The sequence below is a fragment of the Stenotrophomonas sp. Steno-Z4 genome (assembly GCF_056393145.1).
This window is the reverse complement of sequence record NZ_JBWJPC010000001.1, coordinates 1,190,890-1,418,071: the sequence shown is the minus strand read 5'-3', so window position 1 is coordinate 1,418,071 and position 227,182 is coordinate 1,190,890. Positions and strand designations below refer to the sequence as shown.

At 67.2% G+C, this 227,182-nt stretch carries 200 protein-coding genes, 1 tRNA gene and 3 pseudogenes (2 of these 204 running past the window's edge); 123 read left to right on the top strand and 81 right to left on the bottom strand.

Translation table 11 applies throughout. From position 1 onward, the window contains the following. From AC06E7_RS06310 to xth, 4 genes are all read left to right on the top strand, one after another. Nucleotides 1–94 carry the 3' portion of a DcaP family trimeric outer membrane transporter gene (locus AC06E7_RS06310; protein ID WP_210131374.1) on the top strand. It extends 1,334 nt beyond the left edge of the window, so only the last 94 of its 1,428 coding nucleotides appear in the window; the start codon falls outside the window, past its left edge; its stop codon occupies nt 92–94. A 63-nt stretch (nt 95–157) separates the two neighbouring features. After that, complete coding sequence (locus AC06E7_RS06305) at nt 158–1,813, top strand: MFS transporter (RefSeq protein WP_184126043.1); 1,656 nt, start codon at nt 158–160, stop codon at nt 1,811–1,813. Between the two features lie 163 nt (nt 1,814–1,976). Continuing rightward, complete coding sequence (locus tag AC06E7_RS06300; RefSeq protein WP_478063555.1) at nt 1,977–3,392, top strand: coniferyl aldehyde dehydrogenase; 1,416 nt, start codon at nt 1,977–1,979, stop codon at nt 3,390–3,392. A gap of 134 nt (nt 3,393–3,526) precedes the next feature. Then, complete coding sequence (xth, locus tag AC06E7_RS06295) at nt 3,527–4,294, top strand: exodeoxyribonuclease III (protein WP_068847873.1); 768 nt, start codon at nt 3,527–3,529, stop codon at nt 4,292–4,294. Nucleotides 4,295–4,370: 76 nt separating this feature from the next. Here xth and AC06E7_RS06290 read toward each other — a convergent pair whose 3' ends face one another. Then, entirely contained in the window at nt 4,371–4,622 is a 252-nt protein-coding gene (locus AC06E7_RS06290) for a GlsB/YeaQ/YmgE family stress response membrane protein (protein WP_068854466.1), read from the bottom strand. A 95-nt stretch (nt 4,623–4,717) separates the two neighbouring features. Between AC06E7_RS06290 and AC06E7_RS06285 the strand changes: the two genes are divergently transcribed. The 14 genes from AC06E7_RS06285 (at nt 4,718) to AC06E7_RS06220 (ending at nt 20,018) form a co-directional block, all read left to right on the top strand. Beyond that, nucleotides 4,718–5,317 carry a 4'-phosphopantetheinyl transferase family protein gene (locus AC06E7_RS06285; protein ID WP_093532617.1) on the top strand — a complete coding sequence of 200 codons (600 nt, stop codon included), beginning with the start codon at nt 4,718–4,720 and terminating at the stop codon, nt 5,315–5,317. 51 nt (nt 5,318–5,368) lie between these two features. Then, on the top strand, nt 5,369–6,007 hold the full coding sequence (gene rsmG / locus AC06E7_RS06280) for a 16S rRNA (guanine(527)-N(7))-methyltransferase RsmG (protein WP_210131371.1): 639 nt from the start codon (nt 5,369–5,371) through the stop codon (nt 6,005–6,007). A 64-nt stretch (nt 6,008–6,071) separates the two neighbouring features. Beyond that, complete coding sequence (locus tag AC06E7_RS06275) at nt 6,072–6,869, top strand: ParA family protein (protein ID WP_217537486.1); 798 nt, start codon at nt 6,072–6,074, stop codon at nt 6,867–6,869. Then, nucleotides 6,869–7,792: a ParB/RepB/Spo0J family partition protein gene (locus AC06E7_RS06270; RefSeq protein ID WP_068847864.1), complete on the top strand. Its 924-nt coding sequence runs from the start codon at nt 6,869–6,871 to the stop codon at nt 7,790–7,792. Before AC06E7_RS06275 ends, AC06E7_RS06270 begins: the two co-directional genes overlap by 1 nt. 35 nt (nt 7,793–7,827) lie before the next feature. Further along, on the top strand, nt 7,828–8,133 hold the full coding sequence (locus AC06E7_RS06265; protein WP_068847862.1) for a helix-hairpin-helix domain-containing protein: 306 nt from the start codon (nt 7,828–7,830) through the stop codon (nt 8,131–8,133). Nucleotides 8,134–8,187: 54 nt separating this feature from the next. Further along, a complete protein-coding gene (locus AC06E7_RS06260; RefSeq protein WP_217537487.1) occupies nt 8,188–9,153 on the top strand; it encodes an NAD-dependent epimerase/dehydratase family protein in 966 nt (321 codons plus the stop codon). Between the two features lie 87 nt (nt 9,154–9,240). Next, nucleotides 9,241–9,963: a glycosyltransferase family 2 protein gene (locus tag AC06E7_RS06255; RefSeq protein WP_478063550.1), complete on the top strand. Its 723-nt coding sequence runs from the start codon at nt 9,241–9,243 to the stop codon at nt 9,961–9,963. Further along, nucleotides 9,963–10,304, top strand: a complete 342-nt coding sequence (locus tag AC06E7_RS06250) for a lipid-A-disaccharide synthase N-terminal domain-containing protein (protein ID WP_068847856.1) — start codon at nt 9,963–9,965, stop codon at nt 10,302–10,304. The genes AC06E7_RS06255 and AC06E7_RS06250 overlap by 1 nt, the downstream gene beginning before the upstream one ends. Before the next feature lie 510 nt (nt 10,305–10,814). Then, complete coding sequence (locus AC06E7_RS06245; RefSeq protein WP_478063548.1) at nt 10,815–12,596, top strand: DUF885 domain-containing protein; 1,782 nt, start codon at nt 10,815–10,817, stop codon at nt 12,594–12,596. Nucleotides 12,597–12,758: 162 nt separating this feature from the next. Further along, a complete protein-coding gene (locus AC06E7_RS06240; RefSeq protein WP_478063547.1) occupies nt 12,759–13,982 on the top strand; it encodes a membrane-targeted effector domain-containing toxin in 1,224 nt (407 codons plus the stop codon). 58 nt (nt 13,983–14,040) lie between these two features. Continuing rightward, nucleotides 14,041–14,445, top strand: a complete 405-nt coding sequence (locus tag AC06E7_RS06235; protein WP_478063545.1) for a DUF2946 family protein — start codon at nt 14,041–14,043, stop codon at nt 14,443–14,445. A 55-nt stretch (nt 14,446–14,500) separates the two neighbouring features. Then, nucleotides 14,501–15,844, top strand: a complete 1,344-nt coding sequence (locus AC06E7_RS06230) for a TolC family protein (RefSeq protein ID WP_478063544.1) — start codon at nt 14,501–14,503, stop codon at nt 15,842–15,844. Continuing rightward, nucleotides 15,841–16,821: an efflux RND transporter periplasmic adaptor subunit gene (locus tag AC06E7_RS06225; protein WP_478063542.1), complete on the top strand. Its 981-nt coding sequence runs from the start codon at nt 15,841–15,843 to the stop codon at nt 16,819–16,821. Before AC06E7_RS06230 ends, AC06E7_RS06225 begins: the two co-directional genes overlap by 4 nt. A 35-nt stretch (nt 16,822–16,856) precedes the next feature. Continuing rightward, on the top strand, nt 16,857–20,018 hold the full coding sequence (locus AC06E7_RS06220) for an efflux RND transporter permease subunit (protein WP_478063540.1): 3,162 nt from the start codon (nt 16,857–16,859) through the stop codon (nt 20,016–20,018). Nucleotides 20,019–20,020: 2 nt separating this feature from the next. Here AC06E7_RS06220 and AC06E7_RS06215 read toward each other — a convergent pair whose 3' ends face one another. After that, a complete protein-coding gene (locus AC06E7_RS06215) occupies nt 20,021–21,256 on the bottom strand; it encodes a glycosyltransferase (protein ID WP_478063630.1) in 1,236 nt (411 codons plus the stop codon). 163 nt (nt 21,257–21,419) lie between these two features. On the opposite strand from AC06E7_RS06215, the gene AC06E7_RS06210 reads away from it, so the two are divergent. The 11 genes from AC06E7_RS06210 to AC06E7_RS06160 all read left to right on the top strand — a co-directional run bounded on the left by AC06E7_RS06210 (nt 21,420) and on the right by AC06E7_RS06160 (nt 31,385). After that, nucleotides 21,420–21,914 carry a hypothetical protein gene (locus AC06E7_RS06210; protein ID WP_478063538.1) on the top strand — a complete coding sequence of 165 codons (495 nt, stop codon included), beginning with the start codon at nt 21,420–21,422 and terminating at the stop codon, nt 21,912–21,914. Between the two features lie 435 nt (nt 21,915–22,349). Next, nucleotides 22,350–22,586 (top strand): 50S ribosomal protein L28, encoded by a 237-nt coding sequence (gene rpmB / locus AC06E7_RS06205; RefSeq protein ID WP_005411638.1) that lies wholly within the window; start codon nt 22,350–22,352, stop codon nt 22,584–22,586. 10 nt (nt 22,587–22,596) lie between these two features. Then, on the top strand, nt 22,597–22,764 hold the full coding sequence (rpmG, locus tag AC06E7_RS06200) for a 50S ribosomal protein L33 (protein WP_170272460.1): 168 nt from the start codon (nt 22,597–22,599) through the stop codon (nt 22,762–22,764). Nucleotides 22,765–22,884: 120 nt separating this feature from the next. Beyond that, nucleotides 22,885–24,303, top strand: a complete 1,419-nt coding sequence (gene cls, locus AC06E7_RS06195) for a cardiolipin synthase (RefSeq protein ID WP_478063536.1) — start codon at nt 22,885–22,887, stop codon at nt 24,301–24,303. 21 nt (nt 24,304–24,324) lie between these two features. Then, nucleotides 24,325–25,740: an FAD/NAD(P)-binding protein gene (locus AC06E7_RS06190; RefSeq protein ID WP_478063535.1), complete on the top strand. Its 1,416-nt coding sequence runs from the start codon at nt 24,325–24,327 to the stop codon at nt 25,738–25,740. A 71-nt stretch (nt 25,741–25,811) separates the two neighbouring features. After that, nucleotides 25,812–28,004 (top strand): DNA helicase II, encoded by a 2,193-nt coding sequence (gene uvrD / locus AC06E7_RS06185; protein WP_095363268.1) that lies wholly within the window; start codon nt 25,812–25,814, stop codon nt 28,002–28,004. A gap of 15 nt (nt 28,005–28,019) precedes the next feature. Then, the gene (locus AC06E7_RS06180) at nt 28,020–28,343 is read left to right on the top strand and encodes a low molecular weight protein tyrosine phosphatase family protein (RefSeq protein ID WP_478063628.1); all 324 of its coding nucleotides are present in this window, start codon (nt 28,020–28,022) and stop codon (nt 28,341–28,343) included. A 51-nt stretch (nt 28,344–28,394) separates the two neighbouring features. Beyond that, nucleotides 28,395–28,949, top strand: a complete 555-nt coding sequence (locus AC06E7_RS06175; protein ID WP_478063532.1) for a hypothetical protein — start codon at nt 28,395–28,397, stop codon at nt 28,947–28,949. 225 nt (nt 28,950–29,174) lie between these two features. Further along, entirely contained in the window at nt 29,175–29,456 is a 282-nt protein-coding gene (locus AC06E7_RS06170) for a hypothetical protein (protein WP_217537498.1), read from the top strand. Nucleotides 29,457–29,532: 76 nt separating this feature from the next. Beyond that, a complete protein-coding gene (locus AC06E7_RS06165) occupies nt 29,533–30,867 on the top strand; it encodes a hypothetical protein (protein ID WP_478063530.1) in 1,335 nt (444 codons plus the stop codon). Between the two features lie 71 nt (nt 30,868–30,938). Beyond that, nucleotides 30,939–31,385, top strand: coding sequence for a universal stress protein (locus AC06E7_RS06160; RefSeq protein ID WP_068847830.1), 447 nt, complete (start codon nt 30,939–30,941; stop codon nt 31,383–31,385). 1 nt (nt 31,386) lies between these two features. Here AC06E7_RS06160 and AC06E7_RS06155 read toward each other — a convergent pair whose 3' ends face one another. Both AC06E7_RS06155 and AC06E7_RS06150 read right to left on the bottom strand, forming a co-directional pair. Beyond that, a complete protein-coding gene (locus AC06E7_RS06155) occupies nt 31,387–31,626 on the bottom strand; it encodes a hypothetical protein (protein WP_478063528.1) in 240 nt (79 codons plus the stop codon). Between the two features lie 19 nt (nt 31,627–31,645). Then, a complete protein-coding gene (locus tag AC06E7_RS06150; protein ID WP_068847828.1) occupies nt 31,646–31,933 on the bottom strand; it encodes a DUF2782 domain-containing protein in 288 nt (95 codons plus the stop codon). 97 nt (nt 31,934–32,030) lie between these two features. On the opposite strand from AC06E7_RS06150, the gene polA reads away from it, so the two are divergent. The 3 genes from polA to AC06E7_RS06135 all read left to right on the top strand — a co-directional run bounded on the left by polA (nt 32,031) and on the right by AC06E7_RS06135 (nt 36,372). After that, the gene (gene polA, locus AC06E7_RS06145; RefSeq protein ID WP_478063526.1) at nt 32,031–34,802 is read left to right on the top strand and encodes a DNA polymerase I; all 2,772 of its coding nucleotides are present in this window, start codon (nt 32,031–32,033) and stop codon (nt 34,800–34,802) included. 332 nt (nt 34,803–35,134) lie between these two features. Then, complete coding sequence (locus AC06E7_RS06140; RefSeq protein ID WP_217537501.1) at nt 35,135–35,611, top strand: DUF421 domain-containing protein; 477 nt, start codon at nt 35,135–35,137, stop codon at nt 35,609–35,611. A gap of 182 nt (nt 35,612–35,793) precedes the next feature. After that, entirely contained in the window at nt 35,794–36,372 is a 579-nt protein-coding gene (locus tag AC06E7_RS06135; protein WP_478063524.1) for a hypothetical protein, read from the top strand. Between the two features lie 42 nt (nt 36,373–36,414). Here AC06E7_RS06135 and hemF read toward each other — a convergent pair whose 3' ends face one another. The 4 genes from hemF to AC06E7_RS06115 are packed head-to-tail and all read right to left on the bottom strand — an operon-like array spanning nt 36,415 to nt 40,775. After that, the gene (gene hemF / locus AC06E7_RS06130) at nt 36,415–37,320 is read right to left on the bottom strand and encodes an oxygen-dependent coproporphyrinogen oxidase (RefSeq protein WP_478063522.1); all 906 of its coding nucleotides are present in this window, start codon (nt 37,318–37,320) and stop codon (nt 36,415–36,417) included. A gap of 39 nt (nt 37,321–37,359) precedes the next feature. Then, nucleotides 37,360–37,965 carry a tetraspanin family protein gene (locus AC06E7_RS06125; RefSeq protein ID WP_068847817.1) on the bottom strand — a complete coding sequence of 202 codons (606 nt, stop codon included), beginning with the start codon at nt 37,963–37,965 and terminating at the stop codon, nt 37,360–37,362. A 27-nt stretch (nt 37,966–37,992) separates the two neighbouring features. Beyond that, nucleotides 37,993–38,412 (bottom strand): NUDIX hydrolase, encoded by a 420-nt coding sequence (locus AC06E7_RS06120; RefSeq protein ID WP_307105582.1) that lies wholly within the window; start codon nt 38,410–38,412, stop codon nt 37,993–37,995. After that, entirely contained in the window at nt 38,409–40,775 is a 2,367-nt protein-coding gene (locus AC06E7_RS06115; RefSeq protein WP_478063519.1) for a S9 family peptidase, read from the bottom strand. The genes AC06E7_RS06120 and AC06E7_RS06115 overlap by 4 nt, the downstream gene beginning before the upstream one ends. Before the next feature lie 274 nt (nt 40,776–41,049). Here AC06E7_RS06115 and AC06E7_RS06110 point away from each other — a divergent pair, with 274 nt between their 5' ends. Beyond that, entirely contained in the window at nt 41,050–42,447 is a 1,398-nt protein-coding gene (locus AC06E7_RS06110; protein ID WP_320458058.1) for a cytochrome ubiquinol oxidase subunit I, read from the top strand. 1 nt (nt 42,448) lies between these two features. Then, nucleotides 42,449–43,462 (top strand): cytochrome d ubiquinol oxidase subunit II, encoded by a 1,014-nt coding sequence (gene cydB, locus AC06E7_RS06105; RefSeq protein WP_068854461.1) that lies wholly within the window; start codon nt 42,449–42,451, stop codon nt 43,460–43,462. A 153-nt stretch (nt 43,463–43,615) separates the two neighbouring features. Here cydB and AC06E7_RS06100 read toward each other — a convergent pair whose 3' ends face one another. Continuing rightward, complete coding sequence (locus tag AC06E7_RS06100) at nt 43,616–44,638, bottom strand: chorismate transformation FkbO/Hyg5 family protein (RefSeq protein ID WP_478063517.1); 1,023 nt, start codon at nt 44,636–44,638, stop codon at nt 43,616–43,618. Between the two features lie 178 nt (nt 44,639–44,816). On the opposite strand from AC06E7_RS06100, the gene AC06E7_RS06095 reads away from it, so the two are divergent. The 21 genes from AC06E7_RS06095 to AC06E7_RS05995 all read left to right on the top strand — a co-directional run bounded on the left by AC06E7_RS06095 (nt 44,817) and on the right by AC06E7_RS05995 (nt 65,504). Further along, complete coding sequence (locus tag AC06E7_RS06095) at nt 44,817–45,551, top strand: beta-ketoacyl synthase chain length factor (RefSeq protein WP_478063515.1); 735 nt, start codon at nt 44,817–44,819, stop codon at nt 45,549–45,551. Then, entirely contained in the window at nt 45,544–46,347 is an 804-nt protein-coding gene (locus AC06E7_RS06090) for a lysophospholipid acyltransferase family protein (protein WP_320457717.1), read from the top strand. Before AC06E7_RS06095 ends, AC06E7_RS06090 begins: the two co-directional genes overlap by 8 nt. After that, a complete protein-coding gene (locus tag AC06E7_RS06085; protein WP_068854459.1) occupies nt 46,334–46,594 on the top strand; it encodes a phosphopantetheine-binding protein in 261 nt (86 codons plus the stop codon). Before AC06E7_RS06090 ends, AC06E7_RS06085 begins: the two co-directional genes overlap by 14 nt. 19 nt (nt 46,595–46,613) lie before the next feature. Next, nucleotides 46,614–46,871 (top strand): acyl carrier protein, encoded by a 258-nt coding sequence (locus AC06E7_RS06080; protein ID WP_068854458.1) that lies wholly within the window; start codon nt 46,614–46,616, stop codon nt 46,869–46,871. A 22-nt stretch (nt 46,872–46,893) separates the two neighbouring features. Continuing rightward, the gene (locus tag AC06E7_RS06075) at nt 46,894–47,445 is read left to right on the top strand and encodes a COG4648 family protein (RefSeq protein ID WP_210131347.1); all 552 of its coding nucleotides are present in this window, start codon (nt 46,894–46,896) and stop codon (nt 47,443–47,445) included. Next, nucleotides 47,438–49,126 carry an ApeI family dehydratase gene (locus AC06E7_RS06070; RefSeq protein WP_478063512.1) on the top strand — a complete coding sequence of 563 codons (1,689 nt, stop codon included), beginning with the start codon at nt 47,438–47,440 and terminating at the stop codon, nt 49,124–49,126. The genes AC06E7_RS06075 and AC06E7_RS06070 overlap by 8 nt, the downstream gene beginning before the upstream one ends. Beyond that, nucleotides 49,119–49,871, top strand: coding sequence for a glycosyltransferase family 2 protein (locus AC06E7_RS06065; RefSeq protein WP_478063510.1), 753 nt, complete (start codon nt 49,119–49,121; stop codon nt 49,869–49,871). Before AC06E7_RS06070 ends, AC06E7_RS06065 begins: the two co-directional genes overlap by 8 nt. Then, complete coding sequence (locus AC06E7_RS06060) at nt 49,868–50,815, top strand: LpxL/LpxP family acyltransferase (protein ID WP_478063508.1); 948 nt, start codon at nt 49,868–49,870, stop codon at nt 50,813–50,815. The genes AC06E7_RS06065 and AC06E7_RS06060 overlap by 4 nt, the downstream gene beginning before the upstream one ends. Continuing rightward, nucleotides 50,805–52,367, top strand: coding sequence for an HAL/PAL/TAL family ammonia-lyase (locus AC06E7_RS06055; RefSeq protein WP_478063506.1), 1,563 nt, complete (start codon nt 50,805–50,807; stop codon nt 52,365–52,367). Before AC06E7_RS06060 ends, AC06E7_RS06055 begins: the two co-directional genes overlap by 11 nt. Further along, complete coding sequence (locus AC06E7_RS06050; protein WP_068854452.1) at nt 52,354–52,776, top strand: acyl-CoA thioesterase; 423 nt, start codon at nt 52,354–52,356, stop codon at nt 52,774–52,776. Before AC06E7_RS06055 ends, AC06E7_RS06050 begins: the two co-directional genes overlap by 14 nt. Continuing rightward, on the top strand, nt 52,773–53,399 hold the full coding sequence (locus AC06E7_RS06045; protein ID WP_320457722.1) for a LolA family protein: 627 nt from the start codon (nt 52,773–52,775) through the stop codon (nt 53,397–53,399). Before AC06E7_RS06050 ends, AC06E7_RS06045 begins: the two co-directional genes overlap by 4 nt. After that, nucleotides 53,320–55,752: an MMPL family transporter gene (locus AC06E7_RS06040; protein WP_478063504.1), complete on the top strand. Its 2,433-nt coding sequence runs from the start codon at nt 53,320–53,322 to the stop codon at nt 55,750–55,752. Before AC06E7_RS06045 ends, AC06E7_RS06040 begins: the two co-directional genes overlap by 80 nt. A gap of 45 nt (nt 55,753–55,797) precedes the next feature. After that, nucleotides 55,798–57,039 (top strand): NAD(P)/FAD-dependent oxidoreductase, encoded by a 1,242-nt coding sequence (locus AC06E7_RS06035; RefSeq protein WP_095363319.1) that lies wholly within the window; start codon nt 55,798–55,800, stop codon nt 57,037–57,039. Further along, on the top strand, nt 57,027–57,578 hold the full coding sequence (locus AC06E7_RS06030) for a DUF3261 domain-containing protein (RefSeq protein WP_093532651.1): 552 nt from the start codon (nt 57,027–57,029) through the stop codon (nt 57,576–57,578). The genes AC06E7_RS06035 and AC06E7_RS06030 overlap by 13 nt, the downstream gene beginning before the upstream one ends. Further along, nucleotides 57,575–58,762, top strand: a complete 1,188-nt coding sequence (locus AC06E7_RS06025) for a beta-ketoacyl-[acyl-carrier-protein] synthase family protein (protein WP_478063501.1) — start codon at nt 57,575–57,577, stop codon at nt 58,760–58,762. Before AC06E7_RS06030 ends, AC06E7_RS06025 begins: the two co-directional genes overlap by 4 nt. Before the next feature lie 2 nt (nt 58,763–58,764). Further along, nucleotides 58,765–59,220, top strand: coding sequence for a hotdog family protein (locus AC06E7_RS06020; protein WP_478063499.1), 456 nt, complete (start codon nt 58,765–58,767; stop codon nt 59,218–59,220). Then, a complete protein-coding gene (fabG, locus tag AC06E7_RS06015; protein ID WP_478063497.1) occupies nt 59,217–59,948 on the top strand; it encodes a 3-oxoacyl-ACP reductase FabG in 732 nt (243 codons plus the stop codon). Before AC06E7_RS06020 ends, fabG begins: the two co-directional genes overlap by 4 nt. After that, complete coding sequence (locus AC06E7_RS06010; RefSeq protein ID WP_068854444.1) at nt 59,948–61,189, top strand: beta-ketoacyl-ACP synthase; 1,242 nt, start codon at nt 59,948–59,950, stop codon at nt 61,187–61,189. The genes fabG and AC06E7_RS06010 overlap by 1 nt, the downstream gene beginning before the upstream one ends. A gap of 46 nt (nt 61,190–61,235) precedes the next feature. After that, the gene (locus tag AC06E7_RS06005) at nt 61,236–61,673 is read left to right on the top strand and encodes an excinuclease ATPase subunit (RefSeq protein ID WP_093532656.1); all 438 of its coding nucleotides are present in this window, start codon (nt 61,236–61,238) and stop codon (nt 61,671–61,673) included. A 230-nt stretch (nt 61,674–61,903) separates the two neighbouring features. Continuing rightward, nucleotides 61,904–62,170, top strand: coding sequence for a YcgL domain-containing protein (locus tag AC06E7_RS06000; RefSeq protein ID WP_184126006.1), 267 nt, complete (start codon nt 61,904–61,906; stop codon nt 62,168–62,170). Then, nucleotides 62,163–65,504, top strand: coding sequence for an ankyrin repeat domain-containing protein (locus tag AC06E7_RS05995; protein WP_478063494.1), 3,342 nt, complete (start codon nt 62,163–62,165; stop codon nt 65,502–65,504). The genes AC06E7_RS06000 and AC06E7_RS05995 overlap by 8 nt, the downstream gene beginning before the upstream one ends. Before the next feature lie 379 nt (nt 65,505–65,883). On the opposite strand, the gene AC06E7_RS05990 is transcribed toward AC06E7_RS05995, so the two are convergent. Continuing rightward, nucleotides 65,884–67,686 (bottom strand): monovalent cation:proton antiporter-2 (CPA2) family protein, encoded by a 1,803-nt coding sequence (locus tag AC06E7_RS05990; RefSeq protein ID WP_478063493.1) that lies wholly within the window; start codon nt 67,684–67,686, stop codon nt 65,884–65,886. A 307-nt stretch (nt 67,687–67,993) separates the two neighbouring features. Here AC06E7_RS05990 and mgtE point away from each other — a divergent pair, with 307 nt between their 5' ends. The 3 genes from mgtE (at nt 67,994) to AC06E7_RS05975 (ending at nt 72,975) form a co-directional block, all read left to right on the top strand. Beyond that, the gene (gene mgtE / locus AC06E7_RS05985; protein WP_478063492.1) at nt 67,994–69,364 is read left to right on the top strand and encodes a magnesium transporter; all 1,371 of its coding nucleotides are present in this window, start codon (nt 67,994–67,996) and stop codon (nt 69,362–69,364) included. Between the two features lie 128 nt (nt 69,365–69,492). Then, nucleotides 69,493–72,222 (top strand): bifunctional acetate--CoA ligase family protein/GNAT family N-acetyltransferase, encoded by a 2,730-nt coding sequence (locus AC06E7_RS05980; protein ID WP_426805244.1) that lies wholly within the window; start codon nt 69,493–69,495, stop codon nt 72,220–72,222. Nucleotides 72,223–72,276: 54 nt separating this feature from the next. Beyond that, complete coding sequence (locus AC06E7_RS05975; protein ID WP_320457729.1) at nt 72,277–72,975, top strand: alpha/beta fold hydrolase; 699 nt, start codon at nt 72,277–72,279, stop codon at nt 72,973–72,975. 1 nt (nt 72,976) lies between these two features. On the opposite strand, the gene AC06E7_RS05970 is transcribed toward AC06E7_RS05975, so the two are convergent. The 4 genes from AC06E7_RS05970 to AC06E7_RS05955 all read right to left on the bottom strand — a co-directional run bounded on the left by AC06E7_RS05970 (nt 72,977) and on the right by AC06E7_RS05955 (nt 76,761). Further along, entirely contained in the window at nt 72,977–74,209 is a 1,233-nt protein-coding gene (locus AC06E7_RS05970) for a type II toxin-antitoxin system HipA family toxin (protein WP_478063491.1), read from the bottom strand. Next, on the bottom strand, nt 74,199–74,513 hold the full coding sequence (locus AC06E7_RS05965) for a helix-turn-helix domain-containing protein (protein ID WP_320457731.1): 315 nt from the start codon (nt 74,511–74,513) through the stop codon (nt 74,199–74,201). The genes AC06E7_RS05970 and AC06E7_RS05965 overlap by 11 nt, the downstream gene beginning before the upstream one ends. Nucleotides 74,514–74,675: 162 nt before the next feature. After that, a complete protein-coding gene (dkgB, locus tag AC06E7_RS05960; RefSeq protein WP_217538940.1) occupies nt 74,676–75,479 on the bottom strand; it encodes a 2,5-didehydrogluconate reductase DkgB in 804 nt (267 codons plus the stop codon). Between the two features lie 67 nt (nt 75,480–75,546). Continuing rightward, the gene (locus AC06E7_RS05955) at nt 75,547–76,761 is read right to left on the bottom strand and encodes an MFS transporter (RefSeq protein WP_478063490.1); all 1,215 of its coding nucleotides are present in this window, start codon (nt 76,759–76,761) and stop codon (nt 75,547–75,549) included. 106 nt (nt 76,762–76,867) lie between these two features. Here AC06E7_RS05955 and AC06E7_RS05950 point away from each other — a divergent pair, with 106 nt between their 5' ends. The 3 genes from AC06E7_RS05950 to AC06E7_RS05940 all read left to right on the top strand — a co-directional run bounded on the left by AC06E7_RS05950 (nt 76,868) and on the right by AC06E7_RS05940 (nt 79,191). Beyond that, nucleotides 76,868–77,770 (top strand): LysR substrate-binding domain-containing protein, encoded by a 903-nt coding sequence (locus AC06E7_RS05950; RefSeq protein ID WP_478063488.1) that lies wholly within the window; start codon nt 76,868–76,870, stop codon nt 77,768–77,770. Between the two features lie 70 nt (nt 77,771–77,840). Then, on the top strand, nt 77,841–78,293 hold the full coding sequence (locus AC06E7_RS05945) for an Rrf2 family transcriptional regulator (protein WP_426805240.1): 453 nt from the start codon (nt 77,841–77,843) through the stop codon (nt 78,291–78,293). Beyond that, nucleotides 78,283–79,191, top strand: a complete 909-nt coding sequence (locus AC06E7_RS05940) for an NAD(P)/FAD-dependent oxidoreductase (protein WP_478063485.1) — start codon at nt 78,283–78,285, stop codon at nt 79,189–79,191. The genes AC06E7_RS05945 and AC06E7_RS05940 overlap by 11 nt, the downstream gene beginning before the upstream one ends. A gap of 58 nt (nt 79,192–79,249) precedes the next feature. Here the strand turns inward: AC06E7_RS05940 and AC06E7_RS05935 are convergent, their stop codons facing one another. After that, the gene (locus AC06E7_RS05935) at nt 79,250–80,203 is read right to left on the bottom strand and encodes an aldo/keto reductase (protein ID WP_478063483.1); all 954 of its coding nucleotides are present in this window, start codon (nt 80,201–80,203) and stop codon (nt 79,250–79,252) included. 172 nt (nt 80,204–80,375) lie between these two features. Here AC06E7_RS05935 and AC06E7_RS05930 point away from each other — a divergent pair, with 172 nt between their 5' ends. Beyond that, a complete protein-coding gene (locus tag AC06E7_RS05930) occupies nt 80,376–81,227 on the top strand; it encodes a class I SAM-dependent methyltransferase (RefSeq protein WP_068854429.1) in 852 nt (283 codons plus the stop codon). A gap of 147 nt (nt 81,228–81,374) precedes the next feature. Then, nucleotides 81,375–81,911: a pseudouridine synthase gene (locus AC06E7_RS05925; protein ID WP_320457738.1), complete on the top strand. Its 537-nt coding sequence runs from the start codon at nt 81,375–81,377 to the stop codon at nt 81,909–81,911. Between the two features lie 60 nt (nt 81,912–81,971). Here AC06E7_RS05925 and AC06E7_RS05920 read toward each other — a convergent pair whose 3' ends face one another. After that, the gene (locus tag AC06E7_RS05920; protein ID WP_068854427.1) at nt 81,972–82,361 is read right to left on the bottom strand and encodes a hypothetical protein; all 390 of its coding nucleotides are present in this window, start codon (nt 82,359–82,361) and stop codon (nt 81,972–81,974) included. 144 nt (nt 82,362–82,505) lie between these two features. Next, entirely contained in the window at nt 82,506–85,010 is a 2,505-nt protein-coding gene (gene hrpB, locus AC06E7_RS05915; protein WP_478063479.1) for an ATP-dependent helicase HrpB, read from the bottom strand. 81 nt (nt 85,011–85,091) lie between these two features. On the opposite strand from hrpB, the gene AC06E7_RS05910 reads away from it, so the two are divergent. After that, complete coding sequence (locus AC06E7_RS05910; RefSeq protein ID WP_093532671.1) at nt 85,092–85,907, top strand: TatD family hydrolase; 816 nt, start codon at nt 85,092–85,094, stop codon at nt 85,905–85,907. 166 nt (nt 85,908–86,073) lie between these two features. Here the strand turns inward: AC06E7_RS05910 and AC06E7_RS05905 are convergent. The 4 genes and pseudogenes from AC06E7_RS05905 to AC06E7_RS05890 form a co-directional block, all read right to left on the bottom strand. Continuing rightward, a pseudogene (locus AC06E7_RS05905) lies at nt 86,074–86,942 on the bottom strand (NAD-dependent epimerase/dehydratase family protein). 2 nt (nt 86,943–86,944) lie between these two features. Next, nucleotides 86,945–87,889 (bottom strand): 2-dehydropantoate 2-reductase, encoded by a 945-nt coding sequence (gene panE / locus AC06E7_RS05900; RefSeq protein WP_478063477.1) that lies wholly within the window; start codon nt 87,887–87,889, stop codon nt 86,945–86,947. Between the two features lie 54 nt (nt 87,890–87,943). Next, nucleotides 87,944–88,744, bottom strand: coding sequence for an ABC transporter permease (locus AC06E7_RS05895; protein ID WP_478063475.1), 801 nt, complete (start codon nt 88,742–88,744; stop codon nt 87,944–87,946). Beyond that, nucleotides 88,741–89,700 carry an ABC transporter ATP-binding protein gene (locus AC06E7_RS05890; RefSeq protein ID WP_093532674.1) on the bottom strand — a complete coding sequence of 320 codons (960 nt, stop codon included), beginning with the start codon at nt 89,698–89,700 and terminating at the stop codon, nt 88,741–88,743. The genes AC06E7_RS05895 and AC06E7_RS05890 overlap by 4 nt, the downstream gene beginning before the upstream one ends. 105 nt (nt 89,701–89,805) lie before the next feature. Here AC06E7_RS05890 and AC06E7_RS05885 point away from each other — a divergent pair, with 105 nt between their 5' ends. From AC06E7_RS05885 to AC06E7_RS05875, 3 genes are read left to right on the top strand one after another with little or no spacing between them, the layout of a single operon-like run. Next, complete coding sequence (locus AC06E7_RS05885) at nt 89,806–90,555, top strand: ferredoxin--NADP reductase (RefSeq protein ID WP_095363223.1); 750 nt, start codon at nt 89,806–89,808, stop codon at nt 90,553–90,555. 55 nt (nt 90,556–90,610) lie between these two features. Further along, the gene (locus AC06E7_RS05880; protein WP_095363222.1) at nt 90,611–90,808 is read left to right on the top strand and encodes a hypothetical protein; all 198 of its coding nucleotides are present in this window, start codon (nt 90,611–90,613) and stop codon (nt 90,806–90,808) included. Next, nucleotides 90,793–91,101 carry a type II toxin-antitoxin system RelE/ParE family toxin gene (locus tag AC06E7_RS05875; protein ID WP_478063472.1) on the top strand — a complete coding sequence of 103 codons (309 nt, stop codon included), beginning with the start codon at nt 90,793–90,795 and terminating at the stop codon, nt 91,099–91,101. The genes AC06E7_RS05880 and AC06E7_RS05875 overlap by 16 nt, the downstream gene beginning before the upstream one ends. 25 nt (nt 91,102–91,126) lie before the next feature. On the opposite strand, the gene AC06E7_RS05870 is transcribed toward AC06E7_RS05875, so the two are convergent. Continuing rightward, nucleotides 91,127–92,242 carry an ATP-binding protein gene (locus tag AC06E7_RS05870; RefSeq protein ID WP_478063470.1) on the bottom strand — a complete coding sequence of 372 codons (1,116 nt, stop codon included), beginning with the start codon at nt 92,240–92,242 and terminating at the stop codon, nt 91,127–91,129. Between the two features lie 587 nt (nt 92,243–92,829). Between AC06E7_RS05870 and AC06E7_RS05865 the strand changes: the two genes are divergently transcribed. The 5 genes from AC06E7_RS05865 (at nt 92,830) to AC06E7_RS05845 (ending at nt 97,076) form a co-directional block, all read left to right on the top strand. Beyond that, a complete protein-coding gene (locus tag AC06E7_RS05865; RefSeq protein WP_093532677.1) occupies nt 92,830–93,183 on the top strand; it encodes a SymE family type I addiction module toxin in 354 nt (117 codons plus the stop codon). Continuing rightward, nucleotides 93,180–93,410 carry a hypothetical protein gene (locus tag AC06E7_RS05860; protein ID WP_095363213.1) on the top strand — a complete coding sequence of 77 codons (231 nt, stop codon included), beginning with the start codon at nt 93,180–93,182 and terminating at the stop codon, nt 93,408–93,410. The genes AC06E7_RS05865 and AC06E7_RS05860 overlap by 4 nt, the downstream gene beginning before the upstream one ends. A gap of 230 nt (nt 93,411–93,640) precedes the next feature. Further along, a complete protein-coding gene (locus AC06E7_RS05855) occupies nt 93,641–95,152 on the top strand; it encodes an alpha/beta hydrolase (protein WP_478063467.1) in 1,512 nt (503 codons plus the stop codon). After that, nucleotides 95,149–95,895: an ABC transporter ATP-binding protein gene (locus AC06E7_RS05850; RefSeq protein WP_068854388.1), complete on the top strand. Its 747-nt coding sequence runs from the start codon at nt 95,149–95,151 to the stop codon at nt 95,893–95,895. Before AC06E7_RS05855 ends, AC06E7_RS05850 begins: the two co-directional genes overlap by 4 nt. Then, nucleotides 95,892–97,076 carry an ABC transporter permease gene (locus AC06E7_RS05845; protein ID WP_478063465.1) on the top strand — a complete coding sequence of 395 codons (1,185 nt, stop codon included), beginning with the start codon at nt 95,892–95,894 and terminating at the stop codon, nt 97,074–97,076. Before AC06E7_RS05850 ends, AC06E7_RS05845 begins: the two co-directional genes overlap by 4 nt. Nucleotides 97,077–97,215: 139 nt before the next feature. Here AC06E7_RS05845 and AC06E7_RS05840 read toward each other — a convergent pair whose 3' ends face one another. Then, nucleotides 97,216–98,232, bottom strand: coding sequence for an energy transducer TonB (locus tag AC06E7_RS05840; protein ID WP_068854386.1), 1,017 nt, complete (start codon nt 98,230–98,232; stop codon nt 97,216–97,218). 157 nt (nt 98,233–98,389) lie between these two features. Beyond that, a complete protein-coding gene (locus tag AC06E7_RS05835; protein WP_336442730.1) occupies nt 98,390–99,025 on the bottom strand; it encodes a TIGR00645 family protein in 636 nt (211 codons plus the stop codon). 107 nt (nt 99,026–99,132) lie between these two features. Between AC06E7_RS05835 and AC06E7_RS05830 the strand changes: the two genes are divergently transcribed. The 3 genes from AC06E7_RS05830 (at nt 99,133) to AC06E7_RS05820 (ending at nt 104,198) form a co-directional block, all read left to right on the top strand. Beyond that, nucleotides 99,133–99,822: a glutathione S-transferase N-terminal domain-containing protein gene (locus AC06E7_RS05830; RefSeq protein WP_093532681.1), complete on the top strand. Its 690-nt coding sequence runs from the start codon at nt 99,133–99,135 to the stop codon at nt 99,820–99,822. A 194-nt stretch (nt 99,823–100,016) separates the two neighbouring features. Further along, the gene (locus AC06E7_RS05825) at nt 100,017–102,245 is read left to right on the top strand and encodes a S9 family peptidase (protein ID WP_478063462.1); all 2,229 of its coding nucleotides are present in this window, start codon (nt 100,017–100,019) and stop codon (nt 102,243–102,245) included. 147 nt (nt 102,246–102,392) lie between these two features. Beyond that, nucleotides 102,393–104,198, top strand: a complete 1,806-nt coding sequence (locus tag AC06E7_RS05820; RefSeq protein WP_478063460.1) for a DUF885 domain-containing protein — start codon at nt 102,393–102,395, stop codon at nt 104,196–104,198. A gap of 130 nt (nt 104,199–104,328) precedes the next feature. Here the strand turns inward: AC06E7_RS05820 and AC06E7_RS05815 are convergent, their stop codons facing one another. Then, nucleotides 104,329–104,787 (bottom strand): hypothetical protein, encoded by a 459-nt coding sequence (locus AC06E7_RS05815; RefSeq protein ID WP_068854381.1) that lies wholly within the window; start codon nt 104,785–104,787, stop codon nt 104,329–104,331. Between the two features lie 200 nt (nt 104,788–104,987). Between AC06E7_RS05815 and AC06E7_RS05810 the strand changes: the two genes are divergently transcribed. Genes AC06E7_RS05810 through AC06E7_RS05795 form a run of 4 tightly spaced genes read left to right on the top strand, consistent with a single transcriptional unit; the run spans nt 104,988 to nt 107,531 of the window. Continuing rightward, a complete protein-coding gene (locus AC06E7_RS05810) occupies nt 104,988–105,236 on the top strand; it encodes a hypothetical protein (protein WP_184125975.1) in 249 nt (82 codons plus the stop codon). A 60-nt stretch (nt 105,237–105,296) separates the two neighbouring features. After that, a complete protein-coding gene (locus AC06E7_RS05805) occupies nt 105,297–106,214 on the top strand; it encodes a bestrophin family protein (RefSeq protein WP_478063457.1) in 918 nt (305 codons plus the stop codon). 23 nt (nt 106,215–106,237) lie between these two features. Then, nucleotides 106,238–107,227 carry a porphobilinogen synthase gene (hemB, locus tag AC06E7_RS05800; protein ID WP_068854378.1) on the top strand — a complete coding sequence of 330 codons (990 nt, stop codon included), beginning with the start codon at nt 106,238–106,240 and terminating at the stop codon, nt 107,225–107,227. Between the two features lie 31 nt (nt 107,228–107,258). Further along, nucleotides 107,259–107,531 (top strand): gas vesicle protein GvpG, encoded by a 273-nt coding sequence (locus AC06E7_RS05795; RefSeq protein WP_184125973.1) that lies wholly within the window; start codon nt 107,259–107,261, stop codon nt 107,529–107,531. 4 nt (nt 107,532–107,535) lie between these two features. Here the strand turns inward: AC06E7_RS05795 and AC06E7_RS05790 are convergent, their stop codons facing one another. Continuing rightward, complete coding sequence (locus AC06E7_RS05790; RefSeq protein ID WP_478063456.1) at nt 107,536–108,402, bottom strand: TolB family protein; 867 nt, start codon at nt 108,400–108,402, stop codon at nt 107,536–107,538. Nucleotides 108,403–108,456: 54 nt separating this feature from the next. On the opposite strand from AC06E7_RS05790, the gene aroE reads away from it, so the two are divergent. The 3 genes from aroE to dinG all read left to right on the top strand — a co-directional run bounded on the left by aroE (nt 108,457) and on the right by dinG (nt 111,862). Next, a complete protein-coding gene (gene aroE / locus AC06E7_RS05785) occupies nt 108,457–109,299 on the top strand; it encodes a shikimate dehydrogenase (protein WP_217538196.1) in 843 nt (280 codons plus the stop codon). An 8-nt stretch (nt 109,300–109,307) separates the two neighbouring features. Further along, complete coding sequence (locus AC06E7_RS05780; protein ID WP_478063454.1) at nt 109,308–109,652, top strand: hypothetical protein; 345 nt, start codon at nt 109,308–109,310, stop codon at nt 109,650–109,652. Between the two features lie 107 nt (nt 109,653–109,759). Continuing rightward, nucleotides 109,760–111,862 carry an ATP-dependent DNA helicase DinG gene (dinG, locus tag AC06E7_RS05775; protein ID WP_478063452.1) on the top strand — a complete coding sequence of 701 codons (2,103 nt, stop codon included), beginning with the start codon at nt 109,760–109,762 and terminating at the stop codon, nt 111,860–111,862. Nucleotides 111,863–112,051: 189 nt separating this feature from the next. Here the strand turns inward: dinG and AC06E7_RS05770 are convergent, their stop codons facing one another. After that, nucleotides 112,052–113,269, bottom strand: a complete 1,218-nt coding sequence (locus tag AC06E7_RS05770; protein ID WP_478063450.1) for a DUF418 domain-containing protein — start codon at nt 113,267–113,269, stop codon at nt 112,052–112,054. A 56-nt stretch (nt 113,270–113,325) separates the two neighbouring features. Beyond that, nucleotides 113,326–115,158 (bottom strand): dihydroxy-acid dehydratase, encoded by a 1,833-nt coding sequence (gene ilvD, locus AC06E7_RS05765; protein ID WP_449324382.1) that lies wholly within the window; start codon nt 115,156–115,158, stop codon nt 113,326–113,328. Nucleotides 115,159–115,348: 190 nt separating this feature from the next. On the opposite strand from ilvD, the gene AC06E7_RS05760 reads away from it, so the two are divergent. Then, nucleotides 115,349–115,915, top strand: coding sequence for a DUF1190 domain-containing protein (locus AC06E7_RS05760; protein WP_478063448.1), 567 nt, complete (start codon nt 115,349–115,351; stop codon nt 115,913–115,915). A 4-nt stretch (nt 115,916–115,919) separates the two neighbouring features. Next, nucleotides 115,920–117,098, top strand: a complete 1,179-nt coding sequence (locus AC06E7_RS05755) for a glutathionylspermidine synthase family protein (protein ID WP_478063447.1) — start codon at nt 115,920–115,922, stop codon at nt 117,096–117,098. Nucleotides 117,099–117,192: 94 nt separating this feature from the next. Here AC06E7_RS05755 and AC06E7_RS05750 read toward each other — a convergent pair whose 3' ends face one another. The 9 genes from AC06E7_RS05750 to AC06E7_RS05710 all read right to left on the bottom strand — a co-directional run bounded on the left by AC06E7_RS05750 (nt 117,193) and on the right by AC06E7_RS05710 (nt 127,517). After that, a complete protein-coding gene (locus tag AC06E7_RS05750; RefSeq protein WP_447787030.1) occupies nt 117,193–118,491 on the bottom strand; it encodes a DUF58 domain-containing protein in 1,299 nt (432 codons plus the stop codon). Then, nucleotides 118,488–119,489: an AAA family ATPase gene (locus tag AC06E7_RS05745; RefSeq protein ID WP_068854367.1), complete on the bottom strand. Its 1,002-nt coding sequence runs from the start codon at nt 119,487–119,489 to the stop codon at nt 118,488–118,490. Before AC06E7_RS05745 ends, AC06E7_RS05750 begins: the two co-directional genes overlap by 4 nt. After that, complete coding sequence (locus AC06E7_RS05740) at nt 119,486–120,661, bottom strand: DUF4350 domain-containing protein (protein WP_478063444.1); 1,176 nt, start codon at nt 120,659–120,661, stop codon at nt 119,486–119,488. Before AC06E7_RS05740 ends, AC06E7_RS05745 begins: the two co-directional genes overlap by 4 nt. Further along, the gene (locus AC06E7_RS05735) at nt 120,658–122,262 is read right to left on the bottom strand and encodes a DUF4129 domain-containing protein (RefSeq protein ID WP_478063443.1); all 1,605 of its coding nucleotides are present in this window, start codon (nt 122,260–122,262) and stop codon (nt 120,658–120,660) included. Before AC06E7_RS05735 ends, AC06E7_RS05740 begins: the two co-directional genes overlap by 4 nt. Then, a complete protein-coding gene (locus AC06E7_RS05730; protein ID WP_093532697.1) occupies nt 122,252–123,244 on the bottom strand; it encodes a stage II sporulation protein M in 993 nt (330 codons plus the stop codon). Before AC06E7_RS05730 ends, AC06E7_RS05735 begins: the two co-directional genes overlap by 11 nt. Next, on the bottom strand, nt 123,241–123,930 hold the full coding sequence (locus tag AC06E7_RS05725) for an RDD family protein (RefSeq protein ID WP_068854364.1): 690 nt from the start codon (nt 123,928–123,930) through the stop codon (nt 123,241–123,243). The genes AC06E7_RS05730 and AC06E7_RS05725 overlap by 4 nt, the downstream gene beginning before the upstream one ends. Nucleotides 123,931–124,016: 86 nt before the next feature. Then, on the bottom strand, nt 124,017–124,550 hold the full coding sequence (locus AC06E7_RS05720; RefSeq protein WP_068854363.1) for a gamma carbonic anhydrase family protein: 534 nt from the start codon (nt 124,548–124,550) through the stop codon (nt 124,017–124,019). 41 nt (nt 124,551–124,591) lie between these two features. Continuing rightward, nucleotides 124,592–126,481 (bottom strand): tRNA uridine-5-carboxymethylaminomethyl(34) synthesis enzyme MnmG, encoded by a 1,890-nt coding sequence (mnmG, locus tag AC06E7_RS05715; protein ID WP_478063441.1) that lies wholly within the window; start codon nt 126,479–126,481, stop codon nt 124,592–124,594. Between the two features lie 493 nt (nt 126,482–126,974). After that, nucleotides 126,975–127,517, bottom strand: coding sequence for a hypothetical protein (locus AC06E7_RS05710; protein WP_478063439.1), 543 nt, complete (start codon nt 127,515–127,517; stop codon nt 126,975–126,977). Nucleotides 127,518–127,628: 111 nt separating this feature from the next. Here AC06E7_RS05710 and AC06E7_RS05705 point away from each other — a divergent pair, with 111 nt between their 5' ends. Continuing rightward, nucleotides 127,629–128,588: a pyridoxal-phosphate dependent enzyme gene (locus AC06E7_RS05705; RefSeq protein WP_478063437.1), complete on the top strand. Its 960-nt coding sequence runs from the start codon at nt 127,629–127,631 to the stop codon at nt 128,586–128,588. After that, nucleotides 128,573–129,196 (top strand): YdcF family protein, encoded by a 624-nt coding sequence (locus tag AC06E7_RS05700; RefSeq protein WP_068854872.1) that lies wholly within the window; start codon nt 128,573–128,575, stop codon nt 129,194–129,196. Before AC06E7_RS05705 ends, AC06E7_RS05700 begins: the two co-directional genes overlap by 16 nt. A 17-nt stretch (nt 129,197–129,213) precedes the next feature. Here the strand turns inward: AC06E7_RS05700 and bioC are convergent, their stop codons facing one another. The 5 genes from bioC to bioB form a co-directional block, all read right to left on the bottom strand. Beyond that, nucleotides 129,214–130,098, bottom strand: coding sequence for a malonyl-ACP O-methyltransferase BioC (gene bioC, locus AC06E7_RS05695; protein ID WP_068854359.1), 885 nt, complete (start codon nt 130,096–130,098; stop codon nt 129,214–129,216). A gap of 50 nt (nt 130,099–130,148) precedes the next feature. Next, the gene (locus AC06E7_RS05690) at nt 130,149–130,931 is read right to left on the bottom strand and encodes an SDR family oxidoreductase (protein WP_068854358.1); all 783 of its coding nucleotides are present in this window, start codon (nt 130,929–130,931) and stop codon (nt 130,149–130,151) included. Between the two features lie 58 nt (nt 130,932–130,989). Next, the gene (gene bioH, locus AC06E7_RS05685) at nt 130,990–131,751 is read right to left on the bottom strand and encodes a pimeloyl-ACP methyl ester esterase BioH (RefSeq protein WP_210131449.1); all 762 of its coding nucleotides are present in this window, start codon (nt 131,749–131,751) and stop codon (nt 130,990–130,992) included. Nucleotides 131,752–131,773: 22 nt separating this feature from the next. Continuing rightward, nucleotides 131,774–132,985: an 8-amino-7-oxononanoate synthase gene (gene bioF / locus AC06E7_RS05680; protein WP_068854356.1), complete on the bottom strand. Its 1,212-nt coding sequence runs from the start codon at nt 132,983–132,985 to the stop codon at nt 131,774–131,776. Nucleotides 132,986–133,064: 79 nt separating this feature from the next. Then, nucleotides 133,065–134,099 carry a biotin synthase BioB gene (gene bioB / locus AC06E7_RS05675; RefSeq protein ID WP_478063434.1) on the bottom strand — a complete coding sequence of 345 codons (1,035 nt, stop codon included), beginning with the start codon at nt 134,097–134,099 and terminating at the stop codon, nt 133,065–133,067. Nucleotides 134,100–134,169: 70 nt separating this feature from the next. Between bioB and AC06E7_RS05670 the strand changes: the two genes are divergently transcribed. From AC06E7_RS05670 to AC06E7_RS05660, 3 genes are all read left to right on the top strand, one after another. Beyond that, nucleotides 134,170–134,871 (top strand): double zinc ribbon domain-containing protein, encoded by a 702-nt coding sequence (locus tag AC06E7_RS05670; RefSeq protein ID WP_478063432.1) that lies wholly within the window; start codon nt 134,170–134,172, stop codon nt 134,869–134,871. A 69-nt stretch (nt 134,872–134,940) separates the two neighbouring features. Further along, nucleotides 134,941–135,504, top strand: coding sequence for an HdeD family acid-resistance protein (locus AC06E7_RS05665; RefSeq protein WP_095363187.1), 564 nt, complete (start codon nt 134,941–134,943; stop codon nt 135,502–135,504). Nucleotides 135,505–135,550: 46 nt separating this feature from the next. Next, nucleotides 135,551–136,036: a SecDF P1 head subdomain-containing protein gene (locus AC06E7_RS05660; protein ID WP_184125955.1), complete on the top strand. Its 486-nt coding sequence runs from the start codon at nt 135,551–135,553 to the stop codon at nt 136,034–136,036. 6 nt (nt 136,037–136,042) lie between these two features. On the opposite strand, the gene AC06E7_RS05655 is transcribed toward AC06E7_RS05660, so the two are convergent. From AC06E7_RS05655 to AC06E7_RS05630, 6 genes are read right to left on the bottom strand one after another with little or no spacing between them, the layout of a single operon-like run. Beyond that, nucleotides 136,043–137,851 (bottom strand): MFS transporter, encoded by a 1,809-nt coding sequence (locus AC06E7_RS05655; protein WP_478063429.1) that lies wholly within the window; start codon nt 137,849–137,851, stop codon nt 136,043–136,045. 49 nt (nt 137,852–137,900) lie between these two features. Beyond that, nucleotides 137,901–139,016, bottom strand: coding sequence for an N-acetylglucosamine-6-phosphate deacetylase (gene nagA, locus AC06E7_RS05650; RefSeq protein ID WP_478063428.1), 1,116 nt, complete (start codon nt 139,014–139,016; stop codon nt 137,901–137,903). Further along, on the bottom strand, nt 139,013–139,789 hold the full coding sequence (locus tag AC06E7_RS05645) for a DeoR family transcriptional regulator (RefSeq protein ID WP_068854349.1): 777 nt from the start codon (nt 139,787–139,789) through the stop codon (nt 139,013–139,015). The genes nagA and AC06E7_RS05645 overlap by 4 nt, the downstream gene beginning before the upstream one ends. A 32-nt stretch (nt 139,790–139,821) precedes the next feature. After that, entirely contained in the window at nt 139,822–141,150 is a 1,329-nt protein-coding gene (locus tag AC06E7_RS05640; protein WP_478063426.1) for a D-tagatose-bisphosphate aldolase, class II, non-catalytic subunit, read from the bottom strand. Between the two features lie 38 nt (nt 141,151–141,188). Continuing rightward, a complete protein-coding gene (locus AC06E7_RS05635) occupies nt 141,189–142,130 on the bottom strand; it encodes an ROK family protein (RefSeq protein WP_478063425.1) in 942 nt (313 codons plus the stop codon). Further along, complete coding sequence (locus AC06E7_RS05630) at nt 142,123–143,280, bottom strand: SIS domain-containing protein (RefSeq protein WP_478063423.1); 1,158 nt, start codon at nt 143,278–143,280, stop codon at nt 142,123–142,125. Before AC06E7_RS05630 ends, AC06E7_RS05635 begins: the two co-directional genes overlap by 8 nt. A 323-nt stretch (nt 143,281–143,603) precedes the next feature. On the opposite strand from AC06E7_RS05630, the gene AC06E7_RS05625 reads away from it, so the two are divergent. From AC06E7_RS05625 to AC06E7_RS05615, 3 genes are all read left to right on the top strand, one after another. After that, nucleotides 143,604–146,957 (top strand): TIM-barrel domain-containing protein, encoded by a 3,354-nt coding sequence (locus AC06E7_RS05625; protein ID WP_478063421.1) that lies wholly within the window; start codon nt 143,604–143,606, stop codon nt 146,955–146,957. A gap of 133 nt (nt 146,958–147,090) precedes the next feature. Further along, complete coding sequence (locus AC06E7_RS05620; RefSeq protein WP_478063419.1) at nt 147,091–150,081, top strand: TonB-dependent receptor domain-containing protein; 2,991 nt, start codon at nt 147,091–147,093, stop codon at nt 150,079–150,081. 53 nt (nt 150,082–150,134) lie between these two features. Beyond that, a complete protein-coding gene (locus AC06E7_RS05615) occupies nt 150,135–151,490 on the top strand; it encodes a Gfo/Idh/MocA family protein (protein WP_478063417.1) in 1,356 nt (451 codons plus the stop codon). A gap of 103 nt (nt 151,491–151,593) precedes the next feature. On the opposite strand, the gene AC06E7_RS05610 is transcribed toward AC06E7_RS05615, so the two are convergent. Then, nucleotides 151,594–152,322 carry a DUF433 domain-containing protein gene (locus AC06E7_RS05610; RefSeq protein ID WP_478063416.1) on the bottom strand — a complete coding sequence of 243 codons (729 nt, stop codon included), beginning with the start codon at nt 152,320–152,322 and terminating at the stop codon, nt 151,594–151,596. A 1,274-nt stretch (nt 152,323–153,596) separates the two neighbouring features. On the opposite strand from AC06E7_RS05610, the gene AC06E7_RS05605 reads away from it, so the two are divergent. The 3 genes from AC06E7_RS05605 (at nt 153,597) to AC06E7_RS05595 (ending at nt 157,338) form a co-directional block, all read left to right on the top strand. Further along, complete coding sequence (locus AC06E7_RS05605) at nt 153,597–154,463, top strand: hypothetical protein (protein ID WP_478063414.1); 867 nt, start codon at nt 153,597–153,599, stop codon at nt 154,461–154,463. A gap of 75 nt (nt 154,464–154,538) precedes the next feature. Continuing rightward, the gene (locus tag AC06E7_RS05600; RefSeq protein WP_478063412.1) at nt 154,539–155,294 is read left to right on the top strand and encodes a hypothetical protein; all 756 of its coding nucleotides are present in this window, start codon (nt 154,539–154,541) and stop codon (nt 155,292–155,294) included. A gap of 568 nt (nt 155,295–155,862) precedes the next feature. Beyond that, on the top strand, nt 155,863–157,338 hold the full coding sequence (locus tag AC06E7_RS05595) for an ATP-binding protein (protein WP_478063411.1): 1,476 nt from the start codon (nt 155,863–155,865) through the stop codon (nt 157,336–157,338). Between the two features lie 239 nt (nt 157,339–157,577). On the opposite strand, the gene AC06E7_RS05590 is transcribed toward AC06E7_RS05595, so the two are convergent. The 4 genes and pseudogenes from AC06E7_RS05590 to AC06E7_RS05575 all read right to left on the bottom strand — a co-directional run bounded on the left by AC06E7_RS05590 (nt 157,578) and on the right by AC06E7_RS05575 (nt 159,963). After that, nucleotides 157,578–157,922 carry a hypothetical protein gene (locus tag AC06E7_RS05590; RefSeq protein WP_478063409.1) on the bottom strand — a complete coding sequence of 115 codons (345 nt, stop codon included), beginning with the start codon at nt 157,920–157,922 and terminating at the stop codon, nt 157,578–157,580. Further along, nucleotides 157,919–158,326, bottom strand: coding sequence for a hypothetical protein (locus AC06E7_RS05585; RefSeq protein ID WP_478063407.1), 408 nt, complete (start codon nt 158,324–158,326; stop codon nt 157,919–157,921). The genes AC06E7_RS05590 and AC06E7_RS05585 overlap by 4 nt, the downstream gene beginning before the upstream one ends. Before the next feature lie 208 nt (nt 158,327–158,534). Continuing rightward, nucleotides 158,535–159,723 (bottom strand): annotated as a pseudogene (locus AC06E7_RS05580) (tyrosine-type recombinase/integrase). Nucleotides 159,724–159,886: 163 nt separating this feature from the next. Then, nucleotides 159,887–159,963: transfer RNA gene (locus tag AC06E7_RS05575), tRNA-Arg, on the bottom strand. A 164-nt stretch (nt 159,964–160,127) separates the two neighbouring features. Between AC06E7_RS05575 and ubiA the strand changes: the two genes are divergently transcribed. Beyond that, a complete protein-coding gene (gene ubiA / locus AC06E7_RS05570; RefSeq protein WP_093532716.1) occupies nt 160,128–161,021 on the top strand; it encodes a 4-hydroxybenzoate octaprenyltransferase in 894 nt (297 codons plus the stop codon). A gap of 194 nt (nt 161,022–161,215) precedes the next feature. Next, nucleotides 161,216–162,646 (top strand): short-chain fatty acid transporter, encoded by a 1,431-nt coding sequence (locus tag AC06E7_RS05565; RefSeq protein ID WP_208856116.1) that lies wholly within the window; start codon nt 161,216–161,218, stop codon nt 162,644–162,646. On the opposite strand, the gene AC06E7_RS05560 is transcribed toward AC06E7_RS05565, so the two are convergent. The 3 genes from AC06E7_RS05560 to AC06E7_RS05550 all read right to left on the bottom strand — a co-directional run bounded on the left by AC06E7_RS05560 (nt 162,622) and on the right by AC06E7_RS05550 (nt 168,137). Continuing rightward, nucleotides 162,622–165,483, bottom strand: coding sequence for a type I restriction endonuclease (locus AC06E7_RS05560; RefSeq protein WP_320457786.1), 2,862 nt, complete (start codon nt 165,481–165,483; stop codon nt 162,622–162,624). The genes AC06E7_RS05565 and AC06E7_RS05560 overlap by 25 nt on opposite strands. Before the next feature lie 218 nt (nt 165,484–165,701). Then, on the bottom strand, nt 165,702–167,069 hold the full coding sequence (locus AC06E7_RS05555) for an N-6 DNA methylase (protein ID WP_478063404.1): 1,368 nt from the start codon (nt 167,067–167,069) through the stop codon (nt 165,702–165,704). A gap of 255 nt (nt 167,070–167,324) precedes the next feature. Then, nucleotides 167,325–168,137 (bottom strand): restriction endonuclease subunit S, encoded by an 813-nt coding sequence (locus tag AC06E7_RS05550; protein ID WP_478063402.1) that lies wholly within the window; start codon nt 168,135–168,137, stop codon nt 167,325–167,327. Between the two features lie 218 nt (nt 168,138–168,355). Here AC06E7_RS05550 and AC06E7_RS05545 point away from each other — a divergent pair, with 218 nt between their 5' ends. Further along, nucleotides 168,356–168,499: a hypothetical protein gene (locus AC06E7_RS05545; protein ID WP_167693310.1), complete on the top strand. Its 144-nt coding sequence runs from the start codon at nt 168,356–168,358 to the stop codon at nt 168,497–168,499. 50 nt (nt 168,500–168,549) lie between these two features. On the opposite strand, the gene AC06E7_RS05540 is transcribed toward AC06E7_RS05545, so the two are convergent. Together AC06E7_RS05540 and AC06E7_RS05535 are read right to left on the bottom strand one after the other, a co-directional pair. Continuing rightward, nucleotides 168,550–169,884, bottom strand: a complete 1,335-nt coding sequence (locus AC06E7_RS05540) for a flavohemoglobin expression-modulating QEGLA motif protein (protein WP_478063399.1) — start codon at nt 169,882–169,884, stop codon at nt 168,550–168,552. A gap of 114 nt (nt 169,885–169,998) precedes the next feature. Next, entirely contained in the window at nt 169,999–170,676 is a 678-nt protein-coding gene (locus AC06E7_RS05535; RefSeq protein WP_478063397.1) for a VOC family protein, read from the bottom strand. Nucleotides 170,677–170,931: 255 nt separating this feature from the next. Here AC06E7_RS05535 and AC06E7_RS05530 point away from each other — a divergent pair, with 255 nt between their 5' ends. The 5 genes from AC06E7_RS05530 to AC06E7_RS05510 all read left to right on the top strand — a co-directional run bounded on the left by AC06E7_RS05530 (nt 170,932) and on the right by AC06E7_RS05510 (nt 175,592). Further along, nucleotides 170,932–171,456, top strand: a complete 525-nt coding sequence (locus AC06E7_RS05530; protein WP_320457791.1) for a hypothetical protein — start codon at nt 170,932–170,934, stop codon at nt 171,454–171,456. A gap of 15 nt (nt 171,457–171,471) precedes the next feature. Next, entirely contained in the window at nt 171,472–172,032 is a 561-nt protein-coding gene (locus AC06E7_RS05525) for a hypothetical protein (protein WP_249833271.1), read from the top strand. 120 nt (nt 172,033–172,152) lie between these two features. After that, nucleotides 172,153–173,883, top strand: a complete 1,731-nt coding sequence (locus AC06E7_RS05520) for a peptidoglycan-binding protein (protein WP_478063394.1) — start codon at nt 172,153–172,155, stop codon at nt 173,881–173,883. Between the two features lie 147 nt (nt 173,884–174,030). Further along, on the top strand, nt 174,031–174,867 hold the full coding sequence (gene yidA / locus AC06E7_RS05515; RefSeq protein ID WP_478063393.1) for a sugar-phosphatase: 837 nt from the start codon (nt 174,031–174,033) through the stop codon (nt 174,865–174,867). A gap of 194 nt (nt 174,868–175,061) precedes the next feature. Further along, the gene (locus AC06E7_RS05510) at nt 175,062–175,592 is read left to right on the top strand and encodes a hypothetical protein (protein ID WP_478063392.1); all 531 of its coding nucleotides are present in this window, start codon (nt 175,062–175,064) and stop codon (nt 175,590–175,592) included. A 123-nt stretch (nt 175,593–175,715) separates the two neighbouring features. Here AC06E7_RS05510 and AC06E7_RS05505 read toward each other — a convergent pair whose 3' ends face one another. Then, a complete protein-coding gene (locus AC06E7_RS05505; RefSeq protein ID WP_184125939.1) occupies nt 175,716–176,426 on the bottom strand; it encodes a basic secretory protein-like protein in 711 nt (236 codons plus the stop codon). 236 nt (nt 176,427–176,662) lie between these two features. On the opposite strand from AC06E7_RS05505, the gene AC06E7_RS05500 reads away from it, so the two are divergent. Next, nucleotides 176,663–179,410 (top strand): TonB-dependent receptor plug domain-containing protein, encoded by a 2,748-nt coding sequence (locus AC06E7_RS05500; protein WP_176472609.1) that lies wholly within the window; start codon nt 176,663–176,665, stop codon nt 179,408–179,410. Nucleotides 179,411–179,554: 144 nt separating this feature from the next. Here the strand turns inward: AC06E7_RS05500 and AC06E7_RS05495 are convergent. Then, nucleotides 179,555–179,671: pseudogene (locus AC06E7_RS05495) on the bottom strand (magnesium chelatase subunit ChlI family protein); the annotation flags it as partial. A gap of 226 nt (nt 179,672–179,897) precedes the next feature. Between AC06E7_RS05495 and AC06E7_RS05490 the strand changes: the two are divergent. Beyond that, on the top strand, nt 179,898–180,887 hold the full coding sequence (locus tag AC06E7_RS05490; protein WP_478063389.1) for a hypothetical protein: 990 nt from the start codon (nt 179,898–179,900) through the stop codon (nt 180,885–180,887). Nucleotides 180,888–181,086: 199 nt separating this feature from the next. Here AC06E7_RS05490 and AC06E7_RS05485 read toward each other — a convergent pair whose 3' ends face one another. Next, complete coding sequence (locus tag AC06E7_RS05485; RefSeq protein ID WP_478063626.1) at nt 181,087–181,413, bottom strand: ATP-binding protein; 327 nt, start codon at nt 181,411–181,413, stop codon at nt 181,087–181,089. Nucleotides 181,414–181,668: 255 nt separating this feature from the next. Here AC06E7_RS05485 and AC06E7_RS05480 point away from each other — a divergent pair, with 255 nt between their 5' ends. The 3 genes from AC06E7_RS05480 (at nt 181,669) to AC06E7_RS05470 (ending at nt 184,827) form a co-directional block, all read left to right on the top strand. Continuing rightward, nucleotides 181,669–182,391: a hypothetical protein gene (locus tag AC06E7_RS05480; protein ID WP_478063387.1), complete on the top strand. Its 723-nt coding sequence runs from the start codon at nt 181,669–181,671 to the stop codon at nt 182,389–182,391. A gap of 37 nt (nt 182,392–182,428) precedes the next feature. Further along, a complete protein-coding gene (locus AC06E7_RS05475; RefSeq protein WP_478063385.1) occupies nt 182,429–182,695 on the top strand; it encodes a hypothetical protein in 267 nt (88 codons plus the stop codon). A 266-nt stretch (nt 182,696–182,961) separates the two neighbouring features. Next, on the top strand, nt 182,962–184,827 hold the full coding sequence (locus AC06E7_RS05470; protein ID WP_478063383.1) for an asparagine synthetase B family protein: 1,866 nt from the start codon (nt 182,962–182,964) through the stop codon (nt 184,825–184,827). A 150-nt stretch (nt 184,828–184,977) separates the two neighbouring features. On the opposite strand, the gene AC06E7_RS05465 is transcribed toward AC06E7_RS05470, so the two are convergent. Continuing rightward, nucleotides 184,978–186,480, bottom strand: coding sequence for a YifB family Mg chelatase-like AAA ATPase (locus AC06E7_RS05465; RefSeq protein ID WP_093532730.1), 1,503 nt, complete (start codon nt 186,478–186,480; stop codon nt 184,978–184,980). 11 nt (nt 186,481–186,491) lie between these two features. Beyond that, nucleotides 186,492–186,761 (bottom strand): ubiquinone biosynthesis accessory factor UbiK, encoded by a 270-nt coding sequence (gene ubiK, locus AC06E7_RS05460; protein WP_068854332.1) that lies wholly within the window; start codon nt 186,759–186,761, stop codon nt 186,492–186,494. 171 nt (nt 186,762–186,932) lie between these two features. Between ubiK and AC06E7_RS05455 the strand changes: the two genes are divergently transcribed. Further along, entirely contained in the window at nt 186,933–187,271 is a 339-nt protein-coding gene (locus tag AC06E7_RS05455; RefSeq protein WP_068854331.1) for a P-II family nitrogen regulator, read from the top strand. On the opposite strand, the gene AC06E7_RS05450 is transcribed toward AC06E7_RS05455, so the two are convergent. Then, nucleotides 187,268–187,915 (bottom strand): RIO1 family regulatory kinase/ATPase domain-containing protein, encoded by a 648-nt coding sequence (locus AC06E7_RS05450; protein WP_184125935.1) that lies wholly within the window; start codon nt 187,913–187,915, stop codon nt 187,268–187,270. The two genes, AC06E7_RS05455 and AC06E7_RS05450, sit on opposite strands and share 4 nt — an antisense overlap. Before the next feature lie 456 nt (nt 187,916–188,371). On the opposite strand from AC06E7_RS05450, the gene AC06E7_RS05445 reads away from it, so the two are divergent. Then, nucleotides 188,372–189,277 carry an aspartyl/asparaginyl beta-hydroxylase domain-containing protein gene (locus AC06E7_RS05445; protein WP_176472607.1) on the top strand — a complete coding sequence of 302 codons (906 nt, stop codon included), beginning with the start codon at nt 188,372–188,374 and terminating at the stop codon, nt 189,275–189,277. Nucleotides 189,278–189,363: 86 nt separating this feature from the next. Here the strand turns inward: AC06E7_RS05445 and speE are convergent, their stop codons facing one another. Beyond that, nucleotides 189,364–190,218, bottom strand: a complete 855-nt coding sequence (gene speE, locus AC06E7_RS05440; RefSeq protein WP_478063379.1) for a polyamine aminopropyltransferase — start codon at nt 190,216–190,218, stop codon at nt 189,364–189,366. A 149-nt stretch (nt 190,219–190,367) separates the two neighbouring features. Here speE and speA point away from each other — a divergent pair, with 149 nt between their 5' ends. Together speA and AC06E7_RS05430 are read left to right on the top strand one after the other, a co-directional pair. Next, nucleotides 190,368–192,257 (top strand): arginine decarboxylase, encoded by a 1,890-nt coding sequence (gene speA / locus AC06E7_RS05435; protein ID WP_478063377.1) that lies wholly within the window; start codon nt 190,368–190,370, stop codon nt 192,255–192,257. 40 nt (nt 192,258–192,297) lie between these two features. Beyond that, nucleotides 192,298–192,621, top strand: a complete 324-nt coding sequence (locus tag AC06E7_RS05430; protein WP_093532734.1) for a DUF6122 family protein — start codon at nt 192,298–192,300, stop codon at nt 192,619–192,621. 321 nt (nt 192,622–192,942) lie between these two features. Here the strand turns inward: AC06E7_RS05430 and AC06E7_RS05425 are convergent, their stop codons facing one another. The 3 genes from AC06E7_RS05425 to AC06E7_RS05415 are packed head-to-tail and all read right to left on the bottom strand — an operon-like array spanning nt 192,943 to nt 195,226. Next, on the bottom strand, nt 192,943–194,268 hold the full coding sequence (locus AC06E7_RS05425) for an ATP-binding protein (RefSeq protein ID WP_478063375.1): 1,326 nt from the start codon (nt 194,266–194,268) through the stop codon (nt 192,943–192,945). After that, on the bottom strand, nt 194,265–194,927 hold the full coding sequence (locus AC06E7_RS05420) for a response regulator transcription factor (protein WP_068854324.1): 663 nt from the start codon (nt 194,925–194,927) through the stop codon (nt 194,265–194,267). The genes AC06E7_RS05425 and AC06E7_RS05420 overlap by 4 nt, the downstream gene beginning before the upstream one ends. Further along, nucleotides 194,927–195,226 (bottom strand): PepSY domain-containing protein, encoded by a 300-nt coding sequence (locus AC06E7_RS05415; RefSeq protein WP_478063373.1) that lies wholly within the window; start codon nt 195,224–195,226, stop codon nt 194,927–194,929. Before AC06E7_RS05415 ends, AC06E7_RS05420 begins: the two co-directional genes overlap by 1 nt. Before the next feature lie 144 nt (nt 195,227–195,370). Here AC06E7_RS05415 and AC06E7_RS05410 point away from each other — a divergent pair, with 144 nt between their 5' ends. Next, nucleotides 195,371–195,805 carry a PepSY domain-containing protein gene (locus AC06E7_RS05410; RefSeq protein ID WP_478063371.1) on the top strand — a complete coding sequence of 145 codons (435 nt, stop codon included), beginning with the start codon at nt 195,371–195,373 and terminating at the stop codon, nt 195,803–195,805. Nucleotides 195,806–195,836: 31 nt separating this feature from the next. Here the strand turns inward: AC06E7_RS05410 and AC06E7_RS05405 are convergent, their stop codons facing one another. From AC06E7_RS05405 to AC06E7_RS05395, 3 genes are all read right to left on the bottom strand, one after another. Next, nucleotides 195,837–196,340: a hypothetical protein gene (locus tag AC06E7_RS05405; protein ID WP_478063370.1), complete on the bottom strand. Its 504-nt coding sequence runs from the start codon at nt 196,338–196,340 to the stop codon at nt 195,837–195,839. A 121-nt stretch (nt 196,341–196,461) separates the two neighbouring features. Continuing rightward, nucleotides 196,462–197,673, bottom strand: coding sequence for an NAD(P)/FAD-dependent oxidoreductase (locus tag AC06E7_RS05400; RefSeq protein WP_210131238.1), 1,212 nt, complete (start codon nt 197,671–197,673; stop codon nt 196,462–196,464). Between the two features lie 6 nt (nt 197,674–197,679). Further along, on the bottom strand, nt 197,680–198,174 hold the full coding sequence (locus AC06E7_RS05395) for a lipocalin family protein (protein WP_184125929.1): 495 nt from the start codon (nt 198,172–198,174) through the stop codon (nt 197,680–197,682). Between the two features lie 157 nt (nt 198,175–198,331). Here AC06E7_RS05395 and AC06E7_RS05390 point away from each other — a divergent pair, with 157 nt between their 5' ends. Both AC06E7_RS05390 and AC06E7_RS05385 read left to right on the top strand, forming a co-directional pair. After that, nucleotides 198,332–198,580, top strand: a complete 249-nt coding sequence (locus tag AC06E7_RS05390) for a hypothetical protein (RefSeq protein ID WP_068854856.1) — start codon at nt 198,332–198,334, stop codon at nt 198,578–198,580. Between the two features lie 141 nt (nt 198,581–198,721). Further along, entirely contained in the window at nt 198,722–201,094 is a 2,373-nt protein-coding gene (locus AC06E7_RS05385) for a DUF3772 domain-containing protein (RefSeq protein ID WP_320458064.1), read from the top strand. 19 nt (nt 201,095–201,113) lie between these two features. Here the strand turns inward: AC06E7_RS05385 and AC06E7_RS05380 are convergent, their stop codons facing one another. From AC06E7_RS05380 to AC06E7_RS05370, 3 genes are all read right to left on the bottom strand, one after another. After that, nucleotides 201,114–206,684, bottom strand: coding sequence for a hypothetical protein (locus tag AC06E7_RS05380; RefSeq protein ID WP_478063367.1), 5,571 nt, complete (start codon nt 206,682–206,684; stop codon nt 201,114–201,116). Between the two features lie 511 nt (nt 206,685–207,195). Then, entirely contained in the window at nt 207,196–209,298 is a 2,103-nt protein-coding gene (locus tag AC06E7_RS05375; RefSeq protein ID WP_478063365.1) for a phosphoglycerol transferase I, read from the bottom strand. 190 nt (nt 209,299–209,488) lie between these two features. Then, the gene (locus tag AC06E7_RS05370; protein WP_176472621.1) at nt 209,489–211,129 is read right to left on the bottom strand and encodes an ABC1 kinase family protein; all 1,641 of its coding nucleotides are present in this window, start codon (nt 211,127–211,129) and stop codon (nt 209,489–209,491) included. Between the two features lie 179 nt (nt 211,130–211,308). On the opposite strand from AC06E7_RS05370, the gene AC06E7_RS05365 reads away from it, so the two are divergent. Next, nucleotides 211,309–212,250 carry a DUF808 domain-containing protein gene (locus tag AC06E7_RS05365; RefSeq protein WP_478063363.1) on the top strand — a complete coding sequence of 314 codons (942 nt, stop codon included), beginning with the start codon at nt 211,309–211,311 and terminating at the stop codon, nt 212,248–212,250. 75 nt (nt 212,251–212,325) lie between these two features. On the opposite strand, the gene AC06E7_RS05360 is transcribed toward AC06E7_RS05365, so the two are convergent. Next, nucleotides 212,326–213,879, bottom strand: a complete 1,554-nt coding sequence (locus tag AC06E7_RS05360) for a GGDEF domain-containing protein (protein ID WP_478063361.1) — start codon at nt 213,877–213,879, stop codon at nt 212,326–212,328. A 135-nt stretch (nt 213,880–214,014) separates the two neighbouring features. Here AC06E7_RS05360 and AC06E7_RS05355 point away from each other — a divergent pair, with 135 nt between their 5' ends. Then, nucleotides 214,015–214,647 carry a Rossmann-fold NAD(P)-binding domain-containing protein gene (locus AC06E7_RS05355; protein ID WP_478063359.1) on the top strand — a complete coding sequence of 211 codons (633 nt, stop codon included), beginning with the start codon at nt 214,015–214,017 and terminating at the stop codon, nt 214,645–214,647. Nucleotides 214,648–214,721: 74 nt separating this feature from the next. On the opposite strand, the gene AC06E7_RS05350 is transcribed toward AC06E7_RS05355, so the two are convergent. From AC06E7_RS05350 to pdhA, 4 genes are read right to left on the bottom strand one after another with little or no spacing between them, the layout of a single operon-like run. Then, entirely contained in the window at nt 214,722–216,128 is a 1,407-nt protein-coding gene (locus AC06E7_RS05350) for a dihydrolipoamide acetyltransferase family protein (protein WP_478063357.1), read from the bottom strand. Continuing rightward, the gene (locus tag AC06E7_RS05345; protein ID WP_068854313.1) at nt 216,125–216,478 is read right to left on the bottom strand and encodes an SH3 domain-containing protein; all 354 of its coding nucleotides are present in this window, start codon (nt 216,476–216,478) and stop codon (nt 216,125–216,127) included. The genes AC06E7_RS05350 and AC06E7_RS05345 overlap by 4 nt, the downstream gene beginning before the upstream one ends. A gap of 1 nt (nt 216,479) precedes the next feature. Continuing rightward, nucleotides 216,480–217,547, bottom strand: coding sequence for an alpha-ketoacid dehydrogenase subunit beta (locus AC06E7_RS05340; RefSeq protein ID WP_068854312.1), 1,068 nt, complete (start codon nt 217,545–217,547; stop codon nt 216,480–216,482). Continuing rightward, a complete protein-coding gene (gene pdhA, locus AC06E7_RS05335) occupies nt 217,540–218,622 on the bottom strand; it encodes a pyruvate dehydrogenase (acetyl-transferring) E1 component subunit alpha (RefSeq protein ID WP_068854311.1) in 1,083 nt (360 codons plus the stop codon). Before pdhA ends, AC06E7_RS05340 begins: the two co-directional genes overlap by 8 nt. Nucleotides 218,623–218,958: 336 nt before the next feature. Here pdhA and AC06E7_RS05330 point away from each other — a divergent pair, with 336 nt between their 5' ends. The 4 genes from AC06E7_RS05330 (at nt 218,959) to AC06E7_RS05315 (ending at nt 223,469) form a co-directional block, all read left to right on the top strand. Then, nucleotides 218,959–219,837: a tryptophan 2,3-dioxygenase gene (locus AC06E7_RS05330; protein WP_093532748.1), complete on the top strand. Its 879-nt coding sequence runs from the start codon at nt 218,959–218,961 to the stop codon at nt 219,835–219,837. A 242-nt stretch (nt 219,838–220,079) separates the two neighbouring features. Then, complete coding sequence (locus AC06E7_RS05325) at nt 220,080–221,582, top strand: peptide MFS transporter (RefSeq protein WP_320457806.1); 1,503 nt, start codon at nt 220,080–220,082, stop codon at nt 221,580–221,582. 8 nt (nt 221,583–221,590) lie between these two features. Continuing rightward, complete coding sequence (locus tag AC06E7_RS05320; RefSeq protein WP_354276527.1) at nt 221,591–222,196, top strand: thioredoxin family protein; 606 nt, start codon at nt 221,591–221,593, stop codon at nt 222,194–222,196. 151 nt (nt 222,197–222,347) lie between these two features. Next, entirely contained in the window at nt 222,348–223,469 is a 1,122-nt protein-coding gene (locus AC06E7_RS05315) for a hypothetical protein (RefSeq protein ID WP_320457807.1), read from the top strand. 95 nt (nt 223,470–223,564) lie between these two features. Here the strand turns inward: AC06E7_RS05315 and AC06E7_RS05310 are convergent, their stop codons facing one another. Next, nucleotides 223,565–224,056, bottom strand: coding sequence for a MarR family winged helix-turn-helix transcriptional regulator (locus tag AC06E7_RS05310; protein WP_068854306.1), 492 nt, complete (start codon nt 224,054–224,056; stop codon nt 223,565–223,567). Between the two features lie 129 nt (nt 224,057–224,185). On the opposite strand from AC06E7_RS05310, the gene hppD reads away from it, so the two are divergent. Both hppD and hmgA read left to right on the top strand, forming a co-directional pair. Then, the gene (hppD, locus tag AC06E7_RS05305; protein WP_176472606.1) at nt 224,186–225,301 is read left to right on the top strand and encodes a 4-hydroxyphenylpyruvate dioxygenase; all 1,116 of its coding nucleotides are present in this window, start codon (nt 224,186–224,188) and stop codon (nt 225,299–225,301) included. 23 nt (nt 225,302–225,324) lie between these two features. After that, nucleotides 225,325–226,626 (top strand): homogentisate 1,2-dioxygenase, encoded by a 1,302-nt coding sequence (gene hmgA / locus AC06E7_RS05300; protein ID WP_478063354.1) that lies wholly within the window; start codon nt 225,325–225,327, stop codon nt 226,624–226,626. A gap of 21 nt (nt 226,627–226,647) precedes the next feature. Here hmgA and AC06E7_RS05295 read toward each other — a convergent pair whose 3' ends face one another. Next, nucleotides 226,648–227,182: the 3' portion of a hypothetical protein gene (locus AC06E7_RS05295; RefSeq protein ID WP_478063352.1), read on the bottom strand. Its footprint extends 8 nt past the window's final position; the window shows 535 of its 543 coding nt (coding positions 9–543); its start codon lies off the right edge, out of view; the stop codon is at nt 226,648–226,650.

Here is a 227,182-nt window from a genome sequence, read left to right as displayed (position 1 = left end):
CGGCGCGGAGTACATGTACGGCGTGCGCGAGATCGAAGATGGCCGCAAGGGCGACATCAACCGCGTGCAGTTCACCACGAAGTACAGTTTTTAAGCATGGGTGCCGACGCATTGTCGGCACCTGCCACCAATGATTGCTTCGGAGGGGAAGCTTCTTATGTCCACCACACCCGTACCTGCAAAAGCAGAACTTACCAAGGGCCACAAGAAGGTCATCTTCGCGTCCAGCCTTGGCACCGTGTTCGAATGGTATGACTTCTTCCTGTATGGCTCGCTGGCGGCGATCATCGCCAAGCAGTTCTTCAGCGGGGTCAATGAAACCACGGGCATGATCTTCGCCCTGCTGGCCTTCGCGGCCGGCTTCTTCGTGCGTCCGTTCGGCGCGGCCTTCTTCGGCAGCCTCGGCGACCGCATCGGCCGCAAGTACACCTTCCTGGTCACGATCCTGATCATGGGCATCTCGACCTTCCTGGTCGGCGTGCTGCCCAACTACGCGTCGATCGGCTTCGCGGCGCCGGTGATCCTGATCGTCCTGCGCCTGGCCCAGGGCCTGGCGATGGGTGGCGAGTACGGTGGCGCGGCGACCTACGTGGCCGAGCATGCACCGGCCGACAAGCGTGGCCTGTACACCAGCTTCATCCAGTGCACGGCCACGCTTGGCCTGTTCATGTCGCTGCTGATCATCCTGGCCTGCCGCTACTTCCTGGGCAACGAGGCATTTGAAGCCTGGGGCTGGCGCATTCCGTTCCTGGTCTCGATCATCCTGCTGGGCATCTCGGTGTGGATCCGCCTGCAGCTGAGCGAGTCGCCGCTGTTCCAGCAGATGAAGGCCGAAGGCAAGGGCTCCAAGACCCCGTTCCGTGACAGCCTCAAGGACGGCAACCTCAAGCTGATGCTGCTGGTCCTGCTCGGCGCCGCAGCCGGCCAGGCCGTGGTGTGGTATGGCGGCCAGTTCTACGCGCTGTTCTTCCTGAGCAGCATGCTCAAGGTCGATGCCACCACCTCCTACCTGCTGATCGCCGGCGCGCTGGCCCTCGGTACGCCGTTCTTCATCTTCTTCGGCTGGCTGTCCGATCGCATCGGCCGCAAGAAGATCATCCTGGCCGGCTGCCTGTTGGCCGCGGTGACCTACATCCCGGTGTTCAAGGGCCTGACCCACTTCGCCAACCCGGCCATCGAAGAAGCCCGCAGCAGCTCGCCGGCCTTGGTCATCGCCGATCCGAACACCTGCTCGTTCCAGTTCGATCCGGTCGGCCTGCGCAAATTCACCAGCTCCTGCGACGTGGCCACCGCCGCGCTGACCAAGGCCGGTGTGCCGTACGACGTGCAGCCTGCCGCTGCCGGTTCGCTGGCGTTGGTAAGTGTGGGCAATACCCAGGTAACCTCGTTCGAGGCCGCGGGCCTGACCAAGGATGAGCTCAAGGCCAAGGGCGATGCCTTCGGTGGCGAACTCAAGGCGGCGCTGACCGCAGCGGGTTACCCGGCCAAGGCCGACAACGCGCGCATCAACATCGCCGGCACCGTGCTCATGCTGTGGATCCTGGTGCTTTACGTGACCATGGTCTACGGCCCGATCGCGGCCTACCTGGTCGAGCTGTTCCCGACCCGCATCCGCTACACCTCGATGTCGCTGCCGTACCACATCGGCAACGGCTGGTTCGGTGGCTTCCTGCCGGCGATCTCGTTCGCGCTGGTGGCCGGCACCGGCAACCTGTACTACGGCCTGTGGTACCCGATCATCATCGCGCTGATGACGGTCGTGGTCGGCGGCCTGTTCCTGCATGAAACCAAGGGTGTGGACATCACCAAGTAACCCGGTGATGGCGTGAACCAGAAGGGCCGTGGCATTGCCACGGCCCTTCTTCGTTTGGGTCTGCGAGGACACGCATGACGTGTCGCTACAGTGCGTCCGATGTGTAGCGACACGCCATGCGTGTCCTCGCGGTGCCGGCCACAACCATTGCTATATTCCCGCCATGGACCACCCCAGCACCGACACTGCCGCCCTCCAGGCCATTCTGCATACCCTGCGCCGCGCCTGGCAGGCCAACCGCCCGTCGCTGGAACAGCGCCGCAGCGACCTGCAGCGCCTGCGCGCTGCGTTGAAGGCACGCCTGCCGCAGATGGCCGAGGCCATCGCAGCCGATTTCGGCCACCGCTCCACCCATGAGTCGCTGATCGCCGATGGCATGACCGTGCTCAATGAGATCGACCACCTGCTCCGTCACCTGCGCGGCTGGATGCGCCCGCGCTGGGTCGGGGTGGGCTGGCGGTTCTGGCCGGCGCGGGCGCAGACCCGGCCGGTACCGCTGGGCGTGGTCGGGGTGATCTCGCCGTGGAACTACCCGGTGAACCTGGCGCTGATTCCGCTGGCCACTGCCATCGCGGCAGGCAACCACGTCGTCCTGAAACCCTCCGAGCACACCCCGCGCACCTGCGCCTTCCTGCACGACCTGCTGGCCGAGGTGTTCCCCGCCGACCGGGTAGCGGTCGTGCAGGGCGACGCCGCACTGGCGTCGGCCTTGGCCGGCTCGCCGCTGGACCATCTGGTGTTCACCGGCTCCACGGCGGTGGGCCGCAAGGTCATGGCCGCCGCCGCGCAGCACCTGACCCCGCTCACCCTGGAACTGGGCGGCAAGTCACCGGCCATCGTGTGCAGCGACTACCCGTTGCACAAGGCCGCCGCGCGGCTGGCTACCGGCAAGTGGTTCAATGCCGGCCAGACCTGCATCGCGCCGGACTATGTGCTGGTCGACAGCCGCCGCCAGCGCGAGCTGGTGCAGCAGCTGCAGACCCAGGTGCGCGCGCGCTACGGTGACTTCAGCAATACTGACGATTACACCCGCATCATCAATGAAGGCCAGTACCAGCGCCTGCTCGGCTACCTGGCCCAGGCGCGCGAACGCGGCGTGCCGGTGATCGAACTGGCCAGCATCGATCCCGAGCGCGCGCGCCGCGAGCGGCTGATCGTGCCCACCATCGTGCTCGACCCGCCGGCCGACCTGGACCTGATGCAGGAGGAAATCTTCGGCCCGATCCTGCCCGTGTGCGCCTATCCCGACCTGGATGCCGCCCTGGAATCAGTGCAGGGCCGCGACCGGCCGCTGGCGCTGTACGTTTTCAGCGAACAGCGGCCGGTGGTGGAGCGCGTGCTCGGCCAGATCGTGGCCGGCGGCGTCACCGTCAACGACACCCTGCTGCATTTCGCCATCAACGGCCTGCCGTTCGGCGGCGTCGGCCCCAGCGGCATGGGCGCCTACCACGGGCGTGCCGGGTTCGATGCGATGAGCAAGCAGCTGCCGATCCTGTGGCAGTCGCGGTGGGCGGCGAGCGATATGCTCAAACCGCCGTATTCACGCATTGCCGGTCTGCTTAGGTTGATTCTGCGCTGAGGGGGGTACCGACCAACGGTCGGTACCTACCCGGGGCAGCACCGCTCCGCATGCGTCGCGGCCGAGGCTCGCGGTCGACCGGTAGGTACCGACCGTTGGTCGGTACGGAACCGCCGACCCGCTACAATGCGCCCATGAAAATAGCCTCCTGGAACGTCAATTCGCTCAACGTGCGCCTGCCGCACCTGGAACAGTGGCTCACCGCGTTCGCGCCGGACGTGGTCGGCATCCAGGAAACCAAGATGGAGGACCACAAGTTCCCCGACGCGGTGCTGGCCGGGCTGGGCTACCGCAGCGTGTTCGCCGGGCAGAAGACCTACAACGGCGTGGCGCTGCTGTCGCGCGAGCCGGCGCAGGACGTGCAGATCGGCATTCCAGGCTTCGAGGACGAGCAGAAGCGGGTGATCGCCGGCACCGTCAACGGCGTGCGCATCATCAACCTGTACGTGGTCAACGGCCAGGACGTGGACACCGACAAGTACGCCTACAAGCTGCGCTGGCTGGAAGCGGTGCACGCCTGGGTGGCCTCGGAACTGCAGAAATACCCGGAGCTGGTGGTGATGGGCGACTTCAACATCGCCCCGGACGCGCGCGATGTGCACGACCCGCTGGTCTGGAACGAGAACCACATCCTGACCTCCACCGCCGAACGCGGCGCGCTCAACAAGCTGCTGCAGCTGGGGCTGCACGATGCCTTCCGGCTGCACAGCGAAGAGGAAGGCGTGTTCAGCTGGTGGGATTACCGCGCCGCCGGGTTCCGCCGCAACCTGGGCCTGCGCATCGACCTGACCCTGGTGTCGGATGCCCTCAAGGCGCGTGCGCTGGCTTCGGGCATCGACCGCGAGCCGCGCACCTGGGACCGGCCGAGCGACCACGCCCCGGCGTGGGTGCAGCTGGGCTGAAACGCACAAGGCCCGGCGGGTGCCGGGCCTTGCTGGAAAGGCGTAACGACCAACGGTCGTTACCTACCCTGTGGGGTTATCGAACGCTGCGGCGGGTGAAGAGGTTCACGATCGCCAGCAGGATCACGGCCCCGATCAGCGAGAACAGGAACGTGCGGATGGTGATCGCTTCATTGATGCCGCCGCCGAACAGGAAGCCGGCGATCAGCGCGCCGACGATGCCGACCACGATGTTGAGGATGATGCCCTGCTGCGCGTCGCGGCGCATGATGATGCTGGCAAGCCAGCCCACGATGCCACCGACGATCAACCAGATGATGATGCCCATGTTGTCCACTCCAGAGTTTGTGTGCCGATGAGACGGAGCCAGTTGACGGCAGCCCCCGTGAAGTCGTCGTGCAGCCGCATTGGCGGGGTGTTCGCATGAGCCTGCCGGCGACCCTGGACGGGCCCTGGCGGTTCGGCCCGGTCACCGTCTGGCGCCTGCCGCATGTGCCCGGTACCCGTGGCGAGCCGCAGGCGCGGGTGTTGCTGGCTGACCAGTTGGGGGGCAGCCCCGAAGACCTGCCGCTGCAGCGCGATCCGCGCGGCCGCCCGGAGCTGCACGGCCCGCTGGCGCATATCGGCACCGGCTGGAGTCACAGCCATGGCCTGCTGCTGGTGGGGCTGGGCGAGGGCGTGCGGCTGGGCGTGGATCTGGAGCCGCTGCGCCCACGGCCGCGCATGGCCGAAATCATCGAGCGCTTCTTCCACCCGACCGAAGTGGCATGGCTGCTCGGGCTGGACGAAGACGCCCGCACCCATTGGTTCTTCCGGGTCTGGTGCGCCAAGGAGGCCATCCTCAAGGCGCAGGGGCAGGGCATCTCGTTCGGCCTGCACCGCCTGCAGCTGGCGCCCGCCGCCGACGGCGCCCTGCACCTGGCCTGGTGCGACCCGGAACTCGGCCCGGCCCAGCGCTGGCACCTGCACGAATGGCAGGCCGCGGACGATTTCCGCGCCGCACTGGCCTGGCACGCGCTCTGAGCGCACCGAATCCGCGCAGTCAGCAGGTCCCCAGCCTGCGATAATGGGCGCATGACCGAACACACACTCCCGGCCGGCGTGGCCGATGCGCTTGAGCGCGGCCTGGCTGCCATGGGCCTGGATGCCACCCTGGCGCCGCCCCTGTTGACCTACCTCGCCCTGCTGGACCGCTGGAACCGCACCTACAACCTCACCGCCATCCGCGACCCGATGGAGATGGTCACCCGCCACCTGCTCGATTCGCTGGCGATGCAGCCGTACCTGGAGCAGGGCACCCTGGCCGACCTGGGCACCGGCCCCGGGCTGCCCGGCATTCCGCTGGCCATCGCCCGCCCGCAGCTGCAGGTGACCCTGGTGGAAAGCAACGGCAAGAAGGCCCGCTTCATGCGCGAAGCGGTGCGCCAGCTGGGCCTGGCCAATGCCCGCGTGGCCGAATCCCGTGCCGAAGCGCTGGCAGAGCCGGGCGCCTATGACAACCTCACCGCCCGCGCCATGGACACCCTGGCCGGCATCATCGCCGTCGGCGGCCACCTGCTGCGCCCCGGCGGACGCCTGCTGGCCATGAAGGGCGTCCACCCGCATGACGAGATCGCCCAGCTGCCGGCCGGCTGGCGGGTTGAGCAGGTCCTGCCACTGCATGTTCCGGGCCTGACCGGCGAGCGCCATCTGGTGGTGGTGGCCGGTCCGTGAGACACGACACGCCCCATGCCCGCATAATGCCCAGTCCCACCCCCTGCCGATGAGGCTCACCCGCATGGCCCGCATCATCGCCATCGCCAACCAGAAAGGTGGCGTCGGCAAGACCACGACTGCCGTCAATCTGGCCGCCGCCCTGGCTGCTGCGCCCAAGCGCGTGCTGCTGGTCGACCTCGATTCCCAGGGCAATGCGACCATGGGCAGCGGCGTGGACAAGCGCGAAGTTGCCGCCTCCACCTGCGACCTGCTGCTGGGCGAAAGCACCGCGGCCGACGTCCGGGTGACCACCCCGGAAGGCTTCGACCTGCTGCCGGGCAACATCGACCTGACCGCCGCCGAGATCCAGCTGATGGACCAGGGCGAACGCGAACAGCGGCTCAAGCGCGCGCTGGCCCCGATCCAGGACGAGTACGACTTCATCCTGATCGACTGCCCGCCGGCGCTGTCGCTGCTGACCCTCAACGCGTTGGCCGCCGCCGATTCGGTGATCGTGCCGATGCAGTGCGAGTACTACGCGCTGGAAGGCCTGAGCGCGCTGGTGGAAACCATCGATGCGCTGCGCGCCAACCTCAATCCCAGCCTGGAGATCGAGGGCGTGCTGCGCACCATGTTCGATGTGCGCAACAACCTCGCCAATGCCGTGTCGGCCGAATTGACCGATCACTTCGGCGACCGCGTGTTCCGCACCATCGTGCCGCGCAACGTGCGCCTGGCCGAGGCGCCCAGCCACGGCCAGAGCATCGTCGGCTACGACCGCGCCTCGCGCGGCGGCGTCGCCTACCTCGGCCTGGCCGGCGAGATCATCCGCCGCCACCACCAACGCAACACGGCCGGCAAGGCCATGGAGACCGCCTGATGAGCACCAAGCCCGCCCCCGGCAAGAAACGCGGCCTCGGCCGTGGCCTCGATGCGCTGCTGGGGCCCAAGGGCGCGGTGACACAGGTGCAGGCCGCGGCCGTGATCGAGCCGCTGCCGGGTGAAGTGCTGCGCAAGCTGCCGGTCAAGCACCTGCAGCCGGGCAAGTACCAGCCGCGCCGCGACATGGACGAAACCAAGCTCGCCGAGCTGGCCGATTCCATCAAGGCGCAGGGCGTGATCCAGCCGATCCTGGTCCGCCAGCTGGGCCCGGACAGCTTCGAGATCGTGGCCGGCGAACGCCGCTGGCGCGCGTCGCAGCTGGCCGGCCTGGACGAAGTGCCGGTAGTGGTGCGCGAGCTGGAAGACCGCACCGTCATTGCGATGGCGCTGATCGAGAACATCCAGCGCGAAGACCTCAACCCGCTCGAAGAAGCCGAAGCGCTGCAGCGGCTCATCAGCGAGTTCGCCCTGACCCACGCCGAAGCCGCCCAGGCCGTCGGCCGCTCGCGCGCGGCGGTGTCCAACCTGCTGCGCCTGCTGGAGCTGCCGGTGGCGATCCGCCTGCTGCTGGAAACCCGCCGGCTGGAAATGGGCCATGCCCGCGCGCTGCTGACCCTGGCGCCGGAACTGGCCAGCAAGCTGGCCCAGGAAGCAGCCGACCAGGGCTGGTCGGTGCGTGAGGTCGAACACCGTGCGCAGCAGTTCGCTGCCGGCAAGGTGCCTGCCTCGCTGCGCCGCAAGCCGAGCGCGGCCGCCCCGCAGGCCGACATCGCGTCGCTGGAAACCGAGCTGTCCGAATCGCTGGGTGCCCGCGTGGCGATCAACCACGGTCGCGGCGGCAAGGGCAAGTTGATCATCCATTACACCGACCTGGACACGCTGGACGGCGTGCTCGAGAAGCTCCGCGTACGCAAGGGCTGAGTCCCCCGCCACGCAAGAGGGAACCCACTTACCTGATGAACCCCACCAAGGTCGATCGCAACCATCTGTTGCGCCTGACCGACCTGCCAAATGTCGGGCCGGCCTGTGAGAAGGATCTTCGTCTGATCGGGATCCGTGTCCCCGCGCACGTGCGCGGCCGCGATGCCTACGACATGTACGCGCAGCTGTGCATGCGCACCGGGGTGCTGCACGACCCGTGCGTGATCGATGTGTTCCTGTCCATCGTGCGCTTCATGCAGGGCGAAGCCCCGCGTCCCTGGTGGGATTTCAGCAAGGAACGCAAGGCCACGCTGGCGCGCGAAGCGCCGCTGAGCCTGTAGTGACGTACCGGTAACGGCGTTATTCTGTCGCCTGGATTTTCCGGGACGACTGCCATGACCCTTCTTGTGACCGGCGCTGCAGGCTTCATCGGCGCCAATACCGTGCGTGCCCTGCTCGATGCCGGGCACACGGTGGTCGGCCTGGACAACTACAACGACTACTACGACCCGCAGATCAAGCGCGATCGCGTGGCGGCACTGTGCCCGGACGCCGATATCCGCGCGCTGGACCTGACCGACCGCGATGGCCTGGCCGCGCTGTTCGACGAGGTGCAGCCGACCCGGGTGATCCACCTGGCCGCGCAGGCCGGTGTGCGCTATTCGCTGGAAAACCCGCACGCCTACGTGGACAGCAACCTGACCGGGTTCGTCAACATCCTGGAACTGTGCCGCCATCGCGGCGTGTCCCACCTGGTGTACGCCTCCAGCAGCTCGGTCTACGGTGATTCGGCCACCCCGCCGTTCTCCGAAGACCAGCGCATCGACAAGCCGCGCTCGCTGTACGCGGCGACCAAGGCGGCCAACGAGTTGATGGCCTATACCTACGCGCAGTTGTATGGCCTGCACGCCACCGGCCTGCGCTTCTTCACCGTGTACGGCCCGTGGGGCCGCCCCGACATGGCGCCGCTGCTGTTCTCGCGCGCGGTGCTGGCCGGGCGCCCCATCGACGTGTTCAACGACGGCAGGATGCAGCGCGACTTCACACATGTTTCCGACATCGTGGCCGGTATCCTCGGCGCGCTGGCGCATCCGTCCAGCGAGGACGTACCGCACCGTGTCTTCAACCTGGGCAACCACACCCCGATCGAGCTGGAACACTTCATCGGGGTCATCGAGGCCGCCGCTGGACGCCCGGCACAGAAGGTCTACAAGCCGATGCAGCCCGGCGACATGGTCCGCACCATGGCCGACACCCGTCGTGCCCATGACGCTTTCGGCTATGAACCGGTCACCCCGATCGAGCGCGGCCTGCCGCCGGTGGTGGCCTGGTGCCGCGACTATTTCGGTGATCGCGCCTGACTCACATCGCCGGGTTCATCTTCGGATAACCTTGATCTCGGAAAATGCGCGGTCTTTTTCATTCCTGGCCTTTCGCAGAGCCCGATCATGAGCCAACCCCAGTTGTCGGTCGTCGTCCCGGTATTCAATGAACGCGACAACGTACAGCCCCTGATCGAAGAGATCACCGCGGCGCTGCGCGGCCAGGTGGACTTCGAGATCGTCTACGTCGACGATCACTCGCGCGACGACACCCTGGCCGTGCTGGAGTCGTTGAAGCCGGCCAACCCCGAATTGCGGGTCCTGCACCATGTCAGCCAGAGCGGGCAGAGCACCGCGGTGAAGAACGGGGTCAAGCACGCCCGCGCACCGTGGATCGCCACGCTGGATGGCGACGGCCAGAACGACCCGGCAGACATTCCGAAGCTGCTGGCCGCGCGTGCGTCCGCCGAGCCGCAGGTGAAGCTGTTCGCTGGCTGGCGCGTCAACCGCCAGGACAGCGGCAGCAAGCGCTGGGCCAGCAGGTGGGCCAACGCGATCCGCGCCCGCATGCTGCATGACGACACCCCCGATACCGGCTGCGGCATCAAGCTGTTCGAGCGTGCCGCGTTCCTGGAGCTGCCGTACTTCGACCACATGCACCGGTACCTGCCCGCGCTGATGCAGCGGGCGGGCTGGAAGACGGTGAGCGTGCCGGTCAACCACCGCCACCGCACCGCCGGGGTGTCCAAGTACAACAACCTCGGCCGCGCGCTGGTCGGGATCCGCGACCTGCGCGGGGTGGCCTGGCTGATCACGCGCAGCAAGCGCACGGCCGTGGAAGAGCGCTGATGGAACTGCACTGGCTCGACCAACCGCTGAGCTGGCTGTTCTGGACCGGGCTGCACGTGACCGGCTGGAAGCTGATCGGCTATACCGGCGCACTGATGTTCGGCGGCCGCTGGCTGGTGCAGTTCGTCGCCTCGCGCCGGGCCGGCAAGCCGGTGATCCCGCGCCTGTTCTGGTACATGAGCGTGGTGGGCAGCCTGATGACGCTGAGCTACTTCCTGTTTTCGGCCAAGCAGGACTCGGTGGGGGTGCTGCAGAACCTGTTTCCGGCGTTTACCGCGCTTTACAGCTTGAAGCTGGATATCCAGCACCGTGGGTGGAAGCGGGATAAAGCCGAACACTGAGGGCTGCGAACCTCGCGGGTATCGGCCCGTACCCGGCGTACACCCGGCGCCCACCCGGTACGGCCCGTACCCGGCGGATAGCCGGTGCCCGCCCGGTACGCCCCGTACGTGGCGGATACCCGGTGCCCCCCGGTACGGCCCGTACCCGGCGGATACCCCGGTGCCCCCCGGTACGGCCTGTACCCGGCGGATACCCGGTGCCCCCCGGTACGGCCTGTACCCGGCGGATACCCGGTGCCCCCCCGGTAGCGCCGACTGTTAGTCGGCTGCTCTTCGGCGCCCGCCCGGTAGCGCCGACTGTTAGTCGGCTGCTCTTCGCCGGAATCAAGAACAACATCAAGATAAGAGCATCCGACTAACAGTCGGCGCTACCCGCGCCTTCGGCGCTCGGGTCTCGGCCTGCGGCCGATCCCCGGTCCTGCCCGCTTCGCGGGCAGGACCTTTGATCCATGCGCGCGCTGGATCGGGGTGCCATGATCGGGGTTTGCCGTCCCCCGGGAACCCCTGCTCGTGAAATCACCGCTCGTTGCTGCGTTGCTGTTCGCCCTGGCCCTTCCTGCCCATGCGGCACTGGCCGCACCCCCTGCGGCACCGGCGGTCGCGCCGGCCAGCCTGGCCACCGAATCGCCGGCCGACGCGGCGTTCCGCGCCATCTACGAGAAGGAATGGGCCTGGCGCCAGGCCGGTGGCGGCGAAGCCAGTGAAGACGGTGATGGCCCGGCCACGGCCACCCGCATGCCGGACGTGGGCGCGGCCGCGCAGCAGGCACGCCTTGCGGTGTGGGACGACGTGCTGGCCCAGCTCGGCAAGGTCGATATCAAGGCGCTCTCGCCCACCAACCAGGTCAACTACGCGATCTACCGCGACCAGGTGTTCAACCTGGCCGAAGAAGTGCGCCTGCGCGGCTACGAGATGCCGTTCAACTCGGATTCTTCGTTCTGGTCCAACCTTTCGTTCATGGCGCGTCGCGAGCTGAAGACCGCCGCCGACTACCGCAACTACATCGCCCGGCTCAACGACGTACCCCGCTACTTCGACCAGCAGACCGACAACATGCGCGCCGGCCTGAAGCGCGGCTTCAGCGTGCCGCGCGCGGTGCTCGATGGCCGTGAAGTCTCGATCGCCACCGTGGCCGAGCTGAAGGACCCGACCCAGTCGCCGCTGTATGCGCCGTTCAAGAAGCTGCCGACCAGCATCCCCGCCGCCGAACAGGCCGAGCTGCAGGCGCGGGCCCGCCAGGCCATCAGCGCCAGCGTGGTGCCGGCCTTCGTCAAGCTGCGCACCTTCTTCGTCGGTGAGTACGTGCCGCAGGCGCGCACCACCCTGGCCGCCGAAGCGCTGCCCGATGGCAAGGCGTACTACCAGCAGCAGATCCACGAATACACCACGCTGGACCTCACCCCGCAGCAGATCCACGAGATCGGCCTGAAGGAAGTGGCGCGCATCCAGAAGGAAATGAACGACGTCATCAAGGAGGTCAAGTTCAAGGGCAGCTTCGCCGACTTCCTGGCCTTCCTGCGCACCGACCCGCAGTTCTACGCCAAGACCCCAGACGAACTGCTGCACCGCGCCGCCTGGATCTCCAAGCGCGTGGACGGTGTGATCGGCAAGTACATGACCCTGCCGCGCGCACGCTTCACCATCGTGCCGGTGCCGCCGGATATCGCCCCGTTCTGGACTGCCGGCCGTGGCGGCATGGGCACCTATTGGGTCAACACCTACAACCTGCCGGCGCGCCCGCTGTACAACCTGCCCGCGCTGACCCTGCATGAGTCCGACCCGGGCCACGCCCTGCAGGGTGCGCTGGCGGCAGAGCAGGGCGAACAGCCCGAGTTCCGCCGCAACGCCTACATCTCCGCCTATGGCGAAGGCTGGGGCCTGTACAGCGAGAAGCTTGGCGTGGAAATGGGCATCTACGAAACCCCGTACGAGGATTTCGGCCGCCTGACCTATGAAATGTGGCGTGCCGCGCGCCTGGTGATCGATACCGGCGTGCACCACAAGGGCTGGACCCGCGAGCAGGCGCTGGCCTACCTGCGCGACCACACCGCGCTGAGCGAGCACGAAGTGACCACCGAAGTGGACCGCTACATCTCGTGGCCGGGCCAGGCACTCAGCTACAAGCTGGGTGAGATCGCGATCGTGCGCCTGCGCGGCGAGGCCGAAAAGGCGCTGGGCGACCGCTTCGACGTCAAGTCGTTCCACGACGCGGTACTCAGCCAGGGCTCGGTGCCGTTGCCGGTGCTGGATGCGCAGATCCGCGCGTACATCGACGCGCGCCGCGCGCCCTGATGTCGCAACTGGTCGGTGCCGATGTGCGCTCGCGCACGCATCGGCACACGGCCCGCGCCGCGATGACGAAACTGCATAGCGCGTCGCAGCGCTGCAGTGGCAGATGACTAGGCTGGTCAGGGCGCGCCCCCGGGCGCGCGTTTCCCCCCAAGGAGCCTGACCATGCTGGATGCCCTGTCCGCACTGCACCACCGCCTGTTCTGCCACACCACCGCCAACAAGGCAGCCCATCGCCACGCGGAACCGACCCTGCTGAGCCTGCGCAACCTGCCGGACGGCCAGCGTCCACCGACCACCCGCGCCTCGACGTCCATGGGTGCAGCCGGCCCCGATCCCCTGCAGCGTTTCACGCTCGCCCCCGAGCATGGCCAGGCCCTGGCCGCTTTGCTGCAGCGGCACCGCAGGCTGCTCGACCCCGACTACACCATGCCGTTTGCAGCCCCCGAGCGCGCGGCGCTCGACAGCTTCTTCGCCAAACGCGCGCAGCTGGTGGAGGCCGCCCTCGGCAGCCCGCCTCCGGTGTGTACCGGTCGGCATGACCCGCACGATCTCGCACCGGCACGCACGCAAGCGGACCTGCTGCGGCAGCTGCTCGGCAGCGCGAAAGGACTGGTGCTGGGCGAGGTGGCCTGCAGCCCGTCCAGCAGGCGCCTGTTGATCGATCACATGGCGTTGCTGCGCCATCTTGGGGTCGACACCCTGTACCTGGAGCACCTCCAGGGCGACCTCCACCAGGCCGACCTCGACCGCCTGCACCGCAGTGGCACGCTTTCCCCCGACCTGGCGCGCTTCCTGGCGGGGCAGGAGAGCGGCCACCCGACCCACGCGCCCTGCGGCGCGACCTTCCGCGATCTGGTCGACGCCGCCTTCAAGGTCGGCATGCGCGTCGTCGCGCTCGACCTGATGGCCAGCTACCACCTGCGGGGTGTCCACGACCACGCCGGAATCAGCGCGGCCGCCCTTCCGGACATCCGGGTCAAGCTCTTGAACCACGTCGCGGCTGCGCGGATCGCGCACGACCAGCGCAGGCAGGCCGGCAAGCCGGGACCGCAGCGCTGGGTGGCGCTGGTCGGCAACGCCCACGCCGGTACCTTCAACGACATTGTCGGCATCGCCGAGCGTCTGGGCGTGCCCAGCCTTCGCGTGGAAGAGACCAGCCCCGGTTGGAGCCAGCGGCTGCAGGCAGGCTGCGATCCTGGCCGGACCGTGCCGCCCGCCGTGCGCAGCAGCGGCGGCGAACTGCAGTGCGACTACCTGCTCAAGGTGCCGGCGGCTGACGGTCGCGCGCGGCCGGACACGTCCCCACCCTGCAGTGCGGCCGATGCGCTGCGGCTGCGCGCACTGCGCCAGGCGCACCACGCGCCACCGCCGGCCCGTACGGCATGAACGCGCGCCGCCGCTGCGATTGTGTAACGGGGGCGGCCGTCGTTACCCTGCGGCCATGATGTCCCGCCTGCGCCACCGCCTGTCGCTGCCTGTCCGCCTGCTGATGCTGGCGGTGGTGCTGTTCGGCACGGCCGGTGGCGCGCTCGCGTCGGCACTGGGCGACCTGCATGCGCTGTCGCACGCCGGGGCCGCCGGTCTGTCGCATGCGGTGTCGCATGCCGAACCGGGCGACGTGGCCGCGGCCGCTTCAGAGGCTGACCATGCGGACGAGGATGACGGCGCGCGCCTGCTGCACGCGCTGGTCCATTGCGGGCACTGCCATGGCCATGGCGGCGTGCTGCCGCTGGCGGCATCGGCCTGGTCGCTACCGGCCGCACCGGCGCACGCCGTGCCGGTCGGCCTGACCGCGCAGCTGCTTGCCCAGCCGCCCGAGAGCCTGCTGCGCCCCCCGATAGCGGTGTGATGCCACGCGGCGCCTTGCCGCGGCTTCACCTCTGAACCGCTTTCTGGAGATTCCCATGTGGATGCGTCTGGCAGCCGTTGCTGCCATTGCGCTCGTGCCGTGCGCGTATGCGCAGGGCACCGCGCCTGTTACCCGTTCCGCCCAAGCAGCATTGCCCGTTGCAGCGGCGGCGGCCCCCCCGTTGACCCTGGACGAGGCCATCGCCCGCGTCGCCCGCTACCACCCCGACCTTCGCCTGGCCGATGCCCAGCGCCCGGTCTGGGAAGCGCGCCGTGAGGCGGCCGCGTTCGGGCCGCCACTGACCGTCGGCGTTGAGCTGGAAAATGCGCTGGGCACCGGTGGCAGCCGTGGCTTCGACGCCGCCGAACTGACCGTCACCCTGGCCGGCGTGCTGGAGCGCGGCGGCAAGCTGGATGCCCGCCGGGTACTTGCCCAGGCCAATCTCGACGCGTTGGCACCGCAGCGCGAAACCGCGCGGCTGGACCTGATGGCCGCCGTGGCCCAGCGTTATCTCGCCATTGCCGAAGCCCGCGCGCAGCTCGCCATTGCCGACACCGATATCGACCAGCGTCGCCGCGCGGTCGCCGCCGCCCGGATGCGCCTGCAGGCCGGCGCGTCGCCCGAATCGGTGCTGATGACCGCGCAGGCGATGTTGGCGCAGGCCGAAGTGGACCGTGATCGCGCCATGCAGGCCGACCGCGCCGCGCGTCTCGCGCTGTCGGCGCTGTGGCGTGAGCGCGAGCCCGGCTTCGACGTGGTCAGCGGCGACCCGCTGCAGCTGCCCGCCCTGCAACCCTTCGATATCCTTGCCGACGAACTGCAGCGCACCCCGGAACTGGCCGTGCTGGCCGGCGAACGCCGCGTGCGCGAAGCCCAGCTGCAGTTGGCACGCACCCAGGCACGGCCGGATATCAGCTGGCAGGTCGGCGTGCGCAACAGCCGCGACAGCGGCGATACCGCGCTGGTCGGCGGCTTCAGCGTGCCACTGGGGAGCATGCGCCGCGCCGGTCCGGAGATCCGCGCAGCCGAAGCCGAGCTCGCCCTCAACGGGGTGGAACGCGATGCGCGCGCGCTGCAGCTGTACACCACCCTGGCCGAAGCGCACGGACGCTATGAAACGTCGCGGCTGGAAGTCACCCGCATGGCGAGCGATGTACTGCCGCACCTGCGGCGTGCCGAGAACGCCGCCGAAAAGGCCTGGCGTGCCGGTGCCATCAGCTACATGGAGTGGGCGCAGCTGCAGGCCATGCGCATCGAGGCGCGGCAACGCCAGCTCGATGCCGCCATCGCCGCACAGACCGCACTCATCGAACTGCAACGGCTGACCGGGCAGGGCCTGCTTGCCCACGCCAGCACCGCTCCCGCTACCGCGACCGTGTCCACGGAGGACCGCCGATGAACCTTTCGATCCCCCGCGCGGCGCGCATCGCCGCCCTCCTGTTGTGCCTGCTCGCACTGGCCGGCTGTGCCAAGGAAGCGCCCACGGCACCGGCCAGCCCGGACGCCGGCCACGGCGAACCCGGCCACACCGAAGCGGGCGAGGACCACGACGACGCATCGGACAGCACCACCATCCCTGCTGCGATGGCCGAGCAGTCCGGTATCAAGGTCACCCCGGTCGCCGCCGGCACCATCGCCGACGAACACGACGTGCAGGGCCTGCTGACCCCGGTCGACGGCCGCGTGGCCCAGGTGATGGCCCGCTTCCCCGGCCCGATCCGCTCGCTGCGCGCCAATGTCGGCGATCGCATCGCGGCCGGCCAGGTGCTGGCCAGCATCGAAAGCAACCTCAGCCTGACCACCTACACGGTCAGCGCTCCCATCAGCGGCGTGGTGCTGGCCCGCCAGGCGCAGGTCGGCGGGGTGGCGGGCGAGGGCACGCCGCTGTTCGAGATCGGCGACCTGTCCACGCTGTGGGTGGACCTGCACATCTTCGGCAACGACACCCAGCACATCACTGCCGGCGTACCGGTCACCGTGTCGCGGATGACCGACGGGGTCACCCAGGCCACCATGCTGGAACGCGTGCTGCCCGGCACCGCCACCGCCAGCCAGAGCACCGTGGCCCGCGCCACGCTGCGCAACGACGACGGCCTGTGGCGGCCGGGCGCGGCGGTGAAGGCGCGCATCGTGGTCGCGACACGGCCCGCCGCGCAGGTGGTGCCGCTCAGCGCGCTGCAGACGATGGAAGGCAAGGACGTGGTGTTCGTACGCACCGGCGAGACCTACACCGCCCGTCCAGTGCGCCTCGGCGCGCGCGACGCCAACCAGGCGGAAGTGCTGGAGGGCCTCACCCTCGGCGATGAAGTCGTCACCGGGCAGAGCTACGTGGTGAAGGCCGACATCGGCAAGGCGGGAGCGTCGCATGAGCATTGAGCACGCAACCATCCCCGGGCGTGGAGGGCATCGCCATGCTTGAGCGCATCATTGCCGCCTCCATCGCCCATCGCTGGCTGATGATGAGCCTGACCCTGGCGTTGATCGCCGTGGGCGCGTGGAGCTTCACCAAGCTGCCCATCGATGCCACCCCGGACATCACCAACGTCCAGGTGCAGATCAACACCGCCGCCCCGGGCTATTCGCCGCTTGAAGCCGAACAGCGCATCACCTACCCGGTGGAAACCGTGATGGCCGGCCTGCCACGGATGGAACAGGCACGCTCGCTGTCGCGCTATGGGCTGTCGCAGGTCACCGTCGTGTTCGAAGACGGCACCGACATCTACTTCGCGCGGCAACAGGTGGCCGAACGCCTTCAACAGGTGAAGTCGCAGATCCCGGCCGGGCTGGACCCGCAGCTGGGGCCGATCTCCACCGGTCTGGGCGAGATCTTCATGTACACCATCGACGCCGATCCGGCGGCGCGTAAACCCGATGGCAGCGCCTACACCGCCACCGACCTGCGCACGCTGCAGGACTGGGTGATCCGCCCACAGCTGCGCAACGTGCCGGGCGTGACCGAGGTCAATACCATCGGTGGCTTCCAGCGCCAGGTGCACATCACGCCCGATCCGGCCCGCCTGCGTGCGCTGGGTTTCACCCTGGAAGACGTGGTCCAGGCCGTGGAAAGCAACAACCAGAACGTCGGCGCCGGCTACATCGAACGCAACGGGCAGCAGTTCCTGGTGCGCATTCCCGGCCAGGTGGCCAACCTGGAGGAAATCGGCAACATCGTGCTGGCACGTCGCGAAGGCGTGCCGATCCACGTGCACGACGTCGCCGAGGTCGCCGAAGGCCCCGAGCTGCGCAGCGGCGCCGCCACCCAGAACGGCCATGAAGTGGTGATGGGCACGGTGGTGATGCTGATCGGTGCCAACAGCCGCGATGTGGCCCAGGCCGCGGCCGCGCGTCTGGAACAGGCGCAACGCAGCCTGCCTGCCGGCGTCACCGTCACCGCCAGCTACGACCGCACCACCCTGGTGGACCGCACCATCCAGACCGTGGCCAAGAACCTGGTGGAAGGCGCACTGCTGGTGATCGTGGTGCTGTTCCTGCTGCTCGGAAATTTCCGCGCCGCATTGATCACCGCCGCGGTGATCCCGCTGGCGATGCTGTTTACCCTCACCGGGATGGCGCGCGGGGGCGTATCAGCGAACCTGATGAGCCTGGGCGCGCTGGATTTCGGCCTGATCGTCGACGGCGCAGTGATCATCATCGAAAACTGCCTGCGCCGCTTCGGCGAGCGCCAGCACGCACTCGGCCGCGACATGACCCGCGAAGAGCGCTTTGCCGAAACCGCCAGCGCCACCGCCGAAGTGATCCGCCCCAGCCTGTTCGGGCTGGGCATCATCACTGCCGTATACCTGCCGATCTTCGCGTTGTCGGGCGTGGAAGGAAAAATGTTCCACCCCATGGCCATTACCGTGGTGCTCGCGTTGAGCGGCGCGATGGTGCTGGCGCTGACCTTCGTGCCGGCCGCCATCGCCTTGTTCCTGGGCGGCCACGTGCAGGAGAAGGAAAACCGGGTGATGGCCTGGGTGCGCCGGCGTTACGAACCCCTGCTGGCGTTCTCGCTGCGGCGCGGGCGCTGGATGGTGGGTGGCGCGCTGGTGCTGGTGGTGGGCTGCGGCCTGCTTGCCACCCGGCTGGGCAGCGAGTTCGTGCCCAACCTGGACGAAGGCGACGTGGCCATGCATGCCATGCGCATTCCCGGCACCAGCCTGACCCAGTCGGTCGAGATGCAGAAGCTGATCGAAAACCGGCTGGTGCGGTTCCCGGAGGTGAGCAAAGTATTTTCCAAGATCGGCACCCCGGAAGTGGCCTCCGATCCGATGCCGCCCTCGGTGGCCGACACCTTCATCATGATGAAACCGCGCAAGGACTGGCCGGACCCGCGCAAACCGCGCGCCACGCTGCTGGCTGAGCTGGAAGCAGCGGTCGAGCAGCTGCCCGGCAACAACTACGAGTTCACCCAGCCGATCCAGATGCGCACCAACGAGCTCATCTCCGGCGTGCGTGCCGACGTGGCGGTAATGCTGTTCGGCGATGACCTGGAGACGTTGCTGAAGGTGGGCAAGCGAATCGCCAGCGTGGCCGGCAGCGTGCCCGGCGCGGCCGATGTGCGCGTGGAAGAAACCAGCGGCCTGCCGCTGCTCACCGTCACTCCCAACCGTAGCGCGCTGGCCGGCTACGGGCTCAACCCGGGCCAGGTGCAGTCCACCGTGGCCACCGCCGTGGGTGGACAGGTGGCCGGCCAGCTGTTCGAAGGCGACCGCCGCTTCGACATCGTGGTGCGCCTGCCCGAGGCGCTGCGCCAGGACCCGGCCGCACTGGCCGACCTGCCGGTATCGCTGGCCCCGGCACTGGAAGGCGATGCCGACGAATCCAGCCAGGCCGGCGGCTGGACCAGCGGCACCGCGCGTACCGTGCCGCTGCGCGAGCTGGCCACGCTGGCCAACAGCGAGGGGCCGAACCAGATCAACCGCGAGAACGGCAAGCGCCGCATCGTGGTCACCGCCAACGTGCGCGATCGTGACCTGGGCAGCTTCGTCAGTGACCTGCAGCAGGCGGTCAACCGTGATGTACAGGTGCCCGATGGCTACTGGATCGAGTACGGCGGCAGCTTCGAGCAGCTGATCTCGGCCAGCCAGCGCCTGGCGGTCGTGGTGCCGGTCACCCTGATCCTGATCTTCGCGCTGTTGTTCTGGGCGTTCGGCTCGGTCAAGGATGCGGCCATCGTGTTCAGCGGTGTACCGCTGGCGCTCACCGGTGGCGTGCTTGCATTGGCCGCGCGTGGTATTCCGCTTTCCATCTCCGCGGGCGTCGGCTTCATCGCGCTTTCGGGCGTCGCGGTGCTCAACGGCCTGGTGATGATCAGCTTCGTGCGCAGCCTGCGCGAGGGCGGCATGCCCCTGGCCGATGCGGTACGCGAAGGCGCGCTGGGCCGGCTGCGTCCGGTGCTGATGACCGCGCTGGTGGCCTCGCTCGGCTTCGTGCCGATGGCCTTCAACGTCGGCGCCGGCGCCGAAGTCCAGCGCCCGCTGGCCACGGTGGTGATCGGCGGCATCGTCTCCTCCACGCTGCTCACCCTGCTGGTGCTGCCGGTGCTGTACCGCTGGCTGCACCGCAGGCAGTAGCGCTACGCGGGTAGCGCCCGACGGTTGGTCGGGCGTTGCCCCTGCTCGATAAGCCGAACGGCCTTCGCTACACCATCCTCCGTCGCCATGGCCCGTCCCAATGCAGCTGCACGTGCCCGCGTGTCCACATGCTCGGCAACGGCAATCGCCCGCCCCAATGTCCCGGCGTCCAGGCGTTTCGCCGAAAGCGGTTCGGCGGCTACGCCGATCTCCCGCAATCGCGCCGCCCAGAAAAACTGATCTGCCGCAAACGGCATCACCAATGAAGGCATCCCCGCACGGCAGGCCGAATGGGTGGTGCCGCTGCCGCCGTGGTGGATCACCAGCGAACAGCGCGGGAACAGCGCTTCGTGCGGTGCAGGGCCGATGACAAACACGTTCGCTGGCAGCGGACCGTCTGGAAGGCCTGCCCAGCCCGGGAACAGCAGCACGCGCCGCGGTGCCAGCGCCTGCAGCAGTGCCGGCAACACCGTGTTGCGATCAAATCCCGTCATGCTTCCAAAGCCGACGTATACGGGCGGCGGGTCTTCATCGAGAAAGGCCTGCAGTTCCGGCGTCGGCTGCCAAGGCGCATCGGGTGCACGCCATTGCCCGCACACATGGTGATTGGCCGGCCAGTCGGCAGGCGGCGGCATCAGGCTCGGCGAAATCCCGTACAGCATTGGAACGTCACGCCACAGGGTGCGCCGAGCCGGCATGCCCATCGCCCGCCGCGCTTCGTTGATGGGGCGACGGAAGGTGCGCCACACGGCATCGTTGACCAGCCCGTAGCTGAGCTTGTTGAGCACACCGGGGAGGCGCAGCCGTGGCAGGAAGGGCGAGGCGAATGCGCGCGTGGGCGTAAGTGGAATCATGCCGGTTCCGATCACCGGTATGCCGTGGTGCTCGGCCACCGTCATGCCCACGAAGGCGGCAAGCCCGCCCGTCAACACCGCGTCGCACCCGGCCGCGGCCGCGTCGGCCTGTCGCATCCATGCCGGCACGTGCCGCTGCGCCATCCGCGCCAGCCCGCGCGATGCCGCTGCCATGTCGTTGCCCCGCGACACCAGGGCCACCACCTCGTCGTGGATGTCGCCTTCGAGCGCAGCATGCGGCACGCCCAGCGCCTGCGCGCTGCCCAGCGTGCCACCCTCGGCCAGCACCATTACCTCATGTCCAGCCGCTTGCAGCCCATGGCACAACATCACCAGCGGCCGGGTGTCGCCTTCGGTTCCATAGGTCACAGCGAGAAGTCGCATGGACGCATCCGATGATCGAAAATTGAAGTATCTCCATGCGGTGTGCAGAACGGGTCTATCCCGCCGCTGCAATCCCCGAATCTGATAAGTACGTCAAACCTGGCGGCGATGACCCGCAGCTAGTCTCGAGCACTGGCTGGAATTGCGCTCAAGGCAGCAGACGTTGTCCTACGGTACTTTCGTTGCGGGTAATCTCCGATATGACCTGCGCCATCTGGATCCGTTCTCGGTGAAGGTGAGGGTGCACGGCGTCCTTGTCGATGTGGACGTGAGCTTCAGCTTCCATGTCTTCACCGACCAGAAGGGCAGGGGACCGTGCTTCCCGCATCATGCCGAGGAGCGCTATTTCTGCGTGAAGCGATACCAGCTCAGTCACACTGTCGCAGCCTTCATGCGTGGGCCCTTCTTCGACGCTTCGGTGCGGCGGCATGTCCGTAGCGTGGGTGGCGAGCCTCAGGAACAGTACTTCTGCACCGACCTGGGCCATGGCGACATCATCTGGACCCGGATATCGAGACGTGAGCGGCAGAACCGCGTGCGCGTCTGGGTGGTGAGCGCCTACGACCGCGACTGGCAGGGCATGGTGCTCCCGCGCGGTCAGGGGTTGTTCCGGGTCCAGAAAGTGTTGGCAAGCAAGCTGGGCATTCCGCGACCCTGAATAAAAAAGGCACCCCATCGCTGGGGTGCCTTGGAATTACGGTCTCGGTGAAAGTGAAACGCGTTGGCTTTCGCCTATCCCGCCGATGGCTGAGGAAAGAACGGACCAAGTCCGCCTTCGCAGCGCTACTATCCCGTCGCCGGGTCCCGATCAGCAGCACTTGGTGAAATCATGTCACGCGGGCGCGCCCCGGTACAGGGGCAAGAGCGCCACCGTTCAGGGTTTTGCTGTGGATAAGCCTTGCCTTGCAGGGGCTGCGCGTGCATAATGCGCGGCTCGCTGTGTCCGGATTTGTCCGGATTGGTGGCCGGGAACACGTCATCCGGTCTGCCCTCGTCAGCGTAACCCTTTGATTCTCATGACGTGTGGCGGGAAACCGTCGAGGCCGCCGTCGCCCGGGCTATGGGCTGACACATACTTTCATCGAGGTGCGCAATGTCCCGCGTATGCCAAGTTTCCGGCAAGCGAGTGCAGACGGGTAACAACGTCTCGCACGCCAACAACAAGACCCGTCGTCGTTTCCTGCCCAACCTGCACGAGCGCCGCTTCTGGGTCGCCAGCGAAAACCGCTGGGTCAAGCTTCGTGTTTCCGCGCATGCACTGCGCACCATCGACAAGAACGGCATCGATTCCGTTCTGGCTGAGCTGCGTGCGCGCGGCGAAAAGGTCTGAGGAGTAGACGATCATGGCAGGCAAGCGCGATAAGGTCCGTATGATTTCGACCGCCGGTACCGGTCACTTCTACACGACCGACAAGAACAAGAAGAACACCCCCGGGAAGATGGAATTCTCGAAGTACGATCCGGTCGTGCGCAAGCACGTCCCGTACAAGGAAGGCAAGATCAAGTAATCCCTCACGGGGTTGCTCGATGGCCAACGAAGAACCCGCCTCACGGCGGGTTTTTTCGTTTCCGGGGGCGTGCACGCCGGCCATGGCAGAATGCCGGCACACCCCCAAACGGGCGAACCGATGCTGTTCGAATGGCTGCTGGGTTCATGGTTGTTGATGCTGGACTGGCTGATCCGGCTGGCCGCGCTGTTCTGGATTCCCAGCCGCACCACGCCCGGCGCCGCGCGCAGCTGGCTGCTGCTGGTCGGCTTCGTGCCCCTGCTGGGCCTGCCGCTGTACCTGCTGTTCGGCCACCCCTGGCTGTCGCGCCAGCGCGTGCAGCGCCAGGCCGAGGCCTCCCAGGTGATCCGCGAGGAGCAGGCGCTGCAGCCGCCGCTGCGCTGGAACCCGGTGCCAGATACCGCCACCGCCGAAATGGTGCCGCTGATCGAGCGCCAGGGCGACTTCATGCCCGTGCACGGAAACGCGGTGGAGCTGCTGACCGACTACGACGCCTCGCTGCAGGCGCTGATCGACGATATCGACCAGGCCCGCGACCGCGTGCACCTGCTGTACTACCTGATGTTCGACGACGCGGTGGGCGAAGCGGTGGTGCAGGCGCTGCAGCGCGCCGCCGCACGCGGCGTGCACTGCCGCCTGCTGCTGGATGCGGTGGGTGCCAAGCGTGGCCTGCGCCGCTACCGCCACCGCCTGCAGGCGCTGGGCGTGGACGTGCGCGCCATGCTGCCCGGCGGGCTGCGCTGGCGCCGCAGCGGGCGGATGGACCTGCGCAACCACCGCAAGATCGCGGTGATCGACAACCGGGTCGGCTACATCGGTTCGCAGAACCTGGCCCAGCCCGGCTTCGTGCCCGGCTACCCCAACCGCGAACTGGTGGCGCGGGTGCGCGGCCCCGCAGTCGCCCACCTGGAGGCGGTGTTCGCCAGCGACTGGTACATGGAAACCGGCCAGCGCCTGGAGGTGATGATGGTCGAGCCGGTCTGCACCGATGACGTGCCCACCCAGCTGCTGCCCAGCGGCCCGGCCTACCCCTTCAGCAACGCGCGCGACGCGGTGAATGCGCTGATCCACCTGGCACGCCGCCGCATCGTGCTGGTCACCCCGTACTTCGTCCCCGACGAGGCCACGTTGAGTGCGCTGCGCATCGCCGCGCTGTCGGGGGTGCAGGTGCAGCTGATCCTGTCGGCCAGCAACAACCAGCACCTCACCGCCTGGGCGCAGGAGGCGTACTACGACGAACTGCTGCGTGCCGGCGTGCGCGTTGCGCTGTACGAACCGCATTTCCTGCATGCCAAGCACCTCACCGTGGACGAGGACATCGCGCTGGTCGGCTCGATCAACCTGGACATCCGCTCGTTCGCGCTCAACGCCGAGATCGGCATGCTCTGCTACGACCGGGGACTGGTACGACAGCTGATCGAGATCGAAGACGACTATCTGCGGCAGTCGCGCCAGCTCGACCTGAAGGCGTGGCGGCTGCGGCCTGCGTGGCGACGCAGCCGCGAAGGCATCGCGCGGCTGGCCGATGCGCTGATGTAGCGCACGGGGCGCTGCGGGCGCATGTCCTACAATGCGGCCATGACCGACTCCGAACCCATGCTCCAGGCCGACCTGGCCATCATCGGCGGCGGTGCGGCCGGTGCGCTGGTCGCGCTCAACGCGCTGCGCGGCGCCACCGCGCCCGTACAGGTGGTCCTGTTCGAGCCCGCGTCCACGCTGGCCCAAGGCATTGCCTACGCCACGCCGTGGCCGGAGCACCTGCTCAACGTGCCGGCCGGCAAGATGAGCGGCCTGCCCGAACAGCCGGGTGATTTCGTCGACTACCTGCTGCAGGCCGATGCACTGCCAGGCCTTCCGCGCGACGTACTGACCGAGACGTTCTTTCCGCGCCGCCACTACGCCGCGTACCTGCAGCATCGGCTTGCAGAAGCGCAGGCGCAGAGCCCGGCGACGCTGCACGTGGTGCACGAACCGGTCATCGCGCTGCAGCCGGGCACGCCACGGAACGTGTTGCGACTGGCCGATGGCCAGCAATGGCAGTCACGCCAGGTGGTGCTGGCCTGCGGCAACAGCATGCGCCCGTTGCCCGCGCCCGGTGCCGAGGCCCTGCCGCCCGGCCGCGTGGTGGATGCGTGGGATTACGACGGCGTGCGCCTGCTGGCCGGCGATGGCGACGTGGCCATCATCGGCTCGGGCCTGAGCATGGCCGACAGCGTGGTGGCATTAGCCACGGCGGGTCATCGCGGCCGCATCCACGTGCTGTCGCGGCACGCACTGCTGCCGCTGCCACATGCGCACGGGGGGATCGCCAAGTTCGATCCCCAGCCGCTGCTGGCGATGCCATTGCGCGCCCGCATGCGCGCGCTGCGCGGCCATGTGCGCGACGCAGCGGCGAAGGGTATTCCGTGGCAGGGCGTGATGGACCGCATCCGCCCACTGGGCCAGGCGCTGTGGCAGGGACTCAATGCAGCTGACCAGCGCCGTTTCCTGCGCCACGTGGTGCGGTACTGGGATGTGCACCGCCACCGCATTGCCGAAACGGTGCATGCGAAGCTGGCGGAACTGGAGGAATCGGGCCAACTGCAGCGCCACCGCGCGCGGCTGGATGCGCTGCTGGTGCTGGACAGCACCCTGCAGCTGCATGCACACGGCGCCGCGGGTGGCCTGCCGCCGTTGAATGTGGGTGCCGTAATCAACGCCACCGGCGTGGAAACCCGCGCGCTGGCCATGCGCAACCCGCTGTTGCAGCAGCTGCTGGCCGATGGGCATGCGCGCCCCGGCCCGCATGGGCTGGGGTTGGACAGTGACAGTGCGGGTTTCCTGCTGGACGGGCAGCGCAGGCCGCAGCCGGGCGTGCAGGTAGTCGGCAGCCTGCGTATCGGCACCTTGTGGGAAAGCCTGGCCATTCCGGAGCTTCGGACCCAGGCGCAACAGGCCGCGATGGCCGCGTTGATGCGTCACGACCAACGGTCGTGACCTACCGGGTGGCGGCTGAACCGGTTGGCTGACCTGCCCCTGCTTGGCGGCGGGCGGGGTAAAATGGGCGCATGGATGTCTCCCACCTGCTCGACGGGCTCAACCCCGCTCAGCGCGAAGCTGTGTCCGCCCCGCCCGGCCACCATCTGGTGCTTGCCGGTGCCGGTTCCGGCAAGACCCGCGTTCTGATCCACCGCATCGCCTGGCTCAACGAAGTCTGCGGCGTGCCCATGCACGGCATTTTCGCGGTGACCTTCACCAACAAGGCCGCCGGTGAAATGCGCCATCGCATCGACGTGCAGCTGCCGCAGGGCAGCCGTGGCGCGTGGATCGGCACCTTCCACGGCCTGGCCCATCGCCTGCTGCGCCTGCACTACCAGGAAGCCAAGCTGCCCGACAGCTTCCAGGTGCTGGATTCGGACGACCAGCTGCGGCTGGTCAAGCGCGTGGTGCAGCAGCTGGAAATCGACGACAGCAAGCATCCGCCCAAGCAGATAGCCTGGTGGATCAACGAACAGAAGGACGAAGGCCGCCGCCCGCAGCACATCCAGCCCGAGCCGAACGATGCCTGGCTGGAAACCATGCGCCAGGCCTACGCGGCCTACCAGGAACGCTGCGACCGCGCCGGCCTGGTCGACTTTGCCGAGCTGCTGCTGCGCGCGCACGAACTGCTGCGCGACAACCCGGCGCTGCTGGCCCACTACCGCTCGCGTTTCCGCGAGATCCTGGTGGACGAGTTCCAGGACACCAACGCCATCCAGTATGCCTTCGTGCGCGTGTTGGCCGGCGACAGCGGCCACGTGTTCGTGGTCGGCGACGACGACCAGGCCATCTACGGCTGGCGCGGCGCCAAGGTCGAGAACGTACAGCGCTTCCTGAAGGATTTCCCGGGCGCGCAGACCGTACGCCTGGAGCAGAACTACCGCTCCAGCGCCAACATCCTGGGCGCGGCCAATGCGGTGATCGCGCACAACCCGGACCGGATCGGCAAGGAGCTGTGGACCGACAGCGGCGATGGCGACCCCATCGACCTGTACGCGGCCTACAACGAAATGGACGAGGCGCGTTACGTGGTCGAGCGCGCACGCCAGTGGGTGCGCGACGGTGGCAGTTACGGCGACGCCGCCGTGCTCTACCGCAGCAACGCGCAGTCGCGGGCCTTTGAAGAAGCGCTGCTTTCCGAGCAGGTACCGTACCGTGTGTACGGCGGCATGCGCTTCTTCGAGCGCGCCGAAATCAAGGATGCGCTGGCGTACCTGCGGCTGATGACCAACCGTAACGATGACGCCGCCTTCGAGCGCGCGGTCAACACGCCCACGCGTGGCATCGGCGACCGCACCCTGGATGAAGTGCGCCGGTTGGCGCGCCACCAGGCGATCTCGCTGTGGGAAGCCACCATGCTGACCACCCAGGGCAACGAGCTGGCCGCCCGCGCGCGCAACGCGCTGGCTGGTTTCCTCAGCCTGGTGAACCAGCTGCACCATGAAGCCGGCGAGATGACGCTGGCCGAACGCATCGACCATGTGCTGATCCGTTCCGGCCTGCGCGAACACTGGTCGAAGGAAAGCCGCAACGCGCTGGATTCGGAATCGCGCGCGGACAACCTGGACGAACTGGTCTCGGTGGCCTCGCGCTTCACCCGGCGCGAGGACGACGTCGAGGAAGGCGCGGAAAACATGAGTGAGCTGGTCGCCTTCCTGTCCTACGCCTCGCTGGAAGCCGGCGAAGGCCAGGCCCAGGCGGGCGAAGAGGGGGTGCAGCTGATGACCCTGCATTCGGCCAAGGGCCTGGAATTCCCGCTGGTGTTCCTGGCCGGCATGGAAGACGGCCTGTTCCCCAGCGCGCGTTCGCTGGAAGAAAGCGGCCGGTTGGAAGAGGAGCGCCGCCTGGCGTACGTGGGCATCACCCGCGCGCGCCAGAAGCTGGTGCTCAGCTACGCCGAATCGCGCCGCATCCACGGCCAGGAAAACTACAACGTGCCTTCGCGCTTCCTGCGCGAGATCCCGCGTGAGCTGCTGAACGAAGTGCGCCCCAAGGTGCAGGTCTCGCGGGGTGCCTCGCTCGGCGCGAGCCGCCCGGCCGGCCACGCCGCAATGGAAGCGCCGCCGCTCAAGCTGGGCGCGATGGTCACCCATGCCCGCTTCGGCGAAGGCATGGTCACCGACTACGAAGGCAGCGGCGCGCACGCGCGCGTGCAGGTAGAGTTCGCCGAGGCCGGCAGCAAGTGGCTGGTGATGGCCTACGCCAACCTCACCGTGATCTGAGCGGGCGTGTCACGGATGACCCGCCATGTGCTCTTCCTCTGCAGCCAGAATCGCCTGCGCAGCCCCACGGCCGAGCAGGTGTTCGCCGACTGGCCGGGCGTGGAAACCGCCTCGGCCGGCGTGCTCGCCGATGCGGATGTGCCGCTCAGCCCCGAGCTGCTGCAGTGGGCGGATGTCATCTTCGTGATGGAGCCGGCGCACCGCACGCGGCTGGCCAGCCGGCACCGGCAGTGGTTGAACGGGAAACGGGTGATCTGCCTCGATATTCCCGATGACTACGACTTCATGCAGTCGGAGCTGGTGGAGCTGCTGAAAAAGAAGGTAGTTCCGCACCTGTAGGGCCACGCAGGGCGTGGCGCTACACTTTCCCGCCAGATTCCAGGTATCCCCATGTCCACCACCCCCGTCGCCATCAACGTCAAACTCAATGCCCGGCTCCAGCCCGAGCACCGCCTGCAGCTGTTCGAAGACCCGCTCGAGGCGATGCTTGAAGCAGCCGGCATCGGCGAAATCATGGGGGGGGGCACCGCGCTGAGCGAAGAGGGCGAGGTGGAATACGGCGACCTGGAAATCCAGCTGCATGACGCGGCCGCATTGCCGACCGTCATCGAACTGCTCGAACAGCTTGGCGCCCCCAAGGGTTCACTGATCCAGCGCGAAGGCGAGCCCGACGTTTCGTTCGGCATCACCGAAGGCCTGGGCCTGTACCTCAACGGCACCGACCTGCCCGACGAGGTCTACGAACAGTGCGATTCGAACTATGTGTTCGACCAGATCGTCGAGCGCATCGACGGCCACGGCGAAGTCTGCAGCTGGTGGCAGGGCCCGAGCGAAACCGCGCTGTACCTGTATGGCGCTTCGTTCGACACCATGGCCGAGCGCATCGCCGACCTGCTGGCCACCTACCCGCTGTGCCAGGGCGCACGGGTAATCAAGGTCGCCTGATCCCGGTAGCGCCGACCGTTGGTCGGCAACGCAGCAACGCAGCAACCGGGCAATGGGGCAACCACCCCATTGGCCGCGCATTCGACGGGAGAGCAGCCGACTGACAGTCGGCTCTACCGCCGCTCGAACGCGACTCATCCCCGTTTTCCCCCGCTTCGTCGCGTGCCGCTTGTCGGTCCCCGGTCGTGCGCCCAGAGTCTGGCGCTGTCTGCTGGGAGCACACACATGAACAAGGGAATCCCGTACCTGATGGCTGCACTGGTCGCGCTGACGCTGTCGGCGGGCTGGGCGGCACCGGTGCTGGCCCTGTTCGAACATGCTGCCGCCTGCCTGGACAGCGGCGGCAGCCTGGACCTGCTGCGGATGCGCTGCACCCCGCCCAGTGCAGCGCGTGATCTGCTGCTGCAGGGGTGGGGCTTCTGGGTGACTGCGGCGGCGGTCGCGGCGGTAGCGCTGCTGCTGACCCGCACACGTCCGCCGCGCCGGCGTTCGCCCCTTCCGCAGTGAGCTTTGCAACCAGTCCGAGCGGCGGGCGGGCCGAACACTGATAGTGTCCGTGCCCACTCCAGCCGTGGCACGGGCCTTGATCACCAGCGCGATCCAGCGGACCTCTTCGCTTCCTTCCCTTGCCGGCATTCCAGAGCCGGCCCGAACGCCGCGCCGATCGCTGCCGGCGTTGGTGGTGTCACATCTGCACAACGCACCGGCCCGGGTGCCGCAGATGCTCGATCTGGCCGACTGTCCAGCGCGGCCCTGGCGGGGAGCGGGCAGCCAGCCGGCCATGATCGTCACCCGGGGCGACGAGTGCTGGCGGGTGAAGGCAACGGCCGACGCCACCTGCAGCGCCATGGAAGTCACGCTGGGCAAACTGTTCCAGCTCACCGGGCTGGTCGCTCCCGACACCGGGCTGGTGGCGGCTGTCGAGGGCCTGCCGACCGGGTCCCGGCATGTCGGCTCACGCTTCGAGGCGGACTTCCAGGACCTCGGCGATTTCCTGGTCAGTGACGCGGCTGCGGCGCTGGTCGCGGCAGCCGATCCTTCAGCGCGCAGCACCTACGAGGCGCTGCGGACCGACCATGCGCAGGCCGTATCCGACAACGCCAGGCTGCTGAACGACGCCGGGGTCGAGTGGTGGGCACTGCGCGGCGAGGACGCCCAACAGCATGCCGCCAATGACCAGCGCCGGTTCAACGCGCTCGACGCGATGAACCGCCTGCTACCGCGACCCCTGCGCTGTGAACAGCTGCGTCATTTCATCGCCTCGCGCTGGTTATGCAACTGGGACCACCTCAACTACCGGCTGGAGAACTTCGGCTACACCCTCCGGAACGGGGTGCGGGTGGGCATGTCGCTGGATTTCGGCGCCTGCGGGCCGCTCGGGTTCCGCGACCTCCAGACGGGCGCGATGCTGCCCAAATCGGCCAGCAAGGCGGTGGCCATCGCCCAACGACCCCCGTCGCTGTTCTCCATTCCCCTCGCATATGTAGGCAACGTCGGTCATTTCGACGCGATGTGTGGCGATTGCGGGCCGTTGCAGGACGTTACCGCGTGGCCCTACGGGTTCCAGTCCGAGAGCATCGCCAGCTTGTTCCGGCCACCGCTCGCCCTCGATCCTGCCGTGGCCGATACGCTTGCCGAAATGGGCTACCGGCTGGGGCTGCTGCCGGTGCCTGCGCTCACCGCCGTCATCGAGCGCCACTGGCCGGAAGGCCCTGCCGGGGCGGCGTCGGCGTGGCCCACGGCAGCCGAGCTGGCCGCACACCTGCTCCGCCGCCGCGACGCCCTGCTGGCACGGTTCGATCCGGCGCAGATCGCCGACTGGGTGCAGGCCGATCCCGACCGCGCGGCGAGGGTCCGGCAGGAACTCACCAACGCCGCGCAGGCCATGCTCCGCGCCCCGGCCGACCGCCCGGATTGATCCGCCTCAAGGCACGCTCTCCACGCCGGGTGTGCAATGGTGTCCCCACTGCCTTAGCCAAGGAGCGTGTCATGTACAAGCGGATCCTGATTGCCACCGATGGCTCCGAGCTGTCCGAAAAGGGCCTGCTCAAGGGGCTGGAACTGGCCCGCGACCTCAACGCCGAAATCGATATCGTCACTGTCTCCGAGCCTTGGGCCGTCGGCATGTATGACGCCATGGGCTGGAGCGTGGGCTACATGAACAGCCCTGAGTACAAGGCCGACCGCGAAGAGACCGCAGAGAAAGTGCTGGCGCCGGCCAAGGCCGCCTGCGAAGCGCAGGGCCTGCGCGCCACCACCGTGCACGTGCTGGACCGCTATGCCGCCGACGGGATCATCGACACGGCCATGGAACGCAACAGCGACCTGATCGTGATGACCTCGCACGGCCGCCGCGGCGTGACCCGGGTCCTGCTCGGCAGCCAGACCGCCGAAGTGCTCGCACGCAGCACCGTGCCGGTGCTGGTCATCCGATGATCTAGGGGCGCAGCTTCAACGCCATGGACTCGTCCAGGCTGCCGTCGGGCTGCACCACCACGTAGCGTTCCCCGGCCCGGTCGAACAGCACCGGGATCGGGTCGCGGAACAGCGGGCGGCGCACGAAGCGCAGCGACCAGCCGAAATGCTCCAGGATGTCCACGGCTTGGCGCTGCTCGTCATTCAGCCCCGCACGCAGGGCCGCGGGGTCGATGGGTTTGCGTCGTTCAGGAGTCGTCATCGGGTACGGCAGGGCCAACTCACCAGCTGTAGAGCTTCCAGTACACCGGCGAGGTGCCATCCTTGCTCCGGTCCACGCCGCCGTGCTGGCTGCCTTCGTACATGTAGTACGGCGCGCCACGCGAGGGGGTGACCTTGACCATGCGCAGCTGGCCACTGACCCGGTACTCCTCGATCACATCGCCGTTGTCCATCACGCGCTTGGCGATATCGGCGCCCCGCACATCGACCGGGGGCACGCCAGCGCCGCCGCCGGTGGTGGCACAACCCGCCAGCACAAGCAGTCCAGCCAGCAGCAGAGTTTTCATGGGCCACGGCTCCTGGGTCGGGGGAGTCTGGATTATGCCCGATGCCCCGTGATGCCGGTGCCGGGAATGGCCCCAGCGGGGCGCGTAGAATCGTCGCATGAGCCGATTAGTCCTGATTGACGGGTCCAGTTACCTGTATCGCGCGTTCCACGCGCTTCCGCCGCTGACCAACGCGGCCGGTGAACCCACCGGCGCGCTGTTCGGTGTGGTCAACATGCTGCGCGCCACCCTGAAGGAGCGCCCCGAGTACGTGGCCTTCGTGGTCGACGCGCCGGGCAAGACCTTCCGTGACGACCTGTACGCCGACTACAAGGCCAACCGGCCGCCGATGCCCGACGACCTGCGCCCGCAGATCGAGCCGATGTGCCAGATCGTCGAGGCGCTGGGCCTGACCATCCTGCGCATTCCGGGCGTGGAAGCCGACGATGTGATCGGCACGCTGGCGCTGCAGGGCCACCGCGACGGGATGACCGTCACCATCTCCACCGGCGACAAGGACTTCGCCCAGCTGGTCCGCCCGGGCATCGAGCTGGTCAACACCATGACCGGCAGCCGCATGGATTCGGACGCTACCGTGATGGACAAGTTCGGCGTGCGCGCCGACCAGATCGTCGACCTGCTGGCGCTGATGGGCGACGCCGTGGACAACGTGCCCGGCGTGGAGAAGTGCGGCCCCAAGACCGCCGCCAAATGGCTGGCCGAGTACCAGACCCTGGACGGGGTGATGGCCGCCGCGCCTGGCATGAAGGGCAAGATCGGCGAAAACCTGCGTGCCGCGCTGGAGCGCCTGCCGCTGAACCGCGAACTGGTCACCATCCGCACCGACGTGGCGCTGGACGCCACCCCGCAGACCCTGGCGCTGCGCGACCCGGACGTGCCCGCCCTGGGCGAGCTGTACCTGCGCTACGGCTTTACCCAGGCGCTGAAGGAGCTGGGTGGCCCGGTCCCGGCCCCGGCGGCGGCCAGCGACGCGCCGGTGAGCCTGCGCGGCACCGCCGCCGGCTACGCGCGCGGCGCGGCCAGCGAGCCGGCGCCGGCCCTGGATGCGGCCCTGTCGGCCCCGGGCGAATACGAAACCGTGCTCACCACCGAACAGCTGCAGGCCTGGGTGGCCCGCGCCGAGGCGGCCGAGCTGATCGCCTTCGACACCGAGACCGACGCGCTCGATGCCATGCGCGCCAACCTGGTCGGCATCAGCCTGGCGGTCGAGCCGGGCCGTGCGGCCTATATTCCGGTTGGCCATGACTACCCCGGCGCCCCTGCGCAGCTGCCGCGCCAGCAGGTGCTGGACGCGCTGCGCCCGGTGCTGGAGAACCCCGACAAGAAGAAGCTTGGCCAGCACGGCAAGTACGACCTGCACGTGCTGCGCCGGCACGGCGTGGACGTGCAGGGTTACCACGACGACACCATGCTCGAGAGCTTCGTGCTCAATTCCACCGCCACCCGCCACGACATGGATTCGCTGGCGATGCGCTACCTCGGCTACACCACGATCAAGTTCGAGGACGTCGCCGGCAAGGGGGCCAAGCAGATTCCGTTCTCCCAGGTAGGGCTGGACGAAGCCAGCCGCTACGCCGCCGAAGATGCCGACATCACCCTGCGCCTGCACCGCGTGCTGCACCCGCAGCTGCTGGAATCGGCCGCGCTGGACAACGTGTACCGCAGCATCGAGATGCCGCTGGTGCCGGTGCTGGCCCGGATCGAAGCCAACGGCGTGTACATCGACAGCGCCGAGCTGCGCCGGCAGAGCCAGGACCTGGGCGCGCGCATGCTGGCAGCCCAGCAGAAGGCCACCGAACTGGCCGGGCGCACCTTCAGCCTGGACTCGCCCAAGCAGCTGCAGGCGGTGCTGTTCGACGAGCTGAAGCTGCCCGCGCTGGTGAAGACCCCCAAAGGCCAGCCCAGCACCAACGAAGAGGCGCTGGAGGCGATCGCCGAACAGCACGAGCTGCCGCGGGTGATCCTGGAGTACCGCGGGCTGGCCAAGCTGCGCAGCACCTACACCGACAAGCTGCCGGAGATGGTCAACCCCGACACCGGCCGGGTCCACACCAGCTACCACCAGTCCGGCGCGGCCACCGGCCGGCTGTCCTCGTCGGACCCGAACCTGCAGAACATCCCGATCCGCACCGAGGACGGCCGCCGCATCCGCCGCGCCTTCGTGGCCCCGCCGGGGCACAAGCTGCTGGCCTGCGATTACTCGCAGATCGAGCTGCGGATCATGGCCCACCTGTCCGAGGACCCGGGCCTGGTGCGCGCCTTCGAACAGGGGGTGGATGTGCACCGTGCCACGGCGGCCGAGGTATTCAGCCGCGCGCTGGACGAGGTCACTCCGAACGAGCGCCGCGCCGCCAAGGCCATCAACTTCGGCCTGATGTACGGCATGAGCGCGTTCGGGCTGGCCCGTAACCTGGGCATCGACCGGGGCCAGGCCCAGGATTACGTGGCGCTGTACTTCAGCCGCTACCCGGGCGTGCGCGACTTCATGGAGCGCATGCGCCAGCAGGCCCGCGACCAGGGGTATGTGGAAACCATCGAAGGCCGCCGGCTGTATCTGAACGATATTCACGCGCGCAACCAGGGCCTGCGCGCCGGCGCCGAGCGCGCGGCGATCAATGCGCCCATGCAGGGCACCGCCGCGGACATCATCAAACGGGCCATGGTGAAGGTGGACGACTGGCTGCAGGGCCAGGGCGGCCGCGCCCGGATGATTCTGCAGGTGCACGATGAACTGGTATTCGAAACCGAAAGCGAGTTTCTGGAAACCTTGCGCACGCAGGTGGTCGAGCTTATGTCGTCTTCAGCTCAATTACGCGTCCCGCTGGTGGTGGATGCCGGGGTCGGGGATAACTGGGATGAGGCGCATTGAGACGTGAATCACGTTGAATAAGCTGAATTGGTTCATTGCGGGCCGATAAACTGACTCTTCGATGAATGTTTTAGGTTTCACCGCAGTATTAATTGGCGCCCTTCACGAACTATCAATGTTCGAGGTGCTTTTATAGACCTCGACAGGCGCAATGCCTGTTGTGGATCTCTCCCATCCCCTGGAGCAGATCTCGGAACGGGGGCTCCTCCCCAAGCGCCCGTTCCCCGGCCCCGCTGACCTCCCCCTGGTCGGCGGGGCTTTTTATTTTCAGGAGCCCGGCCAACGGCCGGCGCTACCCGTATGCTTCAGGCACTCTCTCTTCTGGGGCTCGCATGAGCGACCTGTTCGACCTGGCCATGCCCTGGTGGGAATTCATCCTGCGCGCCGTGGTGGTGTATGTGGTCGTGCTCGGCATGGTCCGCCTGTCGGGCAAGCGCGCCCTGGGCCAGATCACCCCGTTCGACGTGCTGCTGATCGTGCTGCTGGGCAACGCCGTGCAGAACGCGCTGCTGGGCAAGGACACCTCGCTGGGCGGCGGGCTGCTGCTGGCGGCCACCCTGATCTCCCTGAACTACGGTGTGGGCTGGCTGAGCCAGCGCAGCCGCCGCGTAGAAGCGCTGGTGGAAGGCGAACCGGTGCTGATCGCCCGCGACGGCAAGCTGCTGGACTCGGTGCTGCGGCGCGAACTGGTGACCCGTGCCGACGTGGAGGCGGCGATGCGCCAGCAGGGCTGCGCACACATTAGCGAAGTCTCCATGGCGCTGCTGGAAATCAACGGCCACATCACCATCGTGACCCAGAAGCGGTAGCGCCGGCCGTTGGCCGGTCCAGACGGTCCAGGCGGTCCAGGCGGTCCAGGCGGTCCATCCTCGCCCGTGTACCGTCGGCCGTCAAAGATCGAAACCTGGAAGCGCAGCCGTAAGCCTGCTGCTGGAATCGCCGGTATCAGCGGCCGCCTTCCGGTCGGCCCGCGCAATGGAGATGCCCTGCGATGCCCCTTGATGCCGTTACCACTACGCTCTCATCGAGCACCACGACCCGGCGGTGGGTCTCTGTCTATCTGGAACGCCCGGGTGCAGTTCTGCACGGGAACGATACGCCGCATACAGACGATACACCTCCGACGTATGACCAGGTCATCGGACCAGACGGGGGACTGCCCACTTACGCCCAGGCGGCGGGGCAGGACGCCTCAAGACGACTGCCGGACTCGCGCGCCATTCCACAGAACGTCGCCAACGAGCCGGGCGCATCGTCCTCGCCGTCGTACGCGTACGCGTATGCGTCCACCGCCCCCGAACACCCGCAGGTCCAGGCCCGCGAACTGAACAAGCTGCTGAAACGCATCGCGCGCAATGAAATCAAGCTGGTCAAGGCCCACGACATCATGCTCGAGGATGCTGTGGACCGCTTCGTTCGCCACCAAGTGCTGCGCAACTTCTGCGGTGGCGGATTGTTCGATGACAGCGCCAGCGAAGACAGATCCATGGCCGAACGCAATTACCTGCACTACGCGAAAAAGCTGCCGAAATTGCAGGCCGAGTACGCGGCCATGCTCCAACGCCTGTAGCGCCACGCCCTGCGTGGCTGCGCCCCTCGTAACCCGCCCGCGCTACGCGCCCGCCACCCAGTCGCGCGGCACCAGGTAATCGCCCAGACGCGCTTCGGCGCTGCCGGCCTCGGGCTGGAACCCGTACTCCCAGCGCACGCGCGGCGGCAGGCTCATCAGGATGCTTTCGCTGCGCCCGCCGCTCTGCAGCCCGAACAGCGTGCCGCGGTCGTACACCAGGTTGAACTCCACGTACCGGCCCCGCCGGTACAGCTGGAACTCGCGTTCGCGTTCGCCGTACGGGGTGTGCTTGCGGCGTTCCACGATCGGCAGGTACGCCTGCAGAAAGCCATCACCCACCGCGCGCAGGTAGGCGAAGTCGCGTTCGAAGTCGCCGTGCAGGTCGTCGAAGAACAGCCCGCCCACACCGCGCGTTTCATTGCGGTGGCGCAGGAAGAAATACTCGTCGCACCAGCGCTTGTGTGCCGCATAGCGTTCTTCGCCGAACGGGGCGCACAGGTCGTGGGCGGCCTGGTGCCACTGCTGCACGTCCTCGTCGAACGGGTAGAACGGGGTCAGGTCGAAACCGCCGCCGAACCAGGACGCCACCTGCTGCCCATCACGCTCGGCGCTGAAGTAGCGCACGTTGGCGTGGGTGGTGGGCAGGTACGGATTGAGCGGGTGGAACACCAGCGACACGCCGGTGGCGCGCCACGAGGCGCCGGCCAGCTCCGGCCGGTTTGCCGAGGCCGACGGCGGCAGACGCGTGCCGGAGACGTCGGAGAAGCCGATACCGGCCTGCTCGAACACCGCGCCATCGCGCAGGATGCGGGTACGGCCACCGCCGCCCTCGGGGCGCTGCCAGAGATCTTCGGTGAAGCGGGCCTGGCCGTCGGCGGTTTCGACCGCGCCGCAGATGCGGTCCTGCAGGTCGGTCAGGTAGCTGCGTACGCGCTCGAATTCGTTCATGCGACTACTTTACCGCAGGGCAGCGAGGCAGGCCTCGGTCTACGGGGCCTTTGCGGCGAACCATCGCCGCACGTCCGGCCGCAGCACGCGGGCCACCAGCCAGGCGTGCAGTGCGGCGAACGCCAGCGCGGTGAGCACGGTCAGGCCGGTGTAGATCACGCGCTGCATCTGCAGGTCGCGGCGCAGCTGGCCGGCATCGGCGTCTGCGTGCGGCGGCAGGTGCACGATCAGCTGGCGGAATACCTCGTCGATCACCCACGCACCGACGAAGTTCAGCAGCGCGGTGACCACCAGCAGCACGATGAAGGTCCACAGTGCCCAGCGGTTGCGCCGCAGCAGGCCCCAGCATGCCGCAGCCCCCACCAGGGAAAGGACCAGCATGCCCACGTTCACCGCGACCGCATGCCGCCCGAACCAGCGCAGCGACGACGGCATCCAGGACAGGTCGGCGCCGTCGAGCAGGTCCTTCAACCAGGCCGACTGGGCGAGCAGCGCGGCGAGCACCGCGCCACCGGCCCAGCACACCGCCGACACGATGCACACCACCAACACCGACTTGGCCAGCGGGGCAAGGAAGGTCGGGGTGCCATCCCCCTTCGGGCGCGGGTGGGCAACGGGCAGCAGCGGGGGCGTAATCGAAGACATCCGGTGTCCTGGCAGTGTGCGGTGGGGTCAGCCCGGCGCGATCACGCGCGCGGCCGCCGGCAGGATATGGTCTTCGCTCAACGGTGCCAAGCGGCGCCCGTGTGGTGGCTGCAACGGCACCCAGGCCAGTTCGGCGATCTCCGCCCGTGCCTGTGGGGTGCCCAGCACCTGTACCCACCAGGCCTCGGCGTGCACCCGGCAGCCGGTTTCATGCACCGCCCAGTCGCTGTAGGCACCCAGCGGCACCGCCGTGGCCGGGTCCAGCTGCACGCCCAGTTCCTCGTCCAGCTCGCGCGCCAGCGCGGCCAGCGGTGCCTCGCCCGGCTCGGGCTTGCCGCCCGGCTGGATGAACACTGCCGAGCCGTGCTTGCGCACCACCAGCACGCGCCGGGCGGCATCGGTGATGACCGCGGCGACGATCCGTATCGTCGCCGCGTCGTGGCTCACTTCAGGTTCTCTTCGAACAGCTTGAGGATGCGCTTGTACTGGTCCAGCCAGGAATCGGCGCGCACGTAGCCGTGGCGTTCCAGCGGGTAGGGCGCGATGCTCCAGTTGTCCTTGTGCAGCTCGATCAGCTTCTGGGTGAGGTTGACCGAGTCCTGGAAGAACACGTTGTCGTCCATCATCCCGTGCGCGATCAGCAGGTGGTCCTGCAGGCCCTCGGCATATTCGATCGGCGAGGAGACGCGGTAGGCCTCCGGGTCGATGTCCGGGGTGTTGAGGATGTTGGCGGTGTAGCCGTGGTTGTACTGGTGCCAATCCACCACCGGGCGCAGCGCGGCGCCGGCCTTGAAGGTGCCCGGCGAACGGAACAGCGCCATGAAGGTCATGAAGCCGCCGTAGGAGCCGCCGTAGATGCCGGCATGGTCGCGGTCACCCTGCTGGGTGGCCACCAGCCAGTCCAGGCCGTCCTTGTAGTCTCCCAGCTCCGGGTGGCCCATGTTGCGGTAGATCGCCGTGCGCCAGTCGCGCCCGTAGCCCTCGCTGCCGCGGTAATCCATGTCCAGCACCACGTAGCCCTGCTGCACCAGCAGGTTGTGGAACATCTGCTCGCGGAAGTAGGCCGGGTAGCGCTGGTGCACGTTCTGCAGGTAACCGGCGCCGTGCACGAACATGGCGATCGGGTACTTCCTGCCCGGCTCCAGGTTCTCCGGGCCGTAGTACTTGGCCCAGACCACGCCCGCGCCGTGCTTCGAAGGCACCTGCACCAGCTTGGGCTGGATCCACTGGCGGGCCTTGAAGGCGGCAGTGCGGGTGTCGGTCAGCACCTTGGCCTGGCCGCCCGCGGTGGGCACCACCGCCAGCTGCGCCGGCAGGTAGGCGCCGGAGTAGCGCACCAGCAGCTGCTGGCCGTCCGGGGACAGCGAGAAGTCTTCCACGCCGTTGAGCGAGGTCAGCTCACGCACCTGGCGCGAAGCGGTATCCACCGCGCACACCTCGTAGTCGCCGGGGGCCTGCTGGTTGCACAGCACGTAGAAGCCACGGCCATCGGCGCTGGGCACCGGCATCGAGGTTTCCCACTTGCCACCGGTCAGCGCCTGCGGCTTGGCCGTGCCCTGCTGGGTGTACAGGTGCGAGTAGCCGGACTCTTCGGACAGCAGCCACAGCGTGCGGTTGTCGTTGGACCAGCCGAAATCGTTGAAGCTCCAGTTGATCCACGCCGCGTCGGTGAGGCGGTGGCGGGTCTGCAGCCTGGCCTCGGCCGGGCTGACGCTGGCGATCCAGCGGTCCTTGTTGTCGTTGGCGCGCAGCAGGATCGCGGCCTGCTGGCCGTCATTGCTCCAGCGGATGCCCGGCGCGCCGGGTCCACCCAGCACCTGCACCGGGCGGCTGCCCTTCAGCGCGTCCTTGCCGGCGGCCTTGCGCAGCGCGGCCAGCGGGTCGGTGCCGATGCCCGGCAGGCTGTCCAGCGACAGCGGCTTGACCGTGCCAGTGACGGCGTCGACCAGCCACAGCGCGTTCGGTTCCGGGTCGTTGCGGCCCACGCGGGTACGGGTGTCCTCGAACTCCTCGTAGCCCGATTCGGTCACGTACTTGGGCATCTTGCCGCCGCGGCCTTCGTCAAAGCTCTTCGGCTTGGTCACCACGATCAGGCTGCGGGTATCGGGCGACAGCGCGCTGTCGACGATCTCCACATCGGCGCCCAGGTACACCGGGCCCGGCGCGCGGGTGCTGTCGGCGCGGCGCCAGCTGGCTTCCTGCTCCTTCAGTGCGTCGCGCTGGGCGCGGTCGTTGCGCAGCGTGGCCAGGGTGCGCAGCTGCTGGTCGCGCAGCACGTCGGCCTTCGGGGCGTCGTCGGGGTTCTTTTCGGCCTTCAGGCTGGCCACCTGCTGCACGCCGCCGGCGGCGGTCCAGTGGAACCAGTTCTGGCCGGTGCGCCAGATCACCCCGCCGTCGCGGGCGAAATTGACCGCGCTGGCCTTCTCGGTGCTGCGGGTGAGCTGGGTCAGCGCGCCGCTGCGCAGGTCGCGCAGGAACACGTCGCCGTTGCGCACGAACACGCTGCGCTGGCGGGCGCTGTCGTACACCGGTGCGTCCACGTCCAGGCTGCCGCGCTGGTCATCGGCGACCTGGGTGGCGGTACCGCCGTTGACCGGCTGGCGGAAGGTATCGCGGACCGGGCTGCCGGTGCGCTTGAGCTGGTACTCCACCTGCTGGCTGTTCCACGACCACCAGGCGCTCTCGACCGGCGGACCGATCCAGTCCGGGTCGGCCATGGCCTGTTCGATGGTGATCGGCGTCGGTGCCGCGTGGGCCGCGCCGCCGAGGGCGGCGAGCAGCAGCAGGGACAAGGGCAGCGTTCTGGGCATTGCGGGCAGCACCGTGAAGGAAAACCCGCCAAGCGTAGCAGCGCCGGGCCTTCGGCGAGGGGGCCACAGGTCATGGGCCATGCGCGCCATGATCGTTGGTCGTGCGTCGGCGCACCGCGCCGGGCTCCTGGCGCCGGCCCCACCGTATCGACCAACGGTCGATACCTACCGTGCCTGCGACAAAGTGAAGCAGCGCGTCACCGGGTCGCATGCCCTCTTCACGGAAATCGGCCCAGACTGGTGCGGATTCCAGAGAATGCTGCGGAGGCGTCGCGTGGACGCGTTGTTGTTGTCGCGGATCCAGTTCGGGTTCGTCATCAGTTTCCATGTGCTGTTTCCGGCCTTCACCATCGGCACGGCCAGCTGGCTGGCCTTCGTCGAGGGCCAGTGGCTGCGCACGAAGAAGCCGATCTGGCGCGAGCTGTACTTCTTCTGGCAGAAGATCTTCGCGGTGTCCTTCGGCATGGGCGTGGTCAGTGGCATCGTCATGGCCTTCCAGTTCGGCACCAACTGGCCGCGGCTGAGCCAGGTGGCCGGCAGCGTGATCGGGCCGCTGCTCACCTATGAAGTGCTCACCGCGTTCTTCCTGGAGGCCAGCTTCCTGGGCGTGATGATGTTCGGCTGGGGCAAGGTCTCGCCGCGCCTGCATTTCCTGTCCACCTGCATGGTGGCGCTGGGCACGCTGGTGTCTACCTTCTGGATCCTCTCGTCCAACAGCTGGCTGCAGACCCCGGCCGGGCACGCCATCATCGATGGCATCGTGGTGCCGCAGGACTGGTGGCAGGTGGTGTTCAACCCCTCCTTCCCGTACCGGCTGGCGCACATGGCGCTGGGCTCGTTCATCACCACCTGCTTCGTGATCGGCGGGGTGGGCGCGTGGTACCTGCGCAAGGGCAAGCACGTTGAAGCCGGGCGCACCATGCTGCTGGCCGCGGTGGCGTTCGCCGCGCTCACGGTACCGGTGCAGATTTTCGTGGGTGACATGCACGGCCTGAACACCCTCAAGCACCAGCCGATGAAGATCGCGGCGGTGGAAGCGCACTGGCATGCCGAAGGCGAGGGCGAAGGCGTGCCGCTGGTGGTGTTCGCGGTGCCCAACGAGAAGGCCGAGCGCAACGACTTCGAGATCGCCATCCCGCGCCTGGGCAGCCTGATCCTGACCCATTCACTGGACGGGACCTTCGATCCGCTCACTTCCGTGCCGGCCAGCGAGCGGCCGCCGGTGGTGCCGGTGTTCTTCGCCTTCCGCATCATGGTCGGGCTGGGCACGCTGATGCTGCTGCTGGCCTGGGCTTCGGCCTTCCAGTGGTGGCGCGGCCGCCTGCTGGAATCGCGCTGGCTGGTGCGCGGCTGGAACTGGATGCTGCCCAGCGGCTTCATCGCGCTGGTGTCGGGCTGGTTCGTCACCGAAATGGGCCGCCAGCCGTGGGTGGTGTACGGTGTGCTGCGCACCGCCGATGCGGTGGGCCCGCAGAGCGCGTGGATGACCGCGCTGTCGCTGGGCGTGTACGTCGTCGGCTACGCGTTCGTGTTCGGCTGGGGTATCTGGTACCTGGTCAAGATCATCCGTACCGGGCCCAAGCCGCACGACCAGCAACCGCCGATCGAAGACGGCAGCCACACCCCGGCGCGGCCGCTGTCCGGTGCCGACGAGCCGCTGGAGGAGCGCTGACATGGAGATGACGACCTGGCTGCCGGTGGCATGGTTCGCGGTGATCGGCTTTGGCGTGCTGATGTACGTGGTGCTGGATGGCTTCGTGCTGGGCATCGGCATCCTCGCGCCGATGGCCGAGGATGAAGAACAGCTCGACGTGATGATGAACACCGCCGCCCCGATCTGGGACGGCAACGAAACCTGGCTGGTGCTGGGCGGGGCGGGGCTGATGGCCGCCTTCCCCAAGGCCTATGCGGCGCTGCTGTCGGCGCTGTACCTGCCGGTGCTGCTGCTGGTGGTGGCGCTGGTGTTCCGCGGGGTGGCGTTTGAATTCCGCTTCAAGGCGCACCGTTCGCGGCGGCTGTGGAGCGTGGCCTTCGGGCTGGGCTCGGTGCTGGCCGCGTTCGCCCAGGGCGTGATCCTGGGTGCGCTGGTGCAGGGCCTGCAGGTGGTGGACGGGCAGTACGTGGGCGGGCCGTTCGGTTGGTTCAGCCCATTCTCGATGCTGACCGGCGCGGCGGTGGTGTTCGGCTATGCGTTGCTGGGCAGTACCTGGCTGATCCTGAAGACCGAAGGCCGCGAGCAGACCTTCGCGCGCACCCTGACCCGGCCGCTGGTGGTGGCGGTGATCGTGTTCATGGGGCTGGTGAGTGCGTGGCTGCCGTTTCTGGATTCGCGCCTGATGGCGCGCTGGTTCAGCGACGGCAACTTCTGGTGGCTGTCGCCGGTGCCGCTGCTCACCCTGGGCGTGGCGGTGGCGCTGTGGCGCAGCGCCATGCACCCGCGCCGCGACCTGCCGCCGTTCCTGCTGACGCTGGCGCTGTTCGTGCTCGGCTTCATCGGGCTGGTGCTGGGCATGTGGCCCTACCTGCTGCCGCCCAGCATGACCCTGTGGCAGGCGGCGGCGCCGGCCTCGTCGATGGGCTTCAGCCTGGTCGGGCTGGTGGTGCTGCTGCCGGTGATCCTGGGCTACACGGCGTGGTCGTACCGCGTATTCCGCGGCAAGGTGCGCGCGGACGCCGGATACCATTGACCGGGTCCGGGTGACGACCAACGGTCGTCACCTACCGGCATGCGGTACATCCCGGAACGGACGATTCGGGGCACATCCCCGGCCCGGCCGAAACGCGGCACATCCCTGGCCAAGCGATACGCGGTAGGTGACGACCGTTGGTCGTCACGCGCGTCACCCGTGCAGGCCTTCGATCTCGACCAGCAATTCGGCGCGGCACACCTCGGCGTGCAGCACCACGAAGGCAGGGCTGCCCGGCAGGTCGGCCATTCGCGCTGCAACCGCCGGCATGTCCTCGGCCCGGCGCACATACACCTTCAACACGGATTCCGCGCCCAGCGCAGCCGGCAACCCCGGCCTTTGCAGGCGCGCGGCGTCCACCAGGCTCTGCAGGTTGGTCAGGGTCTCTTCCAGCTGCTCGGCCACCGACCCGGTGTGCTGCGAGACATGGCCAACGATGGCGGCCGTGCCCGACTGCAGCAGCGGCAGGCCGGTCGCCAGCGGCGGCAGGAGGGCCCGCGAGAAGCTGGGTGACTGCGGGCCGTACTGGCGCGGGTAGCGGAACGCGCTGACCTGGCGGGGGTTCTCCAGCGGCAGGCCGGCCTCGCGGGCCGCCAGCCAGTACACCTGCAGGCGGCGTACGCCATCGAAACGGCCAATGCAGGTGGCCGCCGGCAGGGCGGCCTCGTCCAGCTCGCGCAGCCCACGCACCCGGCCCACGCAGAAGCGCCGGTAGCGTTCCTGGTCGCCGTCGCCTTCGGTCACCGCGTCCAGGTAGTTCCAGGTGCGCAGCAGGTGCGGGAAACCGCAGTTGGCCAGAAAGCCACTCATCCGAGCGTAGGCGTCTGCCGCGGCCGACTCGATATCACCGGCGACCTCGTCAATTTCGATCGCGCCGAACAGCAACGTGTCGTTGGCCGACCAGCGCACGCCCCCGCGCACGCCGTGCTGCACCGGGCTGGCGCCCTGCCAGATCTCGACCTGCGCCGGGCCCTGTTCGGCCAGCGGCACCTGCAGCCAGCGCGGGTCGTCGCAGGGCGCGGCAGTGGTTGAAAAGCCGAACACGGCCAGCGTGCGCGGGTCGGCCAGGGCGGCATCGCGTTCAGCAGCGGGGGCATAAAACGCACGGAACAGCGCGGGGTCTGCCGAGGGAGAAAGGACCTGCGCGGCCGCTACGCTGTGGATCGTGCTACTCATTTCAGATTGTGAAAACTGCCAGTGCCGAGGGTGTCATGATAGCGTGCGCTCCTTTCGCGGCGTGCCGAACACGCCGGACGATGTCGAAGACAGGCGTGGGCCGGCTGGAATGGGGGAGCCGATCCGCGTTGCCGCCAAGGCTCGTGCTGTCCAGGTGCCCATAACCATGTTGGCGTGAATGATCGAGTTCTCTGTTGTGGATTGGTCGGCCTGGGCACCGGGACTGACCACGAAATCGGATTGGCAGGCGTGGGCCCGCGCACCGACGTTGCCCGAAGGCGACGACACGCCCGCGTTGCCGGAAGTGCCGGCCATGCAACGCCGCCGCATCGAGCGCTTGGGCCGCATGGCCATCCAGGCCGCGTGCTGGTGCGAACAGCCCGACGATGCCGGCCAGGTGCCGCTGGTGTTCGCGTCCCGGCATGGCGACGTGGCCCGTTCGATGGAACTGCTCGATACCCTGCGCCAGGATGCCCCGATGTCGCCCACTGGCTTTGGCCTGTCGGTGCACAACGCGGTGGCCGCGCTGTATTCGATCGCGCGCGGCCAGCGCGGCAACTACCTGGCCCTGGCCGGCGGCCGGGGCACGGTGGAGGCCGCCTGCGTGGAGGCCTTCGGGCTGCTCGCCGATGGCGCCCCGGAAGTGCGCGTGATCGCCTACGAATCGCCGCTGCCGGCGGTGTACGCCGGGTTCGCCGATGAGCCTGACCCCTTCTTCACCTGGTGCTGGCGGCTGGCCCGCGCCGATGCGCCGGGCACCCGGCTGTCGCTGGGCTGGGGCCGGGGCGGGCAGGACAGCCCGCCCGGCGCGCTGCCGCACAGCCTGGACGCGCTGCGCTTCCTGCTGTCTGGCGAGCCGGCGCTGCAGTTCCAGGCCGATGGCCAGCAGTGGTCCTGGCAGCGTCATGGCTGAGCGCTGGCGCGCCCGCCTCGACCACGCCTGGCGCGTGGTCGGCACCGGCGTCAGTTTCGCCGCCTTCGGGATCGGCGGGCTGCTGCTGGGTGGGCTGCTGTTTCCGCTGCTGCTGCTGGTCCGTCACACGGCCCGGCGGCGCACCCTGGCGCGCCGGCTGGTCCAATTCAGTTTCGCCAGCCATGTCGCGCTGATGCGCTGGCTGGGGGTGATGACGTACGAGATCCGGGGCGCGGAACGCCTGCAGCGCAACGGTCTGCTGATCCTGGCCAACCATCCCACCCTGATCGACGTGGTGCTGCTGATCGCCCAGCTGCCCAACGCCGACTGCGTCGTGAAGCAGGCTGTCGCCTGCAGCCCCTTCATGCGCGGCCCGGTCCGCGCGGCCGGCTACGTGGCCAATAGCGACGGGGCGGGGCTGATCGATGACTGCATCGCCGCCGTCAAGGCCGGGGGCAACCTGGTGATCTTCCCGGAGGGCACCCGCACTGTCCCGGGACAGCCGCTGCGGCTGCAGCGCGGCGCCGCCAACATTGCCGTCCGGGGCCGGCTGGACATTACCCCGGTCAGGATCACCTGCACCCCGCCTACCCTGACCAAGGGCCAGAAATGGTATCGTGTGCCATCACGGCGTTTTCACGTTCAGCTGGAAGTCGGGGAAGATCTCCCGATCGCCCCGTTCCTGACCGGGGCCGACGATACGCCCAGGGGGGATGCCTTGGCGGCCCGGCGCGTGACCGATCACCTTGCCCACTACTTTGACTTCGCTGGAGAACCAAGCCGTGCAGGCACTTGAGCACGAGATCAAGGAATTGATCATTTCATCGCTTTCATTGGAAGACATCACTCCGGACGACATCGACGCCGCCGCACCCCTGTTCGTGGAGGGGCTGGGCCTGGATTCGATCGACGCGCTTGAACTTGGTTTGGCCCTGCAGAAAAAGTACGGTGTCAGCCTGTCCGCCGACTCGGAAGAGACCCGTCGCCATTTTTCCAGCGTGCGTGCCCTTGGCGAGTTTGTCGCCGCACGCCAGCAGTCTTAACGGCGTCTCAGGATTTGCCATGACCAAGAACGAACTTTTCGATCGCATCGTCAAGATCCTCAAGGACAGCTTTGAGATCGAACCGGTGCGCATCACGCCCCAGGCCCGCCTGTACGACGACCTGGACATCGACAGCATCGATGCCGTGGACCTGATCGTGCAGCTCAAGCCGCTGCTCGGCCGCAACCTGCAGCCGGAAGCCTTCAAGGCGGTCCGCACCGTGCAGGACATCGTCGATGTGGTGCATGGGCTGCTGCCCGGGCAAGCGGCCGCCTGACGGCCGCCGCTGAAGATCGACCATGGTCCGGGTACGCGTCGCGGCGTTTGCAGTGCTGTCGCTGGCGTACCCGTTGGTGGTGTATCTCTCGCTGGGACGCTTCGAGCCGCGCTGGATGGCCCTGCTGCTGTTCGCCCTGGCCGCGCTGCGCGCACTGACCACCCGCCAGCCGGTGTGGTGGGCCGCCGCGATCGGCGCCGGCGTGCTGGCCCTGCTGGCCACCGCGTTCAACCAGGCGCTGCCGTTGAAGCTGTACCCGGCGCTGGTCAATGCGGTGATGCTGGTGATCTTTGCCACCAGCCTGCGTTTCCCGCCCAGCGCGGTGGAGCGGCTGGCGCGCTTGACCGAGCCGGAACTGCCGCCGTTCGCCGTGGTCTATACCCGCCGTGTCACCCAGGTGTGGTGCGGCTTTTTTGTTCTCAACGGGGGCCTGGCCCTGCTCACGGCGTTCTGGGCCTCCAACCAGGTCTGGGCGCTCTACAACGGATTGTTGGCGTACGTGATGATGGGTGTCCTGTTTGGTGGTGAATGGCTGGTGCGGCGGCGGGTGAAGGCGGCACACGCGCATGGCTGAGTGGATCGCGCTGGACCGGTTGGCGCAGCTGCCCCGGGCCGAACGCATCGTCGGCATCGATGCGGCGGGCAGTGCCGTGGCGCACCCGCTGTTCCGCACCCGGGTCATCGGCTGGCAGCAGGCCTTCGCCGCCGCGCCCGGCCGCGACTGGGCGCTCTATTTCGACGACACCCTGGACTTCGCCGCCGCGCTGTTCGGCGCCTGGCACGCGGGCAAACGGGTGTACCTGGGCGGCGACAACCTGCCGGCCACCCTGGACGGGCTGGCCCCGCGCGTGGCCGGCTTCGCCGGTGACGTGCCGGCGCATTTCGCGCCGCTGCAGCCGCGCGACGCCGCCGACCCTCAGGCCGAGCTGGCCGTGCTGGACGAAGACGCGCTGGAACTGGTGGTGTTCACCTCCGGCAGCACCGGCGCGCCCAGCGCGATCAGCAAGCGCATGCGCCAGCTGACCCGCGAGGTGGATGCGCTGCAGGCCGCGTTCGGTGCGCAGCTCGATGGCGCGCAGGTACACGGCACGGTCTCGCACCAGCACATCTACGGCCTGCTGTTCCGCGTGCTGTGGCCATTGGCGGCCGGCCGCGCGATCCAGCCGCGCCGCTTCTTCCATGAAGACCTGGTCAGCGCGCTGGCGCACCAGCCCTCGGTGCTGGTCGCCACCCCGGCCCATCTCAAGCGCCTGCCCGAACAGCTGGACTGGTCATCGCTGAGCGGCCAGCTGCGCGCGGTGTTTTCCTCTGGCGGCCCGCTGCCCAGCGAGGCCGCGCTGCAGGCCCGCGCGCTGCTTGGCGTGGCACCCACCGAAGTGTTCGGCAGCAGCGAAACCGGCGGCATCGCCTGGCGCCAATGGAGCGCCGAACAGCCGCAGTGGCACCCGCTGCCGGGCGTGTCCTGGCGGATCGAGGAAGGCTGCCTGGCCGTGTCCTCGCCGCACCTGGTCGACGACGCCTGGTGGCAGACCCAGGACCGCGTGGAGGCCGATGCCGGGCGCAGCTTCCGCCTGCTCGGGCGCGCCGACCGCATCGTCAAGATCGAAGAACGCCGGGTCTCGCTCGACGCGCTGGAACAGCAGCTGCGCGCGCACCCGCAGGTACAGGACGTGCGCGTGCTGGTGCTGCAGGGCGCACGCGAACAGCTTGCCGCCGTGGTGGTGCCGCACAACGGTGGCGTGGCGCAGTGGACCGATGCACAGCGCCGCCAGCTGTCGCAGGCGCTGGGTGCGCACCTGGCCCACAGCCATGATGCGGTGACCCGCCCGCGGCGCTGGCGCTTCATCGACGAACTGCCGTACAACGCGCAGGGCAAGATCACCGCCGCCGCGCTGGAAGCGTTGTTCCGGCCGCTGCTGCCGGTGGCACAGTGGCAGCAGCGCGCCGCGGATGCCGCCGTGCTGGTGCTCCCGCTCGAACCGGACCTGGTCGCCTTCGATGGCCACTTCCCGCAGGCGAAGATCCTGCCCGGGGTGGTCCAGCTGGACTGGGCGATCCATTACGCGCGCGAAGCCTTCGCCATGCCGCCGCGTTTCGAGCGGATGGACGCCCTGAAGTTCCAGCACGTGGCGCGGCCGGGCGACCGACTGCAGCTGACGTTGGGCTGGGATGCGCTGAAATCGGTGCTGAGCTTCCGCTATGTCTCCGACCACGGCGTGCATGCCAGCGGGCGGGTGGTGTTTGGCGATGCTTGAGCCGCTGGTGGTGATTCCCGTCTACGACCACGAACACGCCATCGGCGCGGTGGTGCAGGGCGTGCGTGCCAGTGGCCTGCCGTGCCTGCTGGTGGATGATGGCTCGCACCCGGCCTGCGCGCAGGTGCTGCAGGCGTTGGCGCAGGCACACCCGGACCAGGTCAGCCTGCTGCGCCTGGCGGTGAACCAGGGCAAGGGCGGCGCGATGCTGGCCGGCTTCGCTGAAGCGGCGCGGCGTGGGCATGCCCACGTGCTGCAGATCGATGCCGACGGCCAGCACGACCCGGCCGATATTCCGCGCTTCGTGGCCCTGGCCACGCAGCACCCGCAGGCGGTGATCTGCGGCATTCCGGTCTACGACGACAGCGTGCCCAAGGCACGCCTGTACGGGCGCTATGCCACCCATATCTGGGTCTGGATCAATACGCTGTCGCTGCAGATCCGCGATTCAATGTGCGGTTTCCGGCTGTATCCGCTGGCGCCGGTCACCCGCCTGGTGGGCGAGGAAACCATCGGCCGGCGCATGGATTTCGACAGCGAGATCCTGGTGCGGCTGTTCTGGCGTGGCGTGCAGGTGATCAGCCTGCCCACCCGGGTGACCTATCCCAGCGATGGCGTCTCGCACTTCGATGTGTGGCGCGACAACGTGCGCATCAGCCGCATGCACACCCGCCTTTTCTTCGGCATGCTGCGGCGCGCCCCGCGCCTGCTTTGGCGCCGCGTCGCAGGAACCGCGGCGGCATGAACGCACCGGCACCGGCCAACGCCCCGCACTGGGCCGACCTGGGCGAGACCACCTCGGCCGCCGGGGTGCTGTTCCTGTGCTGGGTGCACCGCTGGTTCGGACGCTGGCCGTTCCGCCTGTGCGCATACCCGGTGGTGCTGTGCCATTGGTTGAGCAACGGCGTGGCGCGCCGCGCCTCGCTGCAGTACCTGCAGCGGCTGCAGGCGCATACCGGGGTGCTCGGCGGTACGCCGGGGCGCTGGACCAGCCTGAAACACTTCGCGCTGTTCGCCGACACGCTGCTGGACAAGCTGCTGGGCCTGGGCGGGCGCTATCCGCCCGAGCGCATCCGGCTGCAGCGCGACCTGATGCTGGAAAAGATCGCACGCCGCGAAGGCGGGCTGATCCTCACCGCGCACATCGGCTGCCTGGAGCTGTGCCAAGTGCTGGCCGAGCAGGTGCCCGGCTTCCACATCACCGTGCTGGTGCACACCGCACATGCGCAGCGCTTCAACCGGCTCATGCAGCGGCTGGATCCGCTGGCCTCGGTCGAACTGATGCAGGTCACCGACATGGGTCCGGCTACGGCCGTGGAGCTGCAGCGCCGCGTGCAGGCCGGCGGATTCGTGGCCATCGTCGGCGACCGCGTGCCGCTGCGCGGCGGGCGCACCGTGCCGGCACCGTTCCTGGGCCATACCGCCCAGTTCCCGATCGGCGCCTATGTACTCGCCTCGGCGCTGGCCTGCCCGGTGTACACCATGGCCTGCCTGCACGAAGGCAACGGTTACCGGGTGCGCTTCGAGCACTTCAGCGACTGCATCACCCTGCCACGCGGTTCTCGCGATGCCGCGCTGACCGCGCAGGCCGAACATTTCGCCCGGTGGCTGGAACGCCAGGTCACCGAAGCCCCCTTGGACTGGTTCAACTTCTTCCCCTTCTGGGATCAGGCATCTCATGGCACGTAATGCAGGCTCCACCCCGACCCGGACGCTCCGCTTCGGCGATGCGCCGCTGACCATTGAAGACGTGGTCGCGCTCTCGCAGCGCCAGGCCGACGCCGTGGTCAGCGACGACCCGGCATTCACCGGGCGCATCCAGCGCGGCGCCGATTTCCTCGATCGCCTGCTGCGCGAGGACGGGGTGATCTACGGCGTGACCACCGGCTACGGCGATTCGTGCACGGTCAACATTCCACCGGCACTGGTTGCCGAACTGCCGCACCATCTGTTCACCTACCACGGCTGTGGCCTGGGCCGCTTCCTGGACGAACAGGAGACCCGTGCGGTCATCGCCGCGCGCCTGGCCTCGCTGGTGCGTGGCATGTCGGGCGTGAGCCGTCCGCTGCTGCAGGGTCTGGCCACGCTCCTGCGCCACGACGTGCTGCCGCTGATTCCGGCCGAAGGATCGGTCGGCGCCAGTGGTGACCTCACTCCGCTGTCCTACGTGGCCGCCGTGCTCTGCGGCGAACGCGAGGTGATGTACCAGGGCGCACGCCGCCCGGCCGCCGAGGTACTGGCCGAGATCGGCATGGCCCCGCTGCGGCTGCGGCCGAAGGAAGGCCTGGCGATCATGAACGGCACCGCGGTGATGACCGCGCTGGCCTGCCTGGCCTACGACAGAGCTGACTATCTCACCAAGCTGGCCACCCGCTTGACCGCCTTCAATGTGCTGGCCAGCGACGGCAACGCGCACCATTTCGATGAAATGCTGTTCGCCGCCAAGCCACATCCGGGCCAGATGCAGATCGCCGCGCGCCTGCGCGACGACCTGCACAGCGACCGCCCGCCCCGCAACGAACAGCGCCTGCAGGACCGCTACTCGCTGCGCTGCGCCCCGCACGTGATCGGCGTGGTGCAGGATGCGCTGCCGTTCCTGCGCCAGTTCATCGAAACCGAACTCAACAGCGCCAACGACAACCCGCTGATCGACGCCGATGGCGAGCGCATCCTGCACGGCGGCCACTTCTACGGTGGCCACATCGCCTTCGCGATGGATGCGCTGAAGAACACCATCGCCAACCTGGCCGATCTGCTCGACCGCCAGTTGGCACTGGTGGTGGACGCGCGCTTCAACCACGGCCTGCCGGCCAACCTGTCGGCTTCCACCGGTGAGCGTGCGGCGATCAACCACGGCCTGAAGGCGCTGCAGATCAGCGTCTCGGCGTGGACCGCCGAAGCGCTCAAGCAGACCATGCCGGCCTCGGTGTTCTCGCGTTCCACCGAATGCCACAACCAGGACAAGGTCAGCATGGGCACCATCGCCGCGCGCGACTGCCTGCGCGTGATCGAGCTGACCGAACAGGTGGTGGCCGGCATGCTGATCGCCGCACGCCAGGGCGTGGCCCTGCGCGAGCGGGTCGGCATGAACGCCACCCTGCACGGCGACCTGGCCGCCATGTACCAGGACCTGTGCGGACGCATCGCGCTGGTGGAAGAAGACCGCGCCCTGGACGGCGAGCTGCGCAGCCTGCTCGACGATATCCGCAGCCAGCGCTGGAGCCTGTATGACCGTCCCTGACCTGAGCTTCGAGGTCGCGCTGTCGCCGACCTTCCACGACTGCGATCCGATGCACGTGGTGTGGCACGGAAACTACTTCAAGTACTTCGAAGTGGCGCGCTGCGCGCTGCTGCAGCGCCATGACTACGACTACCCGCAGATGCGCGATTCCGGCTACATCTGGCCGGTGGTCGACGCGCGGGTGAAGTACATCCGTCCGCTGCTGTACGGCCAGGCGCTGCGCGTGCGCGCCACCATCACCGAGTGGGAAAACCGCCTGAAGATCGCCTACGAGATCTTCGACGCCGACAGCGGGCAGGTGCTCACCCGTGCCCACACCATCCAGGTCGCGGTCGACGCGGCCACCAACGAAATGCTGTACCTGTGCCCGTCGGTGCTCTGGGAACGGCTGGGAGTACAGGTGCCATGATCCGTTTCCTGCGCACGCTGGGCGTGCTGGTGTTGCTGGCCGTGGCCAGCCCCGTGCTCGCGGCGCCGGCCGCCAGCGTGAACCTGGTCAAGCAGCGCGTGGCCAAGGTCAACGTGCTGCGCGGCGAATTCAGCCAGGACAAGCAGGTTTCCGGCTTCAAGAATCCGCTGCGCTCCCAGGGCCGCTTCGTGCTGGCCCAGGACCGTGGCGTGATCTGGACCACGCTCAAGCCGTTTCCCTCCGAAGTGGTGGTCACCCGCGACCGCATCCTCAGCCGCCAGCGCGATGGCAGCAGCCGGGTCGAGCTGGATGGTCGCCAGCAGCCGGCGATGCGCTCGGTCAACGCGATCATGTTCGCGCTCATGAGCGGCGATGCGCAGGCGCTGTCCGCGCAGTTCACGGTGAAGGTCGACGCGCTGCCCGACAACGGCTGGCGCATGCACCTTACCCCGCGCTCGCCGATGCTGGCCAAGGTGTTCAGCGCGCTCGAACTGAGCGGCGACCGTTACGTGCGCGAGGTGCAGATCACCGAAGCGAACCAGGATGTCACCCGCATCCACTTCACCGCCCTGGGCGAGACCCCGGCGCAGCTCAGCGCCGACGAGGACCGCCGGTTTGAATGAGTCGTTGAATTCGGCCTGGCGCGAGAACGGCCGGCTGCAGCGTGCATGGCGCTGGCTGGCGGTGGCGTGGCTGCTGGTGCTGGTCGGGCTGGGCGTGCAGCAATGGCAGCTGTGGTCGAAGGAATCGCGGATCGACACTGACATCCTGGCGCTGCTGCCGCAGGATGCGCACGACCGCCTGCTGTCCGATGTAACCCGGCGCATCGCCGATGCGAATGCACGGCAGATCGTGGTGCTGCTCGGCAGCACCGACGGCGCGGCCACCAAGGCCGCCGAGCAGGCCTTCCGCCAGCGCCTGCGCGACGATCCGCAGGGCAAGGCGTTGTTGCAGGAAAGCGGCTCGATCGAAGGCTGGTTCGACCAGGCGCGCGCGTTCTACGCGCCGTACCGCGACCGCCTGCTGACCGGGCAGCAGCGCCAGCGCCTGCAGGATGAGTCCGCCGAAAGCCTGTCCGAATCCGCGCTGGCCGCGTTGTACGGCCCGATGGGCGCGCCGCGCCTGACCGAATGGCGGCAGGACCCGCTGTCGCTGTGGCCGCAGTGGTGGCAGGAGCGGGCTGCCGCCTCCGGCCTGCGCATGGGCGACGACGGCCTGCTCGAGGCCGACGGCAAGCACTGGTCGGTCATCCAGTACCAAACGCTGGGTTCCGCGTTCCAGCTCGATGGTGAGCGCCATATCGACCTGCTGCTCGATGCCGCCACCGCCGCTGCGGCGAAGCACGCCCCCGGCCTGGAAGTACTGCGCGCCGGCGTGCCGCTGCACGCCGAGGCCGCCGCGGTGCAGGCCAACTGGGAAATCAACACCATCGGCTGGGGTTCGCTGGCGGCGGTGCTGCTGCTGGTGTGGCTTGCATTCCGTTCGCTGCGCCCGATCCTGCTGGTGGCCGCCTCGCTGCTGATCGGCTGCGGCGTGGCGCTGGCGGTGACCGTGCTGGTGTTCGGCAAGGTGCACGTGCTGACCCTGGTGTTCGGCGCCTCGCTGGTCGGCGTCGCCGAGGATTACGGCATCCACTGGTTCGCCTCACGCCAGGCCGAGCCGGCCGACCGCCGCTGGAAACTGCTGCGGCACCTGCTGCCCGGCCTGTGGCTGGCCCTGGTGACCAGCGCGCTGGCCTATCTCGCGCTGGGCCTGGCGCCGTTCCCCGGCCTGCGCCAGATGGCGCTGTTCTCCGTTGTGGGCCTGGCCGGTGCGTTCCTGACCGTGATCTTCTGGTTCCCGTGGCTGGATGGCGGCGAAATCCGCAGTACCCGCTTCGCGCGCTGGCTGGGCGCCACGCTTGAGCGCTGGCCGCGCCTGCACGGGCGCCGCCCGGTCGGGTTGTTCCTGGGTGCGGTGGTGGTGCTGTCGGGCCTTGGCATGCTGCGCCTGACCGCGGACGACAACCTGCGCAGCCTGCAGTCCTCGCCGATGTCGCTGATCAACCAGCAGATCCGCATCAGCCAGATGCTGGGCATGCCCAGCCCTGCGCAGTTCTACCTGGTGCAGGGCGACAACGCCGAACAGGTGCTGGAACGCGAAGAAGCGCTGATCGAGCGCCTGCGCGTGCTCTCGGCGAACAAGCAGATCGGCGGCTACCGCGCGATCAGCGAGTGGCTGCCGTCGGTACAGCGCCAGCACGCCGATGCCGCGCTGACCGCGCGGGTCGAGCCGCAGGTACTGGCTGCCGTCGGCGAAACGGTCGGTGAAAGCCTGCAGCGCCCGGACTACGCGGCGCAGGACCTGCAGGCCGAGGCGTTCCTGGCGTCGCCCGCCGCCATGCCGTTCCGCCACCTGTGGCTGGGCGAAGTGGGCAAGGGCATGGCCTCGGTGGTGATGGTCGATGACCTCTCCCGCGCCGATGCGCTGACGCTGCTGGAAGCGCAGGCCAAGGGCATCGACGGCGTGCGCTGGGTCGACCGCACCGCCGATTTCTCCGCGCTGCTCAAGCACTACCGCAAGCTGATGAGCGCGCTGCTGCTGGTGGGCATCGTGCTGGTGTTCGCGGTGCTGTACTGGCGCTACCGCGCGCAGGCATGGCGCGTGTTCGCTCCCACGCTGGTGGCCGGCGCGCTGACCCTGGGCCTGCTCGGCCTGTTCGGGCAGCCGCTGCAGCTGTTCAATGTATTGGCGTTGATGCTGCTGCTCGGCATGGGCATCGATTACGGCATCTTCCTGATCGAACACCGCGGCGATGCCAGCGCCTGGCTGGCGGTCTGCGTCGGCGCGGCCAGCACCTGGCTGTCGTTCGGCCTGTTGGGCCTGTCGGCCACGCCGGCGCTGCGCGCGTTCGGTCTCACCCTGCTGTTCGGCATCGGCCTGGTCTGGTTGATCTCGCCGCTGTTCCGCCCGCCACCGCACGACGCACCGCACTGAGCGCCCGTGCCGGACTCCCCCTACTTCTTGATCAAGGATGCATCGATGACCGCAGCACTGGAAACAACTGAAATCCTGGTGATCGGAGCAGGTCCTGCCGGTTCCGTGGCCGCCGCCATGCTGCGCCAGCAGGGCCGCCAGGTGCTGATGCTGGAGCGCCAACAGTTCCCGCGCTTCTCCATCGGTGAGAGCCTGCTGCCGCAGAGCATGGAATACATCGAAGCGGCCGGCCTGCTGCAGGACGTGGTCGAAGCCGGCTTCCAGTACAAGAACGGTGCGGCCTTCGTGCGCGGCGAGCGCACCACCGAGTTCGACTTCCGCGACAAGTTCTCGCCGGGCTGGGGCACCACCTACCAGGTGCAGCGCGCCAATTTCGACGACGTGCTGGCGCGCGGTGCCGAGCGCATGGGCACCACCCTTCGTTTCGGAGACGAAGTGCTGTCGGTCGAGCCGGGCAGCCCGGCGCGCGTGCAGGTGCGCCGCCCGGATGGCAGCGAGTACACCATCGAAGCCGGCTTCATCCTCGATGCCAGCGGCTTCGCGCGCCTGCTGCCGCGCCTGCTCAACCTGGAATCGCCGTCGAACTTCCCGGTGCGCGGTGCGATCTTCTGCCACGTGCGCGACCACATTCCGGCCGATGCCGGTTTCGACCGCAACAAGATCCTGATCACCACCCATCCCGAACACGTGGACGTGTGGTACTGGACCATCCCGTTCTCCAACGGCTGCTGTTCGCTGGGCGTGGTGGCCGAGCCGAGCTTCTTCGAGAAGTACGACGGCACCGACCTGGAGAAACTGCAGGCCATCGTCGGCGAAGACCCGAACCTGACCCGCCTGCTGAAGAACGCCGAATGGGCGGTGCTGCCGGTGCGCACCATCACCGGCTATTCGGCCAACGTCAGCTCGCTGTGGGGCGAGGGCTACGCGCTGCTGGGCAACGCCGGCGAGTTCCTGGACCCGGTGTTCTCCTCCGGCGTGACCATCGCCTTCAAGTCCGCGCAGCTGGCCAGCGACTGCCTGGCGCGTCGGCATGCCGGTGAGCAGGTGGACTGGGAACGCGAATTCGCCCTTCCGCTGCGCGCCGGGGTGAAGACCTTCCGCCGTTTCGTCGAGGCTTGGTACGCCGGTGGCTTCCAGAAGATCATCTACCACCCCGACCCGCAGCCGGATGTGCGCCGCATGATCTCCTCGATCCTGGCCGGTTACGCGTGGGACACCACCAACCCGTACGTGGCCGATGACAGCGGCCGCCGCCTGCGGGTGCTGGAGGAACTGTGCACCGGCTGATCCTGACGTTGCTGTTGAGCGTGTTGCTGGCGGCCTGCGCCAGCACCCGCATGCCCGCTCCCCTGGTGCAGCTGCCGACCCTGCAGCTGGCACCCTCGGCGCTGGCCGAACCGCTGCAGCTGCAGCAGCGCCTGCAGTTCCGCTTCGGCAGCCACGAGCGCGAGCTGGATGCGCTGCTCGAGGCCGATGGCGAGCAGGTGCGGCTGGCGGTGCAGGCAATGGGCCAGACCGGCGTGCGCATGGTCTGGGACGGGCACACCCTGGAACAGACCCGCGCCCCGTGGCTGCCGCCGCAGGTGCGTGGCGAACGCGTGCTGGATGACCTTCAGTTCGCGCTGTGGCCGGCCGATGCCATCCGGGCGAAGCTTCCCGCTGGATGGAGCCTCGTCGAGGCCGACGGTGGCCGCCGCCTGGAGCAGGGTGGGAAGGCGTGGCTGGTACTGGAACCGCTCGACGGCGGCCGCCTGCGCCTGCGCAACCTGGCCGAAGGCTATGAACTGGTGATTGAATCGTTGGACATGGGACAGGCACGACAGTGAGCAGCAGCGCGGTATATCTGAACGAGCTGGGTGTGGTCTGCGCACTGGGCAGCGGGCGCGCGCAGGTGCGCGACGGGCTGTTCGCCGACCAGCCCGGCGGCCTGAGCGACAACGACACCCTGATCGCCGGCCGCACCCTGGCGCTGGGCGAAGTGAGCGGGCCGCTGCCGGACCTGTCGGCGTTGCCGGTGGCGCTGCGCGGACGCAACAACGCGCTGCTGGAAACCGCACTGCTGCAGATCCGCCCGGCGGTGGAAGCGGCGATCGCGCGCTTCGGCGCCGGGCGCGTCGCGGTGATCATCGGCACCAGCACCTCGGGCATCGGTGAATCCGAAGGCGCGCTGCGCCTGCAGGCCGACGAAGGCCGCTGGCCGGACGGTTTCGACTACGCGCAGCAGGAAATGGGCACCTCGGCGCGCTTCGTGCGCGAGCGGATCGGCAGCGATGGTCCGGCCTGGACCATTTCCACCGCCTGCTCGTCCAGCGCCAAGGCGCTGATGTCCGCCGCGCGCCTGCTGCGTTCGGGAGTGGTCGATGCCGTAGTGGCCGGTGGCGCCGATTCGCTGTGCCGCTTCACCGTGGCCGGGTTCTGCGCGCTCGAATCGGTGTCGGCCGCGCGCTGCAACCCGTTCTCGCGCCACCGCAACGGCATCAACATCGGCGAGGGCGCCGCGCTGTTCCTGATGACCCGCGAGCCCGGCCCGGTGCGCCTGTCCGGCTGGGGCGAATCCTCCGACGCGCACCACATGTCCGCGCCGGACCCGCAGGCGCGCGGCGCCATCGAGGCCATCCAGCAGGCGCTGGACCGCGCCGGCCTGGCCCCCGACCAGATTGATTACGTCAACCTGCACGGCACCGCCACTGGCCACAACGACGCCATGGAAAGCCTGGCCGTGGCCAGCGTGCTGGGCACGCAGGTGCCTGCCAGCTCGACCAAGCCGCTGACCGGGCACACCCTGGGCGCCTCGGGCGCGATCGAAGCGGCGCTGTGCTGGATGACCCTGGCCGACAACCCGGGCCAGCGCCTGCCCACGCACTGGTGGGACGGGCAGGGCGACGAGGCGCTGCCGGCGCTGGCCCTGGTGGCGCCTGGCACGCGCGCGGCGCAGCCGCTGCAGCATGTACTCAGCCATTCGTTCGCCTTCGGCGGCAGCAATGCCGTGCTGGCGCTGGCGCGGGGATGAGCATGCAGTTGCCGACCGATATCGAAAGCGTGCTGCCGCATCGCGAGAGCCTGCGGCTGATCGACCGGGTCATCGAATGGCAGGCGGAATCCATCGTGGTCGAAGTGGACGTGCCCACGCACGGCCTGTTCTCCACGCCTGAAGGGGTGCCCGCCTGGGTGGGCGTCGAGTACATGGCACAGGCGATTGCGGCCTGGGCCGGCTGCCGCGCGCGCGCCGAAGGGCGCGAGCCGTCGATCGGATTCCTGCTCGGCACCCGCCGCTATACCGCCCACCAGCCGGCTTTCACGCCGGGCAGCTGCCTGCGGGTGGAGGCACACTGCGAGCTGATGGGCGAAAATGGACTGGGCATGTTCGCCTGCCGGATCCTGGCAGGGGATGTTGAATTGGCGGTCGCCAATGTATCGGTGTTTGAACCACGCGATGCGATGGCTTATCTGGAGAGTGGAGAGGCATGACAGGGAATCTGACCGTGCTGGTGACCGGCGCCAGCCGGGGCATCGGCCGCGCCGTGGCGCTGCGGATCGCGCGCGACGGCTTCGATGTGGTGGTGCATTGCCGCAGCAGGATCGACGAAGCGCAGCAGGTGGTCGCGGAGATCCAGGCACTGGGCCGCCAGGCCCGCGTGCTGATGTTCGACGTGTCCGACCGCGATGCCGCGCGCACCGCGCTGGAGGCCGATGTCGAGGCGCACGGCGCCTACTACGGCGTGGTCTGCAACGCCGGCATCGCCCGTGACGGCGCCTTCCCGGCCATGCCGGCAGAGGACTGGGATGCGGTGGTGCACACCAACCTGGACAGCTTCTACAACGTGCTGCACCCGCTGGTGATGCCGATGGTGCGGCGGCGCAAGCCCGGCCGCATCGTCACCCTGTCTTCGGTGTCGGGGCTGGTCGGCAACCGCGGCCAGACCAACTACAGCGCGGCCAAGGCCGGCATCATCGGCGCCACCAAGGCGCTGGCGCTGGAACTGGCCAGCCGCGCGATCACCGTCAACTGCGTGGCACCGGGCCTGATCGAGACCGAGATGGTCAACGAAGAAGTGCTTGAGCAAGCCCTGAAACTCATTCCCGCCGGGCGCATGGGCCAGCCGGACGAAGTCGCGCACGCGGTCTCGTTCCTGCTCTCCGAATCGGCCGGGTACATCACCCGCCAGGTGATCTCGGTCAACGGAGGGATGGTCTGATGAGCCGACCCGATCGTCGCGTCGTGGTGACCGGTGCCGCCGCCATCAGCCCGCTGGGGCACGACTGGCCGAGCATCCGCGCGCGCCTGCATGCGCAGGAAAACGCGGTGCGCTACATCCCCGGCTGGGAAGTGTTCGACGGCCTCAACACGCGCCTGGCTGCACCGGCTGAAGACTACGAGCTGCCCTCGAACTACAACCGCAAGACCACCCGCAGCATGGGCAAGGTGGCGGTGATGTCGGTGCGCGCCACCGAACTGGCGCTGGAAGCGGCCGGCCTGCTCGGCCATCCGGTGCTGCGCAGCGGCCTGGCCGGCGTGGCCTACGGGTCGTCGTCGGGCAGCCACGAAGCCACCGCCGAATTCGGCCGCATGCTCCACGAGCACACCACCGAAGGCATCAGCGCCACCACCTACCTGAAGATGATGAGCCACACCTCGCCGGTGAACATCGGCGTGTTCTTCGGCTTGTCCGGTCGCGTGTATACCACCTCCAGCGCCTGCACCTCCGGCAGCCAGGGTGTGGGGTCCGGCTACGAGGCGATCCGCAGCGGCAAGCAGACGGTGATGGTCACCGGCGGCGCCGAACAGCTCGACGCCACCGCCGCGGCGGTGTTCGACACCCTGTTCGCCACCAGCGTGCGCAACGATGCGCCGAAGACCACGCCAAGTCCCTTTGATGCCCACCGCGACGGCCTGGTGCTGGGCGAGGGAGCCGGCACCCTGATCCTGGAAGAGCTGGAACACGCGCAGGCGCGCGGCGCCACCATCCTGGCCGAAGTGGTCGGCTACGGCACCAACAGCGACGGCCAGCATGTCACCCAGCCCACCGCCGACACCATGGCCCAGGCCATGCGCCTGGCGCTGGAAGACGCCGGGCTGGAACCGCAGCAGATCGGCTACGTCAACGCACATGGCACCGCCACCGAGCACGGCGACATCGCCGAAACCCAGGCCACCGCCCAGGTGTTCGGCGCAGGCATGCCGATCAGCTCGCTGAAGAGCTACGTCGGCCACATGCTCGGCGCGTGCGGCGCGTTCGAGGCCTGGGTGACCATCGAAATGATGCGCGAAGGCTGGTTCGCCCCGACCCTGAACCTGCACGAGGTCGACCCGCGTTGCGGCGCGCTCGATTTCATCCGCGGCGAAGGCCGGCAGATGCAGCCCGAGTACGTGATGAGCAACAACTTCGCCTTCGGCGGCATCAACACTTCGTTGATCTTCCGCCGCTGGCAGGACTGACTTTCCCCCGAGCAACACCCCGCCTTACCAACAAGGAGATGTTTGAATGCGTCGTTTTGCCCTGATTGCCGCCACCGCCCTGCTTGCTGTTGCCAGCACCGCCAACGCCCGTGAAACCCGGGTCGAGCTGCCGCTGCATGACCTGATCAACTCCCCGGAGGCGAAGGCCGCCGGCATCGACGGCAGCGTCCGCTTCTTCCTGGCCGGCGAAAAGGTCAACGTCCAGCAGCGCCTCGGCGAAGACGTGACCAACAAGAAGACCAATGCCGCCAACAAGAGCGATGCCGAGGCCTGCAACTGGGTGGCCCTGTCGGCGCTGAAGGCGCTGCAGGACGGCGCCAAGTCGCGCGGCGCCAACGCCGTGGTCGACGTGGTCAGCTACTACAAGAAGAACGAGTTCAAGAGCACCACCAACTTCGAATGCTACGCAGGCGCCATCCTGGCCGGCGTCGCCCTGAAGGGCACCTACGCAAAGGTGAAGTGACGCTTCGCGGCACTCCACCGGTAGCAGCCGACTGTTAGTCGGCTGGCATCGCCGCCGCCGTTCCCCCCGGAACGGCGGCGGCCGCCCTACCTGAACACCGTCGCGACATTGATGAACCTGAATCTGCCGCGCGCCAGCAAACCGACACCTTGGCGCCTGCCCGGCTTTCGTAGTTGCCTGCTTTACTCCACAATCGGCGTATCTATTCCCAGGGCCAAGCCCCGCGGGCAATGCAAGCCTACGTCTACAAAAGCCAACGCAAGCAGGACACTTACGTCTACCTCGCCGCCCGCGACGCCTTCGATGCCATCCCCGATGCGCTGAAGGCCACGCTGGCGCCGTTCGCATTCGTGCTGGAAGTTGCCCTGACTCCGGACCGTCGCCTCGCCCTGGCCGACGCCGATCAAGTGCGCGCCAACCTCAAAGAGCGCGGCTTCCACCTGCAGATGCCACCGCCGCCGGTCGCGCCCGTGAAGGTGCCGCGCCGCGATGACTGATATTCCGCGCACCCGCGCTGCCGCCATCGCCTTCGCCACGGGCGGCCTGCTGTCGCTGGCCGCGGTGCTGGGCGGGGTGCCGGCTGCGCTGGGTGCCGCACTGGCGCAGCCGGCGTTCGCGCTGGGCGTATCCTGGTGGCGGCGCAGCCGCGCCGTGCCGGCGCTGCCCCAGCTGGGCCGCCAGGACCTGCCGGCGCTGCTCGCGCTGTGGTCGGTGGGCCCGGCCCTGCTGGCGTTGCTGGTGGCCTGGCCGCTGGCCGCGCTGCACGACAGCGGCAGCCTGGCCGCTGTGCTCGGCCTGAGCGTGGCGGTCAGTGCCGCGCTGCTCGGCGTCTGGCGCACCTGGCCGCTGTGGAATGAAATCGAACGCAGTGACGGCAGCCTGGCGCGCCACTGGCGCACCCTGGCCGGCCGCGATCTCAGCGCCTGGCGCGGGCTGGTCGTGGCCGCGCTGGTGGTGGCGATCTGCGCGCTGGTGGTGGTTCCTGCGTGGCCGGGGCTGGTGCCGGATGCCCTGCGCTGGACCTTCGCGCTGGCGGTGCTGATCGGTTCGCCGCTGGCCCACCTGGCCCTGCAGCGCATCGCGCCGGCCGATCCGCTGGGCAGCCGCAGCGTGCTCGACCTGGGCAGCGACCCGTTCGCCGCCGCCGCCCAGCACGACGACCCGGGCCAACCGCTGGAGCCGCTGGCCCAGCACGAACGCCTGCCGGCGCTGTACGAAGCCGCGCGCAGCGGCCGGGTCGACCGCGCCCTGCAGCTGCTGGCCGCCGGGGCGGACCCGCAGGGCCTGCCCGACCCGACCTGGCGTGACCAGCGCAGCCTGGTGGTGCTGGCCGCCGTGCTGCCCGACCTGCGCCTGCTGCGCGAACTGATCGCCCGTGGCGTGGGCGTCAACACCCCGCACAAGGGCATGACCCCGCTGCTGGCCGCCACCCGCGACAGCTGGCACGGCCGCCCCGAAGCGGTGATGACCCTGCTGGCCAACGGTGCCGATTCGCGCGCGGTCGACAGCGACGGCAACACCCCGCTGCACCACGCCGCGCGCAGTTCCGACCCCGGCGTGGCGGCATTGCTGCGCGATGCCGCGGCCGAAGTGGATGCACTGAACAATGACGGCTGGTCGCCACTGGCAGTGGCCTGTCAGGTCGGCAACTGGCGTCTGGCGCGGTTCCTGCTGGAGCGCGGTGCGCGCACCGAACCGGCCGAGGGCACCCCCGTGCTGCTGGCTGCGGCCGGTACCGAAGAAGACGATCCGGCCGGCGTGCAGCTGCTGCTCAAGCACAAGGCGCGCGCCGACGCGCGCGACCGCCAGCGCCGCAGCGCGCTGCATGAAGCGGCATTGGCCGGCCACGTGGACATCATCGATGTGCTGCTGGCGGCGGGCGCCAACCTTGAATCGCGCGATGCGCTGTCTCGTACGCCGTGGCTGGAAGCCGCGCGCGGTGGCCGGGCCGGGGTGGTCGAACACCTGCTGCCGCACAAGCCCGACCTGCATGCGGTCGACGTGGAAGGCCGCAACGCGGTGCTGCTGGCCTGCATGGCCGACAATGTCTCGCCGCTGCTGGTCCGCCGCCTGTTGGACCTGGGCATTGCCGCCGACGTCTCCGATCCGCAGGGACGCCGCGCCGTGGATATCGCCGCCGCCGCCGGGCGCTGGGCGATCGTCTCGCTGCTGGACCGCAGCTACCCGCTGCCCACCGCAGTGAGCGATGGCCTGGCCAGCGCGGGCGAGGACGACAGCGGGCAGGGCAGCCCGGCACTGCCGGACCGCCCGCCGCTGGACCTGCTGCGCGAAGCGCTGGGATTCGGCAACGTGGATGGCATGGCCTCGCTGGCCCGCCTGTGCAGCCCGGACGAACTGGGCGGCCTGCTCCACGACGGTGAACTGGCGCTGGACCCGCACGCGGTGGAGTGGCTGCTGGCGCACGGTGCCGCGCCGGAGGTCCTGGATGCCTGCGGCGATACCCCGATGTTCGCGCTGCTGGCGCGTGGCATCGATGCGGTGCCTGCGCTGCAGGTGCTGCTGCGCCGGGGCGTATCGCCGACCGGTGCCGGGGGCCTGGCCCGCCTGCTCAGCGCCTGCGCCCAGCACGACCAGGCCGCGCGCGGGCTGGAACAGCTTGCATTGGAACTGCTCGAACGCGGCGCCGATCCGTTTGCGGCCTCGCCGGCCGGCGATCCGCCGCTGTCGCTCGCCGTTCGCCTGGGCTGGCTGCGCCTGCAGCAGGCCCTGCTCACCCTCGGCGTGGACCGTGAAGCCCGCGACAGCCACGGCATGACCGCGCTGCACCTGGCCACCGCGCTGGCCCGCGAAGGCTCGTTGAAGCTGCTGGTGCAGCAGGGCGCCTCGCCTGAAGCCCGCGCTGCCGATGGCCAGACCCCGCTGGGCGTGGCGCTGTCGATCGGCCGCCGCGACCTGGCCGATTGGCTGGATTGGCGGGTCTGGCAGCTGCCGCGCCGCGCGCTGCGTGCCGCCGATCTCCCCGCCGCCGCGATGGCCGGCGATGCCGACGCCGTGCGCCGGTTGAACGACCTGGGCTTCGCGGTGGACGTGGTGGATGCGCAGGGCTGCACCGCGCTGCTGCGTGCCGCCGGTGGCGGCCACTTGGCCGTGGTCGACCTGCTGCTGGCGCGTGGCGCCAACCCGCAGCACGCTGCAGCCAGTGGTGCCACGCCGCTGTCGGCGGCGGTGAGCATGCGCCAGATCGACATCGTGTCGGCGCTGCTGGATGCCGGTGCGGAACTGGAATACAAGCTGCCCGGTGGCGTGACCGTGCTGATGCTGGCGTCCGCGCTGGGCCTGCCGGACATCGCCGCGCGCCTGCTGACCGCCGGTGCCAACGTGCATGCGGGCGACGCGCAGCAGCTGGGGCCGCTGCATTGTGCGGCCCTGTACGGCTTTGGTGCGCGGGATCGTTCGCGCCTGCTGGCGCTGCTGGACACCTTGTTGCTGGCCGGTGCCGAACCGGACCAGGCCGCAGCCGGTTCGGTGACCCCGCTGCTGTTGCTGCTGGGCGCGCGCGCCGAGCCGGGTACCGCGTGCGATGAGCAGATCGTGCTGGCCGCCGTGGAGCGGCTGCTCGATGAAGACGTGTCATTGGATGCGCGCGATCCGCGTGGGTTCGGTCCGCTGCACCTGGCGGCATTGCACGGCCTGCCGCTGCTGGTGCAGCGCCTGCTGCGCGCAGGCGCGGATCCGGACGTACGCGACGCGTTGAACCGCAGCCCGCGCGAGATCGCGGTGATGCGCGGTTTCATCGACGTGGCCGGCGAGTTCGAACCGCGCGTGCCGGGCGTTTCGTCGATGGCCCGGTTCCTGCGCGATAACGGGTAACGGCGGCGCCTTGTCTCGACCGGTGTAGCCGGCCGGTGTATCCGGCCGGTAAATCCGACCCGTATATCCGACCTGTGTATCCGACCGGTATATCCGACCCGTGTATCCGACCGGTATATCCGACCCGTGTATCCGACCGGTAAATCCGACCGGTATATCGACCGGTAGAGCCGACTGTTAGTCGGCTGCTCTCCGTTCCGACGTCATGAACCCCTGACACACGGCTTCGGACGGTCATCAACCGCGATCAGTGCGCCGCAGCCGTTGGGTGCGTGTCTGCGGATCTTCGGGCCGCGCTGCGCGCGGTCGCCGACTGACAGTCGGCGCTACGAATTGCTGGCGAACGATGGGGGAGCTGGATACGTCCGATCGGTTCCGTTCAATTGTCGCGTTGGTTGTCTGGCTTTTCATCGCGTTCCGCATCGGCTTCGAACAGGCGCATCAAATCTGCCCTCGCATCGCGCGAGGTCTGCATGACCGCGGCATCGTCGTCGTAGACCAGGTACTGGTCGCGCAGCAGTTTTTCATCGTGCTCACGGAAGCGCTCCACGTGGTTGCGCGCCGTCTCCGTGGAAAGGCCCAACGCGGTCAGCACCCGCTCGCTCATGTCCAGGCTGCTGCCGAACACCTCGCGGAACGGTTCGGCCGACATGTCCATCAGCCGCCATGCGTGCTGGCGGTTGCGTGCGCGGGCCAGCACCACCGCGTCCGGGTACAGGCGCCGGATCAGCCGCGTGGCGCGCATGTTCGCTTCCGGGTCGTCCAGCGTGATCACGTAGACCCGCACATGCTCGCCGCCGGCCGCGCGCAGGATCTCCGGCCGGGTCGGGTCGCCGTAGTACAGCTTGTTGCCGAAGCGGCGCAGGTCCGACACCGTATCCGGGTTCGCTTCCAGCGCCACGAACGGGATTTTCTGTGCGGTCAGCAGGCGTGCCACCACCTGGCCGAAGCGGCCCATGCCAGCGATCATCACGCTGGGTTCGGTGCCGCTGTTGTCGATGGTGTCGGCCGCGGGCCTGTCGCGCGCCACCTCGTGTTCGCGCCCCAGCAACCGCAGCAACCCGATCAACAGCAGCGGCGTGAGCGCCATCGACAGGCCTACGATCGCCACCAGCCGGTCGTGGTTGGCATTGCCCAGCAGGTTCGCGCGCTGCGCTTCGTTGAACACCACGAACGCGAATTCACCGCCCAGCCACAGCACGCTGCCGAGCAGCAGCGCGTGCCGCGTGTTCAGCCTGGCCAGCTTGCCGATGCCGAACAGCAGGCTGAACTTCACCACCAGCAGCACCGCCACCCCGATCGCGATCGCCCACGGCTCGGCCACCACCCGGTCCAGGTCGATGCCCATGCCCACGGCGATGAAGAACAGGCCCAGCAGCAGCCCCTTGAACGGCTCGATCTGCGATTCCAGTTCGTGCCGGAATTCCGAGTCCGAGAGCAGCACGCCGGCCAGGAACGCGCCCAGGCTGGGGCTCAGGCCCACCGTCTGCATGAACCACGCCGTGCCCAGCACCACCAGCAGCGCCATCGCGGTGAACACCTCCGGGCTGCGCGTACGCGCCACGGTGTTGAACAGCCAGCGCAGCACCGGCCGCCCGCACAGGATCACCACCGCCAGCGCGCCCAGCGCCACCGCCACGTCGTTCCACTGCAGGGTTTCATTGCGCGCCCCGCCCAGCAGCGGAATCGCCGCCAGCAGCGGAATCGCGATCAGGTCCTGGAACAGCAGGATGGCAAAGCCCAGCCGGCCGTAATCCGTGTTGAGCCCCTTGTGTTCGGATAGCAGCTGCAGGCCCACGGCAGTGGACGACAGCGCCAGCGCGATGCCCACGATCAGCGCTCCCTTCCAGTGGAAGTGGTCCAGCATCAGCAGGCTGCCCAGCACCAGCGCGCTCAGCGCCACCTGCGCGGTGCCGGCGCCGAACACCGAGCGCCGCATCACCTTCAGCCGCGTGGGCGACAGCTCCAGCCCGATCACGAACAGCAGCATCACCACGCCGATCTCGGCCGCGCCGAGGATCCGGTCGGCATCCTGCACGAAGCCCAGCCCGTCAGGTCCGAGCACCACGCCCGCCGCCAGGTAGCCCAGCACGGCACCCAGCCCGAGCTTCTTGAATACCGGCACCGCGATCACCGCGGCCAGCAGCAGCACCAGGGCCAGGACCAGCGCACCGCTATGCATGGGGAAACCTGCGCATCGCATCATCGGCCTGTCGCCGGCGGCCTATTATGCGGCCCCGCGCGTCAATGACCTTCAACCGGGCCCGAACGAGGGCCCGCAAGGGGTTGACCCGGTCTGCGTGCGGGTCCAGACTGCCGCCCGCTGACCGCGCCAGCACGGCGCGCCCAGCGAAACCCTTCCGGAGTCCACACCCATGTCCAGCGACAGTAGAAGTCGACCTTGCTCGACGCCAGCGATGGCCACCGCCTGACACGGGACGGTTCGCCAGCGTTGGCGTCGCGCGATCGCGATCCACAAGGCGAACCCCATGAACCAGAAAGACCTCCTGCGCCCGGTGGCGGATGCCGCCGCCCTGAGTGCACCCCTGCAGGACTTCAACACCGCCGACGCGGTGGAATACCTCAACACCCTGGCGCTGCCGCGCGCCGCCGACACCTTGGCCGCGTTGCCGTTGCCGCGCGCGGTGAAAATGCTCGAACAGCCCGAGCTCACCCGCAGCGGTGACCTCGTGGCCGCGCTGCCGGTGGCCAAGGCCGCCGCGCTGCTGGGCCTGATGGCCGACGACCGTGCCACCGACATCGTCCATGAGCTGGACGAGGACGAACGCGCGCGCCTGATCCCATTGCTCAGCGCCGATTCGCGCCGGGCCATCCAGCAGCTGCTCAGCTACCCGCCGCACACCGCCGGCGCGCTGATGACCACCGAATTCGTCAGCGTGCCCGCCGACTGGACCGTGGGCCGCACCCTGCAGCACATCCGCGAAGTCGAGCGCACCCGCGAGACCGTGTACGCCATCTATGTGCTGGACCCGGTCACCCAGGCCCTGCAGCAGGTGGTCACCATGCGCCGGCTGATCACCGGCCTGCCGGACGAGCCGATCCTGGAGGTGGCCCAGGTCAATCCGCCGGTGACCGTCGATGCCATGCTCGACCAGGAAGAAGTGGCTCAGCTGATCCGTCGCCACGACCTGCTCGCCATTCCAGTGGTCGATGCGCGCCAGCAGGTGCTGGGCATCGTCACCGTGGATGACATCCTGGATGCGCTGATCGAAGAATCCACCGAGGACGCGCACAAGTTCGGCGGCATGGAAGCGCTGGAAAAGCCGTACATGCAGATCGGCTTCTTCGAGATGCTGCGCAAGCGCGCCGGCTGGCTCAGCGTGCTGTTCCTCGGCGAAATGCTCACCGCCAGCGCCATGCAGCATTACGAGGACGAGCTGGCCCGCGCCGTGGTGCTCACGCTGTTCATTCCGCTGATCATGAGCTCCGGCGGCAATTCCGGTTCGCAGGCCACCTCGCTGCTGATCCGCAGCCTGGCCCTGCGGGAACTGCGCCTGCGCGACTGGTGGAAGGTGGCGCTGCGCGAAGTGCCTACCGGCATCACCCTGGGTGCCATCCTCGGCGTGCTGGCGATCATCCGCATCGTGTCCTGGCAGCTGCTCGGCCTGCACGACTACGGCGAGCACTGGCAGCTACTGGCGTTGACCATCGGCGCGGCGTTGGTCGGCATCGTCACGTTCGGCTCGCTGTCCGGTTCGATGCTGCCGTTCATCCTCAAGCGCCTGGGCTTCGACCCGGCCAGTGCCTCGGCACCGTTCGTGGCCACCCTGGTCGACGTCACCGGCCTGGTGATCTACTTCAGCATCGCTGCGATGATCCTGCGCGGCACGTTGCTGTAACCGCACCATGTCGCCACGCCGCGTGCGGCGTGGCGATGCGGCGGCAGCCGATCCTTGCGCCAGATCATCCCAACGCGACCGCCAGCCGTGTACCGTGTCACCACGTGTCCCGGTGACTGTTCGACCCCATGAGCACCTACCACCTGCAATCCGTATTCCGCCCGCAGTCGGTGGCCGTCGTCGGCGGCAGCCCGCGCGAGCGTTCCGCCGGCCGCGCGGTCATGCGCAACCTGCGCGCCACCGGCTTTCCCGGCAAGGTCGCCTGGATCAATCCGCGCTACGGCGAAATCGACGGCATCAGCACGGTCAAGCGGCTGAAGGACCTCGACTGGGTGCCCGAACTCGTCGTCATCACCGCCCCGGCCAGCATCGTGCCGCAGGTGGTGGCCACCGCCGCTGAACGCGGCGTGGCCGCGGCCATCATCCTCACCGCCAACCTCGGCCACGGCCCGGGTTCGCTCAGCGAGCAGGTTGAAGCGGCGGCACGGCCCAAGGGCCTGCGCATCCTCGGCCCGCATTGCCTGGGCGTGATCGCCCCGCATGCACGGCTCAATGCCAGCATCGCCGCGCACTTCCCGCAGGCGGGCGACCTCGCACTGATCTCCGAATCCAGCGCCATTGCCGCAGCGCTGGTCGAATGGGGCGTGGCGCGATCGGTCGGCTTTTCCGCCGTGGTCTCGCTGGGCGACGCACTGGACGTCGACTTCGGCGACCTGCTCGACTACTTCGCCACCGATTACCGCACCCGCGCCATCCTGCTCTACGTCGAACACATCCGCGACGCGCGCAAGTTCATGTCCGCCGCTCGCGCCGCCGCGCGTGCCAAGCCGGTGGTGGTGGTCAAATCCGGCCGCCACATCCGCATCGATCCCGATGGCGACACCCACGTGCAGGCGCTGGCCAGCTCCGACGCGGTGTATGGCGCCGCGTTCAACCGCGCCGGCCTGCTGCGGGTGAGCGCGCTGGATGAGCTGTTCACCGCTGCCGAAACGCTCGGCCGCCTCGGCACCTTCCCGGGCCGCCGGCTGGCCATCCTCAGCAACGGCGGCGGGGTAGGGCGGCTGGCCGTGGACCAGCTGCTGGCCCTGCGCGGCAGCCTGGCCGAGCTTTCGCCCGGCACCATCGCCGAGCTGGATGCCGTCTTGCCCGAAGGCTGGTCGCGCAGCAATCCGGTCGACATCGTGGTCGACGCAGACGGTGACCGCTACGCCGCCGCCATCGATGCGCTGATGTCCGACAGCGGCAACGATGCCGTGCTGGTGGTCAACGTGCCCACCGCGTTCACCTCATCGGCAGACGCCGCGCAGGCACTTACCCGCACCCTCGGCCTGCGCCCGCGACACCATCGCGACAAGCCGGTGTTCGCGGTGTGGCTGGGCAACGACGACCGTGCCACCGCCACCCTCAACGCCGCCCGCGTGCCGACCTACCCGACCGAGGCCGAAGCCGTGCGGGGCTTCCAGCACCTGGTGCGCTACCGCGATGCGCAGGCGGCGCTGATGGAGACCCCGCCCAGCCTGCCGCAGGATTTCGTGGTGGATACCGCCGCCGCGCGCGCCATCGTCGAGGCCGCGCTCGCCGCCGGCCAGCAGTGGCTGGACCCCATCGCCACCCACCAGCTGCTCTCGGCCTACGGCATTCCCTCCGCGCCGGTGATGCAGGCGCGCGACCCGCACGAAGCCATGGACCTGGCCCAGCCGCTGCTGGAGCAGGGCGCCACCGTGGCGGTAAAGGTGTTCTCGGCCGACATCCCGCACAAATCCGATGTCGATGGCGTGCGCCTCAACCTGGGCACCCTGCAGTCCGTGCAGGCCGCCGCCAGCTCCATCCTCGCCCGCGCCCATGAGATGCGCCCCAACGCGCGCATCGACGGCGTGCTGGTGCAGCCCACCATCGTGCGGCCAAAGGCGCGCGAATTGATTGCCGGCATCGCCGATGACCCGACCTTCGGCCCGGTGGTGGTGTTCGGCCGTGGCGGCACCGCCGTGGAAGTGATCGACGACAAGGCGCTGGCGCTGCCGCCGCTGGACCTGCGCCTGGCCCATGAGCTGATCGGCCGCACCCGCGTGTCGCGCATCCTCAAAGCCTACCGCGATGTCCCGGCGGCAGACGAGCGCGCCGTCGCGCTGATCCTGGTCAAGCTGGCGCAGCTGGCCGCCGACATTCCCGAAGTGCGCACGCTGGACATCAACCCGCTGCTGGCCGACCGCGACGGTGTCATCGCACTGGACGCGCGCGTGGCCATCGCGCCCTCGCGCAAGCTGCACAAGGGCCGTGGCCATCCGCGGTTCGCCGTGTTCCCGTACCCCAAGGAGTGGGAACGCACCATCACGCTTTCCGACGGTGCGCCCGCGTTCGTACGCCCGGTGCGGCCGGAAGACGACGCGCTGTTCCGCGCCTTCTTCGCCCGCGTCACCGACGACGACCTGCGCCTGCGTTTCTTCCAGTCCGTGAAGCATTTCAGCCACGAATTCATCGCGCGCCTGACCCAGCTCGACTACGCCCGTTCCATCGCGCTGGTGGCGATCGACCCGCGCAGTGGCGACATGCTCGGCGCGGTGCGCCTGCATGCGGATGCGGATTACGATCGCGGCGAGTACGGCATCCTGATCCGCTCCGACCTCAAGGGCCATGGCATCGGCTGGCGCCTGATGACCATCATGATCGAATACGCGCAGTGGCTGGGCCTGAACATCGTTGAGGGCCAGGTGCTGCGCGAGAACAGCACCATGCTGGCGATGTGCCAGAGCCTGGGCTTCAAGACGAAGCTCGATCCCGACGACTCCACGGTCATGGTGGTGACCCTGCCGGTGCAGGAAGCGCAGGTCGCGCTGCCGCCGGAGGGTGTCACGCACTGAACCCGCGGGCGGCACCGACGCCCCCTCGACGTCGTGATAGCCGACAATGACGTCATGACCGATCGCATTCCGCTGCTGCTGTTGCCCGGCCTGCTCAACGACGCCGAACTCTGGCGCGCGCAGGTGGCCGCCCTTTCCGACATCGCCGACTGCACGGTCGGCGACCAGACCCGCGGCGAGACGATGCAGGCCGTGGTCAACGACGTGCTGGCCCAGGCCCCGGAACGCTTCGCCCTGGCCGGCTTCTCGCTCGGTGGCTTCGTCGCCCAGCAGATCCTGCGCGTGGCCCCGGAGCGGGTACTGCGGCTGGCGTTGATCGACACCTCCATCCACGCCGACTCGCCCGAGCGCGCCGCCCAGCGCCAGTCGCAGCGTTCCAGCGTGCGCCTCCCCGGCACCTTCCATGGCTTCGGCGACAAGCTGATGCGCAGCTACATCGATGCCTCGCGGCTGGACGACTACGTGCTGGTACAGCGCGTGCGTGACATGACCGCACGCCTGGGTGCCGAAGTGTTCCTGCGCCAGAGCGCGCTCGATCGCGTTGACGGCCACGACGTACTGGCCGGCTACCGTGACCCGCTTCTCATCATCTGCGGTGCCAACGACCGCATCACCCCGCTGCCGATCAGTGAGGAGATGCACGCGCTGGTGCCGGGCTCAACGCTGGTGGTGATCCCCGACTGCGGCCACCTGGCACCGATGGAACAGCCCGACGCTGTCAACGCCGCCATGCGGGAATGGCTTCAGCGCTGATCTAGCCAGGCAAGCGCATGCGCTGCAACGCCCGGCCCACATCCGCGGCGCGCAACCCTGTTGCCTCCAGTTCGGCGCGTGCATGGCCCAGTGCCTCCAGCACCTCGGTTTCAATCCGTTCCCCGTCCTGATCGTCCAGGCCGAATCGCGCCAGATCACTGCGGGCGTTTCGCAGGGTGGCCACACGTCCTTCAGTGCCAACGCCGATTGCCTGCAGGTCGCCGCCCATGGCCACGATGTCGAAACTGGGCGCGTGACGCCAGCGACCGTCGAACAGCAGTCCGTGGTTACGCAGATGGTCGTCGCTATTGCCGATCAGGACATTCAGCAGCATGCGGCGGTAAAGAATGGAGCCGGCATCGGGCACGCCAATCTGCCGACACAATGCAGCCAGGTTGCCGTAGGTGACCCGGCCCAGCGGCGCCCGCACGTCGTTCGGGCCCATCCTGGCCGAAGACAACAGCGCATGCAGGCTCAGATAGTGCAACCTGCCCTGCTCAGGACGGTCGAAGCGCGCTACCAGCAGCAGTGAACGGCCATTGATGTCCAGCACGCGATGGTCAGGGACATCCAGGCCAGCCCGCCGGGCCAAGCTCAGGCAGGCACACTCCACCCGTGGAATATCGATGTCGTCGTCTGGCTTCTGGAACTTGGCGATCCACTCCCGCCCTTCATCGCGCACCTTCGCCTTCTCTCTGACACTACTGCGTTCAATGACATTTGCCTTGGGCCGCGCGCCACCCAGAGTGCTGCCCGCATCGAGGATGTGTTGCATTGCCTCGGGCGGTATCGGCTCACCCAGGATGACGTGCCGTGCCGCCTGTTCGAGTTCGGCGAGGTCGGTGAGCGGCAGCAACGCACGTGGAGGAGCAGGGCGCGTCCGCGACTGCGAAAACAGCAGGCAGCCGGTTCCGCTGCCGTTGCTCAGTCGCAGCAGATCGAGCGGCGTATTCGGGGGGCCCCGTTCCAGCTCCAGCAGGCGGCGGCCCCAACTGTCCGGCCCTGCGTCGGCCAGCACGCCTGGAACGCCCTGATTGACCGCCGTCGTCTGCTCGCCATCGCGCAGCGGGAGGTTCAAGGGATCCAGCGCGAAGCCGTTCCCGCGGCGCCAGTTGCTGGCGTAGGTGAATTGCCCGACGCCGTTGCTCCAGCGTACCCGGCCGCACAGCTGGTGTTCGCCGTCGAGGCGACCGTCGACGATGCCGGGCGCGAAAACGTAGAGTTCAGAAGTCATCGTCGCGCGACACACGCGTAGGCAGGCGCTGGCGTTCCAATGCGCGTCCCAGCGGGTCGGCGTCCACGACATCCAGAATGCGATCCACCATCCCGGCGTCGAGCACTTGAAGCACTTCCAGCACGCTGGCGACTGCAAGGCCGGGGTGGCCGCTTTCCAGTTTGTGCAGGGTGGTGCGGCCGACGCCAGCACGCTCGGCAAGCTGCTCCTGGGTCAGTCGCTGCCGCTTGCGCATTGCCTGGACGGATCTGCCCAGCTGGAGCGTTGCAGCCAAGGCGGCGGGAGACTGGGAGTGGGTCTGCACGTGCTCACCGGAGAAGTTCAGTATTCGACACCTTATCGCATCTTCTGTGTCGAATAGAGAACTTTTCAGCGCGCGTCGGTCACTTCGGGCGCAGAGCAGGGAGAATGTTCAGGATCCGGTACGGTATGTAGGATTACGTATCGAATCCTGAACAAATCACCCTCAATCCCACGCCGGCGCAATGCCTTCCGGGTTCGCCAGCCGCTGTCCACGATCCAGCGTGGCAATCTGCGCCATGTCCTCGTCGCTCAACCGCAGGTCCGCCGCGAGCAGGTTGCTGGCCAGGTTCTCGCGCTTGGTCGAGGACGGAATCACCGCAAAGCCCTGCTGCAGCGCCCAGGCCAGTGCGACCTGCGCCGGGGTGGCGTCGTGGCGTTCGGCAATGGCCTGGATCACCGGATCCTTCAGCACCTCGCCATAGGCCAGGCTCATGTAGGCCGTCACATGGATGCCCTGCTCACGCAGGAACGCAATCAGCGCCCGGTTCTGCAGGTACGGATGCACCTCGATCTGGTTGGTCGCGATCGCATCGGCACCGAGGATCGCGATCGCCTGGCGGGTAAGGTCGATGGTGAAATTGGAAATGCCGATCTGCCGGGTCAGGCCTTCGGCCTTGGCCTGCGCCAGCGCGCCGAGGTATTCGGCCATCGGCACCGCGTCGTTCGGCGACGGCCAATGAATCAGGGTCAGGTCGACATGGTCGGTACGCAGCTTGCGCAGGCTTTCGCGCAGGCTCTCCAGCAGCGCATCGTGCTGGAAGCTGGCGATCCAGATCTTGGTGGTCAGGAACAGGTCCTCACGCGCCACGCCAGACTCGGCGATGGCCTGCCCGACCTCGGCTTCGTTGCCGTAGATCTGCGCCGTATCGATGGCGCGGTAGCCCACGTCCAGTGCGTTGCGGACCGAATCGATGACGGTCTGGTCCTTCAGGCGGAACGTGCCAAGGCCGAATGCGGGAATGCTCATGGAAAACTCCTTCAGTGGGGGAGTGCAGGCTACGCCGTGCACCGTTAAACGAATCAAATGAGAAGGCTCAATGGGCGGCGACAACCACGCCCTCGGCGCGATCCTCGATCCCGTCACGCCGGTCCAGCCGCCCGCTCAGCACGGTCAGCCCCAGCGCACCCAACACCACCAGCGCGCCCAGCCACGGCGTATGCATCAGGCCCAGGTGATCCACCACCAGCCCGCCCAGCGAAGCACCCATTGCGATGCCCACGTTGAACGCGGCGATGTTCAGGCCAGAGGCCACATCCGCCGCCTGCGGCGCAAAGCGCTGCGCCTGCTTCACCACGTACACCTGCAGCCCCGGCACGTTGCCGAACGCCACCGCGCCCAGTGCCAGCACCGTCAGCAGCACCAGCCAGGTGTTGTGCGCGGTGAAGGTCAACGCGAACAGCACCAGCGCCAGCAGCCCGAAGATCAGCTTCAGCGCCGGAATCGGCCCACGGCGGTCGGCCAGGCGGCCACCCCACAGGTTGCCGATCGCCACCGACACGCCGTACACCAGCAGCACGCCGCTCACCGCGTTCGGCGAGAAACCGGTGACGTCCTGCAGGATCGACGCAAGATAAGTAAAGGACAGGAACGTACCGCCATAGCCCAGCGCGGTGATCGCATACACCAGCAGCAGGCGCGGCTGCGCCAGTACCGAAAGCTGCTGGCCGAACGTCGCCGGCTCGCTGCGCTGCAGGTTGCGCGGCACGAACAGCAGGCTGCCGATCAGCGCGATCACGCCCAGCGCCGCCACTGCCAGGAAGGTGGCGCGCCAGCCCAGGTGCTGGCCGATGAACGTGCCCAGCGGCACCCCGGTGACCAGCGCCACGGTCAGGCCGGTGAACATGATCGCAATCGCACTGGCCGCCTTTTCCTTCGGCACCACCGAGGTGGCAATGATCGAGCCGATCGAGAAGAACACGCCGTGTGCCAGCCCGGTCAACACCCGCGCCACGATCAGCGAGCCATAGCTGGGCGCCATCCAGGCGATCACGTTGCCCAGGGTGAACAGCACCATCAGGGCCACCAGCAGGGTCTTGCGTGGCACCCGGCCGGTCAGGGCGGTCAACACCGGCGCGCCGACCGCCACGCCCAGCGCGTACAGCGAGACCAGCAGGCCCGCGGAGGGCAGGGACACGCCGAGGTCGGCGGCAATGGTCGGGATCAGCCCGACGATGACGAATTCTGTGGTGCCGATGGCGTACGCACCCAGCGTAAGCGCCAACAGGGCCAAGGGGATGCCACGGGACATGAGCGTTACCGGTGGAAGAAGAAGGTGCGCAGTCTGCGCGCACGACTCTTGCCGAAAAACCGGTCTTCACGCCAATGACTCTTGCTTCATGGTCAATAATGGGGCCATGAAGACCACCCTCGATGAAATGCAGGCGTTCATCGCCGTGATCGACAGCGGTTCGATCACCGCCGCCGCCGAAGCACTGGGCCAGACCACTTCCGGGGTCAGCCGGGCCTTGGGCCGCCTTGAGGAAAAGCTGGGCACCACGCTGCTGACCCGCACCACCCGGCGGCTCCAGCTCACCGAAGAGGGTGACGCGTTCCTGGCCCAGGCCCGCGCCATCGTGGCCTCGGTGGAAGCGGCAGAGGAGCACATGACGGCGCGGCGGCAGCGCCCGGCCGGCCGCCTGCGCGTGGATGCGGCCACCCCGTTCGTGCTGCACGTCATCGCGCCGATGGTCGCCGGGTACCGGGCGCTGTACCCGGACGTGCAGCTGGAGCTCAACAGCAGCGAGCGCTACATCGACCTGCTCGAGCGCCGCACTGACGTCGCCATCCGGATCGGCCCGCTGGCCGATTCCACCCTGCACGCGCGCCCGCTCGCGCACAGCCGCCTTCGCGTATTGGCCAGCCCGGCCTACCTCGCCCAGTACGGCACGCCGAAGACGGTTGAAGAACTGGACGGCCACGCGCTGCTCGGCTTCAACGAACCGGATTCGCTCAACCACTGGCCGCTGCCCGGGCGCACCGACGCGCTGCTGCACATCCGCCCGGCGGTGGCGGTGTCCAGCGGCGAAACGCTGCGCCGGCTGGCGCTGGAGGGGGCGGGCGTGGTCTGCCTGTCCGACTTCATGACCCACCGCGACCGCGATGCGGGCACGCTGGTGCAGGTGCTGCCGGCGCTCACCGTGGAAGTGCGCCAGCCCATCCACGCCGTGTACTACCGCAACACCGCCGTCTCGGCGCGGATCAGCAGCTTCCTGGATTATCTCGCCGAATCCATGACCGGGCGGGCGTTCCTCCGCTGAAACCTATGCATGGGCCGGCCAACGGCCGGCGCTACCCACCGCTGGCAAACTATGTAACTATTGGTGTTACATGAAATCCAGCAATCAATTCTCCGACGCGCTGCACATCATGGCCCACCTGGTCGGTCAGGACGGACCGCGCACCTCCGAACAGCTCGCTACCTGCCTGCCGACCCACCCGGTGGTGATCCGCCGCCTGCTCGCCGCGTTGCACAAGGGCGGGCTGGTCCGCACCGCCCGCGGTCATGGTGGCGGCAGCCAGCTGGCGCGCGACCCGGCCACCATCACCCTGCACGACGTCTATCTCGCCATCGGCTCGCCGGCGCTGCTGCATACCGGCGCGCGCGAAACCGGGCGCGGCTGCCCGGTGCAGCAGGTGGTGAATGCCGCGCTGGATGAGAGCTACCAACAGGCGCAGGCGCTGCTCGAACAGCGCCTGCATGCCACCACGCTGGCGACCCTGGGCGACGCCTTTGCCCAGCACCTGGCCCAGCACAGCAAGGGAGTTCCGCATGACCTTTGATGCCGTGATCGTCGGCGGCAGTTTCGCCGGGCTCTCCGCCGCCATGATGCTGGCGCGTGCGCGCCGCAGCGTGCTGGTGATCGACAGCGGGCTGCCGCGTAACCGCTTCTCCAGCCACTCGCATGGCGTGCTGGGTCTGGATGGCATCTCCGGCGGCGACCTGCTGCGCCAGGCCAAGGCACAGCTGCTCGATTACCCCAGCGTGCGCTGGGCCAACGACACCGCCACCGACGCGCAGCCGACCGTGGATGGTTTCGCGGTAAGCACGGCGGCCGGTGATACATGGGCGGCGCGCAAGCTGCTGCTGGCCACCGGCATCCGCGATGTGTTGCCCGGGCTGCCCGGCCTTGCCGAACGCTGGGGCCACAGCGTGCTGCACTGCCCGTACTGCCATGGCTATGAAGTGGGCGGCGGCGCGATCGGGCTGCTGGGGGGACATCCGATGTCGCCGATCATGGCCGCGCTGATCGCCGACTGGGGCCAGGTCACCTTTTTCACCCAGGGCATGGCACTGGACGAGGAGCAGCTGGGCACGCTGCAGCGGCGCGGGGTGCACATCGAAACGGAAACGGTGGTGGCACTGGAAGGCGACCCGCCGCAGTTGAGTGGGGCGTTGCTGGCCGATGGACGCCACATCGACCTGCGCGCGCTGTTCGTCAGTGCACGCCAGGAAATGGGTTCGCAGCTGGTGGAGCAGCTCGGGTGTGAACTGGAAGAGAGCCCGGTCGGTGTGCTGGTTCGGGTGGATGCGCAGAAGCAGACCACGGTGCCCGGTGTCTACGCGGCGGGTGATGCAACGTTGATGGGCAACATCACCCTGGCCAGTGCGGAGGGCGTGCGCGCCGGGGTCAGCATGCATCACGCGCTGGTGGCCGAAGATGGGGCAGTGGTGGGGTGATGTGGAAACGGCCACCCTGGGGTGGCCGTTGCTGGTGCGGTCTATTCCAGAGGGGTGGTCAGGCGGCGCTGGCGCTTTCCAGCTGTGCGATGTCTTCGGCGGTCAGGCCTACCTGGGCAGCGGCGAGGACGTCGTGCAGCTGTTCCACGCGGGTCGCGCTGACGATCGGCGCGGTGATGCCCGGGCGGGCGATCAACCAGGCAATGGCGACCTGGGCGGGGGTCGCGTTGTAGGTGCCGGCCACGTCATCCAACGCCTGCAGGATGCGCAGGCCACGCGGATTGACGTACTTGGCCACCACGCTGCTGCCGCGCGAGCTGCTCTTGGCCGCATCGTCGGCACTGCGGTACTTGCCGCTGAGGAAGCCGCTGGCCAGCGAGTAGTAGCTGATCACGCCCAGCCCGTGCTCGCGCGCCACCGCTTCCAGCCCACTTTCGTAACCGGCACGGTCATACAGGTTGTACTCCGGCTGCAGCGTCTCGTAGCGGGGCAGCTTGTAGTCCGCCGATACCTTCAGCGCGGCCTGCAACCGCTCGGCGCTGTAGTTGGAGGCGCCAATCGCACGTACCTTGCCCTGTTCGATCAACCGGCCAAACGCGGCCAGCGTGGTTTCCAGCGGCGTGGACTCGTCATCCTCGTGCGCCTGGTAGAGATCGATGACATCGGTCTGCAGGCGGCGCAGCGAATCTTCCACGGCCGCACTGATGTTGTCGGCGGACAGCCCCGGGTGTTCGGCCCACTTGGCCACCTTGGTGGCCAGCACCACCTTGTCGCGCTTGCCGCTGCGCTGGAACCAGCGGCCCAGGATCGTTTCCGATTCACCGCCCTTGTTCCCGGGCACCCAGGCCGAATACACATCGGCGGTATCGACCAGGCTGTAGCCGGCATCGACGAACGCATCGAGCAGGGCGAACGAGGTCTTCTCGTCCGCGCCCCAGCCGAAGACGTTGCCGCCGAACGCGATGGGAAGCACTTTCAGGCCGGAACGGCCGAGTTCGCGCGGTGCAGTCATGGGCAATCCTCCAGTCAAATCCAATGTCACAGCATAAGTGCCTGTCCATGACACCGCTGCGGCGCGGCCCACAAAACAGTGTTCCGCTTCGCTGCACTGCACTAACGTTTTGTGAACACCTTTGACATCGCGGCTGATAGGCTCGCCGCATCCCGCCACCGTACGTGATCCGATGAAAGCCCGTTCGCTCAGCTGTGCCTGCCTGTTCACCGTGTCCACGCTGCTGCTTGCCGCCCCCGCCATGGCCATCAAGCCAGCCGGCCCCAACGCCCAGCCCGCCATCACCGCCGCCGTCCAGGCTGCCGTCGACGGCAAGGGCCGCACGCCGGACAACGTGAAGCGCGACGCCTACCGGCACCCGGCGCAGACGTTGTCGTTCTTCGGCGTGGAACCGGGCAAGACCGTGGTGGAAATCACCCCCGGTGGCGGCTGGTACTCGGAAATCCTCGCCCCGCTGCTGCGAGACAAGGGCACCTACGTCGCGGCGGTGGTCGACCCGATGGCGGTTGCTGAAGGCAAGGCCCGCGATTACCAGCAGCGCGGTCGCGACGGGCTGGAAAAGAAGTTCGCCGGCACCCCGGCGCTCTACGACAAGGCCAAGATCGTGGGTTACGACCCCAAAGCCCCCAAGTTCGGCCCTGACAACTCCGCCGATGTCGTGCTGACCTTCCGCAACGTGCACAACTGGCGCAGCGCCAACCAGGCCGAAGGCATGTTCAAGGGCTTCTACAGCGTGCTCAAGCCCGGTGGCGTGCTCGGCGTGGTCGAACACCGTGCCAAGGCCGACGTGCCGGCCGACGACAAGAGCGGCTACGTGGGCCAGGCCCAGGTCATCGCCATGGCCGAAGCGGCCGGCTTCAAACTGGCCGGCAGCAGCGAGATCAACGCCAACCCGCGCGATACCAAGGACCACCCGAACGGCGTGTGGACCCTGCCGCCGGTGAACAACCATGACGCCGCCGATGATGCCAAGTACAAGGCGATCGGTGAAAGCGACCGCATGACCCTTCGTTTCGTGAAGTAGTGCCGGGCCCTGCCCGGTACGCGGGCGCACGACCCACGGTCGTGCGCTACCGGTTGAGATAGCGGTAGGTACCGACCGTTGGTCGGTACCACGGCGTCCGAAGCCGTGTAATGGGACAATGACACCTCGTCACTTCTGTCCCGCCCCATGCTGATCGCTCTCAACAAGCCCTTCAACGTCCTGTGCCAGTTCACCGACAGCAGCCAGCCGCCACGCGCGACCCTGGCCGGCTTCGGCCTGCCGCCTGACGTATACGCGGCAGGTCGTCTGGACTACGACAGTGAGGGCCTGCTGCTGCTCACCGACGACGGCAGGCTGGCACATCGGCTGACCGACCCACGCCACAAGGAAGACAAGACCTACTGGGTGCAGGTGGAAGGTGCGCCGACCGACGAGCAGGTACAGGCGTTGCGCAGGGGCGTGCAGTTGAACGACGGCCCGACCCTGCCCGCACGCGTGGAGTACCTGGAAACCCCAACGTTGTGGGAGCGCACGCCACCGGTGCGGTTCCGCAAGACCGTGCCTGATGCCTGGCTGGCCATCACCCTGCGCGAAGGGCGCAACCGCCAGGTGCGGCGGATGACGGCGGCGGTCGGCCTGCCTACCCTGCGGCTGGTGCGCGTGGCGATGGGCCCGCACCGGTTGGCGGACCTGCAGCCCGGCCAGTGGCGGCGGATCGATTGATCCAAACAAAAACCGCCGGACATGCCGGCGGTTTTCGTCTACTGCAACGTGCCTGATGGATCAGGCGTCGCTGCCGATATCGCTGTGCTCATCCACCACCGTGGTGTTGCGGCGGTTGCGCGCGCTGATGCGCTCGGCCTGCCCATTCACCACGCTGCCGTTGGCCAGCTTCTTCTTCTGCTGCTTGCGGTACAGCGCGTAGCCCAGCAGGCCTACACCTACTGCGGCCACGGCGATAGTGGCCGCCGGATTACGGCGCACCGCTTTGGCGGCCACCTTGCTGCCGGTCTTCACCGCACCCAGCGCCGCACCGGTCTTGATCCAGTCCGTCGCCTGCGGGCCGAGGTGGCGCAGGTTGCTGCCGGCGTGCTTCAGGCCATCGCCTGCGCTGCTTGCCAGATCCAGTGCACGCTCCAGGGCGCGGTCGGTAATCACGGTCAGTCTGCTCATTGGGGGGTCCTTTGCCTCGGTTCGAAATCCAGTGTCGCGCGGGGGCCGTGTAGGGCGTGTTATCCACCAGGCACGGCATGGTCACGACGATAACCAATCCGCGCGATCCATTCAGGTGGACCCGCGGCGCACGGTCAGCCGGCGTTATGTCCCGCGCGGCTTGGCGCGATGGGTGGCGCTGGCGGTCCACGGATCATCCGGCCACGGGTGCCGTGGGTAGCGCCCCTTCATTTCCTTTTTGACCTCGGCATAGGTGTTGGCCCAGAAGTTGCGCAGGTCCTGGGTGACCTGCAGCGGGCGGCCACCGGGCGACAGCAGGTGCAGCGTGAGCGGCACGCGGCCATCGGCGATGCGCGGCGTATCGGCCAGCCCGAACAGCTCCTGCAGCTTCACCGCCAGCACCGGTGGCTGCGGCGTGCTGCCATCGGCCTCCAGCGCATACGTGATCGGCCGCTCCATCCCCGACGGCACCGCGATACGCACCGGCGCATGCTTGTCGATCAGCTGGCGCTGCGCCCACGGCATCGGCGATTTCAGTGCCTCGCCCAGCGTGGACTCATCCAGCGCATCCAGGCGCGTCTTGCCATTGAACGCCGGCGTCAGCCATGTCGTGAGCGTCTCCATCAGCGCCGCATCAGACACCTCCGGCAGGTCCAGCTCCGGCATCCACGCACGCAGCGAGAGCGCTCGCGCCTGCCACTGGCGCAGGCCGTCGGTCCACGGCAATGCCTCAAGTCCCAGCTCACGCACCGCCTCGGTCAGCGCCTGCGCGGCCTGCGCCGGATCCACCCGCCCGGCCGAGCGGCTGTCCAGCACGATGCGGTCGAAGCGGCTTTCGCGGCGCGCCACCAGCGCCCGCTTGTCCGCGTCCCAGCGCACCACATCCTGCTGCTGGAAGCGCTGCGGGAAATCCCGGCGCAGGCGGTTCTCGTCCACCGGCGCGGCGCGCTGCAGCAGCGCATCACGGGCCTCGTAGCGCAGTTCCACCGCCACCAGCCACGGCTCACCGCGCAGGTCGCTGGGGTCGAACAAGCGCGCGCTGCGCCCATTGGCCAACAGGTAACGCAGCGGGTCGGTGGGATGCCGCGCCGCGATCCGGTCCGGGAAGGCGTGCGCCAGCAGGTCGCCCAGCTGGTGGGCCTCCACTGAAGACGGCGGCGCGGTGTCGCAGCGCAGGCGCCGCCGCCACTGCTTGCTGGCCGCATCGATGGCCGCCAGCGCGCCGCGATTGGCGTCCTGCGGCACGCGTCCCTGCCGGAATGCGGCCAGCGCCCGCCACCGCGCGGCCAACGCATCGCCGCCGTGGCGCAGCGGATCCCGCGCTTCCACCAGCGCGGCCAGGTCGCAGGCCAGCGCCTGCTCGGTGCCGTTGCCGGCCGCCAGCAGCATCGCCGACAGCCGTGGGTGCGTGCCCAGGGTGAGCATGCGCCGGCCCAGTGCGGTGAGCGCGCCGCTATCGCCCAGCGCACCCAACCGCTGCAGGAGCTCGCGCGCGGCGGCCATCGCGCCCACCGGCGGCGCATCCACGAAACGCAGGTCCTCGCTGCCCCAGGCAGCCAGCTCCAGCGCCAGCGCGGCCAGCTCCACCTGTGCGATCTCCGGCCGGCGCTGCGCTTCCAGCCGCTGCGACTGCGGCCACAGCCGCCAGGCCCAGCCTTCGGCCACGCGCCCGGCGCGGCCGGCGCGCTGGTCGGCCGAGGCCTGCGCGATGTTCACCACGTCCAGCCGCGAAAAACCGCTGTTGGGGTCGTAGCGCGGCTCGCGCGCCAGCCCCGCATCCACCACCACGCGCACCCCGGGCAGGGTCACCGAGGATTCGGCCACGTTGGTGGCCAGCACCACCCGGCGCTGGCCCTGCGGATCGGGCTGCAGCACGCGCGACTGCTGCTCCACCGGCAGCTCGCCGTGCAGCGGCAACACCTGGATATCGGCCGGCAACGCCTGTTCCAGCGCCGCCTGGGTGCGCGCGATCTCGCGTTGGCCGGGCAGGAACACCAGCACATCCCCGGGGTGCTCGGCCAAGGCCTGCTCCACCGCGCGCCGTGCCTGCGCCTCAAGGGATTCATCGCGGCGGGCCGGGAAATGGCTCACCGCCACCGGGAAGCTGCGGCCGGCGCTGCTCAGGCGCGGGGCGTCCAGAAACTGCGCCAGCCGCTCGCCATCCAGCGTCGCCGACATCACCACGATGCGCAGGTCCTCGCGCAATTGCGCCTGCACATCCAGCGCCAGCGCCAGCCCCAGATCGGCGGCCAGGTGGCGCTCATGGAATTCATCGAACAGCAGAGCGCCCACGCCGTCCAGCATCGGGTCGTCCTGCAGCATGCGGGTGAGGATGCCCTCGGTGACCACCTCCACCCGGGTGCGTGCCGAGACCTTGTTCTCGAAGCGGATGCGGTAGCCCACCGTGCCGCCGACCTCTTCCCCCAGCTGCCGCGCCATGAACTGCGCGGCGCTGCGCGCGGCCACCCGGCGCGGTTCCAGCATGATGATCTTCCGGCCTTCCAGCCACGGCGCGTCCAGCAGCGCCAGCGGCACCTGGGTGGTCTTGCCTGCGCCAGGGGGCGCTTCCAGCACCAGGCGCGGGTGCGTGGCCAGCTGCGTGGCGATCTGCGGCAGCAGCCCGGAAATCGGAAAACTCGGCGTACTCATGGCGCAAGGATACGGGCCGGCGGCGGGGCCGGCGAGCCGGCCGGGCTACAATGGCGCGATTCATTGCCCCGTAGCTGCCCCATGCAACTGATCGATATCGGCGCCAACCTCACCCACGATTCCTTCGACCGCGACCGCGATGCCGTGCTGGCCCGCGCCCGCGACGCCGGCGTGGTGCAGATGGTGCTGACCGGCGCCAGCCGCGAGCATTCGCCGATGGCCCTCGACCTGGCGCGCCAGCACCCGGGCTTCCTGTACGCCACCGCCGGCGTGCACCCGCACCACGCGGTGGAATACACCGACGAATGCGATGCCGAAATGCGCGCGCTGCACGCCCACGCCGAAGTGGTGGCGGTGGGCGAGTGCGGCCTGGACTATTTCCGCGATTTCGCCCCGCGCCCGGCCCAGCACCGTGCCTTCGAGCGCCAGCTGCAGCTGGCCAGCGAGGTGCGCGCCGCCGATGGACAGCGCAAGCCGCTGTTCCTGCACCAGCGCGACGCGCATGCCGATTTCATGGCGCAGATGAAGAACTTCGACGGCCGCATCGGCGCCGCGGTGGTGCATTGCTTCACCGGCGAGCGCCAGGAGCTGTTCGATTACCTGGACCAGGACTGGTACATCGGCATCACCGGCTGGCTGTGCGACGAGCGCCGTGGCGCGCACCTGCGCGAGCTGGTGAAGCACATTCCGGCCGAGCGGCTGATGATTGAAACCGACGCACCGTACCTGCTGCCGCGCAGTTTGAAGCCGATGCCGAAGGATCGTCGCAACGAGCCGATGTTCCTGGCGCATATCGTGGAAGAGCTGGCGCGGGATCGCGGCGAGGATGTGGAGCTGACCGCAGCGAATGCCACCGCAGCGACGCGCACGTTCTTCCGCCTGCCAGACGCGCGCTGACCCGGGCCCTGCCGTGTCGCTGCCTTGGTAGGGTCGCATCCCGATCGACCGCCGATACCAATGGGCAGGCCGTAGAAGGCATGACCGATGGCGAAGGCACGTCGCCGGAGAGGTCAATGCATCAAAGCACCGATCACTCCTATCGGCGGTTGTTTGGGAACCAACCCTACCGGATGGCGTCCTGAAGGCCTTCGCGGTATGTGGCGAAGTTCGGCTTCCACCCCAACGCTTCGCGCGTGCCCCGGCTGTCGATGCGCTTGTTGCTGGCGTAGAACCGCCGCAACGCCGGGCTTACCGACGGGTCATCCCACGCCACCGCAGGTGGCATCGCAAACCCACCCAGCTCCGCCGCGAACGCCAGCACCTCCTGCGGTGCGGCCGGCTCGTCGTCGGCGGGCAGATACAACGCCTCACCGGGTGAGCCATCGCGGCAACAACGACCGCCGCCAGATCCTCCACATGCAGCCGGTTGAACACCAACCCCGGCCGCACCACATGCCGCGCCCGACCTTCCGCAAGCTGCACCAGCGCATTGCGCCCGGACCCATAGATCCCGGGCAGCCGGAACACGGCAGACGCCACGCCCTTGTCACGTGCGAACCCGCGCCACTGCGCCTCGGCCAGCAACCGCCGCCGCGCCGTGTCATCCACCGCATCGGCCACCGACGACTCGTCGATCCAGCCGCCCTCGCGGTCGGCGTACACCGCCGTTGAAGAGAGATAGCCCACCCAGCGAAGTACCGTACTGGCACGCAGCGCTTCGGCCACCAACCGCAACGCAGGGTCACCGGCATCATCCGGAGGCACCGTACAGATCACCGCCTCCGCGCTGCGGATGGCTTCACGCAGCGCATCATCAACAGGCTGCCCCGCCACCAGCCGGTGGCGGACAACACCACCGTCGGCCGCCGCGTCCGGCTCCCGCACCGTGCCACTGCAGGCCACACCCTGGGCCCGTAACAGCGCCGCCACGTGCCGCCCGCTGTAGCCAAGCCCCAGCACCAGAACCCGCGTCGGTGCAGCGCCGGCAGCCATGCTCAGCCCGCGCGCTGGCGCTGGCGCTGGTAAGCCTGCAGATGCGCATACGCCACCGCCAGCAGCGGCGCCGCCTGGCCGGCCGCGCGTGCCCGCACCAGCATGTCGCCCACGATCTGCTCGGCCTCCACCTGCTGGCCGGCCTCCAGATCGCGCAGCATCGACGCCTTCAGCGCCGAACCTTCCTGCGTGGTCGCCGCCAGTGCCACCGCCTGCGCCTTCTCCGGAATCGGCTCACCCGACGCCTCGGCCACCGCCAGGCATTCGGCATACAGCCCGCGCACGATCTCCGCACCATCATCCGTCGCCACGATCGTGCCCACATCCGCCCGCATCAGGCAGGTTGCCGCCGCCAGCGTGGTCAGGAACGTGTACTTGACCCACTGCTCCTGCCCAATGGCATCGCTGGCCACATGGTCCACCCCGGCCTGTACGCACGCCGCCGCCAGCGCCAGTACCCGCGCACTGTTGCCGGGCGTATCACGCTCGCCAAAGGTCAGCTTCGCCGCTGGCGCCAGGTGCAGCACCGCCCCATCGGCGGCCTTGGTCGCACTGATGAAGCACAGCCCACCCAGCACCGCATCGCGGCCGAAGCGCGCATCCAGTGCCGCGTAGTGGCGCAGCCCGTTGAGGATCGGCAGCACCGTCGTACGCGAGGACAACGCAGGTGCAATCGCCTCGATGGCGCTGTCCAGGTCGTACGCCTTGCAGCTCAGGATCACCAGATCGAAGGGCTGCTCTGCGGCAAGCGCAGGCAGCGCATCGGCAGTGACGTGGGCTACCGGGAAGCTCGCATCACCCAGCGGGCTGCGAATCACCAGGCCCTCGCTGTCCAGCTGAGCCGCGCGGACAGGGCGGACGAGGAAGGTCACGTCGACCCCCGCCTGGGCCAGGCGGCCGCCGAAGTAACCGCCGGTACCACCGGCACCCAATACAAGTATGCGCATGCGTTTCTCCAACTACTTCGAGGGCCGGCCAACGGCCGGCGCTACCGGGGTAGATCAGCTCCGCATGCCTACGCCGCGCTTCAGGAGCCACAGCGCCAGCGCGGTCAGCACCACCACGAAACCGATCATCAGCGCATACGCCACCCACAGCGGCACGTCGCTCGTACCCAGCAGGCCGTAGCGGAACGCGTTCACCATGTAGAAGATCGGGTTCGCATGCGTAGCGGCTTCAGCCCACGTCGGCAGCAGCTTCACCGAATAGAACACGCCGCCCAGGTAGGTCAGCGGGGTCAGGATGAAGGTCGGCACGATCGCCACGTCATCGAACTTCTTGGCGTACACCGCATTGATGAAACCGGCCAGCGAGAAGATCGTCGCGCCCAGCAGCACCGTGGTCAGCGTCACCAGCGGGTGTGGAATGCGCACCGGTGTGAAGAACATCGCGATGAGCAGCACGATCACGCCCACCATCAACCCGCGCAGCACCGCGCCGGCCACGTAACCCCACAGGATCACCCAGTTCGGCATCGGGCTCACCAGCAGCTCTTCCACGTGCCGCCCGAACTTCGCCCCGAAGAACGACGAACTGATGTTGCCGTAGCTGTTCTGGATCACGCTCATCATCACCAGGCCTGGCACGATGAACTGAATGTAGCTGTAGCCGCCCATCTCGCCCACGCGCGACCCGATCAGCCCGCCGAAGATCAGGAAGTACAGCGTCATCGTGATCGCCGGCGGCACCAGCGTCTGGCCCCAGATGCGCAGGATGCGCGCCACTTCGCGGCGCACGATCGTCATCAGCGCAATCCGGTTGCGCTGGCCGTCGGTCAGGACCGGGGTCGGGGTGCTGCTCATGCGGCGTTCTCCTGGTTGCCGGTGAGGCGCACGAACAGCTCCTCCAGGCGGTTGCTCTTGGTCCGCATCGACCGCACCCGGATGCCCGACGCGTTCAGCGCCGCGAACACCCGGTTCAGATCCATCGCGCGCGGCATGTCCACGTCCAGCGTGTGCCCGTCGATGGCCACCATCGTGGTGCCCTCGATCACCGGCAGCTGCGTCGGCAGCTCACCGTCGATATCGAACAGGAAGCCTTCCACGTCCAGCTTGGCCAGCAGCTCGCGCATCGGCCCCTGGGTCACGATCTGGCCGTGGTTGATGATGGCCAGGTTGCGGCACAGGTGCTCGGCCTCTTCCAGGTAATGGGTGGTGAGGATGATCGTGGTGCCGGCCGCGTTGATCTCCTTCAGCACCCGCCACATGTCGCGGCGGATCTCGATATCCACGCCCGCGGTGGGCTCATCCAGGATCAGCAGGCGCGGGCGGGTCATCATCGCCCGGGCGATCATCAGCCGGCGCTTCATGCCGCCCGACAGCGTCCGGCTCATCACCTGCGCCTTTTCCCACAGATGGGCGCGCTTGAGCTCCTCCTCGGCCATCTTCTCGGCCTCGGCACGGGCCACGCCATAGAAGCCGGCGTAGTTGACCAGGATGTCGAAGGGCTTCTCGAACAGGTTGAAGTTGATTTCCTGTGGCACCAGGCCGATCAGGCGCATGGTGGCGCTGCGGTTGCGCACCAGGTCGCTGCCGAATACCTCCACCTGGCCCTCGCTGAGGTTCACCAGCGAGCTGATGATCCCGATCAGGGTGGACTTGCCGGCCCCGTTCGGGCCCAGCAGCGCGAAGAAGTCGCCCGGGGCAACGTCCAGCGAAACCCCTTTCAGGGCTTGGGTGCCGTTGTCATAGGTCTTGCGGAGGTCGCGCACCCGCAGGGCGGGGGCGGTACTGGTCGCGGGAGTGTTCTGGGATGCCAAGCTCTTGCCTTCGCGCCCATGGGACGGCGCTGGATAGGGGCGGGGGAGCGGCTATTATAGAAGCCCCCGAGGGTCTGCCCCGGCTACACACTGTTTCCCAAATTCGTGCCTGTTCAATTCCCCCTCAAGCTGATCGACCGGCGCATGCTGGCCCCCACCGTCGGCCACTACCAGTTCCTGCGTGATGACGGCCAACCGCTGGATTTCCAGCCCGGACAGTTCATCCAGGTCCATTTCGAGTACGCCGACGGCACTGCCACCAAGCGCAGCTACTCCCTGGCCACCATCCACGACCACGCCATGGCCCCCGGCGAAGCCGTTGATATTGCAGTCAGCTTTGTGCCCGGCGGCGCCGCCACGGCCCTGTTCGAGGGCCTGGACCTGGGCGGCCACGTGACCGCCAGCGGCCCGTTTGGCCGGTTCTGCCTGATGCCGGGCGATCACAACGCCCGCTACCTGCTCATCGCCACCGGCACCGGGGTCACCCCGTACCGCTCCATGCTGCCGCTGCTGGCCACCGCCATGGCCGAGCGCGGGGTGGAAGTGGTGCTGCTCCAAGGCGCCCGCACCCCTGAAGAGCTGCTCTACAGCGAAGACTTCTACGCCTTCGCCGCCGCCCACCCGGGCTTCCGCTACGTGCCGTGCCTGTCCCGCGAGCTGCCCGACAGCCCGCACCCGGACGTCCGCCATGGCTACGTGCAGCAGCACCTGGCCGAGTTTGCGCCCAACCCCGCCACCGACATCGCCTACCTGTGCGGCAACCCGGACATGGTGGATGCGACCTTCGAGGCGCTGAAGGAAGCGGGCTTGCCGACGCCGCAGGTGCGGCGGGAGAAGTACGTCAGCAGCAAGTGACGCTGGGCTGGAGTAAGGGGGCTAGAATGGCCCCATCAGATCCGGAGCTACCGCCATGACGCCCCCCGTGACTGCCAAGCAGGAAGTCGCCCAGTTGCTGAATCAACTGCCGGACGATTCCACGCTTGAAGACATCCAGTACCACGTCTATGTATTGGAGAAGATCCAGCGCGGCCGCGCGGATGTGGACGCTGGCCGGGTCCACACCACAGAACAGGCGCGCGAGCGGCTGGGTAAATGGCTGGACCGCTGAACTGGACGAGCGAGGCGCTCGAAGATATCGACGCCATCGCAGAGTTCATTGCACGAGACTCCCCGCGCCACGCCAGACGGATCATCGAAGCGCTGTTTGAGCTGGGCAATGTGATTGAGGTCCATCCCTTTGCGGGTAGGGTAGTGCCAGAGGTTGGCCGTACAAGCCTGCGAGAGCGCTTCCTCTACAGCTATCGAGTCATTTACGAAATTCGTGCTGACCAGATTGCAGTACTCGCAGTCCTTCACGGTAAGAGACTGCTTGATTCTGTCGACGAGCGGCTGGGCGGCTGACGTTCGGGCATATGCGCTGGGAGCTTCAGCGGGCTGGAATCGACCCACTCGCGAGGTACGTTGCCAACGCGCGGTCTTCGATCTCGTACTCGCCCTTTTCACCCTTGGGTGCCAGCACCAGGTTCTTCACCAGTCGATTGACGGCGGTTTGAACCCGCTGGGGGTTGCACGCGTTCTTCTCTTCCAGTCGATCCGTGACCATGGCGCTGAAGTCCGTACTGAACAGGCTCTCCGGCTGTTGGGTAGCCAGGTGTTGCAGGATGATCCTGTCGATCGGTTTCAACCTCAGCCACTGCTCGCGTAGACCGGTTTCGCCTATCTCGTGCTGCCAGCGGCGCAGGCCATCCCACGGGTCCGATGTGATGCCAACCACCATGTGCAGGATGATCTGGTTGAGGTAGAGCGGCACCCGGGCAATGCGTTCGAAGACGCTGGCCAGCTCCACCTGATCAACCTTGCGTCCGGTCATCTGCGCAAAGATGTGGGCGCGGTTGGCCACAAAGTCGTTGCCCAGCTGCGGCAGAGGAAGTGAAAGCGCTGCGTCAAACAGCGGCGCTCTACGCTTGCGGAACATCTCATTGAGTGCATCGCGGGAGGACCCTGTAAAGAAGAGCTTCAACTTCGGCTGCAGCTCAAGCATCGAAGCGCGGAAGCAGGCGACGAAATCCTCGTGCATTCCGGCAGCGAGCGTCTGGAATTCATCCAGGATGAGCAGAACCGGCTTGTTGCTGGCCTGCGCCAGATTCTGCATTGCGGTTCTGAGCCTGCCTTGCAGGTCAGCTTGCGCACCCGTCTTTGTCCACTCGGCGTGTACCCCAGATCCGGCGTAAGCCGCATTGGCGGTCACCTTGTCAGGCTTGATGGCCTTGGACAAAAGGCCCTTGGGCCGCGCGGCGGCTTCCAGCTCCTCCACCAGAGCTACTTCCGGATGGTCCCGCCTGACCCAAAGGTCGATGTAGCACGCCCGCCAGCCCCACGCCTCAGCAGCCGGAACCAGGTCGTTATTCACGAACAGGGTTTTCCCCATACGCCGCGCGGCGAACATGGTGATGGCGTGCGTGAGCCCGGAGCCAAGCGCCTGATGGATGGTGTGGACGAGGTCTGCACGAGGGAAGTAGTGGATATCGGCAAGCGTACTCATTATGGGAATTTATGGGAAAACTCATAATTATGATTTCAATCATAAGATTCCATAATTCACGTCCCACTGCCGTGACGCCGCCCCAGAACCGCTGGGCCAGACACGCCAACAGCAGGCCGGGCGCACAGTTTCGCTCGGTCATGCGGTATCCCTACACATGCATCGGAAATCGGGAGCATGTCCGAACTCAGGGAACGCTTGCCCTGTGCGCGCACTCGTCTTCTGACGCGCGCTGATGAACGCGAGCATGAGTACGATGGATTGTTCCTACTGAACTCCGCTAGTTCATATGCCCTGACTGTTGGTAGCTGCGCTTTCAGCGCCATATGCGTCATGCAGAAGGTTTTGCCTACCGAAGTCGGGAAATCAAGAGGCACAAACAATTTCCCATCGCTGGCAGCGGCGCGCATGGTGTGTTCCGGAGCGTAGAAACTCCAAAAACACGAGAATTGGATGTCCTGCGTCGGGAGGGTGGCTAATACAACACCCTCGTGGAAATACGCCCGCCGAGTTTTCGTGTTTTACGGTTTCTAACCTCCCGACTCCCTCGCCATCCCGGCGAGGGATCTTCCTGCTGGAGGCAGACCATGAAAAGGCAACTACCCGACGACAGCTACAACGACTACCCTTCCCAATCCGCGATTGCCCGGCGCGCACGCGAACGCCGTACGCAATCCCCGCCGTGCACCCCACCCGCACACTTCCACGAAGAGCTGAAGGTTCCCTACCTCAAGATCCGCGGCCAGTGGCTGCGGCAGATGGGCTTCAACGTGGGCCGCAAGCTGCAGATTGAAGCCTGCGCTGGCGTCATCACCATCAAGCTGCTGGGCACGCCAGCAGTGGAAGACCCGCGGGTGCCCCGGTTCGTGGAACGCACGATCTTCCACGGTGAGGTCAACGCCGACCTGGGGCAGTTCCTGCCCGAGGACGTCATCCCATGAAGAAGCAGGTCTACTTGCGGGTGAAGTTGGATCCCGCCCTACGCCGCGCCTTCCAACTTTCCGCGTGGCGCAGCGAACGATCACCCAGCTACGTGCTTCGGTCGTTGATCCAGAACTGCGTGTCCCTGGATCGGAACCTCAATGGCCTTGATATTGAGGTCTGGGGCGATTGCTTCCCGCTGGAAGGTGAAGCGACGAGGCAGCCGAACCGGCAGCGCTCCCGGTGAAGAGGTAGCAACGCCACCGCTACCCGGAGCGCGTTGCCATGTAAGCGTCCGCACCACGCACCAATGCAAATCCGGTTACGGGCCCGTCTCCGGCAAGTTCAGCACCCTATCCTGGTCGGTCTCCTCGCGCTGGCGCAGGGACGAAACCCCTCGTCGAATCGGGCATGTCACATCCAGCCCGCCCATCCGTCATGGCATGCTGAGACCCTTCAATCCAGGATGCGATCGAAATGCGACTTTCCTGCCGTCCCCTGGCCACCAGTGCGGCGTTGCTGCTGCTGGCGGCCTGCCAGGCCACTCCGGAGGCACCCCCGGAAGCGGCTGAGCGCCAGTACGGAACACTGACGTTCAAGCCCTGCACCCTTACCAGCGCCCAGGCCAGCAACAACGTCGAAGCCGAGTGCGCCACCCTGCAGGTACCTGAGAACCCCGATGCGCCCACTGGCCGCAAGATCGGGCTCAACATCGCCCTTCTGGATACCGCCAACGAAGGCGAGGGCAAGCAGGACCCGGTGTTCTTCCTGGCCGGCGGGCCGGGCCAGTCGGCCACGCAGGTGGCGGCCATCATCAACCAGTCGCTGCGCGACGTGCGCAAGAAGCGCGACATCATCCTGGTCGACCAGCGCGGCACCGGCAAATCCAACCCGCTCAGCTGCGTGGATGCCGACGGCAAGGAGCTTTCGTTCGACGAGAACGCGGCGGCCACGCCCGAAGTGATCGCCGAGTTCGCCACCCGCTGCGCTGCCGCGGTGGCCGAGCGTGCCGACACCCGTTTCTACACCACCACCCAGGCCATCGGTGACCTGGACGCGGTGCGTGCTGCGCTGGGCGTGGACAAGATCAACCTGGTCGGCGGTTCCTATGGTACTCGCGTGGCCCAGCAGTACGCCGCGCGCTTCCCGCAGCACACCCGTGCGGTGGTGATCGACGGGGTGGCGCCGAACGACCTGGCGGTGGGCGGCGATTTCGCCAACACCTTCGAATCGGCGATCGAGCTGCAATCCGCCCAATGCCGCAAGGACCCGGCCTGCGCCAAGCGCTTCCCGGTCGATACCCGCACCCAGCTGCGCAACGTGATGACCACGCTGGCCAAGGCCCCTGTGGAAGTGGAGTACCGTGACCCGGGCACCGCCGCGGTACGCCGCGACCCGATCAGCGCCAACACCGTGACCAGCCTGGCCTTCATGTTCTCGTACATGCCGGAACTGTCCTCGCTGCTGCCGGTGGTGCTGGACGAAGCCGCGCAGGGCCGCTACGCGCCGCTGATGTCGCTCAACAGCCTGGCCACGCGCAACATGGCCGGGCAGATGAACCAGGGCATGCAGTGGTCGGTGATCTGCGCCGAAGACGCCGACCGCTACCAGGAAGCGCCGGCCGGCGACCGCCTGCTTGGCCCGGAAGTGGCGCGCATGTTCTTCGCGGCCTGCCCGGTGTGGAACGTGGGCACGCGCCCTAAGAACTTCACCGCGCCGTTGAGCACCGACGTGCCGGTGCTGCTGCTGTCGGGCGAATTCGACCCGGTCACCCCGCCGCGCTACGCCGAACAGGTGCTCAAGCACCTGCCCAACGGCCGCCACATCGTGGCCAAGGGCCAGGGCCATGGCACCCTTGGCGCCGGCTGCATGCCGCGCCTGCTCGCGCAGTTCATGGACAAGGCCGACGCCAAGGCACTCGACGCCTCCTGCCTGGATACCCTCACCGCGGTGCCGGCCTTCACCTCGTTCAACGGATGGGAACCATGATCGTCGCCGAGAACCTGCATAAAGCGTTCAAGACCAAGACCGGCCTGATCAAGGCGGTGGACAACGTCGGCTTCCAGGCCGAAGACGGTCGCATCACCGGGCTGCTCGGCCCCAACGGCGCCGGCAAGACCACCACCATGCGCATGCTCTACACCCTGATGTCACCCGACCAGGGCCGGGTGCTGGTGGATGGACTGGACGTGGCCACCCACCCGGTGGAGGTCCGTCGCCGCCTGGGCGTGCTGCCCGACGCACGCGGCGTGTACAAGCGGCTGACCGCGCGCGAGAACATCGCCTACTTCGGCGAGCTGCACGGCATGAGTGCCGCGCACATCCGCGAGCGCACCAAGGTGCTCTCCAAGGCGCTGGACATGGAAGACATCCTGGACCGCCAGACCGACGGCTTCTCCCAGGGGCAGCGCACCAAGACCGCCATTGCGCGCGCGCTGGTGCACGACCCACGCAACGTGATCCTGGACGAACCCACCAACGGCCTGGACGTGATGACCACCCGCGCGCTGCGGGGGTTCCTGCGCGAGCTGCGCGACGAAGGCCGCTGCGTGATCTTCTCCAGCCACATCATGCAGGAGGTGGCCGCGCTGTGCGACACGATCGTGATCATTGCCAAGGGCACGGTGATGGCCGCCGGCACGGCCGACGAGCTGCGCGCGCTGACCGGCGAAGCGAACCTGGAAGATGCCTTCGTGAAGGCGATCGGCAATGAAGAAGGACTGCACGCATGAGCGCGTTTGCTACGTTGTTGACCGTCATGCGCAAGGAACTGCGCGACCTCTCGCGTGACCGCCGTACCCTGGCGCTCACCCTGCTGCTCGGGCCGTTGCTGTACCCGGTGCTGATCCTGGGCATGGGCAAGCTGGCCGAGACCCGGTTCAAGACCCAGATCGACACCCCGCTGGACATCCCGACCATCGGCCGCGAGCACGCCCCCAACCTGGTGCGCTTCCTGGCCTCGCAGGGACTCAACGCGGTGGATCCGCCGAAGGACCTGACCGCGGAGATCCGAGACCAGAAGATCGACATCGCCCTGCGCATCAGCCCGGAGTTCGGCAAGGACTGGGCCGAGGGTCGCCCGGCACTGGTGGAGATCGTGCAGGACAGCACCCGCCGCGATGCCGATATTCCCACCGCACGCCTGAAGGCGGCCCTCAACGGTTACAGCCAGCAGGTGGGCGCGCTGCGCTTGCTGGCGCGCGGTATCGACGCGCAGGTGGCACGCCCGCTGGACGTGGCCACCCAGGACCTGGCCACGGCCGAGGCCAAGCGCGGTGTGATGCTGTCGCTGCTGTTGCCGATCCTGCTCACCATCACCTCGTTCCTGGGCGGTGCCTACCTGGTGATGGACACCACCGCGGGCGAGCGTGAGCGGCAGTCGCTGGAACCGTTGCTGGCCACCCCGGCCCGGCGCAGCGCCATCGTCAGCGGCAAGATCGCCGCCGCCTGCGTGGTGGGCGTGGTGTCGCTGCTGCTCACGCTGGCGGCGTTCAAGCTCAGCGCGCAGCTGTCCACCGGTGCAGCGGCGCGGCAGCTCAACATGGGCCTGCTGTCGATGCTGCAGATGCTGTTCGTGATGATGCCGATCCTGTTCATCGGCACCTCGCTGCTGACCTTCCTCTCGGCAGCGGCCAAGAGCATGAAGGAGGCGCAGAGCCACATGACCTGGCTGATGCTGCTGCCGATGCTGCCCGGTTACGCGCTGATGGTGTACCCGGTGAAGTCCGAGCTGTGGCAGCTGGCGGTGCCGTTCCTGGCGCAGAACCAGATGCTGCTGAAGATCATCCGCCACGAACCGATCAGCCCGCAGTTGTGGGCGGTGTACCTGGTGGCAGGCTTCGGCCTGGCCGCACTGCTGTGGTTCGCCGCCGTACGCCGTTACCACCAGGAGCGCCTCGCGATCTCCGGTTGATTTCCGGGCGGCTGTGTACCGACCAACGGTCGGTACCTACCGCCACGGCAGCCGGTAGGTATCGACCGTTGGTCGATACGGCGGCAACAAAAAACCCCGGATCGCTCCGGGGTTTTTCTTTTTGCCCATCAATCGTGGATCAACCGCCCGGTGCAAACGACAGCGTGCGGCGGGTGGTGACCGGGGCGCTGACCGGTTCGAACTTCCAGCGCTTGACCGCGTTGAGCGCCTCGCGGTCGAAGATGCGGGCCGGGGTGGCGCGCAGCACGCGCGAGCTGGTGACCGAACCGTCGGTGCCCACCGTGATTTCCACCAGCACTTCGCCCGAGGTACCGGCGCGCAGTGCGTCGGTCGGGTAGCGCGGCGCCGGGGTGCTGATCGGGCGCAGGGCGGCGGCGGCGGCCGGTGCAGCGGTGGGCTGGCGGGCAGCAGCGGCCTGGGCGGCAGCGGCAGCCTGCTGGCGCTGTTCGGCTTCGCGGCGGGCCGCAGCCTGGCGCTCGGTGTCCTGGCGCTCGCTTTCGCGGCGGGCGGCGTCCTGCTGCGCAGCGATCTGCTTGGCTGCTTCCGCTTCGGTGGCCTGCTGCTGGCGCTGCTGGTCGGCCAGCAGCTTGACCTTGTTCTCAGCGTCCTTCTTGACCTTGTCGGTCTCTTCCTGGGTGCGCTTGAGGGCGGTCTGCATGCCGTTGGTGATGCCCGACTTCAGGCGCGGCAGCGCCGGTGCGGTGGGGTCCACCTTCTCGATCAGCGCCACCAGGCGCTGGCCTTCGGTGAAGTCCTCGCGGGTCAGGCTCTGCTCGGCGGCAATCAGCGTGTACGGCAGCAGGTCCGACAGTGCGCTCTTGATCGAGGCATCGTCCGGGGTCTTCTCGCGCAGCGCCAGGTAGTACTCCATGGCGTTGTCGCCGGCCGGGCCGTACATGCGGTTTTCGCGCAGGGCCTTGCTGGCGAGGTCACGCAGTTCCTCGGTCCCCATTGACTGGACCTTGGCCGAAACCGCCGGTGCCGGCGGCGCGGCGGCAGGTGCGGCGGCCGTGGCAGCCGGTGCGGTCGGCGCGGCCGGAGCCGTTTCGTCCTTGCCCGAGCAGGCGGCCAGAGCCACCACCAGGGTCAGCGGCACCAGCAGGCGCGCCTTGGCGTTCGTGTTGACGTGCGACATCCAACTCCCCTTTGAAGAACGACGATACGTAAGGCCTGATGCGGTCAGGCCGACCGAAGCCCCGGTACGTTTCCCAGCGTCCGGCGCGGTGCAGCAGGTGCCCAATCTAGCATCCCCGCGCCCTGCTTTGCAGGGCCGGGGCGGGCAGGGCGGGCGCTTAGTGCGCCAGCGACTTGCTCGGGGTGTGGGCCATCAGCTTGTCGGTGTAGGCAATGCCGATCGCCGACAGGATGAATGCGGCGTGGATGATGGTCTGCCACATCACGCCGCTGCCGGTCATGGTGGAGCACTTGAACGAGGCTTCCACGGCCGGGCCGTACTTGGCCACGGCATCCAGCACCGCGGTGACGTACTCCGGGCTGTTGCACGCCGGCAGGCCGTCCAGGTTGCCGGCGCCGATGAAGGTCTTGAGCAGGTGGATCGAGGAGATGCCGATGATCGACAGCGCCAGCTTCACCTTCAGCACGCTCGCATTGACGTGGCTCAGCCACTCCGGCTGGTCCGGGTGATTTTCCAGGCGCAGGCGCGAAACGAAGGTCTCGTAGCCGCCCACGATCACCATCACCAGCAGGTTGGAGATCATCACCACGTCGATCAGGCCCAGCACCAACAGCATGATTTCCTGCTCGCCCATGCTGTTGGCCTTGTGGACCAGGTGCCACAGCTCCTTGCCGAACAGGAACACGTAGACGCACTGCGCCAGGATCAGGCCCAGGTACAGCGGCAGCTGCAGCCAGCGCGAGGCGAAGATCAGGGACGACAGGGGGCTGATGGGCTTTTCGGTCGAGCTCATGCTGGGATGCTGCGTTGCGGGGGACGCCGCAGAGTAGCGGGCCGGCATGACCCTGCCAAGCCAGCTGACGCACTAGACTCGGGATTCCTGAACCGCTGGGTCCTGTCATGATCGATCTGTATTACTGGCCTACCCCGAACGGCCACAAAGTCACCCTGCTGCTGGAAGAGCTGGGCCTGCCGTACACCATCAAGCCGGTGAACATCGGCAGCGGCGACCAGTTCAAGCCCGAATTTCTCGCCATTTCCCCCAACAACAAGATGCCGGCGCTGGTCGACCACCAGCCCACCGACGGGGGCGCGCCGCAGAGCGTGTTCGAGTCCGGGGCGATCCTGCTGTACCTGGCCGAGAAGACAGGGAAATTCCTGCCGGCCGACACCCGCGGCCGGGTGGCGGTGCTGGAATGGCTGTTCTGGCAGATGGCCGGGCTGGGCCCGATGAGTGGCCAGATGGGCCATTTCAATGTGTATGCGCCGGAGCAGATTCCGTACGCCATCGAGCGCTACGGCAACGAAGTGCGCCGCCTGCACGGGGTGATGGACAAGCGCCTGGCCAGCAGCGCCTACCTGGGCGGCGACGACTACAGTATCGCCGACATGGCCAGCTACCCCTGGATTGGTGCGTACGACAAGCTGCCGGCCGATTTCGCCGCGTTCCCGAACCTGAAGCGCTGGCACGACGCCATTGCCGCGCGCCCGGCGACCCAGCGGGCCTACGCGCTGAAGCATCAGGTCAACCCGGATGCCGGCAAGCCGCTGTCCGACGAAGAGCGCAAGCACCTGTTCGGCCAGCGGTAAACCAGGCGGCATCGCCGCCGATCTGCCGCGGTAGAGCCGACTGTCAGTCGGCTGCCCGGAGCGCCCGGTACTCCCGGCAGCCGACTGACAGTCGGCTCTACCCCCCGGCACCCGCCCCCCGGTTTTGGTTAGGATGGTCCGCTCCCAACCCGCCCCACCGGACCGGGAACGCCCAGCCGCCGCCGGAAGATTCCATGCGCCACTTTGTTGCCTCGCTCGCCCTCATGCTCGCCTCGACCACCATCGCCCACGCCGAAAAGCTCACCCTGGATGCCATCACCGGGCCGCTGCCGCTGTCCGGCCCGACCCTGATGAAGCCCAAGGTGGCCCCGGATGGCTCACGCGTGAGCTTCCTGCGCGGCAAAGAGGCCGACCGCAACCAGCTGGACCTGTGGGCGTATGACATCGCCAGCGGCCAGACCCGCCTGCTGGTCGATTCCAAGGTGGTGCTGCCCGGCGATGAAACCCTGAGCGATGCCGAGAAGGCCCGCCGCGAGCGCCAGCGCATTGCCGCCATGACCGGCATCGTGGATTACCAGTGGTCGCCCGACGCGCGCACCCTGCTGTTCCCGCTGGGCGGCGAACTGTATCTGTACGACCTGGACAAGCAGGGCAAGGCCGCCGTGCGCCAGCTCACCCACGGTGAGGGCTTCGCCACCGATGCCAAGCTGTCGCCCAAGGGCGGCTTCGTCAGCTTCGTGCGCGACCGCAACCTGTGGGTGATCGACCTGGCCAGCGGTCGCCAGATCCAGCTCACCCGCGATGGCAGCGAGACCATCGGCAACGGCGTGGCCGAATTCGTCGCCGACGAGGAAATGGACCGCCACACCGGTTACTGGTGGGCGCCGGACGACTCGGCCATCGCTTTTGCGCGCATCGACGAATCGCCGGTGCCGGTGCAGAAGCGCTATGAGATGTACGCCGACCGCACCGAAATGATCGAACAGCGCTACCCGGCCGCTGGCGACCACAACGTCACCGTCAAGCTGGGCGTGATCGCCCCGCGCGCCGATGCCGCCGCGCGCTGGGTCGATCTGGGCCGCAACGCGGACATCTACCTGGCCCGCGTCGATTGGCGCGACCCGCAGCACCTCACCTTCCAGCGCCAGTCGCGCGACCAGAAGACCCTGGAACTGATCCAGGCCGATCTGGAAAGCGGCAAGCAGCGCACCCTGGTCACTGAAACGTCGCCGACCTGGGTGCCGCTGCACAACAGCCTGCATTTCCTCAAGCAGGGCGGCTTCCTGTGGTCGTCCGAGCGCAGCGGTTTCCAGCACCTGTACCGCGTGTCCGATGATGGCAAGAGCGTGACCGCACTCACCAGCGGCAACTGGCCGGTGGACGAACTGCTGGCCGTGGACGAAGACGCCGGCAAGGTCTACTTCCGCGCCGGGGTGGATTCCTCGCGCGAAAGCCAGCTCTACGCCGTGCCGCTGCAGGGCGGGGCGCTGCAGCGCCTGTCCAACGCACCGGGCATGCACAGCGCCAGCTTCGCGAAGAACGCCAGCGTGTACGTGGACAGCTGGTCCAACACCACCACGCCGCCGCAGATCGCGCTGCACCGTGCCAATGGCGAAAAGATCGCCACGCTGGTGGAGAACAACCTGGAAGATCCCAGCCACCCGTACGCGCGCTACCTGGATGCGCAGCGCCCGGTGGAGTTCGGCACCCTCACCGCGGCCGACGGCCGCACCGCGCTGAACTACAGCCTGATCAAGCCCGCTGGCTTCAACCCGGCCAAGCGCTATCCGGTGGTGGTGTACGTGTATGGCGGCCCGGCCAGCCAGACCGTCACCGACAGCTGGCCCGGCCGTGGCGACCACCTGTTCAACCAGTACCTGGCCCAGCAGGGCTATGTAGTGTTTTCGCTGGACAACCGCGGCACCCCGCGCCGTGGCCGCGATTTCGGCGGTGCGCTGTACGGCGTGCAGGGCACGGTGGAAGTGGCCGACCAGCTCAAGGGCGTGGAATGGCTCAAGCAGCAGCCGTGGGTGGACCCGGCGCGCATCGGCGTGCAGGGCTGGTCCAACGGCGGCTACATGACCCTGATGCTGCTGGCCAAGGCGTCGGACCAGTACGCCTGCGGCGTGGCCGGCGCACCGGTTACCGACTGGGGCCTGTACGACACCCATTACACCGAACGCTACATGGACCTGCCGGCGCGCAACGCCAAGGGCTATGAAGAAGCGCGGGTGCTGGCCCACATCGACGGCCTGCGCTCGCGCCTGCTGCTGATCCACGGCATGGCCGACGACAACGTGCTGTTCACCAATTCCACCGAATTGATGAGCGCGCTGCAGAAGCGTGGCCAGCCCTTTGAGCTGATGACCTACCCGGGCGCCAAGCATGGCCTGTCGGGCAGCAACGCGCTGCACCGCTACCGCCTGGCCGAGGATTTCCTGGGCCGCTGCCTCAAGCCGTAACGCACGCTTCCGGGAGCCCCACCTGGCGCCGTCCGTGCCGGTGGGGCGCGGGCGGGGGCCCGCCGGGCGGCGGCCATGACCTCCGGCCGATTGCCGCTGCCTCCCCGAGTGCGTAGGGTCGCAGGCACCCGCTCACTGGAGTCCTGCATGAAGCCGCTTGCCCTTGCCGTCGCGTTGGCCCTTTCCGTCCCCGCCGCGCTCAGTGCGCCGCCGGCCTTCGCTGCCACTCCTGCCGCCACCAAGGCCCCGGCCAGTGCGGCCTGGGTGACCCACAGCAACGAACTGGCGCAGATCCTGCTCGATGCGCAGGGCCCGTTCCAGCCGGAAGAGACCGGCTTCTTCGGCGTGCCGGGCTACGACGACAAGGTGGCCGATTTCGGGCCGGACAACGCCAAGCGCTACCGCGCCGCGATGGCCAAGGCGCGCGACCAGCTCAAGGCCAAGCTGGCCACCGAGCGCGACCCGAACGTGCGCCAGGACCTGGCGATCATGATCGCCGCCGCCGACGAGAACATCGAAGGCAGCGAACTCAACGAAAAGTACCTGCTGCCGTGGAGCGATACCCCGCAGACGGTGTTCAGCGGCATCAACCTGCTGCTGTCCGACCAGGTGCCGGCCGAGCGCCGCGCCAAGGCGCTGGACCGCCTGAAGGCGTATGCCGGCCTGGCCCCGGGCACCACCGCCATCACCACGCTGTCGCGCCAGCGCTATGAAGAGCGCCTGGCCGACAAGACCCTGCTGCAGCCGACGAAGATCGAGGTCGAGCAGTCGCTGGCCAACGTCGATACCTACATCACCGGCATCGAAAAGCTGTTCGACAAGTACAAGGTCGCCGGCGCCGACGAGGCACTTAAGACCATCGCCAGCCAGCTGCGCGAGTACCGCGACTGGACGAAGAGCGAGGTGCTGCCCAAGGCACGTGCCGATGCGCGCCTGCCCGAGCCGCTGTACGCCTTCCAGCTCAAGCGCGTGGGCATCGACATCGACCCCAAGCTGCTGATGCAGCGGGCGCAGCTGGAATTCATGGAAACGCGTTCGGCGATGCGCCAGCTGGCGCCGCTGGTGGTCAAGGCCAAGGGCCTGAAGGTGGCCGACCCGACTGACCCGGTGGCGGTGATCCGCGCGCTGAAGGGTGACAAGATCGCCAACGACCAGCTGGAGCACCACTACCGTGGCGTGATCGATGCGATCGACCCGATCATCCGCGCCCAGAAGATCGTGGACGTGCCGCAGCGCCCGATGCAGATGCGGCTGGGCTCGGCCGCCGAAAGCGCTGCCTCGCCGGCCCCGCACTTCCTGCCGGCGCCGCTGGTGGGCAACACCGGCCAGCAGGGCACCTTCGTGCTGCCGCTGGGCAACCCGGCCGCCGGCGACAAGGCCGCGCAGTACGACGACTTCAACTTCGGCTCGGCCGCGTGGACGCTGAGCGCGCACGAAGGGCGCCCGGGCCATGAGCTGCAGTTCACCGCGATGGTGGAGCGCGGCGTGTCGCTGGCGCGCACGATGTTCGCGTTCAATTCGGTCAACGTGGAAGGCTGGGCGCTGTATGCCGAAGCCGAAATGGTGCCGTACGAGCCGCTGGACGGGCAGCTGATCGCCCTGCAGTTCCGCCTGCTGCGCGCCGCGCGCGCGATGCTTGATCCGATGCTCAACCTGGGCCTGATCGACCGGGCCAAGGCCGAGCGCGTGCTGATCGACGAAGTGGGCCTGTCGCAGGCCATGGCCACCCAGGAACTGGACCGCTACATGGTGCGGTCGCCGGGCCAGGCGGGCAGCTACTTCTACGGCTACACCCGGATCCTGGAACTGCGCATGCAGACCGAACTGGCACTGGGCGCGAAGTTCGACCGCCTGGCGTTCAACAACTTCCTGCTCGACCAGGGCCTGCTGCCGCCGGACCAGCTGGCCAAGGCGGTCAACGAGGTCTTCATCCCGCGGTACACGGCAAAGTAATCAACTCCGCGTGGGCCACGACCAACGGTCGTGGCCTACCGACATTCGAACCGACCATTCGAACCGACCATTCGAACCGACCATTCGATCGGCTGTTGGGTAGGTCACGACCGTTGGTCGTGACCCGCTTTCACCGGGTCGGCGTGATCGTCTGCACCGGCAACCGCTCCGCCGGTGGCGGATTGGGAACCCAGATGGCCACGCCGGCCGCGCGCTTCTGCGTGGTCGGAATGCCGATGCCCACGCCGCCGCCACTGTGCGAACCGTAGCTGCCGCCGCCTACGGACAGGCCGCCGCCCGAGCTGCTGGACTCCACGCCCATCAGGATCACCCCGTTGGCGCCGAGCGCGGCCGCTTCCTTCTTCAGCCGCATCACCGCCGCATCGGTCTGGCCCTGGGTGCCGAAGCCTGCCGCACTGGTGGACTCCAGCTGGGCGATCTCAATCGAACCCGGCGGTGGCGTGGAATAGATCTGCACCAGCGCCGGATCGGTGGGTGCACGGGTCTGGCCCAGCATCACCTTGGAGGTGCTGGCGCAGCCGGTCACGGCCAGCAGCACGCCGAGCAGCGGAAGGAGTCGAATGTTCATGGGTTCACCCTTGTTCGGCCTGGTCGGCCTGCGCCTGGATCATCCGGGCCGGCCACTGAATCGGCGCCAACCCCGTTCTGGCGAACGTTAACACCGCCCGGGTGAGCCTGCCGCATCCCGGTCTTGCCGCCGCCATCACGCGCCACTGGCACGGGGGTCGCTACGCTGCCGCCAGCATTTTCAGGTAAGGGGAGCGGGGCATGGGATTGATCAGTTTGTTGTGGGGCGTCGTGGCCCTGTTGTGGATGATCCTGGCCCTGATCCCGCTGCTGGGCTGGGGCAACTGGTTCCTGATCCCCTTCGCCGCAGTCGGTGCGGTCATCGGCGCGCTCGGCATCCTGTTCACCCACCCGACCAAACGCGGCCGCGCGTGGACCGGCCTGCTGCTCAACGCGGTCGTGGTGGTGGTGGGAATCGTGCGCCTGTCCATCGGCGGCGGGATCCTCTGACTGCGACACCCCGTCGCACCTGCCGGGATGTCGCGGGCAAGGGCGTAGAATGACCGCCCCATGATCATTCGTCCCCGCCCTCACGGCTGGCAGCTGCTGTACATCCTGCGCGGCTCCATCGTGCCTGCCATCGCGCCCAAGGTGGCCGCCATCTTCGTGCTGGCCGTTGCGGTGGCCACCTTCACAGAACTGGCCCACCCGCCGGGCATCGAGCGCGTTTCGGTCGCGCCGTTCACGCTGCTGGGCCTGGTGCTGTCCATCTTCCTGAGCTTCCGCAACAACGCCTGCTTCGACCGCTGGTGGGAAGGGCGCAAGCTGTGGGGGCAGCTCATCTATGAATCGCGCAGCCTGGCGCGGCTGTGCAGCACGCTGCTGGCCGGACAGCCGGCGCACGCCGACCGCATCTGCCGCCTCGCCATCGCCTTCGCGCATGCACTGGCCGCCCGCCTGCGCGGGCACGATGCTGCGTTGGCCGGGCTGCCCTGGGTGCCCGAGACCGACCGCGAGCGCTACGCGCAGCGCCAGAACGTGCCGGACCAGCTGCTGGCGATGATCGCGGTGGAAACCACAGCCGCGCTGCGCGCCGGTGAGATCGACAGCATCCTGTATGCCCAGTTCGAAACCCGCCTGCATGCGTTGTCCAGCATCCAGGCCGGCTGCGAACGCATCCTGCTGACCCCGCTGCCGTTTGCCTACACCCTGCTGCTGCACCGCTGCGCGTGGATGTTCTGCGTGCTGCTGCCGTTCGGCCTGGCCAGCTCGCTGGGCTGGGCGACCCCGGTGGTATCTGCGGTGCTGGCCTATGCTTTCTTCGGGCTGGACCAGCTGGGCGAGGAAATGGAAGAACCGTTCGGGCTGGAACCCAACGACCTGCCGCTGGATGCGATGGTCCGCACCATCGAAATCGACCTGCTCGACAGCCTGGGCGTGCGCCCGCTGCCGGAACCCCTGCAACCGCAGCGCTACCTGCTGCAGTAACCGAATACCGTCTGGAGCATCCCATGGCCCACCCCGACTATCGCCCCCGCCGCATGCGCCACGACGAGTTCTCGCGCCGGCTGATGCGCGAAAACACGCTGACCACCGACGACCTGATCTACCCGGTGTTCGTCCACGAGCTGGCCGGCCGAGCGCCGGTCGCTTCGATGCCGGGCGTGGAACGGCTGTCGATTGATGAGCTGCTGAAAGTGGCCGAGGAAGCGCTGGAACTGGGCATCCCGGTGATCGACCTGTTCCCGGTGATCGACCCGGCCGGCAAGAGCCTGGATGCGGCCGCCGCGTGGGACGAGAACGGCCTGGCGCAGCGGGCGATCCGCGCGCTGAAATCGCGCTTCCCCGAGCTGGGGGTGATGACCGACGTAGCGCTGGATCCGTACACCACCCACGGCCAGGACGGGATCATCGACGACAAGGGCTACGTGCTCAACGACATCACCGTGGCCGCGCTGGTCAAGCAGTCGCTGTCGCACGCCGAAGCCGGCGTGGACATCATTTCGCCTTCGGACATGATGGATGGTCGCATCGGCGCGATCCGCCGCGCGCTGGACGCCCAGAACCACGTCAACGTGCGCATCATGGCGTACTCGGCCAAGTATGCCTCTGCGTTCTACGGCCCGTTCCGCGACGCGGTGGGCAGCTCGGCCAGCCTCGGCAAGGCCGACAAGAAGACCTACCAGATGGACCCGGCCAACGGCGACGAGGCCATGCGCGAAATCGCGCTGGACCTGGAAGAGGGCGCGGACATGGTGATGGTCAAGCCGGGCATGCCCTATCTGGACCTGGTGCGCCGGGTGAAGCAGCAGTTCGGCGTGCCGACGTTCGCGTACCAGGTCAGTGGCGAGTACGCGATGATGAAAGCGGCCTTTGCCAACGGTTGGCTGGACGAACGCGCCTGCGTGCTGGAGTCGCTGATCGGCTTCAAGCGGGCCGGTGCCGATGGCGTGCTGACCTATTTCGCACCGCAGGTGGCGCGTTGGCTGCGCGAACGCTGACAATACGCGTCAACACGCAGACAGGAGCAGGATGATGCAGACGATGGGATGGGTGCAGTGGCTGACCTGGGGCACCGGCGTGCTGGTGTTCGCGGTGGTGATCGGCCTGGTCATCCGCGGCGTGCTGCGTGCCGCCCGCCGCGCGCCCGAGCAGCCCTCGGCCGCCGCCCGCCTGGCCCGCGAAGCCAACCTGCCGCCGGCCGTGCAGGCCCAGCTGGCCGCGCTGAACCAGCGCAAGGACAACGGCGAGATCAGCGAAACCGAGTACGAGCAGCAGCGCGCCGCCTTGCTGCGCGCGTATTGAACCCTTACCCGCAGCCAGCCACCGCTGGTGTGCGCAACCTGTACAGATCCAACCCGCCGGCCTTCGGCGACTTTGCTTGCCCAGCCACCACCATCTCGCTGGGCTTGGACGCATCCACCACCGGCGCACCGGTCTGCCCGTCGGTGGTATTGAACGACAACCCCAGCGGTTCGGCCGGCTTGCGGTAATCGCAGCCCACCACCCACACCTGCGAATGGCCGCCCGCCACCCGGGTCAGCGCCAGCGCCCCGCCGTTGCCCAGCCAGTCTCCGCCCAGCTCATCGGCCGCGCTGTTGAGCGGCGCCGGCAACGGTGTTGCCGCGTTGAACCCGCGGCCCTGCGCGGTCGCCACGAACAGGTCGAACCCACCCTGGGTGCCCTTGCCATTGCGCGCGAACAGCAGCACCTGCCCATCCGGCCGCAGCACCGGGCGGCGCTCGTCGGCCGCCGTGTTGACCGTCACCGGCATCGCCAGCACGGTGCCGAAGCTGCCGTCCTCGCGGATCATCACCCCATACAGGTCGAACCCACCGCGCCCGCTGCCGCCGTTGGAGGCGAAGTACAGCCAGGCCCCGTCGTGGCTGAAGAACGGATCCACCTCATCCCCTGCAGTGTTGAACGCCAGCGGCGCCGGGTCCTGCCAGCGCCCGTCGCGCAGCGTGGCCTGCCACAGGTCCCAGCCGTCGGCGCCGCCGGGCCGGTCGCTGGCCCAGATGATGCGCTTGCCATCCGGCGCGATGGTCGCCTGGGCCTCGTTGGCCTTGGTCGACACCACCCCCATGCCTTCGATGCCGAACTCGGAAAGCGCCATCGCGCCCGGTGCGGGGAGTAAACTCAGGCTCAGCGCGAGCAGAGACAAGGGAGTGCGCATAGTCGCTTCCATTGGGGTTTGCGTTTCAATCCAGGCCCGGAGTTTAAGACACCCATGACCGCCCGTTACGCCGTATTCGGCCAGCCCATCGCCCACTCGCAGTCGCCGCACATCCATGCCGCGTTCGCCCGCCAGGAGGGCATCGCGCTGGATTACCGCGCCATTGAAGCGGCACCGGCCGATTTCCCGGCGGCGCTGGAGGCGTTCGCCGCCGACGGTGGCGTCGGTGCCAATGTCACCGCGCCGCTCAAGGAAATCGCCTTCGGGCTGTGCAAGACCTTTACCTCCCGCGCCATGCTGGCCCAGTCGGTCAACACGCTGCTGCGCAAGGGTGACGGCTGGCACGGCGACACCACCGATGGCGTGGGCCTGGTTCGCGACCTCACCGACCGCCACAGCCTGGACCTGCGCGGCCGCCGCGTGCTGCTGCTGGGTGCCGGTGGTTCGGCGCGCAGCGTGGCCCCGGCGCTGCTGGATGCCGGCATCCGCGAACTGGTGGTGGTCAACCGTACGCCCGAGCGTGCCGACGAGCTGAGCGATGCAATCGGCGAGCCCGGCCGCGTGCTGACACAGTACTGGGACCGCATGGACGAACTCGGCGACTTCGAGCTGATCGTCAACGCCACCTCTGCGGGCCGTGATCGCAATGAAGAGTTCAAGCTGCCGCTGTCACTGGTCAACAGCATGACCACCGCCGTGGACCTGAACTATGGCGAGGCTTCCTTCGCGTTCCTGGCCTGGGCCCGCGCGGCACAGTGCCGCAACATCGTCGACGGCCTCGGCATGCTGGTCGAACAAGCCGCCACCAGCTTCCAGCAATGGCACGAAGTGCGCCCGGAAACCGATCCGGTCTACGCCGAACTGCGCGCCCGCAACGCCCTGGCGGGTGAAGAGTGAGCAGCAGCATGGACCTGCTGCTCAGCCTGCTGGGCATGGTCGCGCTGCGCCTGCCGGTGCTGATCGCGCTGGCGGTGTCGCTGGTGTGGGTGGTGGATACCCCGCGCGGCGCCATCCGCAGTGTCGCCCTGTGGGCGCTCGGCCTGCTGCTGGCCGGCACGCTGGGTGGGCTGGCGCTGAACATCGTCCCGACCTGGCTGGTCCAGACCGGCGACTACGGCAACGTACAGATGCTGTCGTACTGGCTGCGCGGCGGCCACTTCGCGCTGGGCCTGGTGGATGCCCTGGCCACGGTGCTGCTGGTGTGGGCGATGACCCGCGCGCTGCGCAACCGCGCCACCCCGGCCGCCTGATCGGGCGAACCCGGTCACGGATCTGAACCGGCGCGGAAAAATCCGCGCCGGTGCCGGCCCCGGAGCATGAGAAAATACCCGCCTGATCCAGGCAGGACCTCCCCGGCGTGACCGAAAAAGTTGAAGCCCCGCGTGCGCTGAACGACGAGCTCAAGACCGTCATCCGCGATGCCTACGCCAAGCTGCAGGCCAATACCCCCGGCTTCAGCACGCGGCGTTCGCAGAGCCAGATGATCGGCGTGGTCTCGCGTGCGCTGTCGCAGAGCGGCGGGGTAGGCGTGGTCGAGGCGCCCACCGGCGTGGGTAAGAGCCTGGGCTATCTCACCGCCGGCGTGCCGATTGCGCTGGCCACGAAGAAAAAGCTGGTGATCAGCACCGGCACGGTGGCGCTGCAGTCGCAGCTGGTCGAGCGCGACATTCCCAACTTCCTCAAGGCCACCGGCCTGGAGGCCACCGTGGCGCTGGCCAAGGGCCGCACCCGTTACCTGTGCACGCGCAATGCCGCTGAAGCGCATGGCGATGGCGCGCAGGAAGGCATGTTCGAGGACGAACAGCCGCTGTTCGACCGCCCGCTGGCGCCGATTGAAATGGACCTGGCGCAGAAGCTGAGCAAGGATTTCGTAGAAGGGCGCTGGAATGGCGACCTGGACAACGCGCCCGACACCATCAGCCCCTCGCTGCGCTCGCGCATCACCACCCCGGCCTCCGGCTGTGCGGGGCGCAAGTGCGCCTACTCCGCCCAGTGCGCCGTGCTGCGCGCGCGCAACACCGTGCGCGACGCCCAGATCGTGGTCACCAATCACGCGTTGCTGCTGTCGGCCTTGTCCATTGGCGAAAGCGACAACGGCCAGCCGCTGATCGCCCCGCCCTCGGACATGCTGCTGGTGCTCGACGAAGGCCACCACATCGGCAACGTAGCCATCGACCAGGGCGCGGCCAGCCTGGCCCTGGATGAAATGGCCAAGCGAACCGGGCGTCTGCAGATACTCATCGCCGCCGCCTACCGCGCGGTGGACAAGGACAAGCTGGGCAACCTGCTGCCCAACGAAGCCATCGACGTGGCCGCGCGGGTCAGCAAGCAGCTGCGCGCGTTCCGCGATGTGATCGACCGCAGCTGGCAACCGGACCCGACCGCGCAGGAGCCGATGTGGCGCGCGCCGAACGGGCGGCTGCCGGACATCTGGATGGCCGATATCGAGGCGCTGGCCGATGACACCCGCGCGCTGTTCAACTGGGCCCACGCCGCGCAGTCGCAGGTGGCCAAGGGCAAGCCCGAAGATGCCGCGCGCGAGCGCCTGCAGCGCACGCTCGGCATGGCGCTGGAAATGATCGAACAGCAGCACAACCTGTGGACCGCCTGGCGCCGCGAAGACAAGGAAGGCCAGCCGCCGTTCGCGCGCTGGGTGACGCTGTCGCGCGATGGCGACCTGATCCTGCACGGCTCGCCCGTGTCGGCCGCCAGCGTGCTGCGCAAGCTGTTATGGGATGAAGTGGATTCGGTGGTGATGACCTCGGCCACGCTCACCGGCGGTGGTGATTTCCAGGCGCTGGCGATCGACAACGGTATTCCCAACGACGCCGAGATGGTCTCGCTGGCGTCCCCGTTCGACCTGCCCAACCAGGCCGAGCTGATCGTGCCCAATTTCCCGGTCACCCCGGACGACCGCGACCGGCATCCGAAGGAAGTAGCCAAGTACCTGGTCAAGGAACTGGACTGGAGCAAGGGCAGCATCGTGCTGTTCACCTCGCGCTGGAAGATGGAGAAGGTGGCCGAGCTGATGCCGGCCGCGCAGCGCAAGCAGGTGCTGGTGCAGGGCGAGACCGCCAAGCAGAAGATGATCGACGAACACCTGCGCCGCACCTCGGCGGGCGAGGGCTCGGTCCTGTTCGGGCTGAACTCGTTCGGCGAAGGCCTCGATCTGCCTGGCGAAGCCTGCACCACGGTGGTGATCACCCAGGTACCGTTCGCGGTGCCGACCGATCCGCAGACCTCCACGTTGAGCGAATGGTTCGAGAGCCGCGGGTTGAACGCCTTCAACCTGATCGCCATCCCGCACGCGCTGCGCACGCTGACCCAGTTCGCCGGCCGCCTGATCCGCACCTCCACCGACACCGGCCGCGTGATCATCCTCGACTCGCGCCTGATCAGCCGCCGTTACGGCAAGCGCATCATCGATGCGTTGCCGCCATTCAAGCGCGTCATCGGCTGACGAGTACCCCGTGGGACACGCATGGCGTGTCGCTACGCACCTTCGCCGGGCGTGAGGGATGTTGATCGCAACGGCGCACCTTCGCCGGGCGTGGGGGATGTTGATCGCAACGGCGCCTTCGCCGGACCTGGGGGATGTTGATCGCAACGTCGCGTAGGGACACGCCATGCGTGTCCAGCGCGGTGTCAGCTATGCGCGACGCATCGGCAGGCGCTGCCCATCGCTGAGGCTGCGCCACAGCCACTCCGCCGGGCCGAAGTAATACCGTCGCAGCCACCACGCACTCAGCCACAGCTGCAGCGGAAACACGATGGCCGCTACCAGCAGCACCGGCCACAGGCCGTGCGATGGCCCGATACCGAGCCCGAACCCGGCAAACAGCGGCACGCACACCAGGCTCTGCAGCAGGTAGTTGCTCAAGGTCATGCGCCCGGCCGGCACCAGCACGCGCAACCCGCGTTCGGCCCACGGCCGCAGGTACAGCAGCGCGAACCCGCAGGCGATGGCGATGCCCAGCGCCAGCGGTGCCACTCGATAGCTCACCCGCAGCAGATAGCCCGGTACCCCATCGCGCAGCAGCGGCCATTGCGCCTTCAGCGCGGGCGCAGCGGCCTCGATGCACAGGAACACCACGCCAACCATCGCGCCGCCAACGCACAGGCCCCACAGCAGCGGCAGGTGCTGTTCGGGCCGCTGCAACAGCCCCCGGCGTCCTGCCCAGTAGCCCAGCAGGAAGCGGCCCAGCACGAACAGCAGCAGGGCCCAGTTGGTCAGCCGCACCCAGCCGCCCAGCACCAGGTTCTGCCACCACGCCTGCCAGAGCGTGCCGCTGGACAGCGCATCCAGCGCATTCCCATACATCTGCGTGCGCGGCGTCAGCGTCAGCACCCACTCGCGCATCCACGGCGACAGCAGCGGTGGCAGGAACAGCGCCGCCACCAGGCCGGCCACCAGCAACCCACGGTTGCCCAGGTGACGGAACAGCGGCAGCAGCAAGCCCACCACGGCATAGGTCAGCAGGATGTCGCCCCACCACAGCACCGTGGCATGCAGCAGCCCGATCAGGGCCAACGCGCCCATCCGGCGCAGATGCGGAACCAGCCCAGGGCGCATTTCCATCTGCATGGCAAAGCCCATGCCGAACAGCAGCGAGAAGATCGTCACCGCCTTCATATCCACCAGCCACCCCATCCCGGTGCGCACCGCATGATCCAGCGCGGCACTCGGCAGCGCCTGCTGCGCGGCCTCATCCAGCAAGGCATCCAGCGAATAGAACCGCAGGTTGACCAGGAACACGCCCAGCAGCGCGAACCCGCGCAGCGCATCGATCAGCGGTTGGCGCGGGGGTCGCAGGGGCACATCGATCAACGATTGGCGGGGTGGCCCCATGGCGTAGAGCCACGCCATGCGTGGCTGCGTATCAACAGGCCCCCAGTAGAGCCGGGCCCAGCCCGGCTGTCCAGCTACAGCTTGCCCAGATCCCGCACCGCGCCCTTGTCCGCGCTGGTCGCCAACAATGCGTAGGCCTTGAGCGCCCCGGTCACCTTGCGCGGCCGCGCCTCCCGTGGCTTCCACCCCAACGCATCCTGCTCCGCACGCCGCGTCGCCAAGGTAGCGGCATCCACCAGCACATCAATCCGCCGCGCCGGAATGTCGATCCGGATCCGGTCGCCATCACGCACCAATCCAATCGTGCCGCCCGCTGCCGCTTCCGGCGACGCATGCCCGATCGACAGCCCGGACGTACCACCCGAAAACCGCCCATCGGTCAGCAGCGCACACTGTTTGCCCAGCCCCTTCGATTTCAGGTAGCTGGTCGGGTACAGCATCTCCTGCATGCCCGGCCCGCCACGCGGGCCCTCATAGCGGATCACCACCACGTCGCCGGCCTGCACCTCGTCGGCCAGGATGCCCTGCACAGCCGCGTCCTGGCTTTCGAACACCTTCGCATTGCCCTCGAACACGTGGATGGACTCATCCACGCCGGCGGTCTTCACCACGCAGCCATCCTCGGCCAGGTTGCCGCGCAGCACCGCCAGCCCCCCTTCGGCCGAATAAGCGTTCGCTACATCGCGGATGCAGCCCTCGGCGCGGTCCAGGTCCAACGAAGGCCAGCGCGTCGCCTGGCTGAAAGCCACCTGGGTCGGAATGCCGGCCGGGCCGGCACTGAAGAATTCATGCACGCCCGCATCGTCGGTCACCGCCACATCCCAGCGCGCAATGGCGTCGGCCAGGGTGCGGCTGTGCACGGTGGGGACATCGACATGCAGCAGCCCGCCGCGTGCCAGTGACCCGAGGATCGCGAACACGCCACCGGCGCGGTGCACATCCTCCATGTGGTACTTCGGCGTATTCGGCGCCACCTTGCACAACTGCGGCACCCGTCGCGACAGCGCGTCGATGGCATGCAGGTCGAAGTCCACCTCCGCTTCCTGCGCGGCCGCCAGCAGATGCAGGATGGTGTTGGTGGAACCGCCCATGGCGATATCCAGCGTCATCGCATTCTCGAATGCCGCACGCGTGGCGATCCCGCGCGGCAGCGCGCTGGCGTCTTCGCCGCCATACCAGCGGTGGCACAGCTCCACCACCAGACGACCGGCGCGGCGGAACAGCTGCTCGCGGTCGGCGTGGGTGGCCAGGGTCGACCCGTTGCCCGGCAGCGACAGCCCCAGCGCTTCGGTCAGGCAGTTCATCGAGTTCGCGGTGAACATGCCCGAACACGACCCGCAGGTAGGACAGGCGCTGCGTTCGTACTCGGCCACCTTTTCATCGGAGGCGCTGGCATCGGCGGCGATCACCATCGCATCCACCAGGTCCAGCTTGTGCTCGGCCAGCCGGGTCTTGCCCGCTTCCATCGGCCCACCGGAGACGAACACCACCGGGATGTTCAGCCGCAGCGCGGCCATCAGCATGCCGGGGGTGATCTTGTCGCAGTTGGAAATGCACACCAGCGCATCGGCGCAGTGCGCGTTGACCATGTACTCCACCGAGTCGGCGATGATCTCGCGGCTGGGCAGCGAATACAGCATGCCGTCGTGGCCCATGGCGATGCCGTCATCCACCGCGATGGTGTTGAACTCCTTGGCCACGCCGCCGACCTGTTCGATCTCGCGCGCCACCAATTGGCCCAGGTCCTTGAGGTGCACGTGGCCGGGCACGAACTGGGTAAATGAATTGGCGATGGCGATGATCGGCTTGTGGAAGTCCGCATCGGTCATGCCGGTGGCGCGCCACAGGGCGCGGGCGCCGGCCATGTTGCGGCCGGCGGTGGAGGTACGGGAGCGGTATTCAGGCATGGGGGCTGGCAGGATCTGGCGGGCCGTGGGGGCGCGTTGCCACTCGATTCTGCCCAAAAATTCCGGTTGCTGTTGCAACCGTCGGCGCGGCCGATCCTGAAACGCCGTTCATCTTTTCGACTTTGCCGGTTTTGGTTGTTGGCGGCGATCAGGCATGATTGAGGGGATACCGAAAGGGGGGCACACCGCCATGAAACGTTCCAGGACCACCGCACTGCTGCTGATGAGCGCCGCACCGCTGCTGTTCACCGCCTGCCAGAAGGATCAGGCCGTGCAGGTGCAGGAGGGGCTGTACACCTCGGTGCAGGCCTGTACCGACGCCACCGGTGACCCGTCCGCGTGCCGCACGGCCTTCGCCGAAGCGCAGAAGCAGTCCGCCGATGCGGCCCCCAAGTACGCCTCGCGTGCCGAATGCGAAGCCGAGTACAACGCCGAGCAGTGCGTAGAACAGAAGACCTCCACCGGCCATTCGTTCATCGGCCCGATGATGATGGGCTTCTTCATGTCGCAGATGCTCAGCAACCGTGGCGGCGCCGGCCTGGCGCAGGCCCCGGCGGCCAGCCCGGCCTACCAGGACAAGGCCAAGGGCTGGGCGCGCCCGGCCCCGGGCGGCAGCGGCGGCCTCAACACCGCCAGCGGCATCGGCGCCGGCAAGGCCGGCCTGGCCCCGGTCACCAGCACCCCCAATCGTGCCGTTACCGCCAGCCGCGGCGGCTTCGGAAACACCAGCAGCAGCCGCAGCAGCTACGGCGGTTGATGCAATGAAGCGTGTGGGAATCGACGAGCGCAGCCAGTGGCGCGCGCGTGCCGCCGAGTCCGGTTTCCGCTTCCACACCATCGACGGCCTGCCGTACTGGGATGAAACCGCGTACTACGCCTTCACCCTGCGCCAGATCGAGCAGGACATCGAAGACCCCAGCGCCGAGCTGCATGCAATGGCGATGGAACTGGTGGACGAGGTGGTGCGCAGCGAACAGCTGATGGACCAGCTGGCGATTCCGCCCGCGTTCCGCGACTGGATCGCCGACAGCTGGCGCCGCGGCGAGCCGCACCTGTACGGACGGCTGGACTTCGCCTATGACGGCACCGGTCCGGCCAAGCTCTACGAGCTCAATTACGACACGCCGACTTCGCTGTTCGAGGCCTCGTTCTTCCAATGGCAGTGGCTGGAAGACCAGCGCAACCAGAATCGCCTGCCGCCGCACGCCGACCAGTTCAACGCCATCCACGAGGCGCTGGTGGAGCGCTTCGGGCAGCTGTCGGCGCAGTTGCCGCCGCCACTGTACTTCAGTGCCGTGGGCAGTTCCGAAGAAGACCAGGGCACCGTGGCCTACCTGCGCGACTGCGCGGCCCAGGCCGGGCTGCGTGGCGAAGCGATCGCGATCGAAGACATCGGCCTGTCCGAAGACGGGCGCTTCACCGCGCTCGATGACACGGTGATCGGCAGCCTGTTCAAGCTGTACCCGCTGGAAGACCTGATGACCGAATCGTTCGGGCAGGCGCTGCCCACCTCGGGCGTGCAGCTGCTGGAACCGGCGTGGAAGGCGATCCTGAGCAACAAGGGCGTGCTGCCGCTGCTGTGGCAGCGCCACCGTGGCCACCCGAACCTGCTGGCGGCCGAGTTCGATGACGGCAGCGCGCTGCCGGCCGGCTGGGTGCGCAAGCCGCTGTTCTCGCGCGAAGGTGCCAACGTGGCCATGCATTTGGCCGACGGCAGCTGGCAGGAGAGCGAAGGCCCCTACAACGGCCCGGCGATCCGCCAGGCCGCGCATCCGCTCACGTCGTTCGACGGCGGTTACCCGTTGATCGGCAGCTGGATCGTGGGCGACCAGGCCTGCGGCATGGGTATCCGCGAAGATGACAGCCGGATCACCCGCGACAGCGCCCGGTTCGTCCCGCACGCGATCATCGACGAAGCCCCGACGCGCATTTACGTCTGACGGGTTACCGGCGTCACGACCAACGGTCGTGACCTACCGGCACACCAACTGGTAGGTATCGACCGGTAGGTATCGACCGTTGGTCGATACGTGCCTACAGCAACCCGTCGCGTTTGACGGCGAGGTACCGCTCCACCAGCGCCCCGGGCAGCGCATCGGCCGTCACGTCCAGCACCATCACCCGGTGGCTGCGCAGTGCTTCATGCGCGTCGTTGCGCTGCTGCAGGTAGCGCGCGATGGCGCCGGCCTGGGTCGCGTCCTGCAGCGTCTCCACTTCCTGCTCCAGCGCCACGTCCAGCTCGCGCTCGCGCAGGCTGGCCACGCACACCAGGTGCTGTCGCTGCAGCAGACGCACCGCCACCAGCAGGTCTTCGATGTCCTCATCGCGCACGTTGGTGACCAGCATCACCAGCGAGCGCCGGCGCTGGCGCAGGCTGAGTTCGGTGGCAGCAGCCAGATAGTCGGTGGCCACCGGCTGCGCCTGCAGGTCGTAGCTGGCGCGCAGCAGCGCGTCGATCGCGCCCATGCCGCGCTGGGGTGCCACCCAGCGGCTTTCGCCACCACTGGCGAACAAGCCCACGCCATCGCCCTGGCGCAGCGCCAGGTAGGACACCACCAGCGCCGCGTTGAGCACATGGTCGAAGTGCGACAGCCCGCCTTCGCTGGCCATCATGCGGCGGCCGGTGTCGATCATCAGCACCAGCTGCTGGTTCTTTTCATCCTGGTACTCACGCGAGATCAGCTTGCGTGCGCGCGAGGTGGCTTTCCAGTCGATCTGGCGCAGGCTGTCGCCGATGCGGTACTCGCGCATCTGGTGGAAATCGGTGCCTTCGCCACGGCGGCGCTTGAGGTGCGCACCGACCAGGCGCGAGGCCTGTTCGGCACTGAACAACGCGAAGCGGGTGAGCGGGGCGAAGTTGGGGTACACGCGCACGGTCAGCGCGGGTGGCAGCAGGCGGCGCTGGCGCCACATCCGCCAGGGCGCGTGCAGGCGCAGGTGCACGCCGTCGAACACGAAGCGACCGCGCGCGGTCGGGGTCAACGTGTACTCCACGCTGCTGGCCACCAGCGGCTTGAGCGTCAATGCACGCGGCAGGCCCTGCAGCGACCACGCTCCCGGCACCAGGTCGAACACCTCCACGCGTTGGCGGCGGCTGGACTCGAAGCGCAGCGTGGTGCGCCGCTCGACGTTCAACGCCAGCGCCTCCGGCAGTTCGCGCTGCACCGTGGGCGAAGGCTGCGCGCGCAGCCGCAGCAGATCCACCAGGGCCAGCACCGCGATCGCCGCTGCGGACGCCCACCACGCCGACACCGGCAGCAGCCCGAACGCCACCGGCAGCCCGAGCAGCGCCCAGCCGACCAGCAGTATCAGCAACAGCGGGCCTGGCCTCATTTGCGCGGGGCTTCCACCTTGGCCAGCAACGCGGTCAACGCATCGTCGGCCGACTGGCCTTCGATCTGCAGTTCCGGGGCCAGCGCAATACGGTGGCGCAGTGCCGGGCGGGCGATCTCGCGCACGTCATCGGGGGTGACGAAGTCGCGGCCGGCAAGCACCGCCTGCGCACGCGCCGCACGCACCAGCGCGATGCTGCCGCGCGGGCCGGCGCCGAGCGCGATGCCAGGGAACTGGCGGGTGGCCGCCACGATGCGCACCGCGTAGTCCACCACTTCCGGATCCACCGTGATCGCCGCGGTCGCCTGCTGCAACGCGATCACCTCGGCGGCGTTGAGCACGCGCGGTACCTGCGACAGGTCAAAGTCGGCCGCGCTGCGGCCGGTGGTGATTGCATCCACCATCCGCTTCTCGTCCTCCAGCGCCGGGTAATCGATGATGACCTTGAGCAGGAAGCGGTCCAGCTGGGCTTCGGGCAGCGGGTAGGTGCCTTCCTGTTCGACCGGGTTCTGCGTGGCCAGCGCCAGGAACGGCGGGGTCAGTGCGAATGCCTTGCCTTCGATGGTGACCTGGCCTTCCTGCATCACTTCCAGCAGGGCCGACTGGGTCTTGGCCGGGGCGCGGTTGATTTCATCGGCCAGCAGCAGGTTGGTGAACACCGGGCCGCGGCGGATCTTGAAGCTCTCCGATTTCGGGTCGTATACCGCGTGGCCGCTGACGTCGCTGGGCATCAGGTCCGGGGTGAACTGCACGCGGCCGTAGTCCAGCTCCAGTGCCTGCGCCAGGGCGCGCACCAGCAGGGTCTTGCCCAGCCCGGGCACGCCTTCGATCAGCACATGGCCACCGGCCAGCAGCGCGATCAGGATCTGGTCGAGCACCTCGGGCTGGCCGATGAAGGCGCGGCCGACGGCGTCGCGCACGGCATCGACGCGTTCAACCAGGCTCTGCCCGGTCAGCGCGGGCGGGGACAACGGCGGCGGAGCGGAGTGGTCGGTCATAGCAGGTTTCTCATCTGGATCAGCAGGCGGATGCGCTCACGCAGGGCCACCACATCCTTCGATGGCGGCACCTGCAAAGCGGTCTGGACACGGGAATGCGGCCACTGCAGCAGGCTGGCGATGGCGTGCACCTGCGCCTCGCCGCTGAGCGCGGCAGCGGTGGGTGCGCGCCGCCGCAGCCGGGCCAGGAAAGCGCGGCGGGTTGCGTCGTACAACAGCGGTGCCTTGCCATAGCGCAGCAGGTGCTCGCCGCTGGCACGAACATGTTCCAGCAGCGAACGGCGTTCGGTGGCGGGTGCCGGCAGCAGGCTGCCCAGCCGCTGCGCACGCTGCCACAGCCATGCCAGCAGGGCCAGCAGCAGGGGCGCCCACACCGGCCAGCCCTGGTAGAAGATGCGTGACCACAGCGTGGGCGGGCGGGAGCCGTAGATCAGCCACACCGTGCCTTCGGCGTAGTTCGGGTCGAGCACATGGCGGGTCAGGTCGCGGTGCGCGAGGTCGTGCAGGCCGTCGGCCAGGCTGCCCTTGGGATCCTCGGCGTTGAAGATCCTCGGCGTGCCCTTGAGGAACTCCATGTCCGACAGCACGTCCACGCTGCCTTCGCCCTTGCGCAGCCGCGCGAACACCAGGCCCTCGTCATCGCCCCATTCGCGTTCGACACGCACGCCGTCGGGCACGTCCACGCCGAAACGGCGGCCACTGCAGAACTCGGAATGGCCCGGGTCGTCGGCAATGTGGAAGGCCTTGCAGTTGCTCTCGTAGTACTCGGTATCCACGCCCAGCGCGTCCAGCAGCGGCCCCTGCGCGGCGTCTTCGTCCTTGAACGGCGGCGGCGTGCGCAGCAGCAGGTGGCCGCCGCGTTCCACCCACGCCAGCAGCGCCTGCGCGGTGGGGGCGGGCACATCGGCGGTGTCCTGCAGCAACAGCACGGTATCGGCTGGCTTGAGCTGCATGCGCGGCAGGTCGAGGCGCGGGCTGGAATGCACGGTGATGCCGTCGGCACGCAGCGCCTGGCCCAGCACGTACAGCGGGTTGTAGCTGGCCTCGCCCTGCGGCGGCAGGTGCTCGGTATGGACCACGCGTTCATGGCTGCGCAGGAACAGGATCGCCAATGGCACGCCCACCACCAGCAGCACGGCCAGCACCACCAACCAGCGCAGACGGGCACTCATGCGCGCCACCGGAACTGGGTCTGCAGGGTGGTGGCCAGGTCGTCGAACTCGTCCGGCTCGGGCAGGCGGCCGGCGTACGCGGCGTACTGCCAGACCCGCACGATGCGGGCGAACAGGGTGCGGTCAGCCTCGACCGGCATGCGCCGCGAGGCGCGCAGGCACTGTGCTTCGGTCGCGCCCGGTGGCAGCACCACCTCGGCGCGTTCGCTCATCGATTCCACGCTGGCCCGGTACAGCAGCGCCAGCGCCTGGCGCGGCCGACCCTGCTGCCACAGCTCGCGCGCGCGCGCGGCGGGATCCGGCGGAATCACTTCGGGCAGTTCCACCGCTTCCTCGACCACCGGATCGGTGGCCTTGCGCCGCCTCACCCCGGTGCCGCGCAGCCAGCGCAGCCACCACGGCGCGGTGGCGATCAGCCCCAGCACCAGCAAACCGACCAGGCCCCACAGGATCCATTCGGCAATCTGCGCGGGCAGGCGCGGGCCGCGCCCGAGCGGATTGCGGTTCTTGTCCGCATCGTCCTTCTTCTTGTTCTTCTCGGCCTCGCTCAGGGTGCGCTCCCAGCGTTTCACTTCGCGGGTAGGCGCCACCAGGGGATCTTCGTACGCGCGCTGCACGGCCTGGCGGAAGCCGGCGGTGTCGGGCGTGCCACCGAAGATCACGGACGGGGTGTTCGACGGATCGTCGGCGGGCACTGCGTCAGACGCTTCTTCTTCCTCATCACCAGCATCGTCATCCGTGCCAGTGGGTGCAGCGCAGCTCGGCGCCTGCGCAGGTTCTGCCGCATGCAGCCCACCCATCGGCCAGCACAGCACCAGCGCCAGTACCAGCAGCGGCGCGGCCTGCTGCAGCCGATCACGCATGCGCCGGAACGCGATTTCTACGTCCCAGGCTTCCATTTCCGTGCGGCGGTTGAGATACAGCGCGAAACCGGCGCCGGCGTAAAACGGCCCGATCAACGTGGCGGCGAGCCAGAACAGCGCATTCACCCCCAGCTGTGCCCACGCCGGCATGGTCTCGCTGACCATTTCCCACGCCGCGCGCCAGGAATCGGACAGCAGTTCCAGCGGCACGAACAGGAAGACCGCCGCGATGCAGCCGCTGACAATCACCAGCTCGAACACCATGCACATCAGGGTGAGCAGCACGGCATGCCCGAACGTGCCGCTGAGCACGGCGCGGCGGCGCACGCTGCGCTGCGAGGCATCGCTGCCTTCCAGCAGGTTCACCGGCAGCAGCAGCGAGCGGAACGGGCTGAAGCGGCGCCAGCCCAGGTAGCCCCAGAACCCGCTCCAGCCCCAGTGCCGCTGCGCGCGCAGGGTCTGCAACGGACGTGGTTCGTCGCCGAACACGCCGCGTGAGATCACATACAGCGCGATCCGGTCCGATACCGGCTTGAGCCACCACATCAGCAGCCAGGCCCAGCCGAACGCATCGGCCCACCATGCAGCGGCATTGATCACGGCGAACAACGGCAGCGACACCGCGATCAGCGGCAGCCAGATCGCCCGCGCGTGCCGGCGCACCAGGGCGGTGCCCAGCTCCATCGCTTCCCATTCGGAGCGCGCGCGCAGGGCGACGTTGAGCTGGTCAATCCGCATGACCGCTCCCGCGCCCACCGCGCCACAGCCACACGAACACCAGCGTCCACAGCACCGCAGCCACGCTGTACTTGCCCCAGGCCGGGATCGCGGCGATGGACGACCAGAACGCTTCGATGAAGGCGGCGATCAGCAGCATCGCGGCGATGCCCAGGCAGAGTTTTGCGCCAATCACCCCGCCCTCGACGAGTGCATCGATGCGCCGGCGGCGGCCGGGCGCGAGCAGCTTCATGCCCAGCTGCAGGCCGGCACCGCCGGCGATGACGATCGCGGTGAGCTCGAACGCGCCATGGCCGCAGACGAAACGCCAGAACGGGTCGCCATGGCCGATGTGCTGCAGGTGGCCGGCCGCCGCACCGATGGTGAGCCCGTTGAACAGCAGCACCAGCACCGTGCCCAGGCCGGCCAGCAGCCCGCTGGCGAACGTACGCAGGCCGATGCTGATGTTGTTCATGATGTAGTAGCCGAACATCATCCAGTCCGTGCCGCTGTCGCGGCCCAGGTTCGGCGAGGCCGGGTTGTACATGCGCTCCAGCGAGGCGATCGCGCCGTTGTCCATCAGCATGTGGATGACATCCGGGTGCCACTGGATCACCGCGAAGCTGCCCACCAGCGGCAGCACGAACAGCGCGGTGGCCACCCACATGCTGCGCGCCTGGCTGCGCACCAGCTGTGGGAAATCGGCCAGCAGGAACTCCAGCGCGCGGCGCCAGCGCGGCGGCGGCGTGCGGTACAGCAGGCCATGGCCCTGCTGCATCAGCAGCTGCAGGCGTGCCACCAGCTGCGGGCTGTAGCCGCGCTTGCGCGCAAGCGCGAGCTGCTGGCACAGCCGGCGGTAGTGCTGCGGAATGTCTTCATCGTTGAGCGCGGACGCATCGGGCGAACGGCCCGCATGCCGTGGCCGGTCGCCGCGCAGCGCCAGCCAACGTTCCAGCGCCTGCCATTCGGCCTGGTAGCGGGCAACGAACTGTTCCTGCCTCATCGGCGGCCCAGCAGCCAGTTGGCCATGGCATACAGGCGCAGCACGCCCACCTGGCCCTGGCCGCCGCTGATCGGCGCGGCCACTGCGGCCAGCTCCTGCTGGCGGGGGCCGGACAGGCGCGGCGCGCGTTCGGCGAAGGCAATGATCGCCGCCTGTTCGGCTGGCTGCAGCGGCTGCGGCGGGGCCAGCACGGTATCGATGGCCACGCTGGCCGACCACGGCCGGCCGCTGTCATGCACCACTACGGTGCCGGCCACCAGGTCGCCCAGGCGCCGGCCATTGCGGTCGAACAGGCTCGACAGCAGCCCCAGCGCATAGCCGAACGGCAGCATGTCCACGGTGCGCAGCAGGTTGCGGGTGATGGAGGCCATCCAGCCGATCGGTGCGCCGTCCTGGGCCACCACGCGCAGGCTCATCACCCGCTTGCCCAGGGTGCGGCCCCAGCAGGCCTCCTGCACGATGGTGTACGCCCACATCAGCAGGAACATCAGGCCCAGGTAGAGGCCCTGGCCGAATTCGCCCAGCAGGGTGAGCGGAATGCTCAGCAGCATCAGCGCCGCCACGCGGATCATGAAGTCGATGGCCCAGGCCAGCGCACGCGGCACCGGGCCGGCTGCCGGCAGGTGCAGCGGCACGCCTTCGGGCGTGATCACTTCACGGTAGGTGTCCAGCATGGGTGCGCTCATGCGCACGCGTCCCTCCGGACGGCTGCCAACGGCATGCGGTTCTCGACTGCTTCCTGGGTCGGAGACCGACTTTACCGTGTGCGGGGTCACATCCCCAAGTACTTGTCCTTCAACCGCACGTAGTGGTCGGCCGAGTAGTGCAGCGACTCGATCTCCTGATCGCTGAGCGTACGCACCGGTCGGGCCGGGTTGCCCACCCACAGCTCGCCTTCGCCCACCACCTTGCCCGGCCCGATCACCGCACCGGCGCCGACAAAGCTGTGCCGGCTCACGGTGGCGCCATCGAGGATGCACGCCCCCATCCCGATCAGGCTGTACTCGCCGATGGTGCAGGCATGGATGATGGTGCCGTGGCCGACGGTGACGCCCTCACCGATCAGGGTCGGGTAGCCGCCCTTGTTGTAGGGGCTGTGGTGGCTGACATGGATGATGGTGCCATCCTGGATGTTGCTGCGCGCGCCGATCCGCACATGGTTGACGTCGCCGCGGATCACCGTGCCCGGCCACACCGACACATCGTCCCCGAGCACCACGTCACCGATGATCGTGCAGGCCGGGTCGATCCAGGCGCGCTCGCCAACGACGGGGAAGGTATCGAGGAAGGGACGAAGGGGGGACATGGTGACGCTCCACGAGGCAGGCCACCATGATACCGCCGTGGTTACGCCACCCGGCTGCGCCGGGCGCGTTCCAGGTGCACCAGCAGCAGCGAGATCGCCGCCGGGGTCATGCCCGGGATGCGCTGGGCCTGGCCGATGGTCTGCGGGCGCACCCGCTCCAGCTTCTGCTGCACTTCGGCCGACAGCCCGCGCACGCCGGCGTAATCGAACGCCGCATCGATGGCGGTGTTCTCATGGCGCTGCTGGCGTTCGATCTCCTCGCGCTGGCGGTCCAGGTAGCCGGCGTACTTCACTCCGATCTCAACCTGCTCGGCCACCTTCGCATCCGCCACGCCCGGGCCCAGCGAGGGCACCTGCATCAGCTTGGCGTAATCCAGTTCCGGGCGCTTGATCAGGTCCAGCACGTTGGTTTCGCGGCTGACCGCCACGCCCAGCGTGGCGTCCACTTCGCGGCCCAGCGCGTTGGCCGGGGTGGCCCACAGCGCACGCAGGCGCGCCGATTCCTGCGCCACCGCCTCCTGCTTGGCCTGGAAAGCGGCCCAGCGCCGGTCGTCGACCACGCCCAGCTCACGGCCGATGCCGGTCAGGCGCACGTCGGCGTTGTCTTCGCGCAGCTGCAGCCGGTACTCGGCGCGGCTGGTGAACATGCGGTACGGCTCGGTGGTGCCATGGGTGATCAGGTCATCCACCAGCACGCCCAGGTAGGCCTCGTCGCGGCGCGGGCACCAGCCCGCCTCGTCGCGCACGCGGCGGGCGGCGTTGAGGCCGGCCAGCAGGCCCTGCGCGGCCGCCTCTTCATAGCCGGTGGTGCCGTTGATCTGCCCGGCGAAGAACAGCCCGGACACCGCCTTGGTTTCCAGCGTGTTGTTCAACCCGCGCGGGTCGAAGAAGTCGTATTCGATGGCGTAGCCGGGCCGCGTGATATGCGCGTTCTCGAAGCCACGGATGCTGCGCACCAGCGCCAGCTGCACATCGAACGGCAGCGAGGTGGAAATGCCGTTGGGGTAGATCTCCACCACGTCCAGCCCTTCGGGCTCGACGAAGATCTGGTGGCTGGCCTTCTCGGCAAAGCGCACCACCTTGTCTTCGATGGACGGGCAGTAGCGCGGGCCGATGCCTTCGATCTGGCCGCTGTACAGCGGCGAGCGGTGCAGCGCGCTGCGGATGATCTCGTGGGTGTGCTCGCTGGTGTGGGTGATCCAGCAGCTCACCTGCGGCGGGTGCTCGGCCACGCTGCCCAGGAAGGACATCACCGGGCGCGGGTCGTCGCCGGGCTGCTCGTCCATCACGCTGTAGTCCAGCGAGCGGCCATCGATGCGCGGCGGGGTGCCGGTCTTGAGCCGGTCGATCGCGAACGGGCGCTCGCGCAGGCGCGCGGCCAGCGTGGTGGCCGGCGGGTCGCCCATGCGGCCGGCGGCGTACTGGGTCTGGCCGACGTGGATCTTGCCGGCCAGGAAGGTGCCGGCGGTCAGCACCACGGCCGGGGCGTTGAACTGCAGCCCGGTCTGGGTGATCACGCCACGCACGGCGTCACCTTCGATGACCAGGTCATCCACGGCGGCCTGGAACACGGTCAGGTTGGGCTGCGCCTCGACCATCGCCCGGATGGCCATCCGGTACAGGTTGCGGTCGGCCTGGCAGCGGGTCGCGCGCACGGCCGGGCCCTTGGAGGCATTGAGCGTGCGCCACTGGATGCCGGCGCGGTCGGCGGCATGCGCCATGGCGCCGCCCAGGGCGTCGATTTCCTTGACCAGATGGCCCTTGCCGATCCCGCCGATGGCCGGGTTGCAGCTCATCGCGCCGATGGTTTCCACGTTGTGGGTCAGCAGCAGGGTGCGTACGCCGCTGCGGGCAGCTGCCAGCGCGGCTTCGGTGCCGGCATGGCCGCCGCCGATCACGATGACGTCGTAGCCGTAGAAAGAATCGGTCATGGGGTGCTCTGGGGCAGGGCCGGTACGGCCCGGAACCGCCCTGGGACAGGGCGCGGTGGTCATTTTAGCGCCGTTCGCGCCGGGTCCGTGAACGGGGGCCTGCAAAAAAATTCGCACGCAACCCTAAAGTTGGCACGTTCTCTGCAGATAACCCAATAGCACCCAGGATGGCAGGCGCCGAAAGGCGCTACGGATCGGAATTGGAACAGGGGCCGATCCATGCGCATCCCGGGGAAGCAGAAGGGCCGGCAGTCGGGGGACTGTCGGCCCTGTTTTTATCCCCCCGGAAGACAAAAGGCCCCGCCATTGGCGGGGCCTTCTGCGTTGTAGGTGCCGACATCCGACAGGGCCGGAACAGGGGGGATCCAGATGTTCCTGTCGGATATCGACATAGAGCTCAATGTGACGCCGTATGTCGTTTTTGTCACTTTTCGACCGAGGCCGTCACTGCCCGGCTAGATTGACCTGCCGGGCAGGTGAAAATCAAGCGGTCTTAGTTCTCATGTGTGCGCTGGTTCAACTTATTCATATTTCGCCAGGGAGAGCCATTGCTGCGCTGGGCCGGCGGGCTGGGTCGGGACTGCGGCGCGCTCACCGGGCGCTGTTGCTGTTGCGGCTGCGGGCGCTGCTGCGGCGGGCGGTCCGGACGCGGTGGGCGGCCCACCGAATCCATGTTCCGCCACGGCGAGCCGCCGTTGTAGGGCGGGCGCGGACGGTCCGGCGGGCGCACCTGGCCACCATTGCCGTTGCCCGGGCGGGGCGGCGGGCGGTGGTTGTGCGGCGGGCGGTAGTTCGGGTACGGCCGGTAGATCGGGTAGTTGCTGTAACCACCGTAGCCGCCATAACCGTAATAGCCGCCACCACCGTAGTAGCCGCTGCCGTAGCCGGACGGATAGCCGGCCGGATAGCGGTACTCCACCGACGGGGCGCCATGGTAGTAGCCGTTGCCACCACCGCCGCCGCCCACGTAGTCGTAAGTCGCGCAGCCAGACAGCGTCAGCAACAGGCTGCCGGCAAGCATGAGGCGCATTTTCATGTAAGGGTCCCCCTGGGGTATGGCCCAGCTTCAGGCCGCCGCATTGAATCGGCCCTTAACTTTGCCCAGGCCGGATGAACGGTTGCCATCGTGGCACGTTAATCTTGTGTCATGACCGATTCATCCTTGCCCTGCGTCGATGACCTGCTGGCCGCCGCCGCGCGCATCGCGCCGCATGCCAGCGTCACCCCGGTGCTGCAGTCGCAGGTGCTGGACGCGTTGAGCGGGGCGCGGCTGGCGTTCAAGGCCGAGCATCTGCAGCGCGGCGGTGCCTTCAAGTTCCGCGGCGCCTGCAACGCGGTCTGGGCGCTGCCCGAGGCCGTCGCCGCACGCGGGGTGGTCACCCATTCGTCGGGCAACCACGGTGCGGCGCTGGCGCTCGCCGCGCGCACCCGTGGCATTGCCTGTCATGTGGTGGTGCCGGAAGGCGCGGTAGCGGCCAAGCTGGCCAACATCGTGCGTCATGGCGCCACCCTGTGGCGCTGCGACCCGACCATCGCCGCGCGCGAGGCCATGTGCGCCCAGGTCGAGGCCGAGACCGGCGCCACCCTGGTCCATCCCTATGCCGATTCCCACGTCATTGCCGGGCAGGGCACGGCGGCGCTGGAGCTGCTGGGCAGCCACGGTCCGCTCGATACCCTGGTGGTCCCGGTGGGCGGCGGTGGCCTGGCGGCCGGAACCCGGCTGGCGCTGCAGGCGGTGAGTCCGGTCACGCGGCTGGTACTGGCCGAACCGGAGGGCGCCGCCGATACGGCCCGTTCGCTGGCCGCCGGCGAGCGCCGGCTGGACTTCACCCCCGACACGATCTGCGATGGCCTGCGCGGCACGCTGGGTGCGCCGAACTTCGCGCTGCTGCAGGGCGCGGCCGAGGTGATCACCGTGGACGATGCGGCCACCGTCGCGGCCATGCGCCTGCTCTGGCAGGTGCTCAAGCAGGTGGTGGAACCGTCCTCGGCGATTGCGCTGGCCGCGATCCTGTCCCAGCCCGCACGGTTTGCCGGGCAGCGGGTGGGCGTGGTGCTGTCCGGCGGCAACGTCGACCTGGATGCCCTGCCCTGGGCCGCGGCATGACCCGGCGCGCACGGGTCGGGCTGGGGGGCTGGCTGTGGCGGCTGTGCATGCTGTTGGCGGCCTGGCTGCTCTGTGTCACCGCATGGATCGTCTGGGTCGGTGAGCGCGACCAGGCGGCCAAGGCCGATGCGATCATCGTGCTGGGCGCGGCGGCCTACGACGCCAAGCCGTCGCCGGTGTTCGAAGAGCGCATCCGGCATGGGCTGGATCTGTACCGCCAGGGCTACGCGCCATTGCTGATCTTCACCGGCGGCTACGGGGGCACCGGCGCGCGCTTTTCCGAATCGCAGGTCGCGCGCCGTTACGCCTTGAAACAGGGCGTGCCGGACGACGCGATCCTGATTGAAACCGCCTCGCGCACCACCCGCCAGAACCTGGCCGAAGCGCGGCTGTTGATGGACCAGCACAAGCTGCACCGGGTGATCATCGTCAGCGACCCGCTGCACATGGCGCGCGCGCTGCGCCTGGCCCGCGAACTGGGCATCGATGCACTGGCCTCGTCAACGCCGAGCACGCGGTTCCGCAGCTTCCACACCAGCTGGAAGTTCCTGGCGCAGGAAATCTATTTCTTCCATCGGGACATGTTCCCGTCCGCGAACGGTTCCTGACCGATATTTCTGGTTGGTCAGGTGGTCTTGCGCCGGATCGGAATCGCCGACACGGGGACGCTGGCCACATCCTGCCCGCGCTCGCGGATCGGCGCGCCCGCATCCGGCGCCCACGCGTGCGCGTAAATCACTTCCCAGCTGCTGGGCAGCGTGCCGTCCTCGCGACGCAGCGGTTCATAGGCGGCGCGCGCTGCAGCGAACCTGCCGCGCCCGGTCAACGTATGCCGGCGATCCTGGCGTGCATTGGTTGCGCCAATGGCGCGCAGCTCGCGCATCAGTGCATCCATGTCGGAATAGGTGAGCGTGAACAGGTCGCGGTCCAGCACCGGGTCGCGGAAGCCGGACATCATCAGCGCGTCGCCGAACTGCGCAATCGGCGGGAACCGGCTCACGTGCGAGGTGTCATCGGCGCTGGCGAACGCGTCGCGCAGCTCGATCAGCGTTTCCGGGCCGAACGTGGAACACACCAGCAGCCCGCCCGGCTTGAGCACGCGGCGGAAACCGGCGAACACCGCGGGCAGGTCCTCCACCCACTGCAGGCACAGGTTGCTGTAGATCACATCCACGCTCTGGTCGCGCAACGGCAACGCCTGCGCATCACCGCACACCCGGGTGAAGGGCTTCCACCAGCCGGCCTGCTTCTTCGCTTCGCGCAGCATCGGCTCGGCCATGTCCAGCGCGATCACCTGCGCCTTGGGCCAGCGCTTCTTCATCGCCGCACTGGCGTGGCCGGTGCCGCTGCCCACGTCCAGCACCACCTCCGGCTGCCGGCTTTCGAGATAGTCCAGCGATTCGAGCAGCCGCTTCTCCACCTCGCGCTGCAGGGCAGCGGCGGCGTCGTAACTGCTGGCGGCGCGCGAAAACGCGCGGCGGACGTGCTGGGGATCAAAGCTGGCGGTCATGTAAGGCTCACTATGCGGTAGCGCACGACCGTTGGTCGTGCGCCGGAAACTCAGAACGTACCGGGGTAAGCCCCGCCATCAATCAACAGGTTCTGCCCGGTGATGTAACCCGACTGCGCACTGCACAGGAACGCGCACGCCGCGCCGAACTCATCGGCGGTGCCGAAGCGCCCGGCCGGAATGTGGGTGCGCTTGCGCTCGGCAATCTGCCCCGCATCCACGCCCTGCTGCTGCGCCATGTAGGCGAAGTTGCCGCGCAGCCGGTCGGTGTCGAACTGGCCGGGCAGCAGGTTGTTGAGGGTGACGTTGTGGGCCACGGTGCGGCGCGCCAGCCCGGCGACGAAGCCGGTCAGGCCCGAGCGCGCGCCATTGGACAGGCCCAGGATGTCGATGGGTGCCTTCACCGACGAGGAGGTGATGTTGACCACGCGCCCGAAGCCTCGTTCGATCATGCCATCCACGGTGGCACGGATCAGCGCGATCGGCGCCAGCATGTTCGCGTCCAGCGCAGCGATCCAGTCCTCGCGCTCGAACTGGCGGAAGTCGCCCGCCGGCGGCCCACCGGCGTTGTTGACCAGAATGTCCACCTGGGGGCAGGCGGCCAGCGCCGCCGCGCGGCCGGCCTCGGTGGTGACATCGGCGACCACCGTGATTACTTTGCCGGCGCCCGGCAGCGCCCGGAGTTCTTCACCGGCGTGGGCGAGGGCTTCCTCACCCCGGGCGGCGATCACCACGTTCACGCCCTCGCGCGCCAGCGCGCGGGCGCAGCCCAGTCCCAGGCCTTTGCTGGCAGCGCAGACGAGGGCCCAGCGGCCGGCGATTCCAAGGTCCATGCATCAGTTCCGTAGTGGGGGACAGGCGTACATGATCGGCGATGCGCGCGCGGGTGGGTCAGGAAAGCGAGGCAACGAAGTGTTGCAGCTGCGCCGCCACCTCGTCGGTATGGCCCAGGAACGGCGCGTGTCCGCCATGGGCCACTACATGCACGCTGGAACGCGGTGCGAGCGCGGCAGCGGCCTGCATCGCCCGCGCCGACACCAGCCGGTCGCGTTGACCGGCCAACCACAGGCTGGGCACGGGCAGGCGGGGCAGGGCGCCACGCAGGTCAGCGCTTTCCAGCAGGCGAAGGCCTTCCTGCAGGGCACGCGGGGCGGGCTCACCGCGCGCTACCAGCGCCGCGCGCAGGCTGCGCAGTTCCTGCCGGGCGTGTTCGGAGCCCATCGCATCCAGGGCCAGGAAGCGCTCCAGCGTGCCGCGATAGTCCTGCGCCAGGTCCTGGCCGAACTGTTCGAAGACCGCAGTTTCCACTGCGTATGGCCAGTCCTCGCCACGCACGAAGCGCGGTGTGGCCGCGATCATCGCGAGCCCACGCACCTTGGGCAGCGTGGCCGCCGCATGCAGCGCGAACAGCCCACCCAGCGACCAACCACACCACACGGCCGGCGGGGTCGCGGCGGCAATCGCACCGACCACGAACGGCAGGCGCAGCGGGGTGGCATCGTCGCGGCTGTTGCCGTGCCCGGGCAGGTCGACCAGGTGCAGCTCGAACTGCGCCGACAATCGCTCCACCAGCGGCGCGAACACACCGCCATGCAGGGCCCAGCCGTGGATCAGTACCAGCGCCGGCCCGCTGCCGACCACCTCGATATGCATGCTCACACCCAACCGCCGTGCATCACGCGCTCAGCGCATCCAGTGCCTGCTGGCGCAGCACCTGGTCGCGCGCGTGGGCGATGGCATCGGTGAGCGCACGTACTTCCGGCACCGTGTGCAGCGCCGACAGGGTCACGCGCAGGCGTGCCTTGCCCTCGGGCACGGTCGGCGGACGGATCGCGCTGACCAGGAAACCAGCCGCTTCCAGCGCGGCCGACAAGCCCATCACCGTCGATTCGGCCCCGCACAGCAGCGGCTGGATCGGCGTATCGGAGGGCATCAGTTCCAGCCCATGCTGGCGCGCGCCGGCACGGAACACGCCGACCAGTTCGGCCAGCTTCTCGCGGCGCCAGTCGTCGCGGCGGGCCAGCTTCACGGCGGCCAATGCCGCCGCCGCCTGCGCCGGCGGCACCGCCGTGGTGTAGATGTAGGGGCGTGCGGTTTCGGCCAGGTGCTGGATCATCGCCTCGTCGCCCACCACCAGCGCGCCGCTGCCACCCAAGGCCTTGCCCAGCGTGACCAGCTGCAGCGGCACATCGGCCACGCCCAGCCCGGCGTCGGCCACGCAGCCGCGGCCGTGCTCGCCGATCACGCCCACGCCGTGTGCGTCGTCCACGTACAACACCGCTTCCTGCATGCGCGCCACCAGCGAGAGCGAGCGCAGCGGGGCGATGTCGCCATCCATGCTGAAGACACCATCGGTGACCAGCATCGCCGCGCCGTCGGGTGCGTGCTTGAGCTGGCGCAGCGCACCTTCGGTATCCAGGTGCGGGTAGCGGCGCAGGCGGCAGCCGGCCAGGCGCGTGGCATCGAGCAGGCTGGCGTGGTTGAGCCGGTCCTGCACGCACACATCGTCTTCTTCGCTGAGCAGTGCCTGCTGCACCGCCAGGTTGGCGGCAAAGCCGCTGCCAAACAGCAGCGCACGCGGGTAGCCCAACCAGTCGGCCACTTCCTGTTCCAGCGCTTCATGCAGCGCATGGTGGCCGCAGATCAGGTGTGAGGCGCCCGCCCCGGCACCTTCGCGCGCGGCGGCATCCTGCAGCGCGCTGACCACGCCAAACTGCTGGGACAGGCCCAGATAGTCATTGCTGCAGAAGCCGGTGAGCCACTGGCCATTGACCTCCAGGCGCACGCCATCGCGCCGGGTTACCGTGCGGCGCACGCGGATACGGCCCTGCGCTTCGCGAAGCTTGCGCTGGGACTGGATGCGGTCGTGCAGGTCGGTACGGGCCATGGTCGTCAATGTCATGGGCTGGCAGGGCAGCTAGCGTACCCGGTTGCCGGGCGCTGCGCTGCACCGCCCGGGGCAGGGCTCAGGCCGCTTGTCCGCAACCACCGCCACAGGTGATGTCGGCATGCACGGTGCCGGGGTGGTCATGCCCGGCCGCATCCACCTGCACCGCCATCGGGCGCAGACCCAGCCGGCTGAACAGGGCCAGGTCGCGCTCGGTATCCGGGTTGCCGGTGGTCAGCAGTTTTTCGCCGTAAAAGATCGAGTTGGCCCCGGCCAGGAAGCACAGCGCCTGCAGCTCATCGCTCATTGCTTCGCGCCCGGCCGACAGCCGCACCATGGCCCTGGGCATCACGATGCGGGCCACCGCGATCATCCGCACGAACTCGAACGGGTCCAGTTCGGCACTGCCATGCAGCGGCGTGCCGGCCACCTGCACCAGCCGGTTGATCGGCACCGAATCGGGGTGCGCCGGCAGGTTGGCCAGCGCCAGCAGCAGCCCGGCGCGGTGCGCGCGGGTTTCGCCCATGCCGACGATGCCGCCGCAGCAGGTCTTCAGCCCGGCCTCGCGCACGTGTTCCAGCGTATCCAGCCGGTCCTGGTACTGGCGGGTGTGGATGATCGAGTCGTAGTAATCCGGCGCGGTATCCAGGTTGTGGTTGTAGTAGTCCAGCCCGGCCTCGCGCAGGGCCACGGCCTGCGCCCCGTCGAGCATGCCAAGCGTGGCGCAGGTTTCCAGCCCCAGTGCCTTCACCTCGCGGATCATCGCCGCCACCTTGGGGATGTCGCGGTCCTTGGGCGACCGCCACGCCGCGCCCATGCAGAACCGCGACGCCCCGGCCGCCTTGGCCTGGCGGGCCTTGGCGACCACGTCGTCGGTGGCCATCAGCTTCTGTGCGCTCACCCCGGTGTCGTAGCGCTGGGCCTGCGGGCAGTATGCGCAGTCCTCCGGGCAGCCGCCGGTCTTGACCGAGAGCAGGGTCGAGACCTGCACCTCGGTAGGATCAAAGTGCTCCCGGTGCACGCCCGCCGCCCGGTACAGCAGCTCCGGGAAGGGCACCTCGAACAGCGCCAGCAGCTCCTCGGGGTGCCAGTCGTGGCGGATGACAGAAGCCATGGGAGTGTCCTGACAGATTGGAGAACGAAGGGGCGGCAGTCTGGTGAGGTTGAAGGAGGCTGTCAACCATATGTACTTTCGCAAAGTTTACGATGTGCTGGGGTGGTTGGGGCATCACTGCCTGCCGCTGCGCTGCCTGGTCTGCGCCAATCCGGGAAATGACGGGCTGGATCTGTGTGCCGCCTGCTACGCCGAGCTTCCGTGGAACGACCATGCCTGCCCGTTGTGCGCGCTGCCGCTGCCGCCGGATGAACCGGCCAAGGTGTGCGGTGGCTGCCTGGCCGAGCCGCCGCGGCAGGCCGGGGCGGCGGCGACCTTCCTGTATGCGCCGCCGATCGACCGGCTGGTGCTGCGCTTCAAGTTCCACCAGGACCTGGCCGCCGGGCGGCTGCTATCACAGTTAATGCTGCACGCCGTGCCGGAGTTCGCGCAGCACCCGCTGCTGCCGATGCCGCTGCATGGGCGCCGGCTTCGCGAGCGGGGCTACGACCAGGCCCGGGAACTGGCCCGCCCGTTGGCGCGGGAGCTCCAGTTGCCGCTCTGGACCGGGCTGTGCCGCAGCCGGGCGACCCTGGCCCAGTCCACGCTGGACGCCGACGCACGCCGCCAGAACCTCAAGGGCGCCTTCGCCGTGCGGGCCACCCCGCCGGCCCGGCTGACCCTCGTGGACGATGTGATGACCACCGGCGCCACCTTGGACGCGGCCGTGAGGGCGCTGCGCCGGTCCGGCCTGCAGGAGGCCATGCTGTGGGTCTGCGCCCGGGCGCCGTGACACCTTGCCGCCGCCTGCACACGGGGCGGGCCTAGCATCGCGGTTGACTCTCCTCCCAGGAACACCGTCATGAGCCAGGCTCCGGAACTGCGCACTACGTCGCTGTTGTCGTTGGTGGGCCGCAGCTGGTGGGTGGTGCTTCTGTATGGGCTGATCGCCATCGGCTTCGGCCTGATCGCCATCGCCCGGCCGCTGTCCGCCGCCGCCGGGCTGGCCTGGGCCATCGGCGTGATGGCGCTGGTGGAAGGACTGGTCAGCCTGTTCGCGGCATTCAGCGGCAACAGCGGCGCGCCGCGCGGCTGGGCATTGGTCTACGCGCTGGCCTCGATCGGTTTTGGCGCGCTGGCAGTGATCAACCCGCTGGTGACCGCCAAGGTGCTGGTGCTGCTGCTGGCGATCTGGCTGATCCTGGCCGGTGTGTACCGCATCGTGTTTGCCATCCGCGTACGCAGGCAGATCGAAGGCGAATGGCTGCTGATCGTCAGCGGCGTACTGGCCATCGTGCTGGGCGTCATGATGTTCGGCAACCCGCTCGGCGGGGTGGCGGTAACCACGCTGTGGATCGGCATCGGCAGCCTGATCTACGGCGTGCTGCAGGTCGTGGTGGCATTCCGGCTCAGGAAGTTGCGCTGACGGCTCCGGTTCGGGCCACAATGCTTCAAACAACGGGAGTACTGTAATGCGCAACGGATGGCGATGGAGCCTGGCGGCAGCGAGCCTGCTGCTGGTCACGGCATGCAACCAGCACAACGGCGCGGCGTTGAACCCTGCAGCGCAGGGCAACCCGCCGCTCGCCGATGTACGCATCGAAATGCGCCCGGTCGCGGAGGTCGGCGAGCCGGGCGTCGAGGTCCGCTTCGCACACGGGGAGACCGTCAAGCTGGCCAACCCGCCCGTGTTCACGACCGGCGCGATTGCCAGCGTGCGCCAGGTGGTCAACGAGGACGGAAAGGCCAACGTGTACTACGCGTTCACCGAGGCCGCCGCGCCCCGCATCCACAGCGCCACCGAGCGCCTGGTCGGACGGACGATGGTGCTCACCGTCGATGGCGAACCGATCTCCCGGGCGAACCTCAGCGGCCCCTTCGGCGAGAGCATGATGACCTCGGGCCTTGAGGCGGACGAAGCCACCGCGCTGGTTACCCGGATCACCGGGCGACCGTAGCGCTGTCTAGCGGAACCGCGCTTCGATCTCCTCCAGCGTCTTGCCCTTGGTCTCCGGCAGCAGGAACGCGGCCACCAGGAAGTACAGCAGCGTGCAGCCGGCCCAGAAGAAGAACATGCTGGCGTAGCCGTGGTGGCCCACGGTCGGCAGGAAGATCGCGGCGATCACCGTGGATACGAACTGGTTGATCAGCAGCGCGATGCTCATGCCGTTGGAGCGGATGCGGGTAGGCATCAGCTCCGACAGCGCCAGCCACACGCAGACGCCCGGGCCTACCGCGAAGAACGCCACGAACAGCAGGATGCAGCCGGCCACCAGCCAGCCGTGCGTGGGCGAGGGCACCGGGCCGATGACCGCGCGCTCGATCACCAGCGGCGCCTGCACGGCGGCGGCCGGATCCGGGAACGGGTTGAGGTTGAGGCGGCGGAAGAACGCGCCGATCACGCTGTCAGCCGACACCGCGTCTTCGCGGCGGATCTGCAGCGTGGCGTCGATGGGGTTGTCGCTGCGCAGCGAACGCACGTTGCTGAAGCCGCCGTAGGCGTAGGACACCGTGAGCTGCAGTGGCTGACCGTCGGCGTTGCCATCCAGCCGGCGCCACTGTGCGGCATCCATCGGCAGCGACAGCGACTGCCCGTACACCTGCTGCTGCAGCGCGGGCTGTACATCCAACCGCCCGTGTTCGCTGCGCACGAACAGCAGCGCGGCGCCCAGCAGCGCGATGGTGATGCCGCCGGTGCCCAGCATCAACAGGAACTTGCGGCCCTTGCGATCCACCAGCACCAGCGCGACGATGGTCATCAGCGCATTGAGCAGCTTGATGGAGACATCGGCCCAATTGGCCACCGCGCCGGGCAGCCCGGCCTGGTGGAGGATGTTCACCGCATAGGCCAGTACCGAATTGATGCCGGTCGCCTGGGTGAAGGCCAGCACCAGGCAGGCCAGCACGAAGGGCCACACATAGCGGCGGCTCAGCAGCGGATCGCGCCTGGCCGGGCTGCCATCGCTGGCCGGTGCATCGGGTGCCTGCATGCGCGCCAGCGTGGCTTCCACCTCCGCCGGCGCCACCGTGCGCTGCAGGGCGCTGCGTGCTTTCTCAATGCGGCCGCGCCGCACCAGCCAGCGGGGCGATTCGCTGATCAGCAACGCGCCGCCGGTGAACACCAACCCGGGCAGCAGGCAACTCCAGAAGATGGTGCGCCAGGCGTGGTCCTTCACCGCGAACAGCATGCGCTGCTGCTCCTCGCCCGGCAGGTGGCGCACGGCGGCAGTGGCGGCGTCCACGCTATGGGCGTGATACAGCCCGATCACCGCCGCCAGTACCAGTCCGATGGTAAGCAGCAGCTGGAACATCGCCGCGCCACGCCCGCGCCGTTCGGGACTCAGCACTTCGGCGAGGTACAGCGGCACCACCACGCCGATCAGGCCACCGCTGATGCCCTGCAGCAGGCGCCCCATCAACAGCGGCCCATAGCCTTCGGACAGCGCCATCACCGGAATGCTGGCGGTGAACAGCACGCCGGCCAGCACCATCGCGCCGCGCCGGCCGATCAGGTCGGCCACGGCGCCGGCAAACAGCGAGGACAGCACGCTGCCCAGCAGCACCGCAGCCACCACGAAGCCAAGCTGCTGGGTGGTCAGGTGCCAGCTGGCGGTGGCCGTGGCCTCGAGGTAAGGCAGGGCGCCGGCGATGATGCCGATGTCGATGCCGTAGAGCAGGCCGCCCATGCCGCCGATGAAGAGCAGATAGCGCACCGGCCAACGCGGCGCGTTGTCGGAAGCGGGCACGGGCATCACGGCGGAAGCGTCGTTCATGGTGCGGTCCTGTCTACGTTGGAACGCGCCGCACGGGGCGCGGAATCACTCAGTCAAGCGTGATGCGTTCGCCTTCCACCACTACCTGCTGCACGCGCAGGTCATGGTCGAGCACGACCAGGTCCGCCCACGCGCCCGGTTGCAGGCGGCCGCGGTCATCCAGGCCCAGATAGTCGGCGGGGTAGCGTGAAACGCGGTTGGATGCGTCATCCAACGCCAGACCCAGCGCAACCAGGTTGCGAAGTGCCTGGTCCATGGTCAGCGCGCTGCCGGCCAGCGAGCCACTTTCCAGGCGCACGCAGCCCAGACACTTGTGCACGCGCTGCACGCCGAGCGCGTATTCGCCATCGGGCATGCCGGTGGCCGCGGTGGCGTCGGTCACGCAGTACAGGCGCGGAATCGCGCGCAGCGCGGTGCGGATCGCGCCGGGGTGCACGTGCTGGAGGTCGGGAATGAGTTCGGCGTACTCGGCATGCGCCAGCGCTGCCGTGGCGATGCCGGGATGGTAGTGGTCCACGCCGGTCATGCCGTTGAACAGATGGGTGAAGCCGGCGGCACCTGCCTCCAGCGCGGCCACGCCCTGCTCGTAACTGCCTGCACTGTGTCCCAGCTGCACGCGGATGCCGAGCGCGTTCAATGCGGGGATCAATGCAAGGTGCTGGCCGATTTCCGGTGCCAGGGTCAGCACCTTGATCGGTGCGATGGCGTGCAGGTGGCGCACATCCTCCAGCGTGGCTTCCACCACCAGCGGCGGCTGCGCACCCAGCCGCTCGGCGCTGATGAACGGGCCCTCCAGGTGCACGCCCAGCACACGCGCCATGCCGCTATCACGCCGGGAAATCGCGGTGGACAGGCCCTGCAGCGCACGCACGATGTCGCCTGCCTCGGCAGTCATGGTGGTGCCCAGCAGCGCGGTGGTACCATGCCGCGCGTGCGCGCGTGCCACCGTCTGCGCGGTATTTCCGCCCTGCATGATGTCCACCCCGGCACCGCCATGCACATGCAGGTCGATGAAGCCGGGCAGGATCAGCGGCACCTCGTCATCGCCACGCGGGTCAGCGTGGTCACTGTTGATCGACACGATGCGCTGGCCAAAGGCGATGTTGCCGCGCACCAACCCGAGCGGGGTCAGGATGCGGCCATGCAGGGTGGAATCGGGGTTCAAGGCGGCGACTCGGCAATGATCACTTCGATGCCCAGCTTCTGCAGCCCTTCCAGGTATTCCGCATCGATGCTGGCGTCGGTGATGATGGTATGGACCTGGTCCAGGCGGGCGATGCGGTGCAGGCTGACGTGGCCGAACTTGGAGGCGTCGGTGAGCACCACCACGCGTCGTGCGCGCTCCACCATTCGGTGGTTGAGGCGGGCCTCGGCTTCATGGTGGGTGGTGAGCCCGAACTGCAGGTCCAGCCCGTCCACGCCCAGGAACAGGGTGTCGAAGCTGTAGGTATTGAGGCTGGCCTCGGCCTGGCTGCCCTGCAGCGACAGTGACTGCTTGCGCAGCAGGCCCCCGGTGAGCAGCAGTTCCACGCCCGGTGCATTGGCCAGCTCCCAGGCGATGTTGAGCCCGTTGGTCATCACCGTCACGTCGCGGTGTTCGCGCAGGTGGCGCGCCAGCGTCATGGTGGTGGAACCGGAATCGATGATGATGTTGTCGCCAGCGCGTACCAGCCGCGCGGCATGCGCGCCGATGCTGTCTTTCAGCGGCAGGTTCAGCGTGTCCTTTTCATGGATGTCCTGCTCCAGCGGTGGCTTGCGCACCAGGGTGGCGCCGCCGTGGGTACGCGTGGCCAGGCCCTGCGCTTCGATGTGGGTCAGGTCGGCGCGGATGGTCACTGCCGAAACGCCGAAGCGCTCCACCAGTTCGCTGACCTGCACGTTGCCGTGTTCGACCAGCAACTGCAGGATCTGTTGGCGGCGCTGCCGTGTGTTGCGCATGGGGCGATTCCGTTCGGAAGGAAAGCCGAAGCTTACCGTTCCGAAAGCTCCGTGGCAGGAAAAGCTTCGTTATCCGCGCCGAATGCATTGCGAGCGCAAGCCCGGGCGTATTCCGCCAGGCGCAGCCCCACCTTGTGCCGGATCAGCGCCAGGGGTTCGGCCGCCAGCTCACCGGCCTGCACCGCGCGCAGCTGCTCGGGCAGGTACTGGCTGAGCAGCATGAGCGGGGTTGCCTGGCGGGTGAGGTTGTCGACCAGGGTGGCCAGTGCGGCCTGCACGGCCGGTTCGCCCCAGTAGTAGCGGCTGCGGTCGCTCAGGGAATAGGCGCGCAGCAGGCGCTGTTCGTGCGCATCGCCCTGGTAGTAGCTGGCCCAGCTGGCCGGCTTGTCGAGCATGCAGCGGTCCAGGACCTCGATGATCCGTGACGCTTCCGCACCGGGAAGGAGCTCGCGTTCGATCATCGCCAGCGCGAACACCGCCTCGCGGAACGCGTAGGTCGCCGCCGGGCCCACCTTGAGGATGGCGAAGTGGTCGCGCACCAGCGCATGCAGGCCGGCTTCGGTCTGGTAATCGGTGGAATGGGCTTCGAACACGATGCGCGGCTGGGTTTCCACGAACGCCGAGAGCTCGCGGGCGGCGGCCGGGTCGTAGTGGTGCACGCTGCTGTGGTCGAAATCCACGCCGGGCTGCACCACCATGGCGATCACGCGCTCCCAGGCCGGCAACAGGTCCGGTGCGGAAAATGCCTCGCGGTGAATCGCCAGCGTGACGGCGGCAGCGGTGGGCGTGGTCACGGCCAAGCCACCTTCCAGGGAGGCTTCGCCACCGGGAACAGGCACTTCGGTACCGATCACGTAGACCGGTGGCGGCAGCCCGTTCTCCGCGGCCGTGCGTTCGGCAATGCGCGCCAGTTCGGCCGAGCGCGCGGCCACGACCGCATCCGGCAGCGGGGTCGGGTCATCGGCGCAGGACATGCTGCAGTCCAGGTGGATCTTGTGGAAGCCGGCGGCCACGTAGGCGGCAACCAGCGTGCGCGCGTTGGCCATCGCGACGTCGGCCGGCCCCTTCTGCCAGGCGTTCGGGCCGAGATGGTCGCCGCCCAGGATCAGCCGCTCCGCCGGGAAGCCCTGGCTTCGCGCGAGCTGCAGCACGTAATCGCGGTACTGCGGCGGGGTCATGCCGGTGTAGCCGCCGAACTGGTCCACCTGGTTGGAGGTGGCTTCGATCAGCAGCACCGTGTCGTGTTCGCGCGCGACCTGCATGGCGGCCAGCAGCACCTGCTCGTTGCTGCAGCACACGCTGTACAGGCCAACGGGCTGGCCCTGGCGATGGGCGGCGATCAACGATTGGACGGCAGACATGGCAACACTCCAGGTGCAGCGGAACGGAAAGAAGGGATTCAGTGCGCGGGATGGTGCTGGCGCGCCAGCAGCGCCGCGCCGCGTGCACCGCCGGCATCGCCGAAGGCTGGCGGCAGGATCGGCGGCACCCGCACCCCGTTGAACAGGTAGGGCGCAATGGCGGCAGGCAGGTCGCGGTACAGCTGCTCCAGTTTCGACAGCCCGCCCCCCAGCACGATCACGTGCGGGTCCAGCGCCAGGATCAGGCTGGCGAAGCTGTAGCCGAGAAGGTCGCGGTGGATGGCCAGCGCCTGCAGCGCGATCGGATCGCCGGCCTGCGCCTGCTCCACCACGGCGGTGGCGTCGCAGGCCAGGCCGCCATGGCGTTCGTGGATCATCGCCAGGCCGCTGCCGGAGACATAGCGCTCCAGGCAGCCGCGCAGGCCACAGCCGCAGTCCAGCAGCGGCAGGTCATGGCGCAGCTGCAGCGTGGCCGGCAGGCTCCAATGGCCCCACTCACCGGCAATGCCGTTGTTGCCCGCGACGAGCTTTCCGTCCAGGCAGTAGCCACCGCCCGCGCCGGTGCCCAGGATCACCCCGAACATGCTGGGGTAGCCGGCGGCGGCGCCGTCGTGCGCTTCGGACAGGGCGAAACACTGCAGGTCGTTACCCAGTGCCAGTGGGCGCTGCAGCCGTGCTTCCAGGTCATGCCCCACCGTGTGGCCGCTCAGCGCGGGCACGTTGGCGCTCAACTGGCGGCCGCTGTCGCGATCGCGCACGCCGGGCAGGCCCAGGCCTACCGCGACCGCACGCGTGCCAACGGCTGCATCGGCGTCATCCACCAGCTGGCCGACCGCCGCCACGAACGCGGCGTAGTCATTCGTGGGCGTCGCCACGCGCTGGCGATAATGCACGTTCAGCGCAGCGTCGCAGGCCACCAGTTCAATCTTGGTGCCGCCGATATCGATGCCGTACCAGGTCTGCATGCGCTGCTCAGCCATGGTCGTGGATCGTCACGCCCTGCACCACGCGGTTGACCGTGCCATCCGGGAACGGGTTGTCGGGGGTCAGGCCGAGCGCGGCCGAACGCTGCAGCGCGAAGCACTGCGCCATCACCAGCCACAGCGGGGCCAGCCACGGATCGGGCAGGGCAGGTACCTCAAGCAGGAAATCGCCATCGGCACTGTCGCTGCCGGCCGGGCCGACCGAGATCACGCGGGCGGCGATGCCATCGCGGCGCAGCTCTTCCAGCAGGTCCTGCTCGTAGCGTCGCGCCAGCGGCTGCGCGCTGCGCAGCACCACCACCAGCGTGCTGCCATTGAGCGTGGATTTCGGCCCGTGGCGGAACCCGAGCGGGGTGTTGGCCAGCGCCAGCACCCGGCCGGCAGTGAGTTCCAGCACTTTCAGCGCCGCTTCGCGCGCGGTCGCTTCCAGCGGGCCACTGCCCAGGTAGATCACCCGCGAGATATCGGTACGCGCGAGCGCTGCGACCGGCGCGTCCCAGTTGCTTACGGCCTGTGTACCGCGCTCGGCCAGGCTGCGCAGGCGCGCGATGCGCTCGGCCCACGGCGCGCCATCGAACACGCTCAACGCGGCCAGCAGCATGCAGCTCAGGCTGCTGGTCATGGCAAAGGCGCGGTCGCAGCTGGCCGGCGGCATCAGCAGCGACAGCGTGTCGCTGCGGCCCTGGCCGCGCTGTGCCAACGCGCCATCGGCATTGCAGGTGATGTCCAGGAAGCGCGCGTCGTCCACCTGCGCCCGCACCAGATCCACCGCCGCCACGCTTTCCGGGCTGGAGCCGCTGCGCCCGAACGACACCAGCAGGGTCGGGCGGTCGCGCTGCAGGTACAGCGTCGGGTGGGTGAGCAGGCTGGTGGTGTGGATGGCGCGGACGTCTGCGGGCCACTGCGCATTGATCTGGTCGGCGACCATCTCGGCGATGAAGCCCGAACTGCCCGCGCCGGTGAAGATCACCCGCTGGCCCGGCTGGCGCAGCGTGTCACGCAGGAACGCGTCGATGCGCTCGCGGGCGAGCTCCAGCACGTCGGCCAACGCTGACCAGAGGGCCGGTTGCTGCGCGATCTCTTCTGCGGTGTGCGCGCCACCCAGGCGCTGCCAGGCGGGCATATCGGGGAGCAGAGTGACGTCCATTCGCTATTCCTGTTGGGCGACCGCACGATCAGCGTTTTCTTTCGAAATGTCAAATATCGAAAGATTAAAATAAGATATCCGGATCACAGTCTTCACTATTGATGTCGGTTCTTGCGCAATTGATCGTGGCTATCTGCGCGGACTGCAACGAAAAATTTGGCGCATTCAGCTGGCAGAAGGAAAGTGGTGCTTTGCATCATCTTTCGTTTTGATAGAATTCCTAATCTTTTTTCTTTTCAATTTCTTGACATCTTTCGATAGCCTGCCCCATAGTCGGCCGCACTGGTTTCGGACACCCGCCGAACGCGGGCTTTGGGGGCGAAGTGGTTACCCGTTGTCGACGCACCGTACTGGCCATCTCTCTTCTGTCGCTGCTGGCCGCCACGCCGGCGCTGGCAGCGCCGTTGGGCAACCTGAGCGCACTACGTGCCGAGCCGGCCGCGTCGGCCACTGCCTGGACGCTGACCACCGATAACGGCATGACCGTGCGCGTGGACCTGCTGCGTCCCGACCTGCTGCGCGTGCAGGGGAGCCGCACCGGCAAACTGCTGCCGGCCGGCGACAAGGCCGCCCCCATCGTGCTGCCGCAGGCCACATCAGCCGTGCCATTCCAACTGGAGGAAGACGGCAACGAGGTGCGCATCCGCACCGACGCGCTGGTGCTGCACATCCAGCGCCAGCCGCTGCGCCTGGCACTGGACCGGCGCGAGGCCGGCAAGGACGTGCCGCTGTGGCGCGAACTGCAGCCGCTGGACCTGGATACCGCACAGAGCGTGCAGGTCCTGAGCAGCCAGGCCGACGAACAGTTCGTCGGCGGTGGCCAGCAGAACGGCCGCTTCGCTTTCAAGGGGCGTGAGCTGGAGGTTTCCTACTCCGGCGGCTGGGAAGAGGGCGATCGCCCCAACCCGGCGCCGATGCTGCTCAGCTCGCGCGGCTGGGGCATGTTGCGCAACACCTGGAGCGATGGCAGCTACGACCTGCGCCAGGCCGACCAGGCCACGCTGCTGCACCGCGAAGACCGCTTCGATGCCTACTACTTCGTCGGCGCCGGCCTGCCCGCGCTGCTGGACCGCTACACCGCACTGACCGGGCGCGCCGCCTTGCTGCCGCGCTGGGCGTTCTCGTACGGCGATGCCGACTGCTACAACGATGGCGACAACATCAAGAAGCCCGGCAGCGTGCCCGAAGGCTGGAGCGATGGCCCCACCGGCACCACCCCGGACGTGGTCGACAGCGTGGCAAAACAGTACCGCGCGCACGACATGCCCGGCGGCTGGATCCTGCCCAACGACGGCTACGGCTGCGGCTACAAGGCCTTGCCGGAAACGGTGAAGGGCCTGGCTGGCTACGGCTTCAAGACCGGGCTGTGGACCGAGAACGGCGTGGACAAGATCGCCTGGGAAGTGGGCACCGCCGGCAGCCGCGTGCAGAAGCTGGACGTGGCCTGGACCGGCAAGGGCTACCAGTTCGCGATGGATGCCAACCAGTCCGCGTTCAACGGCATCCTGCACAACTCCGATTCGCGCCCGTTCCTGTGGACGGTGATGGGCTGGGCCGGCATCCAGCGCTATGCGGTCGCCTGGACCGGCGACCAGAGCAGCAGTTGGGATTACATCCGCTGGCACATTCCCACCCTGGTCGGATCGGGCCTTTCGGGCATGGCCTACGCCAGTGGCGATGTGGATGCGATCTTCGGCGGCAGCGCCGAAACCTTCACCCGCGACCTGCAGTGGAAGAGCTTCACCCCGGTGCTGATGGGCATGTCCGGCTGGTCGGGCAGTGCGCGCAAGCACCCGTGGTGGTTCGACGAGCCCTACCGCAGCGTCAACCGCGATTACCTCAAGCTGAAAATGCGCATGACCCCGTACATGTACGGGCTGGCACACGACGCGGCGACGACCGGCGCGCCGATCCTGCGCGCGCTGATGTGGGACTACCCGCAGGACCCCAACGCCTGGAACGAAACCTGGAAGTACCAGTTCCTGCTCGGCCGCGACCTGCTCGTGGCGCCGGTGTACCGCAGCCAGGCCGCCAGCCGTGGCTGGCGCCGCGACATCCACCTGCCGCGGGGCCGCTGGATCGATTACTGGGATGGCCGCGCGCTGCAGGCCGGTGCGGAAGGCCGTCAGCTGGACCGCCCGGTCGATCTGGCAACAATCCCCGTGTTCGTGCGGGCCGGTGCCATCGTGCCGATGTATCCGGAGATGCTGTACGACGGCCAGAAGCCGCTGGATGAGGTCACCTTCGACCTCTACCCGCAGGGCAGCTCGCAGTACACCCTATACGAAGACGACGGCAACACGCGCCGCTACGAGAAGGGCGAATCCAGCCAGCAGCAGGTCACCATGCAGGCCCCGGCGCAGGGCAGTGGCCGGGTGCAGGTGAACATTGATGGCGTGCGCGGCCAGTACCAGGGGCAGTTGGCACAGCGCCGCTACGCGCTGCGCATACTCAGCCGGCAGAGGCCGGCAGCGGTCAGTCTTGACGGCCGCGTGCTGCCGATGCTCACAGATGCCGCCGCGTGGCAGGCCGCGCCGGAAGGCTGGTACTTCGATGCAGGCGAACGCCGTGGCACCGTGCATGTGCGTACCGTACCCACCGATATCCGCCGGCCGCTCGCCTTCCAGCTCGATATCGCGCAGGCACCGGCAGCTGCCGATGATGTGTTCCCCGCCGCACCGGTGTTGGGCCGCGCATTGCCGGCCGACAGCCTGCTGGTGGTGAACCGCCCGGCCGAAGAGCGCGGCTACGAACTGGAAAAGGCATTCGACGACGACCCGGCCACCTGGTTCCGCACCGTGCGCAACCAGGCCGTGCGCACCGGCGCCCACGAATGGGTGATCGGCTTTGGCGAGCGCCGCCTGATCGACGGCATCGCACTGGCACCACGCAATGACCAGCACTGGAAGAGCGGGCAGATCCGCGACTACGAGATCTACCTGGCCGACACCAATGGCGAATGGGGCGAGCCGATCAAGCGCGGCCGCCTGGCGCTGAAGCAGGACCTGCAGCAGATCGACTTCCCCGCCCGTGCCGGCCGCCTGCTGCGCTTCCGCGTGCTCAGCGTGCAGAACCCGGACGGTGATGGGGCCGCTGGCAGCGACCCGATGGTCACTGCGGCGCAGGGCAACGTAGCGCGTGCGGTGGATGCACTGCAACCGCGTGATGTCGGTCCGATCACCCTGTCCACGTTCCAGATCCTGGAACACCAGGTTGCAGAGCGCCCGGCGCAGCAGCGCTACCTGTCCGAACTGACCCTGCCGGACGCGGCCAACGCACAGGTGCGCGCCGACCTCGCCTTCCAGGGCGGGCAACCCATGCGCATGAACGGCCTGCTGTTCCGCCGTGGCCTGGGCGTGGGCCCAGCCAGCCGCATCGACCTGCAGCTGCAGGGCCAGTGGCGCCTGCTGCGCGCGGACCTGGGCATCGACGATGCGTGCCGCAGCGCCGGCGGCATGCAGTTCCAGGTCTGGGGCGATGACCGCCTGCTCTACGACAGCGGCCTGGTGAAGGCACCGGGCGTGGTCAAGCCCGAACTGGACATCCGCGGCCTGCAGCGCCTGAGCCTGCGCACGCTGGGCGCACAAGGCACGCAGCCCGCACAGGTGTGTGGCAACTGGGCCAACGCCGCACTGATCGGACAGGAGGGCGATACCGCCACCATCGTGTCGCCGTAACCCAGGGACGTACCGAAAAACAGAATTCCCCACCGTTTCCCGACTACGGCCCGCCGGCCGTGGTGCGGGTGACTGTTGCCCGAAAAAACCCACCCAGGCAGCCCCACGCTGCGGAATGCACAAGGAGCCAAAGATGTTGAACGAACGCCATCGCCATCGCCGCATCCCCGCTACACCCTTGTCCGTCGCGCTGGGGCTTGCCCTGGCCGTAACCGGTCCGGCGTTCGCCCAGGACGACGACACGGCCGTTGATGCCAAGGCAAAAGCCAACGCCACCGAACTGGCGCGCGTGCAGGTCACCGGGTCCAACATCCGCCGCAGCGATGTGGAAACCTCCTCGCCGGTGCAGGTGATCAGCAAGCAGGACATCGAGAACATGGGCGCGCGCACGCTGCTGCAGGTGCTCGACAATCTGCCCGCCGCACGCCCGGGGCAGCAGGATTCGCGCTCGCTGTTCACCGGTTCCGACGGCGCTTCGCAGGCGAACCTGCGTGGCCTCGGCGCGCAGGGCACGCTGGTGCTGCTCAACGGTCGGCGGCTGTCGTACTACGGTGCGCCGGCCGGGTTCCAGACCCAGTTCGTCAACATCGACGCCATTCCGGCCGCTGCCATCGAACGCATGGAAGTGCTGACCGACGGCGCCTCGGCCGTGTACGGCACCGACGCGGTGGCCGGCGTGATCAACGTGATCACCAAACGCTCCTACCAGGGCGCGGAGATCAACATCACCGCCGACAAGTCCTCGCGCATCGACTCCTACGGCGAGCAGCAGGGCAGCATCACCGCCGGCTTCGGCGACCTGGACGAAGACCGATACAACGTCTACGCCTCGGTGAACCTGTATCGCCGCAACGCGATTCCGATCAGCGACTTCTACGACAAGCGGCCCAGCCAGTTCTACGTCAACAACCCCAGTTACATCAGCAACTTCCGCCTGGGCGTCGGCAGCCGACCGGGTGAGTTCAACCCGGGCACCTACTTCGCGTTTGATCCGGTGACCAACGCGCGCCGCCAGGAAGCGGCGCCCGGCTGCACCACTCCCATCACCCAGGCCGCCGGCACGAGCTGCGCGTGGGAACAATGGATGAACCGCGAAGTCGACGCGGGTGCAAAGACCGAGCGCGCCACGGCGTACATCAGCTCGCACTTCCTGATCGGCGACAGCACCGAAGCCTTCGCCGAGGTCACTTACACCGACATCGACCTGACTGCCAACGGTGGGACGCCCTCTGCCTACAACACCACGACCGGCAATCCGTCCAGCTGGTACTCGCGCAACACCGGCAACGTGGTCAACCAGTTCCGCACGCCGTATCTGGGACCGAACAACGTCTACAACCTGGCCAGCCCGGAATTGAAGGCGCTCATGGGTGGCGTGGTGGGCCTGAACTACCTGATGCAGGATGTAGGCGATGGCCACTTCGGCCAGCGCAACACCGACCAGAGCTACCGGGTGCTGGCCGGCCTGCGCGGTGCCTTGGGCGACGACTGGAACTGGGAAACCGCGTTCGCCACCGCCGGAAGCCATTCGGTCACCTACCAGACCGTCAACGTGAACCTGGAAGGCTTCGAGCGCGCGTTCGGCCCGTACACCATCGACCCGGGCACCGGGCGGGTGATCATCTCCGACAATCCGGCCTACCAGTTCGGCGTCATCAGTGACGCCAACGCCAAGCTGATCCGCGAGGCATACCCCACCTTCGACATCCAGTCGTGGACGCGCCTGCATACGTTGGACGGCAAGATCGAAGGCCCGCTCTTCAGCATGCCGGCCGGCGACGTGCGCGCCGCGTTCGGCTTCAATGCCACCCGCGAAACGTTCTACACCCCGGGCAACGAAGACGCCGCCAACGGCCTGATCACCCAGCAGGGTGGCTCGTGGTTCGACGGCAAGCGCAACACCTACGCGCTGTTTGCCGAGGCCGTGGCCCCGCTCACCGACAAGCTGGAACTGGATGCCGCGCTGCGCGTGGACAAGTACCCGAACTTCAGCGCCAACCTGGCCCCGAAGATCGGCCTGAAGTACCAGGTGCTGCCGCAGCTGTTGCTGCGCGGCACCTATTCCGAAGGCTTCCGAGCGCCCAGCCTGGCCGAAGCGGGCACCGGCGGCGTGTTCGCCCAGCTCGGTGGCTTCGAGGACGACATCCGCTGCGATGAGACCAATGCCATCGCCAACCTTCTGCGCCAGTCCAACCGGCCGGGCGACGTGGACCTGGGCAACTCGCTGCTCAACGCCGACTGCAGCCGTACCGTGGCGCGCATGACCCAGCCCAACCAGGACCTGAAGCCGGAGAAGGCCAAGATATCCACGCTGGGTTTCGTCTATGAGCCGGCGAGCTGGATGTCGATCTCGGCCGACTACTGGTTCATCTACCGCCGCAACGAGATCGCCGCGCCGGACTACAGCAAGGAACAGGACATCCTGTCGATGACCCGCAACCCGATCAGCGACTCCGATCGGGCGGCCGAGGCTGCGCTTGCGCAGATGTGCGCCGACCCGGCAAGCGGCGTGAGCTGCCCGGGCGCGTTGCCCGGCTACAGCGTGGGCAACGTGGCCGCCGTGGTGGGCCAGTACAAGAACCAGGGCCGCACCCTGGTGGACGGTTTTGACATCGACGCGCGCGGTCGCTTCATGCTCGGTGAATGGGGCGCGCTGAACATCGGCGTGGCCGCCACCATCGCGCGCCGCAAGGAGGCCTATATCGACGATACGGATCGCTGGTACTACGGCAACACCATCGGCTACTACGGCAACCCGCGCATGCGTGCCACGTTCAACGCCGACTGGTCCTACAAGCAGGTCACCACCAGCTTCTTCGTCAACTATGTGGGCGGCACCAAGTGGGCGTGGGACCGCGTCGATGCCGAAGACAACAACCCGGACACCTGCACCGCCGGCTCGCTGCCGGTGAACCCGGCCCAGTGCGATGGCGTGCCGTCGTGGTGGACCGCCAACCTGAGCGTGGGCTGGCGCCCGGATGACCACTGGAGCCTGGGCTTCACGGTCAAGAACCTGTTCAACCGCCTGCCGTTCTACGACCCGAACAGTTTCCTGGGTGACTCCAGTGACTATGCCAGCATCTTCGGCCGCAGCTACAGTCTGCAGGTCGGCTACAAGTTCTGATTGTTCCAGCGCGCCGGTCCCGGCCGGCGCGCTTCCAAAGGGAGTAACGTTTCATGAAGCGTAGGGAATTCATTGCCGCCGGTGCGGCCCTGGCCGCCACCAGCCTGCTGCCGGAAACGCCGGCCTGGGCACGTGGGCGCACGCTGCGCCTGGGCCTGATCGGCACCGGCATGCGCGGCCAGGTGCTGCTGAAGGAGCTGGTCCGCCGCGACGACGTTGACGTGGTGGCGCTGTGCGACATTGAACCCATCATGCTCAAGCGCGGCATGGACATGGTGGCCAAGGCCGGCAGGAAGGCGCCTACCGCCTACGGCCAGGACGGCGACCGCAACGCGTGGAAGCGCCTGCTCGAACAGCGCGGCCTGGATGGCGTGATCATCGCCACGCCGTGGGAGTACCACGCGCCGATGGCGATTGCCGCCATGCAGGCCAAAATCGCGGTGGGTTGTGAAGTGGTCGCCGGCATCACCCTGCAGGACCACTGGGACGTACTCAAGACCCAGCTTTCCACGGGCACCCCGTACATGCTGCTGGAGAACGTCTGCTACCGCCGCGACGTGATGGCGACCCTGCAGATGGTGCGCAACGGCCTGTTCGGTGAACTGGTGCACCTGCAGGCCGGCTACCAGCACGACCTGCGCGGGGTGAAGTTCAACTCCGGCGATCCCGCCCAGCCGTATGACAGCGGCGTGGAATTCGGCCCGCATGCGTGGTCCGAAGCGCGCTGGCGCACCCAGCATTCGGTGGACCGCAACGGCGAGCTGTACCCCAGCCACGGCATCGGCCCGTGCGCCATGTATACCGGCATCAACCGCGGCAACCGTTTCACCCATATCAACGCGTTCGCCAGCAAGGCGCGCGGCCTGCATGAGTACACCGTGGCCAAGAGTGGCGGCACCACCCACCCCAGCACCAAGGTGAACTTCAAACTGGGTGACATCGTCACCACCACGCTGGCCTGCGAAAACGGTGAAACCATCCTGCTGCAGCACGACACCTCGCTGCCGCGCCCGTACTCGATGGGCTTCCGCGTGCAGGGCACCAAGGGGTTGTGGATGGACGTGAACCAGTCCATCCACATCGAAGGCCGCAGCCCGCCGCACAAGTGGGAACCGTTCAAGGCCTACCAGGACCAGTACGAACACCCGCTGTGGAAGCAGCACGCCGACACCGCCGCCAGCGCGGGCCACGGCGGCATGGACTGGTTCGTGATCCACGCCTTCGTCGAAGCCCTGAAGGCCAAGGCCCCGATGCCGATCGACATCTACGACGCCATCACCTGGAGCGCGATCACCCCGCTGTCGGAGCAGTCCATCGCCAACAGTTTCCAGACCCTGGAGTTCCCGGACTTCACCGCCGGCCTGTGGAAGCAGCGCAAGCCGATCTTCGCGTTCGACGGCACGTATTGACCCCAACGCGTGGAGCCGGGCTCTGCCCGGCTGCACGTTACCTGACACCTCGCAGCAACGCAGCCACGCACGGCGTGGCTCTACAGCGTCGATCGGACCGGGGTCAGGCGGCCAAGTGTTGCGCGCAGGAAGCCATCTGCCGCTCGTAAGACACTGCCATATGCACGGCGGCCTCCGGAATCTCGTAGATCCGGGCGACATGCCGGGCGTTGCTGCCCCTTGGCCTGAGTGAATCCACGATCGCAGCGGTGGGCACCCCGAAGCGGGTCAGAATGGGTTGTCCGAACCTGCGGTCAGGATCCAGCACGACCTCGCGCGAGCCGTGCACCGGGAACCATCGCGCCGCCATGTCATCCATCCCGAGCTCGACACCTGAGCGGAGCGAGGGGGCAATGACGCGCTTCATTACGTCCTGGCGCCTGGCGACATCCACCAGCGAACTGCCCCCGCTCTCGCCCAGCAGTTCCATGAAGATGCGGCGACCATCGGTCTTGAAGCGGGTACTGGCAAAGGGGTACTGCACGCCCAGACGTTCACGCAGTTCTTCAATCGTGTGGCGGATCACTTTCAACGGAACGCCGGTGGCGGCAAACGTCTGGATGAAGCGCGCTTCGATCAGGTCGCGGAATCCGAGGCCATCGATACCTATCTCTGCCAGCTGGGACATCCACAGGGGTGCATGGGCGGGTTGGCCGTCATGGCGTGGGCCGTAGCCCTTCAGCCATCGTCGCAGCTGCGCGGGCTTGCCCCCGATGAAGCGGGCGGCGTCTGCATACGAGTACAGGCCGATGCCAAAGCCAAGGGATTCCAGTGATTGCGCGGCGATACCCACGGTAAAGATCCTTCCTGAAACAACCGACGTCCAGCCGATCCTACGCCGGGACATCGGGTAGCAAGTGCGACGCCCGGCTACCTTCGCATATGAAGACAGCGCCTATGACCGAAAACGGGTGCGCCGTCATGGAATGCGGGGGAAGATGGTGCCTCGGAGGGAGTCACATAATCCTTCAAGACCGTTGCTATTAAAGGGCTTGGGGATCAATGGCTAGCCGGCTTACCGCCATAGTTACCGCCACAGCTCAGGCGTTACGTAGGTTGGTCAGCATCAGCGCGCCTTCGGTGACGCGGAGAACTGCTCGACCAAGACGGCGAGGAAGCGGCACAGGACGCCGCGCCCCCATACGAGGGTTGCGCCTACTGTCGCCAGCAGCAGAAGCGCGATGAGTGCGTAGATCAGGTATTCCAGAAGGCAATCTACCAGCGTGTGACGACACACGGGGCATGCGCCAGTGTCTGCGGCAGGCGACGGGCTTGGCGAGCCTCTACGGGCGATAGAGCGTGATGAGATGGCATCAAGAGCGTCGCGCGGTACCGCAGCCGATCGGCAAGGACCTGCACCCCGCGCGCGCACTCGTCTCCCCGCCACGCCTGCGGGCTTTGTAGGTCGCTTATTCTGCAGCACCTGCACCCGGCAACGTGCAGTCTTGGCGACGCTTAAGGAAGGATCAGGACTCGGGCTGTCTACCTGCGGAACCCTGCAACAAAAGCGGCACCACTATGAGTTGAAATCGGGCTGCAGGCCGGCGGCAGGGCTACAACTCAGGAAGCGAGAAGAGGAGCAGTCCGAGAAAGTCCAATAAGGAACCTCTTACCGATAGCGAGCTTCAGGAACGCTATGTAACGGCTATCGGCAGCTGCATTAGGCTAACAGTCATTCCAGCGCTCACATTCGTCACTCGCGACCACATCGACTGCCCTCCAAGGATTTGGTCACATCTTCACCTTCTCAGGAGCTGACTTCTTTTCCTAACATGCCGCGAGCGCTGGTAACAGCGGTAAAGGTCACGGAATTACTCTTTTAATCAACGACTTAAGTTAAATCAATCAGTCACTTAGGGTTGGTCACAGGCGGTAACGACGGTAACGCCAGTGTTCCCGCCGGGACTGCATCAGCGAGACACGCGGCCGTGCCTTCCTGGGCCAACCAAAAAACTGGTTGCATCTAAGTGCGGGCACACCTTAAGGTAAAAGGTGTTTTGTAAATGAGTTGGACAATGGGGCCAAAGGTCCATTTTTAGGTGGCTAGCTCTTAGGGGAGAGTTTGGAGTGACCGAGGAACAACCAAAGCCTGTGTGCGGCGTTGTTATGCCCATTTCGGCAATCGATGGCTGCGCTGAATCGCATTGGACTGATGTGCTAGACATCATTACAGAGGCTGTAGAGGAATCAGGATTTATCGCCAACCTCGTCAGCAATGCAGATGATGTTGGGATCATTCATAAGAGAATTATTCAGAACCTCTACGACAATCCTATCGTCGTATGTGACGTGAGTGGAAAGAATCCAAACGTAATGTTCGAGTTAGGAATGCGCCTTGCCTTTGATAAGCCAACAATCATCGTGAAGGATGACAAGACTAGCTATTCATTTGACACGTCAGCCATTGAACACATCGAATACCCCCGAGACCTTCGATTTTCCAAGATCATTGAGTTCAAGGAAAAGCTTGCCGCAAAGATCAAGGCCACACATGACCGCGCCGCGACTGACAAAAACTACACAACATTTCTGAAGCACTTTGGTGAGTTCACAGTTGCCAAGCTTCAAAAAAAGGAAGTATCCGGTCAAGAGTACATTTTGGAGGAGTTGAAGTCCTTGCGTGGCGCCATGCAGCGCATGGAATACCGGACCGCAAGCCAGAATCGCAGGGTCCACTCCGCGAGAGAGCGTGGCGAGCTTAACCTCTGTCTGGGTTCGCTAAGCAAGGTTGGTGTCGAGCAGGCATATGAAGTGGTCGCGAAGCATCCGGACGTCAGGGAAGTCGAACTCCACTGGCGTGACCCCGACCATGCGCATTTGCTGGTCACAACAATCGAGCCGGGAAAAGTGAGCAGGTCCGAGCTTGAGGATCTCATTTCAGCTAAGGTCAAAGCGCGTCCCAGGCTTCGGCATCGTCCGGCAGCCGAAGGCTAGAAATCCGTTAAGCCGAAGACTCTTCGCAGCCCAGTTTAATTCACCCCTCGGCTGTCTACAGACTTGGATGAGATCATGGAAAGAACTCAAGCGCTTCACTTGCTCAAAGGCGTCCTCTCAGAGGTCGCTGACAACCGGGGTGCGGCGAAGACTGATAATTTCTCCGGTCTGCGCGAGGTCGATGGAAAGGTTCGAGAAGTGCGAATGATTCTTGAGGGGATAGACAACCTTCCTAAGTCCCTACTTGATTCGATGTCCAATGACTTGGACTTCCAGGCAAACAGTCGTCGCGTTCGCTTGGAGGCCCTAGTCGGATACATCAAGAGCGCAATCAAATTTACAGACACGGGAGCGTTCGAAAAGCCAAAGAAGGTCATTCATGCGCCGCCAGATCTCTCGCCCCTCACGTCCTCGATGCCCGGGCTCACGGAGGAGATTGACCGGCGCTGGCGAGAGGCCCAGAAATGCGTTCATGTCGAGGCATTTACCTCAGCCGTGATCCTCATGGGCAGTATTCTTGAGGGGCTCCTTCTCGCTAGAGCCCAACGTTCGGCAGCGGTTGCTTATCAGTCGGCTAGGGCCCCGAAAGACAAGAACGGCAGTGCGATTTCAATACCGCATTGGACGCTCAGTACGCTAATTGATGTGGCTACCGACGTAGGCTGGATAAAAACGGATCGGGGAAAATTTGGCCATGCATTGCGCGAGTCCCGCAATGTGGTCCATCCGTGGCAAGCTGTCGCGAGCCGTGCCGACTTCGATGCAGCCACTTGCAAGACCTCGTGGCACGTTCTAGATGCATCGGTGGCGGACCTCTTGGGATCACTCTAAGCACAGCTAACTTCTTCGAAAGTCTACGTCGTCTCGTCGCTCCCGTTACCGCACACGCTGATGAGGGCCTGGCAATGGTCAGAGGCTGGCATCTGCCCTGTGTCATGGCGAGCTCGGCTTTGCCCAGTCCGGTTTTTGGGAGGTAGAAGCATGGCCCAGTCATTGGACCCGCACATGCCTGAGGCTGCCGGGATGCATTTATCGACGCTGCCCGTGGGCCCAAACCATAAGGATCGTGTCTACCTCAAGCCCATACAGCTCGATGGTGTCGTGGCTCTGGGCGGAAGGCCTAGGGGATTCTTGTCGTCACTGTCCTAGGCATGCGTGGAGAAGCCCTGGACTGCGATCAGACAGGGCAAAGGCAGCTGTTGGTGTACGGGCAGCTGAGCTTGCACTTCCGCGTGCGAACGCCTCTGGCATGACCTGATCGTCTGCGACTGGCTGGAAGAGTATCCTGTCCATCACCGGTGTCTACGGGAGGGCGCGTAGCTGCCTCTAGTCTAAGGCAAGCGTCTTTCTTCGATGATTCTTCGTTGAATTTTGGAACACAAGGAAATGTGAGAAAGTAATGACCAGGGCGATCAACCTAATATCATTGGTGCAGGCGCAGGAATTCCTCATTTCTGCCGAATATGAGAAATACATCTCTCGTCATGGGATCGCCATGCGGGCCAATGAAGTCGCAGATTTGCGTTCTATGGTAGATGAATTGCACGCGAATCAGCCTGCCGGGCGCGCATTTGACAGATTTTATGTTGGATATCAAATTCCCCAGATCGGTAAAGAATTCGATTTATTAAAGTTTGGCGAAAATTACCACGTCAATCTAGAGTTAAAATCTGACTGCGACCACTCAAAGATGCAGCGGCAGCTTCTGCGCAACAAGTACTATCTTAGCTACCTTGGCCTGGACTGCTATTTTGTATCCTACTCTTCCTGTGCAAGAAAGTTCTTCGCCCTCGACGGTGACGGAAAGCTTATTGAGGTAACCGCTAAGGATGTGGGTGAAATGCTGTCGTCTCAGGTGGTTGACGATAGTCTGCTGATAGATGAAAGATTTAACCCTTCCAATTACCTAGTGTCTCCGTTTAACTCGCCCGACAAATTTCTGCTGGGTCAGTACTTTCTGACCGCCCAGCAGGAAGATGTTAAAAGCCAGATCTCCGCGCTGTTTGCTGGGCATGCGCCCAATGTTTTTATCGCACTAACGGGCGCCGCCGGCACAGGAAAGACACTGCTGGCCTATGACATTGTCAACAAAATGACAAGCGCTGCACGAACTCCGCTGATTATTCATTGCGGGAAGCTAAACAGCGGGCATGATGCGCTGATTGCTGCTGGCTGGCGGATAATTTCAGTCAAGGACATGGCTCGCGTGGATCTTGGTTCATTCGGGTGCATCTTGATCGACGAGGCTCAGAGGATTAGGTCGACGCAGTTTGAAAGCGTAGTTGCCGAAGTTGTGAGGATCAACGGCCGTTGCATTTTCTCGTATGATCGATCACAGACGTTGGCTGATCATGAAACGAGAAGCAACATCGGTGCTCTTATAGAAGCTATCCCAGGCGTTTCAAAGTTCGCGCTGTCGGAGAAAATTCGGACTAACAGGGAGATTGCCAGCTTCATCAAAGCTTTCGTCAGAAAAAGCAGGGGGATCAAAATTCATGATTCTGGTAACATTCAATTGATTTATTTCAGGACTACTGAGGATGCCACTCGGCACGTATCTTCATTGAGTAGTTCTGAATGGAAAGTCATAAAGTTCACCCCGTCACAGTACAGTCGTGAGCATCACGTCACCTATTCAGAGGGAGTGTTAACTACTTCGCATGATGTGATAGGGCAGGAGTTCGATGGGGTGGCCGTAATGGTGGATAGGTTCTTTGATTATAATGAGGAGGGTGTTCTTGTATACACGGGCGGGGCGTATTACCAGCCTGCAAAAATGCTTTTTCAGAACATGACGCGAGCAAGAAGCAGGCTTCAGGTTATTATTATTAATAATCCGCGAATGCTTGATGCTTGCATGGATATTTTCGTCTAGCCCCCTTTTAGCTCCTAGAACGGTGTGGGCCGTGGGGTGCCAAGTGACCTTTATACCGTCTTGGCTTCAGTCTGACGGGTGGCTCATGGAGTGGGCTGGTACATCAGGTTTCGACATAGACCAGATGCATCGCGAGTCCGGGGCAGACGGTGCAAACCCAAAAAGTGAATACGTAGATCGAGTAGCCATTACCCGCGCAATGTGCGGGCAATGCGGTGGTGCCACCTATCACTTCCCTATCAGGTAGCTTCCGAGCCGAGAGCCTCCTTCCTCAGAATTTCGCGCCGCGCTGGCCTACGGACGATGTCCATGTCCACGTCCTGCATGTCAAACTGCGGGAGCGCCAAGTAGGCGTCTACCTGATCGTCCACGGACACGTCATTCAAGCGCCTACAGATGTGCCGGTTGATGCGCCAGAAGAATTGCCCGGCCAGCTCGTCAACAGTGCTTTCCTGACGGGAGGGAATACCGGAGTTCTCCGCTCTGCAGATCACTCCGAAGGCCAGCGCCAAGCTGTCGGTTGCTTGCATCAGCGTCTCGTCGTAGAGCTGTTGTGCTGCTTCCTGAATTACTGCGCTTGTCATGCTAATGCACTTCGATGCCAGATCAACCTCTTCAAGCTCGACACGCGGCACGTCCTTGACAATCTCCTCTTGAAAGGAGCCGTACTCTCCGCCAGCGACAGCGCGGATCGCTCGGCCAGGCATAGCTTCTGGACCTCGCGTGTTAGCGTGCCATCTCCTTCGCGCAGCTTTTCCCGCCATTTGTCGCGCGCAGCACCCGCATCGGCCTGCGCTGCTTGACGTGCACGCTGTATGGTATCGATCTTGCCCACTGCGCTGCGCTTGACCCGCACGGCCTCGCCCAGCCTCTCGGCCAAGTCACTCAAGCGTGCACGCTGCTCAGTGTCCACCACGACTGGTTGGCGTGGCTCGATGCTCTGCTGCGTCTCGGCGTGCGACGTCGTAGCGGCTTGTTTCTCACTCATCTGGATTCTCCATTGGGATCAGCCGCGTCCTATCCAGACCTAGTGCCGCGCTGCGTTACCGTTGATACCGGCCGCTACCGGATGCGGTAACGGCTCCGGAGTCCGCTCAACGGATTGTTTAAAAGGAAACGCGGCAGGGCGTTACCAGCGTTACCGCTGTTACCACCAAAAACAGTAAGGCTGGAGAATAGTGGAGGAGAAATGAGGGTCAGTTGCCAGTCCGAAGGGTGTCCAGATCGTCTGCCCACCCTTGCATCATCTTGGCGCGCTCGACCAAGTACGCCGTACGGTCGTGGACGCGACCGTTTGGATCGCGCACCGCATGGGCCAGCTGGTACTCGATGTAGTCAGGGCGGAATCCAAGCACCTCATCCAGTACGGTGCGCGCCATCGCACGGAAGCCGCGGCCGGTCATGGTGTCAGAGTCATAGCATAGGCGTCGGAGAGCACCATTGACTGCGTTCTCGCTCATGGGCCGTCCTTTGCCTCGCATGCCCGGCAAGACGTACGTGAGTCGCCCGGTCAGGGGCTGCAAATTGCGGAACACAGCAACTGCTTGCAACGAAAGCGGAACGATATGAGGCTGTCTTGTCTTGGTTGCAATGAAGCGCCACTCTGCTGCATCAAGATCAATATCAGAGCACTGAGCGCGTCGAAGTTCTCCGGGGCGCACGAACACGAGCGGTGCCAGCCGAAGTGCTGCAGCTACAACAGGGTTGCCCTGGTACCCCGTGGATGGCACGCAACAGACCACCAACATGCGCAGGATCGGTGACGCTGGCAAAGTGCTCGACCTCCACAGGGACGAGCGCGCCGCGCAGGTCCTCAGCGGGATTACGCACTGCTCGCCCCGTAGCGATTGCATAGCGGAACACCTGGCTCGCCAACATTTTGGCGCGATGCGCAGTCTCGCTTGCACCGCGCGCTTCAATCTTCCGGATTGCGTCCAATAGATGGCGCGCGGTCACGCCATTGACAGGATTCCGCCCAATGTAGGGGCCTAGATCCTTCGAAAGGAGTCGGTTCTGACGGTCCAGCGACGTAGGATCCAGCTTCTTCGCTCTAACAGCGATCAGCTAGGCGACGACCGCTTCGAATGTGTTCTCCGAACGTTCCCGCGTCGCCACCTTTTGCGCTTTGCGTTGTTCGCCAGGATCGACTCCGTCTGCAAGCAATCTACGCGCAGCAGCATGTCGCTCGCGAGCCGTTGCCAAGCTGCCATCTGGATAGGTTCCCAGTGAGAGTGTGTTGCGCTTACCTGTCACAGGGCGACGGTAATCCCAGCGCCACCACTTCGCACCATCAGGCCGCGGCAGCAGGTAGAGGCCGCCGTCGCGCAGCTTTTGCACGGTAGCTGTCGGCTCTGTCTTGCGTATGGCCGTATCGGTAAGCGACATGGCGGTAACAGCTAGTGGCGGTAGGAGGGTTACCGTCAAAGATGCCGCCTCTGGAACTGGGATTGATGTGGATCAAATAGGACGCCAACAGACACAACAAAGGCCGAAATCCTTGATTTGAAAGAAAAATTCGGCCTTCATAGGACGGTGTAAGACGTTCAGATGGTGCGCCCGGAGGGATTCGAACCCCCGACCAATGGCTTCGGAAGCCACTACTCTATCCGGCTGAGCTACGGGCGCATCTTTTAGAACCGCCGCACCACCGGCGGGCCGGGGCGGGCATCGCAGCGCCATGAGGCGGTGCGGGACGGGCATTCTATCCGTAAACGCGGCGCAGGTCTGCCCCCTTGGACGAAACAGCGCTTCCGGCGCCGGGGCGGGGGCCTTGGCGGTATCCTTTACGCATGGCTTACGAACGTTTTGACGCCCCCGCGGGCGCACCGCCCTCGCGCTGGGGCCAGTACTGGAAACTGATGCGCGCCGATCGCCCGATCGGCACCCTGCTGCTGCTGTGGCCCACCTGGTGGGCGCTGTGGCTGGCCGCCGGCGGGCTGCCGCCGCTGTGGATCCTGTTCGTGTTCACCGCCGGGGTATGGCTGACGCGTTCGGCCGGCTGCGTGATCAACGATTACGCCGACCGCTGGCTGGACCCGCACGTGAAGCGCACCAAGGACCGCCCCCTGGCCAGCGGCCGGGTGTCCGGCCGCGAGGCGCTGCTGCTGTTCGCCGGGCTGATGCTGGTGGCGTTCGCGCTGGTGCTGACCCTGAACGCGCTGACCATCGGCATGAGCTTCATCGGCATCTTCCTGGCCGCCAGCTACCCCTACCTCAAGCGCTACACCCACTTGCCGCAGGTGTACCTGGGCATGGCGTTCGGCTGGGGCATCCCGATGGCGTTCGCCGCCATCCAGGGCGAAGTGCCGGTGATCGGCTGGCTGCTGTATGGCGCCAACATCCTCTGGTCCACCGCGTACGACACCTGGTACGCCATGGTCGATCGCGACGACGACCTGAAGATGGGCTCGCATTCCACCGCCATCCTGTTCGGGGATCTGGACCTGGTGATCCAGGGAATCCTGTACACGCTGTTCCTCGGCACGATGGCGCTGGTGGGCGTGCGCGGCGGGCTGGGTCTTTACTACTGGTTGGGCGTGGCGGTGGCTGCCGGGCTGATTGCCTACGAATTCTGGATCGCGCGAAAGCGTGAGCGCGACCCCTGCTTCAAGGCGTTCCTGCACAACAACTGGGTGGGCGCGGCGTTGTTTGCGGGTATTGCGGCGGCACTGGCGCTGGGTTGAGCTGCCGGGTCGCCCGACCAACGGTCGGGCGCTACCCGATCCGTGCGCGCTGGCGCCTGGCCGGTAGGTCACGACCGTTGGTCGTGACGCCGCGGTCCGGCCGCCTTCGTGACATCGGGTTGCTACCAATAGGTGACTGACAGCCTTGTCCCCCTCCTGCACACTGCCCCCCAATGAACCTGGGAGGGTAGGGCATGGCCAGCACTACATCAGCGCCGGCACGGGACGGCTGGATGGCACGCGCAGCGCTGCGGTCGGCGGCCTGGGCGGAAAAATGGTTCCCCGACGCGTATGTGTTCGCGGTGCTCGGCGTGGTGATCGTGGCCGTGGCCGCCATGAGCTTCGGCGCCACCCCGCAGGCCACCGCCAAAGCGTTCGGCGACGGCTTCTGGAGCCTGATTCCCTTCACCATGCAGATGGCCTTCGTGGTCATCGGCGGATATGCCGTGGCCACCGCCCCGGTGGTGGCGCGCTTCATCGAACTACTGGCGCGGGTGCCGCGCACCGGCCGGGGCGCGGTGGTGTACGTGGGCCTGATCAGCATGCTGGCCTCGCTGCTGAGCTGGGGCTTTTCGCTGGTGTTCGGCGGGCTGCTGGTACGTGCACTGGCGCGCCGCCAGGAACTGCAGATGGATTACCGCGCCGCCGGCGCCTCGGCCTACCTGGGCCTGGGCGCGGTGTGGGCGATGGGCCTGAGCTCCTCGGCCGCCCAGCTGCAGGCCAACCCGGCCAGCATGCCGCCCGGCCTGGTGGAAATCACCGGCGTGCTGCCTTTCACCGAAACCATCTTCCTGTGGCAGTCCATCGCGCTTACCGCCGCGTTGATCCTGGTCTCGCTGCTGATCGCGTGGCTGACCGCCCCCGGTCCAGCAACCGCACGCACCGCCAGCGATTTCGCCGGGGCCGCGCAGGCCGAACCGGAACCGCTGCAGCCGCGCACGCGCGCCGGCGAATGGCTGGAGTACAGCCCGCTGTTGACCGTGCTGCTGTCGCTGCTGGCCTTCGGCTGGTTGTTCAGTGAATTCGCCAGCAAGCCGGTGGTGACCGCCATCGCCAACCTCAACACCTACAACTTCCTGTTCATTTCGCTGGGCCTGCTGCTGCACTGGCGGCCGCGCAGCTTCCTCAACGCGGTAGCCAAGGCCGTGCCCAGCACCACCGGTGTGCTGATCCAGTTCCCGCTGTACGGCGGCATCGCGATGATCCTCACCCATGCCGTTGGCAGTGGCGGAGAAACGCTGGCGCATCGGCTCTCCACCGTGTTCGTGCACATCGCCACCACCGACACCTTCGCGCTGGTGATGGGCATCTATTCGGCGGTGCTGGGCTTCTTCGTGCCCTCCGGTGGCGGCAAGTGGATCATCGAAGCGCCCTACGTGATGCAGGCGGCCAATGAACTGCATGCGCACCTGGGATGGGCGGTGCAGGTCTACAACGCCGCCGAGGCCCTGCCCAACCTGATCAACCCGTTCTGGATGCTGCCGCTGTTGGGCGTGCTGGGACTGAAGGCGCGGGATATTGTCGGCTTCACCTTCATCCAGTTACTGGTCCACATCCCGCTGGTGCTGGGCCTGCTGTGGCTGCTTGGCATGACCCTGACCTACGTGCCCCCTGTCATGCCGTGACACGGCCAATGCGGTCCGCACAGCACCACCGCGTGCACCACGGCCGCCAGCTGCGGGTCCCGCAGGTGGCCGCGCAGCATCTGCTCAAGCCGGTCCCGAACGTACGCATCGAACTGGTGCAGCGGTTGTTGCTGCCCGATGGCGACCAACGCGTCGATGCGGCGACCCAGCTGCTCGTACATTTCTGTGTTCAGCGTGGTGTCGAACAGGCTGCGCAGCACCAACAGGCCGCGCGAGGACGGCGCCTTCGTGTCACTGGCCTGCGGTGGGTCCTCCAGCGCAGGCTCCAGCGCCTGCAACGCGGCAAACCGCGCCTGTGCGGTGTCGAAATCCACCAGCACCTGGCGCAACGTGGTGCGGCCACGTTCCACGGCATCAGCGTCCAGCCCGCCTGCCTCCAAGCGCTGGCGCAGGCGGGTGTACAGCTGGTTGGCGCTCTGCGCCGCCGTTGGTTCGACCGGCTCGAGCGGACCCAGCAGCTGGTAATCGATCGGCTGCTCACACACCTGCGCCGCCTGCTCGCGCGCCCAGTGGCGCACCCTTCGGTCTTCGGCGTTGAAGCGGTCGTCCTCCAGTGCCAGCCGGCTCACCGCATCGCGCAGAAGTGAGAACCGGTGCAGCAAGGCGCGGTACTGTCCGCCCAGCAGCGATGGCTTGCCGGTCAGCGCGGTCTCGGCCGAGATGGCCACCTGCAGCCGCTGCCCGAACTCAGTGACCCGGCCATGCAGCAGGTCGCGCCGGTGCCGGTGCAGGTCGATGTCATCACCATGCGGGCCGATGTCCCAGTCCGGCACGAGGTAATCACGACAGGCGTGGAAGTCCTCGGCGGCATCGGCCGGCAGCAGGCTGTGCAGGCGTTGGCGCTGTATGCCCAGTGCCGGATGATTGTCCTGCACCGGCAACGGCAGCCACTCGGGTGGCGCTGCCGCCGGGCGGTCGTCGGTGTGGAAATCCACCAGCATGGCGGTGCGCTTGTCGGGATGCGGCGCGTTGATCATGCCCACCGCGCGCAGCCGCTCCGGTGCAGTGAGGGCGCGATCCACATACAGCACGGCCCATCGCGCATCCTGGGTTGCCGGCAGCTCGCCATGCACGATCACCAGTTCCACCTCCGGCGGGATGCGCTCCGAGCCGCGGTCCATGGGCAGGCCGCGGTTGTCGAAGCCCGCCACATGGGTCTTCAACCGCCCATCCACCGCGAGCGCGCGCTGGTAGTCCAACGCCTGGTGGACCGTTCTCACCAGAAGCGCGCCGCGCAGGCCGCGTTCCGCCAGCCGGACCAGATCGTGGAAATGCTGGCTGATGGCGGTGGCGACCTGGGCCACGCGTCGGGAGGGCGAATCCCCCTCGGGCTTCGGGCCGACGTCGCGCCATGCCTGCACCACCACGCCATCGGCGACGGCATGCTCGGGCGGATACTCGTACAGCCTCGGGCCAGGATCCAGACCGGGCACCGGTGCGGTAACCGGTGCGGCCACCAGCGTCAGCCAGGTCGCCTGCGGCAGGCAACGGCGCAGACGACGCAGAAGGACGGGATCGCTGTCCCAGAAATCGGCATCCACCAGCAGCACGATGTCGTCGTCGGTGGCGGCCATTTCATCATCGGCGCCGGGCAGCCTGGTCCTGCGCGCCCAACCACGCAGGATGCGCAGCGGCACCTCATGCAGCGAGGGACCCCTGCCGGCCAGGAACTCGGTGAGCTGGTCAGCAGGCAGTGGACCAGGCCGCTGGCGCCGGTCCTCGGGGGGCGGTGTGAGCCGGGTCAGTGGCTGCAGCACGCGAATCGGCCTGAACGCCGCATCGGCCCGCATGGCCTGCAACAGCCACTGCCGCGTCCGCTGCAGCCCGCTGCCGGTTGCCAGGCACAGCTGGCCTCCGGTACGACGGCCGCTGGCGTCGCGGGTGCCCAGTGCCTGCAGCGCACACTGCACCGCAAAGAACTGGTGGGACCGGACCAAGCAGCGTCGGCCGCTGCGGCCCTCTCGCAGGAAATGCCGTATCAGCTGCAGGAACCGGGGCGGCGACAGCACGCCATGCAGCAGTTCGGCATGCGTGGCCCATGGTGGGTCGAGCGGGACATCGGAGAAGGGCAACGCGGTATCGCGCAGCTGCGTCTGCGCGGCCGGGCTCCAGCCATGCTCCCGCCATTTCACCCACGCATGTGAAGGGGTGCCGACAGCGGCATGGCGGCCGCCACGACGGTCCAGGCTCAGCAGCAGCTGCGCGTGCTGCACCGGCGGGTTGACCGGCATGCTGCCCAGGCCGCGCAACAGATGCCGGATGCCATCCTCCACGGTTCCCCAACGCTTGTACGCATCGCGCTCCACGCAGGCCAGCACCACCAGGGGAATGCCGTTGACGTAACCGACCAGCTCGCGAACGTGGCCGTCGGACGGATCTCCGGGAGCTGCCAAGCGCAGGTCGGTACGCATCGCGTCAGCCACATCCCAATGGTTGCGCTGCACATGCTCCCAATCGATCAACGGAACCGGGACCGAGATCCGGCGCCCGTTGGGCAATTCCAGTTCGGTATGAACGCCGTGGACCAGCAGCCGGTGCACAGCGCTGCTCGACGCTACCCAATCCAGGCTGTGGCAGCACGTTTCGGCCTCGGCAATGATCCGGTCGAATGAAGTGGGCGAAAGCGCCACGCGCTCGCCTTCCCACTCGTACCGATAGCGACGCAGCCACGGCAGCAGCCGCTTCTCCAGCAATGCGCTGTGATGTTCGCCGCGTAACGCCGCCACCGCACCCTCATCCAGAGGGTTCCAGCCCAGCCGCCGCAGCCAACCCAGTACGGAATCGCGCACACCGAACCTGCTGTGGGGGGTGTTCATGCGCGCCCTCCATGTTGTGACCCGAAGACAAGCACGCAGAGAGCGTCGAATTTCTGGCGAATGATGTTCATGGCACCAGTCTGGACGAACGAATGCTGCCGTTGCTGTGTGCATCATTCCGTTTCATGCGTTCGGCGAGCGCAGCGCGTAACGCATTCTCGATGCATATTCCAATCGAGATAGCTTCGGTCAATTGATGAGAGGTTAAAGCGGCGGCTTCAGGTCAGATCCGACAGTTCCCGCTCCAGCGCATCCAGCTCGGCATTCAACGCCGCCTGGAGGGCCACGAACCGCGCGGACAGCTCCGCACGCTGCGCGCGCAATGTCGCAAGATCCGCAGCGGGGCAGCGGGCCACCGGCTGCACATAGCGAGCAACACTCAGGTTGCCGCCATTGCGGGCCAGCTCCTCGGAACTGGCCAGATACGCCACGCCGGGTACGGTTCTGCGCTCGCTGCAGAGGCGGTGCAGGGTGCGCGCCGCCTGATCACCGAGGCGCGGACCGCGCTTCCCACGCGTCGCAAGGCCGCGCGCATCGACAAACAACACGGCGTCATGCCGGCGCACCTTGCGCAACACCAGCAACGCGGTCGCAACCGACGCACCGGCGAAAAGCCGGTCAGGCAGGCCGATCACCATGTCCACCAGGTTCGCGTCCAACCAGCACTGCCGGATGCGCGCTTCCTCGCCATCGCGGAACAGCACGCCATGCGGCACCACGATCGCCATGCGCCCACGCACCGGCTCCAAGGTAGCCAGCATGTGCTGGATCAGCGCGGTATGCGCCCACTGCCGGGACGGAACGCCCTGCAGGAAGCGGAAGTAGGGATCGTGGCTGGCCTGCGCTGGCGCCCACTTCAGCGAAAGTGGCGGGCACGCCAGTGCCACATGGAAGCGCTGCAGCTCGCCGTCCTGCAGCAGCGGTTCCTCCAGCGGGTCGCGGACAAAGAGGCGCGGGGTGTCCGTGCCCTGCAGCAGCAGGCGCAGCCGAGCGACCGCGCACTGCATGGCATCCGGCTCCTGGCCATACAGTGGGTAGCGGGCCGGGCCTGCCGGGCCAATCGCACTTTCCGCATCGCGCATCCAGCTGGCGGCTGCCCGCAGGACGGCCCCCTGCCGGCAGCTGGGATCGTAGACCGCCTCATCCACGCAGGGGTGGGTGAGCGCAGCCATCAGCCAACTCACCCCTGCGGGCACCTGCGCAGGAAGCAGGGCGTCCACCGCGTCGCCAACGTCGGGACGGGGTACCCCGCGCTGCTGGCGGAAGTCCAATGCCGGCAGCGCAAGCCGCTCCAGCACCTGCAGCAGCACGGCATCGCGCACCAGAGGGTCGTCGGGCAGCGCATCTTCCAGCTTCAACGTCGGGAACAGACCACCCAGCTTGCGCGGATTGGCCAGGGTGAACACCCGCAGCGCGTTCATCACCCTCAGGCCATTTCCTTCCGCATGACGCTGCCGGAACAGCGTGTCGAAGCGGGCCTGGAGCGGGACGCTGTAAGGCACGCAGCGTGGCGGCTCGCCCGGCGAGTACGGAATGTCCGGGTTGCCGTAGTACGTGGCGTCGCTGGCCACTTTCAGCAGCAGCAACGAGAGGATCAGGCAGGTATCGGCGTCGGGCCGTTTTCCACAATCGAGCGCGTCGCGGGCGTGGACGAGGGCGGCGAGCGTGGCGGGAACATCTGGCCGCAGCCGGCACGTGACATTGGTTGGAGGAGCAGGAAGATCAGAACTGTGGATCGTGTGGGTCATGGCCGCGTACAGATTGAGAGCGGACACCAACAGTATGTCCACGGTTCGGATATCCAAAATTCAGATAATCAGGGGAAGCCCTGACGCACGCGGTCATCGTGGCCGCTCGTCCAGGATGTGCGCCGCATAGCGGGCGACCTCCTGGTGCCTTGCGGCGATCATCTGCTCGCAGTGAAGCTTCTCGAGCTGCGCTGCCCGCGCGATGGAAACGATGCGTTGCTGGAGGAGCAGGGGCGGCAGCTGCACGCGCAACCCCTCGATGGCTGCCTTGCGGAGGCTCTGCTGACGTGATCCCGCAGATTGCCGGCGCAGGTACTCCTGTGCGCCTTCCTGGTTGAGCTGCCACGCGAGGAAGGCGGGCATGATCCGTTCGTGGTCGCTCACCCGGATGACATACAGGTGGGGGCTGCAGACCGTGTCGGCGGGTGGGTTGCACAGCAGTACCGCGAGTGGATGGGCGCCGCGTGCGGCGAGCAGGACGTCGCCCTCCTGGACCCAGTCCGGCGCCTTGCGCGGGTGCAGCCGCGTACGCAGCAGATCGCACGGATCGTGCACGCCCGATGCGCTGAGGTTCTTCAACTGGATCACGCGGACCGGCCCATCGGGGAAGGCGGTGATTGCACCCCGGAACGGATGTCCCTGGCGGATGCTGGCGATGTCCGAGAGCTTCGCACTGCGACGATGATTGTTCATGGGGCGAACCATGCGCGGCAGGAATTCGCACGTCAAATGTGCGTTTTGCACCATGCGGAATGGTGCAGCGGGACCCCCGGAAAGTGATACCTGCACCGCAAACTTCGAGAGGCACAGCGTTTGATTCCACGCATATGGGTAGGCCGGATCAATCGCGAAAAACAGGTTGCGCAAATCATCGCGTCTGGGGTCGTCGCAACGGCCCACATTCATCGTGCTGACTACGCTTTTCTCCACGTCCGGAATATCAGGATTCCGTCTTCGCATAAGCAATGTGGCGGCGGCAGAAAGTGTTGAAATACAAGCGGATTGCCGCAGTCGACGTCCACGGATTGACAATTCTGTCTGCAAATTGCCACATGGTTTTAACGAGCCCCTGCACACGATTAACTCGACCGCGGCATACCGCTCGCGGCATCCGGAGACCCGTCATGGCCCAGCAGCGCAATCAGAGTTCCCAGAACCAACGTGGTGAGCAGCAGGAGCGCGGACGCGACCAGCAGCAGCAACAGCAGCAGGAGCAGCAGCAGCGCAACCAGAATCAGCAGCAGGGCTGGAAGGACGAGGAAGAGTGACGGCTGGCTGTACTGCCGAACCATGAGAGCCCCGCTTCGGCGGGGCCTTTCTATTGCGCGTCAGCGAGTGCAGCGCCGGCCATCAGTTCATCCTCCGCCGCGGAGAACCGCTGCAGGTCGAACGTATCCAGCCGCATCGCCTGCGCGGCCGTGGAGAACGCCAGCGTCGCCAGCACCCGCTCGGGATGCTGTGCCCACGGGGGTACATAACGTGGCGCTGCAATCAGCCCGCTGTCCCGGTAAGGGGCCAGGGTGACCAGGTCACCCAGATCAACCCGCCCACAGAACAGCAGCCGCAGCGTATCGCCCCGGTTCTCATGCAGGGCGCGCTTGATGAAGGCGGTCACCAGCAGCAGCCCTTCCAGGTAGGCGCCATCCTTGGTGAAGCACACCCGCCCGCGTACATCACCGCCCCGGAAGATGCGGGCCGCACTGCGGTAGCTGTCCACCTCTGATTGCCCGGCAGCGAGGAACGCGCGGAACACCTCGATGAAGTCCGCGCCCTCCAGGGCTTCCTGCAACCGCACCACCCGCAATGCCAGCCGGCGCAGGCGGTTGATGTCCATCGCCCCGGTGATGATCTCCGAGAACGTGGCCAGCCCCTCCTGCGTGCGCGTGGTGCGGGGCGCACCGGCGCCCAGGCAGCGCAGCCACGGCTGGTGCTTGCCGTTGAGCAGGGTGGCCGAGTGGATGAAGGCCTCATGCTCGACCAGCTGGTCCAGATCCAGCTGCGAGAACAACGCATCGGCGCGCAGGCGGATCACCTTGCTGCCGGCGGCGGCCTTGGAGGCCAGCTCGGTATCCAGCACCACTTTCACTTCGTCGTCGGTGAAGAACGGCTCGATGCGCTGGCGCAGCAGCACGGAGAAGTCCGGCGCTGGGATGTCGTACTGGATGCGCGGCACGTACTGCGAACCGATCAGCTGGTCGGTGATGGCCAGCATCTGCGCGGCCGACTGCGCGGTGGTGGTGGTCTGCGAGCGGTACCGGGTGCTGGGCTGGCCGTACAGCAGCGTGGAGCACGCGGTGAAGCGCGGGTTGCCGATGTTGGCCAGCATGCTGGCGGCCACGCGGTAGCTCCACGCGGTGCGGTACAGCCAGTCGCCCACGGGATGGCCCCGGTCCAGGTGCTGCAGGATGTCGTCCAGCGCCGCAATGGTGTCGGTGTGGTCAACCGGCTGGGTCGGCGGGGCCGGCATCTCCGGCGCTCCGGCGCGCCAAGAGGCGAGGAAGCGGGTTTCCATCTCGATCGGCCACGCCAGCCCGGACAGCACGCGGATCCTGTTGCCGAGCTTGGCCAGCCGCGCATCCACTTCCAGTAAAGGCGCAAGCGCAGGGTCCGCCTGGGTTGGGTCGGGGCAGGAGGGGGACGTGACCTTTTCCACGGCGGTACCCTGGCTTGAGCACCCTCCCACTGTGTTGGCAGCGGAATGCCCCGACAACCGCGCTTCTACCTGCTGGAAGGCAGCAAATGTACTGGGCGCAGGTGAATGGGGCGATCAGGCTGGCGCGTGCGCGCGCAGGTGCCAGCCCTGCGCGGGGTCGTCCAGCGCGCCCGCCGGCACATCGCCCAGCGTCACCACGATGCCCCGTGCGTTGGGCAGCACCTTCTCCTCCGGAAACCAGCGGCGGGTGGCATCCACCACGATCAGCAGGCCCTCGTCATCGCCCAGCGCAGCGAAGTGCGGCACGGGTGGGCTGAGGTAGTCCAGCCCGAATGCCGCTTCGGCGCGGGCACACAGCGCGGCCACGTCGGCCGTGGGCAGCCCGACCTCGCTCACGCAGGTCAGCTCGCTGCCGTGGAACGCCCCGACCCGCCCGGACGCAGGCAGCCGGCGCCGCCCGATCAGTTCCAGGATCAGCCCATCGGGGCCATCGAAGTAGATGGACTCCGACTCCCAGCGACCGCCGAAGGTGAAGTGTGCCTCGCCCTTCGCATTGCGCTGCAGCGGCGTGCGCGCCAGCAGCCAGGCGGTGGCGGCCTCGAAACGATCGGCCGGCACGTTGAAGGCCAGGTGCACGCCGCCGATCGGGTCGCTGCCTGCCGGGCGCAGTTGCACCCCGGTCCAGCCGATCCGCACTACGTCGTCCTGCACCGGTAGCTGCAGCACTTCTGCGAAGTAGGCGCCCACCTGTGCAACGTCGGAAACGGGAAGCTGGAGCGTATGGATGCGCATGGAACCAGGCACCGAGAGGAGGAGGTGATGTCAAAAGGCTGACATCGCCGGCTGGGAGAATGGATCCTTGGCCCTTACAATGTGATGATTTTCACGTTAACTACGTGCGTTTCATCACGCATGTCGTCACCGCCCGGGTCCGTGGGCGGGATGTGAACGCCATGGCATTGGCGCGCAGCTATCCTACGCCCCCCGGCGTAGTGTGATGCGCGCCACGACACGAATCAGGAGGATCCGTTGTCCCATCATCGTCCCATGACGCTGCTCGCCCTGTCGCTGAGCATCCTGCTGGCCGCGTGCAAGCCCGACGCCGCCCCGACCGCTCCGGCGGATGCCGCCGCACCCGTTGCCGCCGCACCTGCTGCCGCCCCGGCCGCCGCACCCGCCACTGCCGAGCCCACCGCAGCGGCCACTGCCGCCGATGCCTCCGCCACCTGCGAACTGGCCGACTTCGATGCGTTCCTGCCGGAGTTCGGCAGGAAGATCGCCCTGCAGGAGAAGTCGGTAGCCGACCCGCTGTTGAGCGAACGCTACGACACCGAAGGGCAGGGCGAGCCCACCCTGATCACCGAGAAGGTCCCGCTCAGCGAGGTCACCTGGCCGGTCATGCCCAACCCCTCGGGCCTGAAGGCCGTGGGCCGCGAGATGCAGGTGACCAAAGAGGCCGATGGCAGCATGAAGGTGCTGATCCGCACGCCCGATACCAGCAACCAGCAGTCGTACTACTTCGCCCAGCGCCCGTGCTGGCAGCTGGTGCGCATGGCCGATGAGTCGATCTGATCCAGGGAGCGGGTGATGTCCACACTGCGTTTCGTTCCGACTGCCGCACTGGTGCTGTTGATGGCCGCGTGCAATGCACCCACCGGGGAGGGCGGCACCGCCGCCACTCCGGAAACCGCCGCCGCGCCTGCGGTCGCAGCGGCGACTACCCCTTCACCCACACCGCAGGAAGAGAAAGGCATGCACAAGGAATGCCCAGGTGCCACGCTGCACCTGACCGCGTTGCCGACCAAGGACGGCGACACCACCCGCACCCGCCTGGAGATCGAGAAGGACGGCCAGCGCCGTACCATCGAGACCCCGGCAGAGCTGGGTGATTACACCGCTGTTGGCCTGGCCTGCGCTGAAGACAAGCAGGGCGCTTCGTATTTCGTGGTGCAGTACGGCGAACTGCCGTTCGGCTGCGCGTTCTGCGAATGGTTCACGCTGTACGACGCCGATGGCAGGCAGCTGACCCACAACACCCCGCCCCTGCGCGGCGAAGCCGATGCGCAGTCGCCCAACAACGACGAGTATTCGCAGCTGATCGCCAAGCTCGGCATCACTCACCCGGAGGTGGACTACATCGAAGACTGAGCAGTACATCGACAAGACGTCGATGCGCATTGCCCGGACACGATGTCCGGTAGGTATCGACCGTTGGTCGATACACCCCTTTAAGGAAAGCCCCTTTCTCATAGAATGGATAGCACAGACATGCCTGATGACATCTACACCAACATGGTGCAGCCGCCTGGCGCGGCATACCGCAGCAACCAGATTGAATCGTGGAGCCACTACCGCGAACCGATCGACGAAAGCCGCGCGCTGCACGGCCAATCGCGCCGCTGGGGCGATGCTTCCCCCGAAGTACAGTCGCGTGTGATCGACTCGCTGATCGAGTCCTCGCGCGAAGCCGGCCTGACCCCGCGCGAAACCGCGTATGTGCTGGCGATCGCCCGCGTCGAATCCGGCTTCAACCCGGATGCCGCCGCCGGCACCACCTCGGCCTCCGGCCTGGGCCAGTTCATCGATCGCACCGGCAAGCACTACGGCCTGAACAACGCCAACCGCTTCGACGTCGACGCACAGTCCGACGCGCTGGTGGCGCACTTCGTCGACAACCGCAACCTGGCACGCGACCGTGGCCAGGGCGAAGACTACATCTACAAGTACCACCACGATGGCCCGACCAAGGACTACGGCGGTCTCGGCCTGTCGCAGCGCAAGGTCGCGCCGCACCTGGATGAGTACGAACAGTTCGTCAACCAGCGCCTGAGCCAGACCCAGGCGCAGGCACCGGCCCAGCAGCATGCCGTTGCGGGCGCCGCCGCTGCCGTGGCCGGCGCTGCCGCTGTTGGCGCCGCCGCCACCCAGGCGCGCTCCTACGAGCACACCATGCAGGTGATGCTGCCGCCGCAGAACGGCGTCAAGCCGCACATCACCGGCCACTTCGGTGAGCACCGTGGCGAGAAGAGCCATGGCGGCAGCGACTTCAACTACGTTGGTGGCCAGACCGGCCGCAACCTGCAGCACCCGACCATCCACGCGCCGATCGCCGGCACCGTGACCTCGGTGGGCGGCAAGTACGGCACGGTGATGATCCAGGACGCGCAGGGCAACTCGCACCAGATCCTGCACATGCAGGACACCAAGGTGAAGGTCGGGCAGCACGTGGAGCCGGGCGATCCGATCGGCACCATGGGCGGCCGCGGCCCGCAGGGCGCCAACCAGTACGCCCAGCACGTGCACTACCAGATGAAGGATCCGGCCGGGAAGCTGATCAACCCGGAGAGCTACTGGAACAAGGGCATCCAGCAGGAAGCGGGCAAGCACGGGCATGCGCACGACCATGACCACGCGCCGGCCGGCACCCTGCGCAAGGGTGACCGCAGCGACGAGGTGACGAAGCTGCAGGAAGAGCTGAACCGCCTGGGCGTGCGCGATGCCAACGGCAACCGCCTTTCCGAAGACGGCAAGTTCGGCGACAACACCCGCGAAGCGGTGCAGGCCTTCCAGAAGCAGCAGGGCCTGAAGGACGACGGCATCGTGGGCCGCGAGACCTTCGGCAAGCTGGCCGCCAGCCAGGCGCAGGGCGCCGAAATCCGCACCGCCACTGGTCCGCAGCTGGGCGAGAAGGGCCACGCGGACACGCCGCTGCACAACGCGATCCGTGGCCAGCTGCCTGCCGCCATCTCCAACGAAGCGGCGGCCAACGTCACCCTGCAGGCCAAGCAGGCCGGCATTGATTCGCCGGAGAAGCTGCAGAGCGTGACCGTGCAGGATGGCAAGGCGTTCGTGATGGGCACCACCCCGGGCTACCGCACCGCGGTGGACCTGAGCGAGGCGCCGTCGCTGGAGCACACCAACGCCCAGCTGCAAAGCAACAACGCCAGCCAGCAGCAACAGGTGCAGGAAGAGCAGCAGAAGGTGGCGATGGGCCGCTGAGCCCACCGTCGATCTGCGCAACAGCGTGTGTGGTATGGAGGCCAGCCGGGGCAACCCGGCTGGCCTTTTCTTTGCCGGGGCGCCCCTGGCTTAAACTACCCTGCGGCTGCATCGCAGCGTTTCTGGCAGTGAACGAGGTTGATCGAGATGGAGATGGGACGCCGCCAGCCGGCCATTGAACTGGTGGCCATCGATATGGATGGCACTCTGCTGGACCCGGCGCACAAGCTCACCCCGCGCGTGAAGCAGGCCATTGCCCGCGCACGGGCGCAGGGCGTGCGGATCGTGTTGACCAGCGGGCGCCCGGTGTCCGGCCTTGCCCCGTTCCTGGAGGAACTGGACATCAATGGCGCGGACGACTACTGCATCGCCTGCAATGGCGGGCTGGTCACCCGCGTTGCCACTGGCGAGGTGGTGGTGGAATACCCGCTCAGCTTCGATGATTTCCTGTTCTGCGAGCAGGTGGCGCGCGAGCTGGGTGTGCACTTCCAGGCACTGGATGGCGAACGGCTGTACACGCCCAACCGCGACATCAGCATCTACACCGTGGCCGATTCGCACCTGTCACGCGTGCCGTTGTCCTATCGCAGCGTGGAAGAAATGGACCCGGCGATGTCCTTCATCAAACTGATGATGGTCGACGAACCGCAGATCCTGGACGCTGTCATCCCGCGCCTGCCATCGGCGCTGACCGAACGCTTCGCCGTGCTCAAGAGCGCGGCGTTCTTCCTCGAAGTGTTCGACCACCGCGCTGGCAAGGGCCCAAGCCTGCAGAAGCTGGCCGAGCACCTGGGCATCGACCGCATGCAGGTGATGGCCATCGGCGACCAGGAAAACGACCTGACCATGCTTCAGTACGCCGGCACCAGCGTGGCGATGGGCAACGCGGTGGACATCGTCAAGTCGACCGCGCTGCATCAGACCACCACCAATTCCGAAGACGGTGTGGCCTTGGCCATCGAGCGTTTCGTGCTGGGTGACTAGAACAGTGGCGGTCCTTCAATGTCAATGATGAATCAAACCGCGAATCGATGAAGATCGAAGTCGGCACGAGCTTGCCGTCGGCTCGTGCTCTGGGTGAATTGGTCGAAGTACGCAGGGCGCCCTAACGGCCGCCGACATCATTCCCTTCATTCTGAGGATCAATTGTGCATGTAGGAACATTGAGATCAGTCATCGTGGCGATCGCATTACTTTCCGCAACGGCACAGGTAGAGGCCAAGGACGCCAAGGTTGACCTCGTGTCAAAGGTGTTCCGTGATGGCGAGTACACCCCCCATGTCTATCTTGAATCTGACATTCTTCGCCGTTACGGCGAAGGAGACATGACCACGGACAATTCGGGCTTGCTGCGCCGTAGATACTGGGATCCATCCACCGAGTGGGAGATAGTGATCGTATCCAATCCTGACATTGGGCCGAAATACCGAACTATTGATGAGATTCGGGTATCACCGGCCCTTACAGGGAAGCAGGCACACAGCACTACCGAGAGCTTGAAGGGACTGAAGCTGAAAGGGGTTGGAATAGGCGATCCGGCATCGTCCGCAGAGAGCGCTACTCGTCGCTACGGCCAGACACACAGATCCAAGGAGAGACTCGGCCGGTTTGACGTCGAGCGCATCTGCGGCTACCTCGATGGCACCAGCATCTGCTTCGATATTCGAGAAGAGAAAGTAGTCGCAATGGCGGTGGGCGCTGGTCCTTGACATGGCAAGCCATACTCCCACCAATGCTGTGAGGCATCACTGAGCTGACCGCGCAAGGCCAGCCCCGGAGCCGGATTCCAAAGACGGCGTGGCCTTGGCCATCGCGCGTTTCGTGCTACGGGATCAAGCGCCGCGCGCACCATTACCCTGCTGCGCAACATAAGCCTCCCACAGCGCGGCCAGGTCTTCGCCGGTGTGCGCCTTCCACAACGCCGGCGTATAGGTGCCCTTGCGCAGCGCCGCATCCAGCGCCTTCACCAACCCCGGATGCCCGGCTTCGCTCCACTTCAGGAACGCACCGGTAACGCGGTAGCCGGTGTCCACCTTGTGCTCCGGCTTGACCTGCGAAGGCAGCGCCCAGCCGCCGGCGGCGTTGTCCACGCCGTAATGGTCGCGGGCATAGTCGGCGATGCCTTCGACCAACCAGGAAGGCGCCTGTTCGCTGGCATAGCCCGGGTAGCCCTGCACGATGTGCATGGCCTCATGGGTGACCAGGTCGGTGTCGTTGGGATGTTTCTCCAACCAGCGCGGGTTGATGGTGATGGTGGCCGACTTCTCCTTCTCACCTACATACGCAACCCCGTCGTACGACGGGTCCATGACGATGCGCACGCTGGACGGCGCAGCGGGATGGTAATCGCGGCGTTCGCGCGGATACGTGGCGAAGAAGGTGGCGATGATGCGGTCGCGCACGGCAGCAACCGTTGATCCGCTCTGGTCCTGGTAGGTCAGGGTGACGCCATCGCGCGTCTGTTGGATTTCCGCGGCGTGTGCGGCGGGAAACGCGAGGGTTGCAGCAAAGACAGGGACGATCAGGCAACGGCGCAGACGCATACGCGGCACTCCAGGACGTGATGGGCAACCGCGCTGATCCTGCAACACGGCGACGGCCGCCCGCAAGTGCCATTTCGTTCGATCTAAGCGCTTGGAAATGGTTTCATTTCAAATTGTTGACAATTCATTTAGATCGATCTAGAAAAGCTGCACCCCACGCCCCACGGAAGCCCCTGCACCCCCCAACTCTCCTGCGCCGATGCGGTGCGGGAGACCTTGTACTGGAGATCTGCAAGATGAAGCGCACGTTGCTGTCGTTGCTGGTGTCATCCGTACTGCTCCACCCCCTGGCCGCACAGGCACAGGCGTCCCCCTCCGACGAAGAAGGCGCCACGCCGGCCACCCGTCAGCTGGATACGGTGAACGTGACCGGCTCGCTGATTCCCCGCGCGCAGATCGAAGGGCCTTCGCCGGTGACCACCATCACGGCCGAGGAAATCGAAGCACAGGGCTTCACCACGGTGTTCGATGCGCTGCGCTCGCTGCCGATGGCCAACGGCTCGGTGCAGGACTCGCAGGGCACCGGCTTCTATACCCCGGGCGCAAAGACCGTCAGCCTGTTCGGGCTGGACCCGAGCTACACGCTCACCCTGCTCAACGGGCGGCCGCTCAACAGCTATCCGCTTGCCTACAACGGCAACACCAGCATCGTGGACATCGCCAACATTCCGCTGGGCATGGTGGAACGCATCGACGTGCTCACCGGTGGGCAGTCGTCGGTGTACGGCTCGTCGGCCGTGGCGGGCGTGATCAACATCGTGCTGAAGGACAAGGTGGAGGGCACCCACTTCCGCTACCGCGCTGGCGGCTACAGCGATGGCGGCGGATCCAGCCAGCGCTTCATCTTCAGCAGCGGCCATTCCTTCGGCAACCTGGACCTCAGCTACGGGCTGGAATACACCAAGCAGAAGCCCATCTTCGCCTCCGACCGCAGCTACATCGACAGCGTCAACGACAGCCCGACCGGGCCGCAGGACCCCTCGCGCACCTTCCTGCGCATGCAGATGTCCCCCAACGGCTACATCGACCCCGGCCAGGCCACCTGCGCTCCGCTGTCCTACCTGTTCGGTGGCAGCACCACCTACGCGCATCGTAACGCGGCCGGCACCGGCTACTACTGCGGCAGCCCCGACAACGTCGGCACCGCAACGCTCTACAACAAGAGCGAGGACGTCAACGCCACCACCTTCCTGCGCTACCACCTCAGCGAAACCACCGAGCTGTACTCGGACATCCTCTTCAGCTTCGGCCGGCCCACCTATTCCGGGGGAAGCCCGTTCTGGAACAAGACCTTCTACAACCAGACCACCGGCAACTATGAGCAGTGGCAGCGCATCTACGCGCCCGAAGAAGTCGGCATGGACGCGAAGGACCAGCGCGTCTATACCCGCTCGTGGAACATCACCGCCGGCGCACGCGGCGGGCTGGGCGACACCGGCTTCGATTACGACGTTTACGTGAACCGCTCCAGCACCGACGTCACCCGCAAGTCCACCGATTTCCTGGCCAGGGGCGGTATTGACGATTACTACCTTGGCCCGCAGCTGGGCACGGTCAACGGCTATGAAGCCTATGCGCCGAACCTGGACGTGCTGTACCAGCCGCTCACCCGCGCGCAGTACGACCAGTTCAGCGGCACCAACCGCGCCGCGTCTTCGGCGTCGCGTACCGGGGTGACCGCGCTGGTGACCAATACGTCGTTGTTCGGCCTGCCGGCCGGCGATGTTGGCTTTGCGATGATCCTGCAGGGCACCCGCGAGAAGTTCTTCAACCAGTCGGCTGACCCCAATGCCGCGGTGCTGTTCCGTGGCCAGACCGCAGGGACCTCGGCCGAAGGCCAGCGTGACCTGTATGCGGTGGGCGCCGAACTTCAGGTGCCGATCTTCGACACGTTCAGCGCCAACCTGTCGGGACGCTACGACAAGTACTCCCTGCAGGGCGGCGGTGGCAACGGCAAGGCGACCTGGAAACTTGGCCTGGAATATCGCCCGATCGATTCCCTGCTGCTGCGCGGCAGCTATGCCACCGCCTTCCGCTCGCCGGACATGTTCTACCTGTATTCGCGCGAGAGCAGCGGCTACACGACCAACGTGGACACCTTCCTGTGCCGCAGCGCAGGCTACACCTCCGAAAACTTCGACGAGTGCCCGCAGGCATCGCTGTCGGTGCTGTCCTCCAGCACCGGCAACCGCGACCTCAAGGACATCACGGCGGAAACCTTCACCTATGGCGTGGTCTGGTCGGCGCTGGACAATGCCCTGAACCTGTCGCTGGACTACAACTCGGTGAAGATCGAGAACGAAGTGTCCATCCTGGGCACCGACAGCATCCTCGCCACCGAGGCCAACTGCCGCCTGGGTACGTCCGAGAATGGCGATGTGGCATTCGACATCAACTCGCCAACCTGTCGCCAGGTCCTGGCCCAGGTGCAGCGTTTGCCGGCCACCGACCCGCTCAATCCCAACGGCGTATCCAAGGTCTTCTCCTATCCGATCAACCTGGCCAAGCAGCGCCAGACCGGCATCCAGGCATCGGGCGACTACCGCTGGAGCGCCGGGCGGGCAGGTGATTTCGGGGTGACCGCAGGCTACTACCGGCCGCTGAAGCACGAGTTGCAGCAGCAGGAAGGCGACCCGGTCTACGACATGCTCTGCTGTGGCTATTCCAATGAGCTGCAGTACCGCGCAACGCTGGGCGTGAACTGGAACATCGGTGCCTTCAGCACCAACGTGTACGGCGTGCGCAATGCCCGGACCTGGAATGCCACCGGCGAGGAACGCAACATCGGCCCGTGGACGACCTGGAACGCCACGCTCAACTACCGCATCAACAAGCTGGCCAGCGTGCTGCTGACCGCCAACAACCTCACCAACGAGCGGCCGCCGGTGGACAGCACCAACGGCAACTGGCCGTATTACGACCAGGGCGTCTACAACGCCTTCGGCCGTTCGATGTTCGTCGAGCTGTCGCTGGACTTCCAGTAAGCAGGACCGGATCCAACCCTGCCGCCAAGGTATCGCGACGGCACACGCGCCGCGCGCCACTGGCGGTAGGGTTGGTTCCCAAACAACCGCCGACAACGGCGCAACCCCCGGTAACGCATGACCAGCAACGCTGCTGATGGCGAATCAGCCCGCTCCGCCCCGGTCGACCTGACGGTACCCGATGGCCTCGGCCAGATGGGCGGTGGTGATCTTGTCGCAACTGGCCAGATCCGCCACCGTGCGGGCCACGCGCAGGAGGCGACTTGAGCGCAGCCCAGAACTTTTCCGCAAGTTTCAACGTCAAACAAGGCATGTAGCACCCAGTGATGCGTGCAGGCTAGCGGGTGCCGGGCAACCCGCGCCATTGCCTATGAGCTTACCGGCCAGCGGCCGGCGCTACCGCGCAATCTCGGTGGAAGTGTTCAGAGCACCCTAAAAGAAACCAACAAAGGGAGGGGTTCTTCACGGTCGCGTAGCAACCCCTTTTATGATTGTGCTGCGACCATATAGTGATTTCACGAACGAGGACATTGGAGACGTTCGAGCCGTTCTGGAGGTCCATGGTGATATGGCAGATCATTTGAACTCCGGTCGGATCTTGCTGAAAGATAAGGGAGAGGTTGGAGATCAGATTTATGCTGTCTTGAACAAGTGGGCTTCGGAGGTTCCTTCTGTATTTACCCTGAAAACATGGGAGCAGGAGAGCGTCCGAGCACTAAATGAGCTTTTCATGGATCTGCATGATCGCAGCCCTCACTGGCCTGTGATGTTGTGGGAAAGCTATAGTAAAGATGGCCCTGCGCCAGCTGATGACCTGGGGAGATTGATCACTCGTTTGGTTGCGTCACGCATGGGTCAGTTATCGCTGGATCTGAGTCATTTCGTTCCCGAAATTGATGAGAAGCACGAACAGAACCCTGAAAAGTACGAAGAGACGCTACAGCTCGTATTAAGTGGCGAGCGCTTTCTTGACGATAAGCGGCTGCACGCAAGCAGCAGCGCCCCAGGAGACGTATTCCGGCAACCTAGGGCAACTAAGACGATCTGGGTCAACATTCGACCTGAGCGTGACGCCATTAAACGAGATGGCGTCATGAAGTATCCGGATTTGTATCTGTTGAAGGGTGAACTCGTTGATCAATCAAACATTGATATCGGCGAAAAGTATGGTGAAGTCCGAGATCGAGACGACCAATTCACCATCTACGCGATGTTGAATGGCAAGTCTTATAGATTCGGGTTTAAAGATCTTGAAATCAGGCCCCGAGAGGAGTGGATCTCCCACAGGAAGGGACGGTTGCTTCCCCCGTTTTCCACAAGGTTGCAGCAAAAGTACGCGGCTTACCTGCAGCGGAGCGGAGTCTCAGCAGTGCCTCGCGTGCTGAGGAAGCAAATTGCTCCTGCAGATCGGGTGCCGATTGACACTGGGCAAGTGCCGCAGGCAACGACGCAAGCCCCTGCGGCTACTGCTGGATAGGGATGCACCAATTGTTCTTTCACTGACCAATGATCTGTCTGTCGGATTCTTAGGGATCACTGGAAAGAAGTAGCGTTCTCCAAGGACGAACTCTGGGAACTTCCATTTCTGTAGTCAAAATCCCCAACAAGGCCGGCGAGCATAGGAATTCAACAAGAAGGAATTCATCAAGTCGCTGGTGGGTTGTCGCTACCTGAAGTTATCCGATGCCGTTCTCTGAGGTCAGCCGCGTTAAGCGGGGATAGTGGCAGCCGCCTCCGACCAGCGACGTAGCGCAGGCGTTGTGATGCGGCGATCTGTAAGGTCGCCGCTGCGAACGCGCGACGTCGATGCCTTGGCCGCTGCAGGCCTGCATGATGGCCGTCTGCAGCGCGTCGGCATCGGTGGCGTCGAGAAACCCGGGCAGCCGCCAGGCCAACAGGTTCTTGCCGCGGCCCGGCTTGCCGATCTGCAGCAGTTGGTGACCAACGGCCGTGGCCACTTCCAATGCGCGCCGCGCGTGCGTCTGCCCGCGCGCATTGCTCAGGGCCGCTATCGGCGAACCTGCCGCGTCGACGGGGAGGACAAGCCGAGGCTCACGCTCCCCAACCCCACGCAGACCTCGAACAAGGTACGCGCCAAGCGCGGGTTGGCGTGCCCGGCCTGCCCCGCCTCGGCCGCATTCTCCGGCGGCACGATCAGCATGCTCGAGCGTCAGGTGCTCAAACTGCAGCCGTATTGCCTAGATGCAGTTGTCGCGAGTAGATTGTGTGTCCTTATCAATTCGGGGTGAATGGACGCGATGAAAGTAGGCAAGGAAATGATGGCCGTATTGGCATCCGATGGTCTGGGGGACCTCGGCAAGGACGCGATCGAGTTGATGATCGATGCGACGATGGAAGACGGATTGCTCCAGGACGCTCCAATTGTGGGCACTCTTTTCAACCTAGCTAAGCTTGGTGCGGGGATTCGTGACCGGTTGCTTGCACGCAAGCTGTTTCGGTTTCTGCGTGAGGTTTCCGACCTGACGGCCAGCGAGCGAGCTCGAGTGGTTGATGAGTTGGCCGGGACGGACGCGAAGAGGGAGAAAGTGGGCGAAGTGATCATCGACGTGATCGACCGATCCGGCACGGAAGACAAAGCCGCGCTCATCGGGCTGCTGTTTGTCGCAGCAGGCCGTAAAATTATTCCATCCGATTCCGTAATTCGGCTATCAGCGATCATCTCGCAAGCCTCTCTATCCGACCTTGTGGCTCTCGCGGACAGTGGCGTTTCAGCCATCGCGAACGACCGTCGCTTTGCGCTTCAGGCCAACGGGCTGTTGACGTGGAAGATCACTAATCCGCCTAACGTCAGCGCGACCGTCAGCGTGAAGGCCCTCGCTGACGCGGTCTATGAGACCCCGTTCGAGCTGGAATGGGCGCTCTCGAAGGACGCGGACACAATTGTGGCTGTCTGCTTCAATGACGAGGAGCCGGCGGAGTCTCGGCGCGGGCGGTTCTTTGACGACGTGGTCGTCTACTAGGCCGATGGATGGCGGATATACCCGCTCCGGAAGCACGATGGTTGGGCGAGCACCCAAACGACGCAACGCCCGGACCTGGAATGCCACCGGCGAGGAACGCAACATCGGCCCGTGGACGACCTGGAACGCCACGCTCAACTACCGCATCAACAAGCTGGCCAGCGTGCTGCTGACCGCCAACAACCTCACCAACGAGCGGCCGCCGGTGGACAGCACCAACGGCAACTGGCCGTACTACGACCAGGGCGTCTACAACGCCTTCGGCCGTTCGATGTTCGTCGAGCTGTCGCTGGACTTCCAGTAAGCAGGACCGGACCCAACCCTGCCGCAAAGGCATCGCGACGGCACACGCCCCGCGCGCCACTGGCGGTAGGGTTGGTTCCCAAACAACCGCCGACAACGGCGCAACCCCCGGTAACGCATGACCAGCAACGGAGCAGAACCCCCCACCACCTGAACGCCAACACCATTCCAAAGGCTGCTTTGAAAGTACTTGCATGGCTCGGGCGGGACGCGCCCTACACCCTGATCTGATGCGGCAGTAGCAGCGTTGATCGGGTGGAGCAGTACGTGTCGGCAATTGCAGGAAGTTGGACAGCCCACAGGGAGGTGTGCGGCAACGCGTTGAGTACCACGGCACGGCGCCTGGCCCATTCCCTGGCGCACCGTGGCCGGCATTCGGAGGTGGTGGAGCGACCCGGCGCTGGCCTTGCACTGGCCGCCGTATCGGCGCTCGATGAAGCACGCTGCCTGGCCTCCAGCCCGGATGGCCGATACCTCGTGGCCACCGGCGGATCCGGCGTGGCAGCAGGTCCCACCTCTGCGTCGCGGTCCATTGCCAACCTGCTTGCGTCGGTGGGCGTCGTTGAAGCCCTGCGCCGCATGCAGCAGCCGGTGAGCGTAGCCATCTGGGACGAGCGCGCGCGAACGCTGACCCTGGCCCGGGATCGCATGGGCCAATCCGATCTTTACTTCATGCGCAGCCGCTTCGGGCTGGCCTTCTCCTCCGAGCTGAAGACGCTCCGGCAGGAAAGCGACGGGTGCCTGGAGGTTGCTCCGCGCGCGGTCGCCCAGCTGTTCCGCCATGGGTACATCCCGGCACCGCTGACGGCTTATCGTGGCATCTACAAACTGCCCGCCGGCGCCTTGCGGGTGTTCCACCTGCCCGACGTGCCCGAACACGATGCAGCCTGCGATGCGGCAGGCTCATTCGAACCTTACTGGGCCCTCCGTCAGGAAGCAGAAGCGCAGATCGCCTCGCGCGGGCGGCCAACGCTGAGCGGTTCGGTGGACAGGGTGGTCGCCAGCCTGGAACGTGCCGTCTGCGCGTCACGCGCCGGCGCTACGGCAACCTTGCTGTCCGGCGGCGTCGATTCGAGCCTGATTGCAGCGTTGCTGCAGCGGCGCAGCGCAGACGCCGTGGAGACGATTTCCGTCGGCTTCGATGTGTCGGGCCATGACGAATCGGAGTGGGCCGCCGACGTGGCCAGGTTGCTCGGCACCCGACACACACGCCTGCTCATGCACGACGCGAATGCGATCCGCCTGGTCGAGATGATGCCCCGCGTCTTCTGCGAGCCCTATGCCGACTCGTCCGCCATTCCAACACTGCTTGCGGCGGAGGCGGCCGGCGCATCGTGCAGCACGATCCTCACTGGCGATGGCGGCGATGAGCTCTTCTTTGGCCACGGGTCGTACGTGAAGGCGCTGCGGAACCATGGGCTGGTCCGGCATCTGCCCCGGCCACTACGCAGCGCGTGCAGGGCCTATGCCTCGCGTGCGCCGGAACGAGCACGGCTGGGCGGCATTGCGGCGCTGGTCGCGGAAGCCACGTCGGGATCGCTTGCCGAAACCTATCTGGCGCGTGTCTCGCGCTGGCGTGATCCGTCGCGTGCGCTGAAGGCGGCGACTGAACCGCCGCATCCGTTCCTGGACACTACCCTGCATCCCGCCAGCGGCCACCCGGGTGAGCTGCTGCTCTATCTGGATCAGACCAACGAGCTGAGCGAGGGGCTGATGACCAAGTCGGACCGCGCGTTCGGCGCATTCGGTGTACAGGCGAGAAGCCCCTTCCTCGACCATGAGGTGCTGTGCGCGGCATGGGGCACTCCGTTCGAGCACAAGCTGCACCGTGGCGAGACCAAGGCTGTGCTGAAGCGCGCGCTTGAGCGCTTCCTTCCCGAGCACCACACCCGGCGCCCGAAGAAGGGCTTTGGTGCCCCGGTGGCACAGTGGCTCAACGGGCCACTGCGGGACTGGGCCGAGGAACTGCTGGACCCGGTTGCCATGCGCAACCGCGGCATCCTCGATGAGCGGGTTGTGTCGGCACTATGGAAATCGTTCCTCGGCGGCAACCGGAAGTACCACACCCACCTCTGGCCGGTCCTGATGTTCCAGGCATGGGACCGGGAGTGGAACGGGAAAGACGGGCTGTGACCGCGCAGGCACGCACCGCGAAGGCCGTGAAGCGGCCATGGCGGCCAAGGTGGTGCGTGGCCGCACTGTACCGTCGGCTCCGCAGGCGCTTCCGAAAGGTGCCGGGCCTCAACGAAGGGTTCGTCATCAAGGATTGAGGTCGATGGTGAATCAGCCCGCTCCGCCCCGGTCGACCTGCCGGTATCCGATGGCCTCGGCCAGATGGGCGGTGGTGATCTTGTCGCAACTGGCCAGGTCCGCCACCGTGCGGGCCACGCGCAGGATGCGGTGCATCGAGCGGGCCGAGAGCTGCAACTGTTCCACGGCGGCTTCCAGCAGGTGCTGGTCGTTGTCGTCCAGGCGGCAGTGCGCATCCAGCTCGGAAGGCAGGAGTTGTGCGTTGGCCTTGCCGCTGCGCTCGAGCTGGACGTTGCGCGCCATGACCACGCGGCTGCGTACCGTGGCGCTGTCTTCGCCGCACGGTGCATCGCTGCGCAGCTCACCCGGCTCCAGCCGTGGCACCACCACATGCAGGTCGATGCGGTCCAGCAGCGGACCGGAAATGCGCCCGCGATAGCGCTGGATGGCATCGCCGCTGCAGCGGCAGCGACCGCTGCGGTCGCCGGCCCAGCCGCACGGGCAGGGGTTCATCGCCGCCACCAGCTGGAAGCGTGAGGGGAAGGCGTGGGTGCGTGCGGCGCGTGCCACCATGACCGTTCCCGATTCCAGCGGTTCCCGTAGTACTTCGAGGGTGTGCCGGCTCCACTCGGGAAGCTCATCCAGAAACAGCACGCCGTTGTGCGCCAGCGAGATCTCACCGGGCCGGGGATACGAGCCGCCGCCGACCAGCGACACGGCGCTGGCGGTGTGGTGGGGCGCGCGGTACGGGCGGTGACGCCAGCGGGCGGTGTCGATGCCAGCCCCACTGCACGAGGCGATGGTGGCCGTTTCCAGCGCTTCGGCTTCGCTGGCATCGGGCAGGATGCCCGGCAAGCGCGAGGCCAGCAGGGTCTTTCCGCAGCCTGGTGTGCCGAGCAACAACAGGTGGTGCCCCCCAGCAGCGGCCACTTCCAGTGCGCGGCGCGCCTGCTGCTGGCCACGCACGTCGCGCAGGTCGGGCACCGCCAGCGGCACCACCGGCGCCGGCACGGCCCGTGGCAGCGAGCGGCTTTCCAGCGAGGCGCACACCTCCAACAAGGTCCGGGCTACGCGGACATCCGCATGCTGGGCGAGCGCCGCCTCGGCGCCGTTGGCGCTGGCGACAATCAGCGTCCGGCCCAGCTCCGCTGCCGCGATGGCCGCGGGCAATGCACCGTCCACGCCACGCAGCTCGCCGGTCAGGGCGAGCTCGCCCAGGAATTCATAGTTGGCCAGCAGCTGTCGGTCGATCTGGTCGCTGGCCGCAAGAATGCCCAGCGCGATGGCGAGGTCGAAGCGGCCGCCTTCCTTGGGCAGGTCGGCCGGGGCCAGGTTGATCAGGATGCGCCGCTGCGGGTATTCGAACTGGGCACAGACCAGCGCGGCGCGCACCCGGTCGCGCGACTCGCGCACCGCCGCTTCGGGCAGGCCGACGATCTGGGTATGCGGCAAACCGCCGGAGAGGAGGACTTCGATCCGGACCGCGGGCGCGTGGACGCCGGCGCGGGCACGGCTGTGCACCAGCGCCAGGCTCATCGGGTTTCCTTTTACGGGGCCGGGCGCTCGGCCGGCGGTTGGGCAGCGGCTTCCAGCGCGGCCACGGTCTTCTCCAGCGCTTCCAGCTTCTCGCGGGTGCGCAGCAGCACGGCGCGCTGTACGTCGAATTCTTCGCGGGTCACCAGGTCCAGCTTGCCCAAGCCGGCCTGGAGCGCGCTCTTGAAGGTGGCCTGCAGTTCTTCGCGCGACTGGCGCAGCCCCGGTGGGACCATGTCGCTCAGGCGGCGCGCCAGATCATCGAGTTGGTTGAGGTCAATCATGGGGTCTCCGCGTGTGGGGAAATTCTCGGCGTGGCAGGCCGCAACCACCATCAGGCGGGCCAGGCTTCACGGGTAAGGATAATCCGCACCGCAGGGAGCGGTGCGAAGCGGGTGCATCGCGTTCACCGGGGGACAGGCGTTATCCTCTGCCGCGAAGACAGGAGCCAACAGATGAAGATGGTCATGGCGGTGCTCAAGCCGTTCAAACTGGATGACGTGCGCGAAGCGCTGGCCGAACGGGGTGTCACCGGGATCACGGTGACCGAGGTCAAGGGTTTCGGGCGGCAGAAGGGGCACACCGAGCTGTACCGGGGCGCCGAGTACGTGGTGGATTTCCTGCCGAAGGTGAAGATCGAGGTGGCAGTCACCGACGGCCAGGTCGACGAGGTGGTGGAAGCCATCGTCAAGGCCGCCGGCACCGGCAAGATCGGCGACGGCAAGGTGTTCGTCTACGACCTGGGCAGCGTGGTGCGGATCCGCACCGGCGAACTGGACGCCGACGCGCTTTAACCCTTGAACCACCGGTAGAAACGCTTCCAGGCCACCCGCACGCTGGCCACCCAGCGCGGGTCGGCCACCTGGGCCGCTTCGGCGGCGCTGGGGCGGGTGCCGGTCAGGCGCTGGCGCATCTTCAGCAGGTTCTTGCGGTCGCTGCGACGCAGCTGCCGCGATACCGGGTGCACCGGCAGCCAGCGCGGGCTGCGCCAGGCCGAGGTGAAATCCACCAGCACCGGCACGTTGCCGTTCACCATCACGTTGGTGCCGTGCAGGTCGTTATGGGTGATGCCGGCCGCGTGCAGGCGCTCGAGCGCGAACTGCAGCTGCTCGAACACTTCGATGCCCACCGACTGGGCCGCGCTCAGGGTCTGCCCGGGAATGAACTCCATGCCCAGTGCGAGGCCACCGATGGTGCCGAGCAGGGCCGGGGCGTGTTTCCAGCCGGCCAGGCGCTGCAGGATGCGCGCTTCGCGACGGACCAGCAGGCGCGCAATGGGCGACAGCGGGGTGCCGCGGTATCGGGTGTAGTCCTTGACCACGGCCGGCTGCCCGTTGAGGCAGGTGCGGTAGACATCGGGTTCAAGCAGGCGTTCGCCGCGCTTGAGCAGCTCGGCGGGGGCGGTGTCGTCGACACACGAAGCAACGATTGTATTCATGACGTTCTGGGGCGACCCGGCGGTCGGCGCAAAGCGTCAGGCGTACCGGTGCTGCTGAATGGCGGTGGGTGATGATTTCGTTAATTTTAGTACTCGCGAGTACACCAAACCACCCTTTGTCGGAAAAATGTCATAACCGGGGGTGGAACAGTTTGTCGCGTTCACGCGGCGCGCAGCGGCTGGTTCCATGGATAAACATTCAGAATCAATGACTTGCATCTGGTTGGTCGCTGCCTGAGCCGATGCCTCGTTCCCACGGCCGTCCTGAGGCGCTTCGACAGGTGGGCATGAACGTCCCGTCCGACCGGCTTGACCGGGACAGGAAGGGTGCGGACCATAGCGGTGTTGAACACGGCCTGCGCGGCAGCACCGCACCTGACGGCACGTCTCCGTCGCGCCCGGCTCTCCCCCTCTTTTGGCCCGTATGGGCGTCCGGCAGCGGCCGGTGGATGCTTGATGATCAAGATTATTGTGGTGGCCCTGTTCGTGGCATGCGTGCTGTACGTGCACTACCGCGGCAAGGTACGCGCGCGCTGGTCGCGCCAGCTGCTCGACCATTCCAGCTTCATGGCCCCGATCAACGTGGTCATGTACTTTTTCTCGAAGGTGCCGACCACGCCGTTCCTGGATCCGGGCCAGTCGTTCCCGCAGCTGCAGCCGCTGCGCGACAACTGGCAGATGATCCGCGACGAGGCGCTGGCGCTGCGCGATGCGGAAAAGATCGCCGCGTCGAGCAGTTACAACGATGCGGGGTTCAATTCGTTCTTCCGCCGCGGCTGGAAGCGCTTCTACCTGAAGTGGTACGGCCCGTCGCACCCGTCGGCGAAGCAGCTGTGCCCGAAGACCACGGCGCTGCTGGAGTCGATCCCGGACGTGCGCGCGGCGATGTTCGCCCAGTTGCCGCCGGGCAGCGAGCTGCGCCCGCACCGCGACCCGTTCGCCGGTTCGCTGCGCCTGCACCTGGGCCTGGCCACGCCGAACGATGACCGCTGCTACATCGAGGTGGACGGCATCCGCAAAAGCTGGCGCGATGGCGAGTGGATGATGTTCGACGAAACCTACATCCACCATGCGCACAACGAGACCGATGCGGACCGGGTGATCCTGTTCTGCGACATCGCCCGTCCGCTGCGCTTCGGCCTGCCGGGCCTGTTCAACCGCGCGGTGGCGTCGACGCTGCTGGCCGGCGGCGCCTCGCCGAACTTCCCCGGCGACCCGACCGGCGGAGTCAACAAGGCCTTCGGTGGCCTGTACAAGGTGCGGCTGAAGGCCAAGGCGCTGCGCGCCAAGAGCGCGTTCGCCTACCACGCGATCAAGTGGGGGTTGGTGCTGCTGGTGATCGCGGGAATCTGGGCCCTTTGAGGCCTGTATCGACCAACGGTCGATACCTACCGGGATGAAAAACCCGCGCTGGTGACAGCGCGGGTTTTTCTTTTCCTGTGGTCTGATCAGCCCTTCAGTGCAGCCTGCACGAACGGCGGGGTGACCAGCACGCCGGTGTGCTGCGCGGCGGTGTAGTACAGGGTGTCGAAGCTCTTCGAGGCCGAATCGGACTGGCGGAAGTCGAAGCTGCTCTGGCCCTTGCGCGCCAGGGTCACGCTCCACCAGCCGGTGGGGTAGCACGGCTGCGGGAACGGCAGGGTCTTGAACGACTGGAAGCCGGCCTTGCCCATCTCGGTGCGCATTTCGTTGATCAGGTCCAGCTGCATCAGCGGCGATTCGGACTGCTGCACCAGGATGCCGTCTTCCTTCAGCGCCTTGAAGCAGCTCTCGTAGAAGGCCTTGTTGAACAGGCCCTCACCCGGGCCGACCGGATCGGTCGAATCGACGATCACCACGTCCACGCTGCCGGCCGGGCAGTTGGCCATGTAGGCCACGCCGTCGTCGAACATCAGTTCGGCGCGCGGGTCGTCGTTGGAATCGCACAGTTCCGGGAAGTGCTTCTCGGCCATGCGGGTGACCTGCTCGTCGATGTCGCACTGGGTCACGCTCTCCACGCCCGGATGCTTGAGCACCTCGCGAAGGGTGCCGCAGTCGCCGCCGCCGATGATCACCACGCGCTTGGGGGCGGCGTGGGTGAACAGCACCGGGTGGCTGATCATCTCGTGATAGAAGAAGTTGTCCTTGCTGGTCAACATGATGGCGCCATCGATGGTCATCAGGTTGCCCCAGTCGGTGGTGGCGAAGATCTCGATCTTCTGGAACGGCGACTGCACTTCATCCAGCTTGCCCTTCAGGCGGTAGCCGATGGCCGAGCCGGTGCGCTCGAAATGCTCGATGTACCAGTTGTTGTTGTCAGTCATGGGATAACGGTCCTGTTCGGAGGGGGATGGAGCCGGGCAGGCCCGTTCAGGTTTCAACCTGGGCACGGGCGCGGGCGCGCATGATAACGGAGCTGTCGCCATATAGGCGTTATCATGCACCCCCTTTTTTACCAACCAGGCCGACTGCAATGACCGATTGGTCCCTCGACCAAGCCCGCAAGACCTACTCGATTCCGCATTGGGCGGATGGCTACTTCGACGTGGATCAGGCAGGACACATGGTGGTGAGACCGACTGGCCAGGACGGCCCGGTGGTGTCCCTGCCCAAGGTGGTGGACGCCGCGCGCGCGGCCGGGGCGAAGCTGCCGCTGCTGGTGCGCTTCCCGGACATCCTGGGCCAGCGCCTGGGCAAGCTGCAGGCGGCCTTCGGGCAGGCCCAGGCCGACTGGGACTACGCCGGCGGCTATACGGCGGTGTACCCGATCAAGGTCAACCAGCACCGTGGCGTGGCCGGCACCCTGGCCAGCCACCACGGTGAAGGCTTTGGCCTGGAAGCAGGCAGCAAGCCGGAGCTGATGGCGGTGCTGGCGCTGTCGCGTCCGGGCGGGCTGATCGTCTGCAACGGCTACAAGGACCGCGAGTACATCCGCCTGGCCCTGATCGGCCGCAAGCTGGGCCTGCAGACCTTCATCGTCATCGAAAAGCCCTCCGAGCTGAAGCTGGTTCTGGAGGAAGCCAGGGCCCTGGACGTGAAGCCGGGCCTGGGCGTGCGCATGCGCCTGGCCTCGCTGGGCGCGGGCAAGTGGCAGAACAGCGGCGGCGACAAGGCCAAGTTCGGCCTGTCCCCGCGCCAGCTGCTGGACCTGTGGAAGTCGCTGCGCGACACCGAGTACGCCGACTGCCTGAGCCTGCTGCACTTCCACATGGGCTCGCAGATCTCCAACGTGCGCGACATCGCCAACGGCATGCGCGAAGCCACCCGCTACTTCGTGGAGCTGTCGCGCCTGGGCGCGAAGATCACCCACGTGGACGTGGGCGGCGGGCTGGGCGTGGATTACGAAGGCACCCGTTCGCGCAGCTTCTGCTCGATCAACTACGGGCTGGATTCGTATGCCGGCAACATCGTGCAGCCGCTGGCCAATGCCTGCGAAGAGCACGGCCTGACCCCGCCGCGGATCGTCACCGAGTGCGGCCGCGCGATGACCGCGCACCACGCGGTGCTGATCGCCAACGTGTCCGAAGTCGAAGAAGCGCAGGAAGGCCGCGTGCCCGACCAGCACGACGACGAGCCGGCCGCGATCCGCCACCTGCGCGAAATCCATGACGACCTGGACCAGCGCCCGGCGGTGGAACTGTTCCAGGAAGCGCAGCACTTCCATGCCGAAGGCCTGTCCAGCTATGCGCTGGGCCAGATCGACCTGCCGCAGCGGGCGCGCATCGATGACCTGTTCTACGCCATCGCCCATGCCGTGCGTGCACGCCTGAGCTATGACGAGAAGAGCCACCGCCCGGCACTGGATGAGTTGAACGAGCGGCTGGTGGACAAGTACTTCGTCAACTTCAGCGTGTTCGAGTCGATTCCCGATGCGTGGGCGATCGACCAGGTGTTCCCGATCGTACCGATCGAGCGCCTGGACGAGCAGCCGCAGCGCCGCGGCATCATCGCCGACATGACCTGCGATTCGGACGGCATGGTCAAGACCTATGTCGAGAACGAGAGCCTGGATACCTCGCTGCCGCTGCATGCGGTACGGCCGGGCGAAAGCTACCGTATCGGCTTCTTCATGGTCGGTGCCTACCAGGAAATCCTGGGCGACATCCACAACCTGTTCGGCGATACCGACGCGGTGGAAGTGCGGGCCGACGCCGATGGGTACGCGATCACCCAGCAGCGGCGCGGCGACACCACCGATGTGATGCTGGACTACGTGGGCTACAGCCTGGCCGACCTCCGCGCCAGCTATGCCGAGCGGGTGGCGGCGGCAAGATTGTCGCCGGAACGCGCGCAGGAGCTGTCCGAGGCGCTGGAAGCGGGCCTGACCGGCTACACCTACCTGTCCGACGAGCCGCTGCTCTGATCGGCGCGCGCCGCGTGAAGGCGCATGGCGCGGCTGTTCGATGAGCAGCCGCGCTCTTTTCCATCTGTTCCTGCACGCGGCCGTGCCGGCCCTGCTGGCGTGGATGTTCTGGCGCAAGCGGTTCCTGTCGGCCTGGGCGCTGCTGCTGCTGGGCTGGATCATCGACTTGGACCATCTGCTGGCAGATCCGATCTATGCGCCGAACCGCTGCAGCATCGGTTTTCATCCGTTGCATACCGCCCCGGCCATCGCGGTGTATGCGGGACTGTGTGTACCGAAGAAGACGCGGCTGTTTGGAATCGGGTTGATCATCCACATCGTGCTGGATGCCATCGACTGCTGGTGGATGCACTCAGCCCGGTAGCGCTCAGCCCGGTAACGCTCAGCCCGGTAGTGCCGACTGTTAGTCGGCCGCCGCGCGAAGCGCGGGATCCCGGCGTTGGTTGTCTGTCGCCAAAGGCAGCCGACTAACAGTCGGCGCTACCCGTCGGGCCGCCAACCCGCTTGCGACGTCAACATCACCCGTCGGGCCGCCAACCCGCTGGCAACGTCAACATCGACCGTCGGGCCGTCAACCCGGTGGCAACATCAACATCACCCGTCGGGCCGCCAACCCGCTGGCAACGTCAACATCGACCGTCGGGCCGTCAACCCGGTGGCAACATCAACATCACCCGTCGGGTCGTCAACCCGCTGGCAACGTCAACATCGCCTGCAACCCCGGCGCGCCATTGCGCAGCACCAGGCTGCCGCCGTAACTCTCGGCAATGTCCGCCACGATCGCCAGGCCCAGGCCGCTGCCGGGCGCGCGCTGGTCCAGTCGTACGCCACGGCCGAGCACGCGCTCCAGATCGGCGTCCGGCAGGCCACTGCCATCGTCGCTGACCTCGATGCGCAGGCGGTTTCCAGCGTGGGCCACCGTAACCTCCACCCGCTTCGCGGCCCACTTGCCTGCGTTGTCGAGCAGGTTGCCCAGCATCTCTTCCAGATCCTCGCGTGCACCGGCGAACACGCCGACCGCTTCCGCGTCGCAGGCGAACACCACTTCGCGCTCGGCATGCACACGCTGCATCAGCGAACACAGTGCCGAGATGACCGGTGCCACCAGGGTGCGCTGCTGGTGATCGGCGGCGACACCCACGGCAAGATAGCGGTCGATGCTGGCCTGCATGCGTGCGGTTTCGCCGCGCAGGGTGCGCCGCCAGTCGCGACCATCGCCGGCCGCCTCGGTGGTCAGCACCGTGAGGGGGGTCTTCAGCGCATGCGCCAGGTCCTCGGCGCTGCGCCGCGCCCGCAGCACCATGCGGCCGTGGTGGTCCAGCAGCGCGTTGAGCTCGCCGGCCAACGGTGCCACCTCCTTCACCAGACCCTGCTGCGGAAACCGCACGTTCTCGCCATTACGCACCTGCTCGGCGATGCGCCCCAGTTCCGCGAGAGGACGCAGCCCGTAATGCACCTGGGTGACCAGCACCGCGAACCACAGCGCGATCAGCACGATCAACGCCAGCGCGGTGCGTTGGCGGAACGCCGTCACCTGCGCGTCGAGCTGGCTGCGGTCGGTGGCCACCACCACCTGCAACGGGGTGCCTGCGCGGGGCAGGGTGACCTGTTGGGCCAGCGCACGCAGCGGCTGCTGCAGCGGGCCGGTGATGTCGAACGCCTGGGCCGGCCCGGTGCGCAGCGTGGCCGGCACCGCGAGCGTCTCATCCCACAGCGAGCGCGATTGCCCAAGCGGGTGGCCCTGCGCGTCCTGCAACTGCCAGTACGCGCCGGAGAACACCCGCCGATAGTGTTCGTCGCCCAGCTCGCCGCGCACCTGCACGCCACCGTGCGCATCGGTTTCCACCAGCGCAAGCACCGCGATCAGGTCGTTGCCCAGCTGCTGGTCCATCGCGGTACGCGCTGAACGCTCGTACATGGCACCCAGCCACCACGTGGCCAATGCCGAAACCAGCACCATGCCCAGGCCACCGGCCAGCAGCAGGCGGCTGCGCAGCGAGCGGGTGTTCATGGCTGCGCCGACAGCCGGAAGCCCTGGCCGCGATGGGTGTGGATGAGGGTACTGCCGAGTTTGCGGCGGATGCGCCCGATCAACACATCCAGCGTGTTGGAATCCGGGTCGAACCCCGCCTCGTACACGTGCTCACCCAGGCGCGAGCGGCTGATCACCACGTCCGGGTGGTGCATGAAGTAGCTCAGGATGCGATGTTCCTGCGGGCTCAACGGCAGCAGCACGCCGTCCAGTTCGAAGCGGCCGGCGTTGACGTCCAGGCGCAGCGGTCCGCATTGCAGGCGCGGGCTGGCGTGGCCGGCGCTGCGGCGGATCAACGCGCGCAGCCGCAGCAGCAGTTCTTCGGGCTGGAACGGTTTGGTCAGGAAGTCATCGGCACCGGCATCGAAGCCGGCCAGCTTGTCGTGCCAGCGCGTGCGCGCGGTCAACACCAGCACCGGGAAATCACGGCCGGCTTCGCGCCAGCGCTCGATCACGCTCAGGCCGTCCAGGCCGGGCAGGCCAAGGTCGACGATCGCCGCGGCGATGTCCTCCACCTGGCCCTGGTACTCCGCATCTATGCCCTCGCTGCTGTGGACCACCACGTAGCCGGCATCCTCGAGCAGCAGCTGCAGCTGGCTGGCGAGCAGGGCATCGTCCTCGGCAAGCAGGAGTCGCATCAGTCCTCTTCCATCTTGAGCAGGCGGCCGCTGGTCGCATCATAGTCCAGCTCCATCACCACGCCATTGGCACCGAGGATCTCGATCTCGTACCTGCCGTCATCCAGCTCCACCTCCAGCAGCTGGCCGGGATAGCGGCGCAGGGCGTCCTGGACCACGGACTTCAGGGGCACGTAGCGACCCTGCTCGACCGCCTGGCGCACGGCCTGCTGCTGGCGCGCGCCGCCATCGAGGACCCGCATGGGGTCCTGCGTGGTGGCGGTCAACAGCAGGGGAAGCAGCAACGACAGGGCGGTCATGGCGAGCCGGTCAGGAAAAAGGCTGCCTACGGTATACGCGGGGCGCTTAAACGTTTCCTGACAGGCGGGCTCATGCTTCGCTTAAGCGCGCTTGCCAGACTGGCGGCGCCGGGATGGTCCGGTGCCTCTTTCAGGAACTCCCCCATGAACAAGCTGATCCTTGCCGCCGCCCTGGCGACCGCCTTCACCACCGCCCCGGCCTTCGCTGCCGATCTGTCCGCTGCCGACGTGCAGGCCAAGCTGCGCACGGCCGGTTACACCCAGGTGCACGAACTGGAGCGCGACGACGGCGTGTGGGAAGCCGATGTCACCCGTGCCGACGGCAGTGTCGACGATGTGATCATCGACCCGGCCACGGGCGAGATCTTCGACCCGCGCGATGGCCGTGCCATGCTCGATGCCGGGAAGATCCTCACCTTGGCCGGCAAGGCCGGGCTGACCCACATCGAATCGGTGGAGCGTGACGGCGCCACCTGGACGCTGGAAGCACGCAACGCCCGCAACCAGCGCGTGGACGTGCGCATGAGCGGTCACGATGGCCGGGTGCTGAGCAGCCGCCGCGACGGCTGGTTCGACTGAGCCTCGCCTGCAGGACGCAAAATGCAGCCGGTTACCAGCCCACCGGACCGGGACCGGCGGCGTCCCAGTAGCCGCGGCCGTACCCGTAACCGCCCCCATACGGTCCATAGAAGCCAGGGCCCTTGCCCTCGCTGATCTGGATGTTGAGGTTCATGTTGCGGGTCTTGCCGTCGTCGTTGGTGTAATTCTTGTTGAGGTTCAACTCGGCCGCGTTGTAGTGCGTGTTGCCAAAGCCCTTGGCGTAGCCGATGCCGGTGGTGATGCTGCCGTTGACCCGCAGCTTGTCGTCGGCGATCTCGGCGATGCCGTTGCTTGCGCCATCGCGCGGGAGTGCGCGGCGGCCGCTCTTGTCGCCATAGAAGGTGCCGGGCGGGTCACCGCGCAGGGTGGGATCGTTGAGGTACTGGATTGGCTTCTGCGGCACCGACAGGTCCAGATCGGTCGCCGACTGCGGGCCGGTGGCACCGGCAGCGGACTGCGCCAGCGCGACACCGGGGGCCAACAGACACAGCAGCAGGGAAAGCGGGCGGATCATGGGAAGCTCCGGGGCAGGCAAGGCGGCCGACAGCGCTGACGCTAGCAGCCGTTGCTTGAATGATGCCTGTCGTGGCCCTGCATGCAAGGGGAACCATCGTGGGAACGGTAGGTCGCCGCATTCAACCCAGCCGTTCAAACCCGAACAGGCCCGCCAGCGGGTGCTTTCGGCGCTCGATCCGGGCCCGCAGCAGGCCCGCGCCGATCATCGAGTAGGTGATGCCGTTGCCGCCGTAGGCCATCGCGAACAGCACCCGGGGCCCCCATTGCGGGTGCGGGCCGAAGAACGGAAGTCCGTCTTCGGTTTCGGCAAAGGTGCCGCCCCAGGAGAACGCCGGCTGCAGCGGCAGGTGCGGGAACAGCCTGGCCACCTGCTTGAGCAGGGTGCCGGTCTTGCCGGCCACCCGGCTGTCGCGCCGCGCCGGGATATCCACTGCGTCGTCCTCACCGCCGACCAGCAGCCGGTGGTCGCCGGTGCTGCGCATGTACAGGTAGGGCCGCGCGGACTCCCACACCATGGTGTCCACCAGTGGGCCGAGTGCCGCCGCATCGATCGGGTCGGTGATGAAGGCGTAGCTGCTGCGGTTGCGGGCCACCTTCTGCTTCAGCCAGCGCTGGCCGGCATAGCCGGTGGCCAGCACCACGTGGCGCGCACGGATGCGCAGGCCCTCGGGTGTGGTGGCGGTCACCCCGCGCGCGGTGGGCTGCAGCGTGTGCAATACGGTGCGGTCGTGCACCGCGCAGCCGGCCTTGGCCAGCCGCATGAGCAGCCGGTAGGTGAGCTGATACGGGTCCACGCGCGCCGCCAGCGCGCTGAGGATCGCTCCCGGCGCGGCGATGCCATATTCGGCACGGACGGCGTCGGCATCCAGCCAGCGCACGTCGAAACCATGTTTGTGCCGCAGCGCGTACTCGTCCTGCAGGGGCGAACGGTGGCGGCGCTTGCTGGCGTAGTACAGGCTCTGCATGGGCTGGCAATCCACGCCGCGGAAACCGGCGGCCACCTCGCGCAGCGCCGGGATCGCCTCGGCGCAGGCGCGGTAGGCCAGCACCGCATCGCGCTCTCCGTACTGCCTGGCCAGGTCGACCAGGTGCGTATCGATTTCGTACTGCAGCAGTGCGGTACTGGCGGAGGTACTGCCCCAGCCGATGTCGCGCTGCTCGACCAGCACCACGTCATGGCCGTGCGCGCACAGCTCGTTGGCGATCAGCGCGCCGCTGATGCCGCCGCCCACCACCAGCACGTCGCAGCTCCGGTCCTCGCGCAGCGGTGGGAAGGCGTGCATCAGCCCGTTGCTGACCGCCCAGAAGGGATACCCGCTTTTGAGGTCCATTGGGGATCAGGCAGTCGGGTGGCCGGTCTGCGGGGTGTGGATCAGCGGGGTCAGGTCGAAGCCCTGCTGGCGCGCCTGCGCCAGGTAGTGCTCCTGGGTGGTGGCATCCAGGTGCGGCTCGCGCGCCAGCAGCCACAGGTACTTGCGGTCCGGGCTGCCGACCAGCGCCACGCTGTAGTCCGGGGCGACCTGGATGATCCAGTAGTCGCCCTTGGTGAACGGAAGCCAGCGCAGCCCCTTGGGCAGGAAGGTGACCTGCAGCCGGGCAGGATCCTTGTCTACCGGGCAGGCCTCGCCGTGGGCTTCTTCGATCTCACCGTCCACGCGGCATTTGTTGACCACGGCGACGTGGCCATCGTCGATGAGGGTGTAGTTCGCCGTTACATCGGTACAGTCGACCGGCTCGTGGCTCATGGGCAGGCGGGCGATTTCGTACCAGGTGCCCAGGTAGCGCGGCAGCTTGAGGTCGGCAACGGTCTTCAGGTCGGGGTGGCTGGTCATGTGGGCATCGTCGAAGAGGTGGTGGCCAACATGCCCGGGCCGCCGCCATGGCGGAGTGAAGCCGCAACGCGCGCTGGAACGTTACGTTGTGGCGGCGTCATGCCGGGCGCGCCGACGCGGCGCTATGCTGGCCCGGACCCGTTCAATGGAGGTGCGGATGTACCAGGTGATCCTGCTGAAGAGCGACAGCGGCTTCGCCCGCGCGCAGTGGGAAACGGTGGACGATGTGGTGGACCACGAGGGCGTGACGTACTCGCTGCGGGCCGGGCCGCGCCAACCGCTGCCGACCGATCATGCGTGGGACGAGATCGCGGTGTATGCGCCGGAGGAGATCAGCGAGGAGGAATTCCAGGACTGGTACGCGGCCCTGCAGCCGCAGGTCGAGGAGCTGCGCCTGAAGTACTGAGTTGCATACCCGGTGTGAACGAGGCCCGGTTTATAGTCCCCGGCATGTCCGCGTGAACCCTGGGTGCTGGTTTTGTCCTTCCGTCATCGTTTCCCCCTGCTGCGGCCGCTGGCCGGTCTGTTGTTGTTCACCTGGCTGTTCATGGCCCCCGGGGCCTGGGCGCAGGCGCCTGACGATCCGGCAGCCGAGGCCAAGACCCAGCTCAACCAGGCCGACAAAGAGCTCAAGGCGATCCGTACCGCATTGCCGGACGCGGAGACCCGCGAGACGCTCACGCCGTTGTTCGAACGGGCCATGGCCGTGCAGCGCGATGCCGACGATGCGCAGGCCGCCCTGCAGCCGGAGTTGGACCAGCTCGATACCCGCCTGACCCAGTTGGGCACGGTGCCGGAAGGCACCGTGGAAGCGCGCGAAGTGGCCCAGCAGCGCAGGTCGCTGACCCAGCAGCGTGCCGATATCGCCGCTGCCGTTGCGCGGGCCAAGCTGCTCGCGGTGGATGCCAAGCAGCTGGGCGCGGATATCGAGAAAATGCGCGTCACCCAGCTCAGCGAGGACTTGGCCCGCAAGGTCAACTCACCGCTGTCGCCCTCGCTGTGGCGCAAATTCGCCCGTGACGTGCCGGCCGACCTGCAGGAGCTGGGGCAGATTTACCGGCAGGCCGAAACCACGGCCCGCAAGGCGATCGCGCAGCATGGCTGGACCGCGCCGCTGACCGGCCTGGCAGTGGCGCTGCTGCTGTTCTTCCCGCTGCGCCTGTGGCTGCGTGCGGCCGGGCGCCGCTATGCGCAGTCCGAGCGGGCCCCGGACGGTCGCCTGCGCCGCTCCGGCCTGGCGGTGTGGCTGCTGGTGGTGGGCACGATGCTGCCCGGCCTGGCCTGCGTGGTGTTCTTCGGCGCGCTGGATGCCATCGGAGCGATTCCACCGCGGCTGGAAAAAGTGGTGTTCAGCATCCAGGTGGCCACCTATATCGCGGCCTTCATCACCGCGCTGAGTGCGGCGCTGCTGGTGCCCAAGCGCCCGTCGTGGCGCCTGCTCAACCTGGATGACGCCGCCGCGTGGCGCCTGCGCAAGTATGCGTGGGGCGCCGCCGCGCTGACCTGGATCAGCATCGTGCTGATGGCGCTCAACCGCGCCGCGCGCACCAGTGCAATCACCACGGTGGCGGTGGACGGGCTGATCGCCATCACCTACATGGCGCTCATCATCGCCATCCTGGTCTCGCTGGCGCGCCTGCACCGGCGCCAGACCGACGAGGCGGAGGCAAAACTCGAAGCACAGGCGCAATCGGACGGCAAGGCCAAGGGGCCGCCGCGTCGCAGCGGCTGGATCGTGGTCGCACGGCTGGCCGGGCACATCGTGGTGGCCGCTGCGGTGATCGCCACGCTGCTGGGCTACCTCAACCTGGCGCTGTTCGTGGCCCAGCAGCTGGTCTGGGGCGCGGTCGTGCTGCTGGCGGCGTCGCTGCTGATGAAATTCGCCGACGATCTGGCCACGTGGCTGCTGTGCCCGACCAGCAGCGTCGGCCGCACCGTGCTGCTGACCACCGGGCTGAGCGAATCGCGGGTGGTGCAGGCCGGTGTGCTGCTCTCGGCCGGGCTGCGCATCTGCGTGATCCTGCTTGCGGTGATGGCACTGACGGCGCCGCTGGGCAATCTCAGCGCGTTGTATGGCGGCCTGGACGCAGTGTCCAAGGGCATCAACCTGGGCGACAACCTGGTGCTCAAGCCCAGCAGCGTGCTGTACGCAGTGCTGGCCTTCCTGCTGGTGTGGGCGGTGATGCAGGCGTTCCAGCGCTGGCTCACCGACACCTACCTGCCCAAGACCGAGCTGGATGCGGGCGCGCGCAATTCGATCAGCACCGTGACCCGCTACCTGGGCATCATCGCAGCGGTGCTGTGGAGCCTGACCGCACTCGGCATCGGCTTCGAAAAACTGGCGCTGGTCGTGAGCGCCCTGTCGGTGGGCATTGGTTTCGGCCTGCAGGCGATCACCCAGAACTTCGTCTCCGGGCTGATCCTGCTGGCCGAGCGACCGGTGAAGATTGGTGACTGGGTGAAGCTCGGTGACCAGGAAGGCGACATCAAGCGCATCAACGTGCGTTCCACCGAGATCCAGGTGGGCGACAAATCCACGCTGATCGTGCCCAACTCCGAACTGATCACCAAGACCATCCGCAACATGACGATGGGCAATGCGCAGGGGCGCATCCAGATCCAGTTCACCGTGCCGCTCAGTACCGATGTGGCGATGGTGCGGCAGACCCTGCTGGATGCATACACCGACCATGTGGGCGTACTGGCCGACCCGGCGCCGTCTGTGTTCATCGATTCCATCGCCAACGGCCAGGTGGCGATCAACAGCTTCGCCTATACCTCCGGCCCGCGCGCGGTGTATGGCGTACGCAGCGACCTGTACTTCACGATGCTGCAGAAGTTTGCCGCCGCCGGTATCGCGCTGTCGTCGCCGACCGACATCCACCTGGTGCGCGATCCGGCCCCGCCCCAGGCGCCGTGATGCCACGCCGCGGCCCCCCTCATGGACGGGCCGCGGGCACGCCCAGGGGGCCCTGATCGGGCAGCAGGACCACGGGAGGCTGCAGCGGTGCCAGCTCGTCCCCGTTGTCTTCGTCGGACGCTTTGGGTCCCTGTTTGATCGGTTTGAGCGCCTTGCCGGGTGAGACATGCGGGGTACGCGGGCTGCCGCCGACCTTGATCAGCATGCCGGCGGCACCGCCGCCTTCGCCCAGCCGCTCCTGCAGCGCCGGGCCATACAGGGTGAGCGTGGCCGGGTCGACCAGGTGCAGGGTGCGGCTGCCGCTGGCCACCGGCGGCGGGGACACCATGGCGCCGGGAATGCCGTCCACCGTGCGTACCTTGATCTCGTACAGCGGCGATGCCAGCGAGCTGCCTTCCTTGGCAATGGCCATGCCCTCGCGCATGGCCCAGCGCACGCCCGCGGCGCGCGCCGCGGGGCGGTTGGGGTCCAGGAACGACCACAGGAAGCGCAGGTTGCCGCGCGCAGTGCGTTGCACGACGCTGACGCCTACCCGCACCAGTGCCACGCTGCCTGCGGCAGGATTGAGCGCATCCAGCGTGCCCCGGCCCAGCACCCGCGACAGCTCGGCGAAGCGCGGCATCGTCATCTTCAGGCCGGGCCGCATCAGTACCTTGGCCACGCCGCCGATCACCGGTCCGACCACGATGATCGATTCCAGGTACAACCCGAAGGCGGCCATCGCGAATTCGTTGCGGTTCTTCGAGGAGATGCGGCGCACGTTTTCGACGAACGGCACGACGAAGTCCACTGTCTTCAGCCACAGCGGCGCGTCTTCCAGGTGGTCCTCGAAACTGGTGGGTGCCCAGCCTTCTCGACGGAAGGCAGCAGCGTCCAACCAGAAAAACCCCTCCTGCACCGGGTGGACCAGGGCATGGAACGGCGAGCGCGGCGCGCTGCCGCCGCCCAGCGGCGGCGCCAGCAGCGGCTCGACGATCACGTCCGAGGAGCGCCCCGCTGCCGGTGCCCTGTCCGAGGCGTAGGCCTCCCAGTCCACCGGCAACGGGGTGCCACGACGCACCTGCACCGTGGCGACGTTGCCGCTGCGCAGCCGCACCTTGCGGTTCTGCAGCGCGCCGCCGAGCGGCAGCGCGCCTTCCAGCTGCAGGGGAAGGATCCTGCTCTGCAGCGGGAACAGCTGGAAGTGGCGCGGCTGCCCCGCCAGCGTCAGCGTGTACACCACGCCGAAACGGCCCCGGTAGGGATCGGTGTCGTTGCGGGTTTCCTGCCCCGCCTCCAGCTCCGGTTCGTGCGTGCGCAGGGTGAACACCTGCACATCTCCGCGCAGGAGGGCCGCGCGTTCTTCCTCGGGGCGCTGGTACAACGCCTCCTCGATCAGCACCCCGTAGCCGCGCCGGGCCTTGCGGAAGTAAGCATCGAAGCGCTTCTGGTAACGCGCGTTGATATCAGCCAGCCGGGCCAGGCCCGGTTTCATCCGCGCGTAAGCGGTCTGCAGCGCCGCTTCGTAGCGGGGGTTGCCCTGGGCCTGGTTGAGCGGGGAGTCGGGAACGAAGGTGCGGCACGGCCGCCACGCCGCGGCCCCGCCGCGCAGCACACCGGCCGCGACGATTTCATGGAACGGGAAGCTGCGTCCGAAATGGTTGTCGTCATTGCACAGGCGGAATTCCGTGGAGTTCCACGGCTGGTCGGCGAGCACCCCAGGGAAGCGTGGGAATACCCGGCGGATTTCGGCTTCCACCAGCGGCATGCGGTAGGGCAGCGGCGCCAGTACATCGCCTATGGCCTGTTCGATGTCGCTCACCCGCTGGTCGAACGCACGCAGCGCGGCCTCGATGCGTGCGCTCGGCGACAGCGGCGAGGCAAGCGCGGCGTTCTCTTCCAGTTGCCGGTACACATACCAGTCCAGCGTGGGCAGGCGGCGTGCGTCGAGGGTCAGCTGCCTGACCAGGTCGGGTGTCGCGCCGTCCCCGGCAAGCTCGGCCGAGAGGGTGAGCAGCTCACTGAACCGCATCTGCTGCGAGAGGCCGCGCCGCAGGCGCTCGGCCAGGTGCGCGCCACTGACGAAGTTGATCGAGGCGATGGTGTTTCCATACACCAGGTTGGCCGGCACATCGTCGGCCAGCAGCTCCGGCGCGTGGTCCTGCAGGGCCAGCGTGCATGCCATGTCCAGAAGCGAGGCAGGAATGCGGCCCATGCTCCGCAGGTAGTCGTGGAAATCGAGCCGTATCTGGGCAAAGGTGCGCCCCCAGTTGGGATACTTGTGCAGGCGGTAGCCCAGCAGCACGCGCGCATCGCGGTCCGACGGCGGGCCCAGGTCGAGCACGATCGCCACCCGCGTCAGGCTGGCCAGCAGCGTCGGCGAGGTCGGTGCCCCATCGCTTCCCGTGTACCAGCCCAGGTCCCGCAGCAACGCCGCCTGCAGGGCGAGCGCACGCGGGGTGCGAGCCATGGCGGCCACGTAGTGGCTGGCGCGGTGCACCTGGTCCAGGGCCATCTCGCCCTGCTGCAGCAGGGGCCGGGCCAGGTACTCCAGCAGCGTCTGTTCGCCAGGCGCGCGCTGGGCGAGGAACCCGGTGGTGGTCTGCCTTACCTGGTCCAGGTCGGCTGCGTCCAACGTGTCCGCCGCGTGCAGCAGGTCGGCGCGCATGCCCAGCCTCAGTTCGCCGAGCAGGCGTTCCACGCATCGCGCAGGGCCATCAAGGTGGCCGGCCTCGCGCGGCCCACAGCCACCATGTACGGCAAGTACGTCAGAGGCGTTGGCCCGGCCATCGGAACGGACCACGCCGCCCAGCTGGCCGGCCACCTCGCGCAGTGCGCCCCAGGGTGCGAGGGGCAGCGCGTCCAGTAACCGGGTCTGGTTGAACAGGTGCAGCGTACCTGCCGCGTCCTGCACCCGCAGCGATCCGTCCGCATCCACCGACATCCACCGTGGCGGGAGGTGCTCGCGCGGGAGCAGTTCGAGCATCGCCGGGTCCGCGATGACGCGCGCGAATGCCGGCAGGGCCGCCTGCAGCGTGGTTGCCGTGGCGGTGCCCAGCGCGGGGCGATGGACGACCGTGGCCGCATCGGCGCGCCGCGCAAGCAAGCGGCCCAGGTCCTGGAGTTCGTTGCTGGCCTGTCGCCACGGCGGCAGCGGGCCGGCGCGGCGCTGCCAGCTAGCGTGCACACGGGCGATGGCCTCCAGCAGCTGCGCCTGGGTGCACGCCAGCGGGGCTGGGCATGGCAGCTGGGCAGGGGCGGGAAGCGCGCCATGGAACTGCAGCGCGTTGATCAGGGGCACGGCAGTGCCGGGAGAGAAGCGCCCCAGGCGATCTGTGATCCGGTACAAGGCGTCGAGCTGGTCCAGCAGCAGCCCGGGTAGCGGGTCGGTCAGGCCGTCGGCGATCACCACGCTGCGACCCGAGCCGCGCACGCGTGCGGTGATGCCGTCGGCGCCCACGCGCAGGGAATGGAAGGTCGCATTGGCCTGTCGCATCGCCAGCCACACCCCGGGTTGCTCGAACACCTGCTGCAGCCGCTGCTGCCCGGCCTGCCATGCGGCATGCAGTGGCGATCCGTCGGCGGGTAGCAGGCCCTGGTGCGCGAGCGCGTCGTCCCACGTGGCCGGTGCGCTGTCGAAGCGCTCCCACAACCGATCCAGCAGGCGCTGGTGATCCTGCTGTGGCGGGGAGTCGCTGCGGTCGTCCCACTCGACCTCCAGCCGCGCGGCTGCGGGGATGCCTGGACGCGCGGGTGCGAGCTGCCGGTCGAGCGCGGCCAGGCACTCGTCGAACTGCGCATCGTCCATCGGCACCGCAGGCAGCGGCGCGGCGTAGTAGGCCAGCATTTCCGGCACCCGAAGCCGACCGTCCGAGCGCACCGGCGCGTGCAGCAGCGTAGCGATGCCGCGCAGCATCGTGTCGAGCGGGGCCAGCACTGCCGGTGGCTGGCCGGCCTCGAACAACGTTGCCATGCGCGTGCCCTGGAGGGCACGGGCGCGCACCGGGCCGTGCGCGGGATACTCCAGCTGGGTGGGATCGACATGGTGATGCCAGCACAACGCGATCACCTCCGGGCGCTGCGACAGCTGCAGCAGCACGCTGCGTGCCAGCGCGGCGTTGTGGCCCAGGTGTGAGCGGGGATCCGGTCGCCAGCTGGACCATGTGGGTTCCATGCCGCGGATCGGGATCGCCTTCAGCGCGTGGACCTGCTGCTTCAACCGCAACAGCGTGCTGGTTTCGTTGGTCGCGCGGATGTGTCCGTCCGGCTGCTGCTGCAGGCGGTGCTCAAGGCGCTGGATGAGCGGGTCGAGCAGGGCGGGCGCGTACTCGGCTTCGTGCATGTCCTGGTCGAGATAGAAGCCCAGTGCACAGGCCAGGCGCGCGCTGACGGCGTTGTCGAAGCAGCCGCCCGCCTCGCGCACGGTGCGCTGCAGGTCGTTCAACATCGTATTGGTGGGAGGGGACCAGAGGATGCGCTCTGGCGCATCCGGCTGCCCATGCAGCACGACCCGCATGCCGGAGGTGGCACGCGTTCCGCTCAGGCTGCCATTGGCGACCACGAGCGAAGAAGGAGGCGTGCGTTCGTCATACAGGGTCTGCAGGAAATCGTCCTGCCGGTAAAGCCACATCAACTGCTGGCGGACCGCGCGCACGGCCAACGCAAATGGCGAGCCCTCGACGGGTGCGAACGCGTGCTCCGGGAGGCTCGCGGTCCCGGCCGCCGAAGCGGTATCGCGCAGCGTCCATAGCGCCTCCAGCAGCATTGCCTGGTCCTGCAGGCCTGCATCGTCGCGTGGCCCGGTGTTTGACCCGCTCGACGCGGGGCGGGAGTGCGCAACCGCGCGTGGCGTCGTGTCCGCCGTCGCGACGGCAGGCGACGGATTCCGCGACCATGCCACCAGGCCGCCCCCCAGTGCCGCCGCCGCCAGCGTACCGAGGACGGCCACCGTGCGTCGCTGCGGGTGCGCAGCGGCGAGGGCAGGAAGCACCGCCGCCGCAGCGACCGCAACCGGCAGGGTCGGTGCCAGCAGGCGCGTGGTGTCCGCCCGCGACGCGGCAGCGCGCTCGGGCTGTATCGCCGCCGCCGCTGGCGCCAGCGCCGTGGCGTCCGCCACGGGCGTACAGAGACGACGTGCGCCGGTGCCGAGCAGGTCGAGCTGTTCCAGCACGGCTGGAAGCGTGGCAATCCGTTGCCCGGTGCGCGTGCCGGGCCGGTCGCCCGGGCGCTGCTGGAACCACAGTGCCCACGCGGTAGCGAGCAGCGCCAGGCGCAGGGGCGAGGCGGGCAACTGCAGCCGAGCGTGGAGGGACGCGTGCGCGGCACCAGCCTGCTGCAGCAGTGCCTCCAGCCAGGTGGGAAACGCCGCGATCAATGCCTCCACCCAGGCACCGCCGCGCAACGTCGGCAGCGGAAGCTGGCTGAGCCAGCACAGCCAGGGCAGCGCGGTGCCCTCCTGGAGGAGGCGGGGCAGCGCACTGGCCTGCTGGGTCCAGGCCAGCAGCTGGGCGCCCTGCGGCCCGAGTGCCAGGTTGGCGATGCCGTGCAGGGCGATGCCCGCAGCACGCCGGCACTGCAGGCGGCCCAGGCCGCTGACGATGGCAGCGACCACCTGCGTGCACTCCCGGTGCCACGTATCCTGCGCAGGCGAGGGTGCCGCTTGCCAACCGGCCATGGCCTGCAACAGCGCAGACCGGCGCGCTGCCACGGGTGTTTCCCGTACGGCCTGCGCAAGGTGCGCAGCAAGCTCATCCGGTGTTGCGTCGACCAGCAGGGCCAGCAGACGGGCTTCCAGCAGGGCGAGCTCCGACGGCAGCAGTGGGCATCGGCGCAGGAGCCGCGTCAACGTGTGCGGCAGCGGGGCATCCGGTCGGCAGCGATCCGTCGCAGGGTGCGATGTCGTGTTGTACAGCTGGACGGGAACGCAGCGGTGCTGCGTTGCGTCCGGTGCGCCGGCGGCAGCGAAGGACGCGGTCGCCAGGCGACCTGCGGCCTGCAATGGCAGCAGAATGAGGGCCTCCCCGGATCGACATCGGCCGGCGCACGATTGTGCCGACCTGGCTGGACCCGGGGTGTGCGTGGCATCGCAGAATCAGGCAGCCGCGAGGTCCGCGCTGCCGCGATCAGCCGCGGTTGCCGCGACGTGACGGGATCAGCGCGAAGTTGTCCACGGCCAGCTTCTCCGCGTGGTTCAACCACGCGCGGATCTCCAGATCGTCCACTTCATGGTCCAGGCCGAACGGAACGCTGATACGCCCTTCCGCATCGGGCTGCACCCACTGCTGGGCGACCACCACCTTGCGCTTGGACGACACCGCTTCGATCCAGAAGCCGCGATCAGGCGACTGTTTGGCGACGAACTGCAGCATGTACTGGCCGGCACGGGTACGACGGCCCTTCTGCGTGATCATGTGTGCCTGGCGGATGCTCGGGCGCGGGCCGTTGAACGGGTCCAGCGGCGCATCGACGGCGAAGCCCTCGCGCAGCTGGTCGTCGCGGTAGAGCTTGATGCCTTTGTCGCGGTTGACCAGCATCGCGCACCAGTCACCGTCGGCCGAACCGTCTTCGAACGCAGTACAGCGGTCCACATAGGCCAGCGTATTGTCCGGATCGGCCAGGTCGAACTGCTTGGAGGTGTTTTCCAGGTAAACCGATTTCAGGTCCCACTGCTTGTCGTATTCGAGCAGCACCGGCGGCTGCACATGCTGCAGGCCGATCACCACCTGGTTCTCTTCGTCGATACGCAGCTGACGGGTCTTGTCGCCCAGCCACAGCGAGCGCGAGAAGGCCAGGTAGCGCGGGAAGTCCCTGCCGTCATCGCGGAACACCGCCGCGCTGGCGCTGGCGGCACGCTCGGGCTGCAGCAGCGAGCGGCCAAACCCGATTTCGCCGATCTCCGGCTCGATCAGGCTGAGCAGCGTGGCGCCCGAATCCAGCGTGGAGCCGTGCTGCGCGTCCAGCTGGCGCGGGGCGATATCCTTGCCCAGGAACAGCAGCATGTTTTCGCGTTTCTGCTTGGCCAGGATGTGGCTCAGGTCGTTGGGCATGGCCAGGTGGTCGGACGCGATCACGATCAAGGTGTCGTCGCCATACGGGCTGGCCTGGATGCGGTCGACCAGCTTGGAAATCAGCCCATCGGTGCACTTGAGCGCATTGAGCAGGCCGATATCGCCGTAGTCGCTCTTGTAGCGGGTTCGCTTGCACGCCACCGGCAGATGCCCGGCAGGGTGGTGGGTATCCATCGTCAGCGTGGTCAGCATGAACGGCTGCCCAGCCTTGGACAGCTGCATGAAGCGGTCATATGCCTTGTCCAGCAGCACATCGTCATGCACGCCCCAGGTGGAAAAGTGCGACCGGGCGATCTTCTGCTGCTTGAACCAGGCCAGGTCGTCCACCGCGTCGAAACCGTGCGTGGCCAGGAACTGGCCCTTGCCGGCGAACAGGCCATTGGCACCGCCCAGGTAGTGGTTGGTGTAACCCTGCTGCTTGAGGTAATCACCCAGGCACACCGCCTCGGGCAGGAAGCTGCCCATGCGGTCCATGCTGTTCTCATCGCCCTGCGCAGTGGTCAGCGGTACGCCGCACATCGACGACACCAGCCCGGCGATGGTCCAGCCACCGCCTTCGGCCGAGACCAGTCCGCGCACATCCAGCGCCTGGCCGGCAAGGCGGTTGAGGTTCGGCATCAGGCCGGGGAAGGTGGCTTCATCCAGATAGGTGCGTTCCAGGCTTTCGCCGTAGATCCACACGATGTTGCGTGGCTTGCGCAGCGGCTGCTGCGGCACACGGTATTCGGGGGCCACCATGCTGTAGTCGACCGGGCGCATCTGCTGGTACAGGCGCTGGCCGTCGCGGTACAGCGGGCTGACCACGATCGCCAGCACCCAGACGGCCAGGAACCCGGCGAACACGCCGCGACCATGCGCGCTTCGGTGCCAGCGTTTGATGCGCGGGGTCAGCAGCGGCAGCAGCGAGAGCAGGGCCAGGACGATGAAGCCAGCGATGTAGCCCTTGAAGTCCGAGACGCCGGCGCCTTCCATGTCCGCGCCCAGGTGGTACAGCGTTGCCGCATTCAGGCCATCACCGGAGAGCTTGTTGATCAACCACCACGCACTGAGCGTCAACAGCAGCAGCGACATCAGGCTTGCCTTCCACCACGCCCAGCGACCAGAGGCGAGCAACAACCCGGTGAGCAGCAACAGTGACAGCAGCAGGATCCAGAGCATGGGCATCATCGGCAGCGGAGACAGGTGCGATCGGCTGCCCAAACACACCCACATGACAGGCCGATGACCCGATCATGCCTGCACGAACCTGACTGAAATGTTTGTTGAAACCGTGCTGCGATGCCCTACACCGCATTGCATTTAAAAGGGTAAAACGCACGTGAAGAAGACGCGCGAATGCGCGACGCATTTACCGATGTCCGCGCTCTTCCCGCGAACGCGCACGTCGATCAAACAACAGCGCGCTCAGGATGATGCCAAGACCCAGGAACACGCCGATCAGCATCAACGTGAATGCGATGGCCGGATACCCGAACAGGTGCCAGCCGGTATCGACCTTCATCATCATTGCCGCCGCTAGAATCAGTGCGGCGGTCACGATGCCGGCCGACACGCGGTTGGCTATCTTCTGCAGGTTTTCCATCAGCCGCGATTCTTCCAGCCCGGTGACTTTCATCTGCAGGCGGTTCTCGGCCAGCAACGCCAGGATGTCCGACATCTTGCGCGGGCCCTCGCGAAGCAGCTGCTGCACTTCCATCGCCTCGCTGGCCAGGTTGGCCGCCGACAGCGACTTCTTCAGGCGCGCGCGCATGACATGTTGCAGCTGGCGCTCGACGATGCGGCGCGTATCCAGGTCCGGCGACAGCAGCCGGCACACCGTCTCCAGGTTCAGCAGCGCCTTGCCCAGCAGGCTAAGCTCCGGCGGCGTGCGCAGCCCGCTGGCGGTGGCAATGCGTACCAGATCCAGCACCACGCGGCCTTCCGAGAACGTGCCGCTGGCGGCATAGCGCGCGATGACCTGGCCGGTTTCGCGCAGGTAGCGTTCTTCGTCGAAGGCTTCCAGTCGCGTGCTGATGCCGATGATCTCGTCGGCCACTTCTTCGCCGCGCCCGTCCACGGCGGCAAACAGCAGTTTCAACAGTCGCTCGCGCAGGCGCGGCGGCATGTGCGCCACCATGCCCAGGTCGAAGATTGCCAACCGGCCTTCGGGTGTGACCCGCAGGTTGCCCGGATGGGGATCGGCATGGATCTCACCATGCACGAAGATCTGGTCGATGTAGCCACGGATCAGCGCCGCCGCCAGCGGTGCCATCGGCTCTTCGGTGCGGCGCACGTCGGGAATCATGTCCACGCGCACGCCCTGCGCCAGCTCCATGGTCAGCACGCGGTGGCTGCAGTAGTCCCAGATCGGCTGCGGCACCCACAGCGGCTTGAACGGGCGCAGGTGCTGGCCGAAGCGCTGCAGGTTCTCGGCTTCGGCCTGGTAGTCCAGTTCCTGCATGAGCGTCTTGGCGAACTCGTTCAGCCAGTCGCGCAGGCGTACCCGGCGTCCCACCTGGGTGAGGTGGTCGGCGGCCAATGCGAAGCTGCGCAGTACCTCCAGGTCCGAGCGCAGCTGCGCTGCCACTTCCGGCTTCTGTACCTTTACCGCCACTTCGCGGCCGTCATGCAGCTGCGCGCGGTGCACCTGCGCGATGGACGCGCAGCCCAGCGGCACCGGATCGAAGCTGGAAAACAGCTTGGATACGGGCGCGCCCAGTTCCTGTTCGATGATGGTGTAGATGCGCTCGACCGGGATCGGCGCGACCTTCTCCTGCATCCGCTCCAGCGCGGTGGCGAATTCCACCGGCACCATGTCCGGGCGGGTGGAGAGCATCTGGCCGAGCTTGACGAAGGTCGGGCCGAGCGATTCCAGGTCGGTGACGAACTGCTCGGGGTTGCCCTCCGGCGGCAGGTCGTGGACCGCACGCGAATCCAGGTTCATCCCGGAAAACACCCCGGAATGGCGGTAGCGCAGCAGCAGGCGCAGGATCTGGCTGCGGCGGTTCATGCCTTTGACCAGCGACGGCGAGCCGGGAACAACGGGCGTGGTATTCAAGCAGGGCTCCGGGGCAGGACAGACCGGCAGTGTCGCCGCAGGGCGGTGGTGGGGCGGTGAATCCGGCCGATCTTCCACGAACGTGCCCGGATCGGTCAGAATCGGCGCCACCCTCTGATTTCTGGATTGCCATGGCCGGTGCCAGCCTGTTTGCGTTGCTCGACGATATTGCCGCCCTGCTGGACGACGTTTCGATATTGACCAAGGTGGCGGCCAAGAAGACCGCCGGCGTGCTGGGCGACGACCTGGCGCTGAACGCGCAGCAGGTGACCGGGGTCCATGCCAACCGGGAACTGCCGGTGGTGTGGGCGGTGGCCAAGGGCTCGCTGGTGAACAAGGCGATCCTGGTGCCGGCGGCGCTGGCGATCAGCGCACTGGAAGCCTGGCTCAAGGGCAAGGGCTTCCCGATCCCGATCGTGGTGCCGTTGATGATGATCGGTGGCGCGTTCCTCTGCTACGAAGGCGTGGAAAAGCTGGCGCACCGTTTCCTGCATTCGCCGGAGGAAGACGAACAGCAGAAGGCGGCGCGGCTCAAGGCGCTGGCCGACGAGAAGGTCGACATGGTGGCGTGGGAGAAGGACAAGGTGAAGGGGGCGATCCGCACCGACTTCATCCTGTCGGCCGAAATCATCGTGTTGTCGCTGGGCGTGGTATCGGCCGCTCCGTTCCTCAACCAGGTCACCGCGCTGGTGGTGATTGCCTTGGGCATGACGGTGTTCGTCTACGGGCTGGTGGCGGGCATCGTGAAGCTGGACGACGCGGGCCTGTACCTGTCGAAGAAGGGTGGGGCGATGGCGGCATTCGGCCGTGGCCTGGTGGCGTCGGCGCCCTGGCTGATGAAGTTCCTGTCGGTGGCCGGCACCCTGGCCATGTTCCTGGTCGGCGGTGGCATCCTGGTGCACAACGTGCCGGCGGTGCATCACTTCGTGCTGGGCATCGCCGGCACGGTCGCGCCGTGGGGCTGGCTGGTGGAAGCGGGCGCGAACCTGGTGGTGGGTGTGGTGGCCGGTGCGATCGTGCTGGCGGCGGTGACCGCGTTCCAGAAGATGCGTGGGAAGACGCCGGCGCATTGACCACGCAACACAATGACAACCCAACGGTACCATCGGTCCACGGTCACCGGTCACCATCGAGTTGCGTGGTGGTATTCACCCAGCCTGGACGCGGTTCTTGCCTACGCGTTTGGCCGCATACAGCGCCGCATCCGCGCGCTTCAACAGGGCCTCGCCGGTTTCGCCGGGCTGCCACTGGCTCAGGCCCGCGCTGAAGTGCACCAGCACCCGGTGCCCGTCCAGCTCCACCGGCCGCTGCGCCAGCGAGCGCTGCAGGCGCAGCACGGTGGACATGCTGTCCGCGCCCGGGGTTTCCGGCATCAGCAGCACGAACTCGTCACCACCGATACGCGCGATGGTGTCGGTACTGCGCAGCAGCAGTTGGCAGACCGTCACCAGGTGGCGCAGGATCGCGTCGCCACCGGAATGCCCGTAGCTGCTGTTGGTCTGGTGGAAATCGTCCAGGTCCAGCAGCGCCAGCGCCAGCGGATGTGAGTGCCGCTCCGCGCGGGCCAGCTCGCGTTCCAGCAGCTCGTCAAAGCCGCGCCGGTTGAGCGCGCCGGTCAGCGGATCGGTGCGCACCAGCCCGGACACATCGCGCAGTTCCTGTTCGAGTTCGGCAATGCGTGCCTCGGCCTGCTCGACCTCGCGGCGCGCGTTGCCCAGATGGTCGCGCGCCTGCAAGGCCTGCTCCTGCACACGCCCGGTGTCCTGCAGCACGTCCTGCAGCAGCTGGTTGAGATCGGCGATGCTGCGCGCCTCCTTCAGCGCGAGCGCATAGCTGCTGATCCGGTCGTGGTACTCGCCGGTGCTGACCGCCATGCCGTCCAGGCGTTCGATGAAGCCGCCCATCAGGCTCTTCATGGCCGCCTTGGATTCGACGATGCCCTGCTTGAGCAGGCCCTGCTTGTAGATCACCTCGCGCAGGTTGGCGCGCGCCTGTTCGACCGAGTCGCGGTCCAGTGGCCCGCTGATCAGCGCGCGCACCGCATGCACCTGGCCGTGCAGCCAGCTGCTGTCGTCGAGCAGCTCGCCGATGTTGTCCAGCAGCAGGTCGAACAGGCTCAGCAGCAGTTCCTGCTGTTCCTGCCAGCCATCACTGCGCACCCCGATCTGGTGGGTCAGTTCGCGCAGCCGCAGCTCCAGCGGCTGCAGTGGCTGGCCGGGATGCCATTGGCGCAGGTCGGCGGCCAGCTGCACCGGCTCGTCCTTCAGTTCGGGCATGTTCTGCAGCAGGCTGGCTACGGTCACGCCCAGGGTCAGGCGCAACAGCTCGCGCAGGCGCAGGCTGTCGGGCTGGCCGTCGGGGCTGTCCTGTTCGATGGTGCGGATGTACTTGTCGATCAGCTGGCGCATGGCGCGGCCATAGCTGACCCAGTCGGCACTGCGCTGCGCCGACTGCAGGCGCAGCCCCATGTCGCCCAGCTCGCCGGGCAGGGTGGACATGCCGTGGGCGAACGCGGCCAGCAGCGGTTCGGGCTGGTCGGCCCCGGCGAACAGGCGCTGCAGCATCGCGCTGCTGCCGCCCTTGAGCGCGGGGGCGTCCGCTGCCGCGCCGGCCGCGCTGTCTTTCGCCTGCCGGCGCAACAGCAGCCGACCCACGGCGGTGCCGGGGCTGGGGCTGGGAAGAGCGTCCTGCGGGTCCTTCATGCGACGGGTCCTGGTGGGTCACCGGCTGCGGGCGCCGGACGGGGGGAGACGTTGGAACAGTATCGGCGGCGGTGTCGCGGGCTTGAACCCGGCGCTGTGCCACGATGGTAGGGAATCGGACGGCAGGAGTATGCGATGAAGGTGATGCTGGTGGGCGCGACCGGGCTGGTCGGCGGGCAGGTGTTGCAACACCTCCTGGACGACGCGCGTTGCGACGCGGTGGTGGCGCCGACACGGCGTGCGCTGGGAACGTCCAACCCCGCGCTGCTCAATCCGGTGGTGGACTTCGAGCAGCTGCCGCTGGAGGCGGACTGGTGGGCGGTGGACGCGGTGATCTGCGCCTTGGGCAGCACGATCCGGCAGGCCGGCAGCCGCGAGGTGTTTGCCCGGATCGACCATGACTACCCGCTCCAGGTGGCGACGCAGGCGCGGGCACGTGGCGCGCAGGCCTTCGTGTTGAACTCGGCGATGGGGGCGGACCCGGGCTCGCGGATCTTCTACAACCAGGTGAAAGGAAGGCTGGAGCAGGACCTGCGCGGTCTTGGCTACCCGTCGCTGACCCTGGTGCGACCGGGGCTGATCGGCGGCGAGCGCAGCGAACGCCGCGGCGGCGAGCACCTGGCCAGCCTGGTACTGGGCGCGCTGGGGCCGGTGCTGCCCCGCGCATGGCGGATCAATCCCGCCGAGCGCATCGCCGCTGCGATGGTCGAAGCGGCACTGCAACCACGGCCTGGCGTCCATGTGGTCGGATCCGCCCAACTGGCGTGATCCGCCATGCGCGAAAACGATGACGGCCACCCTGGGGTGGCCGTCATCGCGTCAGACACATCCGGGCGGGTGGATCAGTTCGCCAGCGCCAGGTCGTCCAGCATCGCGCGCAGGAAGCGCGCCGCTTCACCGCCGGTGGCAGCGCGGTGGTCGAACGTGACCGACAGCGGGATCACCTTGTGCGCTTCCACGCCTCCCATCACCGGGGTCATCTGGTGGCGGGCGCGCCCGGCACCGACGATGGCCACGCACGGCGGCACCACGACCGGGGTCGCGTAGCGGCCAGCGAACATGCCGAAGTTGGACAGCGAGATGGTGTAACCGCTCAGCTCGGAGGCCGCGATCGAACGTGCTTCCACCTGCTCGCGCAGGCGGTTCACGCCTTCGCGGATGCCACGCGCATCCAGCACGTCGGCATTGCGCAGGGCGGGCACGAACAGGCCATCGTCGGTGTCCACCGCGATGCCCACGTCCACGTGCGCGTGCAGGGTGCGGGTCAGCGCCTCGCCATCGAACCAGGCGTTGAGCGCCGGCACCTTCTGGCAGCCGACGACGATTGCACGCACCAGGCGGGCGGTGACGTCGTTGCCCGGCACCCAGGCGTGGATGTCGGCATCGTCGTTCAGCGTGGTCGGCACGACCTTGCTGTGCGCGTCGGCCATCACCCGCGCCATGTTGCGGCGCACGCCCTTCAGCGGTTCCGGCTGGCCCTTGGCCACCACGCCCGGCGGCTGGGTACGCATCGGCTTGCCCGCAGCCGACAACGGGGCGCGGGCATCGGCAGCGCGGGAGACCGGTGCGGCAGCGGCCACCGGGGCAGCGGCTGCAGGTGCAGCGGCCGATGCCGCCGGCGCGGCGCCGACCTTGGCGCTGCCATCGGCGGCGGCCTGCTTGACGTCGGCCATGGTCACCGCGCCATCGGCACCGGTGGCGCGCACGCGGCCCAGGTCCACGCCCAGCTTGCGCGCGGTGGCACGCACGGCCGGCACGGCCTTGACCCCGCCGACCGCCACCGCCTGTTCGGCGTGCACGGCATTGGAGCTTTGCATCGCGCCGACCACGGTGCCGGCGTCATCGCGCTCGGCGCCCGGCTTGGCGATCTCGCCACCGTCATCGGACGCCACTACCTTGTCCGGCTGGGCCGGGGCGGGCTGGCCGGTGCTCGGGGTGGCCGCCGGGGCAGCATGGCCATGGCTGTGGCCGGTGTCCTGGCCGTCGGCGCGCTGCGGCAGGTTCGGGTCCAGTTCGAACTGGGCCAGCACGCTGCCGGTTGGAATGATGTCGCCGGCGCCGCCGGCGAGCTTCAGCACCTTGCCGGAGAACGGCGAGGGCACTTCAACCACGGCCTTGGCGGTCTCCATCGAGACCAGCGGCTCGTCCAGCGTGATCACGTCGCCTTCCTTGACGAACCACTCGACGATGGTGGCGTCGGGCAGGCCTTCGCCGAGGTCGGGCAGGTGGAAATTCTTGTTCTCACTCATGTGCAGTTCTCTTCCAGCAGTTCGAGATCGCGGGCCGGCAGCCAGCCCGTCGCGCCGTTCGCGCGTTCGGACCACCACCAGCCGCCGTGTTCATGATGCAGCTTGACCATTTCACCGCTGTCCACGTCCAGTTCGCGGGCGTCGTAGTCGCGCAGGGCCTCTGCGCGGCCATCGTCCAGCAGCTGCAACCACGCCACCGGTGCCCAGCCGGCACGCCCGTCATCGGTGCGTACCCAGGCAAACGCCGGCCATTCCTCGTCACGAACACCCAGTTCGACGATCTGGCCGGTGCGGAACCGGAGCGGGTTGGGGTACTGGCTGCGGTAAGGGCCCAGAAGTCTGGCCCGCATGTCAGCCCGCCGCCACCGCGCGTTTGGCCGCGCTCACGATCCGGTCCACGCTGGGCAGGTACTTCATTTCCAGGCGGAACAGCGGAATGTGGGTGTCGTAGCCGGTGACACGTTCGACCGGTGCCAGCAGGTCGTACAGCGATTCCTCGGCCAGGCGCGCGGCGATCTCGGCGCCGAAGCCCGCGGTCTTGGGGGCCTCCTGCACGATCACGCAGCGGCCGGTCTTGGCCACCGATTCGGCGATGGTGGCGAAGTCAAGCGGGCGCAGCGTGGCCACGTCGATCACTTCGGCACTGATGCCTTCGCCGGCCAGCTTGTCGGCCGCTTCCAGCGCTTCCTTCACCTGCGCGCCCCAGGTCACCAGGGTCACGTCGGTGCCGTCGCGCAGCACGAAGCAGACGTCCAGCGGCAGCGCTTCGCCATCGTTGACCACCACTTCCTTGTACTGGCGGTAGATGCGCTTGGGTTCCATGTAGATCACCGGATCCGGTTCGCGGATCGCGGCCAGCAGCAGGCCGTAGGCGCGCTGCGGCGAGGACGGCAGCACCACGCGCAGGCCCGGCACGTTGGTGAAGATCGCCTCGTTGGCTTCGCTGTGGTGTTCCGGCGCACGGATGCCGCCGCCCCACGGCACGCGCAGCACCATCGGGCAGTGCAGGCGGCCACGGGTGCGGTAACGCAGGCGCGCGGCGTGGCAGATGATGTGGTCCACCATCGGGTACATGAAGCCATCGAACTGGGCTTCGGCCACCGGCTTCATGCCCTGCGCGGCCAGGCCGATGGTCAGGCCGGCGATGGTGGTTTCGTCCAGCGGGGTGTCCAGGATGCGGTCGGCGCCGAAGCGCTGCTGCAGGCCGGCGGTGGCGCGGAACACGCCGCCGTTGACGCCCACGTCCTCACCCAGCACCAGCACCGATTTGTCGTGTTCCAGCTCCCACGCCAGCGCCTGGGTGATGGCTTCGATGAGGGTGATGGGCGTGGTGGTCATGCTCTCTTCTCCGCGCGCGATGGCAGCGCTGTCGGCGGCGTTGGTCTGCGCGCCGGGCGCGCCGTTCTTGATCTCATCCATGGCGCTGCTCCAAAGCAATCGCCTGTGCGCGCTGGGCCAGCAGGTCCTGCGGCGGATCGGCATACAGGAAGTCGAACATCGCCTCGACCGGCTGCACCGGGGTGTTGAGGTACAGGTTCACCTCTTCATCCACGCGCTTGCCGCATTCCACGGTCCAGGCCTGTTCCTCTTCCTCGCTCCACACGCCGGCACCGATCAGGTACTTGCGCAGGCGCAGCATCGGCTCGCGCTGCCAGGCATCCTTGACCTCGGCATCGTCGCGGTAGCGGCGCGCGTCATCGGCGGTGGTGTGGTCGGACAGGCGGTAGGTCATCAGTTCCAGCACGGTGCCGCCATCGCCGGCCAGCGCACGCTCGCGCGCCTGCAGCATGGCGGCCATCACCGCGATCAGGTCGTTGCCGTCCACCTGCAGGCAGTGCAGGCCACCGGCCAGGCCCTTCTGCGCCAGCGTTTCGGCACCGGTCTGGGCCGAACGCGGAACCGAGATGGCCCAGCCGTTGTTGACGATGCACAGGATCAGCGGGAGCTTGTAGGCACCGGCCGAGTTCAGTGCGGCATAGAAGTCGGTCTTGGAGCTGCCGCCGTCACCGCAGACCGCCACGGCGATCTGCTTTTCCTGGTTGAGCTTGAACTTCAGCGCCGCGCCGGCGGCGTGCAGGCACTGGGTGGAAATCGGCACGCAGAACGGGAAGTCCTTGGCCGCGTTGCCGCCGTAGTCGTTGCCACGCTCGTCGCCGCCCCAGTACATCAGGACGTCGCGCGGCCGCACGCCACGCATGAACATTGCGCCGTACTCGCGGTAGGACGGGGCAAACACGTCGTCCTTCTGCATGGAAGCGCCGATGCCGACATGCGCGGCTTCGTGGCCCAGGCAGGCGGCGTAGGTACCCAGCTTGCCGGTGCGCTGCAACGCGATCGACTTGCCGTCGAACACGCGCACGAACAGCATCTGCTTGAACATCGGCAGCAGCGCGCGCGGGTCGCGCAGGGCTTCGGGCAGGTCATCGCGGACGAGCGTGCCGTCCGTGTCCAGGTACTGCAGGTATTCGATCTTGAACTCAGCGGCAACCGTCATTGCGTACTGCACCTTCGACAGGAAGTTACAAATGATATGAATTGCCATGTTAAGGAAGGCGTACGAAAAAGCCGTCCTGCGGCGCAGCAACTGTCCCGGGGGACATCGGCCCGGTATACCCCATCAGGGGCCCGGAAGGCCAATGGCTTCAACGTATTCAGTTGTATCAACGGGGCATGAGCGGGCCGTGCCGGAGGGGGGGCGGCGGCAGGGCCTCACCGGCCTGCCGCGCAGAATCCGGTCCCCGCCCGCCCACCACACGCCTGCGCATGGCAGACGCCCCCCGCAGGTGCAGGCGGTGCGCTACCCTTTTGGCCCCCTCCAGCGGCCCCCGCCATGTCTGTCGACAAGAACCAACGCGACCTTGAAGCCGGTATCCACACCGACCTGGAGGGGCGCCTGACCTACGGCGGCTACCTGCGGCTGGACCAGCTGCTCTCGGCGCAGCAGCCGCTGTCCAATCCGCCCCACCACGACGAGATGCTCTTCATCATCCAGCACCAGACCTCGGAGCTGTGGCTGAAGCTGCTGGGGCATGAGCTGCGTGCGGCGATCGGCTTCCTGCAGCGCGACCAGGTCTGGCAGTGCCAGAAGGTGCTGGCGCGCAGCAAGCTGGTGCTGCGCCAGCTGACCGAACAGTGGTCGGTGCTGGAAACGCTGACCCCGTCGGAATACATGGGCTTCCGCGACGTGCTCGGCCCGTCGTCGGGGTTCCAGTCGCTGCAGTACCGCTACATCGAGTTCCTGCTGGGCAACAAGAACGCGCAGATGCTGCAGGTGTTCTCGCACGACCCGGAAGGCCAGGCGCAGCTGCAGCAGGTGCTGGACGCGCCCAGCCTGTACGAGGAATTCCTGCGCTACCTGGCCCGCTTCGGCCACGCGATTCCGGCCGGATACATCGACCGCGACTGGCGGCAGCCGCACGTGGCCGACGATGCGCTGCACCCGGTGTTCGAGCGGATCTACCAGAACACCGACCGCTACTGGCGCGAGTACGCGCTGTGCGAAGACCTGGTGGACCTGGAAACCGCCTTCCAGCTCTGGCGCTTCCGCCACATGCGGACCGTGATGCGGGTCATCGGCTTCAAGCGCGGCACCGGCGGTTCCAGCGGGGTGGGGTTCCTGCGCCAGGCGCTGGAGCTGACCTTCTTCCCGGAACTGTTCCAGGTGCGCACCACGATCCGCAACGACGACCCGATGCCGCCGGACGCATGAGCCGGCGGGCCGGTTCCCGGGCCTATTCATGTATTCCCGTGGCATCCACCGTACGGTGCGGGAAGCCCCGCCGTTGCTGCGCTGGCGGCTGCGGGGCGGTAGTTGCAGATGCAAGTTCAGCGACCATGCGGCCAGCTGCACACATCGGTGTGTATTTGACGTGAACGCCGTTGTTCTGGGATTCTCCCGCGTTGTTTCGCACATCGGACGTGCATGTCTTCCACCGAACCCAGGAATCCCGCATGAGCGTAGACGCCGCCGCGAAATCCGTTCCCGAACCGGCGTTGCCGGAGTTCAAGACCACGCTGGGCCACCCGCGCCCGCTGTGGATGCTGTTCATGACCGAGTTCTGGGAGCGCTTCGCGTTCTACGGGATCCGCTGGGCGCTGGTGCTGTACATCGTGGCCCAGTTCTTCGACGGCGACGCGGCCGGGCAGGCTGCGGCCAGCCGTACCTACGGTGCCTACCTGGCCCTGGTCTATGCGGCGGCCATCTTCGGTGGCTACGTGGCCGACCGCGTGCTGGGGTACCAGCGCTCGATCCTGACCGGCGCGGTGATCATGGCCGCCGGCCTGTTCATGGTGGCCATGCCCAACAAGGAAGTGTTCGAGTTCGGCCTGGCCACGATCATCATCGGCAACGGCCTGTTCAAGCCGAACATCTCCACCATGGTCGGCAAGCTGTACGGCCTGAAGGATGAGCGCCGCGATTCGGGCTTCACCATCTTCTACATGGGCATCAACGTCGGCGCGATGATCGCCCCGGTGCTTACCCAGTTCCTTGCCGAGAAGGTCTTCGGTACCGAAGCGATGCCGTCCTACAAGATGGTGTTCATCGCCTCGGGCATCGGCATGCTGCTCAGCCTGGTGTGGTTCTACGTCGGCCGCGCCGGCCTGAAGGGGATCGGTGCGCCGCCGGTCGGTGCCGAAGGCATGGGCCGCGTGGTGATGGTGTTCGTCGGTTCGCTGGTCGCCATTCCGGTCGCCTACTTCCTGCTGTCCACCGGCGCCACCGCGCTGGCCTGGATCCTCGGGGTGCTGTTCGTGGCGCTGGCGGTGCTGTTGCTGGTGGAAGGCATCCGCGAGGGCAAGGTGCAGCGCGACCGTGTGATCGCGATGCTGATCATCTTCGCCTTCAACGTCATGTTCTGGATGTTCTTCGAACAGGCCGGCAGCTCCTTCACCTTCCTGGCCGACAACATCGTCAACCGCAACCTGGGTGGCTGGACCTTCCCGACGGCGTGGTTCCAGTCGGTCAACTCGGTGGCGATCATCACCCTGGCCCCGATCGTGGCCTGGACCTGGATCAAGCTGGGCCGTGCCAATCCGTCCATTCCGCGCAAGTTCGGCCTGGGCCTGCTGTTCAACGGCGCGGCCTTCGCGCTGCTGATGCTGGCACTGTCGTCGATGGTCGTGGATGGCAAGATCCCGTTCTGGACGCTGTTCATGGTCTACGTCATCCAGTCGGTCGGTGAGCTGTGCCTGTCGCCGATCGGCCTGTCGATGGTGACCAAGCTGGCACCGGTGCGCCTGGTCGGCTTCGGCATGGGCGGCTGGTTCCTGTCCACCGGCATCGGCAACAACCTGTCGGGCATCTTTGCCGGCGCGGTGAGCGGCGAAGGCGGCATGACCGTCGATTCCGCGCTGAAGGGCTACACCTTCGGCTTCTGGGCGTTGATTGGTTCGGGCGCGGTGCTGTTCCTGATCGCCCCGCTGATCAACAAGCTGATGCACGGCGTCAAGTGAGGCCCGTCATGCGCATGAACACGTGGTGGTCCCCGATGATCGTGGCCGGCCTGCTGGCCGCCTGCTCGCCGTCGGCACCCACCGCCGCGCCTGCGCAGCCGGTGGACACCACCGAACAGAAAGCACCGGTGGCCGATCCCAGCCAGCCGGTGGCCTCGGGCAACACCCCGGCCGCGGCGGATGTCGCCGCGGTTGCCGGGCTCAACGCGCAGTTCGATCCGGCCCGCGACCCGGTCGCCGACCTGGCCACGGCCAAGGTCGAGGCCCAGCGCGGCGGCAAGCGGATCGTGCTGGACGTGGGTGGGGAGTGGTGCTCGTGGTGCCACCTGCTGGACGCGTTCATCGAGGGCGATGCGGAGATCCGCAGCTTCCGCGATGCCAACTACGTCTGGATGAAGGTCAACTACAGCGAAGACAACGAGAACGCCGCGTTCCTGTCGCAGTTCCCGCAGATCAAGGGCTACCCGCACCTGTTCGTGCTGGATGCGCAGGGCACGCTGCTGCATTCGCAGTTCACCGGCGAGCTGGAGGCCGACAAGGGCCAGCCGAAGGGCTACAACCGCGAACGCTTCTTCGCCTTCATGAAGGAATGGGCGCCACCGAAGGCGCCCTGAAAAACGCACCCTGCAGACCACGCCGGTAGAGCGGACTGTCAGTCCGCTGCTCTTGGCGCAACGGATGAATCAACGCGAGCGGGCCACCGGTCCGCTCTACAGTTGCCCGGTTTCCTGCCGCTATTTCCAAGGACCTCATGGATCGAAGCGCATGCAGCCTGGAACTTCCGATAGCACCCTGGACGCACCGACCGGCGTGAGCCTGCCGCCAGCGGAGGTGCTGCTGGACGACGCGTCGGCCCATGCTGGCGAAACCGACATCCCGGACGTTGCCGCCACGCTGTACCGCCTGCCGCAGGTGTCGGTTCCCGACAACGTGCTGCTCAAGGCGGCAGTGCAGAAGCTGGTCGAACAGAAGACCCAACTCGACCAGCTGGCACGCAATCCGGCGCTGCTGGGCCTGCTGCCCAGCGAATGGCAGGGCACCGGCACGCGCGGGGTGGACCTGCAGAGTTTCGTGCTCTCGGTGCTGCCCTACCTGCACAACGCCACCAAGGCCGAAACCGCGCCCGCGCGGCTGCCGCTCAAACACGTGCTGGGCGACAGCGGGCGCTGGAGCCAGGCCGATGTGGCCGAACCGAAATCGCTGGCGTTCTTCCTGGCCAGCGACGACCGCGCCACGGCAGGCGTGAAGGACCCGGCGGAGGCCTATCTGGTCGCGCCGCTGGGCCTGGCCTGGGCGCACGAGGGCCGCACCCGGCCCGGCTTCCTGCGGGATATGGGCTACACCAGCATGGCGGCGCGGGTACACGTGCTGCCGTACCCGGAGCCGGGCCAGTTGGCCCTGTACAGCGTGGTGGCCAATGGCATCGCCCAGGTCTGGTGCGTGCTGGACCGGCGCAAGCTGCGGCCGCTGCTGGCGCCGTGGTTGAGCGTGCCGCTGCTGACCGCCTATGGGGTCGCTGCGCCGGTGGCGTGGCCGACGTCGTATCCGTCGGTCGACGAGGTGGCGCGCGCGCTGGCCACCGCGCGCACCGGCAAGGGCCCGGTGGAAGTGGACCTGCCCAAGGTGGTCGCCAAGATCGCCGAAGATGCCTCCGGCGAAACCTGGATGCCGGTCAGCCTGCTCCAGGTCGGGACCTGGGCGCCGCGCTGGCGCTATTTCCTGGCCACCTTCATCGCGCTGCCGGCCGCGCTGCTGGTGATCGCCGCGCTGGCCCTTCCGGGCGCGCTGGAAGCCGCTGCGGTGGCGGCATCACTGGGCCTGGCCGCCGGCGCCATCGGCGCGTTGGCCGCGCCCTGGGTACACGCCAGGCGCAAGCACCTCAGCTGACGGCGTGACGACCAACGGTCGTCACCTACCGAACGGCATGACCGCCGTCGGCAAGCCCTCGGTAGGTACCGACCGTTGGTCGGTACGCGCATCCATCAGCCTTCATCCATCCGCTGCAGGCCTTCGCCGGCCAGGCGCAGGATCAGCTTCTCCAGCATCTGCTCCTCGTCTTCGCTCAGCACCGACATCAGCTTGCGGGTGATCTCGATCACCAGCGGGGCGATGGTCTCGTAGACCTCGAACCCGGCTGCCGACAGCGCCAGCACCGAACGACGGCGGTCATCACCGTGGGTTTCACGCTTGATGAAGCCGCGTTCGAGCAGTCTGGCCACGGCCCGGCTGACCGCCACCTTGTCCATCGCGGTGCGGTCGGAGACCTCGCTCGCCGATGAGCCCGGGTACAGCGCCAGGATGGTGATCACCCGCCATTCGGGAATCGCCAGGCCGTAACGATCCCCATACAGCTTGGCGATGTTGCCGCTGACCCGGTTGGACAAAACGCTCAGCCGGTACGGCAGGAACTGCTCCAGGTCGAGCAGGGCGTGCGTGGCACGGATGGTCTGGCTGCTGGGATCGGGTGGGCTCATGCTGCGGTGCACCTTGATGGTGGTTTCATGTGAAACTATAACCTTCTTTCCGGACTCCGCATTCTCGCGGGTCTGCCTTCCGCCCGCACCTGGTTTTTTTCCGGGGGTGGGCCGCTTTGGAGCCACGTCATGAGCAGCCAGCCCGCAACCGCGTCGCACGCCCCCAACCCGGGCATGCAGGTCACCACCTTCGAGAACCCGATGGGCATCGACGGGTTCGAATTCGTTGAATTCGCCGCGCCGGCCGGTCGTGGCGCCGAGCTCCACGAGTACTTCCGCAAGATGGGCTTCACCGCCGTGCTGCGCCACAAGCAGCGCGCCATCACCGTGTACCGCCAGGGCGGAGTGAACTTCCTGGTCAACGAAGAGCCCGATTCGTTCGCCTCGGACTTCGCCGAGAAGCACGGCCCGTGCGCCTGTGGCTTCGCCATCCGCTTCCAGAAGCCGGGCGATGAGGTGTTCCAGATGGCGCTCGGCAACGGTGCCGAAGCGATCGACTTCAAGCCGGACACCAAGGCGGTGCCGGCCCCGGTCATCAAGGGCATCGGCGACTGCATGCTGTACCTGGTGGACCGTTATGGCGCCGCCGGCAGCATGTTCGATACCGACTACGCACCGATCGACGGCGTGGACCAGAATCCGGTCGGTTTCGGCCTGACCTTCATCGACCACCTGACCCACAACCTGTACTTCGGCAACATGCAGCAGTGGTCGGACTACTACGAGCGCCTGTTCAACTTCCGCGAGATCCGCTACTTCGACATCAAGGGCCTCAAGACCGGCCTGGTGTCCAAGGCGATGACCGCACCGGATGGCATCGTGCGCATTCCGCTCAATGAATCGTCCGACCCGAAGAGCCAGATCAACGAATACCTGGACGCCTACAAGGGCGAGGGCATCCAGCACATCGCCTGCTTCACCGAAAACATCTACGACACCGTCGAGGCGATGCGTGCGCAGGGCGTGGCGTTCCTGGATACGCCGGAAACGTATTTCGAGGTCATCGACATGCGCGTGCCCGGCCATGGTGAAGACGTGGCGCGGCTGGCGAAGAACAAGATCCTGATCGATGCGGATCCGGAGACCAAGCAGCGCAAACTGCTGCAGATCTTCACCACCAACTGCATCGGCCCGATCTTCTTCGAGATCATCCAGCGCAAGGGCAATGAAGGGTTTGGCGAAGGCAACTTCACCGCGCTGTTCGAAAGCATCGAGCGCGACCAGATCAAGCGCGGCGTGCTGTAATCCACGAAAACGGACCTCCGACCATGCCCACCTCCCTCGAATCGCGCGGCTACCAGACCGGTTTCGGCAACGAATTCGCCAGTGAAGCGGTTCCCGGCGCGCTGCCGGTGGGCCGCAACTCGCCGCAGCGGGTGGCGCATGGCCTGTACGCCGAACAGCTGTCGGGCACGGCGTTCACCGCGCCGCGCGGCAGCAACCGGCGCAGCTGGGTGTACCGGATCCGCCCGGCGGTCACGCATGGGGAATTCCATCCCTATGCGCAGCCGCGCCTGCACGGCGATTTCGCGCAGGGGGCGGTATCGCCCAACCAGCTGCGCTGGGATCCGCTGCCGCTGCCCACCGCTCCGACCGACTTCGTCGACGGCCTGTACACCATGGGCGGCAATGGTTCGCCCGACGCGCATGGCGGCGTCGGCATCCACCTGTATGCCGCCACTGCGGACATGCAGGGGCGCTACTTCTACGACGCCGATGGCGAACTGCTGATCGTGCCGGAACTGGGACGCCTGCGATTGCTGACCGAGCTGGGCGTGATCGAGATCGAACCGCAGCAGATCGCGGTGATCCCGCGCGGGGTGCGCTTCCGCGTGGAACTGCCGGATGGGCAGGCGCGCGGTTACGTCTGCGAAAACTTCGGTGCGCTGCTGAAACTGCCGGACCTCGGCCCGATCGGGTCGAACGGACTGGCCAACCCGCGCGATTTCGAAACGCCGCACGCGGCGTACGAAGACGTCGAGGGCGCCTTCGAGTTGATCGCCAAGTTCCAGGGCCAGCTGTGGCGTGCGGACATCGATCACTCGCCGCTGGACGTGGTGGCCTGGCACGGCAACTACGCGCCCTACCGCTATGACCTGCGCCGCTTCAACACCATCGGCTCGATCAGCCACGACCACCCGGACCCGTCGATCTTCCTGGTGCTGCATTCGCCCAGCGATACCCCGGGCACCAGCAACATGGATTTCGCGATCTTCCCGCCGCGCTGGCTGGTGGCCCAGGACACCTTCCGGCCGCCGTGGTTCCATCGCAACATCGCCAGCGAGTTCATGGGGCTGATCCACGGCGCCTACGACGCGAAGGCTGAAGGTTTCGTGCCCGGTGGCGCCTCCCTGCATAACAGCATGAGCGGCCACGGCCCGGATGCTGCCACGTTCGAGAAGGCGTCCGCTGCCGACCTGAGCCGGCCCGATGTGATCAAGGACACCATGGCCTTCATGTTCGAAACGCGTGGCGTGATTCGCCCCACCGCGCAGGCCATGGACGCGGCGCACCGCCAGCGTGGCTATCAGCACTGCTGGCAGGGCCTGAAGAAGAACTTCCAGGCGTAACCACGCACGCGACCGCGGCGATCAGCCGGCGACCGCGCCAGCCTGCTCCAGCTGTGCCAGATGTGTCTCCGGCAGTACCTCGAACAGGCGCTGGCGGACGCGCTCGCAATAGCCTGCGGAGGTCAGCCCGGGCAGCGCGTCGAGGGCACTGCCCAGCGCGGCCACCACCTGCTCGTCGCTGCGCGCCTGCTGCAGGGTGTGCAACAACGCGGCGGCCTGTGGGTGCCGCTGCAGTTCGAGAATGCCCAGCAGGTAGATGCGCGCGGCCACCAGCGAGCGGCGGCGCTCGGTGACGGGCGCAGCACTGGCCGGGGCCGGGCCCGCAGCGGTCGGTGCAACCGGCACCGGCGCCGGCATGGGCTCTGGCGGCGCGGTGGACATCAGATAGCCTGCCTGGATCAGCTGGATCACCATGGCCGATGCTTCCGGGCCGATCATCGCGGTGAGCTGGGACAGGTCGCGCTGGCCATCGCACAGGATCAGCAGGCGCCGCTGGCGCATGTCCAGGGGCGCGCGGTGGGCCTGCAGGGCGTCACGGGCGAGGTCGGTCTTGCGC

Excerpts from the sequence above, each read along its gene's own strand:
- AC06E7_RS06055 (WP_478063506.1), top strand. The coding sequence starts at position 50,805 with ATGGCACGTAATGCAGGCTCCACCCCGACCCGGACGCTCCGCTTCGGC.
- AC06E7_RS05665 (WP_095363187.1), top strand. The coding sequence starts at position 134,941 with ATGAGCCAGGCTCCGGAACTGCGCACTACGTCGCTGTTGTCGTTGGTG.
- AC06E7_RS05355 (WP_478063359.1), top strand. The coding sequence starts at position 214,015 with ATGAAGGTGATGCTGGTGGGCGCGACCGGGCTGGTCGGCGGGCAGGTG.
- AC06E7_RS06060 (WP_478063508.1), top strand. The coding sequence starts at position 49,868 with ATGAACGCACCGGCACCGGCCAACGCCCCGCACTGGGCCGACCTGGGC.
- AC06E7_RS05955 (WP_478063490.1), bottom strand. The coding sequence starts at position 76,761 with ATGTCCCGTGGCATCCCCTTGGCCCTGTTGGCGCTTACGCTGGGTGCG.
- AC06E7_RS05330 (WP_093532748.1), top strand. The coding sequence starts at position 218,959 with ATGTCTGTCGACAAGAACCAACGCGACCTTGAAGCCGGTATCCACACC.
- ubiK (WP_068854332.1), bottom strand. The coding sequence starts at position 186,761 with ATGATTGACCTCAACCAACTCGATGATCTGGCGCGCCGCCTGAGCGAC.
- bioC (WP_068854359.1), bottom strand. The coding sequence starts at position 130,098 with ATGACCGCCAGCTTTGATCCCCAGCACGTCCGCCGCGCGTTTTCGCGC.
- AC06E7_RS05315 (WP_320457807.1), top strand. The coding sequence starts at position 222,348 with ATGCAGCCTGGAACTTCCGATAGCACCCTGGACGCACCGACCGGCGTG.
- panE (WP_478063477.1), bottom strand. The coding sequence starts at position 87,889 with ATGCGCATACTTGTATTGGGTGCCGGTGGTACCGGCGGTTACTTCGGC.
- AC06E7_RS06035 (WP_095363319.1), top strand. The coding sequence starts at position 55,798 with ATGACCGCAGCACTGGAAACAACTGAAATCCTGGTGATCGGAGCAGGT.
- pdhA (WP_068854311.1), bottom strand. The coding sequence starts at position 218,622 with ATGACGGTTGCCGCTGAGTTCAAGATCGAATACCTGCAGTACCTGGAC.
- AC06E7_RS05830 (WP_093532681.1), top strand. The coding sequence starts at position 99,133 with ATGATCGATCTGTATTACTGGCCTACCCCGAACGGCCACAAAGTCACC.
- AC06E7_RS05880 (WP_095363222.1), top strand. The coding sequence starts at position 90,611 with ATGACGCCCCCCGTGACTGCCAAGCAGGAAGTCGCCCAGTTGCTGAAT.
- AC06E7_RS06300 (WP_478063555.1), top strand. The coding sequence starts at position 1,977 with ATGGACCACCCCAGCACCGACACTGCCGCCCTCCAGGCCATTCTGCAT.
- AC06E7_RS06175 (WP_478063532.1), top strand. The coding sequence starts at position 28,395 with ATGTCCACCACCCCCGTCGCCATCAACGTCAAACTCAATGCCCGGCTC.
- AC06E7_RS05840 (WP_068854386.1), bottom strand. The coding sequence starts at position 98,232 with ATGTCGCACGTCAACACGAACGCCAAGGCGCGCCTGCTGGTGCCGCTG.
- AC06E7_RS05500 (WP_176472609.1), top strand. The coding sequence starts at position 176,663 with ATGAAGCGCACGTTGCTGTCGTTGCTGGTGTCATCCGTACTGCTCCAC.
- AC06E7_RS05820 (WP_478063460.1), top strand. The coding sequence starts at position 102,393 with ATGAAGCCGCTTGCCCTTGCCGTCGCGTTGGCCCTTTCCGTCCCCGCC.
- polA (WP_478063526.1), top strand. The coding sequence starts at position 32,031 with ATGAGCCGATTAGTCCTGATTGACGGGTCCAGTTACCTGTATCGCGCG.
- AC06E7_RS05795 (WP_184125973.1), top strand. The coding sequence starts at position 107,259 with ATGATGCAGACGATGGGATGGGTGCAGTGGCTGACCTGGGGCACCGGC.
- speE (WP_478063379.1), bottom strand. The coding sequence starts at position 190,218 with ATGACTGACAACAACAACTGGTACATCGAGCATTTCGAGCGCACCGGC.
- AC06E7_RS05350 (WP_478063357.1), bottom strand. The coding sequence starts at position 216,128 with ATGAGTGAGAACAAGAATTTCCACCTGCCCGACCTCGGCGAAGGCCTG.
- hemF (WP_478063522.1), bottom strand. The coding sequence starts at position 37,320 with ATGAACGAATTCGAGCGCGTACGCAGCTACCTGACCGACCTGCAGGAC.
- AC06E7_RS05945 (WP_426805240.1), top strand. The coding sequence starts at position 77,841 with ATGAAATCCAGCAATCAATTCTCCGACGCGCTGCACATCATGGCCCAC.
- AC06E7_RS05450 (WP_184125935.1), bottom strand. The coding sequence starts at position 187,915 with ATGAATACAATCGTTGCTTCGTGTGTCGACGACACCGCCCCCGCCGAG.
- AC06E7_RS05405 (WP_478063370.1), bottom strand. The coding sequence starts at position 196,340 with ATGATCCGCCCGCTTTCCCTGCTGCTGTGTCTGTTGGCCCCCGGTGTC.
- bioH (WP_210131449.1), bottom strand. The coding sequence starts at position 131,751 with ATGCATATCGAGGTGGTCGGCAGCGGGCCGGCGCTGGTACTGATCCAC.
- AC06E7_RS06005 (WP_093532656.1), top strand. The coding sequence starts at position 61,236 with ATGCGTCGTTTTGCCCTGATTGCCGCCACCGCCCTGCTTGCTGTTGCC.
- AC06E7_RS05340 (WP_068854312.1), bottom strand. The coding sequence starts at position 217,547 with ATGGATGAGATCAAGAACGGCGCGCCCGGCGCGCAGACCAACGCCGCC.
- AC06E7_RS05490 (WP_478063389.1), top strand. The coding sequence starts at position 179,898 with ATGATTGTGCTGCGACCATATAGTGATTTCACGAACGAGGACATTGGA.
- AC06E7_RS06290 (WP_068854466.1), bottom strand. The coding sequence starts at position 4,622 with ATGGGCATCATCATCTGGTTGATCGTCGGTGGCATCGTGGGCTGGCTT.
- AC06E7_RS05975 (WP_320457729.1), top strand. The coding sequence starts at position 72,277 with ATGACCGATCGCATTCCGCTGCTGCTGTTGCCCGGCCTGCTCAACGAC.
- AC06E7_RS05750 (WP_447787030.1), bottom strand. The coding sequence starts at position 118,491 with ATGAGGCCAGGCCCGCTGTTGCTGATACTGCTGGTCGGCTGGGCGCTG.
- dkgB (WP_217538940.1), bottom strand. The coding sequence starts at position 75,479 with ATGAGCATTCCCGCATTCGGCCTTGGCACGTTCCGCCTGAAGGACCAG.
- hppD (WP_176472606.1), top strand. The coding sequence starts at position 224,186 with ATGAGCAGCCAGCCCGCAACCGCGTCGCACGCCCCCAACCCGGGCATG.
- AC06E7_RS05635 (WP_478063425.1), bottom strand. The coding sequence starts at position 142,130 with ATGGCTGAGCAGCGCATGCAGACCTGGTACGGCATCGATATCGGCGGC.
- AC06E7_RS06255 (WP_478063550.1), top strand. The coding sequence starts at position 9,241 with ATGAGCCAACCCCAGTTGTCGGTCGTCGTCCCGGTATTCAATGAACGC.
- AC06E7_RS05520 (WP_478063394.1), top strand. The coding sequence starts at position 172,153 with ATGCCTGATGACATCTACACCAACATGGTGCAGCCGCCTGGCGCGGCA.
- AC06E7_RS06215 (WP_478063630.1), bottom strand. The coding sequence starts at position 21,256 with ATGCGACTTCTCGCTGTGACCTATGGAACCGAAGGCGACACCCGGCCG.
- AC06E7_RS06190 (WP_478063535.1), top strand. The coding sequence starts at position 24,325 with ATGTCCTACAATGCGGCCATGACCGACTCCGAACCCATGCTCCAGGCC.
- AC06E7_RS05325 (WP_320457806.1), top strand. The coding sequence starts at position 220,080 with ATGAGCGTAGACGCCGCCGCGAAATCCGTTCCCGAACCGGCGTTGCCG.
- AC06E7_RS05865 (WP_093532677.1), top strand. The coding sequence starts at position 92,830 with ATGAAAAGGCAACTACCCGACGACAGCTACAACGACTACCCTTCCCAA.
- AC06E7_RS05475 (WP_478063385.1), top strand. The coding sequence starts at position 182,429 with ATGGTTGGGCGAGCACCCAAACGACGCAACGCCCGGACCTGGAATGCC.
- AC06E7_RS06050 (WP_068854452.1), top strand. The coding sequence starts at position 52,354 with ATGACCGTCCCTGACCTGAGCTTCGAGGTCGCGCTGTCGCCGACCTTC.
- AC06E7_RS05815 (WP_068854381.1), bottom strand. The coding sequence starts at position 104,787 with ATGAACATTCGACTCCTTCCGCTGCTCGGCGTGCTGCTGGCCGTGACC.
- AC06E7_RS06095 (WP_478063515.1), top strand. The coding sequence starts at position 44,817 with ATGATCGAGTTCTCTGTTGTGGATTGGTCGGCCTGGGCACCGGGACTG.
- AC06E7_RS05925 (WP_320457738.1), top strand. The coding sequence starts at position 81,375 with ATGCTGATCGCTCTCAACAAGCCCTTCAACGTCCTGTGCCAGTTCACC.
- AC06E7_RS06075 (WP_210131347.1), top strand. The coding sequence starts at position 46,894 with ATGGTCCGGGTACGCGTCGCGGCGTTTGCAGTGCTGTCGCTGGCGTAC.
- fabG (WP_478063497.1), top strand. The coding sequence starts at position 59,217 with ATGACAGGGAATCTGACCGTGCTGGTGACCGGCGCCAGCCGGGGCATC.
- AC06E7_RS06230 (WP_478063544.1), top strand. The coding sequence starts at position 14,501 with ATGTGGATGCGTCTGGCAGCCGTTGCTGCCATTGCGCTCGTGCCGTGC.
- AC06E7_RS06270 (WP_068847864.1), top strand. The coding sequence starts at position 6,869 with ATGAGCACCAAGCCCGCCCCCGGCAAGAAACGCGGCCTCGGCCGTGGC.
- AC06E7_RS05860 (WP_095363213.1), top strand. The coding sequence starts at position 93,180 with ATGAAGAAGCAGGTCTACTTGCGGGTGAAGTTGGATCCCGCCCTACGC.
- AC06E7_RS05620 (WP_478063419.1), top strand. The coding sequence starts at position 147,091 with ATGTTGAACGAACGCCATCGCCATCGCCGCATCCCCGCTACACCCTTG.
- AC06E7_RS05930 (WP_068854429.1), top strand. The coding sequence starts at position 80,376 with ATGAAAGCCCGTTCGCTCAGCTGTGCCTGCCTGTTCACCGTGTCCACG.
- AC06E7_RS06225 (WP_478063542.1), top strand. The coding sequence starts at position 15,841 with ATGAACCTTTCGATCCCCCGCGCGGCGCGCATCGCCGCCCTCCTGTTG.
- AC06E7_RS05720 (WP_068854363.1), bottom strand. The coding sequence starts at position 124,550 with ATGTCCCCCCTTCGTCCCTTCCTCGATACCTTCCCCGTCGTTGGCGAG.
- AC06E7_RS05990 (WP_478063493.1), bottom strand. The coding sequence starts at position 67,686 with ATGCATAGCGGTGCGCTGGTCCTGGCCCTGGTGCTGCTGCTGGCCGCG.
- AC06E7_RS06140 (WP_217537501.1), top strand. The coding sequence starts at position 35,135 with ATGAGCGACCTGTTCGACCTGGCCATGCCCTGGTGGGAATTCATCCTG.
- AC06E7_RS06070 (WP_478063512.1), top strand. The coding sequence starts at position 47,438 with ATGGCTGAGTGGATCGCGCTGGACCGGTTGGCGCAGCTGCCCCGGGCC.
- AC06E7_RS05630 (WP_478063423.1), bottom strand. The coding sequence starts at position 143,280 with ATGGACGTCACTCTGCTCCCCGATATGCCCGCCTGGCAGCGCCTGGGT.
- AC06E7_RS05755 (WP_478063447.1), top strand. The coding sequence starts at position 115,920 with ATGAAGCGTGTGGGAATCGACGAGCGCAGCCAGTGGCGCGCGCGTGCC.
- AC06E7_RS05660 (WP_184125955.1), top strand. The coding sequence starts at position 135,551 with ATGCGCAACGGATGGCGATGGAGCCTGGCGGCAGCGAGCCTGCTGCTG.
- mgtE (WP_478063492.1), top strand. The coding sequence starts at position 67,994 with ATGAACCAGAAAGACCTCCTGCGCCCGGTGGCGGATGCCGCCGCCCTG.
- bioB (WP_478063434.1), bottom strand. The coding sequence starts at position 134,099 with ATGGCTTCTGTCATCCGCCACGACTGGCACCCCGAGGAGCTGCTGGCG.
- AC06E7_RS05875 (WP_478063472.1), top strand. The coding sequence starts at position 90,793 with ATGGCTGGACCGCTGAACTGGACGAGCGAGGCGCTCGAAGATATCGAC.
- AC06E7_RS06100 (WP_478063517.1), bottom strand. The coding sequence starts at position 44,638 with ATGAGTAGCACGATCCACAGCGTAGCGGCCGCGCAGGTCCTTTCTCCC.
- AC06E7_RS06125 (WP_068847817.1), bottom strand. The coding sequence starts at position 37,965 with ATGTCTTCGATTACGCCCCCGCTGCTGCCCGTTGCCCACCCGCGCCCG.
- cydB (WP_068854461.1), top strand. The coding sequence starts at position 42,449 with ATGGAGATGACGACCTGGCTGCCGGTGGCATGGTTCGCGGTGATCGGC.
- AC06E7_RS06305 (WP_184126043.1), top strand. The coding sequence starts at position 158 with ATGTCCACCACACCCGTACCTGCAAAAGCAGAACTTACCAAGGGCCAC.
- AC06E7_RS05615 (WP_478063417.1), top strand. The coding sequence starts at position 150,135 with ATGAAGCGTAGGGAATTCATTGCCGCCGGTGCGGCCCTGGCCGCCACC.
- AC06E7_RS05895 (WP_478063475.1), bottom strand. The coding sequence starts at position 88,744 with ATGAGCAGCACCCCGACCCCGGTCCTGACCGACGGCCAGCGCAACCGG.
- aroE (WP_217538196.1), top strand. The coding sequence starts at position 108,457 with ATGACCGCCCGTTACGCCGTATTCGGCCAGCCCATCGCCCACTCGCAG.
- AC06E7_RS05375 (WP_478063365.1), bottom strand. The coding sequence starts at position 209,298 with ATGCTCTGGATCCTGCTGCTGTCACTGTTGCTGCTCACCGGGTTGTTG.
- AC06E7_RS05790 (WP_478063456.1), bottom strand. The coding sequence starts at position 108,402 with ATGCGCACTCCCTTGTCTCTGCTCGCGCTGAGCCTGAGTTTACTCCCC.
- AC06E7_RS05535 (WP_478063397.1), bottom strand. The coding sequence starts at position 170,676 with ATGCGCATCCATACGCTCCAGCTTCCCGTTTCCGACGTTGCACAGGTG.
- AC06E7_RS05455 (WP_068854331.1), top strand. The coding sequence starts at position 186,933 with ATGAAGATGGTCATGGCGGTGCTCAAGCCGTTCAAACTGGATGACGTG.
- AC06E7_RS06150 (WP_068847828.1), bottom strand. The coding sequence starts at position 31,933 with ATGAAAACTCTGCTGCTGGCTGGACTGCTTGTGCTGGCGGGTTGTGCC.
- AC06E7_RS05935 (WP_478063483.1), bottom strand. The coding sequence starts at position 80,203 with ATGACTGCACCGCGCGAACTCGGCCGTTCCGGCCTGAAAGTGCTTCCC.
- AC06E7_RS06045 (WP_320457722.1), top strand. The coding sequence starts at position 52,773 with ATGATCCGTTTCCTGCGCACGCTGGGCGTGCTGGTGTTGCTGGCCGTG.
- bioF (WP_068854356.1), bottom strand. The coding sequence starts at position 132,985 with ATGGCCCGTACCGACCTGCACGACCGCATCCAGTCCCAGCGCAAGCTT.
- AC06E7_RS05770 (WP_478063450.1), bottom strand. The coding sequence starts at position 113,269 with ATGGCGTGGCTCTACGCCATGGGGCCACCCCGCCAATCGTTGATCGAT.
- AC06E7_RS05320 (WP_354276527.1), top strand. The coding sequence starts at position 221,591 with ATGCGCATGAACACGTGGTGGTCCCCGATGATCGTGGCCGGCCTGCTG.
- AC06E7_RS05970 (WP_478063491.1), bottom strand. The coding sequence starts at position 74,209 with ATGACTTCTGAACTCTACGTTTTCGCGCCCGGCATCGTCGACGGTCGC.
- AC06E7_RS05410 (WP_478063371.1), top strand. The coding sequence starts at position 195,371 with ATGAACAAGCTGATCCTTGCCGCCGCCCTGGCGACCGCCTTCACCACC.
- uvrD (WP_095363268.1), top strand. The coding sequence starts at position 25,812 with ATGGATGTCTCCCACCTGCTCGACGGGCTCAACCCCGCTCAGCGCGAA.
- AC06E7_RS05525 (WP_249833271.1), top strand. The coding sequence starts at position 171,472 with ATGTCCACACTGCGTTTCGTTCCGACTGCCGCACTGGTGCTGTTGATG.
- AC06E7_RS05690 (WP_068854358.1), bottom strand. The coding sequence starts at position 130,931 with ATGGACCTTGGAATCGCCGGCCGCTGGGCCCTCGTCTGCGCTGCCAGC.
- speA (WP_478063377.1), top strand. The coding sequence starts at position 190,368 with ATGACCGATTGGTCCCTCGACCAAGCCCGCAAGACCTACTCGATTCCG.
- AC06E7_RS06265 (WP_068847862.1), top strand. The coding sequence starts at position 7,828 with ATGAACCCCACCAAGGTCGATCGCAACCATCTGTTGCGCCTGACCGAC.
- AC06E7_RS05465 (WP_093532730.1), bottom strand. The coding sequence starts at position 186,480 with ATGAGCCTGGCGCTGGTGCACAGCCGTGCCCGCGCCGGCGTCCACGCG.
- hmgA (WP_478063354.1), top strand. The coding sequence starts at position 225,325 with ATGCCCACCTCCCTCGAATCGCGCGGCTACCAGACCGGTTTCGGCAAC.
- AC06E7_RS05595 (WP_478063411.1), top strand. The coding sequence starts at position 155,863 with ATGACCAGGGCGATCAACCTAATATCATTGGTGCAGGCGCAGGAATTC.
- AC06E7_RS05940 (WP_478063485.1), top strand. The coding sequence starts at position 78,283 with ATGACCTTTGATGCCGTGATCGTCGGCGGCAGTTTCGCCGGGCTCTCC.
- AC06E7_RS06010 (WP_068854444.1), top strand. The coding sequence starts at position 59,948 with ATGAGCCGACCCGATCGTCGCGTCGTGGTGACCGGTGCCGCCGCCATC.
- AC06E7_RS05910 (WP_093532671.1), top strand. The coding sequence starts at position 85,092 with ATGCAACTGATCGATATCGGCGCCAACCTCACCCACGATTCCTTCGAC.
- AC06E7_RS05950 (WP_478063488.1), top strand. The coding sequence starts at position 76,868 with ATGAAGACCACCCTCGATGAAATGCAGGCGTTCATCGCCGTGATCGAC.
- AC06E7_RS05400 (WP_210131238.1), bottom strand. The coding sequence starts at position 197,673 with ATGGACCTCAAAAGCGGGTATCCCTTCTGGGCGGTCAGCAACGGGCTG.
- cls (WP_478063536.1), top strand. The coding sequence starts at position 22,885 with ATGCTGTTCGAATGGCTGCTGGGTTCATGGTTGTTGATGCTGGACTGG.
- AC06E7_RS05645 (WP_068854349.1), bottom strand. The coding sequence starts at position 139,789 with ATGCGCAACACACGGCAGCGCCGCCAACAGATCCTGCAGTTGCTGGTC.
- rpmB (WP_005411638.1), top strand. The coding sequence starts at position 22,350 with ATGTCCCGCGTATGCCAAGTTTCCGGCAAGCGAGTGCAGACGGGTAAC.
- AC06E7_RS05745 (WP_068854367.1), bottom strand. The coding sequence starts at position 119,489 with ATGACCGACCACTCCGCTCCGCCGCCGTTGTCCCCGCCCGCGCTGACC.
- AC06E7_RS05550 (WP_478063402.1), bottom strand. The coding sequence starts at position 168,137 with ATGAATGTGGGCCGTTGCGACGACCCCAGACGCGATGATTTGCGCAAC.
- AC06E7_RS06260 (WP_217537487.1), top strand. The coding sequence starts at position 8,188 with ATGACCCTTCTTGTGACCGGCGCTGCAGGCTTCATCGGCGCCAATACC.
- AC06E7_RS06170 (WP_217537498.1), top strand. The coding sequence starts at position 29,175 with ATGAACAAGGGAATCCCGTACCTGATGGCTGCACTGGTCGCGCTGACG.
- AC06E7_RS06020 (WP_478063499.1), top strand. The coding sequence starts at position 58,765 with ATGCAGTTGCCGACCGATATCGAAAGCGTGCTGCCGCATCGCGAGAGC.
- AC06E7_RS05600 (WP_478063412.1), top strand. The coding sequence starts at position 154,539 with ATGGAAAGAACTCAAGCGCTTCACTTGCTCAAAGGCGTCCTCTCAGAG.
- AC06E7_RS05705 (WP_478063437.1), top strand. The coding sequence starts at position 127,629 with ATGACCGATTCATCCTTGCCCTGCGTCGATGACCTGCTGGCCGCCGCC.
- xth (WP_068847873.1), top strand. The coding sequence starts at position 3,527 with ATGAAAATAGCCTCCTGGAACGTCAATTCGCTCAACGTGCGCCTGCCG.
- AC06E7_RS05760 (WP_478063448.1), top strand. The coding sequence starts at position 115,349 with ATGAAACGTTCCAGGACCACCGCACTGCTGCTGATGAGCGCCGCACCG.
- AC06E7_RS05995 (WP_478063494.1), top strand. The coding sequence starts at position 62,163 with ATGACTGATATTCCGCGCACCCGCGCTGCCGCCATCGCCTTCGCCACG.
- AC06E7_RS06240 (WP_478063547.1), top strand. The coding sequence starts at position 12,759 with ATGCTGGATGCCCTGTCCGCACTGCACCACCGCCTGTTCTGCCACACC.
- AC06E7_RS05735 (WP_478063443.1), bottom strand. The coding sequence starts at position 122,262 with ATGCGGATTGACCAGCTCAACGTCGCCCTGCGCGCGCGCTCCGAATGG.
- mnmG (WP_478063441.1), bottom strand. The coding sequence starts at position 126,481 with ATGACCGATTCTTTCTACGGCTACGACGTCATCGTGATCGGCGGCGGC.
- AC06E7_RS05365 (WP_478063363.1), top strand. The coding sequence starts at position 211,309 with ATGGCCGGTGCCAGCCTGTTTGCGTTGCTCGACGATATTGCCGCCCTG.
- AC06E7_RS05870 (WP_478063470.1), bottom strand. The coding sequence starts at position 92,242 with ATGAGTACGCTTGCCGATATCCACTACTTCCCTCGTGCAGACCTCGTC.
- AC06E7_RS05420 (WP_068854324.1), bottom strand. The coding sequence starts at position 194,927 with ATGCGACTCCTGCTTGCCGAGGACGATGCCCTGCTCGCCAGCCAGCTG.
- AC06E7_RS05370 (WP_176472621.1), bottom strand. The coding sequence starts at position 211,129 with ATGAACCGCCGCAGCCAGATCCTGCGCCTGCTGCTGCGCTACCGCCAT.
- AC06E7_RS05855 (WP_478063467.1), top strand. The coding sequence starts at position 93,641 with ATGCGACTTTCCTGCCGTCCCCTGGCCACCAGTGCGGCGTTGCTGCTG.
- hrpB (WP_478063479.1), bottom strand. The coding sequence starts at position 85,010 with ATGAGTACGCCGAGTTTTCCGATTTCCGGGCTGCTGCCGCAGATCGCC.
- AC06E7_RS05810 (WP_184125975.1), top strand. The coding sequence starts at position 104,988 with ATGGGATTGATCAGTTTGTTGTGGGGCGTCGTGGCCCTGTTGTGGATG.
- AC06E7_RS05585 (WP_478063407.1), bottom strand. The coding sequence starts at position 158,326 with ATGAGTGAGAAACAAGCCGCTACGACGTCGCACGCCGAGACGCAGCAG.
- AC06E7_RS06080 (WP_068854458.1), top strand. The coding sequence starts at position 46,614 with ATGACCAAGAACGAACTTTTCGATCGCATCGTCAAGATCCTCAAGGAC.
- yidA (WP_478063393.1), top strand. The coding sequence starts at position 174,031 with ATGGAGATGGGACGCCGCCAGCCGGCCATTGAACTGGTGGCCATCGAT.
- AC06E7_RS06090 (WP_320457717.1), top strand. The coding sequence starts at position 45,544 with ATGGCTGAGCGCTGGCGCGCCCGCCTCGACCACGCCTGGCGCGTGGTC.
- AC06E7_RS05980 (WP_426805244.1), top strand. The coding sequence starts at position 69,493 with ATGAGCACCTACCACCTGCAATCCGTATTCCGCCCGCAGTCGGTGGCC.
- AC06E7_RS05780 (WP_478063454.1), top strand. The coding sequence starts at position 109,308 with ATGGACCTGCTGCTCAGCCTGCTGGGCATGGTCGCGCTGCGCCTGCCG.
- AC06E7_RS06155 (WP_478063528.1), bottom strand. The coding sequence starts at position 31,626 with ATGACGACTCCTGAACGACGCAAACCCATCGACCCCGCGGCCCTGCGT.
- AC06E7_RS06180 (WP_478063628.1), top strand. The coding sequence starts at position 28,020 with ATGACCCGCCATGTGCTCTTCCTCTGCAGCCAGAATCGCCTGCGCAGC.
- AC06E7_RS05430 (WP_093532734.1), top strand. The coding sequence starts at position 192,298 with ATGAGCAGCCGCGCTCTTTTCCATCTGTTCCTGCACGCGGCCGTGCCG.
- AC06E7_RS05385 (WP_320458064.1), top strand. The coding sequence starts at position 198,722 with ATGGCCCCCGGGGCCTGGGCGCAGGCGCCTGACGATCCGGCAGCCGAG.
- AC06E7_RS05445 (WP_176472607.1), top strand. The coding sequence starts at position 188,372 with ATGATCAAGATTATTGTGGTGGCCCTGTTCGTGGCATGCGTGCTGTAC.
- AC06E7_RS06275 (WP_217537486.1), top strand. The coding sequence starts at position 6,072 with ATGGCCCGCATCATCGCCATCGCCAACCAGAAAGGTGGCGTCGGCAAG.
- AC06E7_RS05345 (WP_068854313.1), bottom strand. The coding sequence starts at position 216,478 with ATGCGGGCCAGACTTCTGGGCCCTTACCGCAGCCAGTACCCCAACCCG.
- AC06E7_RS05565 (WP_208856116.1), top strand. The coding sequence starts at position 161,216 with ATGGCCAGCACTACATCAGCGCCGGCACGGGACGGCTGGATGGCACGC.
- AC06E7_RS06220 (WP_478063540.1), top strand. The coding sequence starts at position 16,857 with ATGCTTGAGCGCATCATTGCCGCCTCCATCGCCCATCGCTGGCTGATG.
- AC06E7_RS05670 (WP_478063432.1), top strand. The coding sequence starts at position 134,170 with ATGTACTTTCGCAAAGTTTACGATGTGCTGGGGTGGTTGGGGCATCAC.
- AC06E7_RS06285 (WP_093532617.1), top strand. The coding sequence starts at position 4,718 with ATGAGCCTGCCGGCGACCCTGGACGGGCCCTGGCGGTTCGGCCCGGTC.
- AC06E7_RS05415 (WP_478063373.1), bottom strand. The coding sequence starts at position 195,226 with ATGACCGCCCTGTCGTTGCTGCTTCCCCTGCTGTTGACCGCCACCACG.
- AC06E7_RS05710 (WP_478063439.1), bottom strand. The coding sequence starts at position 127,517 with ATGAAAATGCGCCTCATGCTTGCCGGCAGCCTGTTGCTGACGCTGTCT.
- AC06E7_RS06160 (WP_068847830.1), top strand. The coding sequence starts at position 30,939 with ATGTACAAGCGGATCCTGATTGCCACCGATGGCTCCGAGCTGTCCGAA.
- AC06E7_RS05655 (WP_478063429.1), bottom strand. The coding sequence starts at position 137,851 with ATGAACGACGCTTCCGCCGTGATGCCCGTGCCCGCTTCCGACAACGCG.
- AC06E7_RS05725 (WP_068854364.1), bottom strand. The coding sequence starts at position 123,930 with ATGAGCGCACCCATGCTGGACACCTACCGTGAAGTGATCACGCCCGAA.
- AC06E7_RS05730 (WP_093532697.1), bottom strand. The coding sequence starts at position 123,244 with ATGAGGCAGGAACAGTTCGTTGCCCGCTACCAGGCCGAATGGCAGGCG.
- AC06E7_RS06135 (WP_478063524.1), top strand. The coding sequence starts at position 35,794 with ATGCCCCTTGATGCCGTTACCACTACGCTCTCATCGAGCACCACGACC.
- AC06E7_RS06000 (WP_184126006.1), top strand. The coding sequence starts at position 61,904 with ATGCAAGCCTACGTCTACAAAAGCCAACGCAAGCAGGACACTTACGTC.
- AC06E7_RS06065 (WP_478063510.1), top strand. The coding sequence starts at position 49,119 with ATGCTTGAGCCGCTGGTGGTGATTCCCGTCTACGACCACGAACACGCC.
- AC06E7_RS05845 (WP_478063465.1), top strand. The coding sequence starts at position 95,892 with ATGAGCGCGTTTGCTACGTTGTTGACCGTCATGCGCAAGGAACTGCGC.
- AC06E7_RS05590 (WP_478063409.1), bottom strand. The coding sequence starts at position 157,922 with ATGACAAGCGCAGTAATTCAGGAAGCAGCACAACAGCTCTACGACGAG.
- AC06E7_RS06235 (WP_478063545.1), top strand. The coding sequence starts at position 14,041 with ATGTCCCGCCTGCGCCACCGCCTGTCGCTGCCTGTCCGCCTGCTGATG.
- AC06E7_RS05505 (WP_184125939.1), bottom strand. The coding sequence starts at position 176,426 with ATGCGTCTGCGCCGTTGCCTGATCGTCCCTGTCTTTGCTGCAACCCTC.
- AC06E7_RS05480 (WP_478063387.1), top strand. The coding sequence starts at position 181,669 with ATGAAAGTAGGCAAGGAAATGATGGCCGTATTGGCATCCGATGGTCTG.
- hemB (WP_068854378.1), top strand. The coding sequence starts at position 106,238 with ATGGCCCACCCCGACTATCGCCCCCGCCGCATGCGCCACGACGAGTTC.
- AC06E7_RS06115 (WP_478063519.1), bottom strand. The coding sequence starts at position 40,775 with ATGCCCAGAACGCTGCCCTTGTCCCTGCTGCTGCTCGCCGCCCTCGGC.
- AC06E7_RS05425 (WP_478063375.1), bottom strand. The coding sequence starts at position 194,268 with ATGAACACCCGCTCGCTGCGCAGCCGCCTGCTGCTGGCCGGTGGCCTG.
- ilvD (WP_449324382.1), bottom strand. The coding sequence starts at position 115,158 with ATGCCTGAATACCGCTCCCGTACCTCCACCGCCGGCCGCAACATGGCC.
- AC06E7_RS05395 (WP_184125929.1), bottom strand. The coding sequence starts at position 198,174 with ATGACCAGCCACCCCGACCTGAAGACCGTTGCCGACCTCAAGCTGCCG.
- AC06E7_RS06040 (WP_478063504.1), top strand. The coding sequence starts at position 53,320 with ATGTCACCCGCATCCACTTCACCGCCCTGGGCGAGACCCCGGCGCAGC.
- AC06E7_RS05850 (WP_068854388.1), top strand. The coding sequence starts at position 95,149 with ATGATCGTCGCCGAGAACCTGCATAAAGCGTTCAAGACCAAGACCGGC.
- AC06E7_RS05835 (WP_336442730.1), bottom strand. The coding sequence starts at position 99,025 with ATGAGCTCGACCGAAAAGCCCATCAGCCCCCTGTCGTCCCTGATCTTC.
- AC06E7_RS05740 (WP_478063444.1), bottom strand. The coding sequence starts at position 120,661 with ATGAGTGCCCGTCTGCGCTGGTTGGTGGTGCTGGCCGTGCTGCTGGTG.
- AC06E7_RS05805 (WP_478063457.1), top strand. The coding sequence starts at position 105,297 with ATGATCATTCGTCCCCGCCCTCACGGCTGGCAGCTGCTGTACATCCTG.
- AC06E7_RS05360 (WP_478063361.1), bottom strand. The coding sequence starts at position 213,879 with ATGAAGGACCCGCAGGACGCTCTTCCCAGCCCCAGCCCCGGCACCGCC.
- AC06E7_RS05390 (WP_068854856.1), top strand. The coding sequence starts at position 198,332 with ATGTACCAGGTGATCCTGCTGAAGAGCGACAGCGGCTTCGCCCGCGCG.
- ubiA (WP_093532716.1), top strand. The coding sequence starts at position 160,128 with ATGGCTTACGAACGTTTTGACGCCCCCGCGGGCGCACCGCCCTCGCGC.
- AC06E7_RS05640 (WP_478063426.1), bottom strand. The coding sequence starts at position 141,150 with ATGTCTGCCGTCCAATCGTTGATCGCCGCCCATCGCCAGGGCCAGCCC.
- AC06E7_RS05310 (WP_068854306.1), bottom strand. The coding sequence starts at position 224,056 with ATGAGCCCACCCGATCCCAGCAGCCAGACCATCCGTGCCACGCACGCC.
- rsmG (WP_210131371.1), top strand. The coding sequence starts at position 5,369 with ATGACCGAACACACACTCCCGGCCGGCGTGGCCGATGCGCTTGAGCGC.
- AC06E7_RS05545 (WP_167693310.1), top strand. The coding sequence starts at position 168,356 with ATGGCCCAGCAGCGCAATCAGAGTTCCCAGAACCAACGTGGTGAGCAG.
- AC06E7_RS06250 (WP_068847856.1), top strand. The coding sequence starts at position 9,963 with ATGGAACTGCACTGGCTCGACCAACCGCTGAGCTGGCTGTTCTGGACC.
- AC06E7_RS05920 (WP_068854427.1), bottom strand. The coding sequence starts at position 82,361 with ATGAGCAGACTGACCGTGATTACCGACCGCGCCCTGGAGCGTGCACTG.
- AC06E7_RS05530 (WP_320457791.1), top strand. The coding sequence starts at position 170,932 with ATGACGCTGCTCGCCCTGTCGCTGAGCATCCTGCTGGCCGCGTGCAAG.
- AC06E7_RS05825 (WP_478063462.1), top strand. The coding sequence starts at position 100,017 with ATGCGCCACTTTGTTGCCTCGCTCGCCCTCATGCTCGCCTCGACCACC.
- AC06E7_RS05560 (WP_320457786.1), bottom strand. The coding sequence starts at position 165,483 with ATGAACACCCCCCACAGCAGGTTCGGTGTGCGCGATTCCGTACTGGGT.